Genomic DNA, 224,188 nt, shown 5'->3' on the forward strand with positions numbered 1-224,188 from the left:
ACCTCTTTTCCAAAAAAGAGCCGGTGAAGGCGCTGGCGATGCTGGTATTGCTGTTCTCGCTCGCGGGCGTGCCGCCGATGCTGGGCTTCTTTGCCAAATACGGTGTCTGGCAGGCAGGTATTGAATCCGGTCTCACCGGGCTGGTGATTGCCTCGGCTGTCGCTTCGGTGATTGGCGCATATTACTACCTGCGGATCGTGTTCTTCATGTACTTTGGCACTGAAGGTGCTGATGTTGTGGCCAACCGCTCACCGGTTTTGTCCGCAGCCCTGTCCGCTTCCGCCCTTTTGATGGTGGTTGGATTGGTATATCAGTTCGGCATCGAGAACGCCGCCTTGACCGCAGCGGCAACGCTTGTCAATTGACACTGGCGTAAGGCACTTTAGCGTGGCCCGGTCTTAGGATCGGGCCTTTTGCGTGAGGAATTTCATATGAGCTGGCCGGTAGGTTACGGAAAACGCGTTCTGACCGAAGTTGATAGTACTTTGGATGAGGCCGCGCGCATTGCACCCGAGCTGATGGGACCAGAGTGGATCCTGGGTCTGAAACAGACCAAGGGGCGCGGACGACGTGGACGCGACTGGAAAGACCCCAGTGGCAATTTTGCGGGCACTTTGGTGCTGCGCCCCAACGGCACCCCGGCCGAGGCCGCGCTGCGCAGCTTTGTTGCAGCGCTTGCGCTTTATGATGCGATCGAGGCGGTGACTGGACGTTCCGAGGGGCTGGCGCTCAAATGGCCCAATGATGTGCTGCTCAACGGTGGTAAACTTGCTGGCATCCTGCTCGAAAGCGTGGGTGGCGCGCAGGGTCTGAAGCATCTCTTTATTGGCATCGGCGTCAATCTGGTTGAAACCCCAATGAAAGAATGGCTGGAACCACAGGCGGTTTGGCCGGTGTCCGTTCATGGCGAAACCGGGGTTCAGGTCACGCCCGAGGCGTTTCTGGACGCCCTGGCCGAAGCCTATGCCCGCTATGAGCTGCAATTCACCACGCTGGGATTTGAGCCGATCCGCGTAGCTTGGCTCGCCCGCGCCGCCCGTTTGGGTGAGGTAATCACCGCGCGCGCAGGTCAGCAAGAATACGAAGGCACCTTTGAGACGGTGGACAGCGAGGGCAATCTGGTTCTAAACACCGCCAAGGGCCGCGTCTCTATCGCCGCAGCTGATATATTCTTCTGATACGGGGGCGCGCCCATGCTGCTGGCGGTCGATTGCGGGAACACAAATACGGTTTTTTCTCTGTGGGATGGTAAATCCTTTATGGGGATGTGGCGCACCGCGACCGACTGGAAACGCACCGCGGATCAATATTTTGTCTGGCTTGATACCCTGATGAAACTGCAGGGGATCGACGCCAAGATCACCGATATGATCATCTCATCCACGGTGCCGCGGGTGGTGTTTAACCTGCGGGTGCTGTCGGATCGTTACTTTGACACGCGGCCTTTGGTGGTGGGAAAATCCGACTGTCTATTGCCAGTGGATGTGCGCGTTGACACTGGCACCACCGTAGGCCCCGACCGGCTTGTGAATACGGTTGCAGGCTATGACAAACACGGCGGTGATCTTATCATTGTCGATTTTGGCACCGCCACCACCTTTGATGTGGTAGACCTTGATGGAGCCTATGTGGGCGGGGTGATTGCCCCTGGTGTGAACCTCAGCCTTGAAGCCTTGCACCAGGCCGCCGCCGCGCTACCTCACGTGGACATCTCCAAACCGCAGGCGGTGGTCGGCACCAATACAATTGCCTGCATGCAGTCCGGGGTATTCTGGGGCTATGTGGGGCTTGTGCGCGAAATCTGCGATCGCATCCGTGCTGAACGCGGAACCGAAATGAAAGTTATCTCTACAGGCGGGCTGGCGCCGCTTTTCCAGCAATCTGCAGATCTGTTTGATGCCTTTGAGGAAGACCTCACCATGCATGGCTTGCAGATCATCCATTCATACAACAAGGACGTTGGCACCTCGGAATGAGTACTGAAAGATTGATTTACCTGCCTCTTGGTGGGGCAGGGGAAATAGGCATGAATGCCTATGTATATGGCTATGGCAAACCGGGGCAGGAGCGGCTGATCCTGGTGGATCTTGGTGTGACCTTCCCGGACATGGATGGAACGCCGGGCGTCGATCTGATCATGCCCGACATTGCCTGGTTGCGCGAACGCAAAGACCAGCTTGAGGCGATCTATATCACCCACGGCCACGAAGATCACATTGGCGCGGTTGGCCATCTCTACAGCGAGCTCGAAGCGCCGATCTATGCGCGCTCATTCACCGCAAACCTTGCCCGTCGCAAGCTCGACGATCAGGGCCTGCCGGGTGAGGTGGTTGAAACGGTATCGCCCTGGCCCGAAGTGCGGGAACACGGCCCCTTCAAGGTTGCGGTTGCGCCCATGTCGCACTCGATCCCCGAAAGCGGCGCATTGGTGATCGACACCCCAGCTGGCCGTGTCATCCATACCGGCGATTTCAAGCTTGATCCCAACCCGCTGGTGGGCGAAGCCTTTGATCCTGATATGTGGGCAGAGATTGCCAAAGATGGCGTGCTGGCGCTGATCTGTGACAGCACCAATGTGTTTTCCCCCAATCCGGGGCGCTCTGAATCGGAACTGCCCGACGAGATCACCAAATTGGTGGCGGGCTGTTCTGGCATGGTTGCCGCGACCACATTTGCGTCAAACGTTGCGCGTGTGCGCACCCTCGCCGAAGCAGGCGCGCGGGCTGGCCGCTCCATCGTGCTGCTCGGCCGTGCCATGCGGCGCATGATCGAAGCTTCGACCGAGACCGGTGTTCTCACGGATTTCCCGCAAGTGGTTTCGCCCGAAGACGCCAATAAGATCCCGCGCGAAAATCTGATGCTGATCACCACCGGCAGCCAGGGTGAACGCCGCGCCGCCACCGCGCAGCTTGCACGCGGCAAATACCGCGGCATTGAGATGAAAGAGGGTGACACCTTCCTGTTTTCCTCAAAAACCATCCCAGGCAACGAAAAAGGCGTCGGCTACATTATCAACCAGTTCTCTGAGCGTGGTATCGATGTGGTGGATGACAGCTCGGGGCTGTATCACGTTTCAGGTCACGCCAATGGTCCCGATCTTGAGGCATTCCATGCCATCATCAAGCCCGAGATCCTGATCCCGATGCACGGTGAACACCGTCACCTGCGCCGCCACGCGCAGCTTGCCGAAGCAAAAGGCATGAAAAGCGTGCTGGCTGTCAACGGCATGGCGGTTGAACTCAACGCTGATGCCCCCCGCGTGGTCGAATATGTCGACACCGGCCGCACCTATCTTGATGGCTCGGTGAAAATCGGTGCCCTTGATGGTGTGGTGCGCGATCGTATTCGCATGGCGCTGAATGGCCTCGTGGTTGTGACCGTGATCCTGGACGAAGAGGATGAACCACTGGGCGAGCCCTGGGTTGATCTGCGCGGCCTGGCTGAGGTTGGCCAATCCAAAGCGCCGCTTGAGGATGTGATGGAAGAAGATCTCAACCAGTATCTGATGCGCGCCGATGCAAAAACGCTGCGCGACGAAGAAAAGCTGGAAGAGAACCTGCGCCGCATCGCCCGTCAAAGCGCGATGTCGGAAATCGGCCGCAAGCCTGAGGTCACCGTGATCGTCAGCCGTATGCGCTAAGACCACGACAGTTTACAAAAAAACAAAGCGCCGCGGGTTTTCACCTGCGGCGCTTTTGTATTGGGACGAGGCTTGGCCTTAGCCGTGAGCAGGGCGGGTAAAGGCCGGGCGTGCTGTGGCTTTGCGAGCAAATACCGCGCGAAAGGCTGCGCGCAGGAAAGTTGCAAAAGCTTCAGAACGCATCTGGCGTGCACGCAGTTCTGCGTCACGAATGTTCTGGGTGGTCAGTGAGTTAGCGGTCATGATAGGTGCCATCCGAAATGAGTGTGTTATTTTCTTTCCGGTCAGATACGCCGCTTTGCGGTGAATTACATGAGCCAGTTTCGAAGACCCGTCATGCTGCAAGTGCAAAGGTAAGAACTTTAAATACTTGGGCAAAACAAAACAGCCGCCCCAAAGGAGCGGCTGTAGCTAGAAAACTGTTCCTGCGATCAGCTGGCGCGGCGCTCGGCAAAGCTCAGCGCGATAAAGCTTGGCATATGGTCACCCATGCCCACTACAACGCGATCATCACGACGCCCACCAGAGCGCTTGTTTGATTTGCTGTCACGGGATTTAGGTGCGTCAGAGCGTGATTTGCTCTGTGGCTTGCTCGCGGTTTTGCTCTGCGGTTTCTCCGCATCGCTGCGGGTGCTCGCACGCTTCTCGCTTGTATCAGCTGTTTTTTCAGCCGCCTTATCGGTTTTCTTTTCAGCCTTAGGTTTTGGCTTCACCGGATTTTCCAGACGGGTGATCTGCTTTTTCACCAGCGTCTCAACCGCATCCAGGGCTTTTTCATCCTTGGGGGTGCAGATGGTGAAGGCTTTACCCTGACGCCCGGCACGACCGGTACGGCCAATGCGGTGCACATAGTCTTCGGCGTGGCCCGGCACATCATAGTTGAACACATGGCTCACGCTTGGCACATCCAGCCCGCGCGCCGCCACATCTGAAGCCACCAGAATACGCAGCGATCCCTCGCGGAAACCTTCCAGCGTTTTCATCCGTTGCGCCTGATCAAGATCGCCGTGAATAGGCGCGGCGTCATAGCCGTATTTTTTCAGGCTTTTTGCAACGATGTCCACGTCGGTCTTGCGGTTGCAAAAGATGATCGCATTGGCGCAGCTATCACCTTCTTGGTCAATCAATGTACGCAGCACTTTGCGCTTTTCACTGCCTTCACGATCGCGACGCGAGGCTTTGAACGCCACAACAGCTTGTTCGATGTTTTCCGAAGTGGTCGCCTGACGGGCGATTTCCACACGGGCAGGTGCCGACAGGAACGTATTGGTGATGCGTTCGATCTCAGGTGCCATAGTGGCCGAGAAAAACAGCGTCTGGCGGGTAAAGGGCGTCAGGCTGAAAATGCGTTCAATATCGGGGATGAACCCCATATCCAGCATCCGGTCAGCTTCATCCACCACCATGATCTGCACACCGGTCAGCAACAGCTTGCCGCGCTCAAAATGGTCCAGCAGACGGCCGGGGGTGGCAATCAGAACATCAACGCCACGATCAATCAGCGCCTCTTGTTCTTTGAAAGAAACCCCACCAATCAGCAGCGCTTTGGTCAGCTTCAGGTGTTTGGTGTAGGTGTCGAAATTCTCAGCAACCTGCGCCGCCAATTCACGGGTCGGGCACAAAACCAGGCTGCGCGGCATGCGGGCACGGGCGCGGCCACGGGCCAGCAGGGTGATCATCGGCAGGGTAAATGACGCGGTCTTGCCTGTGCCGGTTTGTGCGATGCCCAGCACATCTTTGCCTTCCAGCGCAGCAGGGATAGCCCCGGCCTGAATGGGAGTGGGGCTTTCGTATCCGGCGTCATCAATCGCCTTCAAAACCTTGGGGTTCAGGTTGAGATCGGTAAATTTGGTCATATGTGTCCATATATTGCGGACACAGATTTGGCCCGCGCGTTCCATCGCGTTAAGGGGAGCGGGCTGGCAGCTGCCCGTCTCATATAGCCGCAGCGCATAGCAAAATCGAAGCCCAGCGTCAAACCAAGTGGCCGAAAATAAGGATCTAATTAAAAGTTACTGTATTTGCGCAACAGCATTTGCATAGGTTGGAAAGTGTTTTTCCAGTGTTTTTTCCCGCGCCAGATCTACGTCGCGCAACATGCCAAACTCCCTAAGCTGCGCCCGCCGCGCTGCGGTGTTTGCGCAAAACTCTTCATAAAACGCACGTAATCCGGCCTCTCCGCGGCGCTGCTCCAGCTCAGAAAGGGCCTCATGCATGGTGGGACCATCCGGGCCAAAGGCGCGAAACGGTTTCAGGTTGGCGCGATAGGCACCATGGCTGTGGCGATAGCGATATTGCGCAATCCAATGGTCCCAGTCACGCGCATGAAAATGGCACAGATCGATGTTTTTCAGATCCACCGCGCAGGGATTCTTCAATTCCCCGACAAAACACTGATGAATGCGAATCTTCAGATCCTCTACCTGGGTGCGCACAAAGATCTTCCCCACCCTGTGGCTCAACATCCCGCCCGCCACATAGGCCCCCCAATTGGGATAAAGCGTCTGGGTCATCGCGCGCAGCTGCTCTCCTTTGGGCACGGCGGTGCGAAAATAGCGATCCGACCCCGCCAGCGCTTCGGCTGGATACACGCGCGCGGTGATGGCTTCGTTGGGCAGGGCGGCCAGCTCATGGGCAATTGGCGCAACGCTCCACAGGAACTCATCCACATCGATATGGGTGAGCCAGTCCAGATCCTTGCACTGTTTGCGATAGGCGCGGTTGGCATTGTAGGTCTGGCGCAGCTGATGCGCGTCAGGGCGCGTGCGTGGCTGGCGCTTCCAATAGGCCGCGTCGCAGTCAATCACCCGCACTTTGGGATGGGCCTTGAGATAGGGAAACGCCTCAGGGCAGGGCGCATCCAGATAGATACAGACCCGATGCGCGCCCTGTTCCAGATGATAGGCCGCAAACATCAAAACCTCCCGCGCAGGTGCCTTGATCGTAGAGACAATACCCCAGCGGGGCAGAGGGGTGTGAGGGGGCATAAAAGATGTCATCCAGTGGCTGATCCAACGATGAAGATGCAAGTGAGCGGCGCGAAAGGCAAGTCTTTGCAATCAATGCCTCAAACGGGCACCACCAGAATGGGCGCTCTGGAAATGTGCCGTGCTCGGCAGGGCATCCCCGCCTGTACCGACCATCGTACATTCGCAACGCGCAAGACTGTCACATTTGATATGTGGTGACATGATACAGGATGCATGACTTCCCGCGTGCCGCGCGCGATGACCCGTAAATGTTGGGGGAGACAGCGTTCGCGTTGGGCTTGGTTTTGACATAGGGGGACAGATGATGATGGATCTGGAAACGGTTTGGGAATATCGCGAAGAGACAGCCTACCCTGAGCTCCTTGGCTCAAAATCGCGCGGAATCTTCCCGCTCTCTCAGGCATCGTTTCAGCCCTTTGGAGATGCGCGGATCGATGCGCGCTGGCTGCAGTACGGTGTTTTTGAATTTGCGCCAACAGATCGTCGCGCAAGCTGGGTCTATATCACCTCTGGTCAGTCAAATCCCTGGGATGTCCCACCAGAGGAGTATCAACCCGATGGTGCGTCGGGCGCAGGTGTGGAATTTTCGATTGAAACGCAGGCGCAGGGCGATTGGGCGATACGGTTTTTGCTCAAGATGCTCGCCTATGATCTTCTTCTGTCACATGGACATTTCGGAGATAGACCCCCGCTGGGCCTGGATGATCGCATCCCGCTGGGTGGCCCGATTGATGGCAAAGAAGGCACGCCGATTACAAATGTTATTCTGCACAGCCCCGTAAGCTACGCACCGCAGTTTCAGCTGCCCTCTGGCACAGTTGAGATACTTCAGTTTATCGGGGTAACAGAGCAAGAGCGAGACCTTGCGCGAAACGAAGGCTTTGCAAGCCTTCGCACCCGATTGGAAAGCGACGGTAGCTTTCCCGCAACCCGCTTAGTGCGCTGATAGCGAAGCATAAATTCAATCGCTACCCCGCGCAGTCGCCTTGATGGTAGAGACAATACCCCAATGGGGGAGAGGGTTTTGTGGGAGCATTGGACGCAGGCTGTTTGTCGCGACTATGTCGCGCCGAGCATGCAGGGCCAGAGACCAGAAGGCAAGTTTGTCAGCAAACCATGGTCCGCTTTGCGGGACGACGTGTGAGTTCGCTGCAGTTGCGCCAGTGCCGGAACTCCGAGTTTTTCACTGGCAGGTACCACCTAATATGCGTAGATACTACAATAGATTCAGAGAGTTCACAGTAAGGTACGCGAGATGAGCGAAATCTTTGTTGGAATATGGCAAAATGCGCCAATCTGGGTTTGGCCGCTCTTCTTTGTACTTTTGGCGATTGGTGTGTTGGCAATGAAGACGCGGAGCAGCTCAATTGTTCCTTATTTCTTCTACCCATTGTTCGGCCTGACGGCTGTGAAGGCGCTTATGGGACTTGGTCATATTCCCACGAGTTGGATTGTTTTTGCCTCTTTTTACATGGTTGGCCTGACGGTAGCTTTTCGGTGGCAAGATGGATTGATCCTTGAAAAAAAGGGTCGAAAGATGCGGCTTCAAGGAGACAAAATGACGATTTTGATCCTTATGCTGATCTTCTTTTCCAATTTCGTGAATGGCGTGTTTGAAGCAGTGGCTCCGCACGTGTTGAGTACACTGCTATACACTGTCATCTTTGGCGGATTGATTGGTTTGTGCTCTGGCAGTTTCACCGGCCGGGCACTGCGGGTGATCACGCTAGGCGACCGGGCGGTAGCCACATCTGTCTAACAACAGGTATTCGATGATTGCGCTGCATTTCGGCACATCGGGCTCACTGCAGACATAAAGCCACAAGGCCGTGCAGACCCTCCACAAAGGATCTGCACCTATTCACAAGGCCGCTTTAAGGCCGCAGCCCAATCAGACCATCATTTCCTTGGTCGCGGTCAGCTTCAGCTCGGGGTGGTCGCGTTCAACCCGGTCGATGTCCCATTGCAGGCGGGTCAGGAACACATGATCGCCGTCATGGTCAAACGCCATGTGTTGCTTGTTGCGGTCGGCGAATTTCTCCACCTCCGCCTTTTCACCTGACAACCAACGCGCTGAGGTGAATTGAGACTGTTCAAACCGCACCGGCAGCCCGTATTCCATCTCAATGCGCGACGCGAGCACTTCAAACTGCAGCGCGCCAACAACCCCCACGATAAAGCCCGAGCCAATCGCGGGTTTGAACACTTTGGCCGCGCCTTCTTCGGCAAATTGCATCAGCGCTTTTTCCAGATGTTTTGCCTTCATCGGATCGCCCGCGCGAACGCCTTGCAAGAGTTCCGGCGCAAAGGACGGAATGCCAGACACGCGCAGCGCTTCGCCTTCGGTCAGCGTATCACCAATGCGCAATTGTCCGTGGTTGGGGATGCCGATGATATCACCCGCCCAGGCCTCTTCGGCCAATTCGCGGTCTGAGGCCAGAAACAGCACCGGGTTGGAAATCGCCATCGGTTTCTTGGTGCGCACATGGGTCAGTTTCATGCCGCGTTTGAAATGGCCGCTGGCCATGCGCACAAAGGCAACGCGGTCGCGGTGTTTTGGGTCCATATTGGCCTGAACCTTGAACACAAAGCCCGCAACTTTCTTTTCCTCAGGGGCGATTTCGCGCGGCTGCGCCGATTGCACCTGCGGCTCTGGCCCATAGGTGGAAATGCCGTTCATCAGCTCTTTGACACCAAAGGAGTTGATCGCCGAGCCAAACCAGATCGGGGTCATATGCCCCTCAAGCACCGCCTGCGGATCAAGCGTGGGCAGCAGCTCCTTGGCCATCTCGACCTCTTCGAGCAGCTTTTCAAGCAGATGCTCGGGCACATGTTCCGCCAGTTTGGGATCATCAAGCCCGTCGATTTCAATGGTCTCAGCCACCTTGTTACGATCGGCGCGATCCATCAGTTCCAGCCGGTCGCGCAGCATGTCGTAACAGCCGATAAATTCACGGCCGACCCCAATGGGCCAGGAAGCGGGCGTCACATCAATCGCCAGATTTTCCTGAATCTCATCAATGATATCAAAGGTCTCGCGGCTTTCGCGGTCCATTTTGTTACAAAACGTCAGGATCGGAAGGTCGCGCAGGCGGCAAACTTCAAACAGTTTCTGCGTCTGGCTTTCCACGCCCTTCGCGCCGTCGATCACCATCACCGCCGCATCCACCGCTGTCAGCGTGCGATAAGTGTCTTCCGAGAAATCGGAGTGGCCCGGCGTGTCCACCAGATTGAAGCGGAATCCTTCAAAATCAAACGACATCGCAGAGGCCGAAACCGAGATCCCACGGTCCTTTTCCATCTGCATAAAGTCAGAGCGGGTACGCCGCGCTTCGCCCTTGGCGCGCACCTGTCCCGCCATCTGAATAGCACCGCCATAAAGCAGGAACTTTTCCGTCAGCGTGGTTTTACCTGCATCCGGGTGCGAAATGATCGCAAACGTCCGGCGACGGGCAATTTCAGGCGGCAATTCGGGGCGATTTGTAGCGGTGTCCAACATGAGCGCGGATATAGGTAGTTTTCAGGCGATGAGCAAGAAAAAGCCCCCACGCAAACGGCAGGGGGCTTTTATCCAAGCTTGTGCGAAACGGCGTCAGCAGCCGCAGTCGTCTTTTTTGCGCACGGCCTGTGCCTGCTGGCTGAGCCAGAAAGAATAGCTGACAAAGATATTGTCGATCAATTCCAGCGTCTGTGTGGTCTGTTTGCTCATCTGGGCTGAGGCCTGTAGCGCGATATTGTTCTGCCGGTCCACCAATTTCGAGGTGGTATCAGCGCCGGGCAGTTTAGAGGCATAGACCACCCAGTCTTTCCAATCTTCCTGCCATTGCTTTTGCATCTCAATGCTGCGCTGGCTCGCGCTCAGAAACAGCGACATCGCTTCAAACAATGTATCTGGCTTATCTGAATTTGCGGCCAGAACTGCGGCATCCTTCAACGTGTCAAAGGCCCGCATGCCGTTCTTGGCCTGTACTTCGCAGGGTTTTACGATGTGATCTTCAAACATTGGTGGGCTCCTTTTCGAAGCAATAAAGCGGGGCGTTACAGTGAGGCCAGCTGCGACAGCATCCCATGGACTGCGCTGATCTGAACTGCGTTTTTGCTGTAATAATCAGGTTCGGGCGATTCCGTGTCGCTGTAGCCCCACCAATCCCAGCAGCCTTCGGGGTTTTGCGCCGCATTGGTATCGGCACCCACGGCCTGCGGGAACAGCAGGATAATGTTGTTGGCCTCTGCCATCTCAACATAGCCGGTGGTGGTGATATAGCGGGTGCCATAGGGGGGCTGATTGGCCTTGTCTGCCAGCCCGTTCACATAGTTCACATAGGAATAGCCCTGTTTGCAGCCATGCATCACAATATGCACGCCCTTGGCTTCGGCTATGCCTTTGTCGACTTCCGAGGGGATATAGGCATAGCCGTATTTCGCCATGCTGGCGCGCGCACCTTCTTCGCCCCAGAACGGCTCCTGTTCAAACTGCACATAGCGACCATGGGCCCGTTGCGCCGCTGGTTTCAGCTTGCCGTAGATATGTTGCAACAGCTGGTGGGACTGAACAAAATCCCCCTTGTTGATATAGGGCGGCTTATTGGCCGCCAGGGGGCTGTCGGTGTCATTGACGGTGATAATCGAATGACCCGCAGGCACGGTGTCGTCATAGGCAATGTTTTTTTCCGGCACACCCAGCTCTGCATAAAAGTCGCGCGTTGCCGCAACCGAGACCGAGCGCACCACCAGATCCTTGGAGCCAGTGAAGATATAAACCTTGTCATCGGTCAGGTTTTTCAGATCGTCGATATTTTCCGTACACCGCGCCTTTTCTGCAAGTTCCTTGCCATTGGGGGCAGTGTCTTTGGTCAGCGGATTCATTGCCACATAAAGCGCGTTCAACACATAGGCATCCGCAGGCTTATGGGCTGCGTGCATATAGCTTTCAACACAGCGATATGGCCCGCCGGCAATAACGCCCGCGCCAATGAAATCCGCCGAATGCGCCACATGCATCTGCACCGTCATAAAAGCGCCAGACGAGAGGCCAGAAATGGAATGCTGGCCCTGGGTTTTGAACTTGGGAAGAGTAGATGTTTCCAATCGCATCGAAATCTCCAAAACAAAACAGGGCATGCTGCACCTGCAAAGTGACGATAGGTCTCGATCCGGCTCGCGTAAATCGACCCTCAGCTAAAGCAGCGCAAAAAATGGCGCTGTGGGATTTGATGCAACTTTTAGCCGCGCGATGCCTGTTTCAAGGCGGCGATTGCATCACCCCGTGGCAGTTGGCTTTTGCGGGGTTCCAGATAGGGCAGCTGATCCGCAGCCGTATGTTCCAACACCGCGGCAGAACATAGCGCAGGCGCAGTAAAAGGCGTCAACAGCAGGGTTTCTGCGGCAATCCCTTCGGCATAAATAATGTGATGGCGGTCAAACAGGATCTGAAAGTAATCCACGTAACCCCCATCTTGCACCGTAACTGTGCTGCCATTGACCAGATCTGACGCACGTACCAGAATCTCAGGTGTGCCAAGGCCAATACTGTCGCTGCGCTGATACACCATCAGCCGGTGCTGCGGGCTGACAATCAGATCCTGCGCATTGTTGAGCGCACCTTTCTTGATCAGGATCGGTGCCAGATTGCCCACGGCAGGTGCGGTGCTCTGCCCAATCCAGCGGATCTCGCGCGGGCCTTCATCGCGGGTCAACACCCGATCCCCCACCTTGAGATCTTCGATCTTGCACTGCGCACCGGTGGCCAGGGTGATATGGGTGCCCCGGCTAAAAGACGCGCTGGCGAGCTGCGCCAGTTTCTGGTGCTGCGTGTGGCGATTGGCTGCCACCAATGTATAGCCCTGATCTGCACGCAACGGCGCCAGCGGCAGCAGATAGATCTCGGCAATCATCCCGTCGCCATCCACTTCCACGGCGGAAACCACCTCAACATTGGGGCCAACCGCAGGCATCAATGTCACTACGCAATCCAGATGCAGCCGCGCGCCTGCGCGCCCCATATCGGTGTCTTTGGCGATTGAAATCGTGCCATCGGGGCAGGCGTCCAGCGCCAGCCGCCCCATCACGCTTTTGGCCAAGAGCTGATAGGTGTCATCGAGCACCAGGTCTTCATAGATGCCAAAGGCATCGCCAAGGTTCGCGCCCGTTTCTACAAAAAACTGATCGGCGCGATAGGCGAGTGTAGACAGTGAAGAGGTGGACAGTGATGAAGTAACAGCCATAACCCAGCGTATATTGGTGATCGGTGCCTGGCGTTTGATCCTAACGCCACAGGCTCTTTAAATCATTAATTTAAAAATGAGGCCATTTGCGGACCTTTGGCGGATTTTTCTGTGGTGGCCCGCATCCGCGAGTTGTGACTGGCCATCGCGGCCATAGATATGCAAGGGTTCATGCAAACAATACGCGAACATATGGGGAATAAAATGGATCTTGGTATTTCGGGCAAACGCGCTTTGGTCTGTGCAAGCAGCAAGGGTCTGGGTCTGGGCTGCGCCGAGGCGCTGGCAGAGGCGGGCGTGGATCTGGTGATGAACGCCCGCGGCAGTGACGCGCTTGAACAGGCGGCTGAAAATATTCGCAAAACCTATGGCGTTTCGGTCACCACCGTCGCCTGTGACATCACCACAGATGAAGGCCGCGCCAAGGTTCTGGATGCGGCGGGGCAGATCGACATCCTTGTGACCAACGCAGGCGGCCCGCCTCCCGGCCTGTGGAGCGACTGGGACCGCGACGATTTCATTGCCGCCCTTGATGCCAATATGCTCACCCCGATTGCGCTGATGAAGGCGCTGTTGCCCGCAATGATCGATCGCGGCTGGGGACGGGTGGTCAATATCACCTCACAATCTGTGAAAGCGCCGATTGCGGTGCTTGGCCTGTCAAATTCCGCCCGCGCTGGGCTCACCGGTTATGTGGCAGGCACCGCCCGTCAGGTTGCAGCGCATGGTGTTACCATCAACAACCTGCTGCCCGGCATCCACGCCACCGATCGCGCGGTGTCGCTTGATACGGGTGTCTCCAGCCAGCAGGGGATCAGCCTTGATCAGGCCAAGGCCCAACGCGAAGCCACCATTCCCGCCCATCGCTATGGCACCCGTCAGGAATTTGGTGCTACCTGCGCGTTTATGTGTTCCCAGCACGCTGGCTTTATGGTTGGCCAGAACATCTTGCTGGATGGCGGTGCCACCAACGCGACACTGTAATCATGGACACCGGTTTTTCGCTGAAAGATCAGCTTTTTAACGAAGAAAAGACCCGCTATCTTGCGGGTCTGTTTGCGCCGGTTGCACCGGGGTTTGATGCAGGCAAATTCACCGATGATGTGATGTCGCGCCTTTTGGATCTGGAACTGAAAGAGCGCATCAACTGGATCGCCGAAACTCTGGGTACGCATCTGCCACAGCCCTTGCCAGAGCTTGCGCCCATTCTCACCGCAGCCTTGCCCGAACCGCTGGACCCGAGCCTGAGCGATGATGATTTTGGCGATTTCATCTTTGCTCCGATTGGTGAATTTATCGTGGCACGCGGGCTGGACGATCACCCGGAATTGTCGCTGGATCTCATTTCTGAGGTCACCAAACGGTTCTCGATGGAATGGGCCATCCGCCCGTTTCTGAAACAATGGACCGATCTGACCCTCGCGCGCATGGCCAAATGGGCTGAACATGAAAACTACCATGTGCGCCGCCTTGCCAGCGAAGGCACCCGCCCGCGTTTGCCCTGGGGCATGGCGGTGCCGCTGACACTGGATGCGCCGCTGCCCATTCTTGATGTGCTGCACCGTGATCCAACCCGCTATGTGACCCGTTCGGTTGCAAATCACCTCAATGACATCTCCAAAAAACAGCCCGCACTGGTGCTGGATCGTCTGACGCGCTGGGCGGAACTTGGCCAGCAGGACACAAAGGAGCTGAAATGGATCACCAACCACGCCCTGCGCGGTCTGGTCAAAGCGGGCGACCCCCGCGCGCTCCGCCTGCTTGGCTATGATCCCGATGTGGCGCTTGATGCGACGCTGACGCTGCAGGTGGATCGCGTGGCCATAGGTGACGCGCTGATGTTTGACTGCCAGCTGAGCGGAGATACGGATGCGCCGGTGCTGGTGGACTACATCATGCATTTCCCTACCAAAGGCGGCAAAACGCGCGTAAAAACCCACAAGCTGAAACAGGCCACGCTCAAAAATGGCGCGCTCAGCCTGAAAAAATCCCACCACCTCAAAGGCGGTGCCAGCACCTTTACCCTGGTGCCGGGGCCCCATCACATTGAACTGATGGTCAATGGTGTGGTGCGCGCAAAAGCCAGTTTTGAGCTGACAGAGTAGAAATAAACCAACGCAAATGGTCACGCTTGCGTGACTGTTTGCGCCCGGTGTTGCGGGGCCACACAAGGCACATTAGCTCCAGTTCCAATCACGACAGGAGCCAGCCCCCGATGAAACATGAAAACGTTCAGAACTATTACGGCGAAGTGTTGCAAGGCAGCGATGATCTGCAAACCAATGCCTGCTGCAGCCCCGATGATATGCCCGATTATGTCAAACGGGTGCTCTCTGACATCCACGACGATGTTCTGACGCGCTACTATGGCTGCGGCTTGATTGCGCCCTTGGCGCTGGAAGGCGCGCGCATTCTGGATCTTGGCTGTGGCGCGGGGCGTGACGTTTATGCGCTCTCCAAACTGGTGGGGGAAACCGGACGCGTTGTGGGCGTTGATATGACCGAGGCGCAGCTTGATGTGGCCCGACGCCATCAGGAGTATCACGCGGAAAAATTTGGCCACGCGCACTCTAACGTCGAATTTCACCACGGCTATATCGAAAAGCTCGATGAGCTTGATCTGGAGCCCGGCAGCTTTGACATCATTGTCTCAAACTGTGTGGTCAACCTTGCCACCGATAAGGCGGCGGTTCTGCGCGGCGCGGCGCATCTGCTCAAAGACGGCGGCGAGATGTATTTTTCAGATGTCTACGCCGACCGCCGCGTGCCAAGGGAAATGGCCGAGGATGAAGTGCTCTATGGCGAATGCCTCTCAGGCGCGCTGTATTGGAATGATTTCCTGTCGATCTCCAAGGCGTCCGGGTTTAACGACCCCCGCCTTGTCACCGCGCGGCCTTTGACCATTGAAAACCCGGTGCTGGAACAACGGGTTGCGCCGCTTTCTTTTGTGTCGGCCACCTACCGTCTGTTCAAACTCGCAGCACTTGAACCGGCCTGCGAAGATTACGGTCAGGCGGTGATTTACAAAGGCACGGTAGAACACGCACCACATGAATTTATCCTCGACAGCCATCATGTGATCCCCAAGGGCAAGGTGTTTCCCGTCTGTGGCAACACTTGGATGATGCTGCGCGATACGCGCTTTGCCGATCATTTTGATTTTATCGGCGATTTTGAAACCCACCACGGTATTTTTGAAGGCTGCGGTGGAGATGCGCCTTTTAACTTTGATGCGGACGGTGTTGCGTGCTGCTGATCTTGCGCGCGTTTCACCGGGTTGATAATGCTGAGTGATTGCCATCAACCGCAGGATTGAAACGCCGCAATGAATACTGCTCTTACTGATCCGCTTGTTGCCCCGCGGTTGGAAATCCGCAACCTGCATCGGGAATTTGATGGCAGAACCGTTGTGGACGATGTGTCCATGACGCTGGAAGCCGGGAAGGTGACCTGCCTTCTTGGCCCTTCGGGTTGCGGCAAATCCACCACGCTGCGCATAATTGCGGGCGTGGAAATGCAAGACAGCGGCGAAATCTATGTGGATGGCAAGCTGGTCTGTGACACCATGTTCCGCGTCCCGCCCGAACGGCGCGAAATCGGGTTGATGTTTCAGGATTTTGCCCTGTTTCCCCATCTCAGCGTCGCGGATAACGTTGCCTTTGGCCTGCGCGGCAGCCGCGACGAAAAACGCGCCCGGGTAAAAGAGCTTTTGGAGCGGGTGTCGCTCACCCGTTATATTGATGAATACCCGCACGAGCTGTCAGGCGGCGAACAACAGCGGGTCGCCTTGGCGCGTGCGCTGGCGCCAAAGCCACGCATCATGCTGATGGATGAGCCGTTTTCGGGCCTTGATAACCGGCTGCGCGACGGCATTCGTGATGAAACGCTCAGCCTGTTGAAAGAAGAAGACACCGCCGTGCTTTTGGTCACCCATGAGCCGGAAGAGGCCATGCGTATGGCCGATGACATCGCGCTGATGCGCCGGGGCAAGATTGTGCAGCAGGGCGCGCCCTATAACGTCTATACCCGCCCGGTTGATAAGGCGAGCATGGCTTTTTTCAGTGATGTCAATGTTTTGGAAGCGGTTGTTCAAGGCGCAATTGTTGAAACGCCATTTGGCCAGTTTCTGGCACCGGGCCATGCGGATGGCACCGCGGTTGAGATCGTGTTTCGCCCCCAGCATGTGCGCATTGATTTTGATCGCAACGGTCGCGGCCCATTGCCCACCGCCTCAGATGGGGTGGCGGCGCGCGCGCAGGTGGTGCGGGCGCGGTTTTTAGGCCATGAAAGCCTGGTTGAATTTCGCATGGATCACGATGGCTCCATCCTCAAGGCGGTGGTGCCCAATGTGTTTATTCCTGAACCGGACCGGGTGTTGTGGCTGACGGTGCCGCGCAACCGCTGTTTTGTATTTGAGGTCTGAAACAGCACCTCTTGCGGCCCGCCAAAAAGCGCCCTGACGGGCGCTGCCTCCGGCGGGAGTATTTTTAAAAAGGTGAAGAAGACGCCTCGCATTGCGCTGCATAGTCCTGCAGCCTTTTGCCGGGCTCATCGACAAAGAGTTCCGGCAGCGCGCTGGCCTCTTCGATCAGATCCACCCGAAACACCCGGAAATCCGTGCGCGCTTCGCACCAGGCCGTCAGCGTCCAGACCCGGCCCCAATATTCCATATGCAGCGGCCGGATGGTGCGTTTGGTCAGCACCTGATCGATACGGCGGTAGCTTAGGTGCAATTTCTGGCGCGCCTTAATGGCTGCGCGTAATGTGGCCATATGGGAAAAGCCGCGCGCCGCATCCGCAAAGGGATAAACCGCAAACTTCCACGCATCCGCTTCGGCAATGGTATGGGTGGGCAGCACCGCGTCGATCTTTTCCGCCAGCGACTGCGCCGCCGCCTTAAGCGCGGGATCTGCCGCCTCGGCCACAATCGCCATGCCGAGGTTCAGCGCCTCCAGCTCTTCGGTGGTCAGATTGACCGGGGGCAGGGTGATCTGTTCGCGCACCATATAGCCGACGCCGCGCTCGCCTTCGACCGGGACGCCTGAGGCGATGAGCGTATCCATATCGCGGTAGATCGTGCGCACCGAGACCTCAAGGCGTGCAGCAATGTCCTGCGCCCGGTGTAGTTTTCCGTCGCGCAGGATCTGGATAATGTCAAACAGACGATCAGACCGGGCCATGCCCTAGCTTTGATCCAACCGCGCGCATCAGGTCAACCCCATTGAAGTCTTTCGCGTGCAGCCATTTCCCACTGCACCGGCTCATGGTGCAATGTCAGACTGTCTGCTTTGATCACCGCCATCACTTCAGGCAGAAAATCCTGCGCTTCAAAGGCTTTGCTGCCGGCCTGTGCTGTTTCCATGTCCCGCCACAGCACGATCTCGCGCCAGCGCCCATCCTCGCCCTTGCTAAGGAGGGCCATCAGGCAGCCGGGCTGCGTGTGCAAAAACGCCTCGGTCCGTTTCATCGCGGCCAGCATATCTGCGTCACTGATCCCAGTTGCGGCTTCAAAGCTGACAATCTCAACCACTTTCATCACATCTCTCCATCTTGGGTGATGGGGCGGGTGTAACGCAGACCAACTGACATAAACCTGTCAGTTGGTTTGCGCGCGTTTTAAAAAACATCTCTAAGCTGCGAAAACCACAGGATTTCTGTTTGCGCGCTCTGGTCGCGCCACAGGCGGTGCGCCTAAAGTTGGGACAACGCATTCACCGGCAGCCATAGCGCCGGTTTCAGACTTAGGAGACATCTCATGCTGAACAATATTGGCCTTCCCGGCATCCTGCTCATTGCTGTTGTGGTTTTGGTTCTTTTTGGCCGCGGCAAGATTTCATCGCTGATGGGCGAAGTGGGCAAAGGCATCACCGCCTTTAAGAAAGGCGTGAACGACAGCACTCAGGAGCTTGAGGAAGAAGCGGCAGCAGAAGCCAAAGACATCACCCCCGAGACCGAAAAAGATAAGGCATAAGCCCGCATGTTTGACCTCGGAATGACCGAAATGCTGGTCATTGGGGTGGTGGCCTTGATTGTGGTCGGCCCCAAGGATCTGCCGGTGCTGTTTCGCAATGTGGGCCGGTTTGTGGGCAAAGCGCGCGGCATGGCGCGTGAATTCAGCCGCGCCATGAATGACGCCGCCGATGAGACCGGTGTCAAAGACATGGCGAAGGGGTTGAAAACCGCCTCAAACCCCATGGGCGCGGTTTCAGACACCATGCGCGACGCGGCACAGGATCTGCGCGAAAGCTTTGATCCCACCAAATTTGGCAGCGCTGCAGATCCGGACCAGCCTGAAAACCGGCCCGAGTTTGACGCAGAGCGCGCCGCAACCGCCAAACGCATCGAGGCCGCCAGCGCCCGCGCCGCCGCCGAACGCAAGGCGCGCGAAGCCCAGGAGGCAATGGCTGCCGCCGAACAGGCCGAGGCCGCTCTGAAGAAAGACGATACATGAGCCACAGCGATGACATTGATGACAGCGCCGCGCCGCTGATCGAACATCTGGCAGAGCTGCGCACCCGGCTGATCCGCGCGGTGGGGGCCTTTATTGTGGGCATCGTTCTGGCCTTTGTGGTGGCAGAACCGATCCTGCAATTCCTGGTCGCCCCGATTGAACAGACCCTGCGTGAGCTTGGTGATCCATCCCCAACGCTGCAATATACCTCGCCGCAGGAATATCTGTTCACCTTGTTCCGGATTTCCATGGTGTTTGGCTTTGCCCTGGCGTTTCCGGTGATCGGCTACCAGCTCTGGCGGTTTGTGGCCCCCGGGCTTTACAAAAACGAAAGAGGCGCCTTTCTGCCCTTTATGATTGCCTCGCCTTTCATGTTCATCCTGGGTGCAAGCTTTGCCCAATTTGTAGTGACACCGCTGGCGATGCAGTTCTTCCTGGGTTTTGCCGACGTCAGTTCAATCTTTGCCAATCTGCTGTCATCGGCCACCGGTGACATCCCCGATGATATTGCGGTGGTGCCTGCCAGCAGCGAAGGGATCAAAATCACCTTCTTTGGTAAAGTGAACGAAAGCCTTGATATCACGCTGAAATTCATCATGGCCTTTGGGCTTTGTTTTCAGCTGCCGGTGCTTTTGACACTGATGGGCAAGGTGGGTCTGGTTAGCGCCGAAGGGCTTGGCAGCGTGCGCAAATACGCGGTGGTGGCCATTTTGGTGCTGGCAGCACTGGTAACTCCGCCGGATGTTGTGACCCAGCTGATCCTGTTCACTGTGGTTTACGGGCTTTATGAAATCTCGATCTTCCTTGTGGGCCGGGTTGAGAAGAAACGCGAAGCCAAACTGCGCGCCGAAGGCTATTACGACGACGAAGATCTGGATGAAGATCTGAATGAATAAGCTCTTCTGAGACTAAAAACGCCCCGTCCAAAGCGGGGCGTTTTTTTGCAATGGCCTAGGGTCAGTTGGCCCGCAGCGCCACCAATACCAGCCCCAGCTCATCCTCCAGCTTCTTGAGCTTGGCGATCTTTTCATCTTCCAAATCGGCAGATGTCACATCCACCTCTGCCAGTGCCACCACCGGGCTGCCAAGTTCCTGTTCCAATGATTTGATCGCGTTCAGCGTCTCACCTTCAAGTGATGCAATTGGATAAAGCATGGGCGTGTCCTTTGTGTCCGTTGTCCTGTCTCGTCTTCAGGGCAAAACCGCCCTCGCAGATAAGCTAGGGCACAGGCAGGCGCTGGCAAACAGCCCTGCAACTATCGCCACAGCCAACAATGCTTGTCGTGCCCGCCGGAACATGGTTTTAAATCGGGCAACGAAAGGACGCCCCTATGGATGACACCACATTGACCCGTATCGCGGACGCGCTGGAGCGGATGGCCCCTGCGCCGCTGGCTGCCCCTGATTTCGCCGCCGCCGAAGCCTTTGTCTGGCATGTAGAGCCCGATCAGCTGCAGCCGGTCCCACAGGTCGCGCGTGTGGATCTCGATCTCTTGGTGGGCATTGAACGGTCGCGTGATACGCTGCTCGACAATACCCGCCAGTTTGCGCAGGGCTTTGCCGCCAATAATGCGCTCTTGTGGGGCGCGCGTGGCATGGGGAAATCAAGCCTGGTCAAATCGGTGCACGGCGCGCTGATCCAAGACCACGCTGACCTGAAACTGGTTGAACTCCAGCGCGAAGACCTGCCATCGGTGGCGCGGCTGCTCAATCACCTGCGCGGCGCACCCTACCGGTTTATCCTGTTTTGCGATGACCTGTCGTTCAGCCACGATGACCAGCACTACAAAAGCCTCAAGGCGGTGTTGGATGGCGGGATCGAAGGTCGCCCGGAAAACGTACTGTTTTACGCAACCTCCAACCGCCGCCACCTGATGCCACGCGATATGATCGAAAACGAACGCTCCAGCGCGATCAACCCGTCTGAAGCGGTAGAAGAGAAAGTATCGCTCTCTGATCGCTTTGGTCTCTGGCTGGGCTTCCACCCCTGCGACCAAGACGAATACCTTGCGATGATCCAGGGCTACTGCAACGCCCATGACCTCAGCATTGCCCCGGATGTTTTACGCGCCGAGGCAATCGAATGGCAGGCCACTCGCGGCGGGCGTTCAGGCCGTGTTGCCTGGCAATTCTTCTGCGACCTCGCAGGCCGCCACGGGGTTACAGCGGGTTAGGTGTAGGGGTGGCAGAGTGTCATCCCACAGCGCAGGCCAAATCGTCAGGGTTTGGAAAAGTTTAGCCAAATGAGCGCGTTAACAGAATGCTCGTCCCCCTATGTGACGCTACCTGACAGCGGTCTGCGTCAATATGGCGAATTTCGCATGTAACATTATTGGAGTAGCGCTGCGCAGTATAAATAACGTCACAAAACAGCGTGGTATCGTACAATGGATGTGGGTTGGGTCGATTTTTTCCCTTTGGTTTTTTTTCCCTTCAAATTGATCGTGCTGGGCATCGGAATGTATTTCGCCATCAAATGGCACCATGACGAAGCCAAGAGAGACAAAGAAAAAGCAGCAAAAAACAGCTCTTCGGCTGCATAATCGGTTGGGGGTGATCCCGGATCTGCCACTGGCTTTTCTTGAGAGAGCCACCCCAAACACATCAGGGGGCCGCCCTCTCAGGCGTGCCCCCTAACATCATAAAATCACTGCGCTTTCATTTCCGTGGAAATATCAAAGCTGAGCGTGCCCACCGGCGCGGCAAAACCAAAGGGCGCAGTGTCGATTTTGGTGCTGGCGCGAAAGCCCAGCCAATCCCCTTTGTATGAGTCAAAAAACTGCGCCACCGGATGGGGGCCATTGTGGATCAGCTCCACTTTTAATGTTGCAGGCACGGTAATGCCCCGCAGCGTCACTTCACCGGCCACATCTGCGGTGGTGTCGCTGGTCTGGGTCACCCCGGTTGAAACAAAGCGAATGCTGGGATGGTCGGCAACTGAGAGAAAATTACTGCTTTTGAGATCGTCATCCAGCACCCCAACCCCCGAAGACACCGAGCCTGCATCAATCGTGACCTCAAGCGTGGCCCCATCTGGCGCGTCCAGATCGATGCTCAGCGCGCCGTCGACCCGGTCGAACTCACCATGTTGAAAGCTGACGCCTGCGTGGTCCCAGCCAAAACGCACTTCGGTATGGCCGGGGTCAGTCTTGTAGATACGGCTCTCGGCAAAGGCAGGCAGGGCGAGAGCGGAAAAAATTGCAGCGGTGATGAGGGTGCGCATGGTGTTCTCCAATGGATCGCAATAAGGTAGTTGATGTCGTCATGTAAATGGAGACCACGCCAAAACGCTAGGAGCGAATATGAACACTCACACAGACGTGACAGCCCCAGAGCCCGCACCAGATCGCGATCACGTGGCGATCTGGGTTGCGCTCAACCAGGCGCGGCTGTCTTTGCTTAGGGATGTGAACAAGCTGCTGCGGGATCAAGATCTGCCGCCGCTCACCTGGTATGATGTGCTGTGGTCGATCGAACAGCAAGGCGGCGCGGCGCGCCCGGCCGAAATCGTCAAGGATCTGCTGTTTGAACCCTCGGCGCTGTCGCATATGGCCAAACGGATGGCCGCGGCCGGATTGCTGACAATCGACACCGCCACGGATGACAAACGTGGCCGGGTGCTGCGCCTCACGTCTGCGGGGATTGAGGCGCGCCGCGACATCTGGAAAATCTACGGCAAAGCCCTTGAGCAAAGGTTGAACCCGCTGGCGCAGCTCAGCGATCCTGCCGCCGTGGCCCAGGCCCTGCGCAAGGTCAGCACTCCCGACTGATCCGCCTGCACCCAAATGCAAAAGACCCGGCAGATGCTGCCGGGCCTTGTGACTGGTTAACCTACACTTAGATATCAGCGGCGACGGCGGATAAGGCCAAATGCGCCAAGACCCGCCAGAAGCAGCGGCAGACCCGCAGGCAGCGGGACCGGAGCGGGGGCGGTGTTGTTAACTGCCAGCTTCAGCTCGTTGAACTTGAACCCTTCGTTAGAGCTGCCTTCCAGATCGGTAAAGGTGTTGCCGTGAACCAGGGTAAAGCCATCAAAAGCCGTGTCAGACAGAATGCCGATGAACGACACAAAAGGACGGCTGATGGATTGGATCTCTGCGGTTGCGGTTGCAGAATCTGTCAGCCCCAGAATGTCGCTGAACAGCCAGTTTTCACCGCCAAAGGAGACACCGATCTCGGTCACATCAAATGTGGAGGAGCCGTTGTTGTCTTCGATGTCGGTCAGGCCAAAGCCAAAGATGCTGCCGGTGTTAAAGCGAATGTCGGCACCATCGCTGCTCACCTTGTCGCTGCTGTCGACCTCACCGGTGAAAAAGCCATCGCCACTCTCACCGATCGGAGTGTTGTCACCATTGCCAAGCACATCAACAGTTGTATCTGCGCTGATTACATTGCCGGTCGAGTTACCCGCAAAGCTGCTCGCGGCACCGTCAAAGCTTTCAACAGCAAGCGCGCCTGCTGCAGCATTAAAGGCCGCGCTGTCGGTGAAGAGGGTAAAGGTTGCAGAAAAAGCCGGTGCAGCCATCGTCGTCGCCAAAGTAGCAGCTGCAACAACCGGTGCAAATTTTGAAAAAATCATTTTGTACCTATAAGTTGATCTCGTGTTACGAGGCCACCGCTACCAGCTTCATTCTCAACGGTAAGGGGAAAACAGATGCGATCTTCCCAAAGTGTTAAGGGGATGTAAAAAAGCGACTATCGGTTGTTAGGTGATAGGTTGCCAATTGGCTCAGCACGCGGGCGCGTACCTGCCGCAGGGATGCACAGCATCCATAGGGCACCCCAAAGGGATCCCCCCCGCACAAGACATGCGCCTTTGCAGCTGCAATCAGATCAGTTCAGATAAGGCAGCGGATCAACACTATCAAAACCGTTGCGCACTTCGAAATGCACATAGGGGTTTGCCTCAGAGCGCAGCGTCGCAATCGATTGGCCCCGGCGCACCTTGTCGCCTTTGTTGACCTCGATCTGATCCACATTGGCATAGACCGACAGCACTTTGGGATCGTGGCGGATCACAATGATCGGGATGCCATTGGAATCCTTGGTGATCGCCGCCACGGTTCCGCCATCGGCGGCGCGCACGGTGGAACCGGCAGGACCTGCAATATCAATGCCGTCGTTTTTGCCTTTGGAATAGGTGCGAATGATCTTGCCCTGCACCGGATAAACCATTGCAGCCGAAGATTTCTGCGTTGGTTTTGGCACATCTACCTTGGGTTTTTCCACCTTGGGTGCGCTGGCCGCGGCGGGCTCATCTTGCAGCACCAAAGGTTTGGTGGAACTCGGCGGTGTTGGGGTGTCACTGCCCGTGCCGGGCGCGGCCACCACCGCTGTTTCCGGGCGTTTGCGGGGGGCCGGGCGGTTTTTCAGCGGGATCAGCAGATGCTGACCTTCGCGGATCGAGAAATCGCTGCCAAGCCCGTTCCATTCCGCCAGCGATTTCACCGGCACCTGATAGAGGCGCGAAATGGTAAATGCCGTCTCGCCGCGCTCGACCTTATGGCGCACCGGCTCAGGCCCATCCTGCACCGCCAGCGGTCTGGAAGGCTGGCGCGGGGTCGGCTGGATCACGGTTGGGGTGACAGAACCCGGATTGTTCGATGTCAGCGGCGCGGTCTCGATCGCCTGGCCTGCAAGGGCGGCAATATCGACGCCACCGGGGGCAACCACATCAGATTGTGGCACAACATCAGGCGCACGGCGGGGCAGGGCGATCACTTCGCCTTGGCGCAAGCCATCTTCGGGCTGCATGCCGTTAAAGGCCGCAAGCTCAGACACCGGCAGGCCAATGCGGCCAGCAACCGTTGACAATGTGTCGCCGCGCTGCGCAATCGCCACCTGATATGAGGGGTAGGTGATCAGCCCGCGTTCATCGCTGGCCGGGCGGTTGCCGGTTGCAACCTGGGCGGCCTCGGCAGTGCTGAAACCACCAACGCGGCCGCGCAGATCATAATCAAGCGGGCTGCCATCACAGGCCGCCAACAGCGCCACCAAACTCAGGGCTGAAAGGCTGCGCACCGAAACTGTGCGCACAGAGGCGGAGCGTGCTGCGGAACCAAAGCACAAAGCTACGCTGCGGCGTGGGCTGTTCACTGTCATCATCGCTCTCCTCAAAAGGCGTCCTTTTCACCGAAGGAATTCGCCAGAAAACCCGATTGCCCAAAAGACGGGCAACACATTTACCTTTGTGTTCTTTAGGTGTCTTTGCCCAATCCCTCAAGCAAAGGTACAAAACGAACCTCGCGCAGCTCGTCATATTCCAGCCCATCGGCGGTTTTATGCACACGAATGAGCGATTGCACATGATCTGACTGGCCAACAGGCACAACCATTATGCCACCAACCTTGAGCTGCGCCAGCAGTGGTCCCGGTGGATCTTCGGCCGCAGCGGTCACAATAATGCGATCAAACGGGGCCTGCTCGGGCAATCCAAACGATCCATCCCCCACAAGCGAGGTGAGATTTGCAATCGACTGCGCCTCAAACACGTCGCGCGCTTCGCGCACCAGACGCGCGTGGCGGTCAATGGTGTAGACCCGGCGCGCCAGCCGCGCCAGGATCGCCGCCTGATAGCCAGAACCCGTGCCCACCTCAAGCACGGTGTCACGCGCGCTCACCTGCAGGGCCTGTGTCATCAACCCCACGACCGAGGGCTGCGAAATGGTCTGGCCGCAGGAAATCGGCAGCGGCATGTCTTCATAGGCGCGGTCCGCAAACAGACCGCGCACAAATTGCCCCCGATCCACAGCTTCCATTGCGCCCAGCACCTGCTGGTCGGTCACGCCTTTGGAGCGCAGCGCAAAGAGAAACTGCATCTGGATTTCGGGCGTCAGGCTCATTCCACAGACGTCAACGCTTCAAGCACATCATGGGCGGTGAAATCAGCCCGCATCGGCGTCACTGAGATATAGCCATCCATATTGGCGGTGGCGTCACAGGGGCCAAAGGTAGCGCTGTGCTGATCGCCACCCTTGATCCAGGTGTAGCGGCGCCCGTTTGGCGACTGGGTCTCTTCTGCCGAGAACCGCTGGCCGCTGCGCAGACCCTGCGGCGTGACTTTGATGCCTTTGACGTCTTTGGCAGCAACCGGCGGGAAGTTGATATTGTAAAACAGCTGATAGGCGCTGGAATTTGCCACATCTGCGGCCAAGATCTTTTGGATCACCGCGGCACCATGCGCAGCTGAGGCTTCAAATGCATTGGCAAGATCGCGGTTGCCCGGGCCATAGTATTGCGACAGCGCAAAAGAGGGGATGCCCTGCAACGCGCCTTCAAGTGCGCCACCCAAAGTGCCGGAATAGAGCGCGTTTTCCGCTGAATTGTTGCCGCGGTTCACCCCCGACAGGATCAGATCAGGTTTCATGTCACCAAGCACATTGTGCAAGCCCGCCAGCACACAATCCGCAGGAGAGCCTTCAGCAGCAAAGCGGCGCGGGCCAAGTTCGGAAATCATGAACGGGCGGGTGTAGCTGATGCAATGACCAACACCGGATTGTTCAAAAGCGGGTGCCACGACCCAGACCTCGCCCTCGGGGCCGGCCAGAGTGGTTGCAATCTCTTCCAGTACAGCAAGGCCAGGGGCGTTGATGCCGTCGTCGTTGGTGATCAGGATGCGCATGTCAGCTCTCTTAGAGGGGTGTTTGCAAACTGAATATGGTCTCATCCCCGTTCGGGCAAGAGGGCTGAGGCGGCAAAGCCTAGAGAATGCGCGCCAAAGCCACACAGATGGCCAAACAGTGGGCCAAACAGTGGGTTAAGCCGCGCGCCAAACAGAAGGTCTTACAGAGATGCAGCGGGGCCAGGGCTCCCGCGCCTTTGGATCAGCATCGCAGATGCTGTCCAATAAGCCTTGGGCGTGGCCTCACACTGACGTGTGAGGCGGTTGCGCGTCAAAGCCCCGAGTGGGCCAAGATGAGCGGGTTAGAAGTAGACGGTTAGAATTAGCGGGCCAGAATTTCGGGCAACAGCCGCGCTGCTTCTTCATGGGTGGTGGCCAGTGCGCTGCGGTCTTCGCCGGGGAAGAACCGGCCACGCAATGCTGTGGGCATCGGCGCGGGTGTCAGGATCTCAACCTTGGGGCCGGTGCGCGCGGTTTCCGCCTGCCAGCTTTGGGCCATTGCGATCTGCGCCGCCTTTGTCGCGCCATAGGTGGAAAAAAACTTCTGCCCCGCCTGCGGATCATCAAAAAACACCGCCTTGCCCTCAGCCCCCAAAAGCGGCGCCACATAGGGGATCAGCACGGATGTTGCGGTGGTGTTAATATCAACGCTTTTCTGCCAGTCTTTTGGCGCAATGAAATTGGCCGGTGTCAGCGGCGCTGCGTGAATGGCGGTATGGATCCACAGATCCAGCTTGCCCCAGCGGTCATGAATACCCCGGCACAGCGTCGCCATGGCATCAGCTACGGTAATATCCATCGGCGCAAGCGTTGCCGCGCCGCCTTTGGCTTTGACGCGGTCATCAAGCTCTTCAAGCGCGCCAGTGGTGCGCGCCACCGCAACAATGTGGTGGGTCGGGGCGAGGGCTTCGGCGAGGGCTGCACCCAGACCGCGTGAGGCCCCGGTGATCAATGCTAGCTGTTGTGTCATAGCTGCGTTTTTGAGCGCTCAGGCGGCGGCGGTCAAGAGCATGCGCGCAGGGTGCGACTAACTGCCGGGGATCTTCAGACGTTTGTTCTGGCCATTTTTGCTCAGGATCAGGCTCGAGCTATCGATGGCCTCAATCACCCCCGCAGACAGGCGGCTGCCGGGTTTGACCCGGCGCAGACGTCCGCTGGGAAACCGCAGCAAGGCTTCAGGCGCGCTTTCGGAGCCAAAAATACCGATCAGCACCATGCCTTGGGTCGGCAGCGCATCTGCTTGGGTGGCGGTGCGGGCAACACGGGTTGAGGTCTTGGCAGTTTTGGCGTCCATTTGGGCGATACTCTCTGGCAGAAGAAATCTGGGGCGAGCAGCTATCAGATCCTTTTGGGCGCGGTAAGAGGGGCGGCCCATGCAGGCAAAACCCAGCCGATTGTGGCGCGCAGGCTCAGCGCAAGCCTGCCCAGATGCAATCAGGCGGTGTTTTTAGGCCGGGGTATCAATCGCGGCCCGGTGTGGGGTCGCCCGATATGGAGCTGCACAGCATGGAGCCGTACGGTATGGATCTGACCCAACAGGCGGATCTGACTTATCAGGCAAAACAAGGCCAGCACGCAGGTAGCGGGATGAGCCCCTGCGATCAGTCATCATAAAGGTCAGCCATCATAAAGATCAGGCATCATAAATCAGCGACGGGATATCATGGCCATAGGCCTGCAGCATCTCCAGCAGCTCTTCAAAGCTGAGCCCACGCGCCTGCAGATTATAAAGCGCGTGTTCGGTCTCCATGATCTCATAGTCGGGATACTGGCTGTCGCAGCGCACCCGGATCCGCCCCATTGGCGGCGGCCCTTCCTGCAGCGGAATGGCATTGGCCAGCCAGGCCGGGCGGGTGCCGTAGCTTTCACTTTCCTGCATGTCGAGCATATCGAGGTAGGCGTCAAAATCTTCCTCTGACACGCTGGCCCAGGTGCTGAGAATAAACTCGGTGCCGCCGCTGTCCTGGATCGGCAACGCCAGGGTTGCGCGCAGAAACTGCAGGCTGCCGAGACGGCAGAAATCGTCGGTCAGCACATCGCCGTGTTCGCTGAGGATGGCGGAATTGTCCTGCACCACCAGCTCATCGCTGCAGATGTCAGGCCGGTCACACGACAGGCTGAGCAATTGCGAAAACGTGGCTCCACTCGACCGGCAGGTGCGGGTTGAGTTTAAGAGCCGGGCAAAATGCAGATCCAATTTCTTTCCTATCGCGCAGGCCCCGCCTGGGGCCAAAAGAAAAAGACGCTGATCGCGATCAGCGCCTTTGTATTACTGATGTGGAGCGCCTCTTACGCCGGTTCAGCCAAAGTTACAAACCCTCGTTTGAACTCGCTGACCCCGGCGTTTGGTGCGGTTTAACCCACGGCTTCCTTTTTATCTGCCCCCTCGGGCATATCCTTGATCTTGGCACTGACCCGGCTGCTGTTTTCCAGCGCGTCCAGATATTCCGGCGTAACACCGGTGATGTAGTTGCCATCAAAGCAGGAGCAGTCAAACATCTCGATCTCTGGGTTGCCCTCTTTGGCGGCCCAGATCAGATCATCAAGCTTTTGATAAAACAGCGCATCCGCACCCAGCTCTTCGCGGATCTCATCCACGCTCAGCCCATTGGCGATCAGCTCATGTTTGGTGGGCATGTCGATGCCATAGACATTGGGGAATTTCACCGGCGGAGAGGCCGAGGCAATATAGACCTTCTTCGCACCCGCTTCGCGACACATCTGCACGATCTTTTTGATGGTGTTGCCGCGCACGATGGAATCATCAATCAGCAGCACGTTCAGACCCTTAAATTCCAAAGGAATCGCGTTGAGCTTACGACGCACCGATTTCTGGCGTTCTTCCTGACCGGGCATAATGAAGGTCCGGCCCACATAGCGGTTCTTCACCAGACCTTCGCGGTAGCGGATGCCGGTGGCATTGGCCACTTCCAGCGCCACGGGACGGGCAGAATCGGGCACCGGGATGATGCTGTCGATCTCAAGCCCTGCATCCTGGATCTGTTTTGCCAGCGCTTGACCCATGCGCAGCTGGGTTTTGTAAACCGATACACCATCCAGCATGCTGTCGGGGCGTGCCAGATAGACATATTCAAAGATACAGGGCGTCAGCTCACCTTCAACCGCCTGATGGCAATGCATATTGCCATCCAGATCGATCAGGACCGCTTCGCCCGGTTTTACATCGCGGATCTTGTCAAACCCGTTGATGCCAAAGGCCACATCCTCGGAGGCAAAAGCGTAATCTTCGCCCCCATCCTGGCTGTCACGCTTGGCGACGGAGAGCGGACGAATGCCGCGCGGGTCGCGAAACGCCAGCATGCCCACACCTGCAATCATGCAGATCACCGAATAGGCACCCTGGATCCGCTCCATGGTCATTTTCACACCAGCAAAGATATTGCGGATCGGCTCACCGGCGCCGTTCACCTTGATGGCATCGGCGACCTTGTCGGCCAGAACGTTCAGCAAGATCTCTGAATCAGACGTGGTGCGCAGATGACGGCTGTATTTCGCGGTGACCTTTTCGGCCTGCTCGGCGGTATTGGTGATATTGCCGTTGTGCACGAGGTAGATGCCATAGGGCGCGTTTACAAAAAACGGCTGCGCCTCTGAGGCGCTCAATGAACCCGCCGTCGGGTAGCGCACATGACCCATGCCGATACGGCCGGTCAGGGTGGCCGCGTCTTCGGGGCCAAAGACATCTTTGACCAGACCATTGGCTTTGCGTTCGCGGAAGAATTCACCGTTGTAGGTCACAATGCCCGATGCATCCTGGCCCCGGTGCTGCAGCATCAGCAGCCCGTCGTACATCTCCGCAAAGACATCCGTGTTCCGGTTTGCGATCCCCATAATACCGCACATAGCATGGCTCCAATCCTGCTTAGGCTTTGCTGTCCGTTCGCGGCTTTCTCACCCGTGCCAAAACATGCCTGTGATCAGGCATTGTCTAACAGGCACCAGGGCCTGAAACTGCAAACTGTCCAGTATACGCAAGTCTTTATAACATCAGGTTCAGGCGTTTGGCGCGTGAACCCTTGATAAAAAGACCGGGTGGCAGCGCTTGCAGCAGCCGCAAGGCGATCAAACTCCGAATCCGTTTCCTGTGTTCGCAATCCCCATAGAACGTCTCTCGCGGGTTGTCATCAAAGGATCACAAAGAGATTGCCGCTTCCAAGGGGCCAAATACGCAAAAAAGCGCCACAAGGGCACTGTTTTGACGGTGAACTATGGGGGAGTGTGGGGGGATGTTTTAAGCCGCAAGCCCAAAAGGCAGCGCGCTGATCGCAGGGGCAGCCCAGGCACCAAGCTGGATATTGGCCGAAAGTTTTTCAACAATCTCAGAGGTATCCGGCAGATCCTGCCCGTTTGCACCGTTCACGAGCTGACGGCTTTCGTTCAGCGTCAGCATCCAATAGCCGCTCTCGGCTTCGGCGTCGGCCGCATGAAACAGCATGCCACATTCGCCCCAGATCAACTCTTCTTCGGCAAAAGTAACGTGAATGCGTGCCATGCGCTGGGGCAGGGCGGGTTTGATGCCATTGTAGCCTGCAAGGCTCACCAGCTTGGCCAGAACCACCGGCACATCAAACAGCGCGTCGGCCACATGCTCTTCCAGGGCAACAATCTGATCCGCAGGCATATCCATCGCCCGATCATTGCCAAGCGCGCCCGCAGGCACATGCATCATCGGGGTCAGGCGCGGCACCGAATGTTTCACTGCAACCACTTCCTGCAGGCCACCATCCAGAGTGCAGACCAGATCACCGGCCTTCAGGTTGCGCGCCTGCACATAACCGTGCTCACCTTCAACCATTGTATGTGGCAGCAGGCCACCGGTGCGGCTGCGCGGGGTTTCAGAAGGCTTTGCAACCGGGCGCTCAGCCACAAGATCAGCGGCCACGAATGCATCGGCTTTATAGGAAACCGGCTGGAAATCGTAGAATGCGTTCATGTGATCGAGAAACATTTGCTGCCCCTTCTGAGTGCCCGTGTTCTTGTTGAGCCTAAGTGGCACCCGAATTGGGACCGAAATGGGGCAGCCTTGCGGCCAATTTGGAAATTGTTCAGTTTTTAGTGAAAATCGCGTGATTTTTGGGAGTTTGTTAACTTTTGCCCGTGGTTTTCGACGCTGTGTTAACGATTTTGGGCCGATTTTTGCCTGTGGGTAACTCAGAATCGGATCTGCGATTCTTGTTTGTTAATAAAAGGTTAACACGGTTTGGTGATGTTAATGTTGGTAAACCTGTGATCAAAGTTTATTTGACGGCTCACTTACAAGGCCAAACAGGGCGCACAGCCTTTGAAACAGTCGCGTAAAGCCATCATAAACGCTGCGCGCGCTAGCCCCAGTGCAGATGGTTCATGCGCCCTAGGGCCGCTTATCAACCGAACGTGACTGCGCATCGCGGCGCCTGCGTCCTATGCTGTGGATGAAATTTCAAATGATCATCTATGCTGCAAAACTGGCCCCCCGTTAAAACCACACCCATCCCCCACAATGGGCTGCGCATCCGGGCGCTTGCATCAGGCTGCGCTGCTGTCTTGCTGGTGCCGTTTGGGCTTGCACCTTGTGCGGGCGCTTTGTCCAAACTCGCCACTGTTCTGGGGTGGGGAAACGCTGCAGACCTGCTGGAGCAGTTCGCCGTTTTAATGACGCTGACCCTGATTGGCGTGCTGCCGTCGCTGTTGCTGGCGGTGCCACTGGCAAGGCTCGCCATGCGATGGGGACGCGCTGGATGGCTCAGTGCGATCCTGTCGGGTGCTGTGGTGGGCTATGTGTTTTTTGCCTACATCTTAGAGCTGGAATTTCAGGGCCAGATTATCGGGACCGGGTTTGGCCTTGCCTATGGCGCGCTGTTCTGGCTCGGCGCGCGCCTCGCCGCACCAGAGGCATTTATAGTACGCGATCCGCCGGGCAAAAATATGTGAACGCCTGCGCAACCGCTGGAAAACCAATAGCCCGCTCCCTATAGTTTTGGCATGAGATTTCAAATCAGCCTCCTGGCCCTTTTGGCCGCCACCGGTGCCTCGGCTGCACCAGTTGAATTTACCGGCACCATTGGCCCTTATGCGATTGAGCTTCAGCTTGAACGCACAGGCGATCCCATAGGGGATCACGTCGAAGGCCGCTATCGTTACAAAGGCAAAACCAGTTGGATCACCCTCAATGGTGAAAGCTTTGCCAGCGATGCATTGCAGCTGGAAGAGAGCCTTTCGGGTAAGGTCACCGGGCAGTTTTATCTCAACCACACAGACCAAATCTTGCGCGGCTATTGGGTCAATGAAAGCTCTGATCATGAGGTGGAGCTGTCACCGGTCAACGGCACCACCGCTGATCTCTTTGCCCCAGCGCCACAGCCTGAGGTGAGCGATACGCTAACCGGCAAGTATGAGACAGGCCGCTATTGGGTAAATGGGCTATTTGCCCCCAATTATGAAATCGGCTTCAACGGCGGTACGGTCAATGTGGTTGAACTCTCCGCCACCCAGATCCTCGTGGGTTTTGATTTTGTGGTGGGGCCGACCTATCACTCGGCGTGGTTTCTGGGGCAGGCGGGTTTGGCCGCAGATGGCTCCTATGTGCATGACGCGGTGCTCGAAGGTGGCGATGAGCCCTGCCGCTTGGTGTTTCGCTTTGCGTCCAAAACCCTGTCGATCGAAGATAACGGCAATGGTTTCGCCTGCCAGTTCGGCGCCCGCGCGCATGCCAATTTTGATCTGCCAAAGGTCAGCAACACCGCCGAATTCACCGCGCCTTATTAAGGCCGGACATCGCACCAGAGCGGGGCGCTACAGCGGGCAGTTCTTGAAATGATGCGCGCGCCTGCCAGTCTGGAACCGCTCCTCCCGCGCCCTGTTGCCAAAGTGCCGTGAAAGCAGGTGCAACGGAAACATTCCCCCACATGCTTTACTCGACCTTCGGCGCGATTGACGCGATTTTTACCATGCGCCGATTGAGCTCTTTCTCAATGATTTTTGCTTCATAGGGTTTCATTTTCTTCCATCTCGCGCACTCTTCCCGTGTGCGGCCACAGCCAAGACACCAGCCACCTGGGCCAGTAAACACGCATACATCAATGCAGGGACTTTTTCGTTTTTTCATTTTTGTGAACTTATGATTGCAGAGCAGAAGGTCAACATAGCGGCTGAGCCCGGCAAAGAACACATCGGGCAGCGCGGAATATAAACCGACCCTGCAGCGCGGTAGACCTTAATGGGAAAGAGGCGGACGAAGTTAGCTTTCGCCATAGCCGCGCGAATGACTGCTTTGGATGGCAAGCTGCGTTTTAAGAGGTTGTTTGTCATCCACTTATTGCGCTCTCTTCAGTTCTTGCTCAGGCTATCGTCTGAGCGTAAGTAGGGTCGCCCGCTGCCTGCCATCTCTCAAGAAGTGTACCTCTATGCTTCTCTGCCCACGTGCGAATGCGCCGCGTTCGGCTGTTATAAAGTCAGAAGGTCTATGAAGAGGCGTGTTGTCGACTCTAGTGATGATATCTCCAGCTCGAAGGCCTGAAACACCAGCGGCGGCACCCGCCGCTATGCCTGTCACCCTGACGTTATCGCCATCGAGGAACAGGCTAAGGCCATCAATTTGAATGAAGTCTTCTGAAGGCTGGGCTGGTACACCGATTGAGCCTGCAACGTCGATGATCAGATCATTGTAGATACTGCGCCCCAAATAAAAAGTGCTGACTATGGAGAAGCCTATCGCAATGGCAACTAAACACGGATTTTTCTTGAATCTTTCATTAAAGAAGGAGCCGCTTGTAACTACGAAGATAATTGCGAGTAGACCTATCTTTATTGATAGAAGCATAGCCGTTCCCTAAAAAGTTTCAGGACTTGCTTAGCATCCCTTTGAGCGCTTTATAAACTTGCGGCCAACTCGATGCTAGCCTTCGTAGGTCGGATCCTGCTGTCACATTTTTTGGCCTCTGCTTTGGGGAACGGGTCATTGGTGCTCCGTGCAGCACCCGTTCCTCTGGGCTCACAGCCGACACCCCATTTCAACAGCATTCAAGACCCTGATCCCAAGATCAAGCGCCTCGGAACAGCGCGCTAAACACGTCACCTAAACAAAAGCACCCCCGCAGGGCGCTGCGAGGGTGGTTTTTTATTCCGTATCAGCCACCCGCGTGGCCGCGCACTTACTGTTCGCAGTGGCTCATCAGCGCTTCATATTTGCCGGTAACCCAACCAAGCGCCTCTTCGGGGTTGCGCTCTTCGACCTTGCCGATGAAGCGTTCAAACACCACCGCAGAACGGCTGTCATCCACCATGGCAAAGCTCTGTCCGGTCATCACCACATTGTAGACAAAAAACGCAATCGCAACCAAAAGAATGCCGCGCAGCACCCCAAAGAAAAAGCCGATGCCCTGATCCACACCACCCAGCGCAGAACGCTGCACCAGGGTGGAAAACAACGGGGTAAAGAACGACACAATGATCAGCGCAACCGCCAGCACCGCAAAGAAGCCCGCGATCAGCGCCAGCTCACAATTGTCCGCCAGGAATTCGCCGACAACCGGGATTTCCGCCATCAAAGGCTCAGCCTGGGGGGCAAACAGAAACGCCAGCACCGCAGCGGCGACCCAGCCCGCAATTGCCATGGCCTCGCGGACAAAACCGCGCGAATAGGCGAGCAATGCCGAAACTACAATTACCAGGGCTACAACCCCGTCGACTATGGTGAAATCTTCCATGTCCCTCGCCTGTCCTGCGCGATCAATCTAATGCACTTTATCCGGCCCCAAAGTATTCGCCGACAAATCCGGCAAGATCACTGGTCTTGCGCAGCTGCAACCCATCAATTGCAACGGACTTGCCCCCGCTTGGAGCTATCCCTGCGGTGAAACCAAGTTTTTGAGCTTCTTTCAACCGGTTTTCGGTCTGCGGAGCCGGGCGAAGGGCCCCTGAGAGCGAAATTTCTCCAAAAATCACTGTATCCGCGGGCAGCGACACATCTTCGCGGGCGCTGAGCAGCGCGGCGGCCACCGCCAGATCGGCGGCAGGCTCCTGAATTTTCATACCGCCCGCCACGTTGAGATAGACATCGAGCCCGGCAAAGGGAATGCCGCAGCGCGCTTCCAGCACTGCCAAAATCATCGCAAGGCGAGCATTGTCCCAGCCTACAACTGCGCGCCGCGGTTGCGAATGGGGCGAGGGGGCGACCAGCGCCTGCATCTCAACCAGAACCGGGCGGGTGCCTTCTATGCCTGCAAAAACCACCGATCCCGGAGCGGGTTCGCCGCGTTCTGATAAAAACAGCGCCGAGGGGTTGGTGACCTCAGCAAGCCCCTGGCCGGTCATTTCAAACACGCCAATTTCATCGGCGGGGCCAAAACGGTTTTTCACCGCGCGCAGAATGCGGAACTGATGGCCGCGTTCGCCTTCAAAATAAAGCACGGTATCAACCATATGTTCCACCACGCGCGGGCCTGCGATCTGGCCTTCCTTGGTGACATGGCCAACCATAACCACGGAAATCCCGTTGCGTTTGGCAAATGTTGTCAGCTCATGGGCGACGGCGCGCACCTGGGAAACAGAGCCCGGGGCGCTGTCGACATTGTCCACCCACATGGTTTGAATCGAATCAATAATGACCAGTTGCGGCGCTTCGCGTTCCAGCGTGGTGAGAATATCACGCAGATTGGTTTCCGCCGCGAGCTGCACCGGGGCCTGCGACAATCCCAGCCGCTGTGCCCGCATGCGCACCTGGGCTGAGGCTTCTTCGCCGCTGACATAGATGGTTTTCACCCCGGCCTGGGCAAACCGCGCGGCGGCCTGCAACAAGAGCGTGGATTTGCCAATGCCGGGATCACCGCCGACCAGAATGGCCGAGGCTGCCACCAGCCCGCCCCCAAGCACGCGATCCAGTTCGCCAACACCGCAGCAGATGCGCGGGGGCGGGGCCTCGGTGGCGGAAAGATCGGTAAGCACCACAGCGCGGCCGCGTTTGCTGCCCAGGGTCTTTTTGGTCGGACCATCAGCCGAAAGGCCCTTGTCCTCGGAAATGGTGTTCCACTCACCGCAGCCTTCGCAGCGCCCGGACCATTTTGAAAACGACGCTCCACAGCTGGAGCAGGAGAAACTTGTTTTTGCCATGTTGAACCTTTGCCCGATGTTCACCTTGTGTTCAAGCCCCATGCGCTCCCGCCAGTTGGGCGATCCCCTACGGTGATCTGCGCCTGTTGGGCCGCGCACCGCTGGCGCGGTGCTCAACACTTTCACCTTTTTAAAAATACTCCGGGGGTGAGGGCGTCAGCCCGAGGGGGCAGAGCCCCCTTTGTTGGTCATCAGCGATAAAACAAAGGAAGCGAGGATACAGAAGGTAAAAAGATAAAGCCCCCAGGCGGTTTCAACCGTCACAAGGCCGATGCCTTTGGCAAGCGTAATATAAAGCGCAATCAGGAAAATATCCGCCATCGCCAGTTTACCAAGCCCATGCAGCAGCAGGTGATGTTTTGCGTGCCCCATTTGCACCAGCAAAAGCCCGAGGAGTTTTGCCATCGGCGCAACAAGCGCAAACAGCGCCACCACAAGGGCGAGGAAAATATCACTGTCCCAAAGGCTGATCAGCCCGGTGATGACGCTGATTTCCGACAGGCCAAACAGCGGCAGGATCCCCGCGCGCATCAATGGCGCAGACCAGGCAATAGGATAGAGGATCAGCAAAGACAGGGTTGCGAGGCGTAATAACATATTTTGGTTCTATCAGAGCTGGGGCAAAATGCGCGTGCGGAAAATGGATGAAGCCGGAAGGCGGCTTAAACATGGGGTTGCCTTCGCGCAAGCCAAGGGCTGCGGCGCATAAACCTGTTGCTGTTTCTTGTGTTTTATCTTGTGTCCCGCCCTGAATATGGCTGTTTTCACAGGTGAAAACGGGGCCGTCAAAGACGGGGTCGTATAAAGAGTGGCGGCCGCCAAAACTGGAGGGCCGGGGCGGGGAAATTCCCCAATCAGAGCGCTCAGGATGCTGCGATCACCTGCACCTGGTCACGGGGGTTTTAGTCCCGGTCGAAAGGTGGTCTTGGGTGGGCGCGGCCCCCGTTTCTCCGTGGTTTTGCCTGAGCTGTGCTCGGTCTCAGGCGGTGGTCTGTCCGGACGTGTGATAGGCTAGTGCGCCGACATGAAACCTTCGTAAGTGGGGCGTACGGTGGGTGCGCAACACCTGCTGTTGTGCCGTGATCTGCTGTCGTGTTGTGTGTTTCGATATTCGCCTTTGGGTAGGATTTGCTTGAGAGAAGTATCGTGTCTGTTGAGTTTGTGCTTTTGCTGTTGGCTGTTGGTCTCTTTTTGCTTTTGTCCTACTGGGGCGGAGGCAGGAGGGCGGCGCGTCGCCGTGCGCGCAAGCGGCTCGGGCGCGACAGTCGACCTTACCGCGAGACGGTCGCCGCAGCGGGTGCGGCGGGCGATAAAGCAGGTGATATGGCAGGCGGTACGGCGGCGATGGATAACACCCCGCTCAGGGCCGATCTCACCTTTGAAAAGCGCAGGGTGATGCACGGATCGGAGCTTCAGCTGTTGTCCAAGGTGGAGCAAATCGCAAATGAGCAGGGCGCGGGCCATCGGGTGATGGCGCAGATCAGCCTGGGAGAGCTGATCCAGCCCCAGCAGCTGCGCGCACCGCAGAACACGAGCGATGCCGCGCTTGCATCGATTTATGAAAGCCGCGTTGGTTTGGTGGTGCTGGATTCCACAGGTGTGGTTGTTTTGGTGGTTGAAGCGCTGCCCAGCTACCCGGGGCAGGATGCGGTGTTGCTGCGCGATGCGGTAAAGCGCGAGGCGCTGCGCCGGGCCGGGATTCCGGTGGTGGAAGTGGAACAGGGTGTTGCGCTGAGCGCGCTGCGCGACCAGATGTTGCGCCATCTGGCAGAGCCCGCGCTGGAGATGGGGTAGGGCTGCGTCTGTGGCTGGGCGTAGGAGCCTCCGGCGGGAGTATTTTTGAAAAGGTGAAATACATAGTGCCCGCGGCAACTGGCGCAGCTCCCAAAGCACGGCAAGGCGTATATCAGCTGGCGGCATGGAGCGGTTGGCTTTCATTGCCTGAAAATGCCGCCATGGGTTTGCCTGTTTAGCGCACCGCCTCAATTGGTCCTTCTGCACTGCCGGAGATGAATTGCTCGACGTAGGGGTCTCCGGATGCGTCCATCTCGGCCACTGGGCCGGTCCAGCGGATTTTGCCGCCGTGCAGCATTGCCACATTGTCAGCAATGGCGCGCACCGAGGTCATATCATGGGTGATGGTCATGGCGGTGGCGCCCATTTCAACCACGATCTCACGAATGAGATCATTGATGACGCCGGACATGATCGGATCAAGCCCGGTTGTGGGCTCATCAAAAAAGATGATTTCGGGATCGGCGGCAATAGCGCGGGCGAGGCCGACGCGTTTTTGCATGCCGCCCGAAAGCTCAGCCGGGAAGCGATCGGCCACATCCGCCTTGAGCCCCACGCGGCGCAGTTTTTCGATGGCGATTTCGCGGGCTTCGTCTTTGGGGCGCGCCAATGACCCACGCAGCAGGCGGAAGGCGACGTTTTGCCAGACGGGCAGCGAGTCAAACAGCGCCCCGCCTTGAAACAACATGCCAAAGCGGGCCAGAAACGCATCGCGGTCCGTCTTGGTGACGTCTTGGCCATCCACAAAGATCTTGCCGCTGTCGGGCGTAATCAGGCCCAGCACAGATTTCAGCGACACCGATTTCCCGGTGCCAGAGCCGCCGATGATCACCATTGAGGTGCCTTTGGCGATCTCAAGATCAAAGCCGCGCAGCACCTGGTTGTCACCAAAGGATTTATGGACGTTTTCAAGACGGATCATAGCGAGAAGAACATCCCTGTGAGGACAAAATTGGCGGCGAGGATCAGCACGGCGGCGGCCTCGACCGAGGATTTTGTGGCGCGGCCCACGCCCTGGGCGCCGCGGCCCGATTGCATGCCGTAGTAACACCCCATCAGGGCGGCAATAACGCCGAAGGCTGCGCCTTTGGTCAGCGACGACACAATGTCGAGCCACTCCAGAAAATCGACGGTGTTTTTCAGATAGGCCGCCGGGTTGAAGCCGAGGTTCTGAGTTGCCACAACATAGCCGCCTAAGATGCCGATAATGTCACCCACACCCACCAGAATTGGCACCGTCAGCAGCGCCGCCAACACGCGGGGGGCCACCAGGTATTTCATCGGGTTGGTTGACAATGTGGTCAGCGCGTCGATTTGTTCGGTCACTTTCATGGTGGCGATTTCCGCCGCAATTGACGATGTCACCCGCGCCGCGATCATCAGGCCAGCAAGCACCGGTCCCAATTCGCGCACCATGCCGATGGCGACGATCTGCGGCACCACCGCTTCGGCGTTGAAACGCGCGCCGCCCGAGTAGATCTGCAGCGCCAATGCGCCGCCGGTGAACACCGCCGTGAGCCCCACAACCGGCAGCGACAGCCAGCCGATCTGCAACAGCGCCACCAGGAATTCACGCGGGTAAAACGGTGGCCGCAGCATATGGCTGAAGCTGGAGCCTGCAAAGATCGACACCCGCCCCATAGAGGCCAGGGTTGCCAGGGTTGCACGCCCCAGACGTGCAAGGAGAGCGGCGGGCGCAATCATCGTGGTATTATCCCTTGTAGGTGCGGGCGTAGCGGTGGCCAAGCGAGGTGAGGATCTCATAGCCGATGGTGCCTGCGGCATCAGCGACCTTATCCACGGTCTGCTCTGGGGTGAGGAGCGACAGATGCGCGGGGATCTCGGCCAGATCGGTGACATCCACGGTGATGAGATCCATCGACACCCGGCCCACCACCGGGCAGGCGGTGTCACCGGCATAAAGCTGAATACCACCCGAGCCCATGGCGCGAATAAGCCCATCGGCGTAGCCTGCGGCAACGGTGGCAATCTGGCTGGGGCGTTTCGCCGTCCACATATTGCCATAACCCACGGTTTCACCCGCGGCGAGCGCGCGGGTCTGGATCACCGGCAAATCAAGCTGCACCACTGGCATCGCATCGCCAAAGGGCAAGCCGCCATAAAGACCAATGCCCGGACGGCAAAGATCAAAGTGGTAATCGCGTCCCAAAAGCAGCCCGCCGGTGGCCGAAAGCGAGCGGGGGATTTCGATGCCATCGGTGAGGTCGCGGAAGGTTTTAAGCTGATGCGCGTTCATGCCGTGGCCCGGCTCATCGGCGCAGGCCAGATGCGACATCAACAATACCGGCCCTTGCCCCAGCGCAATATCACGCACAGCAGCCCATTCGCCGGGCTCCATCCCGAGCCGGTTCATGCCGGTATCAAGCTGCACCCCAAAGGGCAGGCCGGGCAGGGTTTCAATCTGGCGCAGCAATTGATCAAGCGAGTTGATCATCGGCGTCAGTTGAAAGTCTTTCAGCAGTTTCGCGTCGCCTTCCATATGGCCGGAGAACACCGAAATACCGGGGCCCGCACCAAGCGCACGGCGCAGCGCCACGCCTTCTTCGGCGACGGCGACAAAGAAATTACGCGCGCCCGCATTGGCGAGCGCAGTGGCCGCACGGCCTGCATCCAGGCCGTAGCCATTTGCCTTGACCACTGCGGCGGTTTCGCAATTGGTCTTTGCATCCAGCGCGCGCCAGTTGGTCACCAGCGCGTCGAGATCGATTGTTAGTTTAGCGGTACTCATGCGCTTGTTCATGACATCTGCGCGGGGCAGGTCAAGTGGGAAAGTTCTGACCGCGAGGGTTGAGCGGGGATTTGTGGGGGGCTCACGCCCAATCGAACATGTCAGGAATTGTTGGGTACATATATTGTGCCGATCTTGGCCGGTTGAACCAGACGCTTCCGAATGGCGGTCATCGTCACCAACAGTTTGCTGCTCATATCAAATTTGCGAAAAAGATTATTCCAGTGAAATCTTACGGTGTGATGTGTCACACCGAGTAGTTGCGCTATTTCACTATCTGTTTTTCCTTCGGCAGCCCAGGACAGGACATCCTTTTCACGTTTGGTCAGTGCGATCGGAGGTTTCTGCGAAAACGTGCTTGTGATTTTGTCGTGCAGAGCAGTTGCAAGAACAGTGACTTTGGCAAAGTCCTCAAGTGAGGGATCTTTTTCAAAAATCTTCTTGGATACGGCGATGCCCGAGACTTCTCCGAATTGATTAATAAATGAAATTCCTATTCCGTCCGCCAGACCTGCGTCGGATGCATCTCGCATAAATTGCTCAGATACAGCTATTTCATGATCTGGAGTAAGCTTGTCCTGCCTCATCTCTGCCATGGCATCGCGCCAGCTGAAGGCACCAGAGCGACGCAAAAGACGTGCCCAAACCGGATCATACTTCTGGAACCCATGTTCGGTGTAGTAGCTGACCCAGTCAGCAGGATAGCTAGTGGCAAAGCCGTATTTGGACTGAGCGCCAAGCGAAGCGTGATCTGTTATGAAGGAGTGGTTTGCTTTGTCAAAGCCCAGAGGGGACAGTATGGCTGCAAAACTGGTAAATGCAGCTTCAGCTGTGCGCGCGTTCTGAACCTGTTCAAGAGATGTTTCTAAGTTCATCGCTCTAAACCAAAAAAATAAAAAAATCAGATGGTTAAGGGGTTCTGTAAGTGCCCCTAACAACTCTGTGAGTTACGTACCTCATTGAAATTTGAAAATACAACTATTGGAAGGTTTTTCAAATAAATACTCAGGAGTAGAGTGCTATGAAGTTTGTTCAATCACGTGCTGCCATGTTGGGAGCGTTTCTGGCGCTTGCGCCATGTATTGGGAGTGCTGCGTCTCTAAAGCTGGACATCACAGCTTCAAACTTTGAGAATTATGATTATGTCGATCTATTTGGCATAACCAATTCGGATGGAGAAGTTCACTTTTCTATAGAAGTCGCGCCAGGTGAGAATGACCTCCCTCTCTTCGATAGGTCTCCTAACTTTGTGAATTTTGCTTACTTCCCCACGCAGCAGCCAGTAGTTGCATTCGATGGATTGGAATTTCGTGGGATTACCGGTAATCCTTCCAATACGTCGAGATTTGATCTAAATTACGTCATTGTTAATGATCGACTACCAACCGCCACAACGGCTACATCAGACCTGATTCTGTCCGAAATTCGCACTTTTACGACAAATAATATAGGTAATTCAAGAATTAACTATGCATATGTGTACTTGGATTATGGCGATAATGCCTGGTCAGGAACCGACTTTCCTGAAAAAGAAATTCTTGAATCACCTGTAAGTGCTCGCCTACTTTTATCATTTTCTGATCTTGGTCGTGAAGACCCGGTTGATGGCGGTTTCTTTGGTTTTACCAGCGCTTCCAACGATCTTGTGATATCTGCAACAGTAGTATCGGATTTGGCTCCAGTACCACTCCCCGCATCGGCCTTGCTGTTGCTTGGAGGGGGCGGTGCTTTGGGGGCGCTGCGTTTGAAAAAGCAAAGAAAACGTACGGCCTAAAATATAGGACTCAGAGGGTTATCTTGCCCTCTGTGGCTTACGCGACCCGTTTGCACCAGCTGGCGGCCTCTGATCCTTCAGCGGCCGCCGCTTTTTCTCCTGCTTTCTGAGCGATCGGACCCCTAATACTCTTCCTGCCCCTGCTGCCAGGGTTTGGCGAGGTTGCCGAAGCGGGTGAATTGGGCCTCAAACGCCAGCTCTACCGTGCCGATGGGGCCGTGACGCTGTTTGCCGACAATCACTTCGGCCTTGGCGTGCAGGCGCTCCATCGCCTGTTTCCATTCTTCCATTTTATCGAGCTCATGATCGCCGGGCTTTTCGCGTTCCTTGTAGTATTCTTCGCGGAACACAAACATCACCACATCGGCGTCCTGCTCGATCGAGCCGGATTCACGCAGGTCCGAGAGCTGCGGGCGTTTGTCGTCGCGGCTTTCCACCTGGCGCGACAGCTGGGAGAGGGCGACGACGGGGATGTTGAGCTCTTTGGCGATGGCTTTCATACCCATTGAGATCTCGGCGATCTCGTTCACCCGGTTGTCGGACATGCCGCGGCAGAGCTGCAGGTAGTCGATCACCAGCAGATCAAGCCCATGGGTCCGTTTCAGGCGGCGGGCGCGGGCGGCGAGCTGTGAGATCGGGATCGCGGGGGTGTCATCAATAAAGAGCGGGCAGCTTTCGAGATCTTTGGCGGCCTGAACAAAGCGGCGAAATTCACCCTCGGTCATGTCACCCTGGCGGATCTTGTGGCTGGAGATTTCAGACGCTTCAGCCAGGATACGACCGGCGAGCTGTTCGGCGGACATTTCGAGCGAGAAGAAGCCCACCACGCCGCCATCGGTTGCGCCCTCGGATCCGTCGGCTTTGGTGCCGCGTTTATAGGCTTTGGCGACGTTAAAGGCGATGTTGGTTGCAAGCGAGGTTTTCCCCATCGAGGGACGTCCCGCAAGGATCAGCAAATCCGACGGGTGCAGGCCGCCGAGCTGTTTATCAAGGTCGGCAAGACCGGTGGAAATCCCCGCCATGCCGCCGCCGCGCTGGTAGGCTTCGTTGGTGACATTGACCGCCTCGGTGACGGCCTTGAGGAAGGATTTAAAGCCGCTTTCGGTCTGGCCCTGTTCGGCGAGCGAATAAAGCGACTGTTCGGCTTCTACGATCTGTTCTTTGGGTTCCGAGGCCACATCAACCCGGCGGGCCTTGTCGGCGATGGAGTTGCCAAGCGCGATAAGCTCGCGCCGGATCGCCAGATCATAGATCATCTGGGCGTAATCACGCACCGCAAAAGACGAAATCGAGGCCCCGGCCAGTTTCACCAGATAGGCCGCACCGCCGAGTTCTTTGAGCCCTGCGTCATCTTCCATGAAGGCCTTGAGCGTCACCGGAGACGCCAGCGCGTTTTTGGAGATCCGGGCGGCGGCAACTTCAAAGATGCGCGCATGCACCGGGTCATAGAAATGGCCCGCGTTGATGGTCAGCGCGATGCGGTCATAGACGTCATTATTGGTGAGGATCGCACCGAGAAGCTGCTGTTCCGCCTCGATCGAGTGGGGCAGCTCATTGGAGGTGCCAGAATCATCCATCGGGGCGGGCAGGGGCGCGTCGCCCTCAAAGGATCTGATCTCGTTCATTCTATGCTGTCTCGCTTGCCTATGAGCTGAGGTTTTAACCCAAGCGGGGTGCGTGACGCAATCTGGATAAGTCTGGGGATAAGCTGGGGGTGGGCGGAGCTGCGCGCAGATGGCGGTTGTCTTCATCCAGACAAGGATCGTCTCAGGTAGCGTAACAGGCCGACCACCACCATCCCGATTGGCACCCATAAAAGAACATATATGAGATAGAACCCTAGACCAAATAATGGATATAAGAATGTGCCAATATCGGTGTTAAGAACGATACATGTCTCAGGTCCTCTCGCCGTTATTTTACACCCTGATAGAGAGGCTAAGAGATAGATTAGAAAACCGATAGCCCAAAACATAAATGGTCCTAGAATGATAAACAGTATTGTTATCGAGGACAGGCTCTCATCTGAATGTTTCATTCAACAGACGTCTCCCCTTGTGCTGTTTCATGGCGGAAAAAAGTACTCCCGTGCATTCATTTTGAGGTTGGCGGGTCGAAGGCTGCTGCAAGAATAGTTAAGGTAGTTTTGAATTGGCCAATAGCTCGTAAATGGCCTTGTTTGACGCCGCTTCCCAACAGAACCACGGTTAAGGGTTAGCGGCAGCGAGAATATGTTCTGCTACGCAAAATGTCTCTTCGATGTCCGGCGTCATTTTGCCTGCGCTTTCTATCGCGGCCTTATCTGCGCGGATGCCTGCGAGCAGATCTTGGGTCAGGCCGGGTTTGATGTGTTCCAGTCGGGGCAGCAGGGCGGCAAGAATGTAGTTTGCGCCGGAAGAATTGGCCGAGTGATTCATGGGGATTCCCTTGTTGTGGAAACGGCCTCAGCTTAGGGGCAAGGCGGCGAAGAGGCCAAGCGGAAAGCGTTTGCACCGATTTGGGGTGTGCTGGTTCAGGAAAGAACGGCATTGGGCCACATTGCAGGTGTTTTTACGGGGGGCACGGTTTGAAGGGAGTTCTGATCGTGCCGATTGCAGGTCTTGGCAGGCCATCTAAGCGACGGCCTGCCGATTGGTGGATTTACCTGCGTTTGCGGAGTTTGAGGCCGAGGCCGCTGTCTTTGAGTTCTTCGCAGCTTTGGGCGCTGCCCATCTCGCAGCCGCGCTCAAAATAGGCGATGGCCTGGTCTTTGTCTTTGGCCACACCGTCGCCGTCGCGCAGGTGGAACCCCATGGCGTTACAGCCTGAGGCGTGGTTGAGCTCACAGGATTTTTCGAAATAGCGCACCGCGGCGCTGCGGTCGCGGGGGGTGCCGTTGCCTTCGCGGTGGAGCCAGGCGAGGCTGTTGCAGGCGAGGCCATCGCCCGCCTCGCAGCTTTGGCTATAAAGCGCGAGGGCCAGTTTTAAGTCCTGCGCGATGCCTCTGCCGTGTTGTCTGGCATTGCCCAGATTGGTGCAGGCAAAGGTGTGGTTCATATCGCAGGCCTGCTGGTAATAGGCTGCGGCTGTGACCGCATCATGTTCCACCCCATTGGCATGTTCATACTGCAGACCCAGATTGTAGCAGGCGGCATCTTCGCCCATGTCGCAGCCCAGTTTGGAATAGTGAAGGGCCTTTTCATAGTCGATTTCCGTGATATCGCCCTTGGCATAAGAGGCGCCAAGCTGGCTGCAGCCATGCCCATGGCCACCGTCGCAGCCGCGCTGATAATACTCCATCGCCAGAGAGGCATCGCGGGCAACGACGTCGCCGTTTTCATAGAAGATGCCTGCATAGGTGCAGCCGGTGGCATCATAGCCATAGCCGCCTTCGCAGGCGGTGCGGTATTTGGCCAACCCCAGCTGTTTGTCCATCAGCGTGCCATAGCCATATTCATACATATTGCCGAGCGAGCGGCAGCTTCTCCATTGCTGGCGGTCACAGGCGTAGGCATGCAGCAATGCGGCGCGGGGCTGGTCTTTTTCCACACCTCTGCCTGAGGCCAGCATATAGGCAAGGTTTGAGCAGGCCGAGGCAATGCGGCCGGTGCAGGCGGTTTCGAAATGCGGCGCTGCGCGGGTGTCATCCTTGGCGATCCCGTGGCCGTCCTGCAGCATTTCAGCAAAACTGTTGCAGCCAAAAAGATGCCCGGTGCTGCAGGCCTTGCCAAAGACTTCGGCGGCGCGGGGCGCATCCGCAGCAAAGTTTTTCTGCGGCAGTTTTGTCCCATCGGATTGGGTGTTTTCGCGCCCGTAGCGCAAGATATTGCCAAGCTCATTACAGGCCCAGCCGACGTTTTCGTCACAGCCCACAGTCAGATAGGCCACGCCCTGAATGTAGTTGAGATCGGTGCCTTCGGCGCGGGCAAACATATAGCCAGCATCGGCGCAGCTGCGTTGATAGCCTGCGTCACAGGCCTGAGTATAAAGCGCCAGCGCCTTGGCATTGTCGGGCGAAACCGTATCGCCTTCGTAATACATATGACCAAGCTTGAAACAGCTTTCCATGTCACCGCCGCTGCAACCCGTGTCGAGCTGGGTGAACCGATCTGACTGTTGCTGGGCAAAACCGGGAGCGGCAAGCAGGGCAAGGGCCAGCGACGCGCTGGTCACTGATGCACGGGTAACCGTGGCATGGGCTAAACTGGCAAAATAACGCTTGTAGTTCATTCGAAGTCCTTTGAAACAGCAGCCGCAAAAACACCGCGCGGTTGCTTCACATGATAAATTCTTAATAAGCGTTTAAGGCGAGAATGTGGAGTGATCCAGCAATCTTAGCCTGTTCCTGACCGTCATTTGGGGCAGGGGTGGCCGTTGCGCATAAAAGAAAAGCCCGGCGAACTACGCCGGGCTTTTGTGTTGGTCTGATGGCCGCGCTATCTGGCGGAGCCCTTTATTTGCTATCTGGCGGGCGCGTTATTTCTTGTTGGCTTCCTGCCAGGCGCGCGGGTCGTTGAGGAATTTTTCAACTTCGGCCAGGGTTTTGTCATCAAAAGCTTTTTGCGCCTTGGCTTCGGCCAGAACATCCCACCAGGTGCACAGGTAATGCAGCTCGACGCCGTGGTCACCCAGGCGTTTGGTGGTTTCGGGGAAGATGTCATAGTAGAAAATCACCGCTGTGTGGCCGCAAGACGCGCCGGTGTCGCGGATCGCATCCACAAACGATAGTTTCGAGCCGCCATCGGTGGTCATGTCTTCCACCAGAAGCACGCGCTGCTCCTCTGTCATCACCCCTTCGATGCGGGCGTTGCGGCCGTAGCCCTTGGGCTTTTTGCGCACGTAGGTCATTGGCAGCGCCATACGTTCGGCCACCAATGCGCCAAAGGGGATGCCCGCGGTTTCGCCACCGGCGATATTGTCAAAGGCTTCAAAGCCTGCGTTGCGCATCACCGTGATGGTCAGGAAATCCATCAGGGTTGAGCGGATGCGCGGAAATGAGATCAGCTTGCGGCAGTCGATGTAGCTGGGCGACGGCAGGCCCGAGGCCAGGGTGTAGGGCTCATCTGTGTTGAAGTTCACCGCGCCGATTTCGAGCAGCATACGAGCGGAGAGGCGGGCGATTTCTTCGCGGGAGGGGAAAGATGTGGGGATCATGGGCAGAACCTTTATGGCGGGCATCAGCAGTTTGGCCGCTGATACCCGATCTGCGCGGGCGATGTCGAGAGGGGTTGCGCACACGCAAAGGGTGCATAGGGTGCGGGGGAATAGTGTTTTGAGGGATTGGGATGAAAGCGGGCAAGACTCTCGAGAGCGTCACGCGTTTTCTGGCGCGGATTGGGCGGATGGTTGCGGGGCTGGTAACGAAAGATAGGCAGGATCGGTGCAAGCAGGTGTTGGAGGGCGTGTGGCAGCGTTTCTGGTTTGGGATTCTCGCGACGGCTGCGGTGGTTCTGTTTTGGTTGGTCAGCCCAATTTACATGAACTGGATGTTTGCGGATGACGCAGGAACTAAAGGGGATTCCTTTGGCGCGTTGACGTCGCTGTTTACTGGACTGGCCTTTGTCGGATTGATCATCACTCTGCAGCAGCAAAAGAAGCAGATCGAGATGCAGCGGGAAGATTTGAAGCTGCAGCGGGACGAGATGAAAGAAACGCGCGGGGAGCTGGCGGGCCAGAAAGAGCAGATGGCGCTGCAGAACCAGAGCCTGAAGCAGCAGATGTTTGAACAGACGTTTTTTAATCTGCTGAATGTGTTAAATAATTACATTTCTGATCTTGTTGAAAACAACTCTCCAAAGGAAAGGGAACCAAAACGCGGGAGAGACCAGCTAGAAAAGATAAAAGAGGAGTTGATTTATTCTGGGTTCGGTTTCGTGGCCCTGGGTGTCGAGAATTTTTCAAATCCAGACCCATTGGAGGAAAGGCGAAATATGGTCTCTTCGGTAATGGGAGGGTTTTCCAAGCATTCTGACGATCTCAATAGCTATTTTCGGTTGCTTTACAACGTATTGAAACTTGTTGATCGTTCTGGGATTCAAGGCAAGAAAGTCTATACAAACATTGTTCGGGCACAGCTCTCGGACAGCGAGTTGCAATTGATTGCTTTGAATTGCGCGCGCAAAGAAGGTGCAAAGCTGCAGGTGTTTGTGGAGCGCTATGACCTTTTGAAACATCTGCCACAACAGCTCAATGAGATGGATATTCGCGAGATCTGCGACGAAATCCGTAGGTTGGACGCGCAGGAGGCTGAGGTGGCGTGAGCCTTGCGGGCGGTTAAGCGTGTTGCACGCGGGGGAGCCTCCGGCGGGAGTATTTTTAAAAAGGTGAGGGGCTAGGGCGCATCACGAAAGGCGGTGGCGCGTGGTGTCGCAAACGGCTGCAGGGGCGTGTGGGCCGTGATGGGCGCTGCCGTCGATGTTGATGCAGCAGGAGAGAGAGGTGCGGTGGGGGAAGCCCTGCACGGCAAGAAAAAACCGCCTGATCTGAGTCAGGCGGTCTTGTTGTTTTATTCGACGTTCCAGAACACAGGGAAGCCGGGGTCAAATACGGTGACCGGGCCGTCTTCGCTGTGGATCTTTGCCGGGAACGCGACCGGTGTGTCCTGTTTGACCAGGGTCAGCGTGGCTTCGTTTTGTGGCAGGCGGTAGAAGGCGGGGCCGTTTTGGGAGGCAAAGCCTTCGAGCTTGTCAAGCGCGCCTTCTTCTTCGAACACATGCGCCAGCAGCGCCATGGTGTTGGTGGCGGTGAAACAGCCCGCGCAGCCGCAGCCGCTTTCTTTGGCCGGGTCCACATGCGGCGCGCTGTCGGTGCCGAGGAAGAAACGTGCATCACCCGAGGTGGCAGCCGCGCGCAGCGCCAGGCGGTGCTCTTCGCGTTTGGCGACGGGCAGGCAGTAGTAATGGGGTTTGATGCCGCCAACCAGAATGTGGTTTCGGTTGATGATCAGGTGGTGGGTGGTGATGGTCGCGCCAAGATCGGTGTCATTGGCCTTGACGTAGTCCACACCGTCTTTGGTGGTGATATGTTCCATCACCACACGCAGACCGGGGGTGGCGCGGCGGATCGGGTCCAGAACCCGGTCGATGAACACGGCCTCGCGGTCAAAAATATCAACCTCGTGGTTGGTTACTTCGCCGTGCACACAAAGCGGCATGCCGATTTCGGCCATTTTTTCCAACACCGGGCGCACTTTGTCAAAGTTTGTCACCCCGGATGATGAATTGGTGGTGGCCCCGGCGGGGTAGAGTTTGACCGATTTGACCAGCCCGCTGGCATGGGCGGCGGCCACATCGTTGGGATCGGTATCTTCGGTCAGATAGAGCACCATCAGCGGTTCAAACGACATGTCGTTTGGCAGGGCTGCCATGATGCGGCTGTGGTAGGCGCGCGCATCTGCATGGGTCACAACTGGCGGGATCAGATTGGGCATGATGATTGCACGGCCAAAATCGCGGGCGGTCTCGGGCAGGACAGCCTGAAGCATGGCGCCATCGCGCAGGTGCAAATGCCAATCGTCTGGGCGGGTGATTGTCAGCTTTTGGGTCATATCCCCGCGTTAGCACAGCGCCCGAAAAAGGAAAAGAGCGGCGCTGTTGCGGGGCTTAAAAACTGTTTAGCTCGCCTCAGAGGGCCATTTGAATTCACCGGCCTCGGCGCGTTTTTTCAGCCCCTGCAGGCGGCGTCGGAAGCGCGGGGCGCGCAGGCGCTGGGTCACATTGCGGCACAACAGCGCCACCATATAGGGGCGGTCCTGGCTATCGAGATGGGCCATCACCCCTTTGAGGTAGCCGCCATTGTTGCGCCGGGCGCGGGCCAATTTGAAGAAGGACTGTTCGCTGAGCTTGCCGGCCCCAACCTGCGACAGGATCGGGTAGAGGATCTCCATCTCGATCAGGCGGGTCTGCACCGCCGAGCCCATGAAGGGCATGCGCAGCCGGGTGACGTTTGAACGCGCAAAGAGGGCGGCATGCATCGCGTCAAGGCGTTCATAGGGATCATAGATGACATAAGTGTGGTCAGAGGCGTCGATCATATCGGGCGCATAGCCGTAGCGATCGGTAAATGAGGTGCGCCGCATTTCGGTAAAGCGGTCATCCCATTCGGTGAGGCGGGCATCCAGCGTTGCCTGCGGCTGGATCGCCAGCACGGTGGCACCGGGGGCCGCGACCGAAAAGGCCGCCGCCGCATAGCCACAGGGGCCCGCGCCGTAAAACACCACGTTTTCAAATTCTTCAAAGAAGCCATCATCGATCAGCTGATCAAAGAAGGCGTAGATCTGTTCATCGCGAAACCATGTATCGCCATCAGACACTAGACACAGGTGCGACCAGCCCAGATTGCGCACCAGATCAAAGCCCAGCGGTTGCGCCTGGTCCGAGAGGTTGTGAATGCCTTGCAGGGTTTCAAAGGTCACGATCAGCGTGTTGCCCTGATCGATGAAAGTGGCGAAGTGGCGCTCCCCCAGATCCTGAAACAGGCCGTTTTCCTCGGCGATTTGTCCCATGCGCGCTTTCCATTCGCGTGGTTTCATCCCCGAGAGATCTTCGTCGAGCGCGTCGATGACTTCCTGCATGTCTGTCGTCCTCAATCTGCCGAAATACCTGTGTCCGACTTTTGGTTACCACGAGGGTTAACGGCAGAATACGGCTAAATTTAGGTGAACTCAGGCAGATTTGTCGGCGCGGTGGGGAGGGGAGTTCTATGATGCGAAACTTTCATTCCTTTCCAGCGTTTGCTCAACCTATTTTGCATCAGCAAGATAAAAGGAGACATCGGAAGGAGGCGCTAGCAGCCGATCTTGAAAGGGGAAACGGTGATCGTAAACGTGGCAGACTTATCGATACTGACTGCGGTTCTCAGTCGACGCGCGCGGTGTGTTCGATACTGCCGCTGATTGTGCGCATAGGCAGGCGGTTATACTTGCGGCTTTTCGACGCTTGCTTACGATGGGAAACAAGAGCTGCTTGTCTCTATTCAATTGTTTTTCATGTAACTTTTGGATGCCAAGAAGTTTACAATCGTACACTGCTTGGGTGGTTGCTATAGGTCTTAATTGACTAGATTATATATATGACCTGCTGGTTAAAGCATAATATATGACCTGCTGGTTAAAGCATAATATATGACCTGCTGGTTAAAGCATATTTTCAATTAATTAGGAAAAAAAGATGATGAAACGTATTTTAAGCGTAGCTGTTTTGGTTGCTATGTCCACTCCTACATTAACCTCTGCCGCGGTGGTGTCGACCTTTACCGATCGGGCGAGTTTTGAAGCATTTGCTGGCGGAGTTTTGACTGAGGATTTTAACGGCGTGGTTGGACAACCTAGCTTTGCTGGTACGCCGCTGACCGTTGGTGATCTGACTTTACAGACATTAGGATCGCCGCTGTCGGGTGAGCGGAACGCGATCGATCAACCTCCCTTTCAGTTCGCCGAAATTAGCGTTGATGGATCAGCTTTAGCAAATGTGTTATTGGATAGCGCAGACGATGCCTTTTCAATTTCTTTTGCTGCACCCGTCTTTTCTTTCGGTGCCGATTTCGGTGCTCTCAATGACAACGTATTGCGCACATCGGTCTCGTTTCTTGATCAAACGCTTTTTCCGGATGCAACGACTGGCAATGTGATCAGGTTCTTTGGATTTACATCAGATACGCTGTTTGACACTGTTTCGTTCAATTTTGCAGGACTAAATGATGGGTTCAGCGTAGACAACGTCACCTTTGGTGGAGTTTCCCCTTCACCGGTTCCCTTGCCAGCGGGCCTTCCTCTGCTTCTATCCGGACTTGGTGGACTGGGTTTGGTGCTACGTCGCCGCAGAAGCTGAGCCTTTACTCTACGACCCTTTTAGGTGGCGCACCCTCATTGGGTGCGCTGTAAAGGTCATTTCTAGCTTTGGAAACAAAGCGGCACTTGCATGATTTCTCACCCCTTCTCCTGCTGCTCTGCATTCCTGCGCGCGAGCGAGGCGAAGCCCGAGAGCGTGCGGGCGGTGGTGGCGTTGATGGCGCGCGAGGGGGGCGTCATCATCAGGCGGGCAAACAGCGCGCGGTAGGGTTCATCCAGCATCAGGGTGCGGAACTGGGATCTGCGCCACTCTACAGCAGTGTCATGCAGGCGTTTGAGCTTTTTATCATCAAGCATTTCCTCCATCAGCGCGTCGCGCATCGGGGCATAGCGCGCAATTGTTGTATCTGTTTCCAGATTGAAATTGCGCTCAACCCAGTAATCGACACCTAGGCGATCCTCTGAATGGACGGCGCGGCCGCGGGCGGCTTTGAGCACAAAGCTTTCCATTGCGCCAAGGGCATAATGGTTGAGCTGGGCCAGGGCATAGTTGGGCTGGCCGAAGTTGGAAAACAGCCGTTTGGTTTTGAACTGGCGGCCGAGCTCACGGCCTTCGCAATCAAACCAGCGGTAGCCTTGCAGCTGTTCTTCGTCCTTGACGCTGCGGGGGCGGTGGACGCCACATTTGCGGTAGGTGCCATTGTTGCGATAAAGCGTTTTGAACATCGAGGCGCGCCAGGGCCAGTTCATGATTTCAGGCGCGCAACGGGTGAAGGTATCGCTGATCGGAGCCGGGCTGTAGCGCACCTGATCGCTATTGCCAAACAGCCGCCAGGTGAGGGTGATGGCATCGGCCTCGGGCAGGGCCTTCAGCAGATCATTGAGATGGCCGTCGCCGGTCTTGATGTTGACAAACTCATCAATATCAAGCGGCAGAACCCAGTCGGCCTTTTTCATCAGCCGGTGTTTATCGGCCTGTTTCAGCGCGGTGAACTGGATGCCTGACTTGTCATAGGGGCCATCGTTGCGGATGTGGGTCAAAAGCCCCGCATCCTGCAACTGGTCGAGCATGGCATCGCTGCCATCCTGACAGTCATTGGAAAAGACCAGAAAATCCGTAAAGCCAACAGAACGGTGATGCGCCAGCCATTCCAAGAGGAAAGCGCCTTCGTTGCGGACTGTCAAAATAGCCAAAAAGCGCATCTGTCACCAATCTGAGCGAAACACCATCACCTTGCCATGAGACCAGCGCGGATAAAAGACCAGACCAGCGGCATCGAGATGGCGGATGATGGTTTGAATGCCCGCTTTGCCGATCCATTGCGGGTGGGTTTCCATCACCACAGCGCGAAAGCCTGAGAGATCCATCTGCGGGATCAGATGGGTTTCGGCACCTTCAATATCGCAGATCAGCACCGTGGGTTTGAGGTCGGCGATGGTGGCATTCACATCCAGCTGCGGCACCTGCACGACATGGGTGGTGTCATCGTCATCTTCCATCGGAGTAAGCGATGAGGCGAGGAAGTTTTTGCGCACGTAAAACGTGGCCTCACCGGCCGTGGGCCCCAACAGCGCGTGGGTGACCTGGGCTTTTTTGGCACCATTCAGCGCATGCACCTGTTTGATATAGGGGATCAGGCTGGGGTTTGCTTCAAAGGCGTGCACCGATTTGGCGCGGGTTTTGGTGGCCACGAGGGTCGACATAAAGCCGATACCGCCGCCCAGCTCCATCACCACATCGCCACGTTTGACCAGTTTTTCAACGGCGTTGGCTTCTTTGGCTTCATAGTCGCCCGACCGCAACAGGGCGCGGATGCGCGGGGGGATGATCGCCCGATCAAGCGGAAAATGCATGTCGCGGCAGGACAGGTTTTTGGTGGTGCTTTTTTGCTCTGTCATGGCTCAGCTTTCGGTATCAAGGGCAAGCGCGTAGGCCACCCGTTCGCTGCTGTTCAGTTTGATCTGGCGGGCCTGTTCGTAAAGGTCGGCGAACTCGGGCTCTGCCTTCAGTTCTTTGGCTTTGGCGCGGTGCCAGGCACAGCCCTGTTCGTGTAGCTGGCGCAGGGTGTCATCTTGTAGCAGCTGGTCAAATTCGGCCCGCAGGCGCGGCAGATTGCGTTTGATGGTGGGGTCAAAATGATCGCACCAATCCATGCGGATCCAGTAGTTCAAGCCGATGGAGCGATCCACATGCAGCGCGCGGCCGCGCTGGCGTTTGATCAGATAGCTTTCGGCGGAGCGCAGCGCATAATGGTTGAGCTGCACCAGATCATAGCCGATGGATTTGCGCGATGAACGCCAGCCTTTGTCGGTGGTTTCTTTGGTCATGTCCTGACCAGAGCCATTGACCCATTTGACCGCTTCGCGTTTCTCTTCCACCAGTTTATTGGGGCGGTGGCAGCTAAATTTCCCATAGGCACCAATGTTTTTGACCATGCTCTTAAACCCCCAGACGGTATGGGGCTTGGGGCAGAATTTGGGGGCGCAGTGGTCAAATTCATCAATCACAAAACGATCTGACAGTTGATCGACACCATTGTTGCCAAACAGCCGCCAGGTCATGGCGATATTGCTGGCATCTGGCACGTGGTCAAACAAATCCTGCAAGGTGCCATTGCCGCAACGCACGTTGATGAATTCATCCACGTCGATATGGATGACCCATTCGGCGTTTTGCAGCACCGGTTCCTTGAGCGCCTGATTGAGCGCAAACTGCTGCGGAGAGTTGCCGCGCCAATTGTCATTGTTGCGGTGTTCAACAATGCCCATCTGCTGCAGGCGGTTGAGGATCGCATCGGTGCCGTCGTCGCAGCCATTGGTGTAGATCAGGAAGTGCTCAACCCCGATGGCGCGGTGATAGGCGACCCATTCGAGAATATAGGGGGCTTCGTTTTTCATGCAGCCCACAATCACTGCGCACGTTGCGGGTTTTGCGGTTGCGAAGGGTGCGCTGTCATAGCCCGTGTCTTTGCGGCCGATGCGATTGTGGGGGCGCAGAGCAGAGCGTTGCAGCGCCACGTAGTTTTCAATTGCCTGTGGTGGCAGATTGTGGCGCGCGTATTCTGACAGCCCTTCCAGTAGCGTTTCGCGGGTGTCGGCTGGGGCGGTCTGCTGGGTGGCGGCCGCGATGCGGGGCATATGGGCCAGCAGATATTGACTGGCGCGAAAGCCGTTTTCCGGCTCCGCCTCGTGCCAGTCTTGCGCATCCTTGCTGGGCAGGTGCAGATCCGGGTGCATGGCGCAGAGGGTTTTATTGTCGGCGGCAAAGCGCGCGCTGACGGCGGCGACGGGCGCAATGGGGCTGCCCGGAATTTGCAGATCTTCTAGCAGGTTGCGCCAAAGACGGCGGGGGATCATCCAGCCGCGCCGCTGCATCAGTTTCAACAAAGCCGCGTTGTACAGGCGCGCACGGCTGAGCCCGGCCGCCGAAGGGCGCGGCGCGGCAGTTGCGGGTTCAACCTTGCCAATGCGATCCTTGATGTCAAAGCTTGCGCGCAGTTCTTCGGTGATCTCGGCACTGTCAAACAGCGCGGCATCATAGCTGCGAAAACGCAGCGTGCCCGCACCAAAGGCGGCTTCCCAATGGGATTGCAGCGCGCGGTAGTCCAGCCAGAATGGCGCGCCTTGCACGTCCTCAAAATGGCCCTGTTTGGGGTTTGCGTCGTGAAATTGGCAGGCGCTCCACCAGTTGTCCGCACTGAGCAGACCCAGTTCGCGCGACAAGGGAACGGCGCGGCCTTCCATGATCTGAGCCTCATAGTGCGCAGCCAATGCGCTGGCCTGATCTTCAATATGGGCGACAATCTGAATGTCTTTGGAAAAGGGCGTGAGCAGCTCTTTCAACCGCTGCAATTCTGACGGGCGTGATAGCTGCTGGCCAAGCTGATGGGCCGAGAGGATCAGTGTATCTGGCTGATGGCTGTCAATTTCGCGGCTGAGATCTGCAACCAGTTTGGCACGCAGCGCGGCCTGTCGATTGGCGCTGGCAAAGCCGCGATTGAACCGCAGGCTGTCGATGTGATCCGGATCTGTGGCCGCTAGAAACAACCGGGTGTGATTGCGTTTTCCGGGGGTGTCCGGGAATAAAATGCCTTTTTTAATCAGCGATTTGCGCTTGGATACTAAAGCGCTTTGCAGCCGGTCGCTGCCGCTGAGCCCGATATGGAGATACAGACGCATCAGGCCTGGGCCTTGCGGTTGACATTGGCCTTGCCCCACCACGGCAGATCCCGCCCGAGGAAGGTTGCAACCCGGCTTTGGGCGTCATCATCAGCGACATCAATTTCGAGGAAATCGGGATCATCGCGGAACCAATGGCGCAGCGCATCGTGGTGGCTGTTGATCCAGCGGATTTGTTCACCCGTGGTTTTGCCATAGCCCACCGGCAGGCCGGGCACCGGGTTGTTGGGCAGCCGGGTGGTGCCAAGGTTGTTCCAGCGCATGATAGAGGCGCTGTGGGCGGCGGCGTCGCGTCGGGTGGCGATGAATTTCAGCGCCGGGTAGCGCGCTTTTAATGCGCGTAGCAGCATGAAATCGCATTGGGGCCAGACCGAATGGTTTCCGTGGATGAAGCTCATCTCGGAAATGGCTGAATAATCTTGTAAAAGTGCCATTGGATCATCGTGTTCATAGAGCCCACGATAGAGCAGGTTGGCAACAAAAATGCGCCGTTTTCCGGGGCGGTCTTCTTCTTTGTCTTTTAGCCTGTGATCGGCCACCTTGTAGCCCGCTTCCTGCAAGGCACGGGCAAGCGTTGTGGTGCCGGATTTGGGCAGGCCGAGGTTTACGACTTCTAAGGTCATGGGGCGAGATCCAGTTCAGCAATCAGCGCGGCCTCAGCTGCGGTTAGCGGGGGCGTATTCTGCAGTTGCAGGCGCATGGCCTGAAATTCAGCGTGCTGCATCAGCGCGCTGCATCTGTCGCGATGGGCGTCGACACAGGCTGTATGGAGCGCGCCAATTTCGGGGTCAGATTTCAGCACATCCAGCGCCGCTGTCAGGGCGGGCAGGTGGTGCTGAATGGAGCGGTCTTCAAAGGCGGTATCATTGCGTTCGCGCCAGTAGCTGTCATCAAACTGGCGGTTTTCGCGGTTGACGTCACCACGGTCGTTTTTCACCAGATAGCTGTCGAGCGAACGCAGCGCATAGTGGTTCAGCGTGGCAAATTCGCGCGCGCCGCGGGCGGGGAATTTGCGGATGCGGCGGCTGTTTGCGGCGGTGAGAAATTTATGCGGCACCCGGCGGCCCGAGCCATCACGCCAGTCGGGCAGCTGATCAGCAGATAGATCTTTGCGCAGAAACGGGCGATGGGCACCGTAATAGCGCAGAGGGAAATCGCGGTGGATCAGGGTTTTGACCTCAATCGCGGTTTCAGCGCACCAGATGTCAGGGTTATGGCTGTGGCTGAACTGGGAAATCACCGGCTGATCCACATAGGTTTCAACACCTGCATTGGCAAAGAACTGAAAGCTGAGCGAAATCGCATGTGGGGTGTCGCAGGCCTGGATCAGATCTGGGATGCGATGGTTGCCCACGTGGATATTGAGAAACTCATCCACATCGGTGATCAGCACCCAGTCTGCGTCGCGCACAACCGCCTGCTGGCGGGCGGCTTTCAGCGCTTCCATCTGGTAGTTGCGCCCCTCAGCCGGGTTGGGGAGATGGGTGACACCGCCGCGCTGCGCCAGCGCGTTCAGCAGGTGATCGGTGCCATCGCTGCAGTCATTAGAGTAAAACAGGAAATCGGTGACACCAATCAGACGATGATAAGCGATCCATTCCAATAGGAACGGGCCTTCATTTTTTACACATGTCACAGCCGTGATGCGCATCCGGCACCCTTAACGAAATCACAAACCTGTTCCCCGGTTCTGGGGATGCCCCTAGGTGCAATGTGCAGGTGTTTGGCCTGCTGCAGCCTGAGGCTCGCCTTCTGGCACTGATGCCATTACGCGTGGATAAAGGTCAATTAGGCGTAAATCAGGACCTTGAACGGGCGCAATTGTGTTGCAGGCGCTTAATCGGCACCTGCGTCCCCATCAGTGGCGCAGGAAGCCCGCAATATCATCAAGCAGCACCTGGGTTTTACCGGAGAGTTCGCGAATTTCGGTTGCGATCACGGCAAAGCCTTTGCCCATATCGCCAATACGCGCGGCTTCGATTGAGGCGTTGAAGGCAATTAGCTGGATGTTGCGGCCTACGGATTCTGCGTCTGAAATGGCTTCCAGCATTTCTTTTTCACGATCCAGATTACGTGTCTTTTGCGTGTCCAAAAGGTTCTGGGTCATCGCGGTGAGGAAATCGGTCAGCTTGGGCTCCAGCACATAGAGGCAATGGTTGGCGAACTCAGGGTTGGGGCTGGGCAGGGAAGTGACATCGCCGTTTGCAGCTTTGATGATCTTGAGAAGCGGCTCCAACACTTCGATGCAGGCAAGGCGCTGCTCTTCGAGGATGCGGGGAAAGCTGTGCTCCAGTTTTTTCAAGAGTTCAGGCAGGCGGGTGCCAAGCATGGTATGGGCGTTCTCCAGCCGTGTGGCGGAGAGCTGAAACGTTTTCTGGGCGTTTTCGGAATTTGAAGTGTCAGACAACAGCGCCATCAGTGACAGCGCGGCGATGCGGCTGGGACCAATTGCGGTAAAAGCTGTGTTTTGAAGCTCAATTAGATTTTGCATTTTTGGTCCACCCGTCTGGAATTTAGATCCTGTCTAGGTGAGAATGGTTACCAGCTTCGTAACCGACGTAAGCAAAAAGCAAAAAACCTCCCCAAAATGAGGAGGTTTTTTGTAACGTTATCAAATAAAGCAATTCGACGGATCGTGATGCTCTATTTGGTGGGCCTTACTTGGCTGGAATGGGGCCGATCATCATGATCATCTGGCGGCCTTCCATCTTCGGCATGTTTTCAACCTTGCCGATTTCCTTGGTGTCTTCGGCGACGCGCAGCAGCAATTCACGACCCAGATTCTGGTGCGCCATTTCGCGACCACGGAAACGCAGAGTGACTTTTACCTTGTCACCCTTTTCCAGGAATTTGAAAACATTGCGCATTTTGACTTCGTAGTCATGTGTGTCCGTGTTGGGGCGGAACTTCACTTCTTTGACTTCGATGGTCTTTTGCTTTTTGCGCGCTTCGCTTTCGCGTTTTTGCTGTTCATATTTGAACTTGCCGAAATCCATGATCTTGCACACCGGTGGGGTGGCGTTGGGAGAAATCTCTACCAGATCAAGGCCTGCATCAGCAGCCATCTGCATCGCTTTTGCTGGGTGGACAACCCCGACGTTTTCCCCTTCGGCGCCAATCAGGCGAATTTCCGGGGCGCGGATGCGTTCGTTTACGCGTGGGCCGGTTTCTCTTTGGGGCGGCGCATTGTGCGGTCTGCGGGCTATGACGTCAATCCTTCTGTCATTTCAAAAAAGTGCCTGAACGCTATCGTCTGAAGGCACGTGATTCAAGTTAAATGCGGTATGACTGGCCTTTGGCTTGTTTTCAACCCATGTTTACAGTGCAATCGCTATTCTTCGTCGGCGTAAGATCGCTGAGGTTTTCAACCATGGCGGCAATGGGTGGCCGATGCCATATTTGCGCCAGATTTCCCCCTTGAGAGCTGGGCCAACAACGCTCAATTAAGCGCCATATCCGGTACTCGGATGGGTTAACGAAAGGAAGTCACGATGAAACCTGTAACACTTGTGCTGGCTGCGGCCATCGCCGCGGTCGCGGGCGTGCTTTGGTATCAGTCCCAGGAAAAAGAAACCTCTGTTGCGCCACAGGCCGAAGCGCCTGCTGAAACCACAACAGATACTACAGCTGTTGAAGAAGCGGTCGAGAGCGCGCAAGAGAGCGTTGAAGACGCAGCTGAGAGCGCAGTAGAAGCGGCATCAGACGCGGTTGAGAGCGTTCAGGAAGGCGTTGAAACAGCTGTGGAAAACGCCGCCGAGGCGGTGGAAGATGCGACCCAGAATGTGGTTGAGCAGGCAACCGAAGGTGCCGCAGCTGTTGTTGATGGGGCCGCGGATGCGGTTCAGGGCAGCGTTGAGGCGGTCACTGAAGGTGCGGCTGATGCGGTTCAGGGCGGCGTAGAGGCCGTGACCGAAGGTGCAGCGGATGCAGTTCAAAACGGTGTTGAAGCTGTGACCGAGGGTGCAGCAGACGCGGTGCAGAACGGTGTGGAGGCAGCAAGCGATGCGGTAACCTCTTCGGTCGAAGCGGTGACCGGCACAACCGAAGCTGCGACAGACGCGGCGCAGGGTGGTCTGAATTCAGCACTGTCGCTGTTGTCGCCTGAAGGGTTCAATTTCGACCAAGTGGTCGAAATGATCAACGGTTCTGACCTTGGTGCGCTGCAAAAGACCGCGCTGACCAGTGCTGTAAGCAGCGCCAAGGACAATCCAGAGCTTTTGAGCGCAGCGCTTGATCAAGTGAAGGCGGCGCTGGGTCTCTGAGTTGAGATCGGGTCAGTGATCTGAGAACGGCCCCCAAAAACATCAAGACCTCCCCGGCAACAGGGAGGTCTTTTTCTTTGTCAGTGATGTGCAGCTGCGCCGTTAGAGGATCAGTTCACCGGGCAGGCTGTCATCCATGGTTTCTTCCGGACGGAAGTGGATCACGGAGCGGATGGATTTACCGGCTTTCAGAAGATCAAAAGCGGTGTTGATATTGTCGTGGTTCATATGGTGGGTGATGTAGGGATCCACCGAAAAATCACCACGCATCCATTCATCGACCATCCCGGGCAGCTCGCTGCGGCCCTTGACGCCGCCAAAGGCGGTGCCACGCCAGACACGACCGGTGACCAGCTGGAACGGGCGGGTTGAGATTTCCTGACCAGCACCAGCAACACCGATGACAGTACATTCGCCCCAACCCTTGTGGCAGGATTCCAGCGCGGCGCGCATCAGGTCCACATTGCCGACGGCTTCAAACGTATAGTCCAGACCGCCGCCGGTCATTTCAACCAGAACTTCCTGGATCGGTTTGTCATAGTCTTTGGGGTTTACACATTCGGTGGCCCCAAGCGCCTTGGCGAGCAGGAATTTTTCCGGGTTGACATCAATGCCGATGATGCGGGACGCGCCGTTCATCACCGCGCCCTGGATCACCGCCATGCCAACCGCACCCAGACCAAAGACGGCAACGGTGGACCCCGGCTCGATCTTGGCGGTGTTGCGCACTGCGCCCATGCCGGTTGGAACCGCGCAGCCCATCACGGAGGCTTTGGACAGCGGTGCGTCTTTGGAAATCTTGGCCACTGAAATCTCGGGCAGGACAGTGTATTCCGAGAATGTAGAGGTGCCCATATAGTGCAGGATCGGCTTGCCTTTGTAAGAGAAGCGCGAGGTGCCATCGGGCATCAGGCCGCGGCCCTGCGTTTCGCGGATGGTCTGGCACAGGTTGGTCTTGCCGGACTGGATATAGCGGCAGTTCGGATCTTCCGGGATATAAAGCGGGATCACGTGGTCGCCGGGTTGAACCGAGGTTACACCTTTGCCCACTTCTTCCACAATACCGCAGCCTTCGTGGCCGAGGACGCAGGGAAACAGACCTTCGGGGTCTTGGCCTGACAGGGTGAAGACATCGGTGTGACACAGGCTGGTTGTGACGATGCGGACCAGGACTTCACCGTCCTTGGGGCCTTCAAGGTCAAGCTCTTCAATCTCAAGTGGACGGCCTGGTTCCCAGGCAATGGCGGCACGGGTTTTCATTGGATCATGCTCCCAAATCGGTTGATTTGGACTCACGTAATGTAATGTTATATCGTTACGCAAATGATTTTCATGAGACCGTGCGAATTGGCTCATATGTTTTTGCATATCCCCTCAAATGCGACATAATACGGGTGACAACCGACAGATAGTGATGCTGCCTGAAGGGCTGGCAGGTTGCCTGAGACTTGCGGCGCAGGCCGATTGTTTAGGGCTACTGCGCCTGAAAACAGCGTTCAACCACAGCTGAAACATATAAAAAGCCGGGTCGCTTATGCGCCCGGCTTTTTATTGTTTTCTGTTTTTCGAGACTTAGTCGAGGAAAGCTTTTTCCACCACGAAATGCGCAGGTTTGGAGTTTGCGCCCTCTTCGAGGCCGTAGTCCTTTTCGAACATCTCTTTCAGTTCGAGATTGAACGCCAGGTTGCCACAGATCATCGCGCGGTCTTCTTCCGGGTTCAGCGGTGGCACACCAAGATCTGCAAAGGCTTCGCCCGATTTCATCAGATCGGTGATGCGGCCCATCTTGGGGCTCTCTTCGCGGGTGGTGGTGGGGTAGTATTTGATCTTCTTATGGAAGTCCGGCCCCATCAGCTCCGCCAACAGCTCATCGTTTTTGATCTCTTCGATCAGCTGCGCGCCATAGGTCAGCTCACTCGCTTCGCGGCAGGTGTGGGTGATGATGACCTCATCATAGTCTTCATAGGTCTGTGGTTCGCGCAGCAAGGATGCAAATGGCGCAAAGCCCGTACCGGTGGCAAAGAACCAGATGCGCTTGCCCGGCAGCAGCGCATCATGCACCAGCGTGCCCACAGGTTTGGGACGCAGGATGATTTCATCACCCTCTTTGATGTGTTGCAGACGCGAGGTCAGCGGGCCGTCCTGCACTTTGATCGAATAAAATTCCATTTCCTCGGCCCAGGAGGGGGAGGCGATGGAATAGGCGCGCATGATCGGTTTTGGCTTGCCGGTTTTTTCATTGATGTCGCCCATCAGGCCGATCATCACAAATTCGCCGGAGCGAAAGCGCAGCGAGGCAGGACGTGTCACCTTGAAGGAAAACAGACGGTCGGTCCAATGTTTCACTTCGGTTACGGTCTGCGCATCGGGCAGGGTTGGGGTCTTTGGTTTTGGATCTACTGCAGCGTCGGTCACAGGTCTATCTCATGTTTGGGCGGCTATCGGCATGATGCGCCGGAGCCTTGGATTACTCTTTGATGTCGATCAGGTAAAGCACGGGCTGGAAGGCAGTGTGTGCCTTTGGGCTGGGATGACCTGTCACGCAAGTGATTGGGTTTAGTGGGGTTGCCGGTTCAGGCGCGCGCCCCAGGCCGGCTTAGCGCGCGGCCTGGCCTCCGCGCAGACGGGCCTGGTAATTGTGGCTTTTCCAGTTGGCGCGGGCAAGCCATTGTTCGGCGGGCTGACGGGTGGCGAGATCATCGCTGATTTCCACCTCATCAAAACCGGAACGGCGGGCCATTGCGTATTGATCCGCCAGCACATGGCCTTTGGCGCGCAGGCGGCCGGTGAAACCCTTCAGGCGCAATTCACGCGCGAGGGTAAAGCCACGCCCATCGGCAAAGCTTGGAAAATCCACCACAATCAGCTCAACACCGTCAAGCGCGGGGGCGTTGTCTTTCAGGTTGGCGTCAGACGCCAGCGCCACAACATTGGGGCCGTCAAAACCACCCGCCCAGTCGTCGGATGCAAAACCACTATCGGTTACAAGTACACTCATCTCTTACGCTCCTGTGCGCGTGAATTTGCCATCAACGACATGAATGCCGCATTCTTCTTTGTTGTCGCCACGCCAGCGACCGGCGCGGGGGTCTTCGCCTTCGGCAACCGGCGTGGTGCAGGGGGCACAGCCGATCGACGGATAACCCTTTGCCACCAGCGGGTGACGGGGCAGGCGGTTTTCTTCCATATAGGCGCGCACATCTTCGGGCGCCCAATGGGCCAGCGGGTTGATCTTCATCCGGCCAGTGCCTTCCTCGACCTCAAAGAAGTCAAGCGCGGCGCGGCTTCCGGCCTGAAAGCGTTTGCGCCCGGTGATCCAGCCTTCATACCCTTCCAGTGCATTTTGCAAAGGCGCAGTTTTGCGCAAGGAACAGCAGGCATCTTTGTCGCTGAAGCGCAGCGCGCCATAGGGGTCTTTTTCCGCGATGTCTTCGGCGCGGATGATACGCAGATTGCGCAGCCCCAGACGTTCGCTCACCTCCTGCTGATAAAGCAGGGTTTCGGTGAACAGCAGTTCAGTGTCGACAAAAAGCACCGGTGTCTCGGGATCGATCACCGCTGCCATATGCAACAGCACAACCGATTCCGCGCCAAAGCTCGAAACCAGAGCGATATTTCCCGCCTCGCGCAGCGCGCCCTCCATGACGGAGGTGGCAGAGTGATGCCGGTAGCGCGCATTTAGATCGGCCACCTTGTCTGCCAAGACGCGGTCTCTTTCGAGCTGCGCCTTGGTGGGTGTGTAATCCACAGATGAGAACATGTAAGCTATGCCACTTTTTTAGGGGTGTCAGGATAAAGAGCTGCCTTGAACGGCGGCATCCCAACACGGCGGAACGTCTCTAAAAAGGTTTCATCTTTACTGTCACGGACCTCGAGGTAAGCATCTACGATGCGCTCGATGGCGGGTACAATTTCATCATAGGCAAAGCCTGGACCGGTACGGGCGCCAATGGCTGCTGTCTCGGTTCCATCTCCGCCAAGGGTGATCTGGTAGTTTTCAACGCCCGCACGATCGAGGCCAAGAATACCGATGTGACCCACGTGGTGGTGACCACAGGCGTTGATGCAGCCCGAGATCTTGATCTTGAGATCACCGATCTCATGCTCAAGCTTCAGCTCATCAAAACGCAGGGCGATCTGCTGTGCCACCGGGATCGAGCGCGCGGTTGCCAGCGCGCAGTAATCCATGCCGGGGCAGGCGATGATGTCGGAAATCAGACCCACGTTTGCGGTGGCAAGCCCGGCCTCTTTCAGGGCTGCGTGAATTGCAGGCAGGTCCGATTTGTGGACATGGGGCAGGATCACGTTCTGCTCGTGGCTGATGCGCAGCTCACCATAGGCGTATTGTTCCGCCAGATCGGCCATCAGGCGCATCTGCGCCGCGGTTGCATCACCGGGGGTCTTGCCATGCGCCTTCACCGAGATGGTGACAATTGCGTGGTCCGCCTGGCGGTGTTCGGACAGGTTGGTGTCGGCCCAGGCGCGAAACACCGGGTCAGCGTCATAGGCGGCATCATAGGCGGCCACATCTGCGCTGCGGAACGCGGGCGCTTCAAAGTGGGTTTTGATGCCTTTCAGCAGTTCCTGATCGGTGCCATCAAATTCCGCGCGGCGCTGTGCAAAGGCTTCTTCCACCAATTCGCGATAGGTGTCGATGCCGTTTTCCTGCACGGTGATCTTGATGCGAGCTTTGTATTTATTGTCGCGACGGCCCAGCACGTTGTAGACGCTGACGACGGCCTCAAGATAGGGCAGCAGATCTTCCTGCGGCAGGTATTCACGCAGCACTTTGCCCACCATCGGGGTGCGGCCAAGGCCACCACCAACAATGACTTCAAAGCCGATCTTGCCGTCTTGTTCCACCATGCGCAGGCCAATGTCATGCGCTTTGGTGACGGCGCGGTCATTGGGGCTGCCGGTGATGGCGATTTTGAACTTGCGGCCAAGGAACTGGAATTCCGGGTGATCGGTCGACCACTGGCGGATCAGTTCCGCATAGGGGCGCGGATCAGTTAGCTCATCTGCGGCGGCACCGGCGAAATGATCGGCGGTGGTGTTGCGGATGGTGTTGCCTGAGGTCTGGATGGCATGCAGGCCAACTTCACCAAGGGCATCGAGCATGTCAGGGACATCCCGCAGCTTGGGCCAGTTGTACTGGATGTTCTGGCGCGTGGTAAAGTGGCCGTAGCCCTTGTCCCATTTCTCGGCCAAAAGCGCGAGGGTGCGCATCTGATCGGGGTTCAGCGTGCCATAGGGAACCGCAACCCGCAGCATATAGGCATGCAGCTGCAGATAAAGGCCGTTCATCAGGCGCAGGGGTTTGAATTCATCTTCGGTCAGCGAGCCGTCGATGCGGCGTTCGACCTGTGCACGAAACTGGGCGTTGCGCTCTGCAAGAAAGGCCGTGTCAAATTCGTTGTACTTATACATTGCTGCGGGCCTCTTGTTTGCCGTGGCTGTAGTTGGATGGGCCGGTGCGGCGGAATTCTTCGCGGAAGTGCGCAGGCTCGGGGCCGTTTTCACCTTGGGTGGCGTCGGCGAGATAGGCGCCAACAATCGAGAGATTGTCTTTTTCTGCTTCGCTCAGGCGGACGGGGGCTGCGGCTTCATCGGTGATGAGCTCAGCTTCAGACAGGTGGCGCGTCCAGCTGTTTTCCGACGTAAAGTAAATCACATCCCCTTCGAGCAGGTCGTTGGCGGTGATCACTTTTGGGGTAAAGGGGCGTGGCATTAGGCGAGCTCCATTTTCAAATCAGTCAGGGCCGCAGCGCTGTCGCGCGGCGCGAGCCCAAGCAAGGTCAGTGCAGGACCATCAAAGCTGGCATCGGCCAGATCTTTGGGGAGACGGTCCAGAGTTGTTTCAAGAACGCGCTGATCGGCGCGGGAGGCGTTTTCAACAATGGTCACAGGGGTGGCACGATCTGCGCCGTGCATGATCAGGCGACCCTGCACAAAACGGGCGGATTTCTTACCCATATAGATCGCAGCAACCTGCCCAGATTTGGCCAGCGCCGCCCAGTCGTGATTGGCAAAGCCTTTCATGTCATGGCCGGTCATAAAGCGCACAGAGGTGTTGCGCCCGCGTTGGGTCAGGCTTTGGCCAATTCCTGCCACCGCAGCCGAAGCCGCAGTGATACCAGGCACCACCTGATACGGGACGCCAGCCTGTTCGCAGGCAGTGATTTCTTCATCGAGGCGGCCAAAGATGGTGGGATCACCGGATTTCAGGCGCACCACTTTCAGACCGGCCTTGGCATGGGCAATGAGACGCGCGCAGATCTCTTCTTGGGACACCTGCGGGCCAAAGCCTTCTTTGCCGACATTTTCCAGCACGGTCTCAGCACCAGCAAGGGCGAGGATCTCGTCGCTGACCAGCCGATCAAACAAAACCACGTCTGCACTTTCGATTGCTTTGAGCGCTTTTACGGTCAAAAGATCCGGATCACCGGGACCAGAGCCAACAAAGGCAACCTGACCCGCGATAAGACATGCGCGCCCCATCCCAGTGCTGGGGGAGGTGGTGTGCGTCTGTTTCGTGTCCTGCGGCATGAATCTGGCCTCTGATGCGGTTTGACTTGGCTGTAGATATAGGAAATATTCCCCTGTGATCGCTATATGTAAGACAAAATAAGGATGAATATTCTATCCGGGCAGTGCGCCAAGTGGCTTTGTCCTGAATAGGAAGGAAAACTGGAATGACGGTGCGAATTGATGCGACAGATCGGAAAATTTTGGCGGAACTGCAGCGCGATGCGGGCCAGTCATTGGATGAAATCGCCCGCCAAGTTGGCAGTTCTAAGACCCCGGTGTGGAATCGCATCCGCAAACTAAAGGATGCGGGCGTCATCAAACAGCAGACGTTTCTGCTTGATGCTGAGGCGCTGGGCTATGAGGCGTGTTTCTTTGTGCTGATCCGCACGTCAGAACATGAGGCGGACTGGCAGGCGAAATTCCTCAAGGCGCTACAGGACCGCGCCGAAGTGCAAGAGGCGCACCGGCTGGCAGGCGATATCGACTATATTCTTAAGGTGCGGGTGCAAAATGCGCGCGCCTACGACAAATTCTATCAGGCGCTGATCTCAGAGGTGCGGGTGCATAATGTCACCGCGCTTTTGTCGATGGAGGAGATCAAATCCACCACCATGCTGCCGATGAGCAAGTGAGCCGCCTGTTATGATTTTCCCTCAGGTTCTTGGGGCGTCTTTATGGCGATTTCAGGGGCGATCCCGTGCCTGAAGGCCGCGTGATGCATCGTTTTAGCCAAAACCGTTGGACGATGGTGACGCTGTTTCTGTTGGCGGTGCTGAGCCTTAGCGTGCTGGTGTGGAGCTATGGTTTCCGCCAGGCGCTGGAGACGTTGGCGCAGCGCACCAGCGCGGATCTTGAGCTGGCGTCAGACCGGGTGACCTCGCAGTTGCAGATCTATCAGGAGCTGGCGGTGCTGATGGCCGACCATCCCGAGGTGCAAAAGCTGGCAAGTGGCACGCCCTCGGACACGGCCGAGCAGTTTTTGCGTGAAGCCGCGGATAAAACCGCGGCGCTGGATGTGTTTTATGTCAACACCCAGGGCACGACCTTTGCGCGCGGCGAAGATATTGAACTGCCGGATATTACGGAAAACGGGTTTTTTCAGCGCGCCATGCGGGGGGCCTTGGGCACGGGCTATGCGGTTTTGCCGCCCAATGCGCGCCGGGCGTATTTCTTTGCCGCGCCGGTTTTCAACGCTGGGCGCGTGCAGGGCGCGGTGGTGGTGGTGGCCGATGTCGAAGACGTAGAACAGACCTGGCGCGGCTCCTTGCCTGCGGTGTTTTTCACCAATCAGGATCGGCAGATCTTTATCTCTAACCGACCGGAACTGTTGTATTTTCAGCGTTCCGACGATGGGCAAAGGCTGTTTAACGGGCTGGGCGAAGAGGTGCCGATCCGCCTGATTTCTTTTGGCAGCCATGCGCTGTGGCGTTCAAGTTTCAGTTCATATCTGCCAGACGTAGGTTTGCATCAATCGGTTGATCTGCCGGTCATCGGGCTGGTGGGGGAAATTCTGGTGGATGTGTCACCGGTGACGCGGCTGGCGACCTTGCAGGCGGCAACCGTTATGGCGCTGTGTCTCGCATTTGGGGCGATGTTGTTTCTGGCGACCGAACGCCGCCGCGCATTGGCTGCAGCCAATCAGGAGCTGGAAGCGCGGGTAAAAGAACGCACCCAGGCGTTGACCGATACGAATATGCAGCTGCGCCGTGAGGTCAGCGAGCGCGAAGAAGCCGAAGCCGCGCTGAAACGCGCGCAGGAAGATCTGGTGCAGGCGGGCAAACTGTCGGCATTGGGGCAGATGTCCGCTGGCATCAGTCATGAGCTGAACCAGCCTTTGATGGCGATCCAGCAGTTTGCCGAAAATGGCACCGCGTTTTTGCAGCGCGGCAAAGGCGAGCGTGCGGGCGAAAACCTGGGGCGGATTGCCGATCTGGCAGCGCGGATGGCGCGGATCATCAAGAACCTGCGCGCCTTTGCCCGCAATGAAAGCGAAAACCTAGGCCGGGTTGATCTGGTGCAGGTGATCAACACCGCCGCTGAGCTGACAGAGCCGCGGTTGAAAAACGATGGTGTTACGCTGGAATGGGACGCAGGCGACTACCCCGCGCCGATCTATGCGCTGGGCGGTGAGGTGCGGCTGGGGCAGGTGTTTGTGAACCTGATCAACAACGCCGCAGATGCGATGCTGGAGCAGGACGAGCGCCTGATCCGCATCAAGATCCGGCCGGGCAGGCATCTTTCGGTTGGGGTGCGTGACATCGGGCCGGGCTTGAAAGAGCCGGAAAAAGTGTTTGATCCGTTTTATTCTACCAAAACCGTGGGCAGCTCTGAGGATGGTATGGGCCTTGGCTTGTCGATCTCATATGGGTTGGTGCAAAGTTTTGGTGGCAATATCCGGGGCACCAACACCGGGCGCGGGGCGCTGTTTACGGTGGAATTGGAATACTGGCGCGAGGAGTATGTGGCGCAATGACACGCAAGGTTCTGCTGGTGGATGATGATGCGGCCGTGCGCGAAGCGCTGGGTCAGACGCTTGAGCTGAACGATATAACCTCTTCAACTCACAGCTCTTTTGTGGCCGCGAAAGATCAGATCACGGCTGATTTTCCGGGTGTGATTATCTCTGATATCCGTATGCCGGGGCGTGATGGGTTTCACCTTTTGGAATACGCGCTTGAGATTGATCCGGATCTGCCGGTGATCTTGCTGACGGGCGAAGGTGATATTCCGATGGCGGTGCGCGCCATGTCACAAGGTGCGTTTGATTTTCTGGAAAAACCCTGTGCCTCGGCGGATTTGCTGGCGGTGCTGGAACGCGCGCTGAATACGCGCAAGCTGGTGCTGGAAAACCGCGAGCTGAAACAGACGCTAGAGCGTGGCGACGCGGCAGCGCGGATGATTTTTGGCGTCTCAGAACAGTCGCAGGATCTGCGCGCGCGGGTGCGTTCGGTTGCGTCCACGCAGGCAGAGGTCTTGGTGACAGGTGCGCCGGGCGGTGGGCTATCCAAGGTGGCGGAAGTCATTCACATCATGTCTACTGCGGCGCAGGGGCCGTTTGTGAAACAGGCGGCGCACCGTGTAACGGCGGATGATTTCCCGGCCCTGTGTAAACGTGCGGCGGGGGGCTCGCTCTATCTGGATGAGATCAAGGAACTGTCGCCTGAGGCGCAATATGCGGTGTTGGAGCTGCTGGAAAACCCGCATGATGTGCGCATCCTTGCGGGCACGACCGTGGATCTGATCGAGCAGGTGAACAGTCAGAATTTCAATGCGGATCTGTTTTACCGGTTGGATGTGATGCGGGTGCGTATTCCACCGCTGTCTGAGCGCCCGTCAGATATCCCTGATCTGTTTCGCCACTATGTTGCCCAGGCGGCAGAGCAGGCAGGCATTCAGGAGCCGGAAGTCTCTCAGGAGCATCTCGCGAGTTTGATGGCGCAGGAATGGCCCGGAAACGCGCGCTCGTTGATGTCGGCGGCCATGCGGTTTGTGCTTGGCATGCCCGAAGAAGCGGTCGAAGCTGCTGAGCTGGGATTGGCGGAACAGATGGCGCAGGTGGAGCGCTCTTTGCTGATTGCAGCACTGGGGCGGCAAAATGGACGGGCGGCGGCGGCGGCAGAGGTCTTAAAACTGCCGCGCAAGACCCTATATGACAAACTGGCGCGCTACGGGATTCGTCCCGAAGACTATCGCCGGTAGTATTGGCATCAGCGGTTTTGTGCGAAATTCCGCACAAAGCCTTTCTGAACTGTGCGGGTTTTCGCACAAGTTTATATTGCAAAGTCAATAAGTGCCCGATGCATTGATCTTATAGTATTGAAATTCATTAATAAAATCACCTTGTGACGCAAACGTAAATTGGCCGCTTGTGACGTGGAATACGATTGAACACATTACTCTCAGAGCCCGTGTCTTCTGACGTGGGAGGGATTTTTTCTGGGAGGTTACTATGAAATTCCTGACCGTTGCTGCAACTGCTGTTGCTCTGTCCACCACTGCTGGTGCGGCTCTTGCCGCCTGTGATGACGGCGAGATCGTTGCAAAATTCAGCCACGTGACCAACACCGACAAACACCCAAAAGGGATCGCTGCGTCGCTCTTGGAAAAGCGCGTCAATGAAGAAATGAACGGTGTGATGTGCATTGAGGTCTATCCGAACTCGACACTGTACAACGACAATAAAGTTCTCGAAGCAATGCTGCAGGGTGATGTCCAGCTGGCCGCGCCGTCGCTCTCCAAGTTCGAGAAGTTCACCAAACAGTTCCGCCTGTTTGACCTGCCGTTCATGTTCAAAAACATCGAAGCAGTTGACGCGTTCCAGGGCTCTGAAGCGGGTCAGTCCATGCTCGATTCCATGCAGCGCCGTGGTCTGCAAGGTCTGGCGTTCTGGCACAACGGCATGAAGCAGATGTCTGCAAACAAGCCGCTGATCTCACCCGAAGATGCGCAGGGCCTGAAGTTCCGCGTTCAATCCTCTGACGTGCTGGTTGCGCAGATGGAAGCCATTGGTGGTTCGCCCCAGAAAATGGCCTTCTCTGAGGTATACGGCGCGCTGCAGCAGGGCGTTGTGGATGGTCAGGAAAACACCTGGTCCAACATCTACGGCAAGAAGTTCTTTGAAGTGCAGGACGGTATTACAGAAACCAACCACGGTGTTCTGGACTATCTGGTTGTGACCAATGTGGACTGGCTGAACAGCCTGGATGCAGAAGTACGTGACCAGTTCCTGACCATCCTGGGCGAAGTAACCGCAACCCGTAACGCTGAATCCACCAAGGTGAACGGCGAAGCAAAAGCATCCATCATCGAAGCGGGCGGCGTTGTGCGCACATTGAATGAAGACCAGCGTTCCGTATGGCTTGAAGCGATGAAGCCTGTTTGGGATCAGTTCGCCGGTGACGTAGGCGTTGAAATGATCGAAGCAGCACAAGCTGCAAACGCTGGTTTCTAAACCAGTTTAAAAACTCCAGAGGGGCGATCAAATGCGCCCCTCTGTTTTTCTCGGTAAGCCGCTGTGCTTGCCGTAACCTTTCCTGAAAATCTGGGAGATGACTTATGTCGGGGGCACATACCGGGCCAACCGGGTTCATTGATGCAATCGAAGAGACTTTGATTGCCATTATCTTGGGGCTGATGACGGCGCTGACCTTTGCCAATGTGGTTGCGCGTTTCGCCTTTAACTCAAATATCCTTTGGGCGCTTGAGGCCACTGTGTTCCTGTTTGCCTGGTTGGTGCTGCTGGGCGCGTCTTACGCGGTCAAGAAACACTCGCACCTGGGTGTGGATGCGATCATCAACATGCTGCCTGCGGGCGCACGCAAAGTTGTTGGCCTGTTTGCGGTTGGCTGCTGTCTGGTGTTTTCGCTGCTGCTTTTGAAGGGCGCCTATGATTACTGGGCCGTGTTTGCAGATCTGCCGCCGACCTCGGGCCGCTGGTTCCCAACCGGTCTGAACGAAAGCGCGCGTTCGCAGAGCTTTTATGAAGTGCAGGATGTGCCGATGATTGGTGCCTTCCGCTTTTTGGAAGATCTGATCAACTACGGTGATGCATACGAGAAGCTGCCCAAAGTGGTGCCTTATGTTGTCCTGCCTGTTTCCATGCTGCTGTTGGTTTTGCGTTTTGCCCAGGCTGCGGTGCAGATTTTGCGCGGCGAGGCGGATCGCCTTGTTGCAAGCCACGAAGTAGAAGATGAGCTGGACGCGGTGCGCGCCCAGCGTGGGGAGCACGACTGATGGATGTAGTATTTCTATTTGGCATGGTGATTGGCCTGCTCTTGCTGGGCGTGCCGATTGCGGTCTCGCTGGGTCTCAGCTCCACGATCTTCCTGTTGATCTATTCCGACAGCTCGCTGGCCTCCGTTGCGGGCACGCTGTTTGAAGCCTTTGAAGGCCACTTTACCCTGCTGGCGATCCCGTTCTTTATTCTTGCCTCAAGCTTTATGACCACGGGTGGCGTTGCCAAACGCATCATCCGGTTCTCGATTGCCTGTGTGGGGCATCTGCCGGGTGGTCTGGCGATTGCGGGTGTCTTTGCCTGTATGCTGTTTGCCGCTTTGTCGGGCTCGTCGCCTGCAACAGTTGTGGCGATTGGCTCAATCGTGATCGCGGGCATGCGTCAGGTGGGCTATTCCAAGGAATTCGCCGCTGGTGTGATCTGTAACGCGGGCACATTGGGCATTCTGATCCCGCCTTCGATTGTGATGGTGGTTTACGCTGCTGCGGTTGAAGTGTCTGTGGGCCGGATGTTCCTTGCCGGTGTTATTCCGGGTCTGCTGGCTGGTCTGTTCCTGATGGTCACCATCTACGTGATGGCCAAGGTCAAGAACCTGCCCAAAGGCGAATGGAAAGGCTGGGGTGAAGTCCTTGCTTCTGCGCGCGACGCAGGCTGGGGGCTGTTCCTGATCGTGATCATTCTGGGCGGCATCTACGGTGGTATCTTTACCCCAACCGAGGCTGCAGCGGTTGCAGCGGTCTATGCCTTCTTTATTGCGAGCTTTGTCTACAAAGACATGGGTCCGCTCAGCAATGGCGAAGATGCACCAAAGATTCCTTTGCTGAAAAAGCCATTGGCTCTGGTGACTGCATTCTTCCACCCCGATACCAAACACACGCTGTTTGAAGCGGGTAAACTGACCGTCACCTTGCTGTTCGTGATCGCCAACGCGCTGATCCTGAAACACGTGCTGACCGATGAACAGGTGCCGCAGCATATCGCCAATGCAATGCTGTCTGCGGGCTTTGGTCCGGTGATGTTCCTGATCGTTGTAAACGTGATCCTGCTGATCGGTGGTCAGTTCATGGAGCCGTCGGGCCTGCTCGTGATTGTGGCACCCCTGGTGTTCCCGATTGCAATCGAGCTGGGCATTGATCCGATCCACCTTGGTATCATCATGGTTGTGAACATGGAGATCGGTATGATCACCCCGCCGGTTGGTCTGAACCTCTTTGTGACCTCGGGTGTTGCAGGCATGCCGATGATGGCAGTGGTACGCGCGGCGCTTCCGTTCCTTGCAGTGCTGTTTGTGTTCCTGATCCTCATCACCTATGTGCCGGCAATTTCGACCTTCTTGCCGAACCACTTTATGGGGCCAGAGATCATAACCAAATAGAAAAACCCCGCCGGATCTAACCGGCGGGGCCTATTCAAGACTAAGGCGCCCTCTTGCAAGGGCGCCTTTTTTTATGCCTTAGGAGGCGGCAAGCGCGGCGGCGATTGGGGCGAAATCTGCTGCTTTGAGGCTGGCCCCCCCCACAAGCGCGCCGTCCACATTGCTGACCGCAAAAATCTCAGCCGCGTTGCCCGGCTTGACCGAGCCACCATAAAGCAGCGGGATGGCATTGCCGGTCTCGGCCCCAAAGCGCGCCACCAGTTCTGCGCGCAGGAAATCATGCACCTCGCCGATTTGTTCCAGCGTGGGCACTTTGCCGGTGCCAATGGCCCAGACCGGTTCATAGGCCACAACGGTGTTTTCGCCGGTGATCCCATCGGGCAGGGAGCCTGTGAGCTGGCTGCCAACAACCTTGAGCGTGTCACCCGCTTCGCGTTCATCCAGAGTTTCGCCAATGCAGACAACGGCCTGCAGGCCCGCGTCTTGTGCGGCCTCGGTCTTGGCGCGCACGGTGATGTCGCTTTCACCGTGATCTGTACGACGTTCCGAATGGCCAAGGATCACCGCCGCAGCGCCTGCGTCTTTCAGCATCTCGGCGCTGGTGTCACCGGTGTGGGCGCCGGATGTGGCCGCGTGGCAATCCTGCCCGCCAATGGAGAGCTTGGCATCTGCCGCAGTCTCGGCCGCTGCCGCGACCAAAGTGGCCGGGGGGCAGATCAGCACGTCTACATCCGTTGTGGCGGTTGCCTCTGCGATGGCTTTCAGCTCAGCCAGAGCTGCTCGTGTGCCATTCATTTTCCAATTGCCAGCCGCAAGTTTACGCGCCATGTCGGATATTCTCCATTACCGGTTACTTGCCTGACGGGATAGCACTGCCACGGCGCGGAAACAATTGCGCTGATGGCGGTTCTCTCTGGTGTGGTTTGCAATCGGGCGCTATGAGGGCCTAACCCTTTGGCAGCCGATGCGCGCACCTCAAGAATGGGTGCGTCTATGCTGCAAGATAGGCGAAATTGGCGTTCTGACCATTTTTAACACCGGGCTGGATGCAGACCACAACGGGCCGGAGACGGCCGCGTATCGCAGTTTTTCACCGCATCATCATCGGTCAAAGCGGCAGTGGATCTGGCTAAAACCGGATTGAACCGGGGCGAGCTTATTCGTGGCCCGGAACATTAAAGCTGATGGATTCGCCACAGCCGCAGGCCTCAGCCACATTGGGGTTGTTGAACTTGAAGCTCGATTCCAGCAGGGAAACCTCATAGTCGATTTCGGTGCCGAACAGGAACATCTGCGCCATTGGGGCAATCATCACCCGCGCGCCATCCTGTTCGATCACCTCATCATTGGGATCGGCCTCATCCACATATTCCATGGTATATTCCATGCCCGCGCAGCCACCTTTTTTGATGCCGATGCGCAGGCCTGCGCGACCGTCTTTTTCCATCAACTTGGAAATCTGCTTCACCGCACGCGGTGTTATGGTTACGGCCTGCTTGCCGGGAATACCAAACATATGTGTCTCCACCTTGGACCTAGCGCATATCTAGGAACGGGCAGCTAAAGGTTCAAGTCAATGGAACGTTACATAAAGCCCAATTCAAGCCGGGCTTCATCAGACATCATGTCCATGCCCCAGGGCGGCTCCCACACCAGTTCGACATCAACCGATTTTACCCCGCCAACAGCAGAGACCGCATCCACGATCCAGCCCGGCATTTCACCGGCAACAGGGCAGCCCGGTGCGGTCAGGGTCATAATGACTTTGACGTCGTTTTCATCTGAGATCTCAATCGTGTAGATCAAACCAAGGTCATAGATGTTGACCGGGATCTCCGGGTCATAAATCGAACGACAGGCAGCCACGATCTGTTCATACAGATCATGGTTCACCGAGGAGGGTGCAATCAGTGGTGTGCCTTCAAGCGGTTCGGATGTGTCGGTCATGGAAGCCCCAAATTTATTCGCCTGACTATATAGATAACCTTGCAGCAGCCGTCCAGTAGCAGGCCTTCATATCAAAGATCCCAAAAAGGCGGCATATTGGCAACCTGAGTATTGCCAATATGTGACTGTTTTAGTCGTTTATATCGTGATCGAAGTGTTTGACCTGCCCGGTTGGCAGCGAAAACAGACGATGCAGCGCCAGCCATGCCGCCAGCGACAGGCTCGCAAACAGCAAAAGCATCAGCGTTGGCGCCAGAGAGAACCCCGGCACCACAAGGATCAGGGCGGCGATCACCCCGGCGCCAATGCCAAAGCCAAGCGCGATGAAACCGGGCAGTAGTACTTCAAGGATCACCAGCACAAGCGCGGCGATGCCCCAGACCCACCAGACCAGCCAGAAATTATCGATCACTATCTAACCCCTTTCAGCAGTTTGAACGCATCGCCAAAGGCTTCGAGCGCCTGTGCGGGCACCACGATGGTCTGTTTGCCCTCGCCCTGACCAAGTGCTGTGAGCGATTCCACCTGTTTCAGCGCCACCTGATATTGCGCTGCTTCAATGCCGTTTTCCTTGATCGCCTTGGCCACAACCTCGGTTGCATAGGCTTCGGCTTCGGCCTCGATCCGGCGCGCCTTGGCGCTTTGCTCGGCGGCGTAAAGTTCGGCATCCGCTGCAAGCTCGACTGAACGTTTCTGCCCCTCGGCCTCGGTCACCTGGGCGCGGCGCGCGCGTTCCGCATTGAGCTGCTGCAGCATGGCGTCACGAGTGGCCTGATCAAGGTTCACATCTAGGATCTCGGCGCGGGTGACTTCAATTCCCCAATCGTCCACCGCGTCTTCAACGCTTTCCTGAATGCGTGAGATCAGCTGGGCGCGGTTGGATTGTACCTCATCCAGGTCCATTTTACCAATTTCGGCCCGCACAATACCAGCAACGGTGGTTGCGATTGCACCATCCACGTCGCGGATCCGGTAAACGGTCTTTTCCGGTTCAAGGATGCGGTAAAACACCGAGGTGTCGATCTGTACCAGAACGTTGTCTTTGGTGATTGCGTCCTGGGTGGCGTTGGGCAGCTGGCGTTCCAGGATCGAAATCTTATGGGCGACATTGTCGAGAAACGGCACGATGAAGTTGATACCTGGCCCAAGCACCGCATGCAGACGGCCAAAGCGCTCAACCACATATTTCTGCGATTGCGGCACGATTTTGATGCCGCGGAAGATAATGATGACGATCAGAGTCGCCGCCACAAGGAAAACGATGTTTTGTGACAATAGGTCGAGGATTAACTGCTCCATCGGAGACCTCCTAAGGTGTCAAGCCGCCTTGGCGACACCGCAATAAATGATGCGTAATGCGCCTTTTATATAGGCGGCGGGTGGCTTTGGTGCAATTGTGTTGGCTTGGCAAAGGCTGAAGTTCTGCGTAAAGGAACGGCTCACAGCGTCACAAGGTGGATGAGATGGCACAGAAATTTAGTTTTGAGCTGAAAGCAACGGATGGCAGAGCGCGTACCGGTGTGATTTCAACCCCGCGTGGCGAAATCCGTACCCCTGCGTTTATGCCGGTTGGCACCGCCGCCACCGTCAAGGCGATGATGCCCGAAAGCGTGCGCGCAACCGGTGCAGATATCCTACTGGGCAATACCTATCACCTGATGCTGCGCCCCACCGCCGAGCGGATTGACCGTTTGGGTGGCTTGCACAAATTCATGAACTGGGAGCGCCCGATCCTGACCGACAGCGGCGGGTTTCAGGTGATGTCACTTGCGGGTCTGCGCAAGCTGACCGAACACGGCGTGACGTTTAAATCCCATATTGATGGCTCCAAACATGAGCTGACGCCGGAACGCTCCATGGAAATCCAGCGGCTTTTGGGCTCGGATATTGTGATGTGTTTTGATGAATGCCCGGCGCTGCCAGCAGACCGGGATCGCATTGCTGAAAGTATGCGCCTGTCGATGCGGTGGGCCGAACGTTCACGCGAGGCCTTTGGCGACCGGCCGGGGCATGCGCTGTTTGGCATTATGCAGGGCGGGCTTGAGCAGGATCTGCGCGAAGAAAGTGCCGAGGCGCTGAAAAAGATCGGCTTTGAAGGCTACGCCATTGGTGGCCTTGCAGTGGGCGAGGGGCAGGAGGCGATGTTTGGTTGCCTCGACTATGCGCCTGAATTCCTGCCAGTGGACAAACCGCGCTATCTGATGGGCGTGGGCAAGCCCGATGATATTGTGGGGGCCGTAAAACGCGGCATCGATATGATGGATTGTGTGCTGCCGTCGCGATCTGGCCGCACTGGGCAGGCCTTTACCCGCCACGGAGTGGTCAACATCAAAAACGCGCGTCACGCCGATGATCCGCGTCCGCTGGATGAAGCAAACTCAAGCCCCAGCCGCAACTATTCGCGCGCCTATCTGCACCATGTGTTCCGTTCAAATGAAATGATCGCGGGGATGCTGTTGACCTGGCACAACCTTCATTATTTCCAGATGATCATGCAGGAGATGCGTGATGCTATCGCCGCAGGCAGCTTTGACGCCTGGGAGCAGGAGTTCCACGCCATGCGGGCGCAGGGCGACATTGATCCGCTGTAAGTCTTAAGCCGGGAATGGCTCCTCGGCGTAGCGTTGCCTGCCTCTGCGCGACTATTCTTGGCGAGTATTGTGGGTTTGGGATTGCAGCGCAAACACGGAAAATCTGTTTGATTTGAGATCTACAGATGTCGCGAAAATATAACAGCCGCTCTTGATCAAAGGGCGGCTTTTTTCTTTCGTCACGTAGGAAAGCTGCGTGCTGTTTCTAAGGATGCAAGCTTGTGAAAGTGGCGATTTGAAATGTTGGAAACTATAAACAAACTGTTTCTAACGTTGATATGTTAACTTTTAAAATTGTTTTATCATATTTGCGTGATAATAAAATTACTGTGAGCATGGCGCCAGTTTCTGTTGGCGTTTGGTATCAGGTAATGTGAATAGAGTGACGTAATGAAGAAAATTATTTTTTCCGCCCTTGCTGCTTTGACGATTGCTACAGGAAGCACACAGGCCGCAACACTATTGGCGGATGGCACCTATAGCGCTCCAAATGATCTTACCCGCGTTCAGGAGGGCAGCACGGTCTATGAGTTTTTGGAGCTGCCCAACACGCTTGGCATGACAGCGGCTGTTGCGCAAAGCACTTTTTCTGCGGATGGATTTGTGTTTGCTGGATTTAGCCATGTCAACCACTTGCTTGAGGCCTTTGGGTTCTCTGGGGTGACATTGCCCGCGTTAGGGACATACCAGACGCTGGGGGCAGGAGATGCAGCCGGGTTTGCCGAGCGGCTTTATAGCGCGCATCCGACCCGCCCTTACATTCTTGCTGGATTTCAAAACGACTTGGGGGATCCTGTGCATATTTGTATTTCAGGCTCGGGATCCTGCGGGTTGGATTCTGGTGAGATTGCGAATTTCCCCAATCTTCTGGATGGGAACCCCAATTCCAACGTGTTGATGGTGCGTGAAGCCGCGGTTGCCCCTGTGCCGCTTCCCGCCACTGCGTTGTTGTTGGCAGGTGGACTGGCTGGATTTGGTGCGTTGCGCAGAGCGCGCAAAGTCTAAACTTACTGCTTAAAGAGTGAACGGTGAGCCGCTCCTATCTGGGGCGGCTTTATTTTGTGGGTATATGTTACGTGCATCATGGCGGTTTAAAGCTTTGATCACCTTATCACCAAAACCCCCTTGTGGTCGGCTGGCGCAGGGGGCAATGTGGCTGCCAAAGCAAGCGGTGGGTTGAAAACCAACTGTAGCCAGACCAAATTAAAAGATCCAAAGAGGAGACGGCGGGGGTTGCCGCTAGCCGGGGCCGGGCCGTCTTGCCAAATAAAGGACCGAGTATGCAAGAGCCACTCAATTCCTCCTATCCTGTTCTGCCGCTGCGCGACATTGTGGTGTTTCCACATATGATCGTGCCGTTGTTTGTCGGTCGCGACAAATCGGTGCGCGCGCTGGAAGAGGTGATGGCGGATGACAAACAGATCCTGCTGTCCAGCCAGGTTGATCCGTCTGAAGACGATCCCGAAGCCGATGGCATCTATGAAGTTGGCGTGCTCGCCAATGTGTTGCAGCTGCTGAAACTGCCCGACGGCACCGTTAAGGTGCTGGTCGAAGGTCAGGCGCGGGTGCGCATTACCGAATATTTGGAAAATGAAAATTTCTTTGAAGCCCGTGTTGAGGCGCTGACTGAAATTCCGGGTGACATGACCACAACCGAAGCGCTGGTGCGCACGGTTGGTGATGAGTTTGAGCGCTACGCCAAAGTGCGCAAAAACATCCCCGAAGAGGCGCTTGCGGCCGTGGGTGAAACCGGTGAAGCCGCCAAGCTTGCGGATCTGGTTTCTGGCCATCTGGGCATTGAGGTTGATCGCAAGCAGGAGCTTTTGGAAACGCTTTCTGTCAGCGAACGCCTTGAGAAGGTCTACGGGCTGATGCAGGGGGAGATGTCGGTTCTGCAGGTCGAGAAAAAGATCAAGACCCGCGTCAAATCCCAGATGGAGAAGACCCAGCGCGAATATTACCTGAATGAGCAGATGAAGGCCATTCAGAAGGAGCTGGGCGATGGCGAAGAAGGGGCCGGCGAAGTTGCCGAACTGGAAGAGAAAATCGCCGCAACCAAGCTTTCAAAAGAAGCGCGCGAAAAGGCCGATGCTGAGCTGAAGAAGCTCAAGAACATGTCGCCCATGTCGGCCGAGGCCACAGTTGTGCGCAACTATCTTGACTGGATGCTGTCGATCCCGTGGGGCACCAAATCCCGTGTCAAAAAGGATCTGGGCCGCGCACAGGAAATCCTCGATCAGGATCACTATGGTCTGGATAAGGTCAAAGAGCGCATCGTTGAGTATCTTGCGGTGCAGCAGCGTTCGGCCAAGCTCAAAGGACCGATCCTGTGCCTTGTTGGCCCTCCGGGTGTTGGTAAAACCTCGCTTGGTAAATCGGTTGCCAAGGCCACTGGCCGTGAGTTTATCCGCATTGCTCTGGGTGGTGTGCGTGACGAAAGCGAAATTCGCGGTCACCGCCGGACTTACATCGGCTCTATGCCCGGTAAGATCATTCAGGCGCTGAAAAAGGCCAAAACCACCAACCCGCTGATCCTGCTCGATGAAATCGACAAGATGGGTCAGGATTTTCGCGGTGATCCGGCGTCAGCGATGCTGGAGGTTCTGGACCCGGAACAGAACAACACCTTTATGGATCACTACCTTGAGGTGGAATATGATCTGTCAAACGTGATGTTTTTGACCACCTCCAACAGCTACAACATGCCGGGGCCGCTGATGGACCGGATGGAGATCATTCCGCTGTCGGGCTATACCGAGGATGAAAAGCGTGAGATTGCCAAACAGCACCTGATTGGCAAGCAGGTCAAAAACCACGGTCTTAAGGCCAAGGAATTTGAGCTGAAAGAAGAGGCGCTGAACGATATCATCCGCACCTATACCCGCGAGGCTGGTGTGCGTAACCTTGAGCGTGAGATCGCCAAAGTTGCCCGTAAATCCTTGACCAAGATCGTCAAGAAAGAAGCTGAAAGCGTCACCGTGACGCCGGACAATCTGGATGAATTCCTTGGCGTGCCGAAATACCGCTTTGGTCTGGCCGAAAAGGAAGATCAGGTTGGTGTGGTTACAGGCCTTGCCTATACCTCGGTTGGCGGCGAGCTCCTGTCGATCGAGGCACTGCGCCTGCCCGGTAAGGGTCGGATGAAAACCACCGGTAAGCTCGGCGATGTGATGAAGGAGTCGATTGAGGCTGCCTCATCGTATGTGCGCTCCATTTCGCCACAGATCGGGGTGAAACCGCCGCGTTTTGACAAATGGGATATCCACGTGCACGTGCCCGAAGGGGCAACTCCCAAAGACGGCCCAAGCGCGGGTTTGGCCATGGTGACATCGATTGTGTCGGTGTTGACGCAGATCCCCGTGCGCAAAGATATCGCCATGACCGGCGAGGTCACGCTGCGCGGCAATGCGTTGGCAATCGGTGGTCTGAAGGAGAAACTTCTGGCGGCGCTGCGCGGTGGTATCAAAACCGTGCTGATCCCGGAAGAAAACGCCAAAGATCTGCCGGAAATCCCGGACAACGTCAAAGAAGGCCTGGAAATCATCACGGTCAGCCACGTTTCAGAAGTGTTGAAACATGCGCTGGTGGCAACACCAACGGCCATCGAATGGGATGAAGAGGCAGAAGAAGCTGCTGCAGCCAAAGCCGCGCTGGAAAACAAAGGCACAGGGGCGGGCGCAACTGCGCATTAAGCCTCTGGATGTGTGAGTAGAAATAAAGGGCGGCCACTGGCCGCCCTTTTTAGGTGTCCTATCGTTATGTAGGCAGCCTTTAACGGCGTTTATTTTCCCCAACTGGACATTATTGGCGCGCAGGCAAAGCGGGCTTTGCCTGCGCGCGGGCGCCTCATAAGGCACGGGTGCAAGCGGATCAAGCCGCTTGTTCTGAGATCTTTGTTTGTACCGCTTTCGTGGCAACATCGGCCGGGCTGATGTTGGCGGCGGCGGCCTGATTGAGGATGGATTTCAAGGTCACATCCAGTGCCGCGAGTTTTTCACTTACAAATCCTTCGCGATCAGAAATTTGCTGGATCTCGGTAGCGACGTTGATGATGCCACCGCCATTGGCAACAAAATCGGGCGCATAGAGAATGCCTTTGGCGTGCAGGGCTGCGCCATCTGCGGCTGTGGCCAGCTGGTTGTTTGCACCACCGGCAACAACGCTGACTTTTAGCTGTGCAATGGTGATCTCATTCAAGATGCCGCCGATTGCGCAGGGCGCAAAGATATCGGCCTCCACGCCGTAGATCGCATCAATCGCAACGGCCTTTGCGCCAAAGGTTTCAACGGCGCGGCTGACGCGATCGGCAACAGTGTCGGTGACGATCAGCTTTGCGCCCGCGTCATGCAGAAATTCACACAGATACCAACCCACATGGCCAAGACCCTGAACCGAAACACGCACATCTTGCAGCGTGTCCGTGCCGTGACGATGTGCCCAGGTGGTTTTGATCGCGTTGAAAATACCACGCGCGGTGATCGGGGAGGGGTCGCCGCTGGCAAATTCGCCATTGGGAAGACCAGCCACAAATTTGGTTTCCTCGGCTAGAATGGCCATATCTGTTGGGCTCATGCCCATGTCTTCGGCGGTGTAATAGCGCCCTTCAAGCGATTGGATTGCGCGGGCAAAGGCACGCAGCAGATCCGGTGTTTTTTCCGTGGAAGGATTGCCAATGATCACAGCCTTACCGCCACCAAGGCTAAGACCTGCGGCAGCGTTTTTATAGGTCATGCCTTCGCTCAGCCGCATCACATCTTTCAGGGCGGCTTCGGCGCTGTCATAGGGGCGCATGCGCAGACCACCCGCCGCCGGGCCCAGTCGAGTCGAATGGATGGCAATAAACCCGTGCAGACCACAGTCTTGATCGCGCACCTCATAGATGGCTTCATGGCTGGTGCTTGGGACTTCGGTAACGTTCATTTTGCTCTCCTGGGGTGGACGTCGCACCACTTTATTTGGATTTCAGGAGTGGATGTCTCCAAATTTACGCTTATTTCCGCACTGGATTAGAGTATTCTGGTGAAATATCGGGATTGATTAGGGGAAACCGGCGTGGATTTGATTGACGGTAAGATTTTGACTGCCTTGCAGGAGAACGGTCGCATCACCATGGCCGAGCTTGCGGAGCAGGTGGGGCTGTCGCCAACACCCTGTGCGCGCCGGGTGAGCGCGCTGGAAGATCAGGGGGTGATCGAAGGGTATGGCGCGCGCATCAATCAGGAAAAACTGGGGCTGACGGTTTCCATCTTTATTGAGGTCGAGCTTGATCAGCAGACATCACAGGCGCTCTTGGCGTTTGAAGCTGCGGTGCGCCCATTTCCGCAGGTGATGGAATGCCATTTGATGACGGGAACACGGGATGTGCTGCTGCGGGTGGTGGCGCGCGATCTCAATCATTTTGACCGGTTTCTGGAAGAGCAGCTGATGCGAGTGCCGGGGATCCGCAACACGCGATCAAGCTTTTCACTGCGCACAATGATCCGCCGCAACAGCCTGCCGGGACTTTGAAAAAACTCTATTTTGCGTTTTGTCAAAAAAACTGCAAATGAGCCCTTGCGCTCCTCTGTGCTATTCTTTAAATCCGCCTTCACCGGGTCGTTAGCTCAGTTGGTAGAGCGCTTCGTTTACACCGAAGATGTCGGGAGTTCGAGCCTCTCACGACCCACCATTTATCATTGAAAACATGGCTCTACCAAGATTGCGCGCGTGGATCGCGGGAATGTCTTTGCCTTTGTATACGTGAATGGTTACCTCTGATTTCAGCAGTGAAAGAGGTGTGATATGGCGCGTTTTCCCAAGATCTGGTTTCTTCGCCACGGGCAGACAGAATGGAATGCTGAACATCGCATTCAGGGCCAGCTGGAATCAGATCTGACGGATCTTGGCCGGGCACAGGCCCAAAGCCAGGCCGCGCTGATTGCACCGATTTTAGCCGCCCATCAACCGCCCTGTCTGGTCTCGCCGTTGCGGCGGGCGCAAGATACTGCAAAGATTGCGCTGCAAGGCTACCCTTTTGTAACTGAGCCTAAATTGATGGAAGTGCAGGCGGGCCTCTTTCAGGGGCAAACGCTGGATGAGATCGCCCAGAGCCACCCAGAAGTTCGCACAGCAGCCCCGCAAGCGCTGGATCTGTTTTGCGCAGCCCCCGAAGGCGAAGGATTTGATGCGTTTTATGATCGCGTGCATGCAGTGCTCAGCGCGCTGGAATGTCCCACGGTGATTGTGGCGCATGGTCTTTTGGGGCAGGTGCTGCGCGGCATTATCTGCGGCTTGGATCGTGCCGATATGGCTGCGCTGCCCAATGAGCAGGGCTGTATCTATGTGCTGGAAAACGGTCAGGAAACTTTGATGCGGGCCAAGTGAAGTTTTTTCGAAAAAACTGCAAATGATCTCTTGCGCTCCTCTGCGCTATTCTTTAAATCCGCCTTCACCGGGTCGTTAGCTCAGTTGGTAGAGCGCTTCGTTTACACCGAAGATGTCGGGAGTTCGAGCCTCTCACGACCCACCATTTATCCTTTAAATGTACAGCTCTACCATCGATGTCAGCATGATTTGCTGGTGTTGTTTGGTTTTGGTTTTCCGGCAATCTTATGCGGAAAACAGTGGTTGTACGTTTGGGGTGAAATCACCGCGAGAGCGACAAGTTGTTGGATTGACCCGCGCGCAGACAAGACGCAGGTTGGATCTATGACTATGCCATTGACGATCACCACACTCCCGCGCCCTTTTGATGCAGATCTCGCTGTCGAGACTGTCTCGTTGTTGCCCTGGCTGACACCTGAACAGGCTGAATTGATTTCAGGTGTTGCAGGCAGCAGCCCCTATCTCAACAATCTGATCCAGCAGGAGCGGGAATGGCTGCCGCAGGCATTCGCCGATCCAAGCGGGGCACTGAAACAGGTGTTTCAGGATTGCCGCAATTGTGCGCCGGACCAGCTGAAACCGGGGCTTAGGCAGGCCAAGCGCCGGGTGGCTTTGCTGACGGCGCTGTGTGATTTGGCCGGCCATTGGCCGCTGGAGCAGGTCACAGCGGCGCTTACGGATTTTGGCGCGCTCTCTGTTGATGTGGCGATCAAGGCCGAACTGGCGCGGTTGATCGCTCGCAACAAACTGCCCGGCCAAAGCGAAGCTGACCTTGACGTGGCTGCGGGGCTTAGCGTGCTGGCCATGGGCAAGATGGGTGCGCATGAGCTGAACTACAGCTCAGATATTGATCTGATCTGCCTGTTTGACGAAACCCGCTATGATCCGGATGACTTTTTTGAGGTACGTCAGGCCATGGTGCGTGCCACCCGCAATATGTGCGGAGTGCTGAGCGATAAAACCGCTGATGGCTATGTGTTTCGAACCGATCTGCGCCTGCGTCCGGACCCTGCGGTGACACCTGTCTGTGTCGCAATGGAGGCGGCGGAGCGGTATTACGAAAGCCTCGGGCGCACCTGGGAGCGGGCCGCTTATATCAAAGCACGCGCCTGCGCTGGTGATATTGCCGCTGGTGAGCGGTTCTTGAAAACACTGCGTCCGTTTGTTTGGCGGCGGCATCTGGATTTTGTGGCCATTCAAGATGCCCATGATATGCGTCTGCGCATCCGCGAAAACAAAGGCACCTTTGGCGCGATTGAGGTGCCCGGCCATGATATGAAACTGGGGCAGGGCGGCATTCGCGAGATTGAGTTCTTCACCCAGACGCGACAGCTGATTGCCGGGGGGCGTGATCCGGATCTGCGCCATCGCGGCACGGTACCGGGGTTGGCGGCACTGGCTGAAAAGGGCTGGTTGCCAAAAGACACCGCAGATGCGCTGAGCGCGCATTACCGGGCCCATCGCATGGTCGAGCACCGCATACAGATGGTGCATGATGCACAGACCCACAGAATGCCGAAATCAGAAGATGGTCTGGCACGTGTCGCCTGCCTGATGGGGATGGATGTGGCGCAGATGCAGGCCGAGGTAAAAGAGCGGCTGCTGAATGTGCGTGAACTGGCGGATGGTTTTTTTGCACCGGAAAACAACGGCCACAGCGCTGCAGAGGCACCTGCGGTAGAGTTTGATCAAGAGGTGATCGACCGCTGGCGCAGCTATCCTGCGCTCAGATCGGAACGTGGTGCGCAGATTTTTGAACGGCTGAAACCTGAACTCCTGTCGCGTCTGGCAAAGGCGGCAGAGCCGGGTGAAGCGCTTTTGGCGCTGGATGGATTTCTAAAGGGACTGCCTGCTGGGGTGCAATTGTTTGCCCTGTTTGAGGCCAACCCGCAGCTGATCGATCTGCTGATTGATATTGTGGGCACGTCGCGGGATCTGGCGGGCTATCTGTCGCGCAATGCATCGGTCTTTGATGCGGTGATTGGCGGCGGCTTCTTTGATGCGTGGCCCGGTGCGCAGGCTCTGCTGCTTGAGCTGGAAAAAAGCCTTGAAGCAGAGGGCGATTATGAAAGCAAACTCGATCGTGCCCGTGCCTGGACCAAAGACTGGAGTTTCCGCATTGGGGTGCACCATCTGCGCGGATTGATCACGGGTGCCGAGGCGGGGCAGCACTACGCTGAGCTTGCTTCAAGCGTGATCGCAGCACTTGCGCCCGTTGTGGTTGAACAATTTGCCACCAAACACGGCACGCCGCCAGGGCGCGGACTTGCAGTGTTGGGAATGGGGTCGCTGGGCGCGCTACAGATGAATGCAAAATCGGATCTGGATCTTATTGTGATCTATGATCCGGCAGATCAGGAAAGTTCAGACGGCAAGCGACCGCTGGCGAGCCGTGCCTATTATGCGCGTCTCACGCAGGCATTGATTACCGCATTGACGGCTCCGATGGCGCAGGGGCGGCTGTATGAGGTGGACATGCGTCTGCGCCCGTCAGGCACGCAGGGGCCGGTGGCCACCAGCCTTGCCGCTTTTGACAATTATCAGAACACCCAGGCCTGGGTGTGGGAGCATCTGGCACTGGTGCGCGCCCGCCCGTTGGCCGGGGATACGGAGCTTATGCGCGATATTGCGGCTATTCGCAGTGACGTGCTGCAAGCGCCTAAAGAGACAGGGAAAATCCTGCACGATGTGGCCGAGATGCGGGCGCGGCTTGCTGCAGCGAAACCCCCGGCAGGGCCGCTTGATGTTAAAAACGGCGCCGGGCGCATGGTTGATATTGAACTCATGTCTCAAGCCGGGGCGCTTTTGTCTGGGCACGATAGCACCGGGCTTGCAGCGGGGCTTGAGGCCGGTGTTGAGGCTGGGATTTTGAACGTGGCGCAGGCCGCAACGCTCAAAGACAGCTATAGGCTCTACCGCGAAGTGCAGATGGCGGCCCGGCTGCTCAGTGATAAACCGCTTGTAGATGCGGAAATGGGCGAGGGTGCAGCGGCATTCCTGTGTCGCGCTAGCGGCTATGATGATCTTTCGGGTTTGATTTTGGCGCTTGACACAGCCTATGCAGCCTGCGCTGAAATTGCACAAACAGTTCTGGATCAGCGGGAGGAACAATGACCACGAACTTAAATACCGATTCCGGTCGCATAGATCCCAAAGGTTTGATCCGTGAATCCTTTCGCATCGAAGGCATTGACGCTTCACAATGCCGTAGCATTTTTGTCGACTGGGCCCTAAGCCTGCCAGATGGGGTGGACAATAAAGACGCGTTGCAGGTCTTGTTTGATCAATATCAGGCTGACAATCCCGACCACCCGATGACCGAGGTCATGCGCGCCGGGCTGACCGAGATGGTTGCCCCCAAGCGTCGTGGCGGCTGGCGCAGCCGTAATCGCCCCAATATGCAATAAAAGCACCGGAAAGGAGGCGCATCACAATGGCCTCTTTTCCTGCGCGACGCATCTGTCTATGAGGGGTTTATGACAAGCCCATCCGACACGACGACCCGCCCTCGTATCCGACTAAAGCCAAAAGCCAATGCGCGCGCTCTGCGTCATGGCTTTCCATGGGTATATTCCAATGAGCTGGTGACAGACCGGCGCACGCGCAAACTTGCGCCTGGCACTTTGGCTGTGCTTGAAGATGAAGCAATGCGCCCTCTGGGTCTTGTCGCGGTGAACCCCGACAGCAAGATCATTGCACGGATGCTGGATCGCGACCCGGATGCAGAAATTTGCCAAAGCTGGTTTGCCCAGCGGATCACGCATGCGCTTGAACTGCGTGAACAGCTTTATGATGCACCGTTTTACCGCTTGATCCACGCCGAGGCCGATGGGCTTCCGGGGGTGATCATCGACCGGTTTGGCGACACCTGCGTGGTGCAGCCGAATGCTGCCTGGGCCGATACCCATGTGGAGGCGCTGGCAGCCGCATTGGCCGAGGTTACCGGCTGCAGCAATATTTTGAAAAACGCCTCTGGGCGCACGCGCGGGCTCGAAGGGCTTGATGACCAAAACGCGGTCTTGTGTGGCGAAGCCCCATCCGCGCCTTTGCCTGTGGTGATGAACGGTGCCACCTATATGGCTGATCTGACCGGCGGGCAGAAAACCGGCCTGTTCTTTGATCAGCGTGAAAACCACGGTGTTGCTGCGCGACTGGTCAAGCCGGGTGCAAAAGTGCTGGATGTGTTTTCCCATGTGGGTGGTTTTGGTCTGGCGATGCTGGCGGGCGGCGCTGAGGCTGCGACCTGTGTTGATGGCTCTGCTGCGGCGCTTGAATTGGCAAAAGCCGGGGCTGAAGCCAGCGGCAAGCAGGATCTGCTGACCACCCGGCAGGGGGATGCGTTTGATGTGCTTGCAGCCCTTGCTGAGGAAGGTGAGACCTTTGATGTGGTGATCTGTGATCCGCCTGCATTTGCACCCTCAAAACCCGCGCTAGAAGCCGGGCTGCGCGCCTATGAACGGGTGGCGAAACTGGCGGCACCTTTGGTTGCGCCGGGGGGCTATCTGGGGCTGTGTTCCTGCTCGCACGCGGCCGAGCTCACCAAGTTCCGCAATTCATCTGCGCGCGGTATTGGCCGGGCCGGGCGACGTGGGCAGCTCTTGCACACGGGCTATGCCGGGCCGGATCATCCGCAGATGCCGCAGCTTGCCGAAAGCGGCTATCTCAAAGCTGTGTTCTTCCGTCTGGATTAAGCGCGTGAAACTTCTGCTTGATACCTGCGTGCTTTATCCGACCGTAATGCGGGAGGTCCTGCTGGGGGCGGCGAAGGCTGGGTTTTACACGCCGCTCTGGTCGGCGCGTATTTTAGAAGAATGGGCGCGCGCGGCGGCAAAGATTGGCCCCGATGGCACGTTGCAGGCGCGGGCGGAAATTGCGCTGTTGCGTGCCAACTGGCCCAAAGCAGAAGTTGCACCCGCGCCGGGTTTGGAAAACCGACTGTGGCTGCCCGATGAGGCAGATATTCACGTGCTTGCAGCGGCAATCACGGGCCATGCAGATGGTATCGTGACGGTGAACAACAAGGATTTCCCGCGCCATACGCTGGCCGAAGAAGGGTTGAACCGCCACACCCCGGATGAGCTGCTGATCACGTTCTTTCAGTTGGATCCCGACGCCATGTGCCGTGTCGGCAATGATGTTTTGTTGGTGGCCAATCAGATGTCAGGCGAGGTCTGGGATATTCGTCGCCTGCTCAAGAAAGCGCGCCTGCCGCGACTGGCAAAAGCACTGGCACAGAGCGCGGGTTAGCGCGCCTGTGTCACAGATCCATCATCGTTTTGATTTTCTGCAATCTCAGCGAGCAAGCTGGTGGTAAACTACCTGCGTGGGTGCTAGCCAATTGTGGAATGCAGATTAAAGACTAAGGCGATTTTCATGCAGCTGTTATCTTCGGTTTCCCCTATTGCACGTGCGGGTTTCACCAAATGTGGTGTTTTGGGGATGCTGTTGTTGACGGCAGCCTGTGCTCCGGCGCCGGGTCCTTCTGTGCCGCAACAACCCGGTAAATCCATTCAGGATGCCAATGCGGCGTTTCAGGTCTGCGCGCCGCAAGGCCCCGTTGGTGCGCGTGACCACCTGACCGCAAACTATATCGTCAGCGTATTGTGGGGCGGGGTGATTGTTGGCCCGCTCACCGTGGCGGCCACGGCCGAAGAAATTCGCGATATTGGCGCGCGCAATGCAATCGATCACTGCCTTGAAGAGCAGGGCTATGAACGCCGCGAGCTCAGTGTTGAAGAATTGGCCTATCTCAACCAGGCCAATGGATATGAGCGCGAGCTGTTTTTGAACCATCTGGTTGCAGGTGGCGACCTTGCGTCCTTCACCCAAGAGCTGTCAGGTCACTGATCCTACTGGATCAATGACCGGCGTTGATCCAGCGGGATCATTGATCTGAACCGGCCCAGCGGTCTTCCAGTTTTTCCAGTGCGGCAATGCGCTCTTGGGTTTTGGGATGGCTCATCAGCCAGGCCGGTGCCATGCCAGCACGCGATTGGGTCAGATCATCCAGCTTGCGAAACAGATCCTTTTGCGGCGCGATCCCGATCCCGGCTTTTGACAGCAGCGCTGCGGCATATTCATCCGCTTCATATTCATCGCTGCGCGACAGGCGCGCGGCAATCAGGCTGGTCAGCGCATTGGCAATCCATGCGCCGATGAACGGGATGAAACGCCCCAGTATCATCATCAATGCGGCGCGCAGTGCGTTCTGACCGGAAAAATCAAAGGCCCGTTTGCGCGAGTGCCCCAGCGCCACATGGCCCAATTCATGAGCGATGACGCTTGCCAGCTCTTCGGCGGTGACCTCGCCGTTTTGGTATTTGCGATAAAAACCACGGGTGATGAAAATTCGCCCATCTGGCGCTGCAAGGCCGTTTACCGGATCGATTTCATAGATGAACACTGGAATGCGTGCGAGGCCAAGCGCCGCGGCAAGGCGATCAGTCAGCGCTTTGAGCGGGCGATCCGCCAGTTCGGTGGAACGCTGGTCCAGCTCGCGGTGCAGCCGCCAGACCGAGAGGCGATACATGACCAAACCATAAGCGACGGCAAGAAGGATAGGGGTGAATTTCAACATAAGGAAGATATGGGGCGGGTCTTGGAAAAGGACAATAGCTTCCCTGCTTTGACCCTAATTTTGCCCGAAACCGTAGTTAAGTTTAACTTAATTGGTTCGGAGTTCGTCTGAGCGTTTGGTCACCAGAAAGGGGCTGGCAGATGCGTGTTACACTGCTGTTTTTCTATCATCTGTCACTGCGTATGTTGGCAATTTTGGGTCTGCCGCTTTTGGTTTTGTTATCACATCAGACTTTGACTACGCTGGTTGATACAGGGGCAGGGGATGTCTGGCCGCGTATCATACTGGTTGCTGGCACCGCGCCGCTTTGTGTGTTTTTTGCAATCCCAAGCCTGTTGCCCGCAAGATTGCGCCAGCCAGATCTGCGTGAACTTGGCCCGTTTCTGTTTGTTGGGCTTGGCCTGATTGGTTTCGCAGTAATGAGCGTGGCGCGGGCTGCGGTTTCCGAGCTCGCGCCACGCGCGCAGAATGTTGAATTCTGGAGCGCGGCACTGGGCGCGGCAGCTATTTTGATTGGCGGAACCGCCGGGCTTTTGGCGCTGACCCTGAGCAATCAAGCCCCTGAGAGCAATATTGCGCCACGTCGCACCACAAAACGCGCACCTCGCCCAAGTTCCGAGGAGCTGCGCGCGATGCGCCATGCGCGGATGCAATCCTAAAGAGGGGGCTTAGCGCCCCAGCTCTTTCATGCCGCCTTCCAGGCCTGAAAGCGTCATCGGCACCATGCGATCTTCAAAGATTTCGCGGATCATACCGATGGAGTGTGTGTAGTTCCAACGCGCTTCTGGCAGCGGGTTGATCCACAAATGGTTGGGCCATTGTTCGCGGGCGCGTTCAAGCCAGACCTGACCGGCCTCATCGTTCCAATGTTCATTGGCACCGCCGCGATAGGCGATCTCATAGGGGGACATTGAGGCGTCACCCACAAAGATACATTTATAATCCGGCCCATAGGTGCGCAGCACTTCCCAGGTTGGGATCTGCTGATCCCAGCGCCGGGTGTTGTCGCGCCAGACCCCTTCATAAAGGCAGTTGTGGAAGTAATAGTATTCCAGATGTTTAAATTCAGCGCGGGCGGCTGAAAACAGCTCTTCCACCACTTTGATATGGGGATCCATTGATCCGCCCACATCCAGAAACAGCAACACCTTCACCGCATTGTGGCGTTCGGGTCTGGTTTTGACATCTAGGTAGCCATGTTCCGCCGTGGCACGGATGGTGCCGTCTAGATCAAGCTCTTCATGGGCGCCATCGCGCACCCAGCTGCGCAGCCGTTTTAGCGCAACTTTGATATTGCGGGTGCCCAGTTCCACATCGCCATCAAGATTGCGAAACTCGCGTTTGTCCCAGACCTTGACTGCACGCTGGTGGCGGCTTTCTTTCTGGCCGATACGCACGCCTTCGGGGTTGTAGCCATAAGCACCAAAAGGTGAGGTGCCCGCAGTGCCAATCCATTTGTTGCCGCCCTGATGGCGGCCTTGTTGTTCTTTGAGCCGCTCTTTCAACGTCTCCATCAGCTTGTCAAAACCACCAAGGGCTTCGATCTCGGCTTTTTCTTCGGCGCTGAGGTGTTTTTCCGCCATTTTACGCAGCCATTCTTCGGGCAGCTCAATTGCCTCGGCCACGGCCTCTGCGGGAATGTGTTCTAGCCCTTCAAAGGTCGTGGCAAAGGCGCGGTCAAAACGGTCAATGTGGCGCTCATCTTTGACCATGGCGGAGCGCGCCAGATAATAGAACCCTTCGATGTCATAGGTGACCAGCCCGCGTTTGAGTGCCTCAAGAAAGGTCAGATATTCCCGCAAAGATACGGGAATCGCCTCGGCGCGCAGGTTTTCAAAGAAGGGCTGGAACATGATTTAGCTCGCCAGACGATGCACGGCGATGGTGGAGGCCAGACCAATAAGCGCAAAGATGATGGCGTAGACCGCACCATATTGCAGCATGTCGAGCTTGTTACCGCCACGTTTGCGCGCACGCAGCGCACCGAGAGATGCTCCAAGAAGAGAGCCAATAATTACCAGCATATGGGATCTGCCTTTTGCCGTATTGTTTGAAAGCCTGAACAGGCTGATATCACTATCGCGTCTTGCGGGCCATGAATGCCAGCCGCTCGAACAGATGTACATCTTGCTCGTTCTTGAGCAACGCCCCATGTAGTCGCGGCAGCGCATTTGCACCATCACGTTTCAGATCCTCGGGTGTTAGATCTTCCGCCAAAAGCAGTTTCAGCCAATCCAGCACTTCTGAGGTGGAGGGCTTCTTTTTCAGGCCCTGCGTGTCGCGGATCTCATAAAACTGGGTCAGCGCGGCGGTGAGCAGCTCGCTTTTGATGCCGGGGTGATGCACTTCCACGATCTGTTTCATCGTCTTGGCATCGGGGAAGCGGATGTAGTGGAAAAAACAGCGCCGCAGGAAGGCGTCGGGCAGCTCTTTTTCATTGTTGGAGGTGATGATGATGATCGGACGATGTTTGGCGGAGATGGTCTGGCCGGTTTCATAGACATGAAACGCCATTTTATCGAGCTCTTGCAGCAGGTCATTGGGGAATTCAATATCAGCCTTGTCGATCTCATCGATCAGCAGCACGAGCTTTTCGTCGGCTTCAAAAGCTTCCCAGAGCTTGCCCTTTTTGATGTAGTTTTGCACGTCATGCACGCGCTCTTCGCCCAGCTGGCTGTCGCGCAGGCGGCTGACCGCATCATATTCATAAAGGCCCTGCTGGGCGCGGGTGGTGGATTTCACATTCCACTCGATCATCCGCAGACCCAGGGCGGTGGCAACCTGTTTGGCCAGCTCGGTCTTGCCGGTGCCTGGTTCCCCTTTGACGAGTAGCGGACGCTCCAGGGTGACTGCCGCGTTGACCGCCACTTTGAGGTCGTCGGTGGCGACGTAGTCTTTAGTGCCCTGAAAATGCATGTATTTCACTCCCCGCTATTGCGGTTTTTTTACGGTTGTGCTGGTAAGGACCGTTTTAACCTCACGTGAGTATGATTGTGTAGTGACAATTGGACCGCGAGGCGATAAACGCTGCGGCATGGGACGCCATATGTTTGAAAACAGCAACAAAGAGACGGACATTATGGGCCAGACCGAAGGAGCCGAAATGAAGCAAGAAGTGTTTCTGCCGGATGACTATCGCCCGGCTGAAGATGAGCCTTTCATGAATGAAAAGCAGGTCGAGTATTTCCGCCGCAAGCTCATCAACTGGAAACAGGAACTGCTGGCAGGGACCCGCGACACCATCGAAGGATTGCAGGATAGCACCCGTAATATCCCCGATGTAGCGGATCGCGCTAGCGAAGAGACCGATCGTGCACTGGAACTGCGCACCCGGGACCGTCAACGTAAACTGGTTGCCAAAATCGATTCTGCCCTGCGCCGCATCGATGAAGGTGAATATGGGTATTGCGACGTAACCGGAGAGCCTATCTCGCTGAAGCGTTTGGATGCACGTCCGATCGCAACAATGAGCCTTGAGGCGCAAGAGCGCCACGAGCGCCGCGAAAAAGTCCACCGCGACGACTGAGATCTCGTAAAGATTAAGACATAGATGACGCCGGTGCTCTTTTGCTCCGGCGTCTTTTTATTTATGCATGCCTTGGGGGGCACGGATAGGTGTCATGACGCTCAAAGATCGCAAAATCGTCATTATTGGTGCTGGTATCGGCGGCTTGGCTGCTGCGCTGGCGTTGAGGCTTCAGGGCGCTCAGGTTGTTGTGCTTGAGCAGGCCGAAGAAATTTCCGAAGTGGGCGCAGGCCTGCAGATCACCCCCAATGGGGTGGCGGTTCTGCGGGCGCTGGGGCTGGCAGATGATCTGGCCTGGCGCGCGCCGCGTTCACATGGGGTTGTGCTGCGCAAGCACAGCGATGGGCGCGAGGTGGTGCGGCTCGACTTTGAGCAATATGCCCCGGATCAGCCGTACTACTATGTTCATCGTTCTGATCTGATCGATCTTCTGGCAAATGCGGTGCGCGCCGCAGGCGTGCAGATCCGACTGTTGCAAAAGGTTCAATCGGTACAGGCTGGCCCTGCGCCCCGGGTTGAGCTTGTGAATGGGGCGAGCTGCCAGGGCGATTTGATCATCGGCGCCGATGGGTTGCATTCCAAAACGCGGATTGCGCTGAATGGCGCGGATAAACCGCGTTTCACAGGGCAGACGGCCTGGCGCACCATTGTGCCCAATACGGTCGGGCTTGGGCGTGAGACGCAGCTGTTTATGGGGCCGGGGCGGCATCTGGTGGCCTATCCGTTGCGCGATGAAAGCGTGGTCAACCTGGTTGCGGTGCAGGAACAAAAAAGCTGGGTGGATGAAGGCTGGTGGCTTGAAGATGACCCTGAGAACCTGCGCGCAGCCTTCAACGGTTTTGGCGGCATGGCCGGAGAGCTATTGGCGCAGGTTGAAAAGGTTGGATATTGGGGTTTGTTCCGCCATCCGGTTGCTGCGCATTGGCATCAAGAAAATGTGGCGATTTTGGGGGATGCCGCCCACCCCACGCTGCCATTTATGGCGCAGGGTGCAAATCTGGCGCTAGAGGACGCCTGGGTTTTGTCGCAGGCGCTGGCCTCAGAAGATAAGATTTCAGACGCTTGCGCGCGTTATCAGGCCTTGCGGCAATCGCGGGCGCAAAAGGTCGTGAGCGCCGCCAATAAAAACGCCTGGAAGTTTCATCTGCGCGGACCTGTTGCCCAGGCTGCGCATATGGCGCTGAAGCTGAGCGGGCAGATGGCCCCGGAAAAACTGGTGCGCCAGTTTGACTGGATCTACCGCCACGACGTTACCGCGGGATAGGGGAGGCCCGGCTGGCGCGCCTCCCGAATTGGTTCAATTGTCGAGTTCAACCCAAACCGGCACGTGGTCCGAGGGTTTTTCGCGGCCGCGGATTTCTTTGTCGATCTGGCAATCGGTCAGCATATCGGCCACGGCCGGGCTGAGCAGCAGGTGGTCAATGCGAATGCCGTCATCGCGGTTCCAGGCACCGGCCTGATAATCCCAAAAGGAATACTGTTCAGCCGCTTGATTGCGGGCGCGGAAAGCATCCGTCAGGCCAAGATTCACCAACCGCTGATACGCAGCCCGGCTTTCAGGGCGATGCAACGCATCTTCGCGCCAGGCGTCCGGCCGTCTGGCATCTTCGGCTTGTGGGATGATGTTGTAATCGCCCGCCAAGAGGAAAGGTGTTTCCTCAGCAAGCAGCGCCTCAGCGCGGGCCTGTAGCCGCTCCATCCAGCGCAGTTTGTAGTCATATTTACCACCCGCAACAGGGCTGCCATCCGCATCAAGCTCAACCGGGTTGCCATTTGGCAGGTAGAGACCACAAAGACGGATCGCCTGTTGGCCTACAACTGTGGCTTCGATCCAGCGTGCCTGCACATCGTCATCATCGCCAGGCAGGCCACGACGCACATCTTCCAGCGGCAGTTTGGAAAAGATCGCAACCCCGTTGAAGCCTTTCTGGCCGTGGGTTTCCACATTATAGCCACGCTCTTCAAACAGTTCGCGCGGGAAAGCCTCATCGACCGATTTGATCTCCTGCAGCAGTGCCACGTCGGGCTGCGCCTCATCGAGCCAATCTGCAAGCGCGTTCACCCGTGCTTTGATCCCGTTGATGTTGAAGGTGGCAATTTTCATAGGTCTCGTTCTCCTGAGCGGGTGCTGCGCTGGTTGTACCGTCCTCGGGGCAAAAGGGACAAGCACAAGATCGGCGAAACGCGAATCATTTTGGGTGATTTGGCCAAAATGAAGATTTTTTAAAAGTGCGTTTCTGGCGCGGTTATTGAGATTTGACCCACAGTTTGTGTGGATTAAGTTGTGGATAATTTTAGAACAATTTAAATTATCTTTATTCACTCATGCGTTTGCCTATAGGATCTTTGAAATCAGTTTTGTTAACTTTCTGTGTAATTAATAAAACAATTGATTAATTTATTTTTTTTGTCAGCCTGATGTTGTGAGTACTGCAATCTAGGAGAGAAAAATGAATGCTTTGAAAAAAGAAATCGTCACTTCTGAATTTGTTTCCAGCATTGATATGTTTTGTGGGGAGGGGGCATTTTTGTTTTCTTCCGGATCTGCACCTGTTGCGCAGGCGGATGCCTTTGGGGGCGCGGGTGTCGAAGCTTATTCCTCTGGCTCAATTGCGAGCGCTGTGGCCGATCAAAGTTTGGGGCAAAAAACAGAAATGTTCTCTTCTGGATCTGCGCCCAAATCTTCTGCGGATACCAGTAAGGGCGAAGCAGTAATGCTATTCTCTTCGGGTAGCTAAGATATTGTCGCGTCGGACTTTTCCGGCGCGACGCTTTCGCGGGGAGTTCAAAATGGCCACTGTTATCGATCTACATGCGCATCAAAGCGCACCTGCGCGTTCGCATGTTGAATTGGACATTGCAGCCTGTTTTGCGCGGACGCGACGATCTGAAAGTGATGTGTTTTGGCTGAAAGAAAATGCGGAACTGTTAAATATTAACGAATGCGCTGGGACGAGAAAGTCGAGTGATATTTTTTCTTCCTATGGTGATTTTTACGATATTGTTGAGAGGCGCATTTGTTTCTTTCGCCAATATTATAGATTTCTGCTTTCGATTTGTATCGATCTCGAAGATCTGGGCTTCTCCGGCAATAAGGGGGAGGTAATTTGCGAATGGGTGCGGCAGGAAAATATAGATCGTTCTGAATTGTCAGATCTCCAGCGTGCTGAAGTTCAGCGTCTATTGGCGCGGCGAAATATGGAACGCAGTGATCCGGGATTAAATGATAGATTGCGTGATTTTATGTGTCAGCAAAGCGCATTTTCATTGCCAAATATTAAAATCGCCTATGAGTTGACACATATTGTGTTTTACCTGTCCGAATACGGTCGGAAAGACCCGCAGGTGCCCGCAGCTGCGTTGCACAGCCTCAAATATGCAGGGCTTGTGGCGTATCTGGATCAGAATATGGATTTGCTGGCGGAAATCTGTATCGCGTTGCGTTTTTCCGGTGAGACCCCGCCAAAGGTCTGGGAAGAAAGCCTTGATGCTTCACTGCGAGGCTATCAGTTTCTCCCCAACAGCTTTGATGGCGCCCAGGATGACTACCATGCGTATTTTGTTGGGTCCTGGTGGGCAATGGTCAGCGGTACGGGCGGGATGGCTACAACGATGCCCGGACCCGGCACCACAATTTCGGCGAGTGCGCAAAACGGGGTGCTAAAGCCGCTGTCGGTGCTGCTGTATGAAAACGCGCAGCTTGCCTGTCGCCCGTGGTCGATGGTGCGCCAGCAGGTGCTGGGCCAGTTTTGGCCACAGGAGCGGCAACTGATGCAGGAGGCCGAAAGCAGCGTTGAGGATTTTGCCAGTTTTTACCAGCTGTTTGCCCGCGCGGGTGTGGCGGGCTAAGGTCGCCGGAGCATTTTCCGGCGCCAATGCAGGATTACATCGAAAATGACGTGCCGCAGCCGCAGCTTGCCGTGGCGTTTGGATTTTCAATCACAAAACGCGCACCGATCAGCTCTTCGGTGAAGTCGATCACAGCATCCGTCAAAAAGGGCAGGGAGACGCTGTCGACCACAACTTTTTCGCCTTGGCCTTCAAGCACCAGATCGTCGGTTTTTGGCTCATCGAGTTCGATCTGGTATTGAAAGCCCGAGCAGCCGCCGCCTTCGACAGCGATGCGCAACGCCTGACCTTGCTCAGCTGCACCGATTTCGGCCAGCCGTTCGAATGCACGTGATGTGACTTTTGGGGGCATTTGCATCTGTTCTCTCCAATGCCGTGTTGCAGCGGCATCTATAATATAGAAAGGTGCGCCTCAGGCGACAAGATTAGTCTGAGGAAAAGATCATTGACCTACGCGCCTTTTGCCACTTTGCCGACCCAGAGCCGCGGTCGCCGGGTGCCCGAAGAAGAAAGCAGTTTCCGCTCTCCCTATCAGCGGGACCGAGACCGTATTATCCACGCCAGCGCCTTTCGGCGTCTCAAGCACAAGACACAGGTGTTTGTCGAGCATGAAGGTGACAACTACCGCACCCGTCTGACCCATTCGATTGAGGTCGGGCAGGTGGCGCGCACTATTGCGGGCGCTTTGGGCATCAATCAGGAACTGACCGAGGCGGTCGCGCTGGCGCATGATCTGGGCCACACGCCTTTTGGCCACACCGGCGAAGACGCATTACACGAGCTGATGCAGCCCTTTGGTGGTTTTGATCACAATGCACAAGCCATTCGTATTGTGACAAAGCTTGAACGCCACTACGCGGAATTTGATGGGCTGAACCTGACCTGGGAGACGCTGGAGGCGATTGCGAAACATAACGGTCCGGTGGTCGGTGCGCTGCCCTGGGCGCTTGCGGAATGCAACGCTGAAATTGATCTAGAGCTGCACACCCACGCCAGCACCGAAGCACAGGTGGCCGCGCTGGCGGATGACATCGCCTATAACAATCACGATCTACATGACGGGCTGCGCTCAGGCCTGTTTTCTGACGAAGACATCTGCAACCTGCCCATCATTGATGCAGCATTCGCCGAAGTGGATCGCAAATATCCGGGCATTGACGCGGTGCGCCGCCGTCATGAGGCGCTGCGCCGGGTCTTTGGCATTCTGGTGGGGGATGTGATTGATACCACGCGTGCAAATCTTGATGGCGCGGGTGTCAGCAGCGTTGCTGAGGTGCGCGCGCTGGGGCGGCCAGTGGTCGCGTTTTCGGATCCGCTGTGGCAGGATCTCAAACAGATCCGCGCGTTTCTGTTTGCCCGCATGTATCGCGCGCCGTCTGTCATGGTGGTGCGTCATCATGTGGCCAAGGTGGTTGAAGATCTGTTTGGGCACTACCTTGCACATAGTTTTGATATGCCGGAGCGCTGGCATCCGGAAATCCGGGCGTGTGGCGATGACATCACCCGCGCGCGTCTGATATCAGACTATATTGCCGGGATGACCGATCGCTTTGCGCTGCAGTTACATGCGCAGATCTTTCCGGAGCGCGCAGTTGATGCGCCGCTGACGTCACAGCTGGGCTGAGAAGCGCAGCAGCAGTCAGGAATACGTAAAACCCGCCTGAGCGCTTGACCCTTTGGCGGGGCCTCGCTATCCGCAGGGTCGAACAATGGGACGCCAGATATGAACCTCTTTAGTGATATTCATTCGCTTGTGATCGAAAGCCTCAACGCCATGGTGGCAGACGGCGCGCTGCCGGACGGGCTCGACTTTGCCAATGTTGCGGTAGAGCCGCCACGAGATGCGGCCCATGGGGATATGGCAACCAATGCGGCAATGGTGCTGGCAAAACCGGCCAAGATGAAGCCACGCGACATTGCGGATGCCTTGGCGGCCAAGCTTGGTGCAGATGCGCGGATCACCGAAGCCTCCGTTGCGGGTCCCGGCTTTTTGAACCTGCGTCTGGCGGACACTGTTTGGCAGACCGTGCTGGGTGCGGTTTTGAACGCGGGCGCCGACTATGGCCGCTCTAACATGGGGCAGGGCAAACGGGTGAACGTAGAGTATGTCTCTGCCAACCCCACCGGCCCGCTGCATGTGGGGCATACCCGTGGCGCAGTTTTTGGCGATGCGCTGTCGAGCCTGCTGGATTTTGCGGGCTATGACGTAACGCGTGAATATTACATCAACGATGGCGGAGGGCAGGTGGATGTGCTCGCACGTTCGGCTTATCTGCGCTACCTCGAAGCACATGGCCAAAGCGTTGAATTCCCGGATGGCACCTATCCGGCAGACTATCTGAAGCCTGTAGGTGAAGCGCTGAAAGCCGAATATGGCGACAGCTTTGTGGATCAGCCCGAAGAGGCATGGTTGGAAAAGTTCCGCCTGTTTGCCACTGAGCAGATGATGCAGCTCATCCGCGAGGATCTCGCCCTGCTGGGGATCAAGATGGATGTGTTCTATTCCGAGAAATCGCTTTACGGCACTGGCCGGATCGAAGCCGCGCTCGAAGAGCTGAAGGAAAAGGGCCTGATCTATCGCGGTGTGCTTGAGCCGCCTAAAGGCAAAAAGCCCGACGACTGGGAACCACGCGAACAGACCTTGTTCAAATCCACCGACCACGGTGATGACGTGGATCGGGCGGTGATGAAATCGGATGGCGCCTGGACCTATTTTGCACCGGACATTGCCTATCACTACGACAAGGTGAGCCGGGGCTTTGACGAGCTGATCGACATCTTCGGTGCCGACCACGGCGGCTATGTCAAACGGATGAAAGCTGCGGTTTCTGCGCTGTCTGATGGCAAGGTGCCGCTCGACATCAAATTGTGCCAGTTGGTGAAACTGTTCAAAGACGGCGCTGAATTCAAAATGTCCAAACGGGCGGGGACATTTGTCACCCTGCGCGACGTTGTGGATGCGGTTGGCCCGGATGTAACCCGGTTCATGCTGCTGACCCGGAAAAACGATCAGGGTTTTGATTTTGATCTTGATAAGGCGCTGGAACAGTCCAAGGACAACCCGGTGTTTTACGTGCAATACGCAAATGCGCGGATCTGTTCGACCCTGCGCAAAGCTGCCGCTGAAGGTATCGAGGTTTCAGATGATACGCTGAAAGCCGCGGAACTGACCCGTATCGCTGATCCTGCGCAGCTGGCTGTGGTGAAGAAGCTTGCGGAGTGGCCACGTCTGGTGGAAATCTCTGGCCGCACCAACGAGCCGCATCGGGTTGCTTTCTACCTCTATGATCTCGCGTCTGAGTTGCACGGCCTCTACCATCTTGGTAAGTCCAAACAAAATTTACGTTTTGTTAACGATGGCGACCAATCGGCAACACATGCGAATTTGGCGCTGGCGCGTGCCGTTTCCGTTGTCATTTCTGCTGGGCTTGGTATTCTTGGCGTGAAACCGGCGGAAGAAATGCGATAAAGCGAAAAGAATTTCGCAACCAATAAACGCTACCGCTGGACTGAGGCAGATTTCAAAGAGACCCGTCGCACCGCCCCCTGGGGCGTGCGCTTGGGCAGAGAGGCGGATATGGCGTATTTTACGCAGGCCGGTGCGCACCAGGCCTACTCGCAGAGTGATTTCCAAAATGGAGATCGCTCTTCGAAGAGATCTTTTCAGCAACAGTCTGATTCGTCCTCCAGCGGCTATAGCGGCCCGGGGACCGAGACCTATGCGCAATCCGCTTATGATCCGAATCTTTACGCCGCGCCGAGCGACGGCTTTGCGCCGCAGCCATCTGAATACGAGCCGCCAAAAGCGCAGCGTGACTGGTCGCGCAGCCTTGGCATGCTGGGTGGTGTGGTTTCTGTTTTCTTGACAATTGGTGCGGTCTATTGGGGCTATGATCTGATTACCCGCGATGTGACGGGTATTCCGGTTGTACGTGCCTCCGAAGGTCCGCTGCGTGTTTCCCCCGAAAGCCCCGGTGGCCGGCAGGCAGACAATCAGGGGCTTGCAGTGAATGATGTTGCGGCCAATGGCACTGCGGCTGCCCCCGCAGATCGTCTGACGCTTGCCCCCGCAGAGCAAGGGCTGAGCGCAGATGATAAGACCTTTGCCCAACTCAGCCAGATTGAGACCTTGCAGGCGTCTGAGGATCTGCAGCTTGAAACCGCGCAAGTGATTGAAGCTGCTCCCAACCGCGTTGCACAGCGTGTACAAAGCGGTGACATTGATGCGCTGGTTGCACAGCTGACCGAAGGGGCTGAACCTATTCAGATCCCGCTCTCTGGTGAAACAGCTCGGGTCCAGACGGCCTCGGCCCAGATCATTCAGCCCCAGCCGCTCACTGAAATTGAGCCTGTTGTTGCGTCCAACGCGCTTGGCACTGCGCCGCGTGTGTCGCTGCGTCCCGTTTTGCGCCCGGTGCGCCTTGCCTCAGCGCCAGTTCAATCTGCGTCGGTTCAGTCCCGTTCAAACGAGGTTGATCCCAGCAGCCTGCCCGCAGGCACCCGTCTTGCACAGCTTGGTGCCTATGACAGCGCGGATGTGGCCCGCACCGAGTGGAACAGAATTTCTGCCCGCTTCTCGGATTATCTGGATGGCAAACAGCGCGTGATCCAGCGTGCGGAAAAAGGCGGTCGAACGTTTTATCGTCTGCGCGCAATGGGCTTTGAGGATCTCTCAGCAGCGCGCCGTTTCTGTGCTGCGCTTGTTGCTGGGCGTGCGGATTGTATCCCCGTGACCACCCGCTGATGCGGTTTGGTGCAACGATCCTTGATGCCGAAGGCACCCGACTCAACGCTGATGAAAAGGCGCTGTTTTCGGATGTAAAACCCTTTGGCTTCATCCTGTTTGCCCGAAATGTCGAAAGCGGCGATCAACTGCGCGCGCTTTGCGATGACTTTCGCGAAGCAGCGGGTCATGACTGTCTGATCACCATCGACCAAGAAGGCGGGCGCGTGCAACGTATATGCCCGCCGCTGGCGCGCCAATGGCAGCCGCCACTTGATCATGTGCGCCTGTCAGGAAAGTCTGCGCAGCGCTCAATGTATCTGCGCTATCGTCTGATTGCAGAAGAGCTGCGCAGTTTTGGCATTGATAGCAACTGCGCGCCGCTGGCCGATATTGCCAGCGAAGCCACCCATCCGTTTTTGCAAAACCGCTGCTATGCAACGGATCTTGATACGGTGGTTGAGGTTTCGCGCGCCACAGCTTTTGGGCATCTGGACGGGGGCATATTGCCGATTGTGAAGCACATGCCAGGGCATGGGCGCGCAGTCAGCGACAGCCATTTTGAGCCGCCCCAGGTTGACACTGACCTTGAGACACTGCGCGAAACCGATTTTGCTGCCTTCAGACGGCTGTCTGATCTGCCATTGGCGATGACCGGGCATGTTGTTTTCACAGACATTGATGACAAACCGGCCACGCTGTCATCCAAGGTCAATCAGATCATCCGTGACGACATCGGCTTTGGCGGGCTGCTGATGACGGATGACAGCTCCATGAAGGCGCTCAGCGGCAGCCCAAGCGATATCTCCAAAGGCGCGCTAAAGGCGGGCTGTGATCTGGTTCTCTATTGCAACGCAGATCTGAAAACCCGCGCTGAGGTGGCTGAGGCCGCAGGTGAGCTGAGCCCGCGCGGGCAGGAACGTGCCGAGCGGGCGCTGTCTTTGCGAAAAACGCCAGCACCGCTTGACATTCAGGCCGCAGAAGACGAATTGTCCGCTCTCATGAGCGGACAGGTATATGGCTGAAGACACGCTTTTTCCCGAAAATACGCAATCGGTCGAAGACCGCCTTGCGGCTGAAGCGCTGATTGTGGATGTCGACGGCTATGAAGGGCCGCTCGATCTTTTGTTGACGCTGTCACGCACGCAAAAGGTGGATCTGCGCAAGATCTCTGTTCTTGAGCTTGCGCGCCAGTATCTGAATTTTGTTGAACGCGCGAAAGAACTTAGGATCGAGCTTGCGGCGGACTATCTGGTGATGGCGGCCTGGCTCGCCTATCTGAAATCACGTCTGCTGTTGCCGCCCGACCCAACTGAGGAAGGACCAAGCGGTGAGGAACTTGCTGCGCATCTGGCCTTCCAGCTGGAACGGTTGCAGGCGATGCGCGATGCTGCCGCCAAGCTTTTGGCGCGCGATCAGCGCGGGCGCGATTTCTATGTACGTGGCATGTGCGAAGGGGTGGTACGGGTCAAATCGGTGACCTATTCCGCCAATCTGCTCGATCTGATGCAGGCCTATGCGCGCATTCGCACCAAGGATGAATTCCGCCCCTTCGTGATGGATCGTGAATCGGTTTACACGATGGAGCAGGCGCTTGAACGTATGCGCTCGCTCATTGGGTTTACGGGCGAATGGACCGAGATGATCAGCTATCTTCCGGATGGTTGGCACTCGGACCCGGTGAAGCGCCGCTCGGCCACAGCATCGACCTTTGCGGCGGCGCTGCAATTGGCCAAAGAAGGAAAAGTTGAGCTGCGCCAGGGGGATGCCTTTGCCCCGATCCGGCTGCGCAGCCGCGATGAGGATTGAGAATGGATCAGCGCGACGATCAAATCGATGAACAGCTGAACACTGATACGCTGTTTGATGCGCCGCCTATGGCGGAGCAGGAACGTATGGTGGAAGCGGTGCTGTTTGCCAGCGCCGAACCCGTGACCCTGCGTGATCTGACCGCGCGTATGCCCCATGGCTGCAAACCGGCGGAGGCGGTGAACCATCTGCAAAACCGTTATGAAGGACGCGGCGTGCGCGTCGTGCAGGTTGGGGACGCCTGGGCCATTCGCACCGCGTCCGATCTTAGCTTTTTGATGCAGCGCGAAACCGTCGAGCAGCGTAAACTGTCGCGTGCAGCAATCGAAACATTGGCAATCATCGCTTATCACCAGCCGATCACCCGCGCTGAAATCGAAGAGATTCGCGGCGTATCTGTTGCGCGTGGCACCATTGATCAGCTGCTCGAGATGGAGTGGATCCGACTGGGGCGCCGCAAGATGACACCAGGGCGGCCGGTTACCTTTGTGGTGACACCGAACTTCCTTGATCATTTTGGCCTCGAAAGTGCGCGGGACCTGCCGGGCCTGAAAGAACTGCGTTCCGCGGGTCTGCTCGAAAGCCGCCCACCGCCGGGTGCATTGCCGATGGGCGGGCACGACGATGATGACCAGGAAGAAGAACAGGCCGAGCTGTTTCCAGCGGATCTCCCGTCGGAAGACCCGTTTGAATCAGCAGATGTGATCGAGAGCGAAGCCTAAGCACGCCCTTAAATCACCGTATTTGCAGGCTAGGGCCTATATGGCTCCGCATCGGATAGGGTGAATGCAGATGAATGCAAACTGGCTGATCAATATGATCTTGCGGCGGGTGATTGGCCGCTTGGTCAACCGCGGTGTTGATGCTGGGGTTCGTGCGCTTTCCAACAAAGAAGAACAGCGCCGACCTGCGCCCACGGCACAAGAGCAGGCAGAACGTGAGCGGATCCGGGCCATGCGTCAGGCCCGGCGCGCAAAACGGGCCACCAAACAGGCCCGCAATGATTAGGGCAACCTTTAACGCGGGTTGCGGAAATGTTTGGAGAGCTTCAGACCCTGGCCCTGATAGTTTGAGGCAATGCCTGCGCCATAAAGCTGTTCTGGCACGGCGGCCATTTTCTCATAGACCAGCCGTCCCACGATCTGGCCGTGTTCCAGCACAAATGGCGCTTCGTGGCAGCGCACTTCAAGCACGCCGCGCGATCCTGCGCCACCAGCCGCAGCATGGCCAAAACCCGGATCAAAAAAGCCCGCGTAGTGCACGCGAAACTCACCAACCATTGCCAGATAGGGGGCCATTTCCGCCGCATAAGACGGTGGGATATGCACGGCTTCGCGGCTGACCAGAATGTAAAACGCACCGGGATCAAGGATGATGCGGCCATTGTCGCTGCGCACCTCTTCCCAGTAGTCTTTTGGATCGTAGGCACCGATGCGATCAAGGTCGATCACGCTGGTATGGGGTTTGGCGCGGTAGCCAACCAGATCGGTTCCCGGAAGTTTCAGATCCACTGAAAACCCCAGCCCGTCCTCAATAACGGCTGGCCCATCCACCAGCGGCGACTGCGCATGCAGCTCCCGCAAAGCATTGTCAGAGAGTATTGCCTGCCCCCGGCGGAAACGAATCTGATTGAGCCGCATACCAGGGCGGACCAGTACCGAAAAGGAGCGGGGGCAGATCTCAGCATAGAGCGGGCCGTTGTAGCCAGCTTTGATGCGATCGAACTCTTCTCCGCCATCGGTGATCGTGCGGGTCAGCAGGTCGAGACGCCCGGTTGAGGACTTGGCATTGGCCACGGCGGAGACATCGCGCGACAGAGCAAGCCCTTCCATCAATGGCACCACATAGACGCAGCCCTTTTCCAGAACGGCACCGTTGGTCAGGTCGATCTGATGCATTTCAAACTCTGACAGGCGATCACGTACAGAACGATTCTGTCCAGCTAGGAATGACGCGCGCACCCGGTAGGCCACATTGCCCAGCCGCAGATCAAGGCTTGCAGGCTGGATCTGCCCTTCAACAGGTGGCGTCTCACACGTGATCTCACCCGAATAGAGCATGGTCTCAAGCGTCTGGCTGGCCAATACACCGGTTTCTGGGCTGGTCATCACACTCTCCTGCAGATGGGGCCTGAGGCGGCCGTTTCTGTCTTAGCCATTCTTGTGCCAAGAAACCTGACAATGCACCAGTTTCCGAGCAGGGCCAGATACACAAAACGCCCGGGTGTTGCCACCCGAGCGTTTTTGCGGGGTTTTTTGGTCGGGCTAGCAGGACTCGAACCTGCGACCTTCCGTCCCCCAGACGGACGCGCTACCAGGCTGCGCCATAGCCCGTTGAGGGAGCTTTCTACTGGTTCTGACGGCGGGAGCAAGAGCGAAAATCACTTTTTTCCAACTTCCTGCATTTTTATTTGCTCAGTACCAGCGCTTTCATCTGTCCAATGCAATCTGTGATAGCTGAATGATTTTCCTCAGAAAACTCACGCAGGCCAGCAATCAGGCCGAGCGCCCCCTTGGCGGTATCCACTGCGCTGTTCTGTACAAAATCTTCAATTTCGATCACCCGCGCACGCAGCGGGGGGGGTGTTTCCTCATTGGGTATATCCTGGGGCAAATCCAAGGGCAGACCGGCAGGTTGCTGCACCTCTGTTGAAGCGGGCTCTGCTGTTTGCTCAGAAAGCGCCTCCACCGGTTCAGCCGAACTGGTGGCGGCTACAGGTGCCGCATCTAGCATTTCCTGTTGGCCTGCGGGTTCGTGGTCCTGCGCGGCGTCTGGCGCTTCTTCGGCAATTGCAACTGCAGGCTCTGCCACTGGGAGCGCTTCATCGGGTGCTGCTTGGGCCGTGGGGGCCGCTGCGGGTTCAGCTCCAGCCGATTCGGAAACGGGATCTATCAAATGGACCTGCGATGCAGGCTGCGAGGCAACAGCAGGTTCTGGCGCGCTTGGGGCTACAGGTTGCTGCGGCGGTGCAATTTCTGGCTCACCCGCAGTGTCGCGCATCGGTTCTACGGCTTCAAGCGTCACTCGGGGCTGTGTTGGTGTGGCCTCGGTTGGGGGTGCAACCGGGGTCGCAGATTGCACGGGCGTCGCGACTTGCTCTGGCTGTTGAACCGGAGCATCCGGTTGGACCATTGCGGCTGGTCGCGGTTCGGTTGGAGCCGGTTGAGGCGCAGCAGCAACAACTTGTGATGTTGGCGCAGCTTCGTGAGGCTGAGCGACAGGTTCAGCCTGCGCTGGGGCACCGGGCTCTGCAGCAGGCGATGCCGCTTGCGCCACAGGTTGCGGTGATGATTCAGGTTGTTGAACCGGCGCAGTTTGTACGGGCGCTGCAGGCTGTGTAGCGGGCGCGGTCTGTACGGGCGTTGCGGGCTGTGGAGCGGGCGCTGCAGGCTGTGGAACCGGTGTAGTTTGAGCAGGCACTACAGGTTGTGGCGCAGGTGTGGCCTCCGCATGCGGGGCAGGCTGCGCGGATGTCGCAGGTTGAGACGCGGGCTCAGCTGCAAGCGGCGCTTCCTGTGGCGTCGCCTGGGCCGGTTCCGCGATTGGGGCCGTCGTAGGTGTAGCGGCGTCTTCAGGCGCCCAGGCAGGTTGCTTTGCTGTGGGCTCATCAGAAACTTCAGGAGCAGGAGCAGGAGCAGGAGCAGGAGCAGGAGCAGGAGCAGGAGCAGGAGCAGGAGCAGGAGCAGGAGCAGGAGCAGGAGCAGGAGCAGGAGCAGGAGCAGGCTGTTCGCTCGCCGCGCCATCCCACAGGCCAGGTTGATCTGTGCTGCTGGCAGCAGGAGCTGCCGCAGGTGTTTGCGGTGCACTGCCTGCCATCGCATTTTGCAGCTCTTGCACTTTTTCGGTGGCACTTTGCTGTGCTGGTGCCTGGGCCGGCCCAAGATCCAGCCCAATTTGTGCCGCGGGTTGTTCAACCGCAGCTGCGGACGTGGGCGCGGGGCTCACATCAACACGGGGCGTGGTCGCAGGGATTTCAGCTGCAGGTGATTCGACAGGCGGGGTGGGGGCAGTGGGTGTTTCGCTCGCTGCGGTGTGCGCTGCAGCTGATTGCATGCCAAGTGTCTGATCGACCGGTGCTTGTGCAGCGGGTGCTGCGGCAACGGGTGCTGGTGTAACGGGTGCTGGTGTAACAGGTGCTGGCGCAGCCGGTGCTTGCGGCGCGGGCGTATCAACTTCAGGTGCCAATGATTGCGCAAAGCCTGCTATGGGGCTTTCTTCCACAGAGGTTTCGGGCGTTGATTGTTCAACCTTGCTGACTTGTGCGTCGACGGTATCCGCAGGAGCGTGCCGCGAGAAACCATTGGACCCACCGGACGACCCAGGCGTGAACGTCGCATCCAGCGAGTGTGAAAGCTCCGCAACATGGCTGGGGCCATGGTCGCGGATCAGCGCTTGCACCTCTTTGATCGAGAGGCCTTCATCGTGCAGCAAATGTCGAATGCCGCCCAAGAGCAACATGTCATTTGGGCGGTAGTAGCGGCGCCCACCAGCCCGTTTCATAGGCTTGAGCTGGGGAAACTTGCTTTCCCAGAAGCGCAGCACATGCGCCTGGACCGCCAGCCATTCCGCAACTTCGCTGATGGTGCGGAAGGCGTCTGGTGATTTCGACATTCTTTCGGGTCCCGATGTTACTTACGGTTGCCCTCTGCTACGCGGTCCTTCATCAGGTGAGATGGCCGGAACGTCAGAACCCGGCGCGGCTGAATTGGCACCTCTTCACCTGTTTTTGGATTTCGCCCGACACGTGCGGACTTGTCCCGGACGCTGAACGTACCAAAGGAGGAAATCTTAACTTGTTCTCCGCGCACCAAAGCATCCGACATATGCTGGAGCATAGTTTCAACCAGCTGCGCGCTTTCATTTCGTGAAAGGCCTACCTCGCGAAAGACAGCCTCGCTCAAATCCATACGTGTAAGTGTTTTTTCGCTCATTCCAGTCCCCGTTGTTTGGAAAACAATAGGGCGCAGAGATTTTACCTGTCAATATCAACGAATTGCTTAAAAACTCTTACTGGTTAAATCGGTTCACCAGCGCAACACTACTGCGCCCCAGGCGAGACCGCCGCCAATCGCCTCGGTGACCACCAGATCCCCTTCTTTGATTTGGCCGCGCGCATTGCCAACCGAAAGCGCCAGGGGGATGGATGCGGCAGAGGTATTGCCGTGGTCTTGTACCGTGACCACAACCTTATCCATCGGCAGGCCCATCTTTTTGGCGGTGCCCTGAATGATGCGAATATTGGCCTGATGCGGCACAACCCAATCCACATCATCAGAACCAAGGCCGGTTTTTTCCAGCGCGGTATTGGCGGTTTTTGCAAGCTTTTCAACCGCATGGCGGAAGACTTGGTTGCCCTGCATCCGCAAGTAACCAGTGGTGCGTTGAGAGACGCCCCCATCCACATAAAGCAGGTCTTTGTATTTACCGTCAGAGTTCAAATCGGTCGCCAGGATGCCGCGATCGGTGTTGGTCCCGGTGAGATCTTGCGCTTCCAGCAGCAGTGCACCCGCGCCATCACCAAAGAGCACACAGGTGGATCTGTCTGTCCAATCCATAATGCGGCTGAAGGTTTCAGCACCAATCACAAGCACACGATTTGCCTGACCCGATGCAATCAGCGCATTTGCATTGCTCAACGCATATACAAAGCCTGCGCAAACCGCCTGGATATCAAAGGCAAAGCCCTTGGTCATACCAAGCGCGGCCTGAACCATAGTTGCAGCAGAGGGGAAAGTGAGATCCGCGGTTGATGTGGCCAGCACGATGGCGTCTATATCGTCGGCTTCAAGACCTGCGTCTTTCAGCGCGGCCTCAGCCGCTTTGGTGGCCATATCGGATGTGGTTTCATCTTCGGCAGCGAAATGGCGGCGCTCAATCCCGGAACGGGAGCGAATCCATTCATCCGTTGTGTCCAGTTTGTCTTCAAACTCGGCATTTTCGACTACGCGTTCAGGAAGATAATGCCCTGTTCCAATTACCACTGCGCGTCGCGTCATTTGTGTCTGCCTTTGATTGTCGTACTATTTGGGTGCTGTGCCTGCTTTGGCTGCAGCCGTATTATCTTGGTTAAGCTCACCGGCGGATGCAACCCGCGCAGCGAGTTTTTGTGCAAATCCTTGCTCAGCCAGACGGAAGGCAAGTTTGACAGCAGCAGAAACGCTGGTTGCGTCTGCGCCACCATGGGATTTTACCACAGTACCGTTCAGGCCCAAAAACACACCGCCATTGACCCGGCGGGGGTCAATTCGTTTGGACAGGCGTTTGAGCGACGTCAGAGCCAAAAGCGCAGCAAACCGTGACAGAAGCGAATATTCAAAAGCTTCACGCATTGCGCTGCGGATCAGGCTTGCGGTGCCTTCTCCGGTTTTGATCGCCACGTTGCCGGTAAACCCATCGGTCACAATCACATCTGCGATATCGCCAGGGATGTCACTGCCTTCGACAAAGCCTACAAATTCAAAACTTGCGTCTTCAGCCCGTTTGGAAATCAGCGCGTAAGCTTCTTTTAGTTCGGCACGGCCCTTGTGTTCTTCGGTGCCGACATTCAGCAACCCGACACGGGGCATGGCAATATCCATTGAATTGCGCGTGTATGACACGCCCATCAATGCAAATTGCAACAGATCGGTTGCGTCGGCCCTGATATCAGCGCCAACGTCCAGCATCACGTTGAACCCTTGCGGATTGCGTGACGGCCAGAGAATCGCAATAGCAGGGCGATTGATGCCAGGCATCTTGCGCAGACGCAGCATGCTGAGCGCCATCAAGGCACCGGTGTTGCCACAAGAGACGGCACCGGCTGCTTCGCCTTTGCGTACGCAATCGACTGTCGCCCACATGGACGACCCTTTTCCGCTGCGCATCACTTGGCTTGGCTTATCCTCCATCGTGACAACATTGCGGCTGTCACGAATCTCGACCCGGTCACGCAAAATGCGCCGCCGAGCCACCAGAGGAGCCAGCTGCTCTTCGGGGCCATGCAGAATGAACCCGATGTCCGGGTTCTTCTTGGCAGATTTAGCAATGCCGGCCACCACAACTGAGGGACCGGCATCTCCGCCCATGGCGTCAACCGAAATGATAATGCGAGCGGGCGTCTCGTGATGGGATTCGGGTGTACCGGTCATCCAAAGGCCTGCCTGCCATCAGTGGAATAAAGAGGGCTTACGCCGCGTCTTCGTCCAGGTCGATTTCGTTGGCTTGTGCAATTACTTCACGGTTGTTGTAGTGACCGCACGAAGGGCACACGTGGTGCGGGCGTGACAGCTCACCGCAGCTCGGGCATTCGTTTGGATTTGCAGCAACCAGTGCATCGTGCGCACGGCGGTTGTTGCGGCGCGATTTGGATACTTTGTTCTGTTGGACGGCCATGTCTCAACCTTTACGTCTTGGGCTTTGGGGCATTCCCCGCAGCGTGTTTCGTGTTCCGTGTTCAATCGGTGTGACGTGCGTTTAGGCTGCAGCCGGTCCGATGTCCAACGATAAATTCCAATGAGCGCGCGAAAATACTCAGAATCTGCAGGCGTGCAAGGGGTTTTGTCTTTGTTTTACGAAGAAGCGGGGTGGAGTAGGTTATTTAATAGCATATTCCCCGCTTATTCGCGGCGGTTTTGGATCACTCGTCTTTGGAGAGCGCATCTTTCAGTGCGGCAAGCCCGGCAAAGGGTCTGGCGTCTTCGTCGCGCATGGGCTTGATTCCTGGTTCCGCAAATACGGATTCGCCAAGCTCAACACCGTCCTTGCGCGGAAACTCGGGCACTTCCAGGCTCAGCGCCTCTTGCATGACGACGAATACATCGATCTCAGCGCCGAGCTGCTCGATATTGTCGTCTTCGGGCATTTCCACTTCTTCGCCATCCACCTCAGGAAGGTGAGCGATAAAAACCCGAGAGACTTTTTCATCAATGCGGGTTTTCATTGGTTCAAGCGAAACCACACAGGTTTGGCCGATTGTAGCACCAAGCGTCGCGATGAGCTCCCAGTCGCGCTTTCCTTTGGCGCGGATCTCGCCAGAGAATCTTACCTTACGCAGATCATTCAGCCCGAGTTCTGCTGCCATGGCCTGGCAGCTTTCGTCATCTGGGCGCAGATCAAAGGCAGTGGGCGCGTTCTGAGACAGGTCCGCGACGCGGAAGATTGCGCTTTGTGGCATTGAAAACTCTTTCGTTTCTTGAACAGACCTTTTGGTTTAGGTAATCGGGTTCAGGGCCGGGTTCAAGCCAGAGGGGTTAGACGGTAATGTATAGAGGTCACATCATGCAGGGCACAAAGATTAAGTCAGCTCTGAAAAACACGGCTCTGGTCGTGGCGATCGTGGGCCTCGCCGCCTGTAGCCCAATCTATCGCAAACACGGTTATGTCCCCAACGAAGAGGCGCTGGCCGATATCGTGCCGGGTGTTGATACCAAGGATTCGGTTGCCCAGAGCGTTGGGGTGCCGTCATCGTCGGGCGTGTTGCGCGACAGCGGCTATTACTATGTGTCTTCGCTGGTGCGCAGCCGCGGCGGCCTTGAGCCCACAACCGTTTCGCGTGAGCTGGTGGCCATCAATTTTGATGGGAATGGCACTGTAACGGGGATCCAACGCTTTGGCCTTGAAGACGGGCGCGTTGTGCCGCTGCAGCGTCGCGTGACCGCGTCGAACCTGCAGGATAAAACATTCCTGCGTCAGCTGCTTGGCAACCTCGGAAACTTCAATCCGGGCAGCTTCCTGGGCGATAACTAATCCTATCGGCGCCCGTTGTGACGGGCGCTTTTCACCGCATGAATTCTTTCAAAACCTTCATTTCCCTGTCACGCTGCATATGTAAAGCGGACAGATAGCGGTGCTGTTTCAGCGCATGACGAAGGGAAACGACAGGATGTCCGACGCTCCTTTGGGTGATGTTTTGTTGAGTAAGGGGCGTTACCACGCGCGTCTCGCAACGTCCGACGCAGATATTGCGGCGGCACAGGCGCTGCGCACGCTCTGCTTTCGTACCTCACAGCTGGATCAGGATGACTTTGATCAATCCTGTGCTCATATCCTGGTTGAAGATTTGCGTACGGGGGCTTTGGTCTGTTGTTTTCGCATGCTGGTGTTGGACGGGGGCAGCGAAATCTGCCGCAGCTATTCAGCACAGTTTTATGATCTGGCAGCGATGCGCAGTTTTGATGGGCGCATGGTGGAGATGGGGCGGTTCTGTATCCACCAAGGCTGCAACGACGCAGATATTTTACGCGTGGCCTGGGGCGCGATGACGGCGTTTGTGGATCAAAACGATATTCAGATGTTGTTTGGCTGCTCATCCTTTGCGGGTACAGAGACCGATGAATATCTGGATGCATTTGCCATGTTGAAGCATCGACACCTTGGCCCCAAACGCTGGCTGCCGCGGGTAAAGGCACCAAATGTGTTCCGTTTTGCGGCGCGGCTGCGGCGCAAGCCCGATGCCAAGAAAGCCATGCTGCGGATGCCGCCCTTGCTGCGCACCTATCTGATGATGGGTGGCTGGGTCAGCGATCATGCGGTGGTGGATGACAATCTGAACACGTTGCATGTGTTTACCGGGCTTGAGATCGGCGCGATCCCGCCTGCGCGCAAGCGGCTGTTGCGCGCCGTCGCGGGCTAAGGTGGCTGCGGCAAAGTTCGAATGCCTCCGGCGGGAGTATTTTTGAAAAGATTAAGGCGCCGGCGTTGACGCATCTCCTGCGGCGGTTTAGCTGGCTTTTATGGCACGTATTCCTCTTCTGCAGATGAGCGGGATCTCCCTTACTTTTGGCGGCGATCCCATCTTTTCCGATCTTGATCTTGTGGTGCAACCCGGTGACCGGGTGGCGCTGGTGGGGCGCAATGGCTCTGGCAAATCGACCCTGATGAAAATCATGGCAGGGCTGGTTGAGGCGGACACCGGATCGATTGTGGTGCCGCCGGGAAAATCCGTTGGCTACATGGAGCAAGACCCCAAGATGGAGGGGTTTGCCACCCTGGGCGATTTTGCCTCAAGTGGTCTGGAACCCGGTGAACTTTATAAGGTTGAACGCGCAGGCGAGGGGCTGAAATTTGATCCCGCGCGTCCGGTGGCCACAGCATCTGGCGGTGAACGTCGCCGGGCTGCATTGGCCAAGCTGATGGCGGAAGCGCCGGATCTTATGTTGCTCGATGAACCAACCAACCACCTGGATATTGAAGCGATTGGCTGGCTTGAGGGCGAACTTGCCTCGACACGGGCGGGATATGTTTTGATTTCTCACGACCGTGCATTTTTGAACGCGCTGACCCGCGCGACCCTTTGGGTGGATCGCGGCCAGGTGCGCCGTCAGGAAAAAGGGTTTGCCGCCTTTGAGGCCTGGCGCGACAAAATCTGGGACGAAGAGGATCAGGCGCGTCACAAACTTAACCGCTTGATCAAATCCGAAAGCCGCTGGGCCGTTGAAGGGATCAGCGCGCGCCGCAAACGCAATATGGGCCGGGTGCGCGCATTGCAGGAACTGAAATCGGAACGTTCGTCGCAGATCAAACGTCAGGGCGCGGCCGAGCTGGCGCTGGAGAGCGGGCCAAAGTCTGGCCGCAAGGTGATCGAAGCGGATGGGATTGAAAAAGCCTTTGGAGACAAGGTGATCCTGCGTCGTTTTGATCTCAAGGTGCAGCGCGGTGATCGAGTTGCCTTTGTTGGCCCCAATGGTGCGGGCAAAACCACGCTGTTGAAAATGCTTTTGGGAATGGAAGATCCTGATGCGGGGCAGGTGAAGCTTGGCACCAATCTGGAAGTTGCCCTGTTTGATCAGACCCGTGACCAGCTGGATGGGGATCTGAGCCTGTGGGATAACCTGACCTCTGATCCATCGATGCGCATATCTGGCAAGGCCGATCAGGTAATGGTGCGTGGCCAGCCCAAACATGTGGTTGGATATCTCAAGGAATTTCTGTTTGACGAACGTCAGGCCCGCGCGCCGGTACGCTCGCTGTCGGGCGGTGAAAAAGCGCGTCTATTGCTTGCGCGGCTGATGGCACGCAGTTCAAACCTTCTGGTGCTCGATGAGCCGACCAATGATTTGGATGTTGAAACGCTGGATCTGTTGCAAGAATTGCTCGATGCCTATGATGGCACCGTTTTGTTGGTGAGCCACGATCGGGATTTTCTGGATCGCGTGGCCACCACCACGATCGTGATGGAAGGCGACGGCAATGCTACGGCCTATGCAGGTGGCTGGAGCGACTATATTGCGCAGCGCAAACCGGTTGAAAAAGTGGTGGTTGAAAAGGCCGCGAAACAGGCAAAGTCAAAACCCAAGGCAGAGGCCAAACCTGCGGATGGTTTGAGCTTTAAGGAAAAGCACCGGCTCGAGGCGCTGCCTGCTGAGATTGAGCGGCTGGAAGCAGAGATTGCCAAGTTGGAGCAGCTGATGGCGGATCCTGAGCTGTTCACCCGAGAACCGGTGAAGTTCAAGAAAGCCAGCGAAGCCCTTATAGAACGTCAGGAAAAACTATCTGCCTCTGAGGAGGAATGGCTGGAATTGGAAGAAAAAGCCGCCAGCTGATGAGAGGACGCCGCGCTGAGCGCGGCGTCTTTTTTCAGGTCATACGAAGCGCGCCATCCAGGCGGATCACCTCACCGTTCAGATAGGGCATGCCAACAATAAAGGCTGCTGTGCGGGCAAATTCCTGTGGGTCACCCAGGCGTTTGGGGTGGGGCACATTTGCGGCGAGACCTTCGCGAATTTCTTCGCTCATCCCGGCCATCATCGGCGTCAGGAAAATACCCGGTGCAATCGTCATTACGCGAATGCCCTGACCCGAGAGATCGCGCGCCATTGGCAGTGTCATCCCCACAATGCCGCCTTTGGAGGCAGCATAGGCAGCCTGGCCTTTTTGGCCGTCAAATGCAGCAATTGACGCCGTGTTGACAATGACGCCGCGGTTGTTGTTTTCGTCGGCTGTTTGTTTCGCCATTTCAGCCGCTGCAAGACGCGCCACGTTGAAACTGCCGACAAGGTTGATGTCTACGGTGCGTGAAAACGCGCCCAGCGGATGCGGGCCATCGCGGCCCACGGTTTTTGCCCCAACCACGATGCCTGCGCAGTTCAGACAAGCGTTGATGCCACCCATTTTGGCGCTGGCAAATTCGATTGCAGCAGCAGCAGAGGTTTCATCGCTTACGTCGGTTTTGACAAAATGCCCCCCGATTTCATCCGCTACGGCCTGGCCTCCGGTTTCATCCAGATCCAGCAGTGTGACCTGTGCGCCATTGGCCGCGAAATAGCGGGCGCAGGCTTCGCCAAGACCCGATGCCGCACCAGTGATCACGGCCTTTACATGTGACAGCTCCATACCGCCCTCCCTCAAATGAACGTTTGTTCATTTATGGCAGGCTGGCAAAACCTGTCCAGAGTTCCGCAGGGTCAAGTTTGCATCAATTTCAGATCCCAGCGCGCCAGAGGTGTAAGGCGGCGGCCTAGAGGTGGCCAATACAGCCAGGTGCCGCCAAGTTTGCTGATCTCGGCCCCGGTGCCGAGTTTAAACCGCGCAAGCCCTTCGGCGTCTTCGGTATTGATCAACCCAAGATCAAGCCGTTTAACACCCTTCTGACGCAGCCAGTGAAGGGCCGACCACAACAGCAGGTTATTGGCATTCAGCGCTTTGCCACGGGGCAGGCTGTGGGCAATGTGATAGGTCGCATTCTGGCCGTGGGTCAGCACCAGAATGCCTGCAACACAATCGGTTCCATCAAAAGCCTGAAACAGTTTTGCCTTGCCGGGATTGGCCTCAGCATAGGCCAGTGTGAGTGGTACAGGCCAAGAGCGGTAGCCACGCTTTTGCTGCAGTTTGGCGTCTGCCTGCAGCAGCCAGTGGCTGGCATCAATTGGCATGTTTTGTCGGGTAATCTTGAGGCCCGCGTTTTCCGCCTGTACCAGCCGGTTGCGCCATTTCTGATGCAGGCGCGCGCGCTGCATATCAGCGGGGATATCGAGATCTATCTGTGCAACACTGGCCGGGGTCATCAAGGGCAGTGCGCCAAGACGCGCAAGCTCAGGCGTGGGTGATTCCGGTGACAAAAGGATTGGGGTGCGCTTCAGCCCCTCTTCCTGGAGAATTTCAAGCAAGCGCGCGGGTTTTGAAAGATCTGCGCGATTGATCATTGCCGCATTAACGCGGCCCCAGATCCGGCGGCGCAACACCACCGTATCCTGCATCCGGTCAAGCAGTAGGGGGCGCTGACCACTTTTGATCAGCGCTTTGGCAAATTCCTGCGTTTGTGGCAGGGCACGAAGGGCCATATCGGCCAGATCAGAACGGGGCGGAGCAAGGTCAAACATGGCGCCATTAACCCCAGCGAAACCTAAGTCATGGTTAATGAGGCCATGCAAAAGCGAAATAAAGTTTATGGGAAAGAGGCCCCTTGCGCGCGGATGACCAAAACCGCGGCGCTGTTGGTGGCGATCGCCCTGTCAGTGCCGGTGTTTTTGGTGCTGACATTGGTTGATCTCTTTTTGATATAAAAAAGGGGCGCGTGATGCGCCCCTTTTGCAAATCTTTGGATGCGGTGATTAGCCGTCGAGCTGCACCAGCGCGTGGCGCTTTTTGCCTGCGCTCAGTTTGATCGGCGATGACAGTGCGGCTGCGTCAATCATCAGCCCTGCATCGGTCAGCGGCGCATCATCAAGCTTGGCTCCGTTTTCAGCAATCAATCGTTTGGCTTCCTTGCCGGTTTTGGCGAGGCCCGATTTCACAATCAGCTGCACGATAGAGATACCGTCACCCAGATCAGCCGCGTTCAGCGAAAGCGTTGGTAGATCGTCCCCAACGCCGCCTTTTTCAAATACTTCGCGCGCGGTGGCTTCGGCGGCTTTGGCCGCATCAGCACCATGCAAAAGCGTGGTCACCTCATTGGCCAACACGATTTTTGCATCATTGATTTCCGATCCAGCCAGTGCGCCCAGACGTTCACATTCATCAACGGGCAGCTCGGTATAAAGCTTCAGGAAGCGGCCTACATCTGCGTCGGTTGTATTGCGCCAGAACTGCCAGAATTCATAAGGGCTGCGCATATCAGCATTGAGCCAGACCGCACCGTCCTGAGATTTGCCCATCTTCTTGCCGTCAGAGGTGGTCAGCAGCGGCGAGGTCAGGCCAAAGATCCCATTGTCCAGAACCCGGCGGGTCAGGTCGATCCCGTTAACGATGTTGCCCCATTGATCCGATCCGCCCATCTGCAGGATGCAGCCATAGCGGCGGTTCAGCTCAAGGAAGTCATAGGCCTGCAGGATCATGTAGTTGAATTCAAGGAAGCTGAGCGACTGTTCGCGGTCTAGCCGCGATTTTACGCTTTCAAACGCCAGCATCCGGTTGACCGAAAAATGTCGACCAATGTCGCGCAGAAACTCCAGATAGTTCAGATCATCCAGCCATTCCGCATTGTTCAGCATCAGGGCTTTGTTTGGTGCATCGGTGTCATAGTCGATATAGGCAGAGAACACCTTTTTGATGCCCGCGATATTGTCATTGATCGCGGCGTCATCCAGCAGCGGGCGTTCATCCGCGCGGAACGACGGATCGCCCACCTTGGTGGTGCCGCCGCCCATCAGGGTGATCGGCTGGTGGCCGGTCTTCTGGAACCAGCGCAGCATCATGATCTGGATCAGCGAGCCCACGTGCAGCGATTTTGCAGTGGCGTCAAAGCCGATATAGGCCGGGCGCACACCACTCAAAAGAGCGTCGTCCAGTCCCTGATAATCGGTGCAGTCCGACAGAAACCCGCGTTCCATCATGACGGCGACGAAATCAGACTTAGGATGGTATGTCATTGTGAGCCTCGGAAATTGATATGTGCCTGCTTCCTATAAAACGCAAAACACAGAGTTGGAACCTGTTTTCCTGCCAAGATAACCGCTGTAGGCTGTACTGCAATCAATGACCTGACTTTGATCAGGGCAATCCCATAAAAACCGGGGGCAGTCATGGCGCGAGCAATTTCCAAAACAGGGGTGATCCGGGCGGCGGGCACAATGAGCGGAACCTCTCTGGACGGGGTGGATGTTGCGATCGTCGAGACAGATGGGCAGCAGATCTTTGGATTTGGCCCCAGTCATTATCGTGGCTACACAGATGCAGAGCGCGCGGTGTTGCTGGCCGCGCTTGGGAAATGGTCTGGGCCAGAGGTTGATGCGGCAACTTCTGTGGTGGATGAAGCGCACCAACAGGTGTTGCAGCAGCTTTTACAAGACGCGCCCGAGGTTGAGCTTGTGGGCTTTCATGGTCAGACGCTTGCCCATGCGCCGCGTTTGCAGGGAACCTTGCAGGTGGGCGACGGGGCTGGGCTTGCGGAGGCGATTTCCCGGCCGGTGGTTTGGGATTTTCGCAGCGATGATGTGGCGATGGGCGGCGAGGGCGCGCCGCTTGCGCCGTTTTTCCATTTCGCCTGTGCAAAATACATTGGTGCCGAGGCGCCGGTTGCGTTTCTGAACCTCGGCGGTGTGGGCAATATCACCTATGTGGATCCGCGATATGATCGTCCGGAAAATCCTGGAGCGCTTCTTGCTTTTGACACCGGGCCTGCAAATGCACCGGTGAATGATCTGATGCAGGCGCGTCTGGGCCTTGCGATGGACAAAGGCGGGGCGGTTGCGCGCGCTGGCACGGTTGAAACGGGCGCGTTGGAGCTGTTTCTGGCAGAGCCCTATTTTACCCGCATGCCGCCAAAGTCGCTCGACCGAAACGATTTTTCAGAGATGATTGATCTGGTGCGCGAGCTGTCAGATGCGGATGCAGCAGCCACGCTGACCGGCATGTGTGCCGCGGCGGTGGTGCAGGGGGTGGAGCATTGCCCGCAGATGCCGCAGAAAATCCTGGTCACCGGGGGCGGGCGGCTCAATCCGGTTCTGATGGAGATGCTGCAGGTTGCGCTCGACTGCCCGGTTGTGCCCATCGAAGAAGTTGGGCTGGATGGGGATATGCTTGAAGCGCAGGCATTTGCGCATCTGGCTGTGCGGGTTGTACGCGGTCTGCCAACATCTGCGCCCGCAACAACGGGTGTCAGTGCCTGTGTTGGTGGCGGGGTCCTGAGTGTTTCAACAAAGACATAGCCTAGACGGGGGTGCTCCCGCTCGTCACAGGTGATTTGAAAATCCCCCGTTCCCGTTGGGCGTCGCGCCGCGCAAAGCGCGGCGCTGGTCGTTTCGGGCGCAGCCCGAAGCGAAAAACCTCAAGAAAGCGCCCTTAGGTGCGCGCTATATCAAATTCAGGTGCGGCCAATTCAAACCCATCAAATTCAAAGCCCGGCGACACGGTGCAGCTGACCAGAGTGTAATCCCCCGTGCTGCGCGCCGCCTGCCAGTGATGCGGTGGAACGATGATTTGGGGCTGGCCTTTGCTGAGATCTGGCGACAGTAAATGATCAACGGCAGGGCCGTTTTCATCCGCCGCCATCGACAGCACCAACGGCGCGCCCGCATGAAACAGCCAGATCTCGGCTGCATCCACCCGGTGCCAATGGCTTGTTTCGTCCGCTTTTAGCAGGAAATAGATACAGGTTCCGCTGGCGCGACCGGGATTACTGGCCTTCCAGGTTTCTTTGTACCAGCCGCCCTCAGGATGGGGCTGCAGATCGAGCTTTGCAATAATCTCATCCGCGGTCATCGGCTCATGTCCTTTATCTCTGGCAATCTACAGTGGGTGGCATATGTTTGCCCCATGACAATGAATATCCCCTTTGACAACAGCTATGCGCGCCTTGCACCGGAATTTTACAGCAAGCTTGCGCCCGAGCCCGCATCTGCGCCGCAGCTTGTGGCCTATAATGAAGCACTTGGTGCGCTGTTGGGAATTGAAGAAGCCGACACCGCCACCCGAGCGGAAGTTTTTGCTGGCAACGAAGCGCCCGAAGGCGCGGAGCCTTTGGCGCAGCTTTACAGTGGCCACCAGTTTGGCAATTACAATCCGCAGCTGGGCGATGGGCGTGCGCTGCTTCTTGGTGAAGTCATCGACCGTGATGGTGTGCGCCGCGATATCCAATTGAAAGGCTCCGGGCGCACGCCTTATTCGCGTCGCGGTGATGGTCGCGCGTGGCTGGGGCCGGTGTTGCGCGAATATGTTGTCTCTGAGGCGATGCATGCGCTGGGGATCCCCACCACACGGGCACTTGCTGCTGTGACGACAGGTGATGATGTCTGGCGCGAAGGGCCAATGCCTGGGGCAGTGCTGACGCGGGTGGCTCAAAGCCATTTACGGGTTGGTACCTTTCAGATCTTTGCGGTGCGTGGCCAGACTGAGGCGCTGAAGACGCTGACCGACTATGCGATTGCGCGCCATTATCCCGAGGCATCCGGCCCGATGGGGCTGTTGCGGGCGGTGCGCGACAATCAGGTGAAGCTGATCGCAGCCTGGATGGGTGTTGGCTTTATCCACGGGGTGATGAATACCGACAACAGCTCAATCTCCGGCGAGACAATCGATTACGGCCCCTGCGCCTTTATGGATGCGTATCAGGGCAATCGGGTGTTTTCCTCCATCGATCAGATGGGGCGATACGCCTATGGCAATCAGCCAAGCATTGCGGTGTGGAACCTTGCGCAATTGGCCACGGCGCTGATCCAGCAGGCAGACGATCCTGAAGCCCTGCTCGAAGAGGCCACCGAAATCGTGCACGGCATGCCAGATCTGTTGCACGAAGCCTGGCTTGATACATTCCGGCGCAAAATTGGCCTCTCTACGGCTGAACAGGGGGATGAGACCCTGCTCACCGATCTGTTGAAGGTCATGGCCGCGGGGCAGGCGGATTTCACCAATACCTTCCGCGCCTTGACGGCAGGCAAAGCGCGCGATCAATTCGTGGAGCCTGAGGCGTTTGATCGCTGGGAAGAGGGCTGGCGCGCGCGGCTTCACCGTGAGCAGAGCCCGGATGATGTCATGGCTCAGGCAAACCCGATCTATATTGCGCGCAATCACCAGATCGAAAAGATGATCACCGATGCAGTTGCGGGCGACTTTAACCTGTTTCACCGTCTGAACCGTGTGCTGGCGCAACCGTTTACAGAGCAGCCGGGTGCGGAGGATCTGAAAAAAGCACCGCTGCCCGATGAGATCGTGCCAGCAACCTTTTGCGGCACCTAACACAAAAAATGCGCGCTCTCAGCTGAGGCGCGCATTTTGTTTTATCAGCTTTGGGTGCGACCCGGAGAGGGAGCCTTGCTGGCTTTTGGCTTGCTGCCGCGTTTGCGGAAGCCGCCAGGTTTTCCACCAGGTTTGCCACCAGGTTTTCCACCGGGGCGGCCACCACCAGAGTTTCCGCCGGAATTGCCGCCAGGACGACCACCGGGGCGGCGTCCACCACCACGACGGCCTTTTGGTGCCTCATTGGGATCAGGCATAACCTCCCAAGGGCGGCCAGAGGCCACCGGGATCTGGATCTTCATGGTTTTCTGAATGGCCTTCAGTTCGTCCATTTCGTCCGGGGCACAAAACGCCACTGCTTCACCATCTTTGCCCGCGCGCGCGGTACGGCCGATACGGTGCACATAAGCGTCTGGCACATTGGGCAGCTCGTAGTTGTAGACGTATTTCACATCCGGGATGTCAAGCCCGCGCGCGGCGACATCGGTTGCAACCAGTACTTTAACTTCACCCGCGCGAAAGGCTGCCAAAGCACGTTCACGCTGGCCCTGGCTTTTGTTGCCGTGGATCGCAGCCGCAGAGAAGCCCGCCTTATCGAGCGTCTTCATCAGCCGCTCCATCCCGTGTTTGGTGCGGCCAAAGATCAGCGTGCGTTCATCCGCGTGTTTCGCCAGCAGCTCTTTCAGCAGCGACAGTTTCTCTGCCTTGGCGATGAAGTGGATCGATTGGGTCACCTTGGCGGCCGGTTTGCCGGGCGGTGTAACCTCGATACGGATCGGCCGATCAAGATAGGTATTGGCGAGCTCATTCATCTGTTTTGGCATGGTGGCCGAAAACAGCATGGTCTGGCGTTCCTCGGGCAGGAGCGGCGCGATTTTGCGCAGCGCATGAATAAAGCCCATGTCGAGCATCTGATCCGCTTCATCCAGCACTAGGAAATCGCAAGATCCCAGATCAACTGCGTTGCGATCCATAATGTCGATCAGGCGACCAGGGGTTGCGACCAAAATATCTGTGCCGCGCGACAGCCGGGTGATCTGCGGATTGATAGAAACGCCGCCCACAACAACGGTTACCCGCACCGGGGTGTTTTCGGTCAACCCTTTAAGCGACTCTGCGATCTGGTTCACCAGTTCACGGGTGGGGGCCAGGATCAAACCACGCACCGTGCCCGCGGCAGGCTTGCGCCCGTAGCCCAGCATCTGTGCAATCAGCGGCACCCCAAAGGCTGCGGTCTTGCCGGTGCCGGTTTGTGCCAAGCCCAGGACATCACGTCCCTGCAACGCATGGGGAATCGCCCGCGCCTGGATCGGGGTTGGGGTGCTGAACCCCAAGGTTTCAATACGGTTCAAAAGCTGCGCAGGCAGCTCCATAGAAGCAAAGTCACTCACTGCAGATCCTTTCAAGGCCCTGACTGGCCGCCTTAGGGCGGGGCTTGGGCCAATGTGATGCAGCAAGAGGAGCAGCTGAACCACAGAATTCGGGTTGTTGCGCAAATGACTGTGGATAACGAGGTTGTCAACCGGTTAAGCTCAACAAAAGCTGGTTTTCCGGCTGCGTTTTATTCGCTAGAGACAGATGGCTCTAGGATCTGGTGGACGCTGAGGAAGGATTGCGATGCCCATGTCAATTATTGCCCGTTGCGAGGCCAAAGGCCTTCGTATGACTGGACAGCGCCGCATTATTGCACAGGTTTTGCAAGACAGTTCCGATCACCCGGATGTAGAAGAGCTGTACAAACGGGCAAGCGCTTTGGACGACGGGATTTCCATTGCCACGGTCTACCGGACTGTAAAGCTCTTTGAAGAAGCGGGCATTTTGGAGCGGCTGGAATTTGGCGATGGGCGCGCGCGCTATGAAGATGCAGAGCGCGACCACCATGACCATCTGATCGATATGAACAGCGGCGAAGTCATCGAATTCTGTGATCCCGAAATCGAAGCGTTGCAGGAAAAGATCGCACAAAAGCTTGGCTATGAGCTGCGCGGCCACAAGCTTGAGCTTTACGGCGTGCCCTTGTCCAAAACCCGCAGCTAATAAATCCCCAATAGATTCTCAGTAAAGGGCGCTGTTCGCGCTGGGACTGCGCTGGGATTGTCGATTTTGGATATTGTATCACATTCCGTGATGTTGCGTTTCACGTCATATCATGTGGGATGTTTACATTTTATCTTGCCGCGCTGGGCAATTCCGGTGTCATGGAGCGTAGATCTATTCACGCGACCAAGTCGGAGGCAGCTATGAACAACGTGCGCGGAATTCTTTTGGTGTTGTTGGCCATGGTTGGCTTCACCCTGGAAGACACATTCATCAAGGCGCTGACCGGCGGTATGGCCGTAGGGCAGGTGCTGATGCTGATTGGTCTGGGCAGCGCGTCGGTTTTTGCACTTTTTGCCAGCGTGCGTGGGGAAAACATCTTGGGGGCGCGCGCCTGGCAGCCTTTGCCGCTGTTACGCGCGTTTACCGAAGCCTTTTCTGCAGTTGCCTACGCAACCGCGCTGTCAAAAGTGGATATCTCAACCGTTGCTGCGGTGTTTCAGGCCACGCCTTTGGTGATCACCATGGGGGCTGCGCTGTTTCTTGGGGAACAAGTGGGCTGGCGGCGCTGGAGCGCTATTGGGGTTGGTTTTATCGGTGTGATTATGATCATTCGTCCCGGCCTCAATGGCTTTGAGCCTGCTGCGCTTTGGGTGCTGATCGCCGTGCTGGGGGTTGCGACCCGTGATCTGTTGACGCGGGTTTTGTCTGCGGATGTGCCCTCTACTGTTGTGAGCTTTCAGGCCTTTGCCACCATTATCCCAGCAGGGCTGTTTTTGATGTTTGTCAACAACAGCAGCTTTTCCGTTCCGCATGGGGCGGATTGGGCCATGATCGTGGGCGGGGTGCTGTTTGGCGTCATGGGGTACTATTCAATCGTGGTGGCAATGCGCATTGGCGACGCGGCTGTGGTGACCCCGTTTCGCTACACGCGTCTGCTGTTTTCGATCCTGATCGGCGCGGTGGTGTTTGCCGAACGGCCCGATCTGATGACGCTTGCAGGGTCTTCGCTGGTGATTGGCTCTGGTCTTTATACCTTCCTGCGGGAACGGCGGCTGCAACGCGTGACGCAGATGGCAAACGCATGAAACCTCTTTGTTTCTTCGGAAACTGATGGCGCAAACAGTTGTTCTGTTAGCCCTAAAGGTTTGAATTAATCGCCGTTAGCGGTAACGAGAACGGTTTACTTTTACAATCCACTTGCTATGACTGCGGCAAACATTAGCCACACTCAGGAACATCAGTGATGAGCACCATTATCGACATTCACGCCCGTGAAATTCTGGACAGCCGCGGCAACCCTACTGTTGAGGTTGACGTGGTCCTCGAAGACGGCACCATGGGCCGTGCTGCCGTGCCGTCTGGTGCATCCACCGGCGCCTATGAAGCCGTTGAAAAGCGCGATGGCGACAAAGCACGTTACATGGGCAAAGGCGTTCTGGAAGCCGTTGCCGCCGTAAACGGTGAAATCGCCGAAGAGCTGGTTGGCTTTGACGCAACCGATCAGGCGGCCGTTGACCAGGCGATGATCGATCTGGACGGCACCGAAAACAAAGGTCGCCTGGGCGCCAACGCGATCCTGGGTGTGTCCATGGCTGTTGCCAAAGCCGCTGCCGATTTCACCACCCAGCCGCTGTATCGCTATGTTGGCGGCACCTCGGCCCGCGTTCTGCCGGTTCCGATGATGAACATCATCAACGGCGGCGAGCACGCGGACAACCCGATCGACATCCAGGAATTCATGATCATGCCAGTGGCTGCGGAAAACATCCGCGACGCGGTTCGCATGGGCTCCGAAGTGTTCCACACCCTGAAAAAAGACCTGGTTGCTGCTGGCATGTCCACCGGTCTCGGCGATGAGGGCGGCTTTGCGCCGGAGCTCGGCTCGACCCGTGACGCACTGGATTTCATCCTGAAAGCCATCGAAAAAGCAGGCTACAAGCCCGGAGAAGAAATCTATCTGGCGCTGGATTGTGCGGCGACTGAATATTACAAAGACGGCAAATACGTCATGGCCGGTGAGGGCAAGACCCTGACCAGCGCCGAAAACGTTGAATACCTGGCATCGCTGGTCAACGACTATCCGATCATCTCCATCGAAGACGGCATGGCCGAAGACGATTGGGACGGCTGGAAAGCGCTGACCGACGCAATCGGCGACAAGGTGCAGCTGGTGGGTGATGATCTGTTTGTGACCAACCCTTTGCGTCTGGCCGAAGGGATTGAGCGCGGCAGCGCCAACTCGATGCTGGTGAAGGTCAACCAGATCGGCACCCTGACCGAAACCCTGAAGGCGGTTGATATGGCGCACCGCGCCCGGTTCACCAATGTGATGTCGCACCGTTCGGGTGAAACCGAAGACGCGATCATCGCCGATCTGGCGGTTGCCACCAACTGTGGTCAGATCAAAACCGGCTCGCTGGCACGTTCGGACCGGCTCGCGAAATACAACCAGCTGATCCGCATCGAAGAGCAGCTGGGCGAAGTGGCCGAATACGCAGGTCGTTCGATCCTGAAAGGCTAAGCCTCAGCGATAAAAAACAAAACGCCCCGCCAAATTGGTGGGGCGTTTTTGTGAGGAGAGTGTGATGCAGGAACCAAGTGCTGAAAACGGATTTCAAGCGGCGCATGCGGCTTTGCTTGCTGCTAGTTTTGCCACGCTCACAGGGCGTGATCTGCAGGCCGATTGCAGTGCAGAAGCGCTGTATCACGCGCCGTTTGTGATCCTCTCCCATGATGGCGGCGTGGATCCTGTGCTGACCTATGGCAATCTGGCGGCGCAGAAATTGTGGGAAATGGGTTGGGACCAGCTGACACAAATGCCTTCGCGCCTCACAGCTGAGCCGCAGCACCGCACCACTCGGGCTGAGATGTTTGAACGCATGCGGCTAAGTGGTGTGATTGATGACTATGCGGGCATTCGCATCAGTGCCACGGGAAAACGATTTGAAATTCGCGGTGCTGTGATTTGGGCCCTTGTTGACGACGCAGGGATCAAGCAGGGTGAGGCCGCAATGTTTCAGAATTATCAATACCTTTGAAGGAGGGCAGGGCGATGGAATTTGTAGATGGTTTGACTGAGATCCCCGACGATAAGCTTGCAACAATTGTGACCTATCTGCAGATGTTTGAACGCCCCGAACTGCGCCCTGTTGCTGCGCCCGAGGGCGTGAGCCTGCAGCGCCATGACGCGCCTGATCTGTCCTGGTATCGCTCGCTGTTTCGTGCGGTTGGTGGCGACTATCTTTGGGTGTCGCGTCTGGAAACACCGGATGCGGATCTCAGCGCGCATCTTAGCCACGATAATGTTTCGGTCTGGTCAGTGCGCAAGAACGGCGAAGATCTGGGCCTGTTGGAGCTGGAATGGAAAGACGGTGAATGTGAACTGTCGTTCTTTGGTCTTGCTCAGCCATTGATTGGCGGCGGTGTTGGGCGCTGGCTGATGAACCAGGCGATTGAGTTCGCGTTTGAGCGCCCGATCCAGCGTTTCTTTGTTCACACCTGCACCTTGGACAGCGCGCAGGCGTTGCCGTTTTATATCCGCTCAGGCTTTAGTCCTTATCGGCGTGCGCTGGAGATCATGCAAGATCCACGCCTTGGCGGCTATTACGCTGCAGATGCGGCGCCGCAGCTCCCCTATCTGGTGAAAGATTGATCGCGCTTAAACCAGCGGTCTGATCAGTGAAATTGGTGTTTCGACGGGCGCAAACCGCACCCGTTGGAACAAACCCGCCGCGCCTTCATCCGCGAGCTTGACCTGAATATCAAGAAGGCCCGCACCTGACATGGTCTTGATCAGCTGCAGCAGTGCTTCGGTTGCAATGCCGCGACCGCGCACAGGTGGCCGGATGTAGATTTCCTGCAAAAGCCCTTGCAAGCCACCACGCTCCATATCCCAGGTGAACCCCAACACAAGATAGCCAATGGCTGCACGTGCAGGGCCAATCAGATAGGCCGCCCCATAAGGGTTGCCGTCCAGCAGTGGCATCAAGGCCGCATTTAATCCATCTTCATGGACTTCTTCGCCGCGTTCCTCGCGAAAGGCCGCAGCAAGGGCTGCGAGTTTCTCAAGATGCTCGGGCTTTGCCAATTGCAGTGCTGCGCTCATAATCTGGCCAATCCTTCTGTGAGCAGGTTGAAAAATCCATCCGCATCGACATCGCCGATGAACAGTGCGTTTGGGGCACGATCCGTCACCCGCCACCAGTCTGCCACCGTCATACCAAGAGTAAGATCAGACTGGGTTTCGATCTCTACATTCACGTGGCGGCCGGAAAACAGCTGTGGATGCAACAGATAGGCGATGACGCAGGGATCATGCAATGGCCCACCGTCAGATCCATATTTCTCCACATCAAAACGTTCAAAAAACGCGAGCATATCTGCGGTGAAGGCGGCGGCTTTTGTGTTTAGATCACGGATTGCATTTATGCGATGCGGTGTCGTCAACACCTTATGGGTCACATCCAGCGGCATCACCACCAGTGGCACGCCAGCGCTAAACACAATCTCGGCCGCTTCGGGATCCACATAGATGTTAAATTCAGCCGCCGGGGTGATATTGCCCACTTCAAAATAAGCGCCACCCATCATGATGAGCTCTTTTACGCGTGGGATAATATCTGGCGCACGTTCAAAGGCAGTGGCGATATTGCTCAGCGGTCCCAGGGTGCACAGCGTCACGCTTCCTGCAGGTTCGCGCCGTAGGGTTTCAATAATGAAGTCAACAGCGTGCACATCAGAAAGCGGTGTTTCAGGATCAAACAGTTCCGGGCCGTCTAATCCGGTTTTTCCATGCACATGTTCCGCCGTCACAAGCGCACGTTTGATGGGCCGCGCGCATCCAGCGTAAACAGCCATATCCTTGCGTCCGGCAATGTCGCAAATGATGCGGGCGTTGCGGGTGGTCAGATCCAGTGGCACATTGCCTGCAACGCAGGTAATCCCGAGCACGTCCAGCGCATCCGGGTTTGCAAGTGCGAGCAATATCGCAACCGCGTCATCCTGGCCGGGGTCGGTATCAATGATGATCTTGCGTTTGCGCATGGCGGGCCCTCTTTCGTTCTCGCCCAGCTTAGCCCGGCATATCGGCTTTAGCACGCTCTGCCTGTTTGACCTCATCCCAAAGCGCGTCCATCTCGGCGAGGTCGCTCTCATCCGGGGTTTTGCCACGCGCGGCAAGACGCTCTTCGACACCTTCAAAGCGGCGGGTGAATTTGGCATTGGCCCGGCGCAATGCCGCTTCGGGTTCGACATCAAGGTGGCGACCCAGATTGGCCATCACAAACATCAGATCGCCAAATTCTTCTTCAACTTCATTCTGGCTGAGCGTGTCACGCGCCTCAACAAGTTCGGCGGATTCTTCGGCGATTTTTTCGATCACATTTTGCGCCGAGGGCCAATCAAACCCAACCCGCGCGGCACGTTTTTGCAGCTTGTACGCCCGTAGCAGGGCAGGCAGCCCAACGGCCACACCATCCAATGTGCCGCTTTGCCGTTTGGAGGCACGTTCTTGCGCTTTGATCTTCTCCCAATCATCCACCTGCTGGTCCGCGGATTTTTCGCGGTTTTCATCACCAAATACATGCGGGTGGCGGCTCACCATCTTGTTGGACATGGTGCGCACCACATCTTGAAAGGTGAAATGCCCGGCCTCAGCCGCCATCTGGGCATGAAAGACCGATTGAAACAGCAAATCGCCCAGCTCGCCTTGCAGCTCATCCCAGGCCTTGCGCTCAATTGCATCAGCAACTTCATAGGCTTCTTCAATGGTGTAAGGCGCGATCGTGGCGAAATCCTGCTCGATATCCCAGGGGCAGCCGCTGTCAGGATCGCGCAGGGCCTGCATGATTTTAAGCAGCCGTTCAATTCCAGCGGTTTCATCATGGATGAGTGATGCGTCAGACATTGCGTGAGCCCCTGTTCCAGTGTCAGATGCATCAATCACCGAGTCTTTTGCAGGAGTCCAGCCCATGCCGGTTGTGAACCGTATCGCCAACTACGCCAACGAGCTGCAAGAATGGCGTCAGCATCTGCATTCCATCCCGGAGCTGTCGCTGGAGTTGCCAAAAACCGCGGCTTTTGTGGCGCAACGCCTGCGAGAGATCGGCGTGGATGAGATCCACGAAGGTATCGCCACCAGCGGTATTGTGGCGATCATCAATGGCCAAAGCAAAGGTGAAACCATTGGTCTGCGTGCCGATATGGATGCATTGCCAATTGAGGAAGAAACCGGTGCAAAATATGCCTCGGCCCATGCAGGCAAAATGCATGCCTGTGGTCATGACGGCCATACAACCATGCTGCTTGGGGCGGCGAAATACCTGGCGGAGACGCGCAATTTCTCTGGCCGGGTTGCACTGATTTTCCAACCTGCCGAAGAAACCGTGGGCGGTGCACGTATTATGGTCGAAGAAGGTGTGCTTGAGCGGTTTGATATTTCCCAGATTTACGCGCTGCATTGCGCGCCGGGGTTGCCCTTTGGCGAATTTATCACGCGCCCCGGCCCGATCATGGCCGCAGCAGATGAATTCTATATCTATATTAACGGGCTTGGCGGGCACGGCGCGCTGCCGCATGAAACCCGCGATCCGGTGATGGCGGCCTGTGGTATTGCGCAGGCGATCCAGACCATTGTCAGCCGCAATCATTTTGCCCTTGAAGATCTGGTGGTGTCTGTCACCCAGATCCACACCGGCAGCGCCGATAATATTGTGCCCGAAACCGCCTTTATCAACGGCACTGTGCGCTCGTTTGATAAGGACACACAGGCCATGGTGATGCGCCGCATGGATGAGATCGTGCGCGGTCAAGCCATTGCCTATGGGGTTGAAGTAGAGCTGAATTACAACGTGGGCTACCCCGCGACCGTTAACGACCCGCAGCGTACTGAACTGGCCCTAAAGGCTGCGCGTGACGTGGCGGGTGAAACCCACGTGGATGGGGAGTGCGACCCGCAGATGGGGGCGGAAGATTTCAGCTACTTCTTGCAGGCCTGTCCCGGTGCATATCTGTTTTTGGGGCAAGGGGACGGACCGGGGCTGCATCAGGCGGGATTTGATTTTAACGATGAAATCGCGCCTATCGGAGCTTCTTTCTTTTCTCGCCTGGTAGAGACATTGCAGCCCGCAGGCTAAGCTCTGGGATGACAAGGGCGCTGGCGTCGGCTATCCCGGTGATCAGAGACCAAGCAATAGGATGTTGCGATGGCATTGGAAGATGCAAAAAACCAAGTAGATGAGGCCTTTACCCGCGAGGATCTGAAGGGGCCGAGTTTTGAAAACACCTTTGGTGGGGCAACTTCCTTTTTGCGACGCCGCTACACTAAGGATTTGCGTCAGGCGGATATTGCCGTGACTGGCATCCCCTTTGATCAGGCGGTGACCAACCGTCCGGGCACCCGTCTTGGCCCGCGCGCGGTGCGTGAAGCCAGCGCGCTGCAAAGCCCCGATGCGCCTTATGGCTGGCCGTTTGACGTGCTGGGGGAGCTTGCAATTGTGGATTATGGCGATCTGGCGTTTGACTACGCCGATGTTGCAGCCTTTCCCGATGCGCTGACGGATCATATTCGCCAGATCCTAAAAACCGATACAGCTTCGGTGGCGATTGGCGGCGACCACTATGTGTCTTTCCCGATCCTCAAGGCGTATGCGGAAAAATACGGCCCGCTGTCACTGTTGCAGTTTGATGCCCATAGCGACACCTGGCCGGATGACAATTTCTCCCGTGTTGATCACGGCACCATGTTTTACAAGGCCGTGAAACTTGGCCTGATTGATCCCAGCACATCGGTGCAGGTCGGCATCCGCACCACCAATGCGGATACGCTTGGGGTCAATATTATCGACGCGCCAACCGTGCATGAAATTGGCCCGGTTGAGACCGCAAAACGGATCAAATCCATTCTGGGCGACCGTCCCGTCTATCTTACCTTTGATATCGACTGTCTTGATCCTGCCTTTGCACCGGGCACTGGCACACCTGTTTGGGGTGGCCTGTCCTCGGGGCAGGCTGCACGGATCTTGCGCGATATTGCGGGTATCAACATCAAAGGGGGCGATATTGTTGAAGTTTCGCCGCCCTATGACACCTCGGGGGCCACTGCAATTGCTGGGGCTCATGTAGCAACCGAAATCATCTGCCTTATGGGCTGGAACATCTTGAAAAAATGACACAATTCAATCACCCGATCAGCGGCAACGATCTCGCACATTTTTCCGGCCCCAATACCTATATGCGCCTGCCACAGGCAACATCGCTGGATGGGCTGGATGTAGCCTTTCTGGGCGTGCCACTGGATGTCGGCAGCTCCTGGCGCTCGGGCGCGCGCTTTGGCCCCAAAGAGATCCGCAGCCAAAGCGCGATGATCCGGCCTTATAATCTCACCACCAAGGCCGCACCGTTTGATCATCTTAACGTGGCAGACATTGGTGATCTGGCGATCAATACGTTTTCGTTGAAAGAGTCGCTGCGCATCGTGGAAGACAGCTATGACGCCATTTTGGGTGGTGGAGTTGTGCCGATGGCGATGGGGGGTGATCATTCAATCACCTTGCCGATCCTGCGGGCAATGGCGCGCAAATATGGGCCGCTTGCGGTTGTTCATATTGGTGCACATGCGGATGTTGGCAGTGATATGTTTGGTGAAACCGAGGCGCATGGGACCGTGTATCGCCGCGCCAATGAAGAGGGGCTGTTGTTGACCGGCAAGACCTATCAGATTGGTCTGCGCGGCACAGGTGATAGTCCACAGGAATTTGCCGAGGCGGTGGCATGGGGCTTCCAGCACTTTCAGGCATCCGAATTGTGGGGGCGTTCGCTCTCGGGGATGGGGGCTGAAATCCGCCGCGATATTGGCAACCGTCCGACCTATATCTCCTTTGATATTAACGCGCTGGATCCCTCGTTTGCCCAGGGTGCCAGTCGCCCGGAAATTGGCGGGCTGACATCGATGCAGGCGCTTGAATTGCTGCGCTCTCTTACTGGGGTGAATGTTGTGGGGTGCGATCTGGTAGAGGTTTCACCCGCCTATGATCCAACGGGCACCACCGCGCTGACTGCGGCCAATCTTTTGTACGAAATGCTTTGTATTCTGCCGGGTGTCGCGCAGGCTGCCAAATAGCAATCGTTGCCCCCCTGCTGCGTCAAAGGCGCGGCAGGGTGGGCGCGCTGGATTGCAAAGACGACACCGCGCAGCCATCCTGCAGCTTGCGCCACATCGGCACATTCAGCGACATCTGACATTGCGCCATAAACAGCTTCCCATCCACATGCAGGCAGATGGTTTCGCCCAGCTCAATCCGTGCGCCGGATGCGTTGGTGCAATAGCATTCCGTGACTTTACCACCTGGCGAGGTCACATCAGCCAGAGCAGGCAGCGCCAGCCACGCTGATAAGATGTAAACAAGAACACTGGTATGTTGCATGCGCCTAGCATATCACAGAACGCATAGATTTTCACTCGCGCCTGACCATGAAAGCTGCCTGAATGATCCCCAATGAACGCCTGGAACAGATCCTGCAACGGTTTCAATACCTTGAAGCGGCTATGGCTGATGGCAGCAGCACAGAGGATATCGCAACGCTTGCCAAGGAATATTCCGACCTGCGCCCCGTCGCAGAGCAGATCATGGCCTACCGTCAGCTGAATGCGGATCTGGCTGAGGCTGAGGCGATGCTGGATGATCCAGATATGCGTGAGCTCGCCGAAGAGGAGCTGCCCACGCTGAAGGCCGCGCTTCCTGATGCGGAACACGCGCTGCAGCTGGCGCTTTTGCCCAAAGATGAGGCGGATGCCCGACCTGCCATTCTGGAAATTCGCCCCGGCACCGGTGGTGATGAGGCTGCGCTTTTTGCGGGTGATCTGCTGCGCATGTATATGCGTTACGCCGAAGCCCGCGGCTGGCGGGTTGAAATCATCGAAGAACAGGCAACAGAATTGGGCGGCATCAAAGAGGTCGTGGCCCATATCAAGGGTGAAAACGTCTTTGCCCGGATGAAATACGAAAGCGGCGTACATCGGGTGCAGCGTGTGCCCGCCACCGAAAGCGGTGGTCGCATTCACACCTCGGCGGCCACAGTAGCAGTACTGCCCGAAGCCGAAGATGTGGATGTTGAAATCAATGCAGCCGATATTCGCATCGATACCATGCGCGCATCCGGCGCGGGTGGCCAGCACGTGAACACCACCGATTCCGCGGTACGTATCACCCATTTGCCCACGGGGCTGATTGTAACGAGCTCTGAGAAATCTCAGCACCGCAACCGCGAGATTGCGATGCAGGTTCTGAAAACACGTCTGTATGATCTGGAACGACAGCGTATTGACAACGAACGCTCTGCCGACCGTGCGAGCCAGGTTGGTTCGGGTGACCGCTCTGAACGCATTCGCACCTATAATTTCCCGCAGGGCCGCATGACCGATCACCGCATCAATCTCACGCTTTATAAGCTTGATCAGGTGCTGCAGGGTGATCTTGATGAAACTGTTGATGCGTTGACCGCGGATGCGCAGTCACGCCTCATGGCCGAGATGGAGCAATGAGCACCGCCGCGCAAGCAATGGCAGAAGCCACCCATCGACTGCGCGCGGCCGGGGTCGGGGATCCTGCGCGCGATGCCCGTGTGTTGTTGGCCCATGCCGCAAAGATCGAAGCCAGCCGTGTCACATTGATTGCACCAGAAGAGCTGAGCGACGAGATCGCCGATCGCTATGAGCAGTTGATTGCGTTGCGTGCGATCCGCGTGCCGGTGTCGCATCTGATTGGTGAACGCGCCTTTTATGGCCGCCAGTTTAAAGTGTCGGGTGATGTGCTCGATCCGCGTCCGGAAACTGAAATCCTCGTCGAAGCCGCGCTGAGCGAACCTTTTAAACGTGTGCTCGATCTGGGGGTTGGGTCCGGCTGTATTCTGGTCAGCCTGCTTGCCGAACAACAAGACGCGCGTGGGCTTGGGGTCGATCTAAGCGAAGCAGCCTGTCTGCAAGCGAGCGCCAACGCGGTGTTGCATCACGTTGCCCCCCGGCTGGACATCAAACAATCCAACTGGTTTGAGGCAGTAGATGGTCAGTTTGATCTGATCGTTTCCAACCCACCTTATATTGCGCTGGATGAAATGGGCGGTCTCAGCACTGAGGTGCGCGAGTATGAGCCGGAAATGGCGCTTACAGATGGGGCAGATGGGCTGCAAGCCTATCGCCAGATCGCGGCTTCGATGATGGCATATCTTGCGGCTGGCGGTCGTGTGTTGGTGGAAATTGGCCCGACCCAAGGGGCCGCTGTATCAAAACTCTTTGAAGATGCGGGGCTCATTCAGGTGCAGGTCCTGCGCGATTTTGACGGGCGCGACCGTGTTGTCGGCGGAAAATCACCTCTATAAACTTGGAAACAGGGCAAAAACACGTATTTCCTGTGGGAAACTGGATAAAAGTGGCCGCACCCTCTTGTGTAAAGGGGAGTATCATGGTTACACATTGTATGTCGCCAGAGCGTGAGGAGCTCAGATCCTCTGCGGTGACATCAAGCCCAAAATCGTCGATGACCGCGCGCTTAGGCGCACATTGATAGGGTCTACGACTTAATGAACTAAGGCTGACGTTAGGCTTATGAGATCGTCTAAATCACGTTCGCGGTCGAAATCGAACCGCAACCGCCCCAATGGTGCAAATGTTGTCAATCGTGTGTTTGACAGCTCCGGTCCTGAGGGGAAGGTGCGGGGAACGCCGCAACAAATTATCGATAAATACAATCAGTTGGCGCGTGATGCCCAGCTCGGCAACGACCGTGTTGCTGCTGAAAACTTTCAACAACACGCGGAGCATTACCTGCGCATGTTGAATGAAGCCCAACGCGAAATTGAAGTGCGTCGGGAAGAGCAGGAACGCCAGAACCGTGAACGTCAGGCCGAGCGCGATCGTGAACGCGCCGAACGGCTGGAGCGTCAGGAGCGCGAAGCTGCTGCCAAGGCGAAAGCCAAGGCAGAAGAGGGCGACGATGCTGTGGTTGACCCGCTTGGAAACGGCGGCGATGAGGTTGGTGCTTCCAGTGGTCTGGTGGAAACACCCGAAGGCAATTCTGAGCCGGAAACAGTAAGCGAAGAGCCTGCTGAAAAGCCGAAGAAGGCACCCCAGCGCAAACCGCGTGCACGTAAAAACACCGATGGTGAAGACGCGCCCAAGCCGCGCAGCCGCCGCAAGCCCAAGGCCGAAGCTGCGGAGGAGCCTGCACAGCAGGATAATGAGCCTCCGGCAGATGACTCGGCGACTGCTGCGCAATAAGCCTGATTGTATCGTGAAAATGAAAAACCCCGCAGTTGCTGCGGGGTTTTGTTTTAGGCTGTGGCGTCAAAACCGGGGGCAAACCGGATTTCGCCCCAGGCTGTGCCGTCGTCAAACCGCAAGCCCTGTACATATTGCTGCGGCACATCCTGATAGGTGAGCCGGGCGTCGCTGACAAAGCCAAAGCGGCCATAGTAATTGGGATCGCCGACCAGCACACAACCGTCAGCGCCGCGCGCGCGTAACGCCGCAAGCCCAGCTTTGATGAGCTTGGATCCCAAACCTTTGCGTTGATGGTCCGGCGCCACGGAAATCGGCCCCAGCGCATACCACGCGCCCTCAGAGAGTTCAGCCGGTGAAAACGCGATATGCCCCAGCAGCGCCCCCTCACATTCGAGCACCAACGAGAGCGTCAAATCGCCGTCGCGCCGCAGCGCATTGACGATGTGTCCTTCGGTGCCTGAGGCATAGTCTACAGTGGCAAAAGCGGCCTGTGTCAGGTCAAAAATCGCCTGCTGATCGCGCTCTGTTTCGTCTCGGATCACGGCAGCGTTCATTGTTCACTCCAAAGGTTTCAAACTGCGCGCAAGGGCGCAGAAAGCCTCAAGATCAACACGTTCCGCGCGCTCGGTTGGGGCGATACCTGCTGCAGCAAGGTGGTCTTCGATATCGGGCGAAACAGATTTCAACGCCGCACGCAGCATCTTGCGCCGCTGATTAAACGCAGCCGCCACCACACGCGATAATGTGGCAGCATCGGCAGGGTAGCGCGGCTCAGGCAGGGCGGTTAGGTGCACCACCGCGCTGCTGACTTTGGGCGGTGGGGTAAAGGCACCGGGCGGCAATGAGATGGCAATTTTGGCCTCGGCGCGCCACTGGGCGAGAATAGCCAAGCGACCATAGGCTTTGCTGCCGGGTTTTGCCACAATGCGTTCAGCCACTTCGCGCTGAAACATCAAAGTCAGGCTTTGCCAGAACGGTGGCCATTCTTTTGGCGTGAGCCAGCGCACCAGCAGTTCGGTGCCCACATTATATGGAAGGTTCGCAGCCACCCGAATAGGCGGCGTGAGATGGCTGAGCGGGTCAATTTCCAGCGCGTCACCGTTGATCACTTCAAGACGGCCAGGATAGGCGTCAGAAATTTCTGACAGTGCGGCAAGGCAGCGGGCGTCTTTTTCAATCGCCAGGATTTTGCGTGCGCCTTCAGACAGCAGGCCACGGGTCAGGCCACCAGGGCCGGGGCCGATTTCCAGCACGTCACACCCGCTCAGATCTCCGGCCTGACGGGCAATCTTTGCGGTCAGGTTCAGATCCAGCAAAAAGTTCTGTCCCAGCGATTTACGTGCGGAGAGCTGGTGTTTGGCAATCACCTCGCGCAGCGGGGGCAGGGAGTCGATGGCGCTCATGGCGGTCCTCTTATGCTGCGCAATCCTTGTTGCGCAAAACTGAATGCGGCTGCTTAGGCGGCGGCTCGTCTCGGGTCAAGTGTTGGGCGCGCCACTCAAACCCATCTGCTGGGCAAGTTTCAATGCCTCAATCAGACTGCTTGGGTTGGCAATGCCCTGGCCTGCAATATCAAAGGCTGTGCCATGATCTGGGGAGGTGCGCACAAAGGGCAGGCCCAGCGTCACATTCACACCGCGGTCAAAATCAAGCGTCTTGATCGGGATCAGCGCCTGATCATGATACATGCAGATCGCCGCATCATAGGATCTGCGTGCGGCAGCATGAAACAATGTATCCGCAGGATATGGGCCGGTTACTGTCAGGTCTGGGCGCTGGTAGCTTTGGATCAGGTCGTTGATCCACAAAAGCTCTTCTTGCCCCATGGCACCGCCCTCACCTGAATGGGGGTTTAGGCCCGCAACCGCAATGCGCGGGTGGGCAATGCCAAACTGCTGGCGCAGTCCATTTGCAGTGATGTCGAGCGTTTCAAGCAGCACCTCAGGTGTCAGCGCAGCAGGGACATCTTTGAGTGCGATATGAATGGTGGCAGGCACCACCCGCAATTCTGGGCTTGCAAGCATCATCACAACCCGGTCGCGCCCGGCGAGATGGGCCAGAAACTCGGTGTGGCCGGGAAAGGCAAATCCTGCGCCGTCTTTCAGTGCCTTTTTGTGAATGGGGGCGGTGCAAATCGCAGATGCGGCACCGGATTGAACCAGCTGAACACCGGTTTCGATCGCCGTAATCACCCCAGCCGCATTGCGCGGATCCGCAGAGCCGGTTTCGATACCACCGGCAAAATCAATCTGCCACACGGGCAGGGCCTTTGCTGCAACCTCGCGCGCCTGCGCGAGGTTGCTAATTTTTTGAAACGGAGTGCCCTCTGGCAGGTGACGCATATCGCCGAGCCAGACAAACGGGCAGGTGTCGCGCAGCGCGCCCCAGGCCTTGGCGGCGAGCTCCGGGCCAATTCCACCCGGTTCACCACAGCTCAGCACAATGGGGCGATCAGCTTGTGTCATTCGACAATGCGCGCCTCGGAGGTCATTTGCGACAACAAGCTGTTGGCAAATGTTTCCAGCCGCTGCTGTGTCAGTGCATTCGCCACGGCTTCGCGGCTGACCCCTTCGCCAAGGTCGGCGGTACGGCCACACAGCATCAGCAGTGCCAGCGTCTGACCTTGATTGCGGGTCACATTGGTTGAGGTTTCGCCTGCGTCAAGCTTGGCCAGCTCCAGCGCGATATCATTTGGAATGTCGGCAGGGGGCAGGCTGTCGATGGTCAGCGCGCCTTCGGGGAACTTCTGAGCGACGCCATAAAGATCATCGCAGCTATCCACCGCATCGATCACCTTTTGCGCAGCTGCCAGCCCTTCAGCACTGCGCCCACCGGGCAGCAGCAGCGTGGCGTATTCGATTGCAGCATAGCTTTGCGCGCCACCTTCGACTTCGCGAATGCCGCGCATCTGGAAAATTGCAACCGCGCCCTGCAATGTCACCGGGGCTGAGATTTCACCGGTTTTCAGGTTCAACACGATGTCGCGCAGCTGTGGCGGCAGGTTGGTCAGCTCCATCCACGGCAGACGGCCACCATTGTTGCGGCTTTCTGCAGCGGAAACCTGACGGGCCGCGTTGGAGAAGGCTTCAAAACCACGCAGGCGCTGCACTTCTTCCATCAATGTTTCGACCTGCGCGGCGTTTTCCGGGGTCAGCGGTACAATCAGCTCTGACAGGGCAACCTGCACACTGCCGGTGCCCGAACGCCCCATCGCCTGATCGATTTCTGTTTCGCTCGGACGAGAGCGCGCCAAAAAACGTGCAGAGATATACTGGCGCCAACCAATACCAACACGGGTGAAATCACGCAGCGTTTGCGGATCAACTCCGGCCTGACCCAGCACGCCCAAAAACTCATTCAGTGACAGGTTTGTACGCTGCGCCAGCTCTTCCATGCCGGTCTGCACTTCTTCATCGGTCGGAACCAGACCCACTTCATCCAGCAAAGACAGCTTCAGGCGGTCTTCGATCAAAGCTTCGCGTGCCTGCGCCAGCGTGTCACCCTGACCACCGGTTACCTCAAGGAAACGCGCGCGCTGTTGCAGCTCATAGCCAGTGATGGCCTGATCGTTGACCCGAACAACCGGTGCAAACAGCCCCTGGGCAGATACAGTCACAGGTGTCAGTGCCAACGCAGAGACAGTCAGGACACAGCGCAAAAACGCCTTGGAGCCAGAGAAGGAAAAACGCGGGAAACTCAAGTATTTCTGCATGATCGCCTGTGCTTATTGTTGCCGCTTTTGACGGAAAACCCGTTTAGCGAAATGGTAAAGCCGAAATTTGTCGAAGGCTCAACACTTGTTGTCGAGGTATAGCGCCGATTTACCGAAAGGTCGACCGTCACACATTCATTCTTATACGCCAGCCCCATGCCGGCACGGGTGGCACGCCCATCAGAAACATCATAGCGCAGGTTCGCGCGGGTTTCCCAATTGGGGTTGATCTCATAGGATCCATCAAACCAGAATTCCGAGGTGGGATCATCGCGGTTTTCTTCGGGGTCAGTTCCAAGCCAAAGGTAACTGCCGCTGACTTTGGCTTGTTTATAGGTCACATCCCCGCGGAACTCTGCCTTGGAGAAATTGAGCGAGCCATTAAGCAAGCCGCGCGCGGTTAGGGCAATGCCCTGGTTGAGCTTGAGCTGCCCCGCCAGCAACAGGTCCGAAGAGGTGCCGCCAAGGCCGGAAGTTTTGGTGAAATCATCCTCGGCATCGCGGCGGATCACCTGGCCTAAGGTGGCAAAGGCTTCCCAGCCATTCGGTGCAAAATGCGCCCAGTTCACCCCATAGATAAACGACAGCCCATCTTCGCGTGTGTCTGCGGCAGGGAAGCGCGACAGAGACAGCAAATTGCCCTGATCGAACTCTACAAAATTGCTTTCCTCATTGGGTAGCGTGTCGCCCGAGATATTGGACCAGCTGAGCTGCACCACAGGTTCAAGATACTGCGTTGCGCCGTTTTGGGTGACACGGGTCTGGGGCAGGCTGAATTTAAGCGCAGTCTGCGGCACGACGCGCGCACTGTGCCCCGCAAAAATATTGTCGTCCTCAATGGCAAATTGATCAAAGGCCGCACCGACGCGCCACTCTGCAACAATACCATTGGACAGGTGCCAGTTCTGCAGCCAATTCACATCCAATGAAATGCGGCTCACATCGCGCCCATTGGTGTCGGTTGCCGTTGCATTCAGATCAGAGGTCCGCCGGTGGCTGCGGGTTTCAAGCCCTACACGCAGTTCACCGTTTTTGGCCCAATTGGGATGGATGCGACGTTCAAAACGTACATCAGCGATAATTGATGGGATCAGATCCTGCTCTTCGCTGTCGCGCAGAGATTTATAGTGGATCAGATTGCCTTCGACGTATTGGTTCCGCTCGATCTTGCTGATCGTTACCGAAGAGCGCAGACGGTCCACATCTGGCAAACCGTAGTCAGACACATAAGCGTCGTCGGAAACGGCGTTGAGACCAAATCTCAGCTTGTAGCCCTGGTTCAGCTGGAACTGGCCGTCTGCAAAGAGATAGCCGCGATCTTCGTCGCGTTGCAGGTCATCACGGGTATAGGCCCCTTCAATTTTCAGATCACCGCGCCGAAACGCCTGGCGATAGCGAAACTCCAAGGTTGCGGTCTTTGACGACAGATAGGGCGTCAGCGTCAGGTCTTTGTGATCGCCAAGCTTAAAGAAATACGGCGCCTTGATACCTGTTGCGAGATTGGAAGTGGTGCGAATGGAGGGCACCAGAAAGCCGCTCGCGCGGTCAAGCGTTGGATCTGGCAGGCGCAGAGCCGGAAAATAGAGGATGGGCACATCCCCCACGCGCAGTTGCGCGCTTTCCAGATACAACTGCTTTTCTTGTTGGTCATGGGTGATACGTTCAGCACGGATCTGCCACAGCGGTGCGCGCCCGTCATCGCAGACATGGCAAGAGGTCACCGCAGTCTTATAAAGCTGGGTGTAGCGGCCCTGCACACGCGTCATCTGCAGCGCGGCAAGCTGTACCTGTTGGCGAAACACCAATCGCGCCGATGTCAGAATGCCGTTTTTCAGGTCATTGTCGAGCTCGGCTGCATTGGCCAGAATGGTAATGTCGCCGTCTTCGTCGATACGAATAGGGCCTTCGATGTGCAGCTGGCCGTTTTCATTATCAAAAGTGATCTGTTTCGCAGTAATGCGGCGGCCGCCCTGAAACACTTCGACCTGACCGCTGGCCACCAGTTGACGTTCCGGGGTGATAAAAACCTGATCTGCAACCAAAATGGCCTGCGCGGGGCTGGTAGGGGCCAGTTGCTGCGCTGGAACCGCTGTTGCCATCCAAGGCAGCAGTACGCTCATCAAAAGGGCCTGGCGCATATTATCCGTCCTCAGCATGTAGTAAGAGCCCCAAAGTCAGCATAATCGACGCCACCGGTGGCCCCCAGGCTGCAAGTGCCACCGGGACCTGTCCGTTCTCTCCCAAGATCTGAGCAAAGTTGCGTACGAAGTAAAGCCCAAATCCCAACAGAACCGCAGCAAGCACGGCCATGCCGGTACCACCAAAGCGCGTATGGCGCATGGTGAACGAAGCACCAACCAGCACCATGGCAACCAAAAACAGTGGCCGCGCCAGTTCAACCTGAAACAGCACTTCATAGCGTTTGGTCGAAAAACCAGCCTCACCCTGATCGCGGATTGCGTCGGGAAGATTGTAGATCGAGATCCCCTCAGTCGCACCAATGGTGTCGCGAATACGATCTGAGGTTAGTGTTGTTGGCAATTCAAGCGTGTCATGTACCCGCGCTGCGGTTTCCGAAACAAACCCGGTGGTAAGTGGCCAAGCCTTGGCATTTTGCAGCACCCAGTGGCTGCCCTCAAGGATCGCGGTGTCGGCATTGATCCGTCGCTGTGGGCCAAGATCACCGTGGTATTCCAAGATGCTGACATCTTGCAAAATCACGTCTTCACCATCGCCCATATAGCCTTTGGCGTGAATGACAGACTGGCCATCAGGGGTGCCTTGGCGCAACCATAGCCCTTCGCGGCTTAATGAAAACGTTGCAGCGCCACCGTTGCGATAGCCGTCTGCAAGCTCTTTGTAACGATTGGCGGTTGCGGCCGCGATTGGGTTCAGCGTTGTCAGCGCAAAAAGACCAACAAGCGCCGCGACTACCAATGGCGGTACAAGCGCACGAATGCCCGAGCGCCCTGCAGCGCGGGTCACCACCAATTCGCTGCTGCGGGCCAGCCCCACAAACAAAACGATGGTTGTCAGGATCATGATCAGCGGCAGGAATTCATTATAGGCAGGTGCCACATTCAGCAGGGTCAAATTCATCAGCTGCGCAAAACTCAGATCCTGCGCGTCAAACCGCCGGATCTGCTCATTCAGATCGATCAGGCTCACCAACGTCATCAGCACTGCGCTGATGACCATAAGCCACTGAAAGAACCGTCGCGCGTAATAGAGATCAAGCTTCATGGTGCAGCCCCTCGCGAAGATCCACGCCGCAATCGGTTCAGATGGATCGGACGTGCGGAGAGTTTCAAAAACAAAGCCGAAATCATAAGCCCGAGCAGCGTCGGCAGATAGATCATTGGCCAGAGATCAGGGTCATCCAGCACAGGTTCAGAGACCACACCACGCAAGCCCTCAATCACGATCAATAGCACAAAGGCCAGCATTGCCTGTTTCCACACCCCAAAGCGTGAGAAATTGCCAAGCATCAGCGACGAAAACCCGATCAATGTGACTGCGATGCAAACCAGCGCGCGGGCGAAACGCAGATGCAGCTCTTCGGTTAGCGCGCCAAGGCTATGGCCGTCGGTTTGCACGATTTTGTCCTGCATCGTCATCAATTCGTGGCTGGGGATCTGGCGTACATTTCGTTTCTTACTTGAAGATTTATGCGCCAATGAGCTGATATCATAAGAAAAATCAGAAAACGCCGTGGTCGATAGCTTGCGCGTTTCACGGTTGAAACGCTGGGCCATACCGTTGACCATAATCAGATGGGTGCGGTCTTCATCACGCACCAGAAAGGCTTTGGCTCCGGTGTAGGTTACCGAAAACTCCGGATTGCGCTGGTCGGACAGAAACACATCGTTCAATGTGCCATCTTCGTCGATTTGGCGGATGTAAAACGTCACGCCGCGTGCGGGATGTAGAAAATCGCCCTCATTCAGGATCCGCGCGGTTACATTGCGCGCCACATCTGATTGGCGTTGTTCCAGCTGGGTGATCGACATCGGCAGCAGGAAATGTGTCAGAAGGATCATCATCGAGGCGCAAAACACCCCAAAGGCCAGCGCTGGGCGCGCCATCTGCCAGGGGCTGGTGCCAGTTGCACGCAATACCGTCAGCTCGCTTTCGCTGTTGAGCCGGTTGGTGACCCAGACCGTAGCAGCAAAGGCTGCAATTGGCAGTACCATTCGGATGAGGTTTGGGAGCGTAAGCGCTGAAAACTCAAGGAAAACCAGAACAGACTGCCCGTCTCCGATCAATCGATCAAACAGCACAACAGCCCGGTTTACCCAAAATACCGCCACCAGGATCAAGGCAAAAAAGCCAAAAAACAGCAGATATTGAGACAGCACATATCTGTCAAAACGTGACACGCAATCCCCCCAGATCCGCTCTCATTCAATTGCCGCGACCTTAGGGCATTTGTTGGCCGGGGAAAACTGCAATTTGTGTATACTCCCCCTTTGGTTAGCAAGATATGGCCTGTGCGCGCAACATCAGGGGAAAAATTGGACGCAAATACACGTCTGCGCCAAATGTCTCGTGTCTGGGGCCTAGTCAGCGCCCGGTAGGCAAGCTACCAGTAGTGGCAACACAATCTGCAACCAGGGAAGTTTCATGGGCAATTTGACAGTCGCACGCATTATCGATTTCGATGTAAAGACCATTTCCGACGTGACCGGCCGCCTGGCGGTTCTTGTTACGCCCGAAGGGGAACTGTCGCCTGCCGCCCGCAGCGCCAACCGCCTGTGCAAAGGCGCGCTGGCACGGATGGTCGAAGGCGACGGCCTGTCAAAAGCCAAAGCCGGTGATGTTGTGTCACTGCCATGGCCTGCCGGTCTTGATATCAAAGCGCTTGATGTTGTGGTGCTGCCCAAGCGTCCGTCACAATCTGAGCTGCGCAGCGCTGGCGCAAAACTGGCTGCGCGCGCAGGAGAAGCGGCGCTGACTCTGATGGCCGGGTCCCTGATCAAGGTCGAAGAGCTGGCGTTGGGTTTTGCCCTGCGTGCCTATTCCTTTGACGCGCATAAAACTGACGCCGAAGCCCATCAGCCCGAGCTGATCATCGCCCATAAGAAACCAACCGAGGTTCAGGGTGCAGTCGACACCGCGATGGCGCTGGCCGAGGGCGTTCATATGACCCGCGATCTGGTCAGCGAGCCTGCAAATGTGCTCACCACTACGGAATTTGCGAACCGTCTGGTGGAAATGCAAGAGCTGGGGCTCGAAGTTGAAGTGCTGGATGAAGATGCGCTCGAAGAGCTTGGTATGCGCACACTTCTTTGCGTGGGTCAGGGCTCTGACAGCCCATCCAAGGTTGTTGTCATGCAATGGAAAGGCGGTGCCGCGAGTGACGCTCCACTGGCGCTTGTTGGTAAGGGTGTGGTGTTTGACACCGGTGGTATTTCGTTGAAACCGGCCGCTGGCATGGAAGATATGACCATGGATATGGGCGGTGCGGGCACTGTTGCGGGCACGATGCGCGCGCTTGCACTGCGCAAAGCCAAGGCCAATGTTGTGGGTCTGGTGGGGCTGGTGGAAAACATGCCTTCGGGCAATGCGACCCGTCCGGGAGATGTTGTCAAAACCATGAAAGGCGACACGGTTGAGGTCATCAACACCGATGCTGAGGGCCGCCTCGTTCTGTGTGATGTGATGTGGTACGCGCAAGAGCGGTTTAAACCAACCGCTATGATCGATCTTGCCACCCTGACCGGTGCGATCATCATTGGTCTTGGTCACGAAAACGCGGGTGTCTTTTCTAACGATGATGCGTTCTGCAACAGCTTCCTTGCGGCGGCGTCCGCCGAAGCAGAAGGCGCATGGCGGATGCCGCTGGGCTCCGCTTATGACAAGCTGCTGAAGTCCAACGTTGCCGATATGAAAAACATCGGCGGTCGTCCGGCAGGATCGATCACCGCGGCGCAATATCTGCAACGGTTTGTACAAGACGGCACCCCTTGGATTCACCTCGATATCGCAGGTGTGGCATCTGTGGCCTCTGGCACCGAGTTCTCGCCCAAAGGCGCAACTGGCTGGGGTGTGCTCGCGCTGAGCCGCCTGGTTCAGGACAACTACGAGGCAGAGTAATCACCGTGGGGGCCGCCTATTTCTATCACCTGACCCAGCGCCCGCTTGAAGAGACGCTTCCTGTGCTTCTTGAAAAGGCGCGGGGCGCGGGCTGGCGTATTGCGGTACGCGGGCGCGCGCCGGATCGCCTGGCGTGGCTGGATGATCGCCTGTGGCTTGGCCCAGAGGAGGGGTTTTTACCCCATGGTCTGGCGGGTGGCCCCCATGATGCTTTGCAACCCATTTTGTTGACGGCCTCGCCCGAGGCCGCCAACGATCCCGCCTGTGTGATGGCCATTGATGGCGCTGATATCAGCCCGGATGAGGTGAACGCGCTGGAACGGGTCTGCATCTTGTTTGATGGCACCGACCCTGAGGCGGTGCAGCAGGCGCGGGTGCAGTGGAAAAGCCTCACCGGGGCGGGCTGTTCGGCGCAATATTGGTCCGAAGAAAGTGGCCGCTGGGAGAAAAAGGCCGAGAGCTAGCGCGTCAGCACCAGCTCATTTTGGCGGATTTCAACACTGGACCAGAGCTGCAGATAGCCCATCCCCAAAAGTGAGCTGTTCAGATCACCCTCATTGACCCAGGCGCGCACGTTTTGGTCACTGAAACCGCCAACTGCTACGCTATCAAGGCGAACCGCTGCGGTGCGCACTTCGCCATTCGCAGTCTGAGCACGGCCAAGAAACACCAGCGTTTCCGGCTCAATCCCAATGCGCTCTGCATCGCGCAGGGTTAGCACCATCTGCGTGGCACCGGTATCCACCAGAAAGGTCACCGGGGTGCCGGACACGTCAAGCGTCAGGTAGTAGTGCCCATCATAAGAGCGTGGAACGATCAGGCTTTGGCCGTCAGAGATCACCGCATTTGAGGGCACAAGCTCCCCGCGTACATCTTCCCATAAACCGTATCCCGCAATGGCCCCAAGGAAGATAAAGGCCCAGATTGCAAGGCTTTGCACGGTTTGGTTCAGGTTCTGGCGATTTTGCGATAAGAACCAGCCCAACACAGCCACCAGCAAGATGACAAAGTAAATCAGCTGGGCGATATCAAATGATTGCATGAATGCCTCCTTGGACAAAAGATAGGCACCCGAATGTGCGTTTACGAGGCCACAAAGCCAAAATCACGGATGCCATCCAATACAAATTGCACCGCAAGTGCAGCAAGCAGCATCCCCAACAGACGTGTCACCACGGTCACCCCGGTCTTGCCCAGAACACGGGCCAAAGCCCCGGCTGAAAAGAACAACACCAGTGCAATCAGCAGCACTAGGATCACAACGCCCATGACTGAGGCAAATCCCAAAACGCCGCTGTTTTCCCCCGACAGCAGGATCACCGTGGTGATCGATCCGGGCCCCGCCAGCAGTGGGATGGACAGCGGAAACACTGAAGGGTCGTCAAAATCCTCGGTCTCTTCATCGGCCTGGCTTTGATCTTCGCGCCGCTTGGTACGCCGTTCAAACAACATATCCAAAGCGGTCAGAAACAATAAGATCCCACCAGCAACGCGGAAGGCGGGCATGGAAATGCCGATGAACTCCAGCACCGCTTCGCCCATCACAGCAAAAAGCGCCAGAATGCCAGCGGCCACCAGCACCGCGCGCAAACCAATGCGACGTTGCTGTTGCGGTGACATTCCCTGCGTCAACGCGATGAAAATTGGTGCCAGGCCAATGGGATCAATAATGACGAAGAGGGTCACAAATGAGGTGATAAGAAAGGTCTGATCGATCATCCTGCCTCGGCTTTTTCCAACTTCTCCAGTGCTTCCATCCAGAGTGTCTCAGCCAGGGCCAGCGCGTCTACACATTCCGCGTGTTTTTTTTGCCAGACCTCGATGTCGCTTGGCGCGCCTTTTTCATAAAGCGCGGGATCGGCCAGTTTTTCATCCAGCTTGGCCTGCATTTCCGTCAGCTTTTCCACCCGCGCTTCGTTTTTGCGCACATCAGAGCGCAGCGCCAGAACCACATCGCGGCCGGTGCGTTTGGGTTTGGCAGGTTTTGGCGCTTCGGGTTTGGACGCAGCTTTGTTTTGGGTCAGCAGGAACTCTCGGTAGCTGTCCAGATCACCATCATAAGGTTTGACGGTGCCACCTGACACCAGCCACAGATGATCCGCCACCAAGGACAAAAGATGCATATCGTGGGTGACCAGGATGACCGCGCCGGAATAGGCGGTTAGTGCCTCCACCAGCGCTTCGCGGCTTTCGATGTCCAGGTGGTTGGTCGGCTCATCGAGGATCAGGATATGGGGTGCATCCAATGTTGCCAGCAAGAGCGACAGCCGCGCTTTTTGCCCGCCTGACAGACGCCCGACCTTAACCTCTGCCTGGTCTGCACCAAGGCCAAAACCGGCCAGTCGGGTGCGCCATTTCGCGGGCCCCTCGCTGGGGCGCAGGCGGCGCAGGTGTTCAACCGGGGTTTCATCCACATACAGCTCATCCACCTGATGCTGGGCAAAAAAGCCAACCCGCAGTTTGCTGGATTTTGTGATCTTCCCCGCCATCAAAGGCAGGCGATCGGCCAAGAGTTTCGAAAGCGTCGATTTACCCTGACCGTTTTTACCCAGCAACGCGATGCGATCATCCTGATCAATGCGCAGATTGAGCCGCTGCAGGATTTCGGTTTCGCCATAGCCCACAACACCGCCCTCGATATGGATGATCGGGGGTGACATCTCTTCGGGTTCGGGGAATGTGAACGCACGCAGCGCCGCTTCTTGCGGGGTAGTGATCGGCTTCATCTTGGCGATCATCTTGAGACGCGCTTGCGCCTGTTTTGCTTTGGTCGCCTTGGCGCGGAACCGGTCCACATAGCTTTGCAGATGCGCGCGCCGGGTTTCTTGTTTCTTTGCCTCAGACTGTGCCGCCGCAATCCGCGCTGCACGGGTTTCGGCAAAGGTGTCATATGGCCCCTGATAGAGGGTCAGTTTCTTGTCTTCGAGGTGTAAGATCCCGGTGACGGCGCGGTTCAACAGCCCGCGATCGTGGCTGACAATCAGCACCGTGTGCGGATATTTCGTCAGGTAGGTTTCAAGCCAGAGCGCACCTTCCAGATCCAGATAGTTGGTTGGTTCGTCCAAAAGCAGCAGATCAGGCTCGGCAAAGAGCACCGCCGCCAAAGCCACGCGCATACGCCAGCCGCCGGAAAAATCAGAGCAGGGGCGTTTTTGATCCGCATCATCAAAGCCAAGCCCCTTGAGAATAGATGAGGCGCGCCCTTCGGCAGACCACGCATCAATATCCGCAAGCCGCGTCTGGATTTCCGCAATCCGCGCGGGGTCATCGCTTTCTTCGGCCAAAAGGGCTGCGCGTTCGGTATCTGCCGCCAGCACCGTGTCAATCAATGACACTTCGTTTGAGGGCACTTCCTGCGCCACGCCGCCGATTTTTGCGCGGTTTGGCAGCTCAATCGCGCCGCCTTCCAGCGTCAACTCCCCCCGGATCAGGCGAAATAGGGTGGATTTGCCGGTGCCATTGCGCCCGACCACGCCGACCTTGTGTCCGGTGGGAATATTGGCCGAGGCCCCTTCAATCAGGGTGCGCCCGTCGATGGAATAGGTGATATCCTGGATCTTTAGCATAAAAGCGGTGTGGCGCAGGGGCGGGGATCTGTCAATTGACAGCGCGCATCTCTACGCGATTTCCCTTGCAGGTTTCTACGATCCAACATGTTGCACACACAATCCTCTTCCCATGAGCCAAAAGGCATGTTACCCGGCGCGCAAAGTTTTTCGTGCGGGATGGCCCCGTACACCAGTCAAGGAGAGCCACAATGGCACTGGAACGCACTTTTTCCATCATCAAGCCCGACGCAACCCGCCGCAACCTGACCGGCAAAATCAACGCCAAGTTCGAAGAAGCTGGCCTGCGCATCGTTGCACAAAAGCGCATCCACATGACCAAAGCACAAGCGGGCAAGTTCTACGAAGTGCACGCTGAGCGTCCGTTCTACGACGAACTGTGCGAATTCATGTCTTCTGAGCCGGTTATTGTACAGGTTCTCGAAGGTGAAGGCGCAATCGCGAAAAACCGCGAAGTTATGGGCGCGACCAACCCTGCCGAAGCAGACGCGGGCACCATCCGCGCTGAGTTCGCTGAATCCATCGGCGAAAACTCTGTTCACGGTTCCGACGCACCGGAAACCGCAGCGGTAGAGATCGCATACTTCTTTGCAGGTCTTGAGCTGGTTGGCTAAGCCACTGGTTTGATCAGTATTATTAAGGGCCGCTGCGGATCTGCGCAGCGGCCCTTTTTGTGCCTATGACACCAGGTTGCGGTTTTTCTGCGAATAAAGCGCCAGTGCGGTGACTTGCCCCGCGACAATTGAAGAAAACATCAAAAACGCCGAAAGCCCAACGCTGGCATCCGCCATCAGCGATTCCGCAAACAGCGACTGGGTTGCCCCCATCAAGACCCGGCTACCTGGCACCAGAATGATGATCCCCTGCACGATATAGATCGCACCGGTCAGCTTGAGCCGTTTTGCCAGCCAGGTGCCATAAAGCGTGATCACCATTGCCGTCAGCCAAGTGCCAACAATCCAGCCACCGCCAAAATCCAACAGGAGCGGCCCCCACATGCCAAGGATTGTGACCGGTAGCGCCAAGGCAATGTCTTGTAGGCGTGCATTGAAAATCACTCCGACAGAAAACGACAGCAGCGGCAGCGCCACAAAGGGCATCCAGAAATAGACTTCGCTCACATTGGGCGCAGAAATGCCTTGCCCCCAAAACACATCCCCTAGGCTAAGCCCAATATAGATGCCAATGAAAAGCTTCATCAGTACAAACAATGAATGCGCGAGCAATCCAGTGCCCGAGACAAGATCGTTAAACGCAAGACATTCCAACGCATTGGCAATCGAAAGCCCGGGCACAAACAGGATGATAGCCGCGATAGAGAGCCCCCAGACCGGCACCGCAAACCCGATGCTGCTGATGTATGAGACGGCAATCCCGGTCACCAGTGCGCTCAGAAATTCGGTCAGGATGGCGCGGTCTTTGCGACAGATCTGCTGACAGACCCAGACCAGAAATCCAAGCACAGCCGCCAGCGCCACACTGTGCAGGCTTGCACCGATCAGGGTCAGAAATGAGGGCGGCACCGCAATATTGGCCAGAAATATCAGCCAACCGGGGTAGGAGCCAGGGTCTTTCAGTGGCGTTCGTGCCGGATCGTTGATGTGTAAAATCGTATGCGCCAGCAGGCTAAGGTCGATCTGGGCCGGTTCCAGACGGCTCAGCACCGTTTGGTTGTTTTCGTCGGGAAAATGGTAGTTGATCGCATTTGGCGTCGCCTGCACCACGGTTGTGATCCCGTGGGTCGCGCCGTAGTGCTGCACGTATTTTTCGATCTTATAGGGCGCGCAACCGCCGCGGTGCAGGGTCTGTCCCAATCTTACGATGTTCTGGATCAAAACGGCGGGTGCCATAACGGAAAGCTCCTGTCGCATATGCGCTTTAGGCTGCGCTCTACGCGCAAGCGCGGGCAGGGTGCAAGTGCAGAAACATCAGCTTTTGCGTTCAATCACGCCGATCGTGTCGAGCATGCGTTCAAACTCCGAGAGGTTCTTGTCAAAGGCTTGCGCCTTGATGGTATCAAAACGCTGTCTGAGCGCCTGTTTCTCTTCGCCTTTGCAGTCGTTCCAGGGCCGACCCTGCAAGGCCATGACCAGAACGTAGTAGCCAATGAAATGTGGTTTTGTACCTGCGCGCAAGAGCTTTGCATAAGCCTCATCTGCCCCAAGCGCACGCAGCTCTTCTGCAGAGGTAATTCCTGCGTTTGAACATGAACGTTCAAACGCGTCACCAAGATATTTGATTGAAGAAATCGGACTGGACATAAGGGGAACATAGGCTGTGCTCCGCGCAATGTCACCACTCTAATGTGTCACACATACCATCTGGCGTGTTGCGCCTCGTGCGATGGTGGCAGATGTCGATGAGAGGACGCATCAGCTGGCACCGCAGATACCGCCGCGTGGTTCGTACGCCCGCTTGAGGACAGCGTTTCAAATGCCAAAGTTTTCAGGCTGCGACCCGGCTGAGATTGTAGGCTTCCAGAGGGCCGTTGGACCGGGGCCTCTCAGAAAAGCCCGGCCTCCTTAGCGATCAACGCAGCCTGTGTGCGGTTTTTCGCATCAAGCTTGCGGCACAGGGTGCGCACGTGCAGTTTGATGGTGACCTCTTGCAGATCCAGCTCCCGGGCAATTTCTTTGTTCGACAGTCCGCGGCTTAGCCCGCCCAGCACTTCCAGCTCCCTTGGGCTCAACTTTTGCGCCAAAGGATGGGTCTGGCTTGAGGCTTGCTCGCGCATCAGTTCTACCGGGATGTAGATTTCACCTGCGCTCATGAAACGCACCGCGTTCAGCAGTGATTTTGCGCCCATGGTTTTGGGAATAAACCCGATTGCACCCGCGTCCAGCGCATCCTGAGCGGTGCGCGCGGGGGCGCTGCCGGAAAGGATGCCAACACCTTTGCCGCCATTGGCGTTCAGCGCGCGTGACAACCCATCAAGCCCCATCATCCCCGGCATATTATAGTCGAGCAGCACCAGATCAAATGGGCCGCTGTCTTCCAGCTCGTTCAATGCGCTGGGCAGATCAATTGCAGTTGTCACCTCTGCGCCACCCTCTGACATCAAATAGGCAGAGATGGTTTCGCGAACCATATCGTGATCGTCTGCAATCAATATACGCATAACGGGGTCTGCCTTTCCGATTGTTCCAGTTTCGAACTGTAAAACGGAATTGGTTTCAAATTCCTCTACGTTTTGCGAACTCAGCATCATGTTACCGCGCATTGTTGCCTCCTTAAATGGGTTCCCTCAATGCACTTAATAGTAGTGAAGTATAAATTTTACGGAGAAACAACTGTGGGTATTTCTCTTATTCAGAATGTAGAAAGTAATATACCAAAGAATAGTCAAATATCCCTAGGGGCAAATGCGAGCTGGTGCAGTTTATGCCATAGTTCGCTTAACACGCGTATGAGTGCACAAGGAGCTATTTGATGACCGCAATTTTCAACACATCCGCTGTAATGGGCGTTTTGCTTCTGGCGGGGGTATCTGCCGCCACCGCAGCGGATGACACCATCCTGACCGTGGACATCACCGATGAAGCGGGGGCGGTTGTCGGCAGCCACAGTTTTTCCTTGGCCGAGCTGCGGGAGATGCAAACCGCCACATTTGGCACCGAAACCATCTGGACTGAAGGAATGCAAACTTTCACCGGGGTGCCGCTTTCGAGCCTTGTCGCTCAGTTTGCGGTGACGGGCCCAGTGATCGAGGCTGTTGCGATCAACGCCTATTCGGTTCAGATCCCCACCTCTGATGCCGTTGCTGATGGCCCGATGATTGCGTTTGAACGCAATGGCGCGGCCATGTCAGTACGCAATAAAGGGCCGCTCTGGGTGGTATATCCTTATGATAGTAATCCCGACTATCAAACCGAAGTGGTCTATTCCCGTAGCATTTGGCAGCTGGAGAAGCTGATCGTCTCTGCGGAGTAATAAATGACGCAGGGCAAACAAAATCAACGGCGGCTCAGGCGGTTTCGGCGCATAATCGCGATTTTCGGAACCGTCATTTTATTGCTTCTTTTTGGGGAGTCGATCTGGCTTGGCAGTAAAATTTTGCAGCGGTTGGAAGAGCTTTCCATTGCCCAGACTGATAATTTTCAGTGGAACATCACCCAGATAGAGGTCGAGCACCTTAAGGTGGAAAAAGAAGCTCTTAGGGTGGAAAGTTCTAATGATCTGAATGAAATGCGGCGCGCGTTTGATGTGTTTTACAGCCGTATTGTGACTGTGCGCGAAAGCTCGGTCTTTGCGCCATTGCGACAGAATGAAAACGCCTTTGAAGTTCTGCTGCGCATTCAGGCGCGCTTGGATGAGATGGCCGTTTATGTGGATGCCTCCGATGTGGAGTTGATGGGCAATCTCGACAGTTTTCGCGCGCTGCTGGCGGACAATCGAACCGACACCCGCGCGCTGGCACTCACTGCGATTGACACCAATGCGGCGCAAAATGCAGCCAAGCGACATGATCTGCACCGGTTACTGTCCCAAATGGCGGCGGTTGTCTTTGTTTTGGTGACTGCATTGGGCATGACCGCGCTGTTGCTGTCGGTGTTGTACCGGCGAGGGCGGCAGCTTGCGCATATCAACGAATCCACTGCCGCACGGATGCGCGCAATGGTAACCTCTTCACTGGATGCGATTTTGGTGATGGACAGCTCTGGCCATATCGTTGAATACAACGGCGCAGCTGAATCCGTTTTTGGTTATTCCCGCGACGAAGCGATGGGCGTGGACATGGCGCAGCTGATTGTCCCGACCCATCATCGCAAGGCCCATAAAGCCGGGCTTGAGCGGTTTCTCAGCACCGGTATCGCCAAGGCGTCATCCAATGGCCGTATCGAACTTGAGGGGCTGCGAAAAACGGGCGAAGTTTTCCCAGTTGAGCTCTCCATTACCCCGACCTATGCCGATGATGAGACTGTTTTTGTAAGTTTCTTGCGTGATATTTCGGATCGTTATGCGGTCGAAGCAGAGCTGCGCGCTGCGCGTGATGATGCATTGGCCGGAGAGCGTGCCAAGGCCAATCTGCTCACCGTCATGAGCCATGAAATGCGCACCCCCCTTACCGGGGTCTTGGGGGCGATTGATATCATGGAGGCGGAAGAGCCGACCCGGCAACAGCAGAAGTACCTGCGCGCCATGCGGGTTTCGGGCGAATTGCTGCTTCAGCATGTCAATGATGTGCTAGAGCTCTCACGCCTTGAATCTGATGCAAGTCCGGAAGAAACGTCGACCTTTGATCTTGTTGATCTGGTTGATGGTTTGGTCACCAGCCAACAGGCCGCCGCCAGCGCCAATGGAAATGAGCTGACGGTCCATTGCAATCTTGGCCTTGTACCCACGGTTGAAGGGCGTTCACGCGCGATCCAGCAGGCCTTGCTGAACCTTGTGGGCAATGCCATCAAATTCACCCGTAACGGTGCAATTATGGTGGATGTGGTCCGTATCGATGGTGGCGATATCGTAGAGTTTCAGGTTGCAGATACCGGAAAAGGCATCGCGCCTGCGCATCTTGATCGTATCTTTGAAGACTTTGTCACCCTTGATACCAGCTACGGCCGGATGAGCGAAGGCACCGGGCTGGGGCTTGCGATTACCCGGCGGATGGTTGCCGGCATGGGGGGCGAAATCAGCTGTGACAGCGAGCTGGGCGAAGGCAGCAGTTTTGTCTTCCGCATTCCGCTGCCAATGGCGGAAATATCGCAATCCGCGCGCAATGCACCGCAGGCGCAGGTGCAGGGGCCAGTGCGTCTGATGGTGGTGGAAGACAACGATGTAAATCGTGAATTGCTCAAACGGATGCTGGAAATGATGGGCCACCAGGTGGTTGCCGCATCGGGCGGTGGCGAAGCGATTAATTTTGCCTCCGAGAATGAGTTTGACCTGATCCTGATGGACATCAGCATGCCCGATATCGACGGCATCGAGGCGATCCAGCGCATCCGCATGCGTGGGCTGGCGGCAGGAACCGATATTGTGGCACTCACCGCGCATGCTGCTGCCGATGATCATCGTCGCATTCTGGAAGCAGGTTTTGCCGAGATCCTGACCAAACCGGTGGACAAACCCAAGCTGCAAGAAGTGATCAGCCGCCGCGCCAAAGTCTCCAACTCACTTGAGGAAGAGGAGGGTGACAGTTCAGATCTGGCGCAATTCTTTGAATTGCTTGGCAATGAGAAAGCGCAAGAGTTTCTGATGCGTTTCCTTGATGAGATTGCAGATTTTGCCGGTGAAATTGGTGGGGGCGTTGAAATCGGTAGTGATCTGCGCGCAGAGGCACACCGCCTTGCGGGATCAGCAGCTGTTCTTGGCATGCCGGGACTGCGCGTGTGCTTGCAGCAGATTGAGATGGACAATGCGCCGCGCCCCGAGGCCTGTGATGATTTTGGCCGCGTCTGGCAAGAGACGGAGACCGTCTTGGCCCACGACCTTGGCCAGATCGCAGCGGAGTAGTCGCTTTTAGATTAAGTGCATGCGCCTATTGGCCAGCAAAGGGATCAATCACGGTTGCATCTGGGAAGACGGAAGTGATGTCGTCTGTGCTGTCTTGCAAAAAGATCAGCTTTACATTGGCGCCTGCGTCCATGGTTGCATAGGCTTCAAGCCCGTTGCTGCGTGCCTGCCACAGTTGTTCCAGCACCTGCCAGCTTTGGGCTGTGAGGTAGCTGAGCGCCGGGCGCGCGGCTTGCATGGTGGCATGCATCGCCAGCGCGTTTGCTTCAACTGTTTCACCCAAGATTTTGAAATCACGCTCTGAAATAGCATCTTCGACTATGCGGCAGTCTCGCTCTGCTTGTGCGGGCCACGCGGCAAACAGGGGGCTGGTTTTGGTCGTGTGGTTCATACCATCGCGCGACGAATGGGATTTAGGTGCTGTGTCCACTTTGACAATCGCGATACGAAAATCATCCCAGCGGTAGGGGAGCAGCTCGGCAAAACTATCGCCGCCATCTTCGGCTGTGCCCATATTCCAGCGTACAAACCCGTGCCAAAGCGACCGGCTTGCACTGCCGCTGCCAATGCGGGCAATCAGGCTCATCTCGGGCTCGGAAAGCTCCATGTCAAAACTGCCACAAAGCGCACGGGTGAGGGCGGCAAATCCAGACGCGGATGAGGCCAACCCAGCGGCAGTGGGAATGGTGTTGCGGGTGTCAATTCTAAGCGGGCAGTTGTTGCGAAACAGATCGGCAAAAGCCAGCGCCTTACGGGCAAATGCGGTGTCTGCTGCCAGGGATTCACCGTTCAGCGTCACATGATCCAGCCCATCCTCAGAGGGCGCAACAGTGGTATGTGATCCCCATTCGCCCAGCGAGATCGACAGCGAACTGTTCAGCGGCAGATTGCGCGCCTTGTCGCGTTTGCCCCAGTATTTGGACAGCGCAATATTGCTTGGTGCGTAGGCACTAAAACTTTGTGGTTCACGTTTGGGCGTTTGTGAAATCAGGCTGCGGGCTGCGTCATCCATCGATAATCAATCCTTGTTCTGCCACGCGTGCGGCGGTGAACCCTTGGGGCAGCGTGCCCAGCGACAGCACACAATCACCAAGACCGGAGCCAGAGATTTTGGTCGCCTGCGCTGTTGTGCGCGCGTCAGCTATGATCTGATCCAATACATCATCACTGACACCCAGGGTTTCCATGAACCCCTGATAGCGGGTGAGCTCTGCACCAAAGCGCTGCCAGTCCTGTGTTAGGGCTGCGTCAATTGCGTGTTGCGCGCTTTCGCCCATGTCTTGGTAAAGCGTCGCGATCTCGTCCTCTCGACCTTTGGAGTCTTCGGCGACTCTTTGCAGTACCACCGCTGTGGGGGTCTTATAGCCGCAGTATTTCAATCCCAGCTGAGGAGGCAGGGGAAGGGGGCTGATTTCGCCCGTGTTATCATAAGAAATCATGCCACCGGTGAGGCTGGCGGCAAGATCAGCACCGCTGCCACGGCCCTGAATATCCAAGATAATCTTATGGGCGCGGGCATGTAGATCCTCAAGCGCCGCGCCAGCATAACGCGCAATTGCACCAAGGCAGGCAATGGTCACCGCCGCTGATGATCCAAGCCCCAAAGTGGGGTTGATCTCTGATCTGATGTCGAGCGCAAACCCTGAAGGCAATTGCGCGCGATGCTGAAGCACTGCGGCCAGCACAAACCGGTAAGGGCCTTCAATGGCGATATCCGCAAGCGCGATCTCAAGCGGGTCAGCAATTTCTGAGCGGATCACCACGCGTTGATCGTCACGCGGTGTCAGGGTTACAAACACGCGTTGCTCTATGGCGGCAACAATGGCCTTGTGACCATAGACAACCGCATGTTCGCCGGTGATCATGATGGACCCGGGGGCGCTTGCTTTGATCATTGCTGCTCTCCTGATGGGGCGGCACCAGCTGCGGCACCTTTGGCTGCCATGCGCAGTTTGGCCCATTTCAGTGCAGGATAGCGCGCCATAAAGGTCTCCATTCCATCATCCATATGTACAAGGATCACGCCGCCGTGAGGGCCTTTCACAGAGCCTGCGCCGCATATCTTGGCGGCGCCTCCTGCGGCCTCGGCGGCACGAATGAATTCCTGCGCGGGCTCAGGCACCACGCCGATCCGTTCTAGCAGGCGTTGATTTTCCGTGATCGCAGTCTTGGGGCAGCTGCCCCGTACCAGCGCATCAAGAAGCCCGTGGGTACAGGCCGCAAAAGCATCCCACAGGGCGGTGTCCGCGCCGTGGTGGGTGCGCACCTTACTGACACATTCACCGGTTGAGCTTTCTGGGCGTCCATGCAGCACCCAATACCAGCCTTCACCGCGCAAAAGACCATGGTCGATTGGCAGAGCTGGGATTTCAATGCCCACATCACCCGCGCGCACCAAACCACCGCGCACCACAGCTGCGGCATCGATGGGGCCAGCGCGCCCGTGTTTCAGTCGTTCGCAAAACCGCACCCGGTCATAGCGTTCCTCAAGGGTTTTGTGCCGCCCCAGCAGGTTTTCAAACAATACCGTGGTTGCAGCCACAACTGCCGCCGAAGAGCCCATGCCTGCGCCAATCGGCAGGTCTGAGCGGCTCCCGAGTTCACCGGGGGCCAGAAACTGGTTCATCGCGCCGATGCCTGCGATCTTGGTGCCGGTCCCATCGGCGCTGTCTTGCAACAGCGAGGCCAGCGTGTAGACCGCCAGATCATCGGGCCGGGTCAGGATTTTATGCACGTCAAGTTCGCCGCGTTTGAACTGATCAAAGCGACGATCGAGGGATTGTTTGAACTGCGACAGCAGCTTGAACGGGTAGACCGCCCCGCTTGAAAGGTTTTCAAACGCGGTTTTCACCCCTTCGCCGGGATGCAGCGGTTTAAACCAGACCTCGGTGTATTGTGCGATGGCCATTGCCAAAGCAGGTGCGCCATAGAGCACCGAATGCTCACCTGAAATGATGAGCTTTCCGGGGGCATGGGCGCGCGCGTCAGGCGTTGCGGTCGGTGTAGATGCGTTTGTGGTCATCAATGCTGGCCAGTCGATAGCGCCCTGCTGCCTCATCGGGCATCACGGTGTTTTCCCCATCCGCGCCAGAGCGAGCCTGCCACAGCTTGATATAGTCTTCATAGCTCACCGGGCTGCGTTCAGCGAGGATTTCGCGGTGACGCGCGTCAAACAGGTGGTCGCGGTAGCCTTCTTGGACGGTTGCGTCAAAGAATTCACCATTGGCGCCTGAACCATAGCTAAAGAGACCAAAAGACTGGCCGGTAAGATCTTCGTCGCTATTGTCCAGTGCGGACAGGATCGCCAGATAAACCGATGCGGTGTAGCTGTTGCCGATCTGGCGGTTGTAGATCATGCCGGGCAGGGCCTGATCCATATCCACGCTGGTTTTGACCTCTTTTGCCAGATGGCGATGCGCTTTTTCACCCATGCGCGAAAACGGCAGGTGATAGCAAAAGCGTGAAAATTGATCGTAAGACTTGCCGCCATTGGCCTGATAGTCGCGCCAGGCTTCGACCAATGCGTTCAGATAGCGCAGCGCGGAATATTTCCCATCCACCAGCGGGGTGCGACGGTGGTTTGGACGCCAAAAATCCATGATGTCTTCGGTAAAAAGCCCAGAAACCGTGCCAATTTCCAAAAGCGTTGGATTGGCGGTTACCAGCATGGCAACAGCGCCCGCGCCCTGGGTGGCCTCGCCCGAGCTGTCCAGATCATAACGCGCCACGTCTGATGCGATCACCAGCACCTTGCGATCAGGCTTGCGCGCCACATGGGCACAGGCCATCTGCAAGGCGACCGTTGCGGAATAACAAGCCTGTTTCAGCTCAACGTTACGCATATTGGCGGGCAGCCCCAAAAGCCCATGCAGGTAGATCCCAGCAGATTTCGACTGGTCCACACCGGTTTCGGTGGCAAACAACAACGTGTCGATACCATCCGTGCCATAGCGATCAATAATCGGTTTGGCAGCTTCGGCCGCCATGGTGACAATGTCTTCGTCATGGCCGGGCAGGGCGATTTTTTCCTGGCCGATCCCTTTTGAGAATTTGGCCGGGTCAATCCCGTGATGCTCGGCAAGTTCTGCCAGTTCGATGTAGCGATGAGGCGTATAAAAGCTCATCGCGCTCAATCCAGTCGAGATCATAAAAATCTAGCCTTTGGTCGGATCAGAGATGTGTTTCGCTTCAGCTTAGATAGGGTGGGACAACCCAGCAAAAACATCGCGGTCTGAAATTCTCTGCGCATTTTTGTGATTTGTTTGACCACACGCGCGCTTGAATCCTGTGCCGCGCTGAGGAACGGAGCGGCCACGCCGCATAAATCTGCGCCAAGTATCATGGATTTAGCCATATCAATACCGTTCCTGATGCCGCCACTGGCGACAAGTGTCGTCGGAGTGGCCTTTTGAACCAAAATTGCGTCGACCTCAAGCAGGCTTTCCACCGTCGTCAGACCCCAATCCTGAAACACCAGCCCCAGATCGTCTTCATCTTCGTCGCGACGATGATATTCGATCCGGCTCCAAGAGGTGCCACCACGCCCGGCCACGTCAAAATGACGAATACCCGCAGCATAGGCCAATTCAATATCTGGCGCTGACAGGCCAGATCCCACTTCCTTTATCAATACAGGCACCGGCATATGCGGCACAAGATCACCAATCGCCGCAGCCAGATTGGAAAAATCACGATCCCCTTCGGGCTGCACCGCTTCTTGCAGCGGGTTGATATGGAGATAGATGCCATCCGCATCGAGCACCTCAACCGCTTTTAGAAAGTGGTCACGGTTCATCCCGGCATTCAGCTGCACCGCGCCAATGTTGCCAATCAACGGCGCAGTGGGGGCGATGTCGCGCAGCTCAAAGCTTTGGCGCGCGTCGTCATTGGTGAACATCACCCGTTGTGACCCCACGGCCATAGCAACGCCGGTCTGTTCCGCAGCTTCGGCCAGATTGCGGTTGATGCGGCGGATTTCCGGATCAGCGCCACCGGTCATCGACGAAATCAGCAGCGGAAAGCTCAAATCCTTGCCCAGAAAGGTGGTGCGGGTGTCGATTGCATCCAGGTCCAGCTCTGGCAGGGCACGGTGGGTCAGCGAGATCTGGTCAAAGCCGCTGTGTTTGCGCTCCACATCCGGGTCATCCAGCACCGCGCGCAAATGATCCATTTTGCGCCCGGCAACGCTGCGATCCGGACCGCCGCTGCTCATCGTTCCATATCCATATGGGTGCGAACAAGTTCACCGGGGTTGGTTTGCGCAGCCATCAGTGACAATTCACCACACAGCACAACACCGGCGCAGATGCCTGCAAGACGGCGCGCGTTTTCACCTGGCGCGCGCTCTTCTTTGCAGCCCATTTCACGCAGGCAGTCTTCGACCATATCATTGCCTTTGCCCGCACCCACGGACCCCATGATCAGGTTCGGCAATGTGCAGGAGAAATAGAGCCCGCCATCACCAGTGGCTTCGCAGTGCACCATGCCCTGGCTGCCCTCGATGATATTGGCCGCGTCCTGACCGGTGGCGAGGAAAAACGCCAGCAGCATATTGGCAAAATGCGCGTTTGCGCTGCGCAGTGAGCCTGCGATATTGCCGCCGATAAAGTTCTTTTCGAGGTTCAGCGCCACCATCTTTTCAGGGGTGGTGCGCAGCATGCGGCGCAGGATTTTGGCTGGAATTTCCACCTCGGCAACAACATATTTGCCGCGCCCCAAAAGGCCGTTCACCGCAGAGGTTTTCTTGTCGGTGCAGAAATTACCTGAGATCGACGAATATCCCAGCTCGGGCTGGTCCAGAAGGATCCAGTTCAACACGGCTTCGGCGGCTTTGGTCACCATATTGTGACCAGAGGCATCGCCGGTTGCGCATTCAATGCGCACATAAAGCAGGTTGCCAACAATCTGACGGTTCAGTTTCAGCAGGCGGGCAAACCGGCTGGTGCTTGCGACCACTTCGGCCACGGTGTCAAATTGCGCTTCAATGCGCTGCCAGGCCCGATGTGCGGCGGCTGCATTGCGGGCTTTGACCACAACAGAGCGGCTCATGCGTTCATCGATCAAGGTGATCTCGATGCCGCCGGAATGGCGCGACACGCCTGCACCACGGGCTGTGGAGGGCCAGAGCGGGGATTCGTAGGTGGCCAGCGGAGCCATTACCTCTCCCTCAACCACATCACCTTTGAAAAGAATGGGGCCAACCCATTGGGATGGCACCGGCGTTATAAAAGTAGACTTGGCGCGCACTTGGCTCCCCTTAGTATTGTCCAACCAAAAATCAGGCTGGCCCGCCGCGCAGGGCGCCGGGCTGAAGTCGCTTATGCACGACTATCTCGCTTAATAATAGTGGCCCTGACGATAGTCCCAGCGAATAAAGCCATCGCTCCTCAGCGACATAATGCCATCGCTGTTCAGACTTTTGTTGATCGGGCATCGAGCCGAGCTCACATCGCGCTTGCTGTTTTGCGGCGGGGCTAGATTGCCTTCAGTGTTGCCGGGTGCATCGATGCCTGCTGTCCTGGCTTTGGCGATTTGCAGAGAAGACAAACACCACGGCCATCCATCATCAGCATATTGCGGCCATCATTGGTGGTTTTTGCAAATGGTGCAGGGAAGGGGCAGAAACGCGGATTGTTGCAGAGTAAAACTGCGTCGCAGTTCAGCTGTGAAATATTCACATTTGCCTGGGTGGGAAAATGGCTCCGACGGTAGGGATCGAACCTACGACCAATTGATTAACAGTCAACTGCTCTACCGCTGAGCTACGTCGGAACGGTCTGTGCCGTATAGGATTATCCGCCGTGGGCGTCCAGAGGAAAAACGCACCTTTTGCAATTTTTTTCGCCAAGGCTTTGAGGGGGATAGGTCGACGGTCTTTGATGGGCGTCGAATGTTGTTTTTTGACTGAGCGATCAAATATTTCGCAGACGAAATGTTGCGGGGAATCTCTGATGCTTTCAGCACCGCTGACCTGTAGGGTTCGGGATGTATTTAGCGGGCATGAATGGCTGACGAGCGGCTGTACGCGCAGCATGGGCACTGCGGTAATGCCAATTTCCAATTTGGGGAAATGGCTCCGACGGTAGGGATCGAACCTACGACCAATTGATTAACAGTCAACTGCTCTACCGCTGAGCTACGTCGGAACGGTCTGTGCCGTATAGCGGTGCTGCGTGGGGGCGTCCAGAGGGTTTTGCGAAAAAAAATGAAAAAAATCACTCTAGGTCAAAAAGGGCGGAAATTCCCAATGGTCCCGCACAGCACACGCGGTTTCGTTGAAGCAAATCAACAAGGTGGGCAAAAACGTTGCGCTCGGCCACTGGCAGCAGCTGGTCTGGAATGTCGTGATAGATTGCCCGTGTCAGCGCCTGAGCTGTGGCCGGTGATTTATCAAGTTCCGCAAGGATTTCCGCTTCGCGACCAAGCCTGTGATCGATCAACCATTTGAGTCTGGCAGCGGGCTCTGTCACCGGGGCGCCGTGGCCTGGATAAAACACGGTCCAGCGCCCTCGAGCCAGGCGACGACAGGAGGCCATGAAATCGCTCAGATCACCATCGGGGGGCGAAACAATAGAGCTGGCCCAGCCCATCACCAGATCACCACTAAAGCATATATCGCCCATTTGCAGACAGATGTGATTGCCCAGATGCCCTGGCGTATGCAGCACCTTTAGCTGCCAACCGTCCGCTTGCAGGGTTTCGCCATCTTGCAAGCAGTGATCCGGCTGGAAATCTGCGTCGATGCCCTCACCGCCACCTGCAAGCCCGCTTTTGGCAAGGTGCTCCATCACTGTGCTGCGCCCGGCGGTGGCATCCCCAAAGGCATAGATTGGCGCGCCGCATTGCTTGCTCAAGCGGGCCGCAAGCGGGGAGTGATCCACATGAGCGTGGGTGACAATGATATGGGTGATCTTTTGCCCCGGCCTCACCGCAGCCAGAATCGCATCAAGGTGGCCGTCATGATCTGGGCCGGGATCGATGACGGCGAGTTCGGTTTGGCCGACGATATATGTATTGGTGCCATGAAATGTCATCGGTGAGGCATTGGGGCACAGCACAAGCCGCACATCTGGGTTCAGGGTCAGCGGCGTTGCTGGATCAGGCGGGTAGGGGAATTTGTCTGCCATACTGTCCAAATGCTCCAATCTCATTATAGTGGCGCGAGCCAGCACCATCTGGCCAATATCTACAGAGGTCTTTGATGAAACGCGAGCGGCTCAATCACTATCTTCCGCGAGGTCTTTATGCCCGTGCGGCGCTTATTCTGGTGCTGCCCGTGGTGTTGTTGCAGTTGGTGGTTTCGGTCTCATTTATGCGTCGCGACCTAGAGGATGTGACCGCGCAAATGAGCCGCACCATGCTGCGTGAGATCATTTTGCTGCAGGAGATTATGGCCCCACATGCCACAGCCGATGCGGCGATGCAGGCGATGGCCCCCACATTAACGCCGTTGCGAATTGAAGCGATGTTTTTGCCCAGGGATGCAGCGCCTGAGCGCGATATTCTGGACTGGACCGAGTATTCCGGCAGGGTGGTGCGCAATACGCTGCGCAAACACAGCGATGACATTCTGGCGGTGCAGCTGCCCGACAGCAAAACCGCCTCCCTTGTGATTGCGAGCAAATTCGGCCCGCTCAAGCTGAGTTTTGATCAGCGCCGGGTGACAGCTGCCGCGCCGCATCAGTTGATCCTGACTTTGGTTGTGTTCAGCTTCCTGATGACGGTGGTGTCCTTTGTTTATATGCGAAACCAGCTGCGCCCGATCAAAAAGCTGGCGCAGGCCGCGCAGGCCTTTGGCCGTGGGCGCAGCGTTGCCTATGCGCCGCGCGGCGCGACAGAGGTGCGCGCGGCGGGCAAGGCGTTTCTGGATATGCGCGCCCGTATTGAACGCCAGATCGAACAACGCACCCTGATCCTCTCCGGGGTCAGCCATGATCTGCGCACACCGCTGACCCGGCTCAGATTGGGGCTTGCGATGATGGATGAAGATGAGGTGGAGCCGATGCTGCGCGATGTGGATGAAATGCAGGCGCTGCTTGATGCGTTTTTGGATTTCTCCCGCGGGGTGTCCACCAGCGCACCCGAAGAGGTGGATCCGATCGAACTTGCCACCACCATCGTTGGCGACTGGCAGCGTCAGGGCAAGGATGTGATGCTGGGTGATCTGGTTGGCGCGGGCACGGTTACCTTGAAATCCGGTGGCATGCGGCGCGCGGTCGAAAACCTTATTTCCAATGCGGTGCGCTATGGCACACGGGCGCGGGTGTCGGTGTCTTTGACGGAAAATGCCCTGCGCATTCGCGTCGAAGACGACGGCCCCGGTATTCCGCTTGAACAGCGCAACGAGGCGGTTCGCCCATTCACCCGGCTTGATCCTTCGCGCAATCAGAACAAGGGCACTGGCGTTGGGCTTGGCTTGGCGATTGTTGTGGATGTGGCCCGTGCCCATGGCGGTGTGTTGCGTCTGGGGGTGAGCGACAATCTGGGTGGGCTGCAGGCCGATCTGGTCATCGGACGCTGAAGATCTGTGATGCACTAAAAAAACGCCCACCATTTGGTGGGCGTTGTCACGTTTGAGGATCCGCGTTTGTCAGGAGTAGTGTCTGGCGATCAGGCCGTCTTGCGCCGGCGCATCAGCACCAGACCACCGAGCCCACCCATCAGCAACAATCCAGCTGCGGGCAAGGGTACAGGTGCAGGCGCGCTGTCAACTTGTGCGCTGCCACCATTTGCCAGGGGAGAGCCGCCATTTGCGGGGCCACCTTCGTTCGCGGCAAAGCGGGTGCCGCTGGTGCCGATACCGGTATTGATACCTTGTCCCGGCAGGCTCAGGCCAAGGCCCGACAGGGTGGGGTTGGCGCTGGTCGCATCCGCGATGCCAACTGCAAAATCGTTACCGGTTGTTGAAAGGTTCGGCAGCGCGCCGCCAATCTCAAGGAAGTCGGTGTTCTCATCGTAAGAATACAAAACGCCGCCATCCACCGGGAAGTTGGTGCTGTTGACAGTGAGGCCAACGGTTGAATTGGTTACGGTTCCCAGCGGGAAATAGATGGTAAAACTGCCGTTGAATTCGTCAGGGCCAACGGTTTTTGAAAAATTATAGGTAAAGGTCGCAGCGCTTACCGAAAGGGCCAGCGTTACGATGGCTGCAATAGCCATAAAAACGGTTTTCAAAGCGATATTCCTCGTAGAACACTTAAGTATTTACGAAGGTTTTAGCATGAATATCTTAAAGTTTGAAAGGAACAGACTGTGTCGCATATCGCGACAGTAGATGGTGATTTGTATATTTTGCAAAGACTTAGGGTTAGGTTGTTGATGCGAAAGTGCGGCGTTGGTATTCACGATTAATGAAACATATGCGTTATATTCGCGTGTTGCGCGATTTTAACGAAGATTTCACATTGCGTGATTCTGTGTGCGCGCAAGGATACAAATAGAGGGATGCGGTGGTAGGCCCGGCAGGATTCGAACCTGCAACCAAAGCGTTATGAGCGCTCTGCTCTAACCGTTGAGCTACAGGCCCGCCGTGACTTGTGGTTAGGCAAAACCACCGGAGAGGTCAAGCGGTGATGAGCTCGAGCGGCTTGCTGGTGGTGGTTGTATTGGGGTGCTGGGCTTTGACGAGATCAAGAAAGCCGCTGATGATGGCTTCTTGGCACCGATCCAAGCCGTTGCGCGAGGGGTAAACCGCATAGACCTGTTTGGGCGCGGGGGTATAGTTGGGCAACAATTCCACCAACGCGCCACTGCGGATTTCCTCTTCGGCGATCATGCGCACCACGCGGGCAAACCCCATTCCTCCTGTCAGCGCCTGAAGCATCAGTTGGGGATCACTGGCCGTGAACCCGACGCGCACCTCTGCATCTACACCCAGACGATTGCGGGTCAGGCGCAGCATGTTGTTTGCGGCCTCTTCATTATAGCGAATAAAGCTGAGACGCTTTAGATCATCCGGGTGCTGCGGCAATCCGTGGGTTTTGACATACTCGGGTGAGGCCAGCAGCACGGTTTCAAATTCGGCGATCTTGCGGCCGAATCCTTCGTTGTTGCCGATGGTGCCTGCGCGAATGGCAAGATCATAGTTTTCACGCACCACATCCACGATGCGATCATCGGTGTTCATTACAATATCAAGATCGGGATATTTCTGCCGCAGCTGCAGCAGCAGTGGCCCCATGAAGGTGCGGCCAAAGACCGTGCCCACGCTGATACGATAGGTGCCTGACAGGCGATCGGATTGTGAATCCAGATCCTTTTCCAGCGCGGCATAGCCCGCCAGCAAGCCACGCGCATGTTGCGCTGCTGTTGCACCGGCACGGGTGGCGCGCACGCCGGATGCGGTGCGCAGCAAAAGCTGCTGGCCCAGAAGCTGTTCCAACTGCTGGATCTGTTGGCTTACGGCGGATTGGGTCATGCCCTGGCGTTTGGCGGCGCGACTGAGGCTGCCTGCATCCAGTGCGGTGATCAAAGTGTTCAGCAGTCCAAGGCGGTCCATCGCAATACCTATAAGCAGTTCTAATAGGGGGCATCAGACATATGGGGCTGGTTGAGGAAATTACCAGCGCTTACCTTGCGATTGCAGCGGTTTTCATCCGCAAAGTGCATTGGAGAGAGAGATGGCAATTAATCGCAGACAGATTCTGGGCGCAACTTTGGCCGCGCCTATGGTGGCGGGTGCAGGGCTGACCCGTGTGGCCCACGCAGGCGACGAACCCGTTAAGGCAGGCGCTTTCCACCGTTTCACCATTGGGGATGCAAAGGTTACTGCATTGCTTGATGGCCATATTCCGATTTCGTCACAAATCATCACACCGTTTGATCAGGCCAAAGCAGATGCCGCGCTTGAAGGTAGCCTGCACCGGTTTGGTGAGCAGGGCATGCCGATCCCGGTCAACGGTTATCTGATCGAAAAGGGTGGCAAATACACTTTGGTCGACACCGGCACCGCTGATCTGTTTGGCCCGATCCTGGGCAAACTGGTGGCCTCGCTCAAGGCGGCAGGTGTCACCCCTGAACAGATCTCAACCATTGTCATCACCCATATGCACCCGGATCACACCGGTGGTCTGGTTGATGGTGCGGGCAATGTTGTGTTCCCAAATGCGGAACTGGTGATTGCCGAGGCTGAGCATAAGTTCTGGTATGATGATGCGATCATGGCGTCCGTGCCCGAAGAAAACAAAGGTTTCTTCCAGATGGCGCGCAACACCACTGCGCCTTATGCGGATCGCCTGAAACTGTTTAACGGCGAAACAGAGGTTGCACCTGGGGTTACTTCTGTACCGCTGCCGGGTCACACACCGGGTCACGCGGGCTATCTGCTCGATGGTGGCACCGAGTCGCTGCTTTTGTGGGGTGATGTGATTCACCTGACCGCGCTGCAGTTCAAGCTGCCTGAATGGACCGTGGCCTTTGATACCGATCCAGCCGCAGTTGTGGAAACCCGCAAAAAGATGCTGGACCGCGCTGCCGCTGATGGGATGCTGGTGACTGGTTCACACCTGGAATTCCCGGGCTTTGGCCGCGTTGTACGCCAAGGTGAGGCCTATGATTTTGTCGCAGCGCCCTGGCAGTATCCAGCCTGATCGACATTATATAACAACTGCTGTGCCCGCTTTGGCGGGCGCAGTCGTATCAACAGCACAATCGCGTGTTTCCTTTGGCAGCGGCTTGCGGTAAAGGCAGCGCATCCATTGCAAAGGAGCCAAAAGATGACCACCGGTAAGAACGGTCTCACATACGCAGACGCAGGTGTTGATATTGATGCGGGCAACGATCTGGTTGATCGGATCAAGCCAGCTGCAAAACGGACCAATCGCTCTGGCGTGATGAGCGGTCTGGGTGGTTTTGGCGCCCTGTTTGACCTAAAAGACGCAGGCTACACCGATCCGATCCTGGTGGGTGCAACCGATGGTGTTGGCACCAAGCTGCGCATCGCGATCGACACAGGCGTGGTTGATGGCGTGGGCATCGATCTTGTTGCCATGTGTGTGAACGATCTGGTGTGCCAAGGGGCAGAGCCGCTGTTCTTCCTTGACTATTTTGCCACCGGTAAGCTGGAAACAGAAACCGCTGCGCGCATCATCGAAGGCATTGCCGAAGGCTGTGTGCGTTCGAACTGTGCGCTGATTGGGGGTGAGACCGCAGAAATGCCGGGCATGTATCCTGAAGGCGATTTTGATCTCGCAGGATTCTCGGTTGGCGCGATGGAGCGTGGCACTGCATTGCCTGCGGGCGTTGAAGCGGGTGACGTGCTGCTGGCGCTGGCCTCAGATGGGGTGCATTCCAACGGCTATTCCCTGGTACGTAAACTTGTCGAAGTGTCCGGCCTGACATGGGATGATGCCTGCCCGTTTGGTGAAGGCACCGTGGGTGAGGTTCTGCTGACACCGACACGTTTGTACGTCAAACAATGCCTCGCAGCGGTTCGTGCTGGCGGCGTTCACGCGCTGGCGCATATCACCGGTGGTGGTCTGACAGAAAACCTGCCGCGTGTTCTGCCCGAAAATCTGGGTGCAGATATTGATCTGAACACGTGGGAGCTGCCCGCCGTGTTCAAATGGATGGCTGAGGCTGGTGGTATTGTCGAGGCGGAAATGCTCAAGACGTTCAACTGTGGTCAGGGCATGATCTTGTCAGTTGCGGCCGATCGTGCGGACGCATTGGTTGAAGTGCTGGAAGGTGAAGGCGAAACCGTCACCCGCATCGGCACCGTCACCGAAGGCGCAGGCATCCGCTACACAGGCAGCCTGCTGTGAGCAAGAAAGTAGCCATTTTGGTTTCAGGCGGCGGCTCCAATATGGTGTCGCTGGCTGAAAGCATGGTGGGAGACCACCCGGCGCGCCCCTGTCTTGTGCTGGCCAATAGCGCGGATGCTGGCGGGTTGGCGAAGGCCGCTGCCATGGGCATCAATACCGCCTATGTGGATCACCGTCCGTTCAAAGGTGATCGCGCAGCCTTTGAAGCAGAGCTGGTGAAGCCAATTCTCGAGTCTGGCGCAGATATTGTTTGTCTTGCGGGCTTTATGCGGGTGCTAACGGCGGATTTTGTCAGCCAGTTTGAAGGGCGGATGCTGAACATCCACCCCTCTTTGTTGCCAAAATACAAAGGACTCCACACCCATGCGCGCGCACTGGAAGCAGGCGACGCAGAACATGGCTGTACCGTACATGAGGTGACACCACGCCTTGATGATGGCCCGATCCTTGGGCAGGCGCGGGTGCCGGTTCAGGCAGGCGATACGCCAGATGATCTGGCAGCACGAGTGCTGGTTCAGGAACACAAGCTCTATCCGGCAGTGCTGCGTCGCTTTGCTGCGGGGGATAAAACCCCGGTGATGCTGCCCTAACGGGGCGCAATGACGCGGGCAGAGTTTCCGTGCCAGTCTAGCTCTGCGTCGGGAATGTCTGGCGCGCTGAGCGCTGCACCTCCCAGAAACAACATGACAACAATCCCTGCCACGGTTGAGGCGGGGATCATCAGCTCGCCAAGGGGGGCGCTAAGCTGTTGGTCGATATATGCCATCTGATCTCTCCTTCTCGGTCTGTGAAAGAAAGATAGGTGCAGTCATTTCATTATGAAAATGAATGATTGATTGTATCGTGATCATTATTCGTGATATATCGGCCTATTCTTGTGACCTGTTTGCGATGGCATGACGCAAAGCTGGGCTTCAGCGCGCAGGTGTTTGCAAATAGTCACAATCGCGCGTATCACCATGCAGATAACCAAAGAGTAACAAGAAAAGCCGCGATTTATGAGAACTCTGACAACGACCGAAGAACTGGAGCAGTTCTGCCTACAAGCTGCAGCTCATCCCTATGTCACCGTCGATACAGAGTTCCTGCGTGAGCGAACCTATTATTCCAAACTTTGCCTGATTCAGCTGGCCTTTGATGGGGATGGCGAAACCGACGCTGTTCTGGTCGATCCCTTGGCCAGCGGTCTGTCGCTTGAGCCGCTGTATGATCTTTTCCGCAATGAAGCGGTGGTGAAGGTCTTTCACGCCGCGCGTCAGGATCTGGAGATTTTCTGGGTCGATGCCAAAGTGTTTCCAAAGCCTTTGTTTGACACGCAGGTGGCGGCGATGGTTTGTGGTTTTGGCGAGCAGGTGGGCTATGAGACCCTTGTGCGCAAGATTGCCAAGCAAAGCCTTGATAAAAGCTCCCGCTTTACCGATTGGTCCCGCCGTCCTTTGAGCGGCGCGCAGCAAAGCTATGCGATTGCGGATGTGACCCATCTGCGGGTGATTTATGAATTCCTCAGCAGCGAGCTGGCGAAAAACGGTCGCGCCCATTGGCTTGCGGAAGAACTGGAAGTGCTGACCACACCGGCAACCTATGAAATCCGGCCACAGGATGCCTGGAAGCGGGTGAAAACACGTACGAATTCCGCGCGTTTCCTTGCCATTGTACGCGAGCTTGCGGCGTTTCGCGAAACCCATGCGCAAACCAATAATGTGCCGCGCAACCGCGTATTCAAAGATGATGCGCTGGTGGAGCTGGCTTCAACCAAGCCCAAGGATACTGGCGATCTCGGCGGCTCACGGCTCTTGCTGCGCGAGGCGCGTAAAGGTGCAATCGCCGAGGGGATCCTGGGCGCAGTGCAAAAAGGGCTGAACTGCCCGGCCGACAAGATGCCCCAACCGGATCGCAGCCGTGACAAGCTGCAGGTGAACCCGGCGCTGGCGGATCTGTTGCGGGTGCTGCTGAAAGCCAAGACCGAGACCTCGGGCGTGGCGGCCAAACTCATCGCACCAAGCGCGGATCTGGATGCCATTGCAGCCGGTCAGCGCGACGTCGCAGCATTGAGCGGCTGGCGCAAGGAAGTCTTTGGCGAAGACGCGCTGCGGCTGTGTGAGGGCGAAATCGCGCTGCGTGCCAAAGGGCAGAATGTGGAAGTAGTCGAGCTGTAAAAGCGGCCCAAGCACACAGTCACAAACACATAAGGCCGCAAGATGCGGCCTTTTTTATTGCGATATGATGCGATCTCAGCGGCGGCGGGTTTCGCGGGCTGTGTCTGCGCCGATAACGCGGATCAGACCGATGCCGTTCAGCTCCTGACGGGACAGGCTGTAGGCGGCGCGCACCGTGCGGCTGAACTCGCTGCCGCGTTGGGTTGCCTGTTCGGGGTAGGCCACGCGGAACTCAAGCTCAAGTACGCTCTCATCACCGCCTTCACGACGACGCAGGTGAACATCATAGGCCCCCTGGCGCGTTGGCAGGCCCGCAGCGTAGATGATCGCGCCGGTTGAGGTCTGTTCCACCCGGAGATCGGTGACATCGCGCAACAGGATGGTTGTATCCTCTTTGGATTTATCCTTGTTGAACTTAACCTTGTCTTCCTCTTCGGGGATCAGAGGGTTCACATTTTCTGCTGGCGCTCTCACGGCCACTTCGCGGGAGCTGCCGAACCAGTTGCGCGGGTTGATGCGGCTGTCGCGCAGGGTGCCACAGCTCGACAGAATGAGGGTTCCGGTCAAAAGAAGCGCAATAGGTTTATGCATGAGAGCCGCCCGATCAATGTTATCGCCAAATGACTACCCCATTGAGGACGTGTTGAAAAGCGGTTGAAATGCACCTGTCTGCGCCTTAGGTGCTGATCTGATCCAAATCGACCCATCTGAGCAGCAATAGGACAGACCATGGCCAGCGCAGCCTTTGAAGAAATTGTTGAAGATTTTGAATTCCTCGAAGACTGGGAGGATCGCTATCGCCATGTGATCGATCTGGGCAAGGCGATGGATCCGCTGGAAGATGCGTTGAAAGTGCCCGCGACCAAAGTGGACGGTTGCGCCAGCCAGGTGTGGCTGCACCCCAAGGTCGACGGCGGCGTTTTGCAGTTTGACGGTGACAGCGATGCGATGATCGTGCGCGGTCTGATCGCGGTTTTGCGTAAGTTGTATAACGGTCTGGCGCTGAGCGATGTTCTGGCAGTGGACGCCAAGGCAGAACTGGGGCGGCTGGGTCTGAACGACCACCTGTCAGCGCAGCGTTCAAACGGGCTGCGCGCCATGATCGAACGGGTGCGTGAGATCGCCGCCAAAGGGTAAAAGGGGGCCAGCCCCCTCAGGGGCCGTTGGCCCCTTCACCCCCGGAGTATTTGTGAAAAGGTGACGGGGGCGGGGCTATTGTTTGAAGGCTGCAATAAACTCTGCGGATTTAATGTGGCCGAGGCTGCGGTCTTCCTGTTCTGCGCTCAGGCCATCAATCACGCCCGTTGTCAGTTTTAATGTGTGTCATGCGGGGCTCTGTTCTCTGTCGCGCGCTTTCAGCTGATCTATGAACTGACGCAGCAGGGGGACGCGGCGGGGGCGGAAGCTTTCATCGGTTTTATCATATGACAACACCCGGGTGACGTGGAAGCTGCGGAAGTCTGTGCGTTTGCAGCACCAGGCCAAAAGCATCACATTGCGGTCGTGATATGACAGCGCCAGCGGGTAGATGCGGCGCGTCGTGCAGGCATCTTTCAGATCGCGGTAGCTTATATCAAGCGCCTCTTCGGCCCACATCGCTTCGCGCAAGAGCGTCATATCAATGGTGGGGGTGGGTGGCGTGTTGAAACGGTGCACAAGGCTTACGGCATGCATGGCCTGACGTTGCTGGCGTTCGGGCAGGGTGGCGAGTATCTTGACCAGCGCATCCTCGGCTCCCTGGGCAAGATCATGATCGCCGCGCTGTTTGATGTCTGACAGACCCAGCGTGAGCGCTTCTAACTCTATCTTGGTGAATGTCTGTGGTGGCAGCGCCGGGTCTTCGGTCATGGTGTAGCCAAGGCCCGCTTCGCCTTCGATACAGGCGCCAGCGGCGCGCAGGCTGTCGATGTCGCGGTAAATCGTACGCTCGGACACCTCCATTGCTGCAGCCAGACGCGCGGCAGTCACCGGCGGGCGCAAACCGCGGATCAGATGCAGCAGGCGGAAGAGGCGATCGGATTTTGACATGGGCTGAGACTAGGGGATCGCTACTGACAGTATTTGTCAGCAGGGTAGCGCCATAAGGAGGCAAGTCACAAGTCAGAAAGGATCATAAGATGCCAACGCTTTATCATTCACCAAACAGCCGTTCATCGCGGGTCATCGCGCAGCTGATGCTGATGGGGAAACTCGATCAGGTTGATGTGGTGGTGGTGGATGTGCCGCGCCAGGATGGGGGCGGTCGGGTGGACCCAAAGAACCCACACCCCGAGGGTAAAGTGCCCTATCTGGTGACCGATGATGGGGAACATGTTCGCGAAAGCGCAGCCATCATGATGTATCTGGATGAGCTGTTTGGCCAGCCGCTAAGCCCCAAGATCGGCGACACCAAACGCGGGTCATATCTAAGCTGGATGGTGTATTCCGGCGGCGTGCTTGAGCCGGTTCTGGTTGCTGATTTTGCGGGATTTGAACATCCTGCTCTCACCGGTACATTCCGGGGCAAAGCGGAAATGGGCGCGACGCTGGAAGCTGCGTTGAAACAGGGGCCGTTTTTGTTGGGGGATGAGCTGACACTTGCGGATGTTTTGCTGGCGTCACCGTTTCAATGGGCACCACAGTTCATGCCCGACATTCCAGAGGTCAAAGCCTGGGTTGAACGGGTTAGCGCCGCGATGGATGGTGCGGCAGTGCAAGCCTATGACGCCAAAGCGATGGAACTGCTGAGCACAGATGCCTAACCGGATGGGCCGTGCGTTAGCGTGCGGCCCAGCTTTGCAGTTGCGTTTCCAGATCACCATAGCCCGTATGGCGGTGTTCAAACGCAAGCCCCATGCGGGTTGCACAGGATTTGGCCTTTTCCAACAGGGCAGGGTTTGTCACCTGGGATTGGTACACAAGCTTGGTGTAGTTGCCAAAGATCAGGTCGCGCAATTCCGGGTTCTGTGCCAGCCCCATGGGCCGCCAGACAAAAGCATCAAACTGATTGACCAGAAAATCGGTGAGATAGAAGGCGGTGATTTCACCGGCCTCAGCTTTGGCGGCAAAGGTGTCATTGCCTTCAAAAAAAGAATAACAATGCGGCCCGCGCACCATCTCAACCCCGAGTTCGGCGCATTTACGCTCCAGCGCGCCGCCGGTGCCACAATCAGCATAGACCACAAAGATCTGCGCATAGCTGTGGCGATGTTTCAGCACGGCCTCTTCGACGGCGCCCATAATCTGTTGCGGATACAGGTGCAATTTTGCGGGCAGACAGGTGAGATCAAGATGGTCGAGCCCATTGGCCGATTTGATTGCCAGGATCTCACGCGCCAATGCGCCGCAGGCAATAAGCAAAACCCGCCCCGGTTTGGGGGCGAGCTCAATTGGACAGATGTTAGAAGAGGACGTTTCTGACTGCGCGGGTGGCAGGCCTGCAGGGGCGCGCGGTGTAACGTGCTCCTTCAGGCGGGCTGCTCTGCCACGGCGCGCGGTCATGTTACGCGCTCATCTGGTTGTGCTTGCGCGCGACAAATTCTTTTGCGGTTTCCACCGCAACGGCTGCGTCGCCGCAATAGGCATCTGCGCCGATGGCTTTGCCGAACTCTTCGTTCAGCGGTGCGCCACCAACAAGCACGATATAATCATCGCGTTTGCCCTGTTCGGTCATCGTGTCGATCACAACCTTCATATAGGGCATTGTGGTTGTCAGCAGCGCGGACATGCCCAGAATGTCAGGTTTATGCTCTTCAAGCGCGTTCATGTAGTTTTCAACATCATTGTTGATGCCGAGATCCACAACTTCAAAACCTGCGCCTTCCATCATCATGGTCACCAGGTTTTTCCCGATGTCATGGATGTCACCTTTAACGGTGCCAATAACCATAGACCCCACGCGCGGTGCGCCGGTTTCGGCCAAAAGCGGCTTCAGAATGGCCATGCCACCCTTCATTGCGTTGGCCGCCAGCAGAACCTCAGGCACAAACAGAATACCGTCACGGAAGTCTGCGCCAACAATGGTCATGCCGCCAACCAGAGCCTCGGTCAGGATCCTGTAAGGCGCCCAGCCGCGCTCGAGCAGAATGTTGACCGCTTCTTCGATCTCCTCTTTGAGACCGTCGTAGAGATCGTCAAACATTTGCTGAACGAGTTCTTCATCGTTCAGTTCGGACAGGATGATGTCGTCTTCTTGTTCCGACATAGTGTCTTCCTCGCTGGGCGGGACTTCCCGCAATGGCATTAATGTAAGCTATGTTCACCAAAACGTCGCATTGGGACTGCCCGAATTGCGACGCTGTTGCGATCTGAACCGACCTATACGAATAATTCTAAAAAATGAACAATGAGAAATCTGCATGGAGATCATCGATCTGGTCCATTTGTTCTTCATTTGTTCTTAATTATGCGCCATAATGGCGACATGGAAACGCTCTCACCTTCACAGCTCTCGCCAAAAAAGGCCCGCGCGGCGCTGAGCAATGTAGCCGGCCGTTTTGAGCTGGCGCGCGAACACCTTGATGATGGCTGGCAATCGCAACAGCCCTCGGAGACGGTTGAAACAGATCTGCGTCTGGAAATGGCGCGCAGCATTATCAGCTATAATCGCTCGCCAGATCTGCCGTTTGACCGCTCCATCAACCCGTATCGGGGCTGCGAACATGGCTGCATCTATTGTTTTGCACGGCCAAGCCATGCCTATCTGGGGCTGTCACCGGGGCTTGATTTTGAAACCCGTCTGATTGCACGACCCAATGCGCCTGATCTTCTGCGCGCCGAGCTGAGCCATGCGCGCTATCGGGTGGCGACGTTGGCGATCGGTACCAACACTGATCCGTATCAACCCTGCGAACGTGAGCAGGAAATCACCCGCAATTGCCTTAAAGTGCTCAGCGATTTTAATCACCCGGTGGCGATCGTGACCAAAGGCGCGCTGGTTGAGCGTGATATCGATATTCTGGCGCCAATGGCTGAACGTGGGCTTGTCCGGGTGGGGGTGTCCGTCACCACGCTTGATCCGGAGCTTTCACGGCGGATGGAGCCGCGAGTGCCGACGCCTGCGCGCCGCCTTGCCACCATCCACCAGCTGAGCGACGCTGGTATTCCGGTGCGGCTGATGGCGTCACCGATGGTGCCCGGTTTGACCGACCACGAGATCGAAGCACTTTTGGCGGCCGGGCAGGCGGCAGGGGCGGATGCAGCGTCTTGGATTATGTTGCGACTGCCGCGTGAGGTGTCGCCGCTTTGGCAGGAGTGGCTGGCCGAGCATTACCCCCACCGCGCTGCCAAGGTAATGGCAAGGCTGCGCGAGATGCACGGCGGGCGCGATTATGATCCGCGTTGGGGTCAACGCATGCGAGGTGAGGGGCAGTATGCGCAGATGATGGCGATGCGGTTCCAAACCGCTTGTAAACGGCTGGGCCTGCGTGAGGCGGCACCCGCGCTGCGTCACGATCTTTTTGCGCGTCCGCCGCAGGCTGGTGATCAGTTGGCGCTGTTTTGAACCCTTGCTTGCGGATGTTGTAACCCACAGCTCGGGACGATCCGCGATTTAGCAGGTGCCGGCAGTTTTGCGGGCTCAGGTCGCGGCAGAGATGCGATGCACCTCGACGGTGATGTGTGACAGCTGGTTGATCTGTTTCAGCGCCGCTTTGTATTCAGGTGTGGTTTTGGGTGCTTCGGAGGCGATGGAGGCAATGACCGAATAGTGGCCGGGACCGATCTGCCAGATGTGCAAATCGGTAATAGTGTCGGTGTCGCTTTCAATGGCGTGGCGGATTTTTGCATCAAGGTGCCCGTCGTCAGGGGTGCGGTCCAACAAGACCCCGCCTGTGTCGCGGATCAGCCCCCAGGACCAGCGCGAAATGACAATGGCACCAACGATGCCCATCAGCGGATCAGCCCAGGTCCAGCCATAGGCACGGCCAAAAACCAGCGCGAGGATCGCCAGCACCGATGTCAGCGCATCCGCCAGCACATGCAGATAGGCCGCGCGCAGGTTGTTGTCGTGGCCGTGGTGGCTATGGTGGTGCGCGTCATCTGCCTGATCGTGAGGGTGGTCATGATGGTGATGGCCATGATGGTGGTGCCCGTGATGATGTCCGTGGTGGTGTCCATGGTGATGATCGTCATGCAACAGCCAGGCGCTGGCGAGATTGACCACCAGCCCAATTACCGCAACGCCAATCGCCTGTTCAAAACTGATTGCAACCGGATCCACAAGGCGCAGCAGGCTTTCCCAGCCAATCAGCAGTGCGATCAGCACCAGCACCACGGCGCTTGCAAAACCGGCAAGATCGCCCACCTTGCCCGTGCCAAAGCTGTAACGGCGGTTGTGCGCGTTTTTCCTGGCAAAGCGATAGGCCATCACCGCAATCAGCATGGCCCCGGCGTGGGTTGACATATGCCAGCCATCCGCCAGCAGCGCCATCGATCCGAACCAGTGCCCAGCTGCGATTTCTGCCACCATCATGGCGGCGGTCAGGGCGATCACCCACCAGACCTTGCGTTCGTTGCGGTCCTGATTGGCACCAAGAAACACATGGTCGTGGGAGAATGTTGTAGCGTCTGATTGGGTCATATCTGGCACTTTCCGAACGGTCGCGGCGTCTATTTGAGGTAGGATTTCAAAATTTGGATCATCTCTTGCGCCCCTTGTTCACGCGCCGCCTGAGATGAAGCATCGACCACATGGTGGCGCAGGTGGTCCTCAAGGACCTCATTGGTGAGCCCGTTCATTGCACCACGGATTGAGGCGAGCTGACGCAGCACTTCGCTACAATCCGTATCGGACTGCAGCGCGCGTTCCACCCCTTCGACTTGCCCCTTAATCCGGCGCAAGCGTGTGATCAGTTTAGAATTGTCGCGACTCAGATGGGACATTTTTCACTCCAGTATAATATAGGGGGGTATACTATACTGGCGCCTCGATCAAGCGTGCGGCGCGCCAGGTTCCCGCGTCCAAAGGATCGCGTCACTGGTTGGGGTGCGCGGTGCGTTGTCCTGCGTTTCAGGATAAGGGGAGGTGAAATCCGCGCGTGGGCTGAGCGGCGCACTAATTGGCAACCCATAAAAAAAGGCCCCGTTTGGGGGCCTTTGATAGGTGCGTTGATTGGCGGATCAGGCGCGACGTCGTCCGCCGCGGCGGCCTTTGCGCTCCGGAGCGTGGTCGGCACAGTTGTGACCTGCCTCAGTGCCATCGCGTTCTGATGAGAACGGGCCAAGCGCCGCAACAATCTGTTCGAGGCTGGGGCGTTCGCCTTTCGGGCGGGTGTCGAGCGCCTCGCGCATTTTCACCAGATGCTCTGGCATGGTGCCACAGCAACCACCGATGATTTTTGCACCAGCGTCGCGGGCAAGCACCGCGTAATCCGCCATCAGCTCCGGCGTGCCATCATAGTGGATATGCCCATCGACATATTTGGGGATGCCTGCATTGCCTTTGGAAATAATCGCGCGATCGCTGCCTTGTGCAACAAAGCCCAGAATGGTGCGCAAGATATCAGAGGCACCGGTGCCGCAGTTGGCACCATAGGCCAGCGGCGCGGGGTCAAATTCTTCGACCAGGCGCGCCATATCAGCAGAGGTAACCCCCATCATGGTGCGCCCGGCGGTGTCAAAGCTCATGGTGCCGCACCAGGGCATATCCACCAGCTTAAAGGCTTCGGCCGCGGCTTTGAATTCTTCGGGTGCGGAAATGGTTTCCACCCACAGCACATCAACGCCACCTTCTTTGAGCGCGTCCGCCTGTTCGTGGAACATTTCCACTGCAAGCTCGTGGCTGAGCTCACCAACCGGCTGCAGGATTTCGCCAGTAGGTCCAACCGAGCCTGCCACCAGAACATCACGCTCAGAGCGGTCAGCCACTTCGCGGCCCAGTTCCGCGCCAACGCGATTGAGCTCACGCACACGGTTTTGCGCATCATGCAGTTTCAGGCGCGAGGCGGTGCCCCCAAAGGTATTGGTCAGGAACAGATCGCTGCCGGAATGCACCGAGCCTTCATAAAGCTTGATGATTTTTTGCGGCTCATCCGTGTTCCAAAGTTCAGGCGCATCCCCGGACTGCAATCCCATGTTGAACAAGTTTGTCCCGGTGGCTCCATCGGCCAAAAGCACGTCTTTGTTCTGGAGCGCTTCTGCAAATTTTCCGCTCATATCACTATTCCCATCTGTGCAATCCCAGAGTTAACCATACCATATTCTGGGCAGTTGTTCCCCCTCTCACGCGCGGCGGGGAAACACAAATTCATTTTGTTCATCTTCATTATGAGGCGCGCTGTCCCATTTGGATGGCTGTTGTGTACTAAGATCTGCGGGTTGCCAGGCTTTGGCGGGTTGCAGCGGAGCTGGGCGGTGCACCAGGCGGATCAGTTCCACCAGAGAGAGAGCCATCTGCGGCCAGCTGGGTGCGGCCATGTATTGGGGCTGCCAGTGTGGTGCAAAGCAGCCTTTAAACCGGCGCAGCCCGCGTTCAACCCTGTGGGCAAATCGATGGTCTGGCACTGCCGCAAGCGAGAGGCGGGCAACACCTGCCTCTGCGGCTGCGGCGATGGCGGCGCGGATCATGATGTGGCCGGTGCCATCTGGCACATCCGGCCCCATGCGGATGAGATCGAGACACCATTCATCGCGGGCCAGATGAAAGCTGACAAAGCCAATGATCCGGCTCTCTTGCCAGGCAATAAACACCTTTTGGCCTTTGATGTATTCCGGTTCAAATTGGCCCATTGTGGTGCCATGGGCGGCGCCATGACCATTGTGCCAGTTTTGATCTACTTCGGCGAGCTGGCTGAGTGGCAGGGTGCCAGCAGCGTCGCGCACGTCGATCCCGGCTTTTTCTGCGTGGCGCAGTTTGCGGCGCAGCTGGCGTTTGGAGGAGCCGTTTTCGGAGAAACCTCGCGGTGTAATTACCGCCTCTGAAGCAATGCGCAGGATCTTCCAATTGGCCTTGCGTGCGGCCAGCGCTGCTCTGGGGCTGCATTTGTAAAGGCAGGCCGCGGCGTTGCGACCAGCGGCGTAATGGTGCAGCGGGGCAAAGATTTCAGCAGCGTATCCGCGCACAGGATCAAACAGCGCAACTGAACTTTGGGGGGTGTCCAGCATGGCCAGTTGATTAAACCCAAAGCTGCGTAGATGGCCGCCATTTTGACGGATCACACCCGTTTCAGAACGAGCGCGTTCAAATGGGATGGTATGCGCAAAATCGCGACGGCTGCCCAGCAGTGCGACATCTTCCGGTGCAGCCGCGCGGGGGCCGATAAGGCGCGGCCAGACCAGCGCAACACAGGCTAAGACGGCGGGGGCGAGATAATACACCAGACGAAAGGCCACGAGACCTGCAAGAATCGTGGTCGGGTCATGCGCTGAGAGGAGGGTGACAAGTGTCAGCTCAAGCGGTCCGGTGCCGCCGGGTGATGACGACAAAACCGCCAATCCCAGCGCCAGAAAATAAGCTGGCAGCAGCAGCGTCAATTGAATGCCGCTGCCCGGTGGCATCAGCAACCACAGCGCGGTGCCAGCCGCCACAACATCCACCAAGGTCCAAAGCGCCAAGGCAGTTAGAGCCGTAAGCGAAGGCCAGCGCATCTTGTGGCGACCAAGGCGCAGCTCGGGCCAGAAAAAAGTGGCCGCGCAGGCGGCTGCGAATGCCACCATTAGCCCGATACCCAGTAGGCGGGCATAGGGAAACGGCCCCCAGGCCAAAAGCGCCAGACCACAGACCGCAGCCAGGGCAGCCATAAAGGTCAGCCCGGTCAGCGCGGTCAGCTGTGCAGCCTGAACAGGAGAGAGTTTGCGCAGCAGACGCCAGCGGGCAAAGCCTCCGGTCAGAATGCCAAAACCTGCGGTCTGGGAAAACGCAATGGCCAGCATGCCCGCAAGCCGGGCCTGCAGCCCATCAAGCCCGGTGTTCAAATGCCGGTGCGCCACCCCATCATAGCGGCCAAGCGCCCAAAAGCTGATGATCGTGGCCAATGCAGCACCACCCCAATTGAGCAGGGGGATCTGCCCCATCAGATGGGTGAGTTCGGCAAGGCTTGGAAAGCGAATACTGGTGGACAGCAGCCAAAAACAGATTGCTGCGGATAGAACCGGCACAAAAAGGCGCATGGCACGGGCCGCAAAATGCTGCGCGACCTTTTTGGAGATGACCATAATAATCCCTATCTGCCCCCAGAAACATATAGCGGCAGCATAGGTGAATCAGAATTTCGGTTCGGTTAATGAAATGCCGTGCAACCACTTCATTTGCATAAAATAAATCCCGTCACTGCAAAAAAAAGCGACGGGACTTAATTTATCGGGCGATACGGCTGGTCTTGCTTAATGCAGCGGTGTTTTCAGTTCTTTGCGGCCGATTTTTGTCACTTCGGCCAGCTTGGCCTCAATGTCGTCGATGGTAGCAATGCCGTTCAGATCTGCGGCGGCTTTGGCTACGATATTGTTGCTTTTCAGCGGGACAACGGCTGCGGTGGCATATGAGGCCGTCAGCGCTTCGGTTGCGGCGTCATCCAGATTCAATTGTTTTGCCACCCATTGGCCCAATAGCTTGTTGCGACGGGCTGCGGTTTTGAAGTCCAGATCAGCATCATGGACGAATTTTGCTTCGAAGGCCTTTTTACGATCAAGAAAAATGGTCATGGTTCACCTATTGGCTATGCGACTTTTATATTGGCTAAGGCTGACAGTCGGGAAAACCGCGATCCATGTCTGAATGATCGATGGAGGTGGGCTGATCACAATAGCTTCTGCTATATCAACCGAATGTCTACGAAGGTTGATAGCGCATAAAGAAAGCTGAATGAATTCTTTCGACGCCCTTGGGTTAACAAGTCGTTTACGCGTTAATAGGGAGTTAATTCAGCGATGGAATGTCTGTTATAAAGCCCTGTTCAGGCCATCGCATTGATCACCCGATCATGGGCGATCGCATATTCATTGGCAATGCGCTCACGGATCTGGGTTTCGCTGAAACGGGGGCCGAGATGCAGGATCATTTGGTTCACAAAGATGCTGTGGCCAGAGTCCCGTAGATCGCAGAGTGTTGCGTTTTCTGCATATTGTTCAGCGTCTTGTCCCGTCTTTCCGAGTTTCGAAGCGGCCCAGAGCGCCACATGTTTCAAAGCAATGACTGAGGCTTTAAACTTGAGCTCTTCATCATAAGCAAACTTGCTTTCAAAAGCGACTTCACGTTCGTCAAATGTGGTCATAGAGGTCCTCCGTGGCTTGATGATTGGGATGGAATTGCGCCAAGGCTGCGCGCTCCAATCTGGGTCTGGCTGTGAAGAGGGGGCAGGTTTTTATGAGACTGCATCTCTCCTTCCGTATATAATGTATTTCTAATTTGTCTGGTTTCTACGTCTGAACGCGCGCAAGCTCGTCAACAATGTGTTGAAAGCTCGATGCAGGCCGACGGGGTTGGCCTGCAGATTCTGGTGTGGGCGCTGCAAATCTTGCGATAGGCGGTGCCTTGCACTATGAGGGCGTCAACTCAGGCGGAGATTCCCGTCAGCTCAACTCCGAGAGGCTTTCCATGGCGCGTCGCAAAAAGATCTACGAAGGTAAAGCAAAGACTTTGTTTGAAGGCCCAGAGCCCGGAACCATTGTCCAATACTTCAAGGATGACGCCACCGCGTTTAACGCGGAAAAGCATGACATCATCGAAGGCAAGGGTGTTCTTAACAACATCCTGAGCGAATTCTTTATGCAAGGTCTGGGCCAGATCGGTGTTCCGACCCACTTCCTGAAGCGTCTCAATATGCGTGAACAACTGGTGCGCAGCTGTGAGATCGTGCCGCTGGAAGTGATCGTGCGCAATTACGCAGCTGGGTCCATGTCCAAACGTCTGGGCATTGATGAGGGCACTCAGCTGCCGCGCCCAATTGTGGAATACTGCTACAAAGACGACGCGCTGGGCGATCCGTTTGTAAGCGAAGAGCATATCGCGGCCTTTGGCTGGGCCAGCCAGCAGGACATGGACGACATCCTGAGCCTGGCGCTGCGCGTCAATGATTTCATGTCTGGTGTGTTCCTTGCTGTCGGCATCCGTCTGGTGGATTTCAAAATCGAGATCGGCCGCGTCTATGATGGAGACTTCCAGCGTCTGGTTGTTGCTGATGAAATCAGCCCCGACAGCTGCCGTCTGTGGGACATCGAGAGCGGTCAGAAGCTCGACAAGGATGTGTTCCGTCGCGATCTGGGCAGCTTGACCGACGCCTATAGCGAAGTGGCGCGCCGTCTTGGTGTTATGCCAAACACCCCTCCAGCTGGCGGTAAGCCGACGCTGGTAAACTGAGTTTTATCCTCACCGCCTGCGGTGGGGATTTGAATATTGATGAAAAGATGAAGCCCGGTTCTGTGCCGGGCGCGCTGGATAGCCAAAGGAAAACGCGATGAAAGCACGGGTTCATGTGATGTTGAAAAACGGGGTTCTGGATCCGCAGGGCGAGGCCGTGCGCCACGCGCTGGGTGCGCTGGGCTTTGACAAGGTCGAAGGTGTGCGCCAGGGCAAGGTGATTGATCTCGAGCTCGCCGACGGAGCAACCGAGGCGGACGTGACCGAGATGTGTGAAAAGCTCTTGGCCAATACCGTGATTGAATCCTACAGCGTCGAGATTCAGTGATGAAGGCGGCCGTTGTTGTATTCCCGGGCTCCAACTGCGACCGCGATCTGGCGGTAGCGTTTGAGCAGGCGGGCTTTGACGTATCCATGGTTTGGCACAAGGACAGCGCGCTGCCCGAAGGTGTCGACATCGTGGGTGTTCCCGGTGGCTTTTCCTACGGCGACTACCTGCGGTGCGGCGCGATTGCGGCGCAGTCTCCGATCTGTCAGGCCGTGGTTGAGCATGCAGAACGCGGCGGCTATGCGCTGGGTGTGTGTAACGGTTTCCAGATTCTGACAGAGACAGGCATTCTGCCGGGTGCACTGCTGCGCAATGCGGGTCTGAAATACATCTGCAAAACCGTTGAGCTGAACGTGGCCACCGCAGATAGCGTGTTCACCCAAGGTTACAACGCGGGTGATGTGATTGGCATTCCAATTGCCCACCATGATGGCAACTATTTTGCGGATGATGAAACCCTGGCGCAGCTCAAGGATCAGGACCGCATTGCCTTCACCTACGGGGATAACCCGAATGGTTCGCGCGATGATATTGCTGGCATCCTGTCAGAGAACCGTCGCGTGCTTGGTATGATGCCTCACCCGGAGCGTGCGGCGGATTCGGGCCACGGCGGCACAGATGGCACGGCAATGTTTCGCGCACTTGCTGAGCTGAGCGTGTCAGCCTGACTTGTCTCGCCGCGGCACTGGATCTAAATATCCTAATATGTCTGTCGCGGCGAAACGCTCTTCTAAAACACGCTCCCGATTGCGCACCATCTCATGGCGCGTGCGTCTGGTGCTATTTTTGTTTGTGTTGGCGGGGGCGGCCACCATCTGGGCCACCAACCGCAGCCTGACCGACCGTTTCACTGAGACCACCCGCAACCGGGCCGAACTGCGACTGGCACTTTATTCCGGCAACCTGGTGAGCGAGCTGCGCCGCCACGCGATTGTGCCGCAGCTGCTGTCGCGCGATCAGGCGCTGATTTCGGCGCTGCAATCCAATGATTTTTCGCTTTCCACCCAGCGGCTGATTTCTTTTGTCGAAGAGATTGGCGCGGCTTCGATCTTTTTGCTGGCGCGCGATGGGCGCACGGTTGCGGCAACCGATCGCAACCGGCTGGGTGAGAACCACCGCAATGCGGCCTATTTCATCGACGCGGTGCGCGCCAATTCAACCGTGTTTTCGATCATCCCCCGTGAGGTCGCGGGCTACCGCTTTACCTATTCGCGCCGCATTGTTGATGCTTCAGGCGTATTGGGCGCCATCGTGGTTGAAGTGGATCTGCAAAAGTTTGAACGCGCCTGGGCGGGGATCTCGGATGCGGTGATGGTCAGTGACAGCACTGGCAATATCGTTTTGGCGACTGAGAGCCGCTGGCGCGGCCTCTCTGAGGAAGATGCGCTGAAGCTGCAGACCCCGGAAGGGGCGATCCAGCGCGCTATTCGTGCTACAACCGATTGGACCGCGCTGCCACCTGATGCCTATCTGCAGGGCGAGGCGGTGATGCGACTGGAAACCCGGATCCCGTTTCAGGGCTGGCGCATGACCAGTTTCACCACCTATGCCTCGATCCGCGAGAAGGTGAATGCGGTGCTGGCGCTGGAAATCATGGGATTCGCGCTGCTTTTGGCGCTGGCGTTTTATGCGCTCAGCCGGAAAACCGCGCTGCGCATGGCGCTGTTTCAACGGGAATCGGCAGAGCTTCGCGTATTGAACAACAGGCTCCAGCGAGAAATTGCCGAGCGCGAACGGATGCAGCAAAGCCTTGAAGTGGCCGAGCAAAGCTTGGCCCAAAGCTCCAAATTGGCCGCCCTTGGTGAGATGTCAGCCGCCGTCAGCCATGAGCTTAACCAGCCTCTGGCGGCGATGAAAACCTATCTTGCGGGTGCGCGACTTTTGCTCAGTCGTAATCGCCCGGATGAGGCGCTCGCGTCCTTTGGGCGGATCGATGATCTGATTGAACGGATGGGGGCGATCACGCGGCAGCTGAAATCTTATGCGCGTAAGGGCGGAGACACGTTTAGCCCTGTAAACCTTGGCGATGCGCTGGCATCGAGCCTTTCGATGATGGAGCCGCAGCTGCGCGAACGTCATGTGAAAATCACCCGGATCCTGCCGGAAGACCCGGTATTTGTGATGGGGGATCAGATGCGCCTGGAACAGGTGATGGTGAACCTCTTGCGCAATGCAATTGATGCCACCAAATCAGTAGATGACCCAGAAGTCGAAATCATTCTTGCTGCGGGCGAAACCGCCACCCTTGCTGTGCGCGACAATGGCACCGGCATTACCGATTACGACAACCTGTTTGAGCCGTTTTACACCACCAAGCAAGCGGGTGAGGGCGTGGGACTGGGGCTTGCCATCTCCTCGGGGATCGTGAACGACCTTGGCGGGAGGCTCATAGCGCGCAATGGTGAAAACGGTGGCGCTGTGTTTGAGATGCAATTGCCGATCCTCATAGATGGGATCGAAGCTGCGGAATAGCAGCACGAAGAAAGGAAAGGCGCGATATGGCACAGGCCATGAAGATTGCGATTGTCGATGACGAAAAGGACATGCGCCAGTCGATCAGCCAGTGGTTGGCATTGTCGGGCTATGACACCGAAACCTTTGCCAGCGCCGAAGATGCGCTAAAAGTGCTGGGGCCGGAGTATCCGGGCATTGTGATTTCCGACATCAAGATGCCGGGCATGGATGGCATGCAGTTCCTGAAAAAACTGATGGGCAGCGACAGCGCGTTGCCGGTGATCATGATCACCGGGCACGGCGATGTGCCTATGGCGGTTGAAGCCATGCGCGTAGGCGCGTTTGATTTTCTGGAAAAACCGTTCAACCCCGATCGCATGTCAGCCCTAGCAAAAAAGGCGAGCAATGCGCGACGTCTGACGCTGGATAACCGGGCGCTGCGTCGGGAATTGTCGGATGGCGGCCAGATCATGAAAAAACTCATCGGCTCAAGCCCGGTGATGGAGCGGCTGCGCGAAGATATTCTCGATCTGGGGCAGGCGGATGGCCATGTGCTGATTGATGGTGAAACCGGCACCGGCAAGACCCTTGTGGCCCATGCGCTGCATGCGGTTGGCAGTCGCGCGGGTAAGAAGTTTGTGCTGATTTCCTGCGCCGCCTTTGAAGAAGAGGCGCTGTCAAAACGCCTGTTTGGGCCAATGTTGCCCGAAGACAGCATGTTGCCCGCCATGGAAGAGGCGCGCGGCGGCACGCTGGTGCTCGAAGATATCGATGCGCTGAGCGAAGCATTGCAGGCGAAACTTCTGAATGTGATCAATGAACAGGGCATTCCGGGCGAAACCCGCATTGTTGGTATTTCCAACCTGCAGGAAGCAGGTAAGACCTGCGAAGATATCCTGCGCCCGGATCTGTTTTACCGTCTGGCAGCATTGCGCATCACCGTGCCACCGCTGCGCCAGCGCGGCGAAGACATCCTGACGCTGTTCACCCGTCTGAGCGAGCAGTTTTCCGAAGAATACGGCTGCGAAAGCCCGCAGGTCACCGCGCAAGAGGCTGCACAGCTGTTGCAGGCACCCTGGCCGGGCAATGTGCGTCAGCTGATCAATGTGGCAGAACGCGCGGTGCTGCAGGCGCGTCGTGGATCGGGCACAATTGCCTCGCTGTTGATGTCGGACCACGAAGAGATGCAGCCGGTGATGACCACCGAAGGTAAGCCGCTAAAAGAATATGTCGAGGCCTTTGAGCGCATGTTGATCGACAACACCATGCGCCGCCATAAGGGATCGATTGCCAGCGTGATGGAAGAGCTCTGCCTGCCGCGTCGGACCCTGAATGAAAAGATGGCCAAATATGGTCTGCAGCGCGCAGACTATCTGGGCTAAACAGGCGGAATTGGATCATTTCACTGAGGGCGGCGCATGCCAGCAGCATTTCTTTTTGATATGGATGGGCTGCTGCTCGACACAGAGCGGCTCTATCTCAATGCATTTGAGGACTGCGGCGTTGAATTTGGCCTCAAAGCGGGGCGGGCGCATCAGCTCTATCTGAGCCTTGTTGGCCATTCGAGCACCGAAGGAGAGCGGCGGATGGCCGCTTTCCTTGAACCGGACATCCGCGTGGCTGACTTTGACGCGCGGGTGATGGAACTGGCCAACGGCAGGCTCAAGCAGCAGATACCGCTGCGCCCCACTGTGCGTGAAACCTTGGACCGGTTGCGCGCAGGCAGTGCCCAGATGGCGGTGGTCACCTCAACCAAGGGCGATCACGCACGCTGCCATCTTGAGCAGGCCGGGCTATTGGATCATTTTCAGTTTGTCGTTGGTGGTGATGAGGTGTCCGCAAATAAACCGGACCCGGCACCATATCGAGAGGCGGCAGCACGGTTTGGGTTTGATCCCAGGCATTGCGCGGCCTTTGAAGACAGTGATCCCGGTGTTACAGCGGCGACGCAAGCAGGCTGTTTGGCAGTCCAGGTGCCGGATCTGCGCCCAGAGGATCAGCCCTTTGCCGCAGTTGGACAGATGTTTGCCAAAACACTGGGGCAGGCCGTGTCATTGGCAGAGGCGGAAATGACACGTTTGCGCAGCGCAGTGGTGCCATAGGCCCTATTCAGCGCATCGAAACCTTCGGGCATTGGTTGCAGGATGCGCAGGTTTTGGGCACAAACCTGAACCAAAGTGGCGGATAACGTCGGGTAAATATCTGCAAATTAATGTTTTCTTTAAATTCATATGGAAAGCGTGGGTTTCGCAGGGTCCTGTGACGAATGCCCATTGTCATTACCTATCCACAGGTCTTATGTTGGTAAAACAGGGGTGAGCATTGAAAAAGCTCCCTCAAGAAGTGAGATTCGCTGCTTCGGGCTTTTGTCCGGCCACAGCCGAGAAAGACCAAGCAGAGTGATAGGCTTCGCAGATTGCGAAGCGGTTTAGTGCCTGACCCGGTGTGCCGGGGCGGGAATAATAAGGCAGGGATCGGATACACCACCTGTCGGAGAAGAAACGCGATGACGCGCGCGCAAACGAAGAATATAGAGGCAGCACCGCTGGGGACCATATCGGCCCAGACTGCTCTCTATACCGTGCCGCCTTCTATCGCCCTGACAAGACGCCCTCCCAGACACTTACGCCCTGACACTGATGTGCGGGCTCGTTTTGTGCGCGGGCGGCGCACCAAGGACCAATGGCTAAGAAGATGCTTATCGATGCCACCCACGCGGAAGAAACCCGCGTCGTGGTGGTGGACGGAAACAAGGTTGAGGAATTCGACTTTGAATCTGAAAACAAACGCCAGCTTGCTGGCAACATTTATCTGGCAAAAGTAACACGCGTCGAACCCTCTTTGCAGGCGGCGTTTGTGGACTATGGCGGAAACCGTCATGGCTTCCTCGCGTTTTCTGAAATCCACCCGGATTATTATCAGATCCCGGTTGCTGACCGCGAAGCGCTGATGGAAGAGGAGCGCGCCTATGCGGAAGCAATGCGCGCGCAAGACGACGACGAAGAGGCCAAGCCGCAAAAATCGCGCCGCAAGCGTGGTGGTCGCAGCAAAGCGGCGAAGGCAACATCCTCTGATGTTGTTGAAACCAAAGATGTGTCCGAAGATGCACTGGAACCCGCACAGCAGCCCACAGAAATTGCTGGCATGGAGACCATTGACCTCACAGATGATACCGATGTGGTATCTGATGAGGCCAGCTCTCCGATGGAGCGTGTTGCTGAAACCCCGGTCGAAGAGCCGCAGCAGGCTGCAGATGTGGCAGCTGACGATCAGCCCGCTGAAGTTGTGGCTGAGGCTGCAGAGACAGATGATGCGGTTGCGGTAAGCGAAGCACCTGCTGAAACTGCTCCGGCGGAAACTACTCCGGCTGAGACGTCTGAAGACGCGACAGATGCACCTGCAGAGGCTGTGTCTGACGAAGCCGTGGCAGAAGAGGCGGCCTCGGAGAAAGTCGCTCCTGAAGAGGCAGCTGCTGAGGAAACTGCAAGCGAAGAGGCTGCAGCAGAGGTTCAAGCCGAAGACACGGCGGCACCTGACGCTGTTGTTGCGGAAGCAGAAACGGTCGCTGTTGCCGAAGCAGAAACGGCTGCGTCAGAAGAGGCTGATGAAACCTCTGACAAAGACGCCGCTGAAGGCGAAGAGGCAGCCGACGATAATATTGAATCGGTTGCTGACGAAGACGACAGCGAGGACATCCGTCCGCCGCGCAAGCCGCGTCCACGTCGCTATAAGATCCAGGAAGTGATCAAAGTGCGCCAGGTGTTGCTGGTGCAGGTCGTAAAAGAAGAGCGCGGCAACAAAGGCGCGGCGCTGACCACCTATCTGTCGCTGGCAGGCCGTTACTGCGTCTTGATGCCCAATACCGCGCGCGGTGGTGGGATTTCGCGCAAGATCACCAACGCCGTCGACCGCAAAAAACTAAAAGAAATCGCCAATGAAATGGATGTGCCCACTGGCGCAGGCCTGATCATTCGCACCGCCGGTGCCAAACGCACCAAGGCGGAGGTGAAGCGCGATTATGAATATCTCCAGCGCCTTTGGGAGCAGATCCGCGAGCTTACGCTGAAATCCATCGCGCCCGCTAAGATCTATGAAGAAGGCGACCTGATCAAACGTTCGATCCGCGATTTGTATAACCGTGAGATCGACGAGGTTCTGGTGGAAGGCGAACGCGGCTACCGCATCGCCAAGGACTTCATGAAAATGATCATGCCGTCCCACGCCAAAAACGTGAAAAACTACCAAGAAGCGCTGCCGCTCTTTGCGCGCTATCAAGTTGAAAGCTACCTCGGTGGCATGTTCAATCCGGTGGTTCAGCTGAAATCCGGTGGCTACATCGTGATCGGCGTAACCGAGGCGTTGGTGGCAATTGACGTGAACTCGGGTCGGGCAACCAAGGAATCCTCGATTGAGGAAACCGCGCTGAAAACCAACCTTGAGGCGGCCGAAGAAGTGGCACGCCAGCTGCGTCTGCGCGACCTTGCGGGTCTGATCGTGATCGATTTCATCGATATGGACGAGCGCAAGAACAACGCCGCCGTTGAAAAGCGGATGAAGGACAAGCTAAAGACCGACCGCGCCCGTATTCAGGTGGGTCGCATCTCGGGCTTTGGTCTGATGGAAATGTCGCGTCAGCGTCTGCGCCCTGGCATGATCGAGGCCACCACCCAGCCGTGCCCGCATTGTCACGGCACCGGTCTGATCCGCTCGGACGACAGTCTTGCGCTGTCGATCCTGCGTCAGATCGAGGAAGAGGGCACCCGTGGCCGCTCTCGTGAAGTGTTGGTGAAATGCCCGGTTGAGATTGCCAACTACCTGATGAACAACAAACGCGAGCACATCGCCCAAATCGAAGCGCGCTATGGCCTGTCCGTGCGCATCGAAGGGGATCCGCATCTGGTCAGCCCGGATTTCTCGATTGAGAAGTTCAAGACCGCATCGCGGGTTGTGCCGATGGTGGAAACGCCGGTTGTGTCGGTTGATACCAAGATCATGGACGAAGTGGACGCGATCGAGGAAGAGGAAGAAGTCACCACAAGCGAGGCTGATGCGCCCGCAGGTGAGGACGAGGAGCAAAAGCCCAAGCGCCGCCGTCGTCGCCGTCGTCGTCGCAAGTCCACTGGTGAAGAGGGCGCTGAGCAAAAAGACGCAGACGCAGTAGATGGCGAAGCTGCGGAAGATGCAGCTGAGCAAGAGGACGATGCAGAGGAAAAAACCTCTGAGGAAGCTTCTGAAGCTGCGCCCAAAGAAGAGAAAAAGCGCCGCAGCCGCAGCCGTTCGCGCCGTCGCAAGAAAGATCAGCCCTCCGATGAGGTGAAAGTTGCTGATCAGGGTGAAGACACGCCTGCCGAGGGTGCTGGTGAACCTGCCGCGCAAGATGAAGCGGAAGTTACGCCCCAGGAGGCTCCGGTAGAAGATGCTGCTGCTGAAGCAGTGGAAGCCTCTGCAGAGCCCTCAGAGCTGGTGGAAGCTGTAGCTGAGGGTGCTGCTGAAGACGCACCGGTTGAGGCTGCATCTGTTGATCCGGTTGCCGAAGAGGCGTCAGCTGATGAGGTTGCGGTTGAAGAGGCTGCTGTCGAAGAGACCGTTGCAGAGGAACCCGCGGCCGATGAAGTGGCTGTAGAAGATGTGGTGTCTTCTGAAGACGAAAATGTCGCCGAGGCGGCAGCGGAGCCTGTACAGGTGAATGCTGCTGAAGCGGACGAAGCCCCAGTTGAGACCGCTGTGAGCGAAGAGGTTGAGGACACCCAGACCGAAGCGCCAGCAGAGGAAGCCGTGACCGAAGATGTTGCCACCCCCGTGCTAGAAGCGGTTGGTGAGCCCGCGGAACCCGCGGCCCCGCCAAAGCCAAAAAAGCGCGGCTGGTGGTCGAAGTAATCTGAGCATCGATAATAAGAAAAGGCGGCCTTACGGGCCGCCTTTTTTATTTGAAATCGCGGAACTGCCGGAGGTCGAAACATCTCCGGGGGACGTTTATCAAGTTGATTTGCGAATGCGGTAGCTTTGATGTGTGTCGCATTCCTCAAGCCCGAGATAGTCATGGCCTGCCTCGGCGCAGAAATGGGGAATGTCCACAATCGCCGCTGGATCATCGGCGAGCACAGTCAGCACAGCGCCGGGAGCCAGGCTTTTTAGCCGCTTGCGCGCTTTCAGGACCGGCAGAGGGCACAAAAGCCCCAGCGCGTCCAGGATCAGATCATCGGTGTTTTCATTGCTCATACTTTGCAGATAGTTGTCATGTTTCAAACTGTCCACAAGGATGTGACGTCTTGGGCAGGTGACCTTTGGTCCAGTCGTGGTTACATGTGGGCCATGTTCGGAATTGATATCATAGATGCGGGGCTGCTGCCCGCCATGCTGGTTGCGCTCATTGGTGGGCTGATCAGCTTTTTGTCGCCATGTGTGCTGCCGATTGTGCCGCCCTATCTGGCCTATATGAGCGGCGTCTCCATTGGGGAGATGCAGGGAACCACAGCGGCGCGACGTAAGGCAATTGTCGCGGCGCTGTTTTTTGTACTGGGGCTGTCGACGGTGTTTATCCTGCTTGGATTTACCGCCTCGGCCTTTGGCGCATTTGTGCTGCAAAACCAGCAGCTGTTTGCGCAGGTTTCGGGTGTTATTGTTATTGTATTTGGTCTGCACTTCCTGTCGATCTTCCGCATTTCACTGTTGGATCGTGAAGCGCGGATGGATGCAGGGCAGTCGGGGGGATCCGCGCTGGGTGCCTATGTGTTGGGGCTTGCCTTTGCGTTTGGCTGGACCCCCTGTATTGGCCCGCAGCTTGGCGCGATCTTGTCGCTTGCGGCCTCTGAGGGCTCTGTCACACGCGGCACCGTTTTGCTGGGTGTTTATGCAATGGGGCTTGGGGTGCCATTTTTGCTGGCTGCGATCTTCCTCAACCGATCCATGGTCATCATGAACAAGCTCAAACGCCATATGGGTCTGATTGAAAAGATCATGGGCGGGCTGCTGTTGTTTGTGGGCTTCATGCTGGTCACAGGGCTGTTTGCAACCTTCAGCTGGTGGCTGCTTGAAACCTTTCCAGCGCTTGCGCGGTTTGGTTAAGACAGAACTGTAAGGCCCCAAAAACGGGGCCTTACTCTCGCCTGAATGACATTCTATGCTATGCCTAAGCAAACAGAATGTGAGCAGGCGTTTTGGCAGAAAACTTATCGGATCAGCGGGTGCGCCGGCGCCGGGTGTTTTACATCCCGGGCTATGATCCGATTCATCCGCGCCGCTACCGTGAGCTTTATCGCAAAGAAGGCGCGCAACAGGCCAAGATATCCAGCTATGATCTGATCCTTGCGCCCAAGACTAGCGGCGGCAATTTTGGCTGGACCGTTCGCGGCGAGATCGAAGGCCACGCCACTGAGGTCGAATTTGATGTGCTGGTCTGGTCTGACATTGTGCGTGACAGTATGGACGCCAGCATTGCAGGCACCTATCTGCAGCTCTTGCGCACCGCCTGGATCTATATCACCTCGGGTACGCTGCGCCGGTTGATGTGGCTGCGTAAGGGGCCGGTGATTGCCGCGCTTTATCCGGTGGTCATGCTCACGGTGCAGGCGATTTTGTCACTGGTGTTGATGGTCGCGCTTGCGGGCGCTATTGGGCTGATTGCACCAGAAAGCCTGATTGTAACCTATCTCAGCTGGGCTTTGGGGGCGGCGGCGGCGGTGCATCTGCTCAGTTGGTTCAAACGGTTGGATGGTAAGTTCTTTGCCTATTACCTGATGCATGACTACGCTTATTCAGCCGCTTCCAAAGGCGCGAACCCGCCTGAGCTTGAGGCGCGGATTGCCGCGTTCAAACAGCAGGTTCAGGCGGCGCTGTGTGATGTGGATGAGGTGCTGGTGGTGGGCCATTCCTCGGGCGCGCATGTGGGCGTCAGCGTGCTTGCAGATATTTTGCGCGAAGGGCTGCCTGACAATGCGCCTGTGCTGTCGTTTCTAAGCCTCGGTCAGGTGGTGCCAATGGTGTCATTTCTGCCCAACGCAGATCGGCTGCGTCGCGATCTTGCCTATATGTCGACGCAGGAGCGGGTGTTCTGGCTTGATGTTACTGCACCCGGAGATGGTTGCGCCTTTGCGCTTTGTGATCCGGTTGCGGTTAGTGGTGTGGCCAGCCGTAACAGCCGCTGGCCGCTGGTGATATCGGCAGCCTTCACCCAGACGCTGAGCGCGAAACGCTGGCAGGAGCTGCGCTGGCGGTTTTTCCGGCTGCATTTTCAGTATCTTTGCGCCTTTGATCGGGTGCGCGATTACGACTATTTCCGTATCACTGCCGGGCCGCAGACCCTGGGTGCGCGCTTTGCAGGCCGAAAGCCTTCGCCTGCGCGTATTGATGTGACCGCGTCGAAATACACCTCGCAGGGGGCTGAATGACACAGCCACCCAAGCCAAAATCGCGCCCGGATCGGGTGTCGCTGCTGCGCTATGCGCGCCTGTTTCGCCAAGACATCCTTTCAGCGCAGCCCGCGCGGCTCTATCGCGCTTGGATGGCTGAATTTCGCACTCCGTTTTTCAGATCATATCTGATGAACCAGCCAGAGCTGGTGAATGAAGTCTTGCGCAAGCGGCCCGATGATTTCCCCAAATCTGACCGCATTGCCGAAGGTCTGCGGCCTTTGCTGGGCAATTCGGTCTTTGTCACCAATGGCGAAGTCTGGAAACGCCAGCGCCGCATTATTGATCCTGCTTTTGAAGGTGGGCGGCTGAAAGATACCTTTCCCGCGATTTATGCGGCGGCTGAGGCCGGGGTAGAGCGGCTGAAGACACGCCAGAACCCGGTTGAGATTGAAACTGAGACATCGCATATGGCGGCGGATGTGATTTTCCGTACGTTGTTTTCGATCCCGATCGAACATGAAACCGCCAGTCAGGTGTTTCACCGTTTTCGCGACTACCAACGCAGTCAGCCGTTGATGAATCTTGCAGCCTTTGTGCCGCTGCCACGTTGGATGCCGCGTTTTTTCCGCAAAGACACTCGTGCAAACGCCAATGAAATCCGCAGATTGATTGCGGACCTGACCCATACACGTGGGCGCGAAATCACAGCAGGGCGCGCACCAGATGATCTGGCCACCAAGATCATGACCACGCGCGATCCAGAAACCGGTGATCTGTTTGATGCCGATGAAATGGTGGATCAGGTGGCGATTTTCTTTCTTGCAGGGCATGAAACCAGCGCATCGGCTCTGGCCTGGGCACTGTATCTGATGGCGCTTTATCCGGAGTGGCAGGAGAAATTGGCGGCAGAGGCGCAGGCGATCACCGGGCCGGAATTTGGCGCGGTGTCAAAATTGCGCCTGTCACGCGATGTGTTTCGCGAGACATTGCGATTGTATCCGCCGGTGCCGATGATGGTGCGCGAAAACAGTTGTTCTGAGCAGTTCCGTGATCGTGATGTGGCCAAAGGATCGCAAGTGGTTCTCAGCCCCTGGCATCTGCATCGCCACGAACGCCTGTGGGAGCGCCCGGATGATTTTGATCCCACCCGCTGGCAGACCGAAAATGGCAAAAAATGCCAGCGTGAGGCCTATATCCCATTTTCAACCGGCGCACGGGTCTGTACCGGGGCCGGGTTTGCGATGGTGGAAGGGGTGTTGCTGCTGTCGATGATCCTGCGCGATTTTCGCATTACGCTGGCAGGTGATGAACAGCCTGTACCGGTTGCACATCTTACGGTTCGGTCAAAAGACGGGATCTGGCTTAATCTGAGCCCGCGCTGAGATCGCGCAACACATACAGGCGAATGGCTGAGGCCAAGCCACAATCGGTGCCGCGCCATTCATCAATTTCGGCTGCCAATTCATTGATTGCACGCCCTTTTTTGGCGGCAATTTCACGGAAGGCAGTCCAGAACTCATCCTCGAGCGAGACCGAAGTGCGGTGGCCACGCAGGGTGAGAGAGTGTTTTTTAGGCCTGAGGCTCATTCGTCTTTGGGATCCAGACGATGCTGATCTAGATGCAGCACATCCTTTTCATGCGCAGCATCGTCGCGTTGTTTGTCGGCTTTGCTGCGGCCAAATTTGACGGCGTTTTCATCCGCCTGGGATTTTTTGGCGTTGCGGGCTTTCTCTTTGCGGAAACGGTTCAAATTTACAATATCAGCCATAATCTAACCATAGACTGTGCTTGAATAAAATCCAGCACCACAGGCATAAAAAAGCCCGGCACATTGGCCGGGCTTTGATGTTTTATCTCCGGCAGGGGTTAGGCTTTGGGGCCAATCATCTGCTCTGGACGTACAACCGCATCAAAAGTGGCTTCGTCCACAAAGCCAAGCGCGATGGCTTCTTCCTTGAGGGTGGTGCCGTTTTTATGCGCGGTTTTGGCAACTTTGGTGGCGTTGTCATAACCGATGGTTGGCGCAAGTGCGGTGACCAGCATCAGGGATTCTTTCATCAGCTTGTCGATGCGCGGCTCATTGGCTTTGATGCCGTTCAGCATACGCTCGGTGAAGCTGTCAGCAACGTCACCCAACAGCTGCATGGATTGCAGCAGGTTGTAAGACATCATCGGGTTGTAAACGTTCAGTTCAAAGTGACCCTGCGAGCCCGCAAATGTCATGGCGGCATTGTTGCCCATAACGTGGGCGGCCACCTGGGTCATCGCTTCGGCCTGGGTTGGGTTTACTTTGCCCGGCATGATCGACGAACCCGGCTCGTTTTCCGGCAAGATCAGCTCGCCCAGTCCCGAACGTGGGCCAGAGCCCAGGAAACGAATGTCGTTGGCGATCTTGTACATGGAGCCCGCAACGGTTGCGAGTGCACCTGACATGAATACCATCGCGTCATGTGCGGCCAGTGCTTCGAATTTGTTGGGCGCGGTTACAAACGGCAGACCGGTGATTTCGGCCATGTTTGCAGCGACAGTTTCACCCCAACCGGGCTGGGTGTTCAGGCCGGTGCCAACAGCGGTGCCGCCTTGTGCCAGCTCATAGATACCGGGCAGGGCTGCTTCTACGCGGGCGATGCCCTGACGGATCTGGTGGGCATAGCCGCCAAATTCCTGACCCAGCGTCAGCGGGGTCGCATCCTGGGTGTGGGTGCGGCCGATTTTGATGATGTCTTTGAATTCTTCCGACTTTGCTTCCAGACCTTCGGCCAGTTTGGTCAGGCCGGGCAGCAGCACGTCGCGCACGGTCATTGCGGCGGCAATGTGCATCGCAGTTGGGAAAGTGTCGTTGGAGGACTGACCCATGTTGCAGTGGTCGTTGGGGTGAACCGGATCTTTGGAGCCGATCACGCCACCGAGGATTTCGATCGCACGGTTTGCAATCACCTCGTTGGAGTTCATGTTGGACTGGGTGCCGGAGCCGGTCTGCCAAACAACCAACGGGAAGTTGTCATCAAACTTGCCCTCGAACACTTCACCCGCAGCTTGAATTACCGCGTCAGCAATTTTGGCGTCCATTTTGCCGTTGGCTTTGTTGGCCATGGCGCAGGCTTTTTTGATCACACCCAATGCGCGCACGATGGCGACCGGCTGTTTTTCCCAGCCAATGGGGAAGTTCATAATCGAGCGCTGGGTCTGCGCGCCCCAATATTTTTCTGTAGGAACTTCCAGTGGACCAAAGCTGTCTGTTTCGGTGCGGGTCTCGGACATCTTGTCTCTCTCTCCGTCAGTATACTGTTGCACATGCTTTACCCCAGGGGTTTGCCTGGTTCAATTGCGCAGGAGACAAATGATCCTTAGCTAGCGCTCACAATTTATGCGAAACCTTTGCAAAAGCGATTCTGATCATTAAATGCATTGATAGAGCAGTTCCTTGCTGCGAGATGTGACCGAACCGAGGTGCCAGATGAACCACTTTGATCGCATCCCTGTGATACCAGACGCGCGCGCCGTGGCGCTGCGCCTGTTGGCTTTGCTTTTTGGGATTGTTGTGTTGTGTGTCGCACAAGTTCAGAGCGCGGCAGCCTATTCCGACATTGTACGCTTTGCAGGGCGCTATTCAGGATCTGCCGAGGTGGAGCATCCGGAAGGGCATATGGAAACCCGCAATATGTTTGTGGAGATCCGCACCTCTGGCAAAGGGTTCTGGCTGAAATGGACCACCCAGCGTGAGCACCCGTCCGGCAAGGTGAAAACCAAAAGCTATGATGTGCTGTTTGAACCAAGCGGGCGCGGCGATACATTTTCAGCCGCCATGCGCCAGAACGTGTTTGGCCACGCGGTGCCGCTCGACCCGCTTAAGGGCGAGCCCTACGTTTGGGGACGTCTTGTTGACGATACGCTGACGGTGTTTTCGCTGTTTATTGGTGAAAACGGGGACTATGAGATCCAGCAATATGATCGCACCCTGGTTGAGGGGGGGTTGCAGCTGCATTTCTCATCTCATCGCAACGGATTTGCCCGCGTTGAAGCGAATAGTTTCCTGAAGCGAGATTAATTCGGGTGAAACAGGTGCGCCTGTGGCGGCGCACCAGCTGAATTCACGGTTTGCGGAAACTGTCAAGCGAGACAATCTCAGCATCTTGCGATTGTGGTGCTTCTTCTACTTCTTCTTCAGCGGCTTCTGGTTCCACCTCTTCGGTGACCTCATAAAGCGTGGCTTCTTCTTCCTCATCCTCGCCGCTTTCAAAGCGCAGGCCAAATTCAACCGAGGGATCCACAAAGGTGCGCATCGCATCAAAGGGGATATAGAGCGGCTCAGGGCTGTCGCCAAAGTTCAACGTAATGGCAAAGCCCTCATCGCTGACTTCAAGGTTTTCAAACCAATGCTGCACCACAACGGTCATCTCGCCCGGATAGCGATCGCACAGCCATTGGGCGATCTGCACATCTGGGTGGCGGGTATCGAAGGTGATGAAAAAGTGATGATTGCCGGGCAGTCCCTGTTCAGCCACGTTCTCAAGAACGGTTTTGATCAGGCTGCGCATGGCCGTATGCATCAGATTTCCATAATCGATTTCACCGGTCATCTGGTATTCCCTTGCCTATTTTGTGCTGATCATAGTGGAAAATTGCGGAAACTAAAGAGACCGCGTGATTACCATTGTGCTTTTTATGCAGGTTCATGGTGTTGGTGTACATGTGTCAGCCGAGGTTCAAAATCTCGATCCCAAGTGCAAGCCCGCCCATGACAGCCAGCAGATACATCACATTGCCGCGCAGCAGTTGGAGCAAGATCGGCGCGACCAGCACCAATATCAGCGCGATTGGGTTCAGGCTGTTCAGCGTGGGAACTGGCAGTGCAAGGTTTGGAATTTTGGCATGAACTTCGGTGAATAAGATATTGATTGTGAACCAGATTGAAAGGTTCAGTATCACACCTACCACGCTTGCTGTGATGGCTTTTAACGCCGCATTGAGCCGCGGAATTGTTGTCAGCCGTTCGACATGTGGCGCTGCGGCAAAGATCCAAAGAAAACAAGGAACAAAGGTTGCCCACAGCGCAACAAGACCCGCCCAAAGCCCCATCCAGGCACCGCCGTTTTGCGCACCGCTGAGCATTGCCACAAATTGCGTCACCAGGATCAGCGGCCCCGGTGTGGTTTCGGCAAGCCCTAGCGCATCCACCATCTGCCCCGAGCTGATCCAGGCCTGCTGCTGCACCACGGTCTGGGTCATATAAGACAGCACCGCATAGGCGCCACCAAAGCTCACAACCGCGAGTTTGGCAAAAAACCACCCCAGTGCAGCCAGGATCGGCGCGCCCCAGAGGCTGAGCGCGACCAGCGGCAACAGCCAAAGCGCAGCCCAAAGCGGTATGGTGAAGCTGTTGGCTTGAAACCCTTGCGCTGGTTCAGGCGTGGGATCAGCTTCTGCACCATGATGCAGCAAAGCGCCGACAAGACCCATGGTGAGGATCAGCAACGGGAAAGGCACCGCAAACACAAAGAGCGCCACAAACCCAACAAGAGCAAACAGGATCTGGCGCGCCGAAGTCAGCGCCTTTTTCTGCAGCCGCCAAAGCGCTTGAAATACGATTGCAACAACCGCCGCTTTGATCCCTAGGAAGGCAGACATCACAAGAGGTTGCTGTCCAAATCTCATGTAAAGCGCAACCAGGGCTGCAATCACGCAGGCACCGGGCAAAACAAACAGAAGACCCGCAATCAAGCCACCTGCAACCCCACGCAGCCGCCAGCCAGTGTAGGTGGCCAGCTGCATCGCCTCAGGGCCCGGTAGCAACATGCAAAAACTGAGGCCGCGCAGGAATTGATCCTCATTGAGCCAGGGGCGTTTTTCCACCAATTCCTGGTGCATAAGGGCAATCTGCGCTGCTGGGCCACCAAACGACAGCAGACCAATGCGCCCAAAGACGCGAATAAGTTCCATATAGTGAGGGGACATTTATTGCTCCAGTCGTCAGCCACGGTTGCTGGGCCAGTCGTGGCCTTCGTCAAATCCATCACGCGCCCAGCGATAGAGCGCGTCGTATATTGCAAACCCCGCCAGCATTTGCGCCTGATCATCCTTATACTGCCGCGACAGCCCAACAGAAACCGCCAGAAGCCCCGCCGCAGCTGGGGCCAGATCATGGCGGTTGGTGTCAGCTGCGCGCACCACAAGGGCGAGACGCTCTAGCGCCGGGGTTTTGAGGCCAAATTCCTCAATCATTGTGTCAAACGTGCAAAACGCACCGCGATGGCTCCAGAATGTGTCCTCAATGTCAAAGGGTGTGGCGTTGAAACGTTCTGCCACGGCATTGATTTCAGAGGGGGACACAAACAGAAACCGTGCATTTGGATCGACAAAACGGCGGATCAGCCAGGGGCAGGCGATGCGGTCCACCTTGGGACGGTGGCGGGTGACCCAGAGGGTTTGCCCGTTCTGAAGCGGCGGGATCGCGGCGAGAGGCACCCGCGGGGCGCCATCTGTTGTGGCCCACCCTAAATTGCCTCCTTGCAGAAATTCGGCAGATATTCCCTCGCTCGCCAGCCAGGCAGCGACGCCCTGGCTCAGCTTTTTACCTTTTTGGCAGATGATCAACGCAGATTGCCCCTGCAGCTTTGCTGCCAAGCCCGACAGGTCGTTGTGGTCATGCTGAGCTGCACCGGGAACGAGGTACGGGTTTTTAGCAACATCTTCGGACAGGGTGACATCGATGAGGCTCGGGCACTCAGGCGTGCCAATCAGGCGCATCAATTGTTTTGGGGTCATTTCATTTGGCGCAGGCATGCTACATCCTCTGATAAATTGGGGTTTCAGCGGATGCGACTTTGGCTGGCGCCTCACGGGGCGGTCGCATGAGCCCCATGCCTTTAGGAAACCCGAAAGATGCAGCAGCGTCAAGCGGTTCGATAGGGCAATAAATCTATCTGTGAGGGGGAAGTGCAGGTTTCTGTTGCCAGGTACCTGCGAACCCCGCCTGCCGCGGCTAGGCGACAGGGCTTAAAGTCGGTTCGACTCGAACTGCTTACGCAGCCAGAGCAACCGGAGCACGATTGTCGTTTGCAATTGTACTAGTTTCGCCGATAACGGTGGCAGACAGCCGAGACAAAGCTAACCCCTTTAGACGTCCGTCGATCCTATTTCGTCCCCACAAACTCGATCCATTCCCCAAACGAAGGAACACACCGAAGGTGATTTGGTGGAGACGCCGGGTACCGCCCCCGGGTCCGAGCCGTTTATTACGAGCGCGTTTATGTCCATAGTTCCCGAGGGAACAGAACGAATATAAGCAAGCCGCGCGGGGAGTTGAAGAGGGAAAGTAGAAATCAGCTGTTCTTTGTTGTGGATTAAACTGATTTTGCAGCTTTAAATGCTTTGCGTCCCAAGGCGATGGTTTCTCGTTCCAGGTCGCTGAGCGTCGCAATCAAGCCTGAGGAGTCGCGTGCGTCGGTGGCGCTGGTGATGCGTTCGTGCAATGTGGCGATGGTTTCGCGGTCGCGGGTTTTGAACGTGATCATATTCATCAGCGGCTGCATGGCTTCAACCGCGCCCGCCAGCTGATAGCGCAACACCGGGTTTTCAGCGGCATCGACCAGCGCCCGGTGAAAAGCCACGTCCGAGGCGCAGAATGCTTCATCTGACAGCTCGGGCTGACGCTGGCGAAAGATTTCTGTGCGCATTGTTGCAATATGATCTGCACTGCGTCGGGCCGCGGCCAGGGGCGCACAGGCGCGTTCCAGCGCGTAGCGGGCTTCGCAGGCGGTGTCAAAATCCACCTCATTCATCGACAAAAGCAGCGTCGAGGTGGTGATCTGCTGGCTATAGGCGTCCTCGTAGCTGAGCCGGTTCACAAAGGCACCGCCGCTGGCCCCCCGTTGGGTGCGGATCAGCGATTGCGCTGCCAGCCGTTTCAACGCTTCACGCACAGTGGGGCGAGAGACGTTGAATTGCGCCGCAAGCTCCGCCTCAGAGGGGAGACGCTCATCAACGATCAGCTCACCAGAGATGATGGAATCGCGAATGGCCGTGGCAATCTGGGCCGACAGGTCAGCGGCGCTTTGTGGATTAAGTTTCATAACAAGCATCTGAAACAATATTGACAGGAAGTCAAATGTCAGACATTTAATTGTCTGACATTTAAGTGGTGGGTAAATGGCGGGCGGATTGGCTGGATATCTGAATGATCCCAGCTGGTTTGATGTCGGTCAGCCCTGCCAATGAACCATATGGGAGAATGGTTATGTTTAAAGCGTTAGTATTTGAAAAAGATGAGGAAAGCGGCCTCGCGCAGGGCCATATTCGCGATCTCAAAGACAGCGATTTACCTGATGGTGAAGTGACCGTTGCGGTGGAATACACCACGGTGAATTACAAAGATGGTCTGTGCATGACGCCAAAAGGTGGCGGCCTTGTGCGCAACTATCCCCATGTGCCGGGCATTGATTTTGCGGGCACAGTCGAGGCCTCGTCAGATCCGCGCTACGCCGCTGGTGACAAGGTCGTGCTCACAGGTTGGCGTGTGGGTGAGGCCTATTGGGGTGGCTACAGTCAGAAGGCCCGCGTCAAAGCAGATTGGCTGGTGCCGCTGCCTGAAGGGCTGTCAACGCGTCAGGCGATGGCTGTTGGGACCGCTGGATTTACGTCGATGCTAGCGGTGATGGCGCTTGAAGATCATGGGTTAACACCTGAAAAAGGCACAGTTCTTGTCACTGGTGCGGCAGGTGGCGTGGGCTCTGTTGCCTGTGCGATCTTGAATAAACTTGGCTATGAGGTTGCCGCGGTCACCGGTCGCCCTGAGACCGAGGGCTACCTGCGTGAACTGGGCGCAGCACGCATTGTGGCGCGTGGTGATCTCAACGAGGTGGTGAGATCGCCATTGGAAAAAGAAAGCTGGGCTGGCTGCGTTGATGCGGTTGGCGGTTCCATGCTCGCGCGAGTGCTGGGGCAGATGCAATATGGCGCGTCGGTCTCTGCGGTTGGTCTTGCCGGTGGTGCAGAGGTTCCCGCAAAGATCATTCCTTTCCTACTCAGAGGGGTGAATTTGCTGGGCATCGATTCCGTGATGCAGCCGTTTGAAAACCGTCAGCGCGCCTGGCAGCGTGTGGCCAGCGATCTGCCGATGGATGTGCTGGAAAAGATGGTGCGCCCGGCGGTTCTGGCAGATCTGCCAACGCTTGGATCAGAAATCCTTGCCGGTCAGGTGCAGGGCCGGGTTGTGGTTGATGTGAACGGCTGATGCGGCAAATCTCCGGCTGATCCCAATGCGGGGCAGCCGGACCCAGGAAATCCAAGTTTGACAGGATTGCCTCTTGTCGAATGCGAGATATTGCAGGACGGTGGCGCCATTGTTTCCATATCTCAAGGGATCCTTTCCATGGCCGATCTGGACCTCGATTTTGTCCGTTCTCGTTTTCCTGCCTTTGATGAGCCAAGCCTGCAGGGTCAGGCGTTTTTTGAAAACGCTGGGGGATCTTATACCTGCGCGCCGGTGATTGAGCGTCTGAAGACCTTTTATCGCAGGCGCAAAGTCCAGCCTTACGGGCCTTATGCGGCATCGCGTGATGCCGGTGAGGAAATGGATACAGCGCGCACGCGATTGGCGGCCTGGATGGGGGTGCAGCCCGATGAGGTGAGCTTTGGTCCCTCAACCACCCAAAACACCTATGTTCTGGCGCAGGCGTTTCGCGGTTTTCTGTCCCCTGGTGAGGCGATCATTGTCACCAATCAGGACCATGAGGCCAACAGCGGCCCCTGGCGCAGGTTGGCTGATGCGGGCATTGACGTGCGCGAGTGGAAGATGAACCCGGATACCGGCGCGCTTGATATTGAAACGCTTGAGGCGATGCTTGATGAAAACGTGCGGCTTGTGTGTTTTCCGCAGTGCTCCAATGTGGTGGGGCAAATCAATCCGGTGTCAGAGATCACCGCGATTGCCCATGCTGCTGGCGCATTTGTCTGTGTGGATGGGGTGTCTTATGCGCCCCACGGTCTGCTGGATATCGAGGCGTTGGGGCCGGATATCTATCTGTTTTCGTCTTACAAAACCTATGGCCCGCATCAGGGGGTGATGGTTGTGCGCCGCGCCTTGGCGGATCTTTTGCCCAATCAGGCGCATTATTTTAACGCGGATGTTCGCTACAAACGCTTTACCCCTGCAGGGCCGGATCACGCACAGATTGCCGCCTGTAACGGCATGATCGACTATTTTGAAGAGCTCGCCGCCCACCATGGTGGTGCAGGTTTGCAGCCGCGCGCTAAGGCCGCATTGGTGCATGATCTGATGCGTGATCAGGAAACACGCCTGTTGCAGCCGCTGATGGAATATCTTGGCGCGCGCGATGATATTCGTGTGCTTGGCCCGCAGGCCCCCGAGAGTCGCGCCCCAACCGTAGCAATTGTGCCCACGGGAGATCCACGCTCGATCGCCAGCGCCTTGGCTGCGCGCGGTATCATGGTGTCTGCGGGTGATTTTTACGCGGTGCGCGCGCTGCAAGCACTGGGGATTGATCCTGATCGCGGTGTGCTGCGTATCAGTTTTGTGCATTACACCTCGCCAGAGGAAATCACACAACTGATCACCGCTTTGGAAGATACTCTTTGACCGATACCACAACAACGTCGCAGCAACCGATCATCTGGTGGCTGCGACGGGATCTACGCCTTACGGATAACCCCGCGCTCACTGCGATTGCTGAAAGCGGTCGCCCGGTTGTGCCGCTTTATATATTTGATCCAACTGAAGCGCGCTTGGGCGCTGCGCCCAAGTTTCGTTTGGGGCTGGGCCTGCAGACGCTGCAACAAAGCCTTGCTGCAAAAGGGCTGAAGCTGATTCTGCGCAAAGGGGATGCGCTGACGGTGCTACGGGATGTTTTGCGCACATGTGATGGCGCTGGGGTCTATTGGTCGCGCCTGTATGACCCCCAGGCGATCAAACGCGACACTGTTGTGAAAACCGCGCTGCAGGAAGACGGGTTTGAAGCACGCTCCTTTGCGGGCCATCTGATGTTTGAACCCTGGACGGTGGAAAAAAAGACCGGTGGCATGTTTCAGGTCTACACCCCGTTTTGGAAAGCCGTGAACCAGCGCAATATCGGCGCGTCACTGCCTGCGCCGCAAAGTTTGCGCGCAGCTGATGGTGGCATCGCAACTGACAGCCTTGCGGATTTTGAAATGGCGCGGGAAATGCGGCGCGGTGCGGCTATTGTGGCGGCCCATTGTGTGGTGGGAGAAGAGGCAGCTTGGGCACGGGCCGAGCAGTTCTTGCATGAGCGGCTTAGCACCTATGGGGCAGGGCGCAACCATCCCGCGGTTAACGCCACCTCGGGGCTTTCGGAAAATCTTGCCTGGGGGGAAATCAGCCCGCGCCAGATATGGAACCTTGGGCGACTGGTCGAAGACGCCAATGGCATCAAGGCCGAGCAGTATTTCAAAGAACTGGTCTGGCGCGAGTTTGCCTATCACCTGATGTATCACACCCCACATATCCTGAAACGCAACTGGCGCGACCAATGGGATGGTTTCCCCTGGAGCGAAGAGGAAACCGCAGCCTTGCGCGCCTGGCAGCGTGGGCAGGCCGGGATTGATCTGGTGGATGCAGGTATGCGGGAACTGTATGTTACTGGCACGATGCACAACCGGGTGCGTATGGTTGTGGCCAGTTTCCTGTGCAAACACCTGCGCCAGCATTGGCGGCAGGGGATGGCATGGTTTGAAGACTGCCTGATTGATTGGGATCCCGCCTCAAATGCAATGGGTTGGCAATGGGTGGCGGGGTGTGGCCCGGACGCGGCACCATTTTTCCGTATTTTCAATCCGGATGGCCAGCGCGAAAAGTTTGACGCAGACCATGAATATTGCCATCGCTGGCTTGCAGAAGGGCGCGCCCTGCCGTCAAAGACCGCGCTGCAGTTTTTTGATGCATGTCCAAAGGCGTGGACAATGACTGCCAGTGATCATCGCACAGCCCCCATCGTAGATCTGCGTGCCGGACGGCAAGCGGCGCTTGATGCGTATGAGGTGCTGCGCCGCAAAGAATAGTTAAAGTAGAGTTTTCCTTGTCACAAAAACGTTTCACTCTTAGCCTGACCTCATGTCAGCGATATCAGGGGGAAGCGAATGCCATTCACGACCACCGATGGCCATAAGGATCTACCACGTTATTTTGCCCATGTGTTTCGGGCGCTCTGCCATATGGAGGCAGGACAATTAGACATACACCTGCCCGATGGGCGGGTGTTTTGCGCAAAAGGCCCAAAGCCCGGACCAGCCGCAGATCTCCATATCCACAATGTTGATAGTTTTGCCCGTCTCATCCGCGAAGGTGATCTGGGATTTTCCGATGCCTATCTGGAAGGCTGGTGGAGCACGAGCGATCTGCAAGCCTTTATGGATCTGGTGCATATGGGCGCGGACACGGTCTATGACGGATTTCCGGGGCGCTCACTGGCGCGGGCCTATGAACGGTTTCGATTTTGGCTGCATCGCAACCACCGGGCACAGGCGCGCAAGAACATTTCCTATCACTATGATCTGGGCAATGACTTCTATGGGCTGTGGCTTGATGACACGATGACTTATTCCAGTGCCAAGTTCGACACCGGCCAAGAAAGCCTGGAGCGGGCGCAAACTGCCAAATACGCTTCTATGGTGGATCAGATGGGGGTGAAGCCCGGCGATCACGTGCTGGAGATCGGCTGTGGCTGGGGTGGATTTGCCGAATACGCGGCCCGTGAACGGGGGCTGTGGGTAACGGGGCTGACGATCAGCAAAGAGCAGCTGAAATTTGCACAGGATCGCATGGCACGTCAGGGGCTGTCTGATCAGGTGGAACTGCGCTTGCAGGATTACCGCGACTGCGATGGGCGGTTTGATGGCATTGCCTCGATCGAGATGTTTGAAGCGGTGGGGCAGAAATACTGGCCGATCTATTTTGACACCGTGCGGGAACGGCTGAAACCACAGGGGCGCGCCACCTTGCAGATCATCACCGTGGCGGATCGCCGTTGGGAGATTTATCAGCGCGGCATCGATTTCATCCAGAAACACATCTTCCCCGGTGGTATGCTGCCAAGCCCCTCGGTATTGCACAGCCATGTAGAGGCGGCTGGGCTTGATGTGGTGGGATCCGTTGAATTTGGCGCAAGCTATGATCAGACGTTGCGTCGTTGGCATGCCACATTCAATGATCGATGGGAACAGATTCACAACTTAGGGTTTGACGATCGCTTTCGAAAAATGTGGAATTTCTACCTGACCTCTTGTGCGGCGGCCTTTAAGACGGGCACATGTGATGTCACCCAGATAACTATTGCCCATCGTTAAGTGGAAAACTGAATGCCAACTGCCTCTCGCATGCCTACTGCGACCCGTATGATTGCCGCTATCCTTCTGGCCTTTCTTGCCTTTGTTGTATCCGGTCAGGTGATGCCTTTGCTGCCCGAGGGAACCGATTTTGGCTATTTCACCCATGTGAACATGGGGCTGGCGATTGTGGTGGGCTGGGTCTACATGGGGCGCCGGGTTGGCGATGGTTTTGTACCCGCGCTCAACAACGGCCTTACTGGGGTCGCATTGTTGGTGCTATTTGCGCTTTTTGCGCAAGGGGCATGGGAAATGTTCCGCATGGCCAATCGCAATTTCTACGATGGCCCATTTGAGGCGCTGGGCGCGATTTTTGAAATTGCTTTGGATTTTTTCTTTGTTATCGCTGTTCCCAAGATATGGGCGACATTGATCGTCGGGGGCTGCATGATTGGCCTTGTTGCGGAGAATATCTCCAAACGGTGGAAATGATTTAATTTAGGGTATTCCCGCTATGTCAGATTTGTTTGTGTTTGGGGCCTTGCGACATGTGCCCCTGCTTGAGGCTGTTGTGGGGCGCGCGCTTGCTGCCGAAGATATTTGCGATGCCCGTTGCGCTGGGCTGAAAGCGTATGAAAACGCACCTGAACTTTTTCCCGCACTTGCTGCGGACAGTGACAGTTTTCTCGATGGTGTGCTGGTGTCGGGGCTGAGTGATGCGGAACTTGGCCGGGTGGCCCATCATGAAAGCACCTATGGCTATAGTGCGCAGACACGCACAGTAGAGGCGGGCGGCACATGTTCTGCCCTGATGTTCCTGCCCGCGCTGGGCGGTGCAGACAACGCGCCCTGGTCGTTTGAAAACTGGCTGGCGCAGTGGTCTGAGCTTTTCTTGCGCGCAGCGCAGGAAATCATGGTCTGGCAGGGCAAGCGCCGCGCTGAGGAAATGACCTTCAGCCGTGGAACCATTTTTAAACGTGCAGATGCCTGGCTTGCGCTTAGCCGCGAAGAACAGCACCCCGATCACCCGCTGGACCAAGACATAGAGGTGCATGCGCACAAACACCTCTATATCAACTTCTTTGCCATGGATGAGATCGATCTGCGCTATCGCCGGTTTGATGGCACGATGAGTGAGGTGATCAATCGCGGCGCCTTTATGGTGGGGCGAGCGTCTTCTGTCTTGCCTTATGATCCGGTGCGCGACGAAGTGCTGATCATCCAACAGTTTCGCGCCGCCACCTATGTGGCTGGCTACCAGCGCCCCTGGATGTGGGAGGCGGTGGCCGGAATGGTGGATGTGGGCGAATCGCCTGATCAGACGGCTCTGCGCGAAGCCCGTGAAGAAGCTGGTATCGAAATAACTCATCTGGAAAAGGTTGCAGATGTTTTTCCCTCATCCGGCGCTTCGGCTGAATTTTTCCACTGTTTCGTGGGACTCGGCCGCCTTGAACTGGTGTCACAGGGAGGAGGATTGGACTGTGAGGGCGAAGATATTCGTCACCGGGTTCTGAGTTTTGACGCCTTGATGGAAGGAATTGACGCCAACCTGTACCGCGATATGCCTTTGGTCACCTCGGCGCTTTGGCTGGCACGTCACCGCGACCGGCTGCGCGCAGCCTATAAATGACAAAAACCTTCGGGCTTCCTGCCTTGTGAAGCGGCATATGCTTCGCTACATCATTGGAGGAATGATCGAAAGGGACACCATGCGCATTGCACGCGACTTGGCCGATGCAGTTGGCCAGACACCGCTTATCCGTTTGAACCGCGTCAGCGACGAAACTGGGTGTGAGATCCTGGGCAAAGCGGAATTCATGAACCCTGGCCAATCGGTCAAAGACCGCGCGGCGCTCTATATCATCAAAGATGCCATTGCCCGCGGCGATCTGAAACCGGGCGGCACCATTGTTGAAGGCACTGCCGGTAACACTGGCATCGGTCTTGCGCTGGTGGGGGCCTCGATGGGGTTCAAAACCGTGATCGTGATCCCGGAAACCCAGTCTGAAGAGAAAAAAGACATGCTGCGCCTTGCGGGTGCGCAGCTGGTACAGGTTCCGGCCGCGCCGTATCGCAACCCCAACAACTATGTGCGTTATTCTGAACGTCTGGCCAAGGAACTGGCCAAGTCTGAGCCCAATGGCGCGATCTGGGCCAACCAGTTTGACAATGTTGCCAACCGTCAGGCCCATGTGGAAACCACCGCGCCTGAGATCTGGGAACAGACCGGCGGCAAGGTGGATGCGTTTACCTGTGCGGTTGGCTCTGGTGGTACATTGGCCGGTGTCGCCGAAGTGCTGCAGCCCAAAGGGGTGAAAATCGGCCTTGCGGATCCGATGGGGGCCGCGCTCTATTCGTTTTACACCACCGGTGAACTGGCTTCAGAAGGGGGCTCGATTACTGAGGGGATCGGTCAGGGCCGGATCACCAAGAACCTTGAAGGGTTCACCCCGGATTTCTCCTATCAGATCCCGGATGCAGAGGCGCTGCCTTATGTGTTTGACCTGCTGCATGACGAAGGTCTGGTTCTGGGCGGCTCCACTGCGATCAATATCGCGGGCGCCGTGCGCATGGCCAAGGAAATGGGGCCGGGCCACACCATTGTGACCATTCTGTGTGACTACGGCACCCGCTATCAGTCCAAGCTCTTTAACCCTGAGTTCCTGCGGGAAAAGGATTTGCCGGTGCCTGAATGGATGACCCACACCCCGGCTTCGATCCCCGGTGTGTTCGAGGACGTATGAGCGCGACAGTGCAGATGATGTTGAATTGGATGAAGGGGCTGGTCTTATGGATCAGCCTCTGTGTTTTTGTACAGTGTCTCCCGGCGCACGCGCAGTTTGATGCAGACAGTCGCGCCTATTACGACAACTGGTTGAAACTGGCGGATCGCGCCGAAGAGGTGGTGGATGCGCGTCGCGCCTCAACCGTGGATCTGGAACAGCTGCGATCCGACATATCGGTTTATCGCGACCGTTTCCGCTACCTTCAATCGCAAAACGGCGAGCGGATCGAAACCCTGCAGGCGCAGCTTGATGCGTTGGGCCCGGCGCCCGAGGATGGCAGCGAAGAACCCGAAGATCTGGCGCGGCTGCGCGAACGTCTCGGCGATCAACTGTTGGCACTGCGAGTGCCGCGCATTGTCTCCGATGAGGCTTACCGACGTGCGGATGGTTTGATCGGTGAAATCGACCTGATCATCCGCGACCGTCGCAAATCGCTGCTGCTGGAACGCGGCCCAACGCCGCTTGCACCCGAAAACTGGACCGATGCGATGGAGAGCCTGTCAGAAGCCTTCTCGGCTCTGACCGGTGAAACCGCTGACCAGCTGTCCCATGTCACCACCTTGCAGCGGATCCGAACGGGGTGGCCCAGTCTGGTGTTGCTGATTGGTGTTGGTTTGACCCTGACCTTACGCGGTCGCGCGCTTTCGCAATGGGCGGCGGCACATCTGAAAACCCGCAGCTGGCAAAGCACATCGCTTTGGGATTTCTGCCTGTCGCTAACCCAGGTGATCCTGCCCTATTGGGGCATCGGTCTGATCATCGCAGCGGTGCATACATCTGATGTTCTGGGCGTGCGCGGCACGTTGCTGTTGGACAAGGTGGATGACTGGGCGCTGATCCTGCTGGCGTTTCACTGGCTGGGAGGCAGGCTATATGTCAGCCGCGAGGACAATCCGCTGTTGCCGGTGGATCCCAAGAATGCGGCGGCCACCTGGCTGGTGCTTGATCTGCTTGCGGTGTTGCTGGTGGCCAAAGAAGTTCTGGCGAGCCTCGAAGATTTCATCGCCTTCAGCGAAGGCGCGCTGGCGGTTATCCGTTTCCCGTTGATCCTGATGGCGGCGTTGCTGATGTTGCGTCTGCACCGTATTGGCAAACAGCAGCGTGCTGACAATGACGATGACACAGATGATGGCGCGATTGCCTTTGGTGTCAGCGGCATCATTCATATGGTGCGCCGCATTGCCTATCTGTTTGGCTTTGTCTCACCGGTTCTGGCGCTTGCAGGCTATATCAACGCGGCAGAGGCGCTGATTTACCCCTCGATTCTGACGCTTGCGCTGATTGCGGCCATGCTGGTGGTGCAGCGGCTTTTGGTGGATGTGTATGGCTATATCTCAGGCCTTGGCAAAGGGGCAGGGGATACGCTGGTGGCCGTGCTATTGGGCTTTGCGCTGACACTGGTTGCAGTGCCGTTTCTGGCGGTTATCTGGGGCGCGCGTGAGTCTGAGCTTTGGGAGCTCTGGAACAAACTGCGCAATGGGTTCCAGATCGGAGATTTCACCATCTCCCCCACGGCCTTCCTCAGCTTTGCGGTGATTTTTGCCATTGGCTACAGCATCACGCGATTGCTGCAGGGCAGCTTGCGCACGTCACTGCTGCCAAAAACCCGGCTGGATGCAGGCGGCCAAAACGCGGTTGTTGCGGGCACGGGCTATGTTGGCATCTTCCTGGCGGCCCTTGTGGCGATCTCCGCTGCGGGGCTTGATCTGTCGTCACTGGCGATTGTGGCTGGTGCGCTGTCGGTTGGAATTGGTTTTGGCCTACAGACGATTGTGTCAAACTTTGTGTCGGGCATTATCTTGCTTATTGAGCGCCCGATTTCCAAAGGGGACTGGATCGAAGTTGGGGGCATGATGGGCTATGTGCGCGATATCTCTGTGCGTTCTACCCGGATTGAAACCTTTGACCGCACCGATGTGATTGTACCGAACTCTGATCTGATCACCGGAACCGTCACCAACTTCACCCGTGGCAACACAGTGGGCCGGGTGATCGTGGGCGTGGGCGTCGCCTATGGCACCGATGTGCGCAAAGTTGAGACGATCCTTGCGGACATCGCCAATGCCCATCCTATGGTCTTGGCCAATCCTGCGCCAAGCGTGGTGTTTCAGGGCTTTGGTGCCGACAGCCTCGATTTTGAGATTCGCGCCATTTTGCGGGATGTGAATTGGATGCTGACGGTGAAATCGGAAATAAATTTCGAGATTGAGCGCCGATTCCGCGAAGAAAGTATCGAAATTCCCTTTGCCCAGCGCGATTTGTGGATTCGAAACCCCGAAGCTTTGCGCGGTGACCCGCCAAAAGACAGCTAAATCCGCCATCAAAAGCGCCCGGCACCCCCAGTGTCGGGCGCTTTTTTGACCACACGTAATTTATCCACAAAAAACAGTCACATTTCGGCAAAGAAATCCTGTTTTCGCTCTTGCATTCCCCTCTGTAATCAAAGATATATCCGCCTCACGGAGAGGTGGCCGAGTGGTCGAAGGCGCACGCCTGGAAAGTGTGTAGGCGGGAAACCGTCTCCAGGGTTCGAATCCCTGTCTCTCCGCCATAACCCCCAACTTGGGCGTTTTGGTTCCTCCCCAGAAGTACTGATATTTCGAATGTTTGGTTTGCTATGCGGACCCTGCAAGATGTTTCATTGAAGTGATCCATCAGTGGTGTGGAGTGAGGGCTTATCCAATGTGGCTAGGCGCTGAATAATCACCTCTAAGATTCTTGTGTATTTAAACGAGGTTTTTCTCCCCAAAGCTCTATGGCTGTGTTCAATAAGACCTGATCGGATTTTCAGGTTTTTCGCGCGAGAGTGATTATGGAACTCTATTGGGAACATTTTGGTCTGGCCGCGGCTTTGGCGCTGTCGCTGTTTGTGCTGATTGGCTTGGCCATCAGGCTGATCGAAACACATAAACGGCGCATGTTCCTGTGGGCGATGGTTGCGTTTTTTGTGTTCAACGCATTGGATGCGCTCGACACGCTGGCCTACAGTCAGCTGTTTTCCGGGCCGAACTGGTTGCAAGATTGGCAGAATGTCCTGATCCCGGGCTTTATGGTGTCGCTCTATTTCTTTGTGCGCGGGCTCACCAGTTCCAATCCCAAGCTTGGGCGCAAGGATCTGCTGCATTTGTTGCCTTTTGTGGGGGCGTTCCTCTGCCTGTCACCTACGCTGTTCGTTGCAGGTGATCTGTCAGATGCCACCGATCTGTCCGAGGGTTATCTGCGCTTGGCTCAGCTTGGTGAAAACGCCTTCTGGATGTTGTGGATCCTGATGCTCATCATTTACGGTGCGCTGTGTGTGCGCAGGCTTTTTCGGCACAAACGCAATATTCGGGTGTTGTTTTCCGATCTCGACGGCAAGACTCTGCGATGGCTTGATGCGCTGGTGGTGACAATCTTTGGCTTAGCGCTGCTTGTGATCATCAATGAGGCGCGGCTTTTGTTGGGCTATCCCGACTGGCTGAGCGGGGTGAATGCGATGCTGTATGATGTGGTTCTGGCGGGCAGTTTTGGCATCTTTGCCTTGCGCGCCCAGCCCCCGTTGCCGCAATGGTCCGAAGAGATCCTGCACACGCCCGCGCCTGAAGAATACCCCGAAGCGCGCGATGTGCAGGGGGCACAGTTTGAAGTGAAGCGCTATGCGCGCTCGGGGCTGCAGCAAAGCGACCTTGACCGTTACGCCGCGCGGCTGGAACAACGGGTGGCGGATGGGCGTTTGTGGCGCGATCACGCGCTCAACCTGCGCCGTTTGGCGGCTGAGATTTCCATTCCTTCGATCCATCTGTCTGAGGTGCTCAATACCAAACTGGGCATGTCGTTTTATGACTATATCAATCAGTGCCGTGTCCGGGACGCCTGCGCGCTTTTGATTGAAACCAATATGAGCATTCTTGAGATTAGCGAGGCGGTGGGCTTTAACGCAAAATCCACCTTCAACAGCAGTTTCAAAAAGGTGACAGATCAAACGCCCTCGCAATGGCGCAAGGCTCACCAACCCTAAAGTCCGATCCAGCTGGGAGGGGGAAACGCCTGCCTGGATTTAACCGTTTGAAATTACGATGAAAATACATTCAGATGTACGTGCAAGCTTGTTCGTACGTTTGAACCGGCCTGTCCGGTCGCAAGATTTGTCCACGCTCTGCATATCAGCCTCACACAGCTTGAAACGCTGAAACGATATACAGACGTAAAGGACATTCCATGGCTTTCTTTTCTCCCCAACTGTTGAGCCTGAACCCGCAGATGGTTGCAGACAGTCTTACAGGTGAAAATGGTGCCCCAGGGGCGCTGATCTCAGTGTCGGATGGCACGCGGTTTGCAGCCGTTGCCAGTGGCCTGTCGGATCTGGATGGCACCCCGGCACAATCAGACCAGAGCTTTCAGATCGGATCCCAAAGCAAGATTATGAGTGCCTTGGTGGTGCTGCAGCTGGCCGAAGAGGGGCTGATTGATCTGGATGTGCCATTTGCAAACTACATCGATCCCGCCCTGATTTCCGGGGTGGTGAACGCGGATCGCGCAACCGTGCAGCAGGCGCTGACAATGAAAACCGGCATTCCCAATTACACCGAGGTTGAACGCGCAGACGGGACGTCGATGGATGATTTCTTTGTGGACCATCCGGATGAGGTTTTCGACGGCGAAGAAATCCTTGAGCTGGTGCAGGGCCTGCCTGCCGTGGCCGAGCTGGGAAGTGAATATTATTACTCCAATACCAACTACTTCTACCTGAGCATGGTCATTGAGGCGGTCACCGGCAAAGACCTTGGTGCGGTGTTTGACGAGCGTATCTTTGCGCCGCTTGGCATGTCTGACAGCTATGTGAATGACTTTCGCGACGATCCCAAAGAATGGGGCAGTTTTCTAGAAGATGACGATGAGATCTATGATGTGAGCGGCGTTTTGTCTGACAACAATGGCGCCGGTGGGGTGGTGTCCACGCTCAAGGACATGACCACTTTCTTTCAGGCGCTGCTGGTGGATCAGACCTTGGTTTCAGACAGCATCCTTGAAACCATGACGGATTTTGACAACGGCAGCCTGGATCCAAACGGGATTATCTTCAACAGCGGTCTGGTGAAGATTGAGATTGATGGCCTGGGTACATTTGTTGGCTTTTCTGGCGGCACCATTGGCACAGATAGCGCGACTTATCTGCATGTCGAAAGCGGTCGCATCATTTCAGGCGCGATCAACCGCGCAGATGTGGATGCGTCAGCCACCAATGGCGTGCTGGCAACGGCTGCTTTGACAGCAGGGGACGCGGCCTGGGCTGATACATCTTCCGGGTCGCAGTTTACCATTGATGAAGTAAGCGCCGCGGATGTTGACATTGTGACATCAGACGGCCTGTCCGAGCTGCATGCGGCGGATGCGCATCTGAAGCTCGATGCAAATCTGCGTTCAATGGATGCAGATGATTTCATGTTCACGGATGGCTCGCAGCTTATGCTTGGAAGCCGCGCAGGGGATGAGCTGCGCACAACTGCGCAGACAGATGACCAGCTGCGTGGCTTTGGCGGCGCAGACCTGCTCAGCGCCGGGCGCGGCGACGATCTGTTGCTCGGTGGCTGGGGGGCTGACACGCTCAAGGCGGGTTATGGCGATGATGAACTGCGCGGCGGGTCTGGCAATGATCAGCTGTTTGGAGCTCGTGGGGATGATAACCTCTTTGGTGGCCGTGGGGATGACAGCCTCTTTGGTGGCCGGGGCGATGATCTGATGCGCGCGGGGCGCGGCGACGATCTTTTGATGGGGCGACAAGGCCAAGACAGGCTTTTTGGCGGGCGAGGTGATGACCAGCTCAACGGTGGCAATGGCAGCGACACGCTGTTTGGTGGGTCAGGTGACGACGCCCTAGACGGCGGGCGCGGTGATGATCGCCTTGTCGGTGGCAAAGGTGAGGATGTGCTGAGAGGCGGCGCGGACGAGGATGTGTTTGTTTTCCGCGCCTCCGAACGTGATGGCACAGCCGAGCTGGATACCATCGTTGATTTTGTCGAAGGCGTTGATCAGCTGCGCCTGCAAGATCGCAGCATCGTGGCGCAATCCATCGAAGAAGACGGTCTGTTGCTGACGCTGGACGGGGATGGCGACATCATCTTGTTGCAGGGCCTCAGCAGCGAACTTGATCTCTCTCTCATCTAATCTGACCGAAACAGGACATACGAAATGAAACATGTAAATATCCTCCCGCTGCTGTTGGCCGTTGCCGCCTGTGGTGAACGGGGTGCCAGCTATCGCCCGATCCTTGATGGCCCCGCAAACGCGGCCTATCACTCGGACCTTGCGGAATGTCAACGCCTGGCGCATGAGCATAAAAACACCGGCGGATCCGCGGCGAATGCTGCATTGGTTGGGGCCGGGGTTGGTGCGGTGCTTGGCGAACTTGATGATGATTCAGATGCACTTGGCGGAGCCATTGTTGGCGCGGTGGCCGGTGGCGCTGCTGGTGCGGTTGAAACGACTGAGCGCAGCCAGAGCATTGTGATCGAGTGCATGCGCGGTCGTGGCCACCGCGTGGTGGGCTAGATGTCGCAATGACGCGCAGCTTTCTACATATGCGCCTGTGCCGGTTTGAAGCATTGCACCTGCTTTTGACCGGCATAAAACCAATATGCGTATCCTCGGTTGAAACGCATATTCTCGATCACCCAGAGGAGGGTTACCTCCGCTCAGCTACGCTTGACAGTTTTGCGATTGCTCAGAAGCAGGAGAATACAGTGTGACACAGAACGTATTCATCGCCGGGGCCAGCGGATATCTGGGACGGTTTCTCTGCCAAGAATATCAGCGTCGTGGCTGGCATGTCACCGCGCTGGTGCGTAAATCAACTGATCCGCATGGCATAGGTGCGGATCAGCTTGTCACAGCCGAAGCCACCTGGCCCGAGGCGCTTGCGGGCATTATGCAAGGCGCAGATCTGGTGATTTCAGCACTGGGGATTACGCGTCAATCCGATGGTGTCGGCTATTGGGATGTGGATTACCAGGCCAATGTGAACCTTCTAAACGAGGCTTTGCGCAGCGGGGTTGATCATTTTGCCTATGTGCATGTGCTCAACGCTGACCGGATGAGCCATGTGCCGATGGTGGCCGCAAAAAGCGCCTTTGTGCGCAAATTGCAATCTGCGGCTATTGGCTCCACCGTGATTGCGCCATCTGGCTATTTCTCAGACATGGGAGATTTTCTGAACATGGCGCGTAAAGGGCGCGTCTGGCTGTTTGGCGCGGGGCAACAACGGATCAATCCCATCCACGGCGCAGATCTGGCGCAGGCACTTGCCACTGCGGTTGGGGAAAGCCAGCGCTGGCTTGATGTGGGGGGGCCGCAGACCTTTACCCATCAGGAACTTGCAGAGTTGGCGTTTGCCTGTCTTGGTCAAAACCCCCGCTTAAGCTTTCTTCCGGACTTCACCCGCCGGGCCGCGCTTTTTGTGGTTCCCAAATTAATGCCAAGGCCTATCGCCGGGCCGATGTCTTTCTTTTTGACGGCAATGGGCATGAATATGGTGGGCACCAGCACGGGGAGGCATCTTTTGAAAGATCATTTTGAGGGTCTGATTTTAGCCGGAAAATAAATGATATTCTCTGGCAAATCGTGGTGTGCAGGGACGCAGGGTGGCGATGGTTTGATCTTTCAATAATCAGGCCAGCGCGACTGGTCGCGAATGTGGCCGAAACACGCATTCGATGATTGCTTTGGTGGATACGCATATACGTTGCGTTTGGGTCCTATCCTCGGCCCATACTATTCAAGAATTGACCAAGCGATAGCGCAGGGTTGTTTGAATTCGAATCGAATGAAAGTACGAGATTGTTTCTTAATTTTGCGTAATTAGGTCAGGAAATTTAAACTGTGCACTGATGCGCTGGTGAGATGTAAAATAAAAGATATAAAAGCCATCCTATTCCCAGGTGGATCACTGTTTCGCGCGAGCGGACAAATTACAAAAACGAATGAGTTGCAGGCTCATAGGACGGGTAAACCAGGATTTCGCGGAAACAATTAACCCGTATTTCAGGTAATATTTCAACCTAGTGGGGTGTTTCGCGATGGATTTACGCCGACCTTACCAAAAGGTCACGGCATTATTTCTTTGAGCGGTATCACGGGCAGGGTACAACAGTGTGAGCCCTTGGGGGGGTATTTTAAGTAGAGCTGCGCGTGGTTCGTGCACAAGTGCGCCGTGTTGGTGGTGCTCCTATGATGTCATAGGCGTGCCAGACGCACATGCACATGAGCAGCACCTGTAAACTCTCCCGGATAGGTATGATTAACGTGTTTGGAACCCGCCGATTGTAGGGTTTCGCGTGTGCTGTGTCGGGAATAGGACCGATGCGACTTAAAGGAGAAGCTGATGGCGGATAATTTTGACAACCCGTATTCCGCAAACCTCGTTGGTTTATGGGATTTCCGCACCGGTTTTGAAAATGATGACTCCGGTCTTGGTGATGGCATTGCCCAGGATGGCAGCCTGGGTGGTGGGCAGATCGCCGGTGGCTGGCTTGTCGGCGATGGCTCCAACACCCGCTTTGACGTGGATGATGGCAATGACGCTGAATTTGATCTGAGCGAGGGCTCAATCGAAACAGGGTTCAAAGTCAATGCAGTTGGCGCAGGCCAGACCGTTGTCAGCCGCGGCCTGTCCGGCACCAATGGCGCAGACGATGATTTCTTTGAGATCCGCGTGACCGAAGATGGCGCTGTTGAAATCTACCACGCAGACGGTAGTGACAGCGCACTGTTGAGCACAGATCCCGGTTTCCTTGAGCCCGGTGAATTCATCAAAGTGACCTATACCTGGGGCACAGATGGTGTGCAGATGCGGGTCGTCAACACGGCTGATGGCACAACCGTCACCGACGGCCAGGATGGCGTGAGCCTGTCGCTCGATATCACTGACCCCTCCGAGCAGAGCTTTGCCATTGGCGCGCGCGAAACCACCGAGGGCAGCTATGATCAGAACTTTGACGGGTTCATCGACTATGTTGCGGTGTTTGATGATGATGTGATCTCTGAGGGCCTCGACGGTATTGTCGAAGGCAGCGAAGGCGATGATCTGATCGATGTGACCTATACGGGTGATCCCGATGGCGACATGATCGATGCTGGTGATGCCATCGCGCCGGGCGCTGGTGCGGATGATGATCTGGTCAATGCAGGTGGCGGTGATGACACGGTAATTGCTGGTGAAGGGGATGACACTGTCCACGGCGGCGGCGGTAATGACAGCCTTGTCGGTGGCGCCGGTAATGACGTGTTGGAAGGCGACACCAACGCTGATGGTGCGACCGTAACGCCGGGCCGTGAAGTATTTGAATGGGACCGCGCACCAGATCCTGATGATGGTGGTGAGGTTGATGCGGATGACAATCTGTCTGGTGGTTTCTCGCTTGATACCGGCACTGTCACCGTAGGTTTCTCGGTCGTAAGCCAGGATCCCGGCATTGAGACCAGTTTTGTTGAATTCACCCAAAACACCACCAATATCGATTCCGGTGGTGGCACAGTAGATGCCAACAGCAGTCTGAATTCGCTGTCACAGACCGACGGCAATGATATTACCTATCGCTTGGATTATTCCGGCCCGGTTGAGAATGTTTCTTTCCGCATCAATGATATCGACGGCGGCGGTGTGGTCACCGTGCGTGCCTATGATGCCGATGGCAATCTGGTTGATGTAAACCTTTCAGGTGGTCCGCGTCTTGATCTCAGTGACACGGATGCACAGGCAGGCGATGACACAGCCACCTCGACAGGTGGGTTCGCCAATACCGATAACCCGGATTACTCCTTGCTGGTCACTATTCCTGGCCCGATTGAACGGATCGAAATAGACCATTCGCAAGACGGTTCAAACTCGGGCATTCAGGTGACCGACGTATATTACGATCCAATTCTCGATGTGCCGGTCACCGACGCGGGTGACGACACATTGGATGGTGGCGAAGGCGACGATGTCATCCTCGCAGGTGA

227 protein-coding genes, 7 tRNA genes, 1 other RNA gene and 1 pseudogene (2 of these 236 cut by a window edge) are annotated in these 224,188 nt (G+C 56.6%); 111 read left to right on the top strand and 125 right to left on the bottom strand.

Going from position 1 to position 224,188, the window contains the following annotated elements; translation table 11 throughout:
• The 4 genes from nuoN to GG681_RS00505 all read left to right on the top strand — a co-directional run.
• A protein-coding gene (gene nuoN / locus GG681_RS00490; protein ID WP_153544004.1) for an NADH-quinone oxidoreductase subunit NuoN crosses the window boundary here: on the top strand, positions 1-365 show its end. It extends 1,075 nt beyond the left edge of the window; 365 of the gene's 1,440 nt are visible here — the last part of the coding sequence; its start codon lies off the left edge, out of view; the stop codon is at positions 363-365.
• Between the two features lie 66 nt (positions 366-431).
• Complete coding sequence (locus tag GG681_RS00495; RefSeq protein ID WP_153544006.1) at positions 432-1,178, top strand: biotin--[acetyl-CoA-carboxylase] ligase; 747 nt, start codon at positions 432-434, stop codon at positions 1,176-1,178.
• A 15-nt stretch (positions 1,179-1,193) separates the two neighbouring features.
• Positions 1,194-1,976, top strand: coding sequence for a type III pantothenate kinase (locus tag GG681_RS00500; RefSeq protein ID WP_153544008.1), 783 nt, complete (start codon positions 1,194-1,196; stop codon positions 1,974-1,976).
• The gene (locus tag GG681_RS00505; protein WP_153544010.1) at positions 1,973-3,640 is read left to right on the top strand and encodes a ribonuclease J; all 1,668 of its coding nucleotides are present in this window, start codon (positions 1,973-1,975) and stop codon (positions 3,638-3,640) included. The genes GG681_RS00500 and GG681_RS00505 overlap by 4 nt, the downstream gene beginning before the upstream one ends.
• 78 nt (positions 3,641-3,718) lie before the next feature.
• Here GG681_RS00505 and GG681_RS00510 read toward each other — a convergent pair whose 3' ends face one another.
• The 3 genes from GG681_RS00510 to GG681_RS00520 all read right to left on the bottom strand — a co-directional run bounded on the left by GG681_RS00510 (position 3,719) and on the right by GG681_RS00520 (position 6,555).
• Positions 3,719-3,883: an RSP_7527 family protein gene (locus GG681_RS00510; protein ID WP_153544012.1), complete on the bottom strand. Its 165-nt coding sequence runs from the start codon at positions 3,881-3,883 to the stop codon at positions 3,719-3,721.
• A gap of 188 nt (positions 3,884-4,071) precedes the next feature.
• Positions 4,072-5,496 (bottom strand): DEAD/DEAH box helicase, encoded by a 1,425-nt coding sequence (locus GG681_RS00515; RefSeq protein ID WP_153544014.1) that lies wholly within the window; start codon positions 5,494-5,496, stop codon positions 4,072-4,074.
• 156 nt (positions 5,497-5,652) lie between these two features.
• Complete coding sequence (locus GG681_RS00520) at positions 5,653-6,555, bottom strand: glycosyltransferase family 2 protein (protein ID WP_235899685.1); 903 nt, start codon at positions 6,553-6,555, stop codon at positions 5,653-5,655.
• A 376-nt stretch (positions 6,556-6,931) separates the two neighbouring features.
• Between GG681_RS00520 and GG681_RS00525 the strand changes: the two genes are divergently transcribed.
• Together GG681_RS00525 and GG681_RS00530 are read left to right on the top strand one after the other, a co-directional pair.
• The gene (locus GG681_RS00525) at positions 6,932-7,576 is read left to right on the top strand and encodes a suppressor of fused domain protein (RefSeq protein ID WP_153544018.1); all 645 of its coding nucleotides are present in this window, start codon (positions 6,932-6,934) and stop codon (positions 7,574-7,576) included.
• 309 nt (positions 7,577-7,885) lie between these two features.
• A complete protein-coding gene (locus GG681_RS00530; protein ID WP_153544020.1) occupies positions 7,886-8,389 on the top strand; it encodes a hypothetical protein in 504 nt (167 codons plus the stop codon).
• Between the two features lie 132 nt (positions 8,390-8,521).
• Here the strand turns inward: GG681_RS00530 and GG681_RS00535 are convergent, their stop codons facing one another.
• From GG681_RS00535 to GG681_RS00550, 4 genes are all read right to left on the bottom strand, one after another.
• Positions 8,522-10,129, bottom strand: coding sequence for a peptide chain release factor 3 (locus GG681_RS00535; RefSeq protein ID WP_153544022.1), 1,608 nt, complete (start codon positions 10,127-10,129; stop codon positions 8,522-8,524).
• A 93-nt stretch (positions 10,130-10,222) separates the two neighbouring features.
• A complete protein-coding gene (locus GG681_RS00540; RefSeq protein ID WP_153544024.1) occupies positions 10,223-10,633 on the bottom strand; it encodes a hypothetical protein in 411 nt (136 codons plus the stop codon).
• A gap of 35 nt (positions 10,634-10,668) precedes the next feature.
• A complete protein-coding gene (locus GG681_RS00545) occupies positions 10,669-11,724 on the bottom strand; it encodes an extracellular catalytic domain type 2 short-chain-length polyhydroxyalkanoate depolymerase (RefSeq protein ID WP_153544026.1) in 1,056 nt (351 codons plus the stop codon).
• A 128-nt stretch (positions 11,725-11,852) separates the two neighbouring features.
• A complete protein-coding gene (locus GG681_RS00550) occupies positions 11,853-12,854 on the bottom strand; it encodes a Hint domain-containing protein (RefSeq protein WP_153544028.1) in 1,002 nt (333 codons plus the stop codon).
• Between the two features lie 204 nt (positions 12,855-13,058).
• Here GG681_RS00550 and GG681_RS00555 point away from each other — a divergent pair, with 204 nt between their 5' ends.
• The 4 genes from GG681_RS00555 (at position 13,059) to GG681_RS00570 (ending at position 17,277) form a co-directional block, all read left to right on the top strand.
• Positions 13,059-13,838: an SDR family oxidoreductase gene (locus GG681_RS00555; RefSeq protein ID WP_153544030.1), complete on the top strand. Its 780-nt coding sequence runs from the start codon at positions 13,059-13,061 to the stop codon at positions 13,836-13,838.
• Positions 13,839-13,840: 2 nt separating this feature from the next.
• Positions 13,841-14,959: a hypothetical protein gene (locus tag GG681_RS00560; protein WP_153544032.1), complete on the top strand. Its 1,119-nt coding sequence runs from the start codon at positions 13,841-13,843 to the stop codon at positions 14,957-14,959.
• A 110-nt stretch (positions 14,960-15,069) separates the two neighbouring features.
• Positions 15,070-16,110, top strand: a complete 1,041-nt coding sequence (locus GG681_RS00565) for a methyltransferase domain-containing protein (protein WP_153544034.1) — start codon at positions 15,070-15,072, stop codon at positions 16,108-16,110.
• Between the two features lie 69 nt (positions 16,111-16,179).
• The gene (locus GG681_RS00570) at positions 16,180-17,277 is read left to right on the top strand and encodes an ABC transporter ATP-binding protein (RefSeq protein WP_153544036.1); all 1,098 of its coding nucleotides are present in this window, start codon (positions 16,180-16,182) and stop codon (positions 17,275-17,277) included.
• A 64-nt stretch (positions 17,278-17,341) separates the two neighbouring features.
• Here the strand turns inward: GG681_RS00570 and GG681_RS00575 are convergent, their stop codons facing one another.
• Positions 17,342-18,034: a helix-turn-helix transcriptional regulator gene (locus tag GG681_RS00575; RefSeq protein ID WP_153544038.1), complete on the bottom strand. Its 693-nt coding sequence runs from the start codon at positions 18,032-18,034 to the stop codon at positions 17,342-17,344.
• A gap of 32 nt (positions 18,035-18,066) precedes the next feature.
• Complete coding sequence (locus tag GG681_RS00580) at positions 18,067-18,390, bottom strand: hypothetical protein (protein WP_153544040.1); 324 nt, start codon at positions 18,388-18,390, stop codon at positions 18,067-18,069.
• 219 nt (positions 18,391-18,609) lie between these two features.
• Between GG681_RS00580 and tatA the strand changes: the two genes are divergently transcribed.
• From tatA to tatC, 3 genes are read left to right on the top strand one after another with little or no spacing between them, the layout of a single operon-like run.
• Positions 18,610-18,825, top strand: a complete 216-nt coding sequence (tatA, locus tag GG681_RS00585; RefSeq protein ID WP_153544042.1) for a twin-arginine translocase TatA/TatE family subunit — start codon at positions 18,610-18,612, stop codon at positions 18,823-18,825.
• 6 nt (positions 18,826-18,831) lie between these two features.
• A complete protein-coding gene (gene tatB / locus GG681_RS00590; protein ID WP_153544044.1) occupies positions 18,832-19,305 on the top strand; it encodes a Sec-independent protein translocase protein TatB in 474 nt (157 codons plus the stop codon).
• Positions 19,302-20,201 (top strand): twin-arginine translocase subunit TatC, encoded by a 900-nt coding sequence (tatC, locus tag GG681_RS00595; RefSeq protein ID WP_153544046.1) that lies wholly within the window; start codon positions 19,302-19,304, stop codon positions 20,199-20,201. The genes tatB and tatC overlap by 4 nt, the downstream gene beginning before the upstream one ends.
• A 61-nt stretch (positions 20,202-20,262) precedes the next feature.
• On the opposite strand, the gene GG681_RS00600 is transcribed toward tatC, so the two are convergent.
• Positions 20,263-20,460, bottom strand: a complete 198-nt coding sequence (locus GG681_RS00600) for a hypothetical protein (protein WP_153544048.1) — start codon at positions 20,458-20,460, stop codon at positions 20,263-20,265.
• 176 nt (positions 20,461-20,636) lie between these two features.
• Between GG681_RS00600 and GG681_RS00605 the strand changes: the two genes are divergently transcribed.
• A complete protein-coding gene (locus tag GG681_RS00605; RefSeq protein ID WP_153544050.1) occupies positions 20,637-21,479 on the top strand; it encodes an ATP-binding protein in 843 nt (280 codons plus the stop codon).
• Positions 21,480-21,692: 213 nt separating this feature from the next.
• On the top strand, positions 21,693-21,848 hold the full coding sequence (locus GG681_RS17630; protein WP_194287110.1) for a hypothetical protein: 156 nt from the start codon (positions 21,693-21,695) through the stop codon (positions 21,846-21,848).
• A gap of 104 nt (positions 21,849-21,952) precedes the next feature.
• Here the strand turns inward: GG681_RS17630 and GG681_RS00610 are convergent, their stop codons facing one another.
• Positions 21,953-22,528 carry a YceI family protein gene (locus GG681_RS00610; RefSeq protein WP_153544052.1) on the bottom strand — a complete coding sequence of 192 codons (576 nt, stop codon included), beginning with the start codon at positions 22,526-22,528 and terminating at the stop codon, positions 21,953-21,955.
• Positions 22,529-22,607: 79 nt separating this feature from the next.
• Here GG681_RS00610 and GG681_RS00615 point away from each other — a divergent pair, with 79 nt between their 5' ends.
• A complete protein-coding gene (locus GG681_RS00615) occupies positions 22,608-23,075 on the top strand; it encodes a MarR family winged helix-turn-helix transcriptional regulator (protein WP_153544054.1) in 468 nt (155 codons plus the stop codon).
• Positions 23,076-23,149: 74 nt separating this feature from the next.
• On the opposite strand, the gene GG681_RS00620 is transcribed toward GG681_RS00615, so the two are convergent.
• The 7 genes from GG681_RS00620 to GG681_RS00650 form a co-directional block, all read right to left on the bottom strand.
• A complete protein-coding gene (locus GG681_RS00620) occupies positions 23,150-23,884 on the bottom strand; it encodes a VPLPA-CTERM sorting domain-containing protein (protein ID WP_153544056.1) in 735 nt (244 codons plus the stop codon).
• Positions 23,885-24,138: 254 nt separating this feature from the next.
• Positions 24,139-25,407 (bottom strand): peptidoglycan DD-metalloendopeptidase family protein, encoded by a 1,269-nt coding sequence (locus GG681_RS00625; protein WP_153544058.1) that lies wholly within the window; start codon positions 25,405-25,407, stop codon positions 24,139-24,141.
• A 95-nt stretch (positions 25,408-25,502) separates the two neighbouring features.
• Entirely contained in the window at positions 25,503-26,147 is a 645-nt protein-coding gene (locus GG681_RS00630; protein WP_153544060.1) for a protein-L-isoaspartate(D-aspartate) O-methyltransferase, read from the bottom strand.
• Positions 26,144-26,926, bottom strand: coding sequence for a 5'/3'-nucleotidase SurE (gene surE / locus GG681_RS00635; RefSeq protein WP_153544062.1), 783 nt, complete (start codon positions 26,924-26,926; stop codon positions 26,144-26,146). Before surE ends, GG681_RS00630 begins: the two co-directional genes overlap by 4 nt.
• 322 nt (positions 26,927-27,248) lie before the next feature.
• A complete protein-coding gene (locus GG681_RS00640) occupies positions 27,249-27,896 on the bottom strand; it encodes an SDR family NAD(P)-dependent oxidoreductase (RefSeq protein WP_153544064.1) in 648 nt (215 codons plus the stop codon).
• 57 nt (positions 27,897-27,953) lie between these two features.
• Positions 27,954-28,220 (bottom strand): hypothetical protein, encoded by a 267-nt coding sequence (locus tag GG681_RS00645; protein ID WP_153544066.1) that lies wholly within the window; start codon positions 28,218-28,220, stop codon positions 27,954-27,956.
• Between the two features lie 339 nt (positions 28,221-28,559).
• A complete protein-coding gene (locus GG681_RS00650; RefSeq protein WP_153544068.1) occupies positions 28,560-29,123 on the bottom strand; it encodes a DUF2199 domain-containing protein in 564 nt (187 codons plus the stop codon).
• On the opposite strand from GG681_RS00650, the gene GG681_RS00655 reads away from it, so the two are divergent.
• The gene (locus GG681_RS00655; protein ID WP_153544070.1) at positions 29,112-29,285 is read left to right on the top strand and encodes a hypothetical protein; all 174 of its coding nucleotides are present in this window, start codon (positions 29,112-29,114) and stop codon (positions 29,283-29,285) included. The genes GG681_RS00650 and GG681_RS00655 overlap by 12 nt on opposite strands.
• Here GG681_RS00655 and purF read toward each other — a convergent pair.
• Together purF and GG681_RS00665 are read right to left on the bottom strand one after the other, a co-directional pair.
• Positions 29,282-30,790, bottom strand: a complete 1,509-nt coding sequence (purF, locus tag GG681_RS00660; protein WP_153544072.1) for an amidophosphoribosyltransferase — start codon at positions 30,788-30,790, stop codon at positions 29,282-29,284. The genes GG681_RS00655 and purF overlap by 4 nt on opposite strands.
• 388 nt (positions 30,791-31,178) lie before the next feature.
• Complete coding sequence (locus GG681_RS00665; protein WP_153544074.1) at positions 31,179-31,895, bottom strand: Hint domain-containing protein; 717 nt, start codon at positions 31,893-31,895, stop codon at positions 31,179-31,181.
• Between the two features lie 485 nt (positions 31,896-32,380).
• Between GG681_RS00665 and GG681_RS00670 the strand changes: the two genes are divergently transcribed.
• Together GG681_RS00670 and GG681_RS00675 are read left to right on the top strand one after the other, a co-directional pair.
• Entirely contained in the window at positions 32,381-32,857 is a 477-nt protein-coding gene (locus GG681_RS00670; protein ID WP_153544076.1) for a hypothetical protein, read from the top strand.
• Positions 32,858-32,908: 51 nt separating this feature from the next.
• Entirely contained in the window at positions 32,909-33,691 is a 783-nt protein-coding gene (locus GG681_RS00675) for a hypothetical protein (RefSeq protein WP_153544078.1), read from the top strand.
• Between the two features lie 145 nt (positions 33,692-33,836).
• On the opposite strand, the gene GG681_RS00680 is transcribed toward GG681_RS00675, so the two are convergent.
• The 5 genes from GG681_RS00680 to GG681_RS00700 form a co-directional block, all read right to left on the bottom strand.
• The gene (locus tag GG681_RS00680; protein ID WP_153544080.1) at positions 33,837-34,031 is read right to left on the bottom strand and encodes a DUF1289 domain-containing protein; all 195 of its coding nucleotides are present in this window, start codon (positions 34,029-34,031) and stop codon (positions 33,837-33,839) included.
• Positions 34,032-34,268: 237 nt separating this feature from the next.
• Positions 34,269-34,745, bottom strand: coding sequence for a PDZ domain-containing protein (locus GG681_RS00685; protein WP_153544082.1), 477 nt, complete (start codon positions 34,743-34,745; stop codon positions 34,269-34,271).
• A 331-nt stretch (positions 34,746-35,076) separates the two neighbouring features.
• Positions 35,077-35,631 carry a CvpA family protein gene (locus GG681_RS00690; protein WP_153544084.1) on the bottom strand — a complete coding sequence of 185 codons (555 nt, stop codon included), beginning with the start codon at positions 35,629-35,631 and terminating at the stop codon, positions 35,077-35,079.
• Between the two features lie 37 nt (positions 35,632-35,668).
• Positions 35,669-37,033 (bottom strand): DNA repair protein RadA, encoded by a 1,365-nt coding sequence (radA, locus tag GG681_RS00695; RefSeq protein WP_153545117.1) that lies wholly within the window; start codon positions 37,031-37,033, stop codon positions 35,669-35,671.
• Between the two features lie 156 nt (positions 37,034-37,189).
• On the bottom strand, positions 37,190-37,630 hold the full coding sequence (locus tag GG681_RS00700; RefSeq protein WP_153544086.1) for a paraquat-inducible protein A: 441 nt from the start codon (positions 37,628-37,630) through the stop codon (positions 37,190-37,192).
• A 549-nt stretch (positions 37,631-38,179) separates the two neighbouring features.
• Here GG681_RS00700 and GG681_RS18050 point away from each other — a divergent pair.
• The gene (locus GG681_RS18050) at positions 38,180-38,827 is read left to right on the top strand and encodes a DUF2726 domain-containing protein (protein ID WP_153544088.1); all 648 of its coding nucleotides are present in this window, start codon (positions 38,180-38,182) and stop codon (positions 38,825-38,827) included.
• 175 nt (positions 38,828-39,002) lie between these two features.
• Here the strand turns inward: GG681_RS18050 and GG681_RS00710 are convergent, their stop codons facing one another.
• The 4 genes from GG681_RS00710 to GG681_RS00725 form a co-directional block, all read right to left on the bottom strand.
• The gene (locus tag GG681_RS00710) at positions 39,003-39,749 is read right to left on the bottom strand and encodes an ABC transporter ATP-binding protein (RefSeq protein ID WP_153544090.1); all 747 of its coding nucleotides are present in this window, start codon (positions 39,747-39,749) and stop codon (positions 39,003-39,005) included.
• A complete protein-coding gene (locus tag GG681_RS00715; RefSeq protein WP_328593246.1) occupies positions 39,746-40,528 on the bottom strand; it encodes an MlaE family ABC transporter permease in 783 nt (260 codons plus the stop codon). Before GG681_RS00715 ends, GG681_RS00710 begins: the two co-directional genes overlap by 4 nt.
• A 10-nt stretch (positions 40,529-40,538) precedes the next feature.
• Complete coding sequence (gene alr, locus GG681_RS00720) at positions 40,539-41,576, bottom strand: alanine racemase (RefSeq protein WP_153544095.1); 1,038 nt, start codon at positions 41,574-41,576, stop codon at positions 40,539-40,541.
• Positions 41,577-41,677: 101 nt separating this feature from the next.
• Complete coding sequence (locus GG681_RS00725) at positions 41,678-42,451, bottom strand: autoinducer binding domain-containing protein (protein WP_153544097.1); 774 nt, start codon at positions 42,449-42,451, stop codon at positions 41,678-41,680.
• Between the two features lie 146 nt (positions 42,452-42,597).
• On the opposite strand from GG681_RS00725, the gene GG681_RS17825 reads away from it, so the two are divergent.
• Entirely contained in the window at positions 42,598-43,350 is a 753-nt protein-coding gene (locus tag GG681_RS17825) for a hypothetical protein (RefSeq protein WP_235899686.1), read from the top strand.
• 122 nt (positions 43,351-43,472) lie between these two features.
• On the opposite strand, the gene GG681_RS00735 is transcribed toward GG681_RS17825, so the two are convergent.
• From GG681_RS00735 to GG681_RS00750, 4 genes are all read right to left on the bottom strand, one after another.
• A complete protein-coding gene (locus tag GG681_RS00735) occupies positions 43,473-44,975 on the bottom strand; it encodes a replicative DNA helicase (protein WP_153544099.1) in 1,503 nt (500 codons plus the stop codon).
• 582 nt (positions 44,976-45,557) lie between these two features.
• The gene (locus GG681_RS00740) at positions 45,558-45,767 is read right to left on the bottom strand and encodes a hypothetical protein (protein ID WP_153544101.1); all 210 of its coding nucleotides are present in this window, start codon (positions 45,765-45,767) and stop codon (positions 45,558-45,560) included.
• Positions 45,768-45,990: 223 nt separating this feature from the next.
• Positions 45,991-47,559 carry a tetratricopeptide repeat protein gene (locus GG681_RS00745; RefSeq protein WP_153544103.1) on the bottom strand — a complete coding sequence of 523 codons (1,569 nt, stop codon included), beginning with the start codon at positions 47,557-47,559 and terminating at the stop codon, positions 45,991-45,993.
• 246 nt (positions 47,560-47,805) lie between these two features.
• On the bottom strand, positions 47,806-48,483 hold the full coding sequence (locus GG681_RS00750; protein WP_153544105.1) for an orotate phosphoribosyltransferase: 678 nt from the start codon (positions 48,481-48,483) through the stop codon (positions 47,806-47,808).
• A 131-nt stretch (positions 48,484-48,614) separates the two neighbouring features.
• Here GG681_RS00750 and GG681_RS00755 point away from each other — a divergent pair, with 131 nt between their 5' ends.
• Positions 48,615-49,589 (top strand): putative phage abortive infection protein, encoded by a 975-nt coding sequence (locus tag GG681_RS00755; protein ID WP_153544107.1) that lies wholly within the window; start codon positions 48,615-48,617, stop codon positions 49,587-49,589.
• Between the two features lie 245 nt (positions 49,590-49,834).
• On the opposite strand, the gene pyrC is transcribed toward GG681_RS00755, so the two are convergent.
• Together pyrC and GG681_RS00765 are read right to left on the bottom strand one after the other, a co-directional pair.
• Positions 49,835-50,875 carry a dihydroorotase gene (gene pyrC, locus GG681_RS00760; protein ID WP_153544109.1) on the bottom strand — a complete coding sequence of 347 codons (1,041 nt, stop codon included), beginning with the start codon at positions 50,873-50,875 and terminating at the stop codon, positions 49,835-49,837.
• Between the two features lie 66 nt (positions 50,876-50,941).
• Positions 50,942-51,901: a phosphoadenosine phosphosulfate reductase gene (locus GG681_RS00765; protein ID WP_153544112.1), complete on the bottom strand. Its 960-nt coding sequence runs from the start codon at positions 51,899-51,901 to the stop codon at positions 50,942-50,944.
• A gap of 595 nt (positions 51,902-52,496) precedes the next feature.
• Here GG681_RS00765 and GG681_RS00770 point away from each other — a divergent pair.
• Positions 52,497-53,156 (top strand): VPLPA-CTERM sorting domain-containing protein, encoded by a 660-nt coding sequence (locus GG681_RS00770; RefSeq protein WP_153544114.1) that lies wholly within the window; start codon positions 52,497-52,499, stop codon positions 53,154-53,156.
• Between the two features lie 98 nt (positions 53,157-53,254).
• Here the strand turns inward: GG681_RS00770 and GG681_RS00775 are convergent, their stop codons facing one another.
• From GG681_RS00775 to infC, 7 genes are all read right to left on the bottom strand, one after another.
• Complete coding sequence (locus tag GG681_RS00775; protein ID WP_153544116.1) at positions 53,255-54,319, bottom strand: glycosyltransferase family 2 protein; 1,065 nt, start codon at positions 54,317-54,319, stop codon at positions 53,255-53,257.
• 3 nt (positions 54,320-54,322) lie between these two features.
• Positions 54,323-55,015 (bottom strand): FkbM family methyltransferase, encoded by a 693-nt coding sequence (locus GG681_RS00780; protein ID WP_235899687.1) that lies wholly within the window; start codon positions 55,013-55,015, stop codon positions 54,323-54,325.
• A gap of 3 nt (positions 55,016-55,018) precedes the next feature.
• Positions 55,019-57,295, bottom strand: coding sequence for a glycosyltransferase family 2 protein (locus GG681_RS00785; RefSeq protein WP_153544118.1), 2,277 nt, complete (start codon positions 57,293-57,295; stop codon positions 55,019-55,021).
• The gene (locus GG681_RS00790) at positions 57,295-57,918 is read right to left on the bottom strand and encodes a sulfotransferase (protein WP_153544120.1); all 624 of its coding nucleotides are present in this window, start codon (positions 57,916-57,918) and stop codon (positions 57,295-57,297) included. Before GG681_RS00790 ends, GG681_RS00785 begins: the two co-directional genes overlap by 1 nt.
• Positions 57,915-58,946 carry a glycosyltransferase family 2 protein gene (locus tag GG681_RS00795; protein WP_153544122.1) on the bottom strand — a complete coding sequence of 344 codons (1,032 nt, stop codon included), beginning with the start codon at positions 58,944-58,946 and terminating at the stop codon, positions 57,915-57,917. The genes GG681_RS00790 and GG681_RS00795 overlap by 4 nt, the downstream gene beginning before the upstream one ends.
• 207 nt (positions 58,947-59,153) lie before the next feature.
• Positions 59,154-59,786, bottom strand: coding sequence for a methyl-accepting chemotaxis protein (locus GG681_RS18055; RefSeq protein WP_153544124.1), 633 nt, complete (start codon positions 59,784-59,786; stop codon positions 59,154-59,156).
• 166 nt (positions 59,787-59,952) lie between these two features.
• Positions 59,953-60,510 carry a translation initiation factor IF-3 gene (infC, locus tag GG681_RS00805; RefSeq protein ID WP_328593247.1) on the bottom strand — a complete coding sequence of 186 codons (558 nt, stop codon included), beginning with the start codon at positions 60,508-60,510 and terminating at the stop codon, positions 59,953-59,955.
• 276 nt (positions 60,511-60,786) lie between these two features.
• Between infC and GG681_RS00810 the strand changes: the two genes are divergently transcribed.
• A complete protein-coding gene (locus GG681_RS00810) occupies positions 60,787-61,557 on the top strand; it encodes a hypothetical protein (RefSeq protein ID WP_153544126.1) in 771 nt (256 codons plus the stop codon).
• A gap of 102 nt (positions 61,558-61,659) precedes the next feature.
• Here the strand turns inward: GG681_RS00810 and GG681_RS00815 are convergent, their stop codons facing one another.
• The 7 genes from GG681_RS00815 to cobA all read right to left on the bottom strand — a co-directional run bounded on the left by GG681_RS00815 (position 61,660) and on the right by cobA (position 68,058).
• The gene (locus GG681_RS00815; protein WP_153544128.1) at positions 61,660-62,817 is read right to left on the bottom strand and encodes an S-(hydroxymethyl)glutathione dehydrogenase/class III alcohol dehydrogenase; all 1,158 of its coding nucleotides are present in this window, start codon (positions 62,815-62,817) and stop codon (positions 61,660-61,662) included.
• A 312-nt stretch (positions 62,818-63,129) separates the two neighbouring features.
• The gene (locus tag GG681_RS00820) at positions 63,130-63,972 is read right to left on the bottom strand and encodes a ferredoxin--NADP reductase (protein WP_328593213.1); all 843 of its coding nucleotides are present in this window, start codon (positions 63,970-63,972) and stop codon (positions 63,130-63,132) included.
• Positions 63,973-64,153: 181 nt separating this feature from the next.
• Positions 64,154-64,555 (bottom strand): DUF934 domain-containing protein, encoded by a 402-nt coding sequence (locus tag GG681_RS00825; RefSeq protein WP_153544130.1) that lies wholly within the window; start codon positions 64,553-64,555, stop codon positions 64,154-64,156.
• Between the two features lie 3 nt (positions 64,556-64,558).
• Entirely contained in the window at positions 64,559-65,317 is a 759-nt protein-coding gene (locus GG681_RS00830; RefSeq protein ID WP_153544132.1) for a phosphoadenylyl-sulfate reductase, read from the bottom strand.
• Positions 65,318-65,322: 5 nt separating this feature from the next.
• Positions 65,323-66,987, bottom strand: a complete 1,665-nt coding sequence (locus tag GG681_RS00835) for a nitrite/sulfite reductase (RefSeq protein ID WP_153544134.1) — start codon at positions 66,985-66,987, stop codon at positions 65,323-65,325.
• On the bottom strand, positions 66,980-67,288 hold the full coding sequence (locus GG681_RS00840) for a DUF2849 domain-containing protein (RefSeq protein ID WP_153544136.1): 309 nt from the start codon (positions 67,286-67,288) through the stop codon (positions 66,980-66,982). The genes GG681_RS00835 and GG681_RS00840 overlap by 8 nt, the downstream gene beginning before the upstream one ends.
• Complete coding sequence (gene cobA, locus GG681_RS00845; protein WP_235899705.1) at positions 67,288-68,058, bottom strand: uroporphyrinogen-III C-methyltransferase; 771 nt, start codon at positions 68,056-68,058, stop codon at positions 67,288-67,290. Before cobA ends, GG681_RS00840 begins: the two co-directional genes overlap by 1 nt.
• Positions 68,059-68,252: 194 nt before the next feature.
• Between cobA and GG681_RS00850 the strand changes: the two genes are divergently transcribed.
• The 6 genes from GG681_RS00850 to GG681_RS00875 all read left to right on the top strand — a co-directional run bounded on the left by GG681_RS00850 (position 68,253) and on the right by GG681_RS00875 (position 75,197).
• Positions 68,253-68,720 carry an Lrp/AsnC family transcriptional regulator gene (locus GG681_RS00850; protein ID WP_153544140.1) on the top strand — a complete coding sequence of 156 codons (468 nt, stop codon included), beginning with the start codon at positions 68,253-68,255 and terminating at the stop codon, positions 68,718-68,720.
• Between the two features lie 83 nt (positions 68,721-68,803).
• Entirely contained in the window at positions 68,804-70,561 is a 1,758-nt protein-coding gene (locus tag GG681_RS00855) for a sensor histidine kinase (RefSeq protein ID WP_153545124.1), read from the top strand.
• Positions 70,558-71,787: a sigma-54-dependent transcriptional regulator gene (locus tag GG681_RS00860; RefSeq protein WP_153544143.1), complete on the top strand. Its 1,230-nt coding sequence runs from the start codon at positions 70,558-70,560 to the stop codon at positions 71,785-71,787. Before GG681_RS00855 ends, GG681_RS00860 begins: the two co-directional genes overlap by 4 nt.
• Positions 71,788-72,037: 250 nt before the next feature.
• Complete coding sequence (locus GG681_RS00865) at positions 72,038-73,039, top strand: DctP family TRAP transporter solute-binding subunit (protein WP_153544145.1); 1,002 nt, start codon at positions 72,038-72,040, stop codon at positions 73,037-73,039.
• A gap of 104 nt (positions 73,040-73,143) precedes the next feature.
• Positions 73,144-73,821, top strand: coding sequence for a TRAP transporter small permease (locus tag GG681_RS00870; RefSeq protein ID WP_153544147.1), 678 nt, complete (start codon positions 73,144-73,146; stop codon positions 73,819-73,821).
• Complete coding sequence (locus GG681_RS00875) at positions 73,821-75,197, top strand: TRAP transporter large permease (protein ID WP_153544149.1); 1,377 nt, start codon at positions 73,821-73,823, stop codon at positions 75,195-75,197. The genes GG681_RS00870 and GG681_RS00875 overlap by 1 nt, the downstream gene beginning before the upstream one ends.
• 78 nt (positions 75,198-75,275) lie before the next feature.
• On the opposite strand, the gene tpiA is transcribed toward GG681_RS00875, so the two are convergent.
• The 5 genes from tpiA to GG681_RS00900 all read right to left on the bottom strand — a co-directional run bounded on the left by tpiA (position 75,276) and on the right by GG681_RS00900 (position 78,443).
• Positions 75,276-76,025, bottom strand: coding sequence for a triose-phosphate isomerase (gene tpiA / locus GG681_RS00880; protein ID WP_153544151.1), 750 nt, complete (start codon positions 76,023-76,025; stop codon positions 75,276-75,278).
• A 328-nt stretch (positions 76,026-76,353) separates the two neighbouring features.
• The gene (locus GG681_RS00885) at positions 76,354-76,713 is read right to left on the bottom strand and encodes a HesB/IscA family protein (RefSeq protein WP_153544153.1); all 360 of its coding nucleotides are present in this window, start codon (positions 76,711-76,713) and stop codon (positions 76,354-76,356) included.
• A gap of 68 nt (positions 76,714-76,781) precedes the next feature.
• Positions 76,782-77,144 (bottom strand): SUF system Fe-S cluster assembly protein, encoded by a 363-nt coding sequence (locus tag GG681_RS00890; RefSeq protein ID WP_153544155.1) that lies wholly within the window; start codon positions 77,142-77,144, stop codon positions 76,782-76,784.
• 130 nt (positions 77,145-77,274) lie between these two features.
• Positions 77,275-77,556, bottom strand: coding sequence for a hypothetical protein (locus GG681_RS00895; protein WP_328593214.1), 282 nt, complete (start codon positions 77,554-77,556; stop codon positions 77,275-77,277).
• Positions 77,556-78,443, bottom strand: a complete 888-nt coding sequence (locus GG681_RS00900; RefSeq protein WP_153544157.1) for an SPFH domain-containing protein — start codon at positions 78,441-78,443, stop codon at positions 77,556-77,558. Before GG681_RS00900 ends, GG681_RS00895 begins: the two co-directional genes overlap by 1 nt.
• A 164-nt stretch (positions 78,444-78,607) precedes the next feature.
• Here GG681_RS00900 and tgt point away from each other — a divergent pair, with 164 nt between their 5' ends.
• The 3 genes from tgt to lon all read left to right on the top strand — a co-directional run bounded on the left by tgt (position 78,608) and on the right by lon (position 83,427).
• A complete protein-coding gene (gene tgt, locus GG681_RS00905) occupies positions 78,608-79,735 on the top strand; it encodes a tRNA guanosine(34) transglycosylase Tgt (protein WP_153544159.1) in 1,128 nt (375 codons plus the stop codon).
• A gap of 390 nt (positions 79,736-80,125) precedes the next feature.
• Positions 80,126-80,740 carry a VPLPA-CTERM sorting domain-containing protein gene (locus GG681_RS00910; protein ID WP_153544161.1) on the top strand — a complete coding sequence of 205 codons (615 nt, stop codon included), beginning with the start codon at positions 80,126-80,128 and terminating at the stop codon, positions 80,738-80,740.
• Between the two features lie 275 nt (positions 80,741-81,015).
• The gene (gene lon / locus GG681_RS00915) at positions 81,016-83,427 is read left to right on the top strand and encodes an endopeptidase La (RefSeq protein ID WP_153544163.1); all 2,412 of its coding nucleotides are present in this window, start codon (positions 81,016-81,018) and stop codon (positions 83,425-83,427) included.
• A 178-nt stretch (positions 83,428-83,605) separates the two neighbouring features.
• On the opposite strand, the gene GG681_RS00920 is transcribed toward lon, so the two are convergent.
• On the bottom strand, positions 83,606-84,655 hold the full coding sequence (locus GG681_RS00920) for a Glu/Leu/Phe/Val family dehydrogenase (protein WP_153544165.1): 1,050 nt from the start codon (positions 84,653-84,655) through the stop codon (positions 83,606-83,608).
• 132 nt (positions 84,656-84,787) lie between these two features.
• Between GG681_RS00920 and GG681_RS00925 the strand changes: the two genes are divergently transcribed.
• From GG681_RS00925 to GG681_RS00965, 9 genes are all read left to right on the top strand, one after another.
• A complete protein-coding gene (locus tag GG681_RS00925; protein ID WP_328593215.1) occupies positions 84,788-85,243 on the top strand; it encodes an Lrp/AsnC family transcriptional regulator in 456 nt (151 codons plus the stop codon).
• Positions 85,244-85,327: 84 nt separating this feature from the next.
• Positions 85,328-85,403, top strand: a tRNA-Val gene (locus GG681_RS00930).
• Positions 85,404-85,516: 113 nt separating this feature from the next.
• Positions 85,517-86,098, top strand: a complete 582-nt coding sequence (locus GG681_RS00935) for a histidine phosphatase family protein (protein WP_153544167.1) — start codon at positions 85,517-85,519, stop codon at positions 86,096-86,098.
• Positions 86,099-86,167: 69 nt separating this feature from the next.
• Positions 86,168-86,243 (top strand) — tRNA-Val (locus GG681_RS00940).
• 179 nt (positions 86,244-86,422) lie between these two features.
• The gene (locus GG681_RS00945; RefSeq protein WP_153544169.1) at positions 86,423-89,212 is read left to right on the top strand and encodes a bifunctional [glutamine synthetase] adenylyltransferase/[glutamine synthetase]-adenylyl-L-tyrosine phosphorylase; all 2,790 of its coding nucleotides are present in this window, start codon (positions 86,423-86,425) and stop codon (positions 89,210-89,212) included.
• The gene (locus GG681_RS00950) at positions 89,209-89,505 is read left to right on the top strand and encodes a hypothetical protein (RefSeq protein ID WP_153544171.1); all 297 of its coding nucleotides are present in this window, start codon (positions 89,209-89,211) and stop codon (positions 89,503-89,505) included. Before GG681_RS00945 ends, GG681_RS00950 begins: the two co-directional genes overlap by 4 nt.
• 69 nt (positions 89,506-89,574) lie before the next feature.
• Positions 89,575-90,789, top strand: coding sequence for an RSP_2647 family RNA methyltransferase (locus GG681_RS00955; RefSeq protein ID WP_153544173.1), 1,215 nt, complete (start codon positions 89,575-89,577; stop codon positions 90,787-90,789).
• Positions 90,790-90,793: 4 nt separating this feature from the next.
• Entirely contained in the window at positions 90,794-91,345 is a 552-nt protein-coding gene (locus tag GG681_RS00960) for an RSP_2648 family PIN domain-containing protein (protein WP_328593216.1), read from the top strand.
• A gap of 126 nt (positions 91,346-91,471) precedes the next feature.
• Complete coding sequence (locus tag GG681_RS00965) at positions 91,472-91,945, top strand: hypothetical protein (protein ID WP_235899688.1); 474 nt, start codon at positions 91,472-91,474, stop codon at positions 91,943-91,945.
• A 37-nt stretch (positions 91,946-91,982) separates the two neighbouring features.
• Here the strand turns inward: GG681_RS00965 and GG681_RS00970 are convergent, their stop codons facing one another.
• Positions 91,983-92,675: a M48 family metallopeptidase gene (locus GG681_RS00970; RefSeq protein ID WP_153544178.1), complete on the bottom strand. Its 693-nt coding sequence runs from the start codon at positions 92,673-92,675 to the stop codon at positions 91,983-91,985.
• Positions 92,676-92,815: 140 nt separating this feature from the next.
• On the opposite strand from GG681_RS00970, the gene GG681_RS00975 reads away from it, so the two are divergent.
• Complete coding sequence (locus tag GG681_RS00975) at positions 92,816-93,334, top strand: hypothetical protein (RefSeq protein ID WP_153544180.1); 519 nt, start codon at positions 92,816-92,818, stop codon at positions 93,332-93,334.
• A gap of 9 nt (positions 93,335-93,343) precedes the next feature.
• Here the strand turns inward: GG681_RS00975 and GG681_RS00980 are convergent, their stop codons facing one another.
• From GG681_RS00980 to GG681_RS00985, 3 genes are read right to left on the bottom strand one after another with little or no spacing between them, the layout of a single operon-like run.
• Positions 93,344-94,528 carry a vWA domain-containing protein gene (locus GG681_RS00980; protein ID WP_153544182.1) on the bottom strand — a complete coding sequence of 395 codons (1,185 nt, stop codon included), beginning with the start codon at positions 94,526-94,528 and terminating at the stop codon, positions 93,344-93,346.
• A gap of 3 nt (positions 94,529-94,531) precedes the next feature.
• Positions 94,532-94,699, bottom strand: a complete 168-nt coding sequence (locus tag GG681_RS17635; protein WP_194287111.1) for a hypothetical protein — start codon at positions 94,697-94,699, stop codon at positions 94,532-94,534.
• A 52-nt stretch (positions 94,700-94,751) separates the two neighbouring features.
• Complete coding sequence (locus GG681_RS00985) at positions 94,752-95,591, bottom strand: AAA family ATPase (RefSeq protein WP_153544184.1); 840 nt, start codon at positions 95,589-95,591, stop codon at positions 94,752-94,754.
• 187 nt (positions 95,592-95,778) lie between these two features.
• Between GG681_RS00985 and dksA the strand changes: the two genes are divergently transcribed.
• Together dksA and GG681_RS00995 are read left to right on the top strand one after the other, a co-directional pair.
• The gene (gene dksA, locus GG681_RS00990; protein ID WP_153545130.1) at positions 95,779-96,201 is read left to right on the top strand and encodes an RNA polymerase-binding protein DksA; all 423 of its coding nucleotides are present in this window, start codon (positions 95,779-95,781) and stop codon (positions 96,199-96,201) included.
• Between the two features lie 94 nt (positions 96,202-96,295).
• Positions 96,296-97,465 (top strand): FAD-dependent monooxygenase, encoded by a 1,170-nt coding sequence (locus GG681_RS00995; RefSeq protein WP_153544186.1) that lies wholly within the window; start codon positions 96,296-96,298, stop codon positions 97,463-97,465.
• Positions 97,466-97,498: 33 nt separating this feature from the next.
• Here the strand turns inward: GG681_RS00995 and xth are convergent, their stop codons facing one another.
• Positions 97,499-98,305: an exodeoxyribonuclease III gene (gene xth, locus GG681_RS01000; RefSeq protein WP_153544188.1), complete on the bottom strand. Its 807-nt coding sequence runs from the start codon at positions 98,303-98,305 to the stop codon at positions 97,499-97,501.
• A 346-nt stretch (positions 98,306-98,651) separates the two neighbouring features.
• Here xth and GG681_RS01005 point away from each other — a divergent pair, with 346 nt between their 5' ends.
• Together GG681_RS01005 and GG681_RS18080 are read left to right on the top strand one after the other, a co-directional pair.
• Entirely contained in the window at positions 98,652-98,939 is a 288-nt protein-coding gene (locus GG681_RS01005; RefSeq protein ID WP_153544190.1) for a DUF6749 family protein, read from the top strand.
• Positions 98,940-98,991: 52 nt separating this feature from the next.
• Positions 98,992-100,050, top strand: a complete 1,059-nt coding sequence (locus GG681_RS18080; RefSeq protein WP_408057622.1) for a DUF6902 family protein — start codon at positions 98,992-98,994, stop codon at positions 100,048-100,050.
• A 34-nt stretch (positions 100,051-100,084) separates the two neighbouring features.
• On the opposite strand, the gene GG681_RS01015 is transcribed toward GG681_RS18080, so the two are convergent.
• On the bottom strand, positions 100,085-100,408 hold the full coding sequence (locus GG681_RS01015; protein ID WP_153544194.1) for a HesB/IscA family protein: 324 nt from the start codon (positions 100,406-100,408) through the stop codon (positions 100,085-100,087).
• An 87-nt stretch (positions 100,409-100,495) separates the two neighbouring features.
• Here GG681_RS01015 and GG681_RS01020 point away from each other — a divergent pair, with 87 nt between their 5' ends.
• The 7 genes from GG681_RS01020 (at position 100,496) to GG681_RS01050 (ending at position 107,590) form a co-directional block, all read left to right on the top strand.
• Positions 100,496-101,674, top strand: a complete 1,179-nt coding sequence (locus GG681_RS01020) for a deoxyguanosinetriphosphate triphosphohydrolase (RefSeq protein ID WP_235899689.1) — start codon at positions 100,496-100,498, stop codon at positions 101,672-101,674.
• A gap of 99 nt (positions 101,675-101,773) precedes the next feature.
• Positions 101,774-103,519 (top strand): arginine--tRNA ligase, encoded by a 1,746-nt coding sequence (gene argS, locus GG681_RS01025; RefSeq protein WP_153544198.1) that lies wholly within the window; start codon positions 101,774-101,776, stop codon positions 103,517-103,519.
• Between the two features lie 108 nt (positions 103,520-103,627).
• Positions 103,628-104,794, top strand: coding sequence for an SPOR domain-containing protein (locus GG681_RS01030; protein WP_153544200.1), 1,167 nt, complete (start codon positions 103,628-103,630; stop codon positions 104,792-104,794).
• Positions 104,794-105,798: a glycoside hydrolase family 3 N-terminal domain-containing protein gene (locus tag GG681_RS01035; protein WP_153545132.1), complete on the top strand. Its 1,005-nt coding sequence runs from the start codon at positions 104,794-104,796 to the stop codon at positions 105,796-105,798. Before GG681_RS01030 ends, GG681_RS01035 begins: the two co-directional genes overlap by 1 nt.
• Complete coding sequence (locus GG681_RS01040; protein WP_153544202.1) at positions 105,791-106,582, top strand: segregation and condensation protein A; 792 nt, start codon at positions 105,791-105,793, stop codon at positions 106,580-106,582. Before GG681_RS01035 ends, GG681_RS01040 begins: the two co-directional genes overlap by 8 nt.
• 2 nt (positions 106,583-106,584) lie before the next feature.
• Positions 106,585-107,304 carry an SMC-Scp complex subunit ScpB gene (gene scpB / locus GG681_RS01045; protein WP_153544204.1) on the top strand — a complete coding sequence of 240 codons (720 nt, stop codon included), beginning with the start codon at positions 106,585-106,587 and terminating at the stop codon, positions 107,302-107,304.
• Between the two features lie 64 nt (positions 107,305-107,368).
• Entirely contained in the window at positions 107,369-107,590 is a 222-nt protein-coding gene (locus GG681_RS01050; RefSeq protein WP_235899690.1) for a hypothetical protein, read from the top strand.
• A gap of 8 nt (positions 107,591-107,598) precedes the next feature.
• Here GG681_RS01050 and GG681_RS01055 read toward each other — a convergent pair whose 3' ends face one another.
• The 3 genes from GG681_RS01055 to GG681_RS17835 form a co-directional block, all read right to left on the bottom strand.
• On the bottom strand, positions 107,599-108,690 hold the full coding sequence (locus tag GG681_RS01055) for a 2'-deoxycytidine 5'-triphosphate deaminase (RefSeq protein WP_153544206.1): 1,092 nt from the start codon (positions 108,688-108,690) through the stop codon (positions 107,599-107,601).
• Between the two features lie 148 nt (positions 108,691-108,838).
• Positions 108,839-108,915: transfer RNA gene (locus tag GG681_RS01060), tRNA-Pro, on the bottom strand.
• 73 nt (positions 108,916-108,988) lie between these two features.
• A complete protein-coding gene (locus tag GG681_RS17835) occupies positions 108,989-109,606 on the bottom strand; it encodes a hypothetical protein (RefSeq protein ID WP_235899718.1) in 618 nt (205 codons plus the stop codon).
• Between the two features lie 14 nt (positions 109,607-109,620).
• On the opposite strand from GG681_RS17835, the gene GG681_RS17840 reads away from it, so the two are divergent.
• Positions 109,621-109,923: a hypothetical protein gene (locus GG681_RS17840; RefSeq protein ID WP_235899719.1), complete on the top strand. Its 303-nt coding sequence runs from the start codon at positions 109,621-109,623 to the stop codon at positions 109,921-109,923.
• 252 nt (positions 109,924-110,175) lie between these two features.
• Positions 110,176-110,697: a hypothetical protein gene (locus GG681_RS17845; RefSeq protein WP_235899720.1), complete on the top strand. Its 522-nt coding sequence runs from the start codon at positions 110,176-110,178 to the stop codon at positions 110,695-110,697.
• Between the two features lie 325 nt (positions 110,698-111,022).
• Here the strand turns inward: GG681_RS17845 and GG681_RS17850 are convergent.
• The 6 genes and pseudogenes from GG681_RS17850 to GG681_RS01090 all read right to left on the bottom strand — a co-directional run.
• A pseudogene (locus tag GG681_RS17850) lies at positions 111,023-111,193 on the bottom strand (MerR family transcriptional regulator); the annotation flags it as partial.
• A gap of 17 nt (positions 111,194-111,210) precedes the next feature.
• Entirely contained in the window at positions 111,211-111,513 is a 303-nt protein-coding gene (gene ihfA / locus GG681_RS01070) for an integration host factor subunit alpha (protein WP_153544208.1), read from the bottom strand.
• 93 nt (positions 111,514-111,606) lie between these two features.
• Complete coding sequence (locus GG681_RS01075; RefSeq protein WP_153544210.1) at positions 111,607-112,578, bottom strand: beta-ketoacyl-ACP synthase III; 972 nt, start codon at positions 112,576-112,578, stop codon at positions 111,607-111,609.
• A gap of 24 nt (positions 112,579-112,602) precedes the next feature.
• A complete protein-coding gene (plsX, locus tag GG681_RS01080; protein ID WP_153544212.1) occupies positions 112,603-113,709 on the bottom strand; it encodes a phosphate acyltransferase PlsX in 1,107 nt (368 codons plus the stop codon).
• 37 nt (positions 113,710-113,746) lie between these two features.
• Positions 113,747-113,953 (bottom strand): 50S ribosomal protein L32, encoded by a 207-nt coding sequence (gene rpmF, locus GG681_RS01085; protein ID WP_153544214.1) that lies wholly within the window; start codon positions 113,951-113,953, stop codon positions 113,747-113,749.
• Positions 113,954-114,197: 244 nt separating this feature from the next.
• Positions 114,198-114,734, bottom strand: coding sequence for a YceD family protein (locus GG681_RS01090; RefSeq protein WP_153544216.1), 537 nt, complete (start codon positions 114,732-114,734; stop codon positions 114,198-114,200).
• A 104-nt stretch (positions 114,735-114,838) separates the two neighbouring features.
• Between GG681_RS01090 and GG681_RS01095 the strand changes: the two genes are divergently transcribed.
• From GG681_RS01095 to GG681_RS01105, 3 genes are all read left to right on the top strand, one after another.
• On the top strand, positions 114,839-115,306 hold the full coding sequence (locus GG681_RS01095; RefSeq protein ID WP_153544218.1) for an outer membrane protein assembly factor BamE: 468 nt from the start codon (positions 114,839-114,841) through the stop codon (positions 115,304-115,306).
• 136 nt (positions 115,307-115,442) lie between these two features.
• Entirely contained in the window at positions 115,443-116,192 is a 750-nt protein-coding gene (locus GG681_RS01100; RefSeq protein WP_194287113.1) for a GNAT family N-acetyltransferase, read from the top strand.
• A gap of 100 nt (positions 116,193-116,292) precedes the next feature.
• On the top strand, positions 116,293-118,101 hold the full coding sequence (locus GG681_RS01105; RefSeq protein ID WP_153544221.1) for an ABC-F family ATP-binding cassette domain-containing protein: 1,809 nt from the start codon (positions 116,293-116,295) through the stop codon (positions 118,099-118,101).
• 34 nt (positions 118,102-118,135) lie between these two features.
• On the opposite strand, the gene GG681_RS01110 is transcribed toward GG681_RS01105, so the two are convergent.
• Together GG681_RS01110 and GG681_RS01115 are read right to left on the bottom strand one after the other, a co-directional pair.
• Positions 118,136-118,891, bottom strand: coding sequence for an SDR family oxidoreductase (locus GG681_RS01110; RefSeq protein ID WP_153544223.1), 756 nt, complete (start codon positions 118,889-118,891; stop codon positions 118,136-118,138).
• 71 nt (positions 118,892-118,962) lie between these two features.
• A complete protein-coding gene (locus tag GG681_RS01115; RefSeq protein WP_153544225.1) occupies positions 118,963-119,877 on the bottom strand; it encodes a GNAT family N-acetyltransferase in 915 nt (304 codons plus the stop codon).
• A 45-nt stretch (positions 119,878-119,922) separates the two neighbouring features.
• Between GG681_RS01115 and GG681_RS17645 the strand changes: the two genes are divergently transcribed.
• A complete protein-coding gene (locus GG681_RS17645; RefSeq protein ID WP_194287114.1) occupies positions 119,923-120,060 on the top strand; it encodes a hypothetical protein in 138 nt (45 codons plus the stop codon).
• Between the two features lie 48 nt (positions 120,061-120,108).
• On the opposite strand, the gene tyrS is transcribed toward GG681_RS17645, so the two are convergent.
• Positions 120,109-121,365 carry a tyrosine--tRNA ligase gene (gene tyrS, locus GG681_RS01120; protein WP_153544227.1) on the bottom strand — a complete coding sequence of 419 codons (1,257 nt, stop codon included), beginning with the start codon at positions 121,363-121,365 and terminating at the stop codon, positions 120,109-120,111.
• 153 nt (positions 121,366-121,518) lie between these two features.
• Here tyrS and GG681_RS01125 point away from each other — a divergent pair, with 153 nt between their 5' ends.
• Entirely contained in the window at positions 121,519-122,643 is a 1,125-nt protein-coding gene (locus tag GG681_RS01125) for an anhydro-N-acetylmuramic acid kinase (RefSeq protein WP_153544229.1), read from the top strand.
• Positions 122,644-122,776: 133 nt separating this feature from the next.
• On the opposite strand, the gene GG681_RS01130 is transcribed toward GG681_RS01125, so the two are convergent.
• Positions 122,777-123,196: a cupin domain-containing protein gene (locus GG681_RS01130; RefSeq protein WP_153544231.1), complete on the bottom strand. Its 420-nt coding sequence runs from the start codon at positions 123,194-123,196 to the stop codon at positions 122,777-122,779.
• 54 nt (positions 123,197-123,250) lie between these two features.
• Between GG681_RS01130 and GG681_RS01135 the strand changes: the two genes are divergently transcribed.
• Positions 123,251-124,669: a protein adenylyltransferase SelO gene (locus GG681_RS01135; protein ID WP_153544233.1), complete on the top strand. Its 1,419-nt coding sequence runs from the start codon at positions 123,251-123,253 to the stop codon at positions 124,667-124,669.
• 44 nt (positions 124,670-124,713) lie between these two features.
• Here GG681_RS01135 and GG681_RS01140 read toward each other — a convergent pair whose 3' ends face one another.
• Positions 124,714-126,042, bottom strand: a complete 1,329-nt coding sequence (locus tag GG681_RS01140) for a DEAD/DEAH box helicase (RefSeq protein WP_153545136.1) — start codon at positions 126,040-126,042, stop codon at positions 124,714-124,716.
• A gap of 244 nt (positions 126,043-126,286) precedes the next feature.
• Between GG681_RS01140 and GG681_RS01145 the strand changes: the two genes are divergently transcribed.
• From GG681_RS01145 to GG681_RS01165, 5 genes are all read left to right on the top strand, one after another.
• Positions 126,287-126,706 carry a Fur family transcriptional regulator gene (locus GG681_RS01145; protein ID WP_153544235.1) on the top strand — a complete coding sequence of 140 codons (420 nt, stop codon included), beginning with the start codon at positions 126,287-126,289 and terminating at the stop codon, positions 126,704-126,706.
• Positions 126,707-126,909: 203 nt separating this feature from the next.
• Positions 126,910-127,794 carry a DMT family transporter gene (locus GG681_RS01150; protein ID WP_153544237.1) on the top strand — a complete coding sequence of 295 codons (885 nt, stop codon included), beginning with the start codon at positions 126,910-126,912 and terminating at the stop codon, positions 127,792-127,794.
• Between the two features lie 158 nt (positions 127,795-127,952).
• A complete protein-coding gene (gene eno / locus GG681_RS01155) occupies positions 127,953-129,230 on the top strand; it encodes a phosphopyruvate hydratase (RefSeq protein ID WP_153544239.1) in 1,278 nt (425 codons plus the stop codon).
• Between the two features lie 64 nt (positions 129,231-129,294).
• The gene (locus tag GG681_RS01160; protein WP_153544241.1) at positions 129,295-129,747 is read left to right on the top strand and encodes an MEKHLA domain-containing protein; all 453 of its coding nucleotides are present in this window, start codon (positions 129,295-129,297) and stop codon (positions 129,745-129,747) included.
• A gap of 14 nt (positions 129,748-129,761) precedes the next feature.
• Complete coding sequence (locus GG681_RS01165; protein ID WP_153544243.1) at positions 129,762-130,361, top strand: GNAT family N-acetyltransferase; 600 nt, start codon at positions 129,762-129,764, stop codon at positions 130,359-130,361.
• Between the two features lie 6 nt (positions 130,362-130,367).
• Here the strand turns inward: GG681_RS01165 and GG681_RS01170 are convergent, their stop codons facing one another.
• The 3 genes from GG681_RS01170 to mazG are packed head-to-tail and all read right to left on the bottom strand — an operon-like array spanning position 130,368 to position 132,614.
• Complete coding sequence (locus GG681_RS01170) at positions 130,368-130,814, bottom strand: GNAT family N-acetyltransferase (RefSeq protein ID WP_153544245.1); 447 nt, start codon at positions 130,812-130,814, stop codon at positions 130,368-130,370.
• Positions 130,811-131,752: a nucleoside hydrolase gene (locus GG681_RS01175; RefSeq protein WP_153544247.1), complete on the bottom strand. Its 942-nt coding sequence runs from the start codon at positions 131,750-131,752 to the stop codon at positions 130,811-130,813. The genes GG681_RS01170 and GG681_RS01175 overlap by 4 nt, the downstream gene beginning before the upstream one ends.
• A 28-nt stretch (positions 131,753-131,780) precedes the next feature.
• Positions 131,781-132,614, bottom strand: a complete 834-nt coding sequence (mazG, locus tag GG681_RS01180; protein ID WP_153544249.1) for a nucleoside triphosphate pyrophosphohydrolase — start codon at positions 132,612-132,614, stop codon at positions 131,781-131,783.
• Between the two features lie 64 nt (positions 132,615-132,678).
• Here mazG and GG681_RS01185 point away from each other — a divergent pair, with 64 nt between their 5' ends.
• The 3 genes from GG681_RS01185 to speB (GG681_RS01195) all read left to right on the top strand — a co-directional run bounded on the left by GG681_RS01185 (position 132,679) and on the right by speB (GG681_RS01195) (position 135,827).
• Complete coding sequence (locus GG681_RS01185; RefSeq protein WP_153544251.1) at positions 132,679-133,842, top strand: M20 aminoacylase family protein; 1,164 nt, start codon at positions 132,679-132,681, stop codon at positions 133,840-133,842.
• A 69-nt stretch (positions 133,843-133,911) separates the two neighbouring features.
• Positions 133,912-134,877, top strand: coding sequence for an agmatinase (speB, locus tag GG681_RS01190; RefSeq protein WP_153544253.1), 966 nt, complete (start codon positions 133,912-133,914; stop codon positions 134,875-134,877).
• The gene (speB, locus tag GG681_RS01195) at positions 134,874-135,827 is read left to right on the top strand and encodes an agmatinase (RefSeq protein WP_153544255.1); all 954 of its coding nucleotides are present in this window, start codon (positions 134,874-134,876) and stop codon (positions 135,825-135,827) included. The genes speB (GG681_RS01190) and speB (GG681_RS01195) overlap by 4 nt, the downstream gene beginning before the upstream one ends.
• Before the next feature lie 22 nt (positions 135,828-135,849).
• Here speB (GG681_RS01195) and GG681_RS01200 read toward each other — a convergent pair whose 3' ends face one another.
• Positions 135,850-136,131: a hypothetical protein gene (locus tag GG681_RS01200; protein WP_153544257.1), complete on the bottom strand. Its 282-nt coding sequence runs from the start codon at positions 136,129-136,131 to the stop codon at positions 135,850-135,852.
• A gap of 62 nt (positions 136,132-136,193) precedes the next feature.
• On the opposite strand from GG681_RS01200, the gene prfA reads away from it, so the two are divergent.
• The 3 genes from prfA (at position 136,194) to GG681_RS01215 (ending at position 138,980) form a co-directional block, all read left to right on the top strand.
• The gene (gene prfA / locus GG681_RS01205) at positions 136,194-137,249 is read left to right on the top strand and encodes a peptide chain release factor 1 (protein ID WP_153544259.1); all 1,056 of its coding nucleotides are present in this window, start codon (positions 136,194-136,196) and stop codon (positions 137,247-137,249) included.
• Positions 137,246-138,082 (top strand): peptide chain release factor N(5)-glutamine methyltransferase, encoded by an 837-nt coding sequence (gene prmC / locus GG681_RS01210; RefSeq protein WP_153544261.1) that lies wholly within the window; start codon positions 137,246-137,248, stop codon positions 138,080-138,082. Before prfA ends, prmC begins: the two co-directional genes overlap by 4 nt.
• A gap of 226 nt (positions 138,083-138,308) precedes the next feature.
• On the top strand, positions 138,309-138,980 hold the full coding sequence (locus GG681_RS01215) for a DUF4167 domain-containing protein (RefSeq protein ID WP_153544263.1): 672 nt from the start codon (positions 138,309-138,311) through the stop codon (positions 138,978-138,980).
• A 53-nt stretch (positions 138,981-139,033) separates the two neighbouring features.
• Here the strand turns inward: GG681_RS01215 and GG681_RS01220 are convergent, their stop codons facing one another.
• The 7 genes from GG681_RS01220 to lptF all read right to left on the bottom strand — a co-directional run bounded on the left by GG681_RS01220 (position 139,034) and on the right by lptF (position 147,074).
• On the bottom strand, positions 139,034-139,537 hold the full coding sequence (locus GG681_RS01220; protein ID WP_153544265.1) for a GNAT family N-acetyltransferase: 504 nt from the start codon (positions 139,535-139,537) through the stop codon (positions 139,034-139,036).
• Positions 139,538-139,540: 3 nt separating this feature from the next.
• On the bottom strand, positions 139,541-140,386 hold the full coding sequence (gene rsmA / locus GG681_RS01225) for a 16S rRNA (adenine(1518)-N(6)/adenine(1519)-N(6))-dimethyltransferase RsmA (protein WP_153544267.1): 846 nt from the start codon (positions 140,384-140,386) through the stop codon (positions 139,541-139,543).
• 75 nt (positions 140,387-140,461) lie between these two features.
• Positions 140,462-141,448 (bottom strand): 4-hydroxythreonine-4-phosphate dehydrogenase PdxA, encoded by a 987-nt coding sequence (pdxA, locus tag GG681_RS01230; protein ID WP_153544269.1) that lies wholly within the window; start codon positions 141,446-141,448, stop codon positions 140,462-140,464.
• Entirely contained in the window at positions 141,445-142,695 is a 1,251-nt protein-coding gene (locus GG681_RS01235; RefSeq protein ID WP_153544271.1) for a peptidylprolyl isomerase, read from the bottom strand. The genes pdxA and GG681_RS01235 overlap by 4 nt, the downstream gene beginning before the upstream one ends.
• A complete protein-coding gene (locus tag GG681_RS01240; RefSeq protein WP_153544273.1) occupies positions 142,680-144,833 on the bottom strand; it encodes an LPS-assembly protein LptD in 2,154 nt (717 codons plus the stop codon). Before GG681_RS01240 ends, GG681_RS01235 begins: the two co-directional genes overlap by 16 nt.
• A 1-nt stretch (position 144,834) precedes the next feature.
• Positions 144,835-145,938, bottom strand: coding sequence for an LPS export ABC transporter permease LptG (lptG, locus tag GG681_RS01245; RefSeq protein WP_153544275.1), 1,104 nt, complete (start codon positions 145,936-145,938; stop codon positions 144,835-144,837).
• A complete protein-coding gene (lptF, locus tag GG681_RS01250; RefSeq protein WP_328593218.1) occupies positions 145,935-147,074 on the bottom strand; it encodes an LPS export ABC transporter permease LptF in 1,140 nt (379 codons plus the stop codon). Before lptF ends, lptG begins: the two co-directional genes overlap by 4 nt.
• Positions 147,075-147,318: 244 nt before the next feature.
• On the opposite strand from lptF, the gene GG681_RS01255 reads away from it, so the two are divergent.
• Entirely contained in the window at positions 147,319-148,791 is a 1,473-nt protein-coding gene (locus tag GG681_RS01255) for a leucyl aminopeptidase (RefSeq protein ID WP_153544277.1), read from the top strand.
• 5 nt (positions 148,792-148,796) lie between these two features.
• Entirely contained in the window at positions 148,797-149,255 is a 459-nt protein-coding gene (locus tag GG681_RS01260; RefSeq protein WP_328593219.1) for a DNA polymerase III subunit chi, read from the top strand.
• Here the strand turns inward: GG681_RS01260 and GG681_RS01265 are convergent.
• The 3 genes from GG681_RS01265 to GG681_RS01275 are packed head-to-tail and all read right to left on the bottom strand — an operon-like array spanning position 149,252 to position 152,357.
• On the bottom strand, positions 149,252-149,833 hold the full coding sequence (locus GG681_RS01265; RefSeq protein ID WP_153544279.1) for a retropepsin-like aspartic protease family protein: 582 nt from the start codon (positions 149,831-149,833) through the stop codon (positions 149,252-149,254). The genes GG681_RS01260 and GG681_RS01265 overlap by 4 nt on opposite strands.
• 41 nt (positions 149,834-149,874) lie before the next feature.
• Positions 149,875-150,510 carry a MarC family protein gene (locus GG681_RS01270; RefSeq protein ID WP_153544281.1) on the bottom strand — a complete coding sequence of 212 codons (636 nt, stop codon included), beginning with the start codon at positions 150,508-150,510 and terminating at the stop codon, positions 149,875-149,877.
• Positions 150,507-152,357: an ABC-F family ATP-binding cassette domain-containing protein gene (locus tag GG681_RS01275; protein WP_153544283.1), complete on the bottom strand. Its 1,851-nt coding sequence runs from the start codon at positions 152,355-152,357 to the stop codon at positions 150,507-150,509. The genes GG681_RS01270 and GG681_RS01275 overlap by 4 nt, the downstream gene beginning before the upstream one ends.
• Positions 152,358-152,548: 191 nt before the next feature.
• Between GG681_RS01275 and ndk the strand changes: the two genes are divergently transcribed.
• A complete protein-coding gene (ndk, locus tag GG681_RS01280) occupies positions 152,549-152,971 on the top strand; it encodes a nucleoside-diphosphate kinase (RefSeq protein ID WP_153544285.1) in 423 nt (140 codons plus the stop codon).
• Between the two features lie 63 nt (positions 152,972-153,034).
• Here ndk and GG681_RS01285 read toward each other — a convergent pair whose 3' ends face one another.
• The 3 genes from GG681_RS01285 to GG681_RS01295 form a co-directional block, all read right to left on the bottom strand.
• Complete coding sequence (locus GG681_RS01285; protein WP_153544288.1) at positions 153,035-154,207, bottom strand: threonine/serine exporter family protein; 1,173 nt, start codon at positions 154,205-154,207, stop codon at positions 153,035-153,037.
• Positions 154,208-154,285: 78 nt separating this feature from the next.
• Positions 154,286-154,618, bottom strand: coding sequence for a TfoX/Sxy family DNA transformation protein (locus GG681_RS01290; RefSeq protein ID WP_153544290.1), 333 nt, complete (start codon positions 154,616-154,618; stop codon positions 154,286-154,288).
• 242 nt (positions 154,619-154,860) lie between these two features.
• Complete coding sequence (locus GG681_RS01295) at positions 154,861-155,475, bottom strand: response regulator transcription factor (protein ID WP_153545142.1); 615 nt, start codon at positions 155,473-155,475, stop codon at positions 154,861-154,863.
• Between the two features lie 311 nt (positions 155,476-155,786).
• Here GG681_RS01295 and GG681_RS01300 point away from each other — a divergent pair, with 311 nt between their 5' ends.
• Positions 155,787-156,287, top strand: coding sequence for a molybdopterin-dependent oxidoreductase (locus GG681_RS01300; protein WP_153544292.1), 501 nt, complete (start codon positions 155,787-155,789; stop codon positions 156,285-156,287).
• Between the two features lie 123 nt (positions 156,288-156,410).
• Entirely contained in the window at positions 156,411-158,810 is a 2,400-nt protein-coding gene (locus tag GG681_RS01305; protein ID WP_194287115.1) for a hybrid sensor histidine kinase/response regulator, read from the top strand.
• 25 nt (positions 158,811-158,835) lie between these two features.
• Here the strand turns inward: GG681_RS01305 and mvaD are convergent, their stop codons facing one another.
• From mvaD to GG681_RS01350, 10 genes are all read right to left on the bottom strand, one after another.
• Positions 158,836-159,822, bottom strand: a complete 987-nt coding sequence (mvaD, locus tag GG681_RS01310) for a diphosphomevalonate decarboxylase (RefSeq protein WP_153544296.1) — start codon at positions 159,820-159,822, stop codon at positions 158,836-158,838.
• Positions 159,815-160,705 (bottom strand): mevalonate kinase family protein, encoded by an 891-nt coding sequence (locus GG681_RS01315; RefSeq protein WP_194287116.1) that lies wholly within the window; start codon positions 160,703-160,705, stop codon positions 159,815-159,817. Before GG681_RS01315 ends, mvaD begins: the two co-directional genes overlap by 8 nt.
• Positions 160,702-161,832 (bottom strand): mevalonate kinase family protein, encoded by a 1,131-nt coding sequence (locus tag GG681_RS01320; protein WP_153544300.1) that lies wholly within the window; start codon positions 161,830-161,832, stop codon positions 160,702-160,704. Before GG681_RS01320 ends, GG681_RS01315 begins: the two co-directional genes overlap by 4 nt.
• Positions 161,795-162,958: a hydroxymethylglutaryl-CoA synthase gene (locus GG681_RS01325; RefSeq protein WP_153544302.1), complete on the bottom strand. Its 1,164-nt coding sequence runs from the start codon at positions 162,956-162,958 to the stop codon at positions 161,795-161,797. Before GG681_RS01325 ends, GG681_RS01320 begins: the two co-directional genes overlap by 38 nt.
• Positions 162,955-164,022, bottom strand: coding sequence for a type 2 isopentenyl-diphosphate Delta-isomerase (gene fni / locus GG681_RS01330; protein ID WP_153544304.1), 1,068 nt, complete (start codon positions 164,020-164,022; stop codon positions 162,955-162,957). The genes GG681_RS01325 and fni overlap by 4 nt, the downstream gene beginning before the upstream one ends.
• Positions 164,019-165,056: a hydroxymethylglutaryl-CoA reductase gene (locus tag GG681_RS01335; protein ID WP_328593220.1), complete on the bottom strand. Its 1,038-nt coding sequence runs from the start codon at positions 165,054-165,056 to the stop codon at positions 164,019-164,021. The genes fni and GG681_RS01335 overlap by 4 nt, the downstream gene beginning before the upstream one ends.
• Before the next feature lie 90 nt (positions 165,057-165,146).
• Entirely contained in the window at positions 165,147-165,356 is a 210-nt protein-coding gene (locus GG681_RS17650; RefSeq protein WP_194287117.1) for a hypothetical protein, read from the bottom strand.
• Between the two features lie 150 nt (positions 165,357-165,506).
• Positions 165,507-165,581 (bottom strand) — tRNA-Asn (locus tag GG681_RS01340).
• 299 nt (positions 165,582-165,880) lie between these two features.
• A tRNA-Asn gene (locus GG681_RS01345) sits at positions 165,881-165,955 on the bottom strand.
• 69 nt (positions 165,956-166,024) lie between these two features.
• Positions 166,025-166,936, bottom strand: a complete 912-nt coding sequence (locus GG681_RS01350) for an MBL fold metallo-hydrolase (RefSeq protein ID WP_153544309.1) — start codon at positions 166,934-166,936, stop codon at positions 166,025-166,027.
• A 74-nt stretch (positions 166,937-167,010) separates the two neighbouring features.
• Here GG681_RS01350 and GG681_RS01355 point away from each other — a divergent pair, with 74 nt between their 5' ends.
• The gene (locus GG681_RS01355) at positions 167,011-168,330 is read left to right on the top strand and encodes an ATP-binding protein (RefSeq protein WP_153544312.1); all 1,320 of its coding nucleotides are present in this window, start codon (positions 167,011-167,013) and stop codon (positions 168,328-168,330) included.
• An 89-nt stretch (positions 168,331-168,419) separates the two neighbouring features.
• On the opposite strand, the gene GG681_RS01360 is transcribed toward GG681_RS01355, so the two are convergent.
• From GG681_RS01360 to GG681_RS01370, 3 genes are all read right to left on the bottom strand, one after another.
• Positions 168,420-168,983, bottom strand: a complete 564-nt coding sequence (locus GG681_RS01360) for a VPLPA-CTERM sorting domain-containing protein (protein WP_235899691.1) — start codon at positions 168,981-168,983, stop codon at positions 168,420-168,422.
• 276 nt (positions 168,984-169,259) lie between these two features.
• A tRNA-Ile gene (locus tag GG681_RS01365) sits at positions 169,260-169,335 on the bottom strand.
• Positions 169,336-169,371: 36 nt separating this feature from the next.
• Complete coding sequence (locus GG681_RS01370; RefSeq protein ID WP_153544314.1) at positions 169,372-170,307, bottom strand: LysR family transcriptional regulator; 936 nt, start codon at positions 170,305-170,307, stop codon at positions 169,372-169,374.
• Positions 170,308-170,428: 121 nt separating this feature from the next.
• Here GG681_RS01370 and GG681_RS01375 point away from each other — a divergent pair, with 121 nt between their 5' ends.
• The 3 genes from GG681_RS01375 (at position 170,429) to purN (ending at position 173,160) form a co-directional block, all read left to right on the top strand.
• Complete coding sequence (locus GG681_RS01375; RefSeq protein ID WP_153544316.1) at positions 170,429-171,397, top strand: MBL fold metallo-hydrolase; 969 nt, start codon at positions 170,429-170,431, stop codon at positions 171,395-171,397.
• Between the two features lie 126 nt (positions 171,398-171,523).
• A complete protein-coding gene (purM, locus tag GG681_RS01380; RefSeq protein ID WP_153544318.1) occupies positions 171,524-172,570 on the top strand; it encodes a phosphoribosylformylglycinamidine cyclo-ligase in 1,047 nt (348 codons plus the stop codon).
• The gene (gene purN, locus GG681_RS01385; protein ID WP_328593221.1) at positions 172,567-173,160 is read left to right on the top strand and encodes a phosphoribosylglycinamide formyltransferase; all 594 of its coding nucleotides are present in this window, start codon (positions 172,567-172,569) and stop codon (positions 173,158-173,160) included. The genes purM and purN overlap by 4 nt, the downstream gene beginning before the upstream one ends.
• Here purN and GG681_RS01390 read toward each other — a convergent pair.
• On the bottom strand, positions 173,157-173,336 hold the full coding sequence (locus GG681_RS01390) for a hypothetical protein (protein WP_153544320.1): 180 nt from the start codon (positions 173,334-173,336) through the stop codon (positions 173,157-173,159). The genes purN and GG681_RS01390 overlap by 4 nt on opposite strands.
• A gap of 232 nt (positions 173,337-173,568) precedes the next feature.
• On the opposite strand from GG681_RS01390, the gene rnd reads away from it, so the two are divergent.
• Complete coding sequence (rnd, locus tag GG681_RS01395) at positions 173,569-174,726, top strand: ribonuclease D (protein WP_153544322.1); 1,158 nt, start codon at positions 173,569-173,571, stop codon at positions 174,724-174,726.
• A 75-nt stretch (positions 174,727-174,801) separates the two neighbouring features.
• On the opposite strand, the gene GG681_RS01400 is transcribed toward rnd, so the two are convergent.
• Positions 174,802-175,317, bottom strand: a complete 516-nt coding sequence (locus tag GG681_RS01400) for a hypothetical protein (RefSeq protein WP_153544325.1) — start codon at positions 175,315-175,317, stop codon at positions 174,802-174,804.
• A 138-nt stretch (positions 175,318-175,455) separates the two neighbouring features.
• Here GG681_RS01400 and GG681_RS01405 point away from each other — a divergent pair, with 138 nt between their 5' ends.
• A complete protein-coding gene (locus GG681_RS01405; RefSeq protein WP_153544327.1) occupies positions 175,456-175,863 on the top strand; it encodes a SufE family protein in 408 nt (135 codons plus the stop codon).
• Positions 175,864-176,049: 186 nt separating this feature from the next.
• Here the strand turns inward: GG681_RS01405 and GG681_RS01410 are convergent, their stop codons facing one another.
• A complete protein-coding gene (locus tag GG681_RS01410) occupies positions 176,050-176,754 on the bottom strand; it encodes a helix-turn-helix transcriptional regulator (RefSeq protein ID WP_153544329.1) in 705 nt (234 codons plus the stop codon).
• A gap of 89 nt (positions 176,755-176,843) precedes the next feature.
• Here GG681_RS01410 and GG681_RS01415 point away from each other — a divergent pair, with 89 nt between their 5' ends.
• On the top strand, positions 176,844-177,467 hold the full coding sequence (locus tag GG681_RS01415; protein ID WP_153544331.1) for a glutathione S-transferase family protein: 624 nt from the start codon (positions 176,844-176,846) through the stop codon (positions 177,465-177,467).
• Positions 177,468-177,483: 16 nt separating this feature from the next.
• On the opposite strand, the gene GG681_RS01420 is transcribed toward GG681_RS01415, so the two are convergent.
• Positions 177,484-178,206 carry a DUF1638 domain-containing protein gene (locus GG681_RS01420; RefSeq protein ID WP_153544333.1) on the bottom strand — a complete coding sequence of 241 codons (723 nt, stop codon included), beginning with the start codon at positions 178,204-178,206 and terminating at the stop codon, positions 177,484-177,486.
• A gap of 1 nt (position 178,207) precedes the next feature.
• On the bottom strand, positions 178,208-178,909 hold the full coding sequence (locus GG681_RS01425; protein ID WP_153544335.1) for a corrinoid protein: 702 nt from the start codon (positions 178,907-178,909) through the stop codon (positions 178,208-178,210).
• 219 nt (positions 178,910-179,128) lie between these two features.
• Between GG681_RS01425 and GG681_RS01430 the strand changes: the two genes are divergently transcribed.
• On the top strand, positions 179,129-180,208 hold the full coding sequence (locus GG681_RS01430; protein WP_235899692.1) for a PA0069 family radical SAM protein: 1,080 nt from the start codon (positions 179,129-179,131) through the stop codon (positions 180,206-180,208).
• Positions 180,209-180,283: 75 nt separating this feature from the next.
• Here GG681_RS01430 and dmeF read toward each other — a convergent pair whose 3' ends face one another.
• From dmeF to GG681_RS01460, 6 genes are all read right to left on the bottom strand, one after another.
• Positions 180,284-181,285, bottom strand: coding sequence for a CDF family Co(II)/Ni(II) efflux transporter DmeF (dmeF, locus tag GG681_RS01435; protein WP_153544339.1), 1,002 nt, complete (start codon positions 181,283-181,285; stop codon positions 180,284-180,286).
• 29 nt (positions 181,286-181,314) lie between these two features.
• Complete coding sequence (locus GG681_RS01440) at positions 181,315-181,587, bottom strand: metal/formaldehyde-sensitive transcriptional repressor (RefSeq protein WP_153544341.1); 273 nt, start codon at positions 181,585-181,587, stop codon at positions 181,315-181,317.
• Positions 181,588-181,824: 237 nt separating this feature from the next.
• The gene (gene bmt, locus GG681_RS01445; protein ID WP_153544343.1) at positions 181,825-182,859 is read right to left on the bottom strand and encodes a betaine--homocysteine S-methyltransferase; all 1,035 of its coding nucleotides are present in this window, start codon (positions 182,857-182,859) and stop codon (positions 181,825-181,827) included.
• Positions 182,860-182,925: 66 nt separating this feature from the next.
• Positions 182,926-184,857 (bottom strand): phosphatidylglycerol lysyltransferase domain-containing protein, encoded by a 1,932-nt coding sequence (locus GG681_RS01450; protein WP_153544345.1) that lies wholly within the window; start codon positions 184,855-184,857, stop codon positions 182,926-182,928.
• A gap of 168 nt (positions 184,858-185,025) precedes the next feature.
• Positions 185,026-185,343: a DUF1476 domain-containing protein gene (locus GG681_RS01455; protein ID WP_153544347.1), complete on the bottom strand. Its 318-nt coding sequence runs from the start codon at positions 185,341-185,343 to the stop codon at positions 185,026-185,028.
• Between the two features lie 251 nt (positions 185,344-185,594).
• Entirely contained in the window at positions 185,595-185,912 is a 318-nt protein-coding gene (locus GG681_RS01460) for a DUF1476 domain-containing protein (RefSeq protein WP_153544349.1), read from the bottom strand.
• 323 nt (positions 185,913-186,235) lie between these two features.
• Here GG681_RS01460 and purC point away from each other — a divergent pair, with 323 nt between their 5' ends.
• The 7 genes from purC (at position 186,236) to GG681_RS01495 (ending at position 195,656) form a co-directional block, all read left to right on the top strand.
• A complete protein-coding gene (gene purC, locus GG681_RS01465; RefSeq protein WP_153544351.1) occupies positions 186,236-186,997 on the top strand; it encodes a phosphoribosylaminoimidazolesuccinocarboxamide synthase in 762 nt (253 codons plus the stop codon).
• A gap of 97 nt (positions 186,998-187,094) precedes the next feature.
• Positions 187,095-187,325 (top strand): phosphoribosylformylglycinamidine synthase subunit PurS, encoded by a 231-nt coding sequence (gene purS / locus GG681_RS01470; RefSeq protein ID WP_009177310.1) that lies wholly within the window; start codon positions 187,095-187,097, stop codon positions 187,323-187,325.
• Positions 187,325-187,993, top strand: a complete 669-nt coding sequence (gene purQ, locus GG681_RS01475; RefSeq protein WP_153544353.1) for a phosphoribosylformylglycinamidine synthase subunit PurQ — start codon at positions 187,325-187,327, stop codon at positions 187,991-187,993. The genes purS and purQ overlap by 1 nt, the downstream gene beginning before the upstream one ends.
• Positions 187,994-188,030: 37 nt before the next feature.
• Positions 188,031-189,797 (top strand): sensor histidine kinase, encoded by a 1,767-nt coding sequence (locus GG681_RS01480; RefSeq protein WP_153544355.1) that lies wholly within the window; start codon positions 188,031-188,033, stop codon positions 189,795-189,797.
• A 26-nt stretch (positions 189,798-189,823) separates the two neighbouring features.
• Positions 189,824-191,161 (top strand): sigma-54-dependent transcriptional regulator, encoded by a 1,338-nt coding sequence (locus tag GG681_RS01485; RefSeq protein ID WP_153544357.1) that lies wholly within the window; start codon positions 189,824-189,826, stop codon positions 191,159-191,161.
• A gap of 36 nt (positions 191,162-191,197) precedes the next feature.
• Positions 191,198-191,881: an HAD family hydrolase gene (locus GG681_RS01490; RefSeq protein ID WP_153544359.1), complete on the top strand. Its 684-nt coding sequence runs from the start codon at positions 191,198-191,200 to the stop codon at positions 191,879-191,881.
• Positions 191,882-192,461: 580 nt separating this feature from the next.
• Positions 192,462-195,656, top strand: coding sequence for an Rne/Rng family ribonuclease (locus GG681_RS01495; RefSeq protein ID WP_153544361.1), 3,195 nt, complete (start codon positions 192,462-192,464; stop codon positions 195,654-195,656).
• Between the two features lie 99 nt (positions 195,657-195,755).
• Here GG681_RS01495 and GG681_RS01500 read toward each other — a convergent pair whose 3' ends face one another.
• On the bottom strand, positions 195,756-195,998 hold the full coding sequence (locus tag GG681_RS01500; RefSeq protein WP_153545148.1) for a sulfurtransferase TusA family protein: 243 nt from the start codon (positions 195,996-195,998) through the stop codon (positions 195,756-195,758).
• Between the two features lie 93 nt (positions 195,999-196,091).
• Here GG681_RS01500 and GG681_RS01505 point away from each other — a divergent pair, with 93 nt between their 5' ends.
• The 3 genes from GG681_RS01505 (at position 196,092) to GG681_RS01515 (ending at position 199,512) form a co-directional block, all read left to right on the top strand.
• Positions 196,092-196,844, top strand: coding sequence for a cytochrome c biogenesis CcdA family protein (locus tag GG681_RS01505; protein ID WP_153544363.1), 753 nt, complete (start codon positions 196,092-196,094; stop codon positions 196,842-196,844).
• A 92-nt stretch (positions 196,845-196,936) separates the two neighbouring features.
• A complete protein-coding gene (locus tag GG681_RS01510; protein WP_153544365.1) occupies positions 196,937-198,166 on the top strand; it encodes a hypothetical protein in 1,230 nt (409 codons plus the stop codon).
• Entirely contained in the window at positions 198,163-199,512 is a 1,350-nt protein-coding gene (locus tag GG681_RS01515; RefSeq protein WP_153544367.1) for a cytochrome P450, read from the top strand. Before GG681_RS01510 ends, GG681_RS01515 begins: the two co-directional genes overlap by 4 nt.
• Here GG681_RS01515 and GG681_RS01520 read toward each other — a convergent pair.
• The 3 genes from GG681_RS01520 to fumC all read right to left on the bottom strand — a co-directional run bounded on the left by GG681_RS01520 (position 199,493) and on the right by fumC (position 201,392).
• Positions 199,493-199,717 (bottom strand): ribbon-helix-helix domain-containing protein, encoded by a 225-nt coding sequence (locus tag GG681_RS01520; RefSeq protein WP_153544369.1) that lies wholly within the window; start codon positions 199,715-199,717, stop codon positions 199,493-199,495. The two genes, GG681_RS01515 and GG681_RS01520, sit on opposite strands and share 20 nt — an antisense overlap.
• Positions 199,714-199,899 (bottom strand): DUF4169 family protein, encoded by a 186-nt coding sequence (locus tag GG681_RS01525; RefSeq protein WP_153544371.1) that lies wholly within the window; start codon positions 199,897-199,899, stop codon positions 199,714-199,716. The genes GG681_RS01520 and GG681_RS01525 overlap by 4 nt, the downstream gene beginning before the upstream one ends.
• A 98-nt stretch (positions 199,900-199,997) precedes the next feature.
• The gene (gene fumC, locus GG681_RS01530) at positions 199,998-201,392 is read right to left on the bottom strand and encodes a class II fumarate hydratase (RefSeq protein ID WP_153544373.1); all 1,395 of its coding nucleotides are present in this window, start codon (positions 201,390-201,392) and stop codon (positions 199,998-200,000) included.
• 196 nt (positions 201,393-201,588) lie between these two features.
• On the opposite strand from fumC, the gene GG681_RS01535 reads away from it, so the two are divergent.
• Positions 201,589-202,179 carry a hypothetical protein gene (locus GG681_RS01535; RefSeq protein ID WP_235899693.1) on the top strand — a complete coding sequence of 197 codons (591 nt, stop codon included), beginning with the start codon at positions 201,589-201,591 and terminating at the stop codon, positions 202,177-202,179.
• A gap of 43 nt (positions 202,180-202,222) precedes the next feature.
• Here the strand turns inward: GG681_RS01535 and GG681_RS01540 are convergent, their stop codons facing one another.
• From GG681_RS01540 to GG681_RS01560, 5 genes are all read right to left on the bottom strand, one after another.
• A complete protein-coding gene (locus tag GG681_RS01540) occupies positions 202,223-202,711 on the bottom strand; it encodes an SspB family protein (RefSeq protein WP_153544375.1) in 489 nt (162 codons plus the stop codon).
• Positions 202,712-202,826: 115 nt separating this feature from the next.
• Positions 202,827-204,086, bottom strand: coding sequence for a chromate efflux transporter (gene chrA, locus GG681_RS01545; RefSeq protein WP_153544376.1), 1,260 nt, complete (start codon positions 204,084-204,086; stop codon positions 202,827-202,829).
• Between the two features lie 15 nt (positions 204,087-204,101).
• Positions 204,102-204,914 (bottom strand): chromate resistance protein ChrB domain-containing protein, encoded by an 813-nt coding sequence (locus GG681_RS01550; RefSeq protein WP_153544378.1) that lies wholly within the window; start codon positions 204,912-204,914, stop codon positions 204,102-204,104.
• A gap of 152 nt (positions 204,915-205,066) precedes the next feature.
• Positions 205,067-205,442, bottom strand: a transfer-messenger RNA (tmRNA) gene (gene ssrA, locus GG681_RS01555).
• A gap of 32 nt (positions 205,443-205,474) precedes the next feature.
• The gene (locus tag GG681_RS01560; protein ID WP_153544380.1) at positions 205,475-206,203 is read right to left on the bottom strand and encodes a FadR/GntR family transcriptional regulator; all 729 of its coding nucleotides are present in this window, start codon (positions 206,201-206,203) and stop codon (positions 205,475-205,477) included.
• Between the two features lie 164 nt (positions 206,204-206,367).
• Between GG681_RS01560 and GG681_RS01565 the strand changes: the two genes are divergently transcribed.
• The 14 genes from GG681_RS01565 to GG681_RS01630 form a co-directional block, all read left to right on the top strand.
• Entirely contained in the window at positions 206,368-207,363 is a 996-nt protein-coding gene (locus GG681_RS01565; RefSeq protein ID WP_153544382.1) for an MDR family oxidoreductase, read from the top strand.
• A gap of 138 nt (positions 207,364-207,501) precedes the next feature.
• Entirely contained in the window at positions 207,502-208,728 is a 1,227-nt protein-coding gene (locus GG681_RS01570; RefSeq protein WP_153544385.1) for an aminotransferase class V-fold PLP-dependent enzyme, read from the top strand.
• Positions 208,725-210,164 (top strand): cryptochrome/photolyase family protein, encoded by a 1,440-nt coding sequence (locus GG681_RS01575; protein WP_153544387.1) that lies wholly within the window; start codon positions 208,725-208,727, stop codon positions 210,162-210,164. Before GG681_RS01570 ends, GG681_RS01575 begins: the two co-directional genes overlap by 4 nt.
• A gap of 78 nt (positions 210,165-210,242) precedes the next feature.
• Positions 210,243-211,448 (top strand): SAM-dependent methyltransferase, encoded by a 1,206-nt coding sequence (locus tag GG681_RS01580; RefSeq protein WP_153544389.1) that lies wholly within the window; start codon positions 210,243-210,245, stop codon positions 211,446-211,448.
• A 12-nt stretch (positions 211,449-211,460) separates the two neighbouring features.
• Entirely contained in the window at positions 211,461-211,919 is a 459-nt protein-coding gene (locus tag GG681_RS01585; protein ID WP_328593223.1) for a TrgA family protein, read from the top strand.
• Positions 211,920-211,941: 22 nt separating this feature from the next.
• Positions 211,942-213,057, top strand: coding sequence for an NUDIX domain-containing protein (locus GG681_RS01590; RefSeq protein ID WP_153544391.1), 1,116 nt, complete (start codon positions 211,942-211,944; stop codon positions 213,055-213,057).
• A gap of 79 nt (positions 213,058-213,136) precedes the next feature.
• On the top strand, positions 213,137-214,171 hold the full coding sequence (locus GG681_RS01595; protein WP_153545154.1) for a cysteine synthase A: 1,035 nt from the start codon (positions 213,137-213,139) through the stop codon (positions 214,169-214,171).
• A complete protein-coding gene (locus GG681_RS01600; RefSeq protein ID WP_153544393.1) occupies positions 214,168-216,525 on the top strand; it encodes a DUF3772 domain-containing protein in 2,358 nt (785 codons plus the stop codon). The genes GG681_RS01595 and GG681_RS01600 overlap by 4 nt, the downstream gene beginning before the upstream one ends.
• Before the next feature lie 149 nt (positions 216,526-216,674).
• A tRNA-Ser gene (locus GG681_RS01605) sits at positions 216,675-216,764 on the top strand.
• A gap of 261 nt (positions 216,765-217,025) precedes the next feature.
• A complete protein-coding gene (locus tag GG681_RS01610) occupies positions 217,026-218,210 on the top strand; it encodes a helix-turn-helix domain-containing protein (protein ID WP_153544395.1) in 1,185 nt (394 codons plus the stop codon).
• A gap of 200 nt (positions 218,211-218,410) precedes the next feature.
• A complete protein-coding gene (locus GG681_RS01615) occupies positions 218,411-220,357 on the top strand; it encodes a serine hydrolase (RefSeq protein WP_153544397.1) in 1,947 nt (648 codons plus the stop codon).
• A gap of 24 nt (positions 220,358-220,381) precedes the next feature.
• Positions 220,382-220,741, top strand: a complete 360-nt coding sequence (locus GG681_RS01620; protein WP_153544399.1) for a glycine zipper family protein — start codon at positions 220,382-220,384, stop codon at positions 220,739-220,741.
• A 193-nt stretch (positions 220,742-220,934) separates the two neighbouring features.
• A complete protein-coding gene (locus GG681_RS01625) occupies positions 220,935-221,789 on the top strand; it encodes an SDR family oxidoreductase (RefSeq protein ID WP_328593224.1) in 855 nt (284 codons plus the stop codon).
• A gap of 780 nt (positions 221,790-222,569) precedes the next feature.
• Positions 222,570-224,188: the 5' portion of a Hint domain-containing protein gene (locus tag GG681_RS01630; protein ID WP_153544401.1), read on the top strand. Its footprint extends 1,567 nt past the window's final position; 1,619 of the gene's 3,186 nt are visible here — the first part of the coding sequence; its start codon is at positions 222,570-222,572; the stop codon falls past the right edge of the window.

Source organism: Tritonibacter aquimaris, assembly GCF_009617595.1.
Taxonomy (GTDB): Bacteria; Pseudomonadota; Alphaproteobacteria; order Rhodobacterales; family Rhodobacteraceae; genus Epibacterium; species Epibacterium aquimaris.

Excerpts from the sequence above, each read along its gene's own strand:
- GG681_RS01460 (WP_153544349.1), bottom strand. The coding sequence starts at position 185,912 with ATGACCACATTTGACGAACGTGAAGTCGCTTTTGAAAGCAAGTTTGCT.
- tatA (WP_153544042.1), top strand. The coding sequence starts at position 18,610 with ATGCTGAACAATATTGGCCTTCCCGGCATCCTGCTCATTGCTGTTGTG.
- GG681_RS00870 (WP_153544147.1), top strand. The coding sequence starts at position 73,144 with ATGTCGGGGGCACATACCGGGCCAACCGGGTTCATTGATGCAATCGAA.
- GG681_RS01240 (WP_153544273.1), bottom strand. The coding sequence starts at position 144,833 with ATGCGCCAGGCCCTTTTGATGAGCGTACTGCTGCCTTGGATGGCAACA.
- GG681_RS01550 (WP_153544378.1), bottom strand. The coding sequence starts at position 204,914 with ATGCCTGCGCCAAATGAAATGACCCCAAAACAATTGATGCGCCTGATT.
- GG681_RS01075 (WP_153544210.1), bottom strand. The coding sequence starts at position 112,578 with ATGACGCGACGCGCAGTGGTAATTGGAACAGGGCATTATCTTCCTGAA.
- mvaD (WP_153544296.1), bottom strand. The coding sequence starts at position 159,822 with ATGGATGACGCAGCCCGCAGCCTGATTTCACAAACGCCCAAACGTGAA.
- GG681_RS01620 (WP_153544399.1), top strand. The coding sequence starts at position 220,382 with ATGAAACATGTAAATATCCTCCCGCTGCTGTTGGCCGTTGCCGCCTGT.
- GG681_RS00775 (WP_153544116.1), bottom strand. The coding sequence starts at position 54,319 with ATGCGCTTTTTGGCTATTTTGACAGTCCGCAACGAAGGCGCTTTCCTC.
- GG681_RS00890 (WP_153544155.1), bottom strand. The coding sequence starts at position 77,144 with ATGACCGACACATCCGAACCGCTTGAAGGCACACCACTGATTGCACCC.
- GG681_RS01615 (WP_153544397.1), top strand. The coding sequence starts at position 218,411 with ATGGCTTTCTTTTCTCCCCAACTGTTGAGCCTGAACCCGCAGATGGTT.
- GG681_RS00645 (WP_153544066.1), bottom strand. The coding sequence starts at position 28,220 with ATGGACGCCAAAACTGCCAAGACCTCAACCCGTGTTGCCCGCACCGCC.
- GG681_RS00575 (WP_153544038.1), bottom strand. The coding sequence starts at position 18,034 with ATGGCCCGGTCTGATCGTCTGTTTGACATTATCCAGATCCTGCGCGAC.
- GG681_RS00750 (WP_153544105.1), bottom strand. The coding sequence starts at position 48,483 with ATGATCCCCACATCTTTCCCCTCCCGCGAAGAAATCGCCCGCCTCTCC.
- GG681_RS01285 (WP_153544288.1), bottom strand. The coding sequence starts at position 154,207 with ATGGCACCCGCCGTTTTGATCCAGAACATCGTAAGATTGGGACAGACC.
- GG681_RS00670 (WP_153544076.1), top strand. The coding sequence starts at position 32,381 with ATGCTGCAAAACTGGCCCCCCGTTAAAACCACACCCATCCCCCACAAT.
- GG681_RS01585 (WP_328593223.1), top strand. The coding sequence starts at position 211,461 with ATGCCAACTGCCTCTCGCATGCCTACTGCGACCCGTATGATTGCCGCT.
- GG681_RS01050 (WP_235899690.1), top strand. The coding sequence starts at position 107,369 with ATGCAGATGAATGCAAACTGGCTGATCAATATGATCTTGCGGCGGGTG.
- GG681_RS00850 (WP_153544140.1), top strand. The coding sequence starts at position 68,253 with ATGACGGTGCGAATTGATGCGACAGATCGGAAAATTTTGGCGGAACTG.
- GG681_RS01255 (WP_153544277.1), top strand. The coding sequence starts at position 147,319 with ATGGGCAATTTGACAGTCGCACGCATTATCGATTTCGATGTAAAGACC.
- GG681_RS00855 (WP_153545124.1), top strand. The coding sequence starts at position 68,804 with ATGCATCGTTTTAGCCAAAACCGTTGGACGATGGTGACGCTGTTTCTG.
- GG681_RS00810 (WP_153544126.1), top strand. The coding sequence starts at position 60,787 with ATGAAACCTGTAACACTTGTGCTGGCTGCGGCCATCGCCGCGGTCGCG.
- GG681_RS00640 (WP_153544064.1), bottom strand. The coding sequence starts at position 27,896 with ATGACACAACAGCTAGCATTGATCACCGGGGCCTCACGCGGTCTGGGT.
- GG681_RS00745 (WP_153544103.1), bottom strand. The coding sequence starts at position 47,559 with ATGAACTACAAGCGTTATTTTGCCAGTTTAGCCCATGCCACGGTTACC.
- GG681_RS17630 (WP_194287110.1), top strand. The coding sequence starts at position 21,693 with ATGGATGTGGGTTGGGTCGATTTTTTCCCTTTGGTTTTTTTTCCCTTC.
- GG681_RS00770 (WP_153544114.1), top strand. The coding sequence starts at position 52,497 with ATGATGAAACGTATTTTAAGCGTAGCTGTTTTGGTTGCTATGTCCACT.
- speB (WP_153544255.1), top strand. The coding sequence starts at position 134,874 with ATGACACAATTCAATCACCCGATCAGCGGCAACGATCTCGCACATTTT.
- GG681_RS00605 (WP_153544050.1), top strand. The coding sequence starts at position 20,637 with ATGGATGACACCACATTGACCCGTATCGCGGACGCGCTGGAGCGGATG.
- GG681_RS01270 (WP_153544281.1), bottom strand. The coding sequence starts at position 150,510 with ATGATCGATCAGACCTTTCTTATCACCTCATTTGTGACCCTCTTCGTC.
- GG681_RS01515 (WP_153544367.1), top strand. The coding sequence starts at position 198,163 with ATGACACAGCCACCCAAGCCAAAATCGCGCCCGGATCGGGTGTCGCTG.
- purM (WP_153544318.1), top strand. The coding sequence starts at position 171,524 with ATGACCACCGGTAAGAACGGTCTCACATACGCAGACGCAGGTGTTGAT.
- GG681_RS01150 (WP_153544237.1), top strand. The coding sequence starts at position 126,910 with ATGAACAACGTGCGCGGAATTCTTTTGGTGTTGTTGGCCATGGTTGGC.
- GG681_RS00685 (WP_153544082.1), bottom strand. The coding sequence starts at position 34,745 with ATGCTTCTATCAATAAAGATAGGTCTACTCGCAATTATCTTCGTAGTT.
- GG681_RS01590 (WP_153544391.1), top strand. The coding sequence starts at position 211,942 with ATGTCAGATTTGTTTGTGTTTGGGGCCTTGCGACATGTGCCCCTGCTT.
- GG681_RS17645 (WP_194287114.1), top strand. The coding sequence starts at position 119,923 with ATGCAAAAGCGAAATAAAGTTTATGGGAAAGAGGCCCCTTGCGCGCGG.
- GG681_RS01160 (WP_153544241.1), top strand. The coding sequence starts at position 129,295 with ATGCAGGAACCAAGTGCTGAAAACGGATTTCAAGCGGCGCATGCGGCT.
- GG681_RS01165 (WP_153544243.1), top strand. The coding sequence starts at position 129,762 with ATGGAATTTGTAGATGGTTTGACTGAGATCCCCGACGATAAGCTTGCA.
- GG681_RS01390 (WP_153544320.1), bottom strand. The coding sequence starts at position 173,336 with ATGGCATATATCGACCAACAGCTTAGCGCCCCCCTTGGCGAGCTGATG.
- alr (WP_153544095.1), bottom strand. The coding sequence starts at position 41,576 with ATGAGTACCGCTAAACTAACAATCGATCTCGACGCGCTGGTGACCAAC.
- GG681_RS00510 (WP_153544012.1), bottom strand. The coding sequence starts at position 3,883 with ATGACCGCTAACTCACTGACCACCCAGAACATTCGTGACGCAGAACTG.
- GG681_RS01135 (WP_153544233.1), top strand. The coding sequence starts at position 123,251 with ATGACAATGAATATCCCCTTTGACAACAGCTATGCGCGCCTTGCACCG.
- GG681_RS01525 (WP_153544371.1), bottom strand. The coding sequence starts at position 199,899 with ATGGCTGATATTGTAAATTTGAACCGTTTCCGCAAAGAGAAAGCCCGC.
- GG681_RS01035 (WP_153545132.1), top strand. The coding sequence starts at position 104,794 with ATGCGGTTTGGTGCAACGATCCTTGATGCCGAAGGCACCCGACTCAAC.
- GG681_RS00580 (WP_153544040.1), bottom strand. The coding sequence starts at position 18,390 with ATGAAAGTGGTTGAGATTGTCAGCTTTGAAGCCGCAACTGGGATCAGT.
- GG681_RS00655 (WP_153544070.1), top strand. The coding sequence starts at position 29,112 with ATGCAGATCCAATTTCTTTCCTATCGCGCAGGCCCCGCCTGGGGCCAA.
- GG681_RS00690 (WP_153544084.1), bottom strand. The coding sequence starts at position 35,631 with ATGGAAGATTTCACCATAGTCGACGGGGTTGTAGCCCTGGTAATTGTA.
- GG681_RS00535 (WP_153544022.1), bottom strand. The coding sequence starts at position 10,129 with ATGTTGGACACCGCTACAAATCGCCCCGAATTGCCGCCTGAAATTGCC.
- GG681_RS01275 (WP_153544283.1), bottom strand. The coding sequence starts at position 152,357 with ATGCTAAAGATCCAGGATATCACCTATTCCATCGACGGGCGCACCCTG.
- tatC (WP_153544046.1), top strand. The coding sequence starts at position 19,302 with ATGAGCCACAGCGATGACATTGATGACAGCGCCGCGCCGCTGATCGAA.
- GG681_RS01140 (WP_153545136.1), bottom strand. The coding sequence starts at position 126,042 with ATGGAGCTGCCTGCGCAGCTTTTGAACCGTATTGAAACCTTGGGGTTC.
- GG681_RS01110 (WP_153544223.1), bottom strand. The coding sequence starts at position 118,891 with ATGGAGCTGTCACATGTAAAGGCCGTGATCACTGGTGCGGCATCGGGT.
- GG681_RS01170 (WP_153544245.1), bottom strand. The coding sequence starts at position 130,814 with ATGAGCGCAGCACTGCAATTGGCAAAGCCCGAGCATCTTGAGAAACTC.
- GG681_RS01505 (WP_153544363.1), top strand. The coding sequence starts at position 196,092 with ATGTTCGGAATTGATATCATAGATGCGGGGCTGCTGCCCGCCATGCTG.
- GG681_RS00795 (WP_153544122.1), bottom strand. The coding sequence starts at position 58,946 with ATGCGCATCACGGCTGTGACATGTGTAAAAAATGAAGGCCCGTTCCTA.
- GG681_RS01450 (WP_153544345.1), bottom strand. The coding sequence starts at position 184,857 with ATGGTCATCTCCAAAAAGGTCGCGCAGCATTTTGCGGCCCGTGCCATG.
- pdxA (WP_153544269.1), bottom strand. The coding sequence starts at position 141,448 with ATGACACAAGCTGATCGCCCCATTGTGCTGAGCTGTGGTGAACCGGGT.
- GG681_RS00560 (WP_153544032.1), top strand. The coding sequence starts at position 13,841 with ATGGACACCGGTTTTTCGCTGAAAGATCAGCTTTTTAACGAAGAAAAG.
- GG681_RS00860 (WP_153544143.1), top strand. The coding sequence starts at position 70,558 with ATGACACGCAAGGTTCTGCTGGTGGATGATGATGCGGCCGTGCGCGAA.
- GG681_RS00630 (WP_153544060.1), bottom strand. The coding sequence starts at position 26,147 with ATGAGCCTGACGCCCGAAATCCAGATGCAGTTTCTCTTTGCGCTGCGC.
- GG681_RS00495 (WP_153544006.1), top strand. The coding sequence starts at position 432 with ATGAGCTGGCCGGTAGGTTACGGAAAACGCGTTCTGACCGAAGTTGAT.
- GG681_RS00910 (WP_153544161.1), top strand. The coding sequence starts at position 80,126 with ATGAAGAAAATTATTTTTTCCGCCCTTGCTGCTTTGACGATTGCTACA.
- GG681_RS01500 (WP_153545148.1), bottom strand. The coding sequence starts at position 195,998 with ATGAGCAATGAAAACACCGATGATCTGATCCTGGACGCGCTGGGGCTT.
- tatB (WP_153544044.1), top strand. The coding sequence starts at position 18,832 with ATGTTTGACCTCGGAATGACCGAAATGCTGGTCATTGGGGTGGTGGCC.
- GG681_RS00945 (WP_153544169.1), top strand. The coding sequence starts at position 86,423 with ATGACTATGCCATTGACGATCACCACACTCCCGCGCCCTTTTGATGCA.
- rsmA (WP_153544267.1), bottom strand. The coding sequence starts at position 140,386 with ATGAGCGCCATCGACTCCCTGCCCCCGCTGCGCGAGGTGATTGCCAAA.
- purS (WP_009177310.1), top strand. The coding sequence starts at position 187,095 with ATGAAAGCACGGGTTCATGTGATGTTGAAAAACGGGGTTCTGGATCCG.
- argS (WP_153544198.1), top strand. The coding sequence starts at position 101,774 with ATGAACCTCTTTAGTGATATTCATTCGCTTGTGATCGAAAGCCTCAAC.
- GG681_RS01175 (WP_153544247.1), bottom strand. The coding sequence starts at position 131,752 with ATGCGCAAACGCAAGATCATCATTGATACCGACCCCGGCCAGGATGAC.
- GG681_RS01030 (WP_153544200.1), top strand. The coding sequence starts at position 103,628 with ATGGCGTATTTTACGCAGGCCGGTGCGCACCAGGCCTACTCGCAGAGT.
- GG681_RS00620 (WP_153544056.1), bottom strand. The coding sequence starts at position 23,884 with ATGATTTTTTCAAAATTTGCACCGGTTGTTGCAGCTGCTACTTTGGCG.
- lptG (WP_153544275.1), bottom strand. The coding sequence starts at position 145,938 with ATGAAGCTTGATCTCTATTACGCGCGACGGTTCTTTCAGTGGCTTATG.
- GG681_RS01480 (WP_153544355.1), top strand. The coding sequence starts at position 188,031 with ATGTCTGTCGCGGCGAAACGCTCTTCTAAAACACGCTCCCGATTGCGC.
- GG681_RS00970 (WP_153544178.1), bottom strand. The coding sequence starts at position 92,675 with ATGTTGAAATTCACCCCTATCCTTCTTGCCGTCGCTTATGGTTTGGTC.
- tgt (WP_153544159.1), top strand. The coding sequence starts at position 78,608 with ATGGCACAGAAATTTAGTTTTGAGCTGAAAGCAACGGATGGCAGAGCG.
- GG681_RS00710 (WP_153544090.1), bottom strand. The coding sequence starts at position 39,749 with ATGATCCGTCTTGAAAACGTCCATAAATCCTTTGGTGACAACCAGGTG.
- GG681_RS01290 (WP_153544290.1), bottom strand. The coding sequence starts at position 154,618 with ATGTCCAGTCCGATTTCTTCAATCAAATATCTTGGTGACGCGTTTGAA.
- GG681_RS00835 (WP_153544134.1), bottom strand. The coding sequence starts at position 66,987 with ATGTATAAGTACAACGAATTTGACACGGCCTTTCTTGCAGAGCGCAAC.
- GG681_RS17825 (WP_235899686.1), top strand. The coding sequence starts at position 42,598 with ATGAAGTTTGTTCAATCACGTGCTGCCATGTTGGGAGCGTTTCTGGCG.
- GG681_RS01370 (WP_153544314.1), bottom strand. The coding sequence starts at position 170,307 with ATGGACCGCCTTGGACTGCTGAACACTTTGATCACCGCACTGGATGCA.
- GG681_RS00545 (WP_153544026.1), bottom strand. The coding sequence starts at position 11,724 with ATGCGATTGGAAACATCTACTCTTCCCAAGTTCAAAACCCAGGGCCAG.
- mazG (WP_153544249.1), bottom strand. The coding sequence starts at position 132,614 with ATGTCTGACGCATCACTCATCCATGATGAAACCGCTGGAATTGAACGG.
- plsX (WP_153544212.1), bottom strand. The coding sequence starts at position 113,709 with ATGACCGGTACACCCGAATCCCATCACGAGACGCCCGCTCGCATTATC.
- GG681_RS01090 (WP_153544216.1), bottom strand. The coding sequence starts at position 114,734 with ATGCCACAAAGCGCAATCTTCCGCGTCGCGGACCTGTCTCAGAACGCG.
- GG681_RS00995 (WP_153544186.1), top strand. The coding sequence starts at position 96,296 with ATGACGCTCAAAGATCGCAAAATCGTCATTATTGGTGCTGGTATCGGC.
- prfA (WP_153544259.1), top strand. The coding sequence starts at position 136,194 with ATGATCCCCAATGAACGCCTGGAACAGATCCTGCAACGGTTTCAATAC.
- GG681_RS17635 (WP_194287111.1), bottom strand. The coding sequence starts at position 94,699 with ATGCTGGTAATTATTGGCTCTCTTCTTGGAGCATCTCTCGGTGCGCTG.
- GG681_RS01315 (WP_194287116.1), bottom strand. The coding sequence starts at position 160,705 with ATGATCAAAGCAAGCGCCCCCGGGTCCATCATGATCACCGGCGAACAT.
- GG681_RS01375 (WP_153544316.1), top strand. The coding sequence starts at position 170,429 with ATGGCAATTAATCGCAGACAGATTCTGGGCGCAACTTTGGCCGCGCCT.
- radA (WP_153545117.1), bottom strand. The coding sequence starts at position 37,033 with ATGGCAAAAACAAGTTTCTCCTGCTCCAGCTGTGGAGCGTCGTTTTCA.
- GG681_RS00515 (WP_153544014.1), bottom strand. The coding sequence starts at position 5,496 with ATGACCAAATTTACCGATCTCAACCTGAACCCCAAGGTTTTGAAGGCG.
- GG681_RS01040 (WP_153544202.1), top strand. The coding sequence starts at position 105,791 with ATGGCTGAAGACACGCTTTTTCCCGAAAATACGCAATCGGTCGAAGAC.
- GG681_RS00675 (WP_153544078.1), top strand. The coding sequence starts at position 32,909 with ATGAGATTTCAAATCAGCCTCCTGGCCCTTTTGGCCGCCACCGGTGCC.
- GG681_RS00955 (WP_153544173.1), top strand. The coding sequence starts at position 89,575 with ATGACAAGCCCATCCGACACGACGACCCGCCCTCGTATCCGACTAAAG.
- GG681_RS00615 (WP_153544054.1), top strand. The coding sequence starts at position 22,608 with ATGAACACTCACACAGACGTGACAGCCCCAGAGCCCGCACCAGATCGC.
- GG681_RS00950 (WP_153544171.1), top strand. The coding sequence starts at position 89,209 with ATGACCACGAACTTAAATACCGATTCCGGTCGCATAGATCCCAAAGGT.
- tpiA (WP_153544151.1), bottom strand. The coding sequence starts at position 76,025 with ATGGCGCGTAAACTTGCGGCTGGCAATTGGAAAATGAATGGCACACGA.
- GG681_RS00920 (WP_153544165.1), bottom strand. The coding sequence starts at position 84,655 with ATGAACGTTACCGAAGTCCCAAGCACCAGCCATGAAGCCATCTATGAG.
- GG681_RS01485 (WP_153544357.1), top strand. The coding sequence starts at position 189,824 with ATGGCACAGGCCATGAAGATTGCGATTGTCGATGACGAAAAGGACATG.
- GG681_RS01595 (WP_153545154.1), top strand. The coding sequence starts at position 213,137 with ATGCGCATTGCACGCGACTTGGCCGATGCAGTTGGCCAGACACCGCTT.
- GG681_RS00780 (WP_235899687.1), bottom strand. The coding sequence starts at position 55,015 with ATGACAGAGCAAAAAAGCACCACCAAAAACCTGTCCTGCCGCGACATG.
- rnd (WP_153544322.1), top strand. The coding sequence starts at position 173,569 with ATGAGAACTCTGACAACGACCGAAGAACTGGAGCAGTTCTGCCTACAA.
- GG681_RS00935 (WP_153544167.1), top strand. The coding sequence starts at position 85,517 with ATGGCGCGTTTTCCCAAGATCTGGTTTCTTCGCCACGGGCAGACAGAA.
- GG681_RS01295 (WP_153545142.1), bottom strand. The coding sequence starts at position 155,475 with ATGCGTATATTGATTGCAGACGATCACGATATGGTTCGCGAAACCATC.
- GG681_RS01455 (WP_153544347.1), bottom strand. The coding sequence starts at position 185,343 with ATGACCATTTTTCTTGATCGTAAAAAGGCCTTCGAAGCAAAATTCGTC.
- GG681_RS00840 (WP_153544136.1), bottom strand. The coding sequence starts at position 67,288 with ATGCCACGCCCCTTTACCCCAAAAGTGATCACCGCCAACGACCTGCTC.
- GG681_RS00520 (WP_235899685.1), bottom strand. The coding sequence starts at position 6,555 with ATGTTTGCGGCCTATCATCTGGAACAGGGCGCGCATCGGGTCTGTATC.
- GG681_RS00790 (WP_153544120.1), bottom strand. The coding sequence starts at position 57,918 with ATGACCTTAGAAGTCGTAAACCTCGGCCTGCCCAAATCCGGCACCACA.
- GG681_RS00600 (WP_153544048.1), bottom strand. The coding sequence starts at position 20,460 with ATGCTTTATCCAATTGCATCACTTGAAGGTGAGACGCTGAACGCGATC.
- rpmF (WP_153544214.1), bottom strand. The coding sequence starts at position 113,953 with ATGGCCGTCCAACAGAACAAAGTATCCAAATCGCGCCGCAACAACCGC.
- GG681_RS01055 (WP_153544206.1), bottom strand. The coding sequence starts at position 108,690 with ATGACCAGCCCAGAAACCGGTGTATTGGCCAGCCAGACGCTTGAGACC.
- GG681_RS00885 (WP_153544153.1), bottom strand. The coding sequence starts at position 76,713 with ATGTTTGGTATTCCCGGCAAGCAGGCCGTAACCATAACACCGCGTGCG.
- GG681_RS01420 (WP_153544333.1), bottom strand. The coding sequence starts at position 178,206 with ATGACCGCGCGCCGTGGCAGAGCAGCCCGCCTGAAGGAGCACGTTACA.
- purQ (WP_153544353.1), top strand. The coding sequence starts at position 187,325 with ATGAAGGCGGCCGTTGTTGTATTCCCGGGCTCCAACTGCGACCGCGAT.
- GG681_RS01540 (WP_153544375.1), bottom strand. The coding sequence starts at position 202,711 with ATGACCGGTGAAATCGATTATGGAAATCTGATGCATACGGCCATGCGC.
- GG681_RS18055 (WP_153544124.1), bottom strand. The coding sequence starts at position 59,786 with ATGCAAAATCTAATTGAGCTTCAAAACACAGCTTTTACCGCAATTGGT.
- GG681_RS00680 (WP_153544080.1), bottom strand. The coding sequence starts at position 34,031 with ATGAAAAAACGAAAAAGTCCCTGCATTGATGTATGCGTGTTTACTGGC.
- GG681_RS00540 (WP_153544024.1), bottom strand. The coding sequence starts at position 10,633 with ATGTTTGAAGATCACATCGTAAAACCCTGCGAAGTACAGGCCAAGAAC.
- prmC (WP_153544261.1), top strand. The coding sequence starts at position 137,246 with ATGAGCACCGCCGCGCAAGCAATGGCAGAAGCCACCCATCGACTGCGC.
- GG681_RS00735 (WP_153544099.1), bottom strand. The coding sequence starts at position 44,975 with ATGAACGAGATCAGATCCTTTGAGGGCGACGCGCCCCTGCCCGCCCCG.
- GG681_RS00500 (WP_153544008.1), top strand. The coding sequence starts at position 1,194 with ATGCTGCTGGCGGTCGATTGCGGGAACACAAATACGGTTTTTTCTCTG.
- GG681_RS01185 (WP_153544251.1), top strand. The coding sequence starts at position 132,679 with ATGCCGGTTGTGAACCGTATCGCCAACTACGCCAACGAGCTGCAAGAA.
- eno (WP_153544239.1), top strand. The coding sequence starts at position 127,953 with ATGAGCACCATTATCGACATTCACGCCCGTGAAATTCTGGACAGCCGC.
- GG681_RS18080 (WP_408057622.1), top strand. The coding sequence starts at position 98,992 with ATGGCCACTGTTATCGATCTACATGCGCATCAAAGCGCACCTGCGCGT.
- GG681_RS01105 (WP_153544221.1), top strand. The coding sequence starts at position 116,293 with ATGGCACGTATTCCTCTTCTGCAGATGAGCGGGATCTCCCTTACTTTT.
- speB (WP_153544253.1), top strand. The coding sequence starts at position 133,912 with ATGGCATTGGAAGATGCAAAAAACCAAGTAGATGAGGCCTTTACCCGC.
- fumC (WP_153544373.1), bottom strand. The coding sequence starts at position 201,392 with ATGTCCGAGACCCGCACCGAAACAGACAGCTTTGGTCCACTGGAAGTT.
- GG681_RS00985 (WP_153544184.1), bottom strand. The coding sequence starts at position 95,591 with ATGCATTTTCAGGGCACTAAAGACTACGTCGCCACCGACGACCTCAAA.
- dksA (WP_153545130.1), top strand. The coding sequence starts at position 95,779 with ATGAAGCAAGAAGTGTTTCTGCCGGATGACTATCGCCCGGCTGAAGAT.
- GG681_RS01100 (WP_194287113.1), top strand. The coding sequence starts at position 115,443 with ATGTCCGACGCTCCTTTGGGTGATGTTTTGTTGAGTAAGGGGCGTTAC.
- GG681_RS00700 (WP_153544086.1), bottom strand. The coding sequence starts at position 37,630 with ATGTTATTACGCCTCGCAACCCTGTCTTTGCTGATCCTCTATCCTATT.
- GG681_RS01115 (WP_153544225.1), bottom strand. The coding sequence starts at position 119,877 with ATGTTTGACCTTGCTCCGCCCCGTTCTGATCTGGCCGATATGGCCCTT.
- lon (WP_153544163.1), top strand. The coding sequence starts at position 81,016 with ATGCAAGAGCCACTCAATTCCTCCTATCCTGTTCTGCCGCTGCGCGAC.
- GG681_RS01535 (WP_235899693.1), top strand. The coding sequence starts at position 201,589 with ATGAACCACTTTGATCGCATCCCTGTGATACCAGACGCGCGCGCCGTG.
- fni (WP_153544304.1), bottom strand. The coding sequence starts at position 164,022 with ATGAGCAGCGGCGGTCCGGATCGCAGCGTTGCCGGGCGCAAAATGGAT.
- pyrC (WP_153544109.1), bottom strand. The coding sequence starts at position 50,875 with ATGACCCAAAAGCTGACAATCACCCGCCCAGACGATTGGCATTTGCAC.
- GG681_RS01400 (WP_153544325.1), bottom strand. The coding sequence starts at position 175,317 with ATGCATAAACCTATTGCGCTTCTTTTGACCGGAACCCTCATTCTGTCG.
- GG681_RS01600 (WP_153544393.1), top strand. The coding sequence starts at position 214,168 with ATGAGCGCGACAGTGCAGATGATGTTGAATTGGATGAAGGGGCTGGTC.
- GG681_RS01570 (WP_153544385.1), top strand. The coding sequence starts at position 207,502 with ATGGCCGATCTGGACCTCGATTTTGTCCGTTCTCGTTTTCCTGCCTTT.
- GG681_RS01490 (WP_153544359.1), top strand. The coding sequence starts at position 191,198 with ATGCCAGCAGCATTTCTTTTTGATATGGATGGGCTGCTGCTCGACACA.
- GG681_RS01425 (WP_153544335.1), bottom strand. The coding sequence starts at position 178,909 with ATGTCGGAACAAGAAGACGACATCATCCTGTCCGAACTGAACGATGAA.
- GG681_RS01200 (WP_153544257.1), bottom strand. The coding sequence starts at position 136,131 with ATGCAACATACCAGTGTTCTTGTTTACATCTTATCAGCGTGGCTGGCG.
- GG681_RS01520 (WP_153544369.1), bottom strand. The coding sequence starts at position 199,717 with ATGAGCCTCAGGCCTAAAAAACACTCTCTCACCCTGCGTGGCCACCGC.
- cobA (WP_235899705.1), bottom strand. The coding sequence starts at position 68,058 with ATGGGGCGCGCATGTCTTATCGCGGGTCAGGTTGCCTTTGTTGGCTCT.
- GG681_RS01215 (WP_153544263.1), top strand. The coding sequence starts at position 138,309 with ATGAGATCGTCTAAATCACGTTCGCGGTCGAAATCGAACCGCAACCGC.
- GG681_RS00765 (WP_153544112.1), bottom strand. The coding sequence starts at position 51,901 with ATGCAGGAAGTCATCGACGCGCTCGACGAAGATCTCTCGGGGATGAAA.
- GG681_RS00900 (WP_153544157.1), bottom strand. The coding sequence starts at position 78,443 with ATGGAGCAGTTAATCCTCGACCTATTGTCACAAAACATCGTTTTCCTT.
- xth (WP_153544188.1), bottom strand. The coding sequence starts at position 98,305 with ATGAAAATTGCCACCTTCAACATCAACGGGATCAAAGCACGGGTGAAC.
- GG681_RS00550 (WP_153544028.1), bottom strand. The coding sequence starts at position 12,854 with ATGGCTGTTACTTCATCACTGTCCACCTCTTCACTGTCTACACTCGCC.
- tyrS (WP_153544227.1), bottom strand. The coding sequence starts at position 121,365 with ATGACATACCATCCTAAGTCTGATTTCGTCGCCGTCATGATGGAACGC.
- GG681_RS00980 (WP_153544182.1), bottom strand. The coding sequence starts at position 94,528 with ATGTTCCAGCCCTTCTTTGAAAACCTGCGCGCCGAGGCGATTCCCGTA.
- GG681_RS00665 (WP_153544074.1), bottom strand. The coding sequence starts at position 31,895 with ATGTTTCTCGATCACATGAACGCATTCTACGATTTCCAGCCGGTTTCC.
- GG681_RS01235 (WP_153544271.1), bottom strand. The coding sequence starts at position 142,695 with ATGCAGAAATACTTGAGTTTCCCGCGTTTTTCCTTCTCTGGCTCCAAG.
- GG681_RS01320 (WP_153544300.1), bottom strand. The coding sequence starts at position 161,832 with ATGACCACAAACGCATCTACACCGACCGCAACGCCTGACGCGCGCGCC.
- GG681_RS00975 (WP_153544180.1), top strand. The coding sequence starts at position 92,816 with ATGCGTGTTACACTGCTGTTTTTCTATCATCTGTCACTGCGTATGTTG.
- GG681_RS01005 (WP_153544190.1), top strand. The coding sequence starts at position 98,652 with ATGAATGCTTTGAAAAAAGAAATCGTCACTTCTGAATTTGTTTCCAGC.
- GG681_RS00610 (WP_153544052.1), bottom strand. The coding sequence starts at position 22,528 with ATGCGCACCCTCATCACCGCTGCAATTTTTTCCGCTCTCGCCCTGCCT.
- GG681_RS00740 (WP_153544101.1), bottom strand. The coding sequence starts at position 45,767 with ATGAATCACTCGGCCAATTCTTCCGGCGCAAACTACATTCTTGCCGCC.
- GG681_RS00865 (WP_153544145.1), top strand. The coding sequence starts at position 72,038 with ATGAAATTCCTGACCGTTGCTGCAACTGCTGTTGCTCTGTCCACCACT.
- chrA (WP_153544376.1), bottom strand. The coding sequence starts at position 204,086 with ATGTCCCCTCACTATATGGAACTTATTCGCGTCTTTGGGCGCATTGGT.
- GG681_RS00725 (WP_153544097.1), bottom strand. The coding sequence starts at position 42,451 with ATGAACTTAGAAACATCTCTTGAACAGGTTCAGAACGCGCGCACAGCT.
- purF (WP_153544072.1), bottom strand. The coding sequence starts at position 30,790 with ATGTGCGGTATTATGGGGATCGCAAACCGGAACACGGATGTCTTTGCG.
- GG681_RS00830 (WP_153544132.1), bottom strand. The coding sequence starts at position 65,317 with ATGTTCTCATCTGTGGATTACACACCCACCAAGGCGCAGCTCGAAAGA.
- GG681_RS00525 (WP_153544018.1), top strand. The coding sequence starts at position 6,932 with ATGATGATGGATCTGGAAACGGTTTGGGAATATCGCGAAGAGACAGCC.
- GG681_RS01495 (WP_153544361.1), top strand. The coding sequence starts at position 192,462 with ATGGCTAAGAAGATGCTTATCGATGCCACCCACGCGGAAGAAACCCGC.
- GG681_RS00570 (WP_153544036.1), top strand. The coding sequence starts at position 16,180 with ATGAATACTGCTCTTACTGATCCGCTTGTTGCCCCGCGGTTGGAAATC.
- GG681_RS00875 (WP_153544149.1), top strand. The coding sequence starts at position 73,821 with ATGGATGTAGTATTTCTATTTGGCATGGTGATTGGCCTGCTCTTGCTG.
- ihfA (WP_153544208.1), bottom strand. The coding sequence starts at position 111,513 with ATGAGCGAAAAAACACTTACACGTATGGATTTGAGCGAGGCTGTCTTT.
- surE (WP_153544062.1), bottom strand. The coding sequence starts at position 26,926 with ATGCGCATCCTGATCACCAACGACGACGGCATCAACGCCCCTGGCCTT.
- GG681_RS01355 (WP_153544312.1), top strand. The coding sequence starts at position 167,011 with ATGAAACGCGAGCGGCTCAATCACTATCTTCCGCGAGGTCTTTATGCC.
- GG681_RS01610 (WP_153544395.1), top strand. The coding sequence starts at position 217,026 with ATGGAACTCTATTGGGAACATTTTGGTCTGGCCGCGGCTTTGGCGCTG.
- GG681_RS01440 (WP_153544341.1), bottom strand. The coding sequence starts at position 181,587 with ATGTCCCATCTGAGTCGCGACAATTCTAAACTGATCACACGCTTGCGC.
- scpB (WP_153544204.1), top strand. The coding sequence starts at position 106,585 with ATGGATCAGCGCGACGATCAAATCGATGAACAGCTGAACACTGATACG.
- GG681_RS00825 (WP_153544130.1), bottom strand. The coding sequence starts at position 64,555 with ATGAGTGTACTTGTAACCGATAGTGGTTTTGCATCCGACGACTGGGCG.
- GG681_RS01265 (WP_153544279.1), bottom strand. The coding sequence starts at position 149,833 with ATGCAATCATTTGATATCGCCCAGCTGATTTACTTTGTCATCTTGCTG.
- GG681_RS01415 (WP_153544331.1), top strand. The coding sequence starts at position 176,844 with ATGCCAACGCTTTATCATTCACCAAACAGCCGTTCATCGCGGGTCATC.
- GG681_RS00530 (WP_153544020.1), top strand. The coding sequence starts at position 7,886 with ATGAGCGAAATCTTTGTTGGAATATGGCAAAATGCGCCAATCTGGGTT.
- GG681_RS01125 (WP_153544229.1), top strand. The coding sequence starts at position 121,519 with ATGGCGCGAGCAATTTCCAAAACAGGGGTGATCCGGGCGGCGGGCACA.
- GG681_RS00815 (WP_153544128.1), bottom strand. The coding sequence starts at position 62,817 with ATGAAAACCCGTGCCGCCATTGCCTGGGAACCAGGCCGTCCACTTGAG.
- GG681_RS00565 (WP_153544034.1), top strand. The coding sequence starts at position 15,070 with ATGAAACATGAAAACGTTCAGAACTATTACGGCGAAGTGTTGCAAGGC.
- GG681_RS01325 (WP_153544302.1), bottom strand. The coding sequence starts at position 162,958 with ATGATCTCGACTGGATTGAGCGCGATGAGCTTTTATACGCCTCATCGC.
- bmt (WP_153544343.1), bottom strand. The coding sequence starts at position 182,859 with ATGAGCGGAAAATTTGCAGAAGCGCTCCAGAACAAAGACGTGCTTTTG.
- GG681_RS01405 (WP_153544327.1), top strand. The coding sequence starts at position 175,456 with ATGGCCAGCGCAGCCTTTGAAGAAATTGTTGAAGATTTTGAATTCCTC.
- GG681_RS01220 (WP_153544265.1), bottom strand. The coding sequence starts at position 139,537 with ATGAACGCTGCCGTGATCCGAGACGAAACAGAGCGCGATCAGCAGGCG.
- dmeF (WP_153544339.1), bottom strand. The coding sequence starts at position 181,285 with ATGACCCAATCAGACGCTACAACATTCTCCCACGACCATGTGTTTCTT.
- GG681_RS01580 (WP_153544389.1), top strand. The coding sequence starts at position 210,243 with ATGCCATTCACGACCACCGATGGCCATAAGGATCTACCACGTTATTTT.
- GG681_RS00555 (WP_153544030.1), top strand. The coding sequence starts at position 13,059 with ATGGATCTTGGTATTTCGGGCAAACGCGCTTTGGTCTGTGCAAGCAGC.
- GG681_RS01130 (WP_153544231.1), bottom strand. The coding sequence starts at position 123,196 with ATGACCGCGGATGAGATTATTGCAAAGCTCGATCTGCAGCCCCATCCT.
- GG681_RS00755 (WP_153544107.1), top strand. The coding sequence starts at position 48,615 with ATGAAAGCGGGCAAGACTCTCGAGAGCGTCACGCGTTTTCTGGCGCGG.
- ndk (WP_153544285.1), top strand. The coding sequence starts at position 152,549 with ATGGCACTGGAACGCACTTTTTCCATCATCAAGCCCGACGCAACCCGC.
- GG681_RS01145 (WP_153544235.1), top strand. The coding sequence starts at position 126,287 with ATGCCCATGTCAATTATTGCCCGTTGCGAGGCCAAAGGCCTTCGTATG.
- GG681_RS01565 (WP_153544382.1), top strand. The coding sequence starts at position 206,368 with ATGTTTAAAGCGTTAGTATTTGAAAAAGATGAGGAAAGCGGCCTCGCG.
- GG681_RS01410 (WP_153544329.1), bottom strand. The coding sequence starts at position 176,754 with ATGTCAAAATCCGATCGCCTCTTCCGCCTGCTGCATCTGATCCGCGGT.
- GG681_RS00785 (WP_153544118.1), bottom strand. The coding sequence starts at position 57,295 with ATGCGTCTGTATCTCCATATCGGGCTCAGCGGCAGCGACCGGCTGCAA.
- GG681_RS00505 (WP_153544010.1), top strand. The coding sequence starts at position 1,973 with ATGAGTACTGAAAGATTGATTTACCTGCCTCTTGGTGGGGCAGGGGAA.
- GG681_RS01350 (WP_153544309.1), bottom strand. The coding sequence starts at position 166,936 with ATGGCAGACAAATTCCCCTACCCGCCTGATCCAGCAACGCCGCTGACC.
- GG681_RS01300 (WP_153544292.1), top strand. The coding sequence starts at position 155,787 with ATGACCGCAATTTTCAACACATCCGCTGTAATGGGCGTTTTGCTTCTG.
- GG681_RS00625 (WP_153544058.1), bottom strand. The coding sequence starts at position 25,407 with ATGACAGTGAACAGCCCACGCCGCAGCGTAGCTTTGTGCTTTGGTTCC.
- GG681_RS01015 (WP_153544194.1), bottom strand. The coding sequence starts at position 100,408 with ATGCAAATGCCCCCAAAAGTCACATCACGTGCATTCGAACGGCTGGCC.
- GG681_RS01095 (WP_153544218.1), top strand. The coding sequence starts at position 114,839 with ATGCAGGGCACAAAGATTAAGTCAGCTCTGAAAAACACGGCTCTGGTC.
- GG681_RS01560 (WP_153544380.1), bottom strand. The coding sequence starts at position 206,203 with ATGAAACTTAATCCACAAAGCGCCGCTGACCTGTCGGCCCAGATTGCC.
- GG681_RS01430 (WP_235899692.1), top strand. The coding sequence starts at position 179,129 with ATGGAAACGCTCTCACCTTCACAGCTCTCGCCAAAAAAGGCCCGCGCG.
- purC (WP_153544351.1), top strand. The coding sequence starts at position 186,236 with ATGGCGCGTCGCAAAAAGATCTACGAAGGTAAAGCAAAGACTTTGTTT.
- GG681_RS00965 (WP_235899688.1), top strand. The coding sequence starts at position 91,472 with ATGCAGCTGTTATCTTCGGTTTCCCCTATTGCACGTGCGGGTTTCACC.